The sequence below is a fragment of the uncultured Arcticibacterium sp. genome, assembly GCF_964021845.1.
In the GTDB taxonomy this organism is placed as follows: Bacteria; Bacteroidota; Bacteroidia; order Cytophagales; family Spirosomataceae; genus Arcticibacterium.
Genome location: NZ_CAXHZC010000001.1, coordinates 1153430 through 1384115 on the forward strand (window position 1 = coordinate 1153430; position 230686 = coordinate 1384115).

The window sequence follows — 230686 nt, forward strand, 5'->3', positions numbered from 1 at the left end:
AACAATACCGATGAAATTGCCATTTTAGCGGTCAATTTTAACAAAATGCTCTCCAGGCTAGATTCATCTTTTGAACTTCAAAAAAGCTTTGTTTCAAATGCCTCTCATGAGTTAAGAACGCCGCTAGCCGCGGTTAAATCCGAAATTCAAGTAGCTCTTCAAAACGAGCGAACACCAGAAGAATACAAAACTATCTTAAATAGCCTTTTAAATGATAATCAGCGACTTATCAAACTGACCAATAGTTTACTACAATTGGCAAAATCTGAGGCTCAAGAAAACACCCTAAATCTTCGCCCTATCAGAATTGATGAAATTTTATTTGATGTTCAGGACGAGATTCTTCATTTAAACCCTGCCTATAAAATTCAGATAGATTTTGAAGATATTCCCGAAGATATCAATTGGGTGACTATTACTGGTAAGGAAGCTTTACTAAAGACCTTATTTACTAACTTAATTGACAATGCTTGCAAGTACTCCCAAAATCAACAAGCCGACGTCAAAATTAAGGCCAATAATCAGAATTGTCTTATCTCCGTAAGCGACACAGGAATCGGTATTCACAATGATGAATTAGAAAAGGTTTTTGAGCCTTTTTATAGAACTAAAAGAGCTACCTCCTATAAGGGTTCAGGTATAGGGCTTTCTATCTGTAAAAGGATAGTAGACTTACATCAAGGTAAGCTTTCAATTAAAAGTGAAGTGGACGTAGGAAGCCTTTTTGTGGTGGTACTTCCACATACTTAATCATTCTTCTGCATTGGTTTTAATGAAATTTACATTACGCCTCACACCTTCTAGTTTTGTGCGTTTTATGGGAGAATGGCGAAACAATTCCCTAAAAACCTCTTCTGTAATCTCTTCCCAATCGCTATTTGTAAAGCCTGCCAGCTCTGGCTTGAGTTTGAAATCAGGTGTAGTGTTTGGTTTTGAAAACCTGTTCCAAGGGCATACATCTTGGCAAATATCACAACCGAAAATCCAATTCTCCATTTTACCTTTTGCTTCCTCAGGAATAGCCTCTTTTAACTCTATAGTATAATAGGAAATACACTTACTCCCGTCTACCACATAAGGCTCCACAATAGCATCCGTGGGGCAGGCGTCTATACATGCTGTGCAGGTACCACAATAATCTTTAACTGGGCCGTCTTCTTCTAAAACTAAATCACAAATTATCTCTCCTAAAAAGAAAAAAGAGCCCATTTCTTTATTGAGCAAATTACTATGTTTTCCTACCCAGCCTAAGCCACTTTTTTCAGCCCAAACTTTATCCATTACGGGTGCGGAATCTACAAATATTCTCCCATCTACATCGCCTATTTCTTCCCTAATAAAAGCGAAAAGAGCTTTGAGTTTATCCTTTAAAACATAGTGGTAATCTTTGCCGTAGGCGTATTTAGATATCTTAAGGTCATCTTCACCTTCTGGCAGCCTTTTTCCAGGGTAATAATTAAGCATGACAGATATAACCGATTTGGCTCCGGGAACCAGTTTGGTAGGGTCTAGTCTTTTGTCAAAATGATTGGCCATCCAAGCCATTTTCCCGTTATAGTTCTTGTCAAGCCACTTTTCTAAGCGTGGAGCCTCTTTTTCGAGGAAGCCAGCTTTAGAAATACCACAAAAGTCAAAGCCAAGCTCGCGGGCTTTGTTCTTTATCTTTTCGGCGTTACTTCTGACTTTTATTTCCATTTCGTGCAAAGTACCGGTTTTGAAGATAAAATTAGATGTGTGACAGGTCTATTCATGAAAATTTAATTAATTCTGACATAATGACAGCCTTTAAGTAGATGGTTTAATTATTGATTATTTGAAGAAGGAGAAAAAAATGATTGAAAATGTCTGAAAATAATACAAAAGAAGAGAATATAGAAGAAGTGTCAGAAGAAAACCTGACAAGTCAAGAAGTTGAAGAAACTGTTGAACTGACAGAAGAAGAGCGTCTGACTCAAGAGCTTGCCGAACAAAAAGACAAGTTTGTTAGACTTTTCTCAGACTTCGAAAACTTTAGAAGAAGAACTGCTAAAGAAAAGATAGATAATGTTTTAAACGCAACTTCTGGTCTTATCAAAGAATTGCTTCCAGTTTTAGATGATTTTGAAAGAGCTCAAAATTCTTTTGAAACAGCTACTGAAATTGAACCTGTCAAAGAAGGGGTAGAATTAGTTTTTTCTAAGCTTAAGAAAACTTTAGAAAGTAAAGGTTTGAAGCCTATGGATTCTAAGGATACTGAATTTGATGTAGAACTTCATGAGTGCATCACGCAGTTTGACGGTGGCGAAGAGAAAAAAGGAAAAGTGATTGACGTAGTAGAAAAAGGCTATTACTTAAATGACAAGGTGGTAAGATACGCTAAAGTGGTGGTTGGTAGCTAATTATTTTTAAACACTATCAATCTAAAACTTTACAAAATTAAGCAGTAGCCAAGCAGTTTAGGAATAGGGCTAAATATAAGATATGGCAAATAAAAGAGATTTTTACGAGGTACTGGGAGTATCAAAGGGAGCAACACCTGAAGAGCTAAAAAAAGCTTATAGAAAGTTAGCTATCAAGTATCACCCAGATAAAAACCCTGATGATAAAAGTGCAGAAGATAAATTCAAGGAAATAGCTGAGGCATATTCTGTTTTATCTGATGACCAGAAAAAAGCTAGGTATGACCAGTTTGGTCATGCTGGTATGGGTGGAGCTGCTGGAGGTGGCGGTCAAGGCGGTTTTACCGTTGATGACATTTTCAGCCAGTTTGGTGATATTTTTGGTGACGGTAGCCCGTTTGGTAGCTTCTTTGGTGGAAGCCAAGGGCGTGGCGGCGGTGGTCAGCGTGTCAGAAAAGGTTCTGATTTAAGAATTAAACTTACACTTACGCTTTCTGATATTGCCAAAGGCGTAGAAAAGAAAATAAAGGTAAAGCGTTATACCTCATGTAACACTTGCTCAGGAAACGGTGCTAAAAATGGTACTTCATTAACTACTTGTGGTACCTGTAATGGCCAGGGGCAAGTAAAAAGAGTACAGCAAACCATGCTAGGTCAAATGGTTTCTACCAGCACCTGCCCTACTTGTAATGGAGAAGGAAAAATGGTTTCTGAAAGATGTGAAGCTTGTTTTGGTGAAGGTCGTCAGTTAACAGAAGACCAAATAAATATCAAAATACCTGCCGGTGTATCAGAAGGTATGCAGCTTTCTATGAGTGGTAAAGGAAACGTTCCTGTAAGAGGTGGCGTTCCTGGTGATTTACTTATAGCTATTGAAGAGAAAGAGCATCCAGACCTTAAAAGAGATGGTCAGAATATTATTTTTGACCTTCCAGTCAATTTTGTTGATGCAGTTTTAGGAAAAGATTTAGAAATTCCAACCGTAGATGGTAAAGTTAAAATCAAACTTAAAACGGGAACTCAAGCAGGTGAAGTACTAAGATTAAGAGGAAAAGGACTTCCGAGTGTGAATGGTTACGGAACAGGCGACCAGCTGGTTCATGTAAATATTTATACACCTAGTTCAGTCACTTCTGAAGAGCAAACAATGCTTGAAAAGCTTAGAGATTCACCCAATTTTGCTCCAAGAAAAAATGCAAATAGCAAAACGATTTTCGATAAGATGAAAGACTTCTTTCAAGGATAATTAGCAATCTAAAATTGTAGATTTATGCTGAAACTCGCCGCTAAAAATTAGCGGCGAGTTTTTTTAGAACTTATAATTAACTCGCACGTTAATGCTTCTCCCGAGTTCATCAGCAAAATAACGTTGACGGTTTAAATAGTCTCGGTAGACTTCATTTAAGACATTTTCTATTTTTAATCCTAAGCCTAGGGTATTCTTCTTTATATGCAAAGAAGTATTAAAGCCTAGATTAATAAGCTGATAAGTGGCTGGTGGTGGCAAAAAATCTTGGTCCGCCTCTAAATTCTTCTGTTCAAAAACTACTTGATGCTCTAAACTAAGCGTAAACTCTTTTATGGAAAACTTCAAGGTATTGCTCCAATTATTTGAAGGCATGTAAACCAAAGGCTTATCATTGGTCAAATCTGTTCCTTTCAGAATAGCTGCTTTAGAAACCAACCTTACATGACTTACTGGCTCAAAAGACAATAGGAAATCGGCACCTATTAACTGAGCATTTGTTTGCTCATAGTTAAATATTGGAAACGCTCCCCTAATGGTTAATGTATTTTCAGTTTGAGCCTGTAAGTAAATAAAATCTCGAATGTTCTGATAATATGTCAAAACCTGAAAGAAGAGTTTCTTTTGAATCGCCAAATCAAGAGCTGCCGTTACTTTAAATGACTTCTCCGACTCCAAATCTATATTTCCTACTTCTATACTGCTTACTCCTTGGTGCAAACCAAAGCTGTAAAGCTCATTCACCGCAGGAGCCCTTAGTGTATAACCAGCGTTTAAATTAAACTTAAACGCTTTAGAAAAACTGTATTTAATTCCTGAGGAAATACTGTAGTTTTCAAACGTTCTGTTATAACGTACTATCTTCCTTGGTAAATCTCTGCTTATGGTGGCGGCATTTAATTGACGAATGTCTGTTCTTCCTCCAAACTCATAAAAAGCCTTATCGCTTTCCTTTTGATAAAACGCAAAAATTGAGCCTGTTAAGGCTACATAATCAGGAATCAAAGGTAAAATACCGGTCTCTGGGTTATTGGTATTGTCTTTTAAGTCGCCTTGAATCCCAGCTTTCACAAAGGCTCCATTACGCAAGCTTGTGCTGTAACTTCCTTCTAAAAAGTGACTATGCTGAAAAAGACTAAGTGCAGCTTGCTCTGACCTACCTGCTCTTCTTACATCAAACTCCTTTCTATTATCAATTTGACCTGCATATTGAAAAGTCAAAACAGAGGAGTTCTTATAATTTTTTGCCGTTTTTAGTTTTAACAAATGGTGATTTACTTTCTGAGAAGGAGCGTCTATTTCATAAGAAAAATCTTCTGAAGTAAAGAAAGGCTCCTCTCTATCAAAAGCAGACTCTAAATCAGTCAAATTACCAACATGAGCACCTCTTAATATACCTATTTCGGTATTAAATGTACTGAAGTACAAACTACTGTTCCATTTACCAATCACCTTTTCTAGCTGAATAGAACCATTGGCTTCTCTCCTACCAGAATTAGTTAAATAATAATTAGGTGTTTTTTGGTCCCCTATTCCTTTTATGCTTGCATTCAAACGCCAGCCCAAACCTTTAGAAAACTTTCTGAGCTCCGTATTAAAAGTATGGCCACGGCCATTGCTCTGAAATATATAATTCACGTTTCCGTGTAAGTGAGGCTCATGCTCAATAATATCAGGCTCTATCAAAACTACGCCACCCAGCGAACTTCCAGAATACTCTAAAGCACTAACACCTTTAATAACTGAAATGTGACCTGCCGAAAATGGGTCAATCTCAGGAGCGTGGTCGTTTCCCCACTGCTGGCCCGCCTGCTCTATCCCATTATTAAGCATGGTGATTCTGTTTCCATAAAGCCCGTCAATAATGGGTTTAGAAATACCAGAACCTGTTTTTAAAGAACTGACACCGCTGATAGTTTGCAGCAAATCACTGATGCTTTTATTGCTTTCTTTGGCTATTAAGTCTTTATCTATAGTATTGCTGTTTTGCGTACTAAAGTCAGCCCTATCGCCATGTACTAGCACCTCATCCATCAACTCTTCGTGATGATGTAAATAAATGTTTAATACTGTGTCATTTTTTATAACCAAGTATTGACTTAAAGGCTCACAACTAACGTGGCTAATTTTTAAATGCGTTTTGGTTGGGCATAGGCCCGCAAACTCAAAATAACCATCTATATCTGCAGATTTCCCCTTACTTATACTTTCTAAGTATATTGTAGCAAAGGGTAAGGCCTCACCAGTTACCTCGTCAAAGACCCTTCCCTTTAAGCTAATTTGACAATCTTGAGCCTTTAGCGTTCCACCAAAAACTAAGATTACCAATATTTTATTCCACTTCCACATTAAATGTTACTTCGATATCTGTTTCTCCACCTGCATTAGCAATTAAACCATCAGAAACACCTGACGCTTCTTTGCTAGGTTCATGCCTTAAAGTTATAACCAAAGTTCCGGTAGATACAGTTCCTGTCACTAAACGACTCTTTAAACCTACAGGAGTACCATTAATGTCGACGTCATCATACGAGATAGTAGCGTTTAAGCCGCCTGAAGCCTCAAAGAAAAACTGATGCTCATCACCCTCTTCATCTACTTCCTCGGTAATATTGTCAGCAGGGCTTATAGATTCATTTAGCAGTGTTATTGTTCCTGTGTAGGTTGTATTCGCTTGTAAAACCCCATTAGATATCACTGGTGCATTTCCACCATCACCGTCAATATCTTTAAAAGACAAGACTACCGTATCTCCACCGCCCTCTGGTACCAATTGGTAATTTAAAGTAGTTATTAATTCCTCTTCATTCGGAATGACTGGGTCATCCTTTTCACATGAAAAACTTAATAAAGCCACAAACAGAAAACCGCTAATTACTTTCAAACTCATTATTTAAATATTTTTTTATGCAACAATGTTGCAAACATAGTGCTTTTTAATAAATGCAACAACGTTGCAAGTGTTATTTTGTCAAAAAAAATACCTGCCATTTCTGACAGGTATCACTTATACTTTGACTACAAGCTTATTGTATTGATGCTATGTGCTTATCATAAACTTCTTTATAACTAGCCGCCAGTACCTGGTCATTTTGCTCAGTAATGTTTACCAGCATATTTAGGTCCCTTAAATCACTTTGAATAAAGCTCTGCACATTATCCATTCCCCATTGGGTAACTTCACCTGTTCGTTGCTTATTGATAAAATAAGTGAGTTGTTCATCCGCTCTTTTAACTATTACGTCTGATATTTCTTTTGCCTTTTCGCTCTCGCCAATCGCATAATAGAATGTTGCAAAATTAGCTGCTAACTGGTCAAAAGGAATAGATTCGTCTGGCATTACTTCTAAAGCTCGGTCTAAAACCTCTTTTGCTTTTTCATTATTCCCTTCTCTTACCAGTTGGTCTGCTAACCTTAAGAAAGCAAAACGGGCTGTAATGATTGGCACTTTCAAATAAGTTTCAGAATCATAATAAATGTCTGGATTATTAAGATTTCTCCACTCAAATTTATTCATGACATTCTCATACATCACATCGGTATTAACCACACCATCTCTAGCACCCGGTACCTGAACCGGCATCAGTCTGTATGCATAACCTTCTAACTCTAAGAATTCTTTCAAATTTAAATAAGAATTAGGCGATAACGTACCACCAAAATAGATTGGTCTTTCCCAGTTATTTTGAGCAATTATATCTAAAACCATGAGGTCATTTTTAAGCAAATCACGCTCACCAATGTTCCATTTCATTAGCCCTGTCAAACCTGCTTCATACTTTTCAGGAACAAAACCTTGAGCCCTAACGGCTTCAGCATCATACTCTAAAAACAAATTAGTAGATGGCAGTGTATTGATAAGTTCACCAGTAGAAACAGCCATTTGAATAGCTCTTTCATTGTTTCTGACCAAGTTCAAGTATTGCTTAAGGTTAATACCTGCTTTTACTTGCTCATTTGGATTCTCAACATATGGCAACTGGTCATTTATACCTTTTAAGAGTTGGTCTTTCGAGAAAGATATTGGCAAAGCCTCAGATTCATAAGTCTTGCGTTTCATTTGGTCAATGTACCAGTCTGTACCTAATAAACTTAGGTTACACACTCTTACGTCTGTTCTTATACCTTCTACTTCCTGAGCATACCAAAGTGGGAATGTATCGTTATCTCCACCGGTAAACAGGATTGCGTTTGGTGCTACAGAGTTAAGTAAGTTTTTAGCAAAATCTACCTGATGGTATCTATCAGAACGGTCATGACCTTTATAGGTTTGGCTTACCATTTGAAGTGGCACTATTAATCCAACAGCTACGGCTGCTATTGATTTTGACTTATCGTTCTTTAAAAACTTCAAGACAAAGTCTGCTATCGCCATAACGCCCAAGCCTACCCAAATTGCGAAAATATAAAAAGAACCTACATAGATATAATCTCTCTCTCGTGGTTCTATCGGAGGTGAATTTAGATAAACCACCAGTCCTAAACCTGTTAGTACAAACAAGAGAAACATGACTAAGAAGTCTTTATCTCTTCTTAAATATTGATAGAGCAAACCTAAAATTCCAAGAATGATTGGTAGAGCAAAGAAATTAGTTCGACCTCTGTTTTCTTGAATAGAGGTAGGTAAATCAGATGTTTTTTCAAAAATAGCCGTAGCACTTGAACCTTCTATATCTGAAGCTCGTCCCCAGAAATTCCAGAGGAAATAACGCCAATACATGTGCCCGAACTGATGACTCATCATAAATCGGAGGTTCTCTCCCATTTTAGGCTCCTGCGTTTCGTTAAGACCAAGTTTGCTTTTATAAAGTGCCACGTGTCTTGGGTCTTGACTCCAGATTCTAGGTAAAAGCATTTTACCACCCCAAACGTACTCTGGTGAATAATCATAAATCTCATACTTATCTTCACCCATTTTATAGTTCGGCGTTCCCTTATTAATGGCAGTAAGTTTTGAGGTATAAATTGGGCCGTATGTTAATGGCCTACTTCCGTATTGCTCTCTTTTAAGGTAATATGTAAAGCTTAAAACGTCAGAAGGGTCATTCTCGTTAATTGGAGGATTGTAATTTGACCTAATTAAGGCCAATGAATACGTAGAATAACCTACTAAAATGAAGGCAAATGAAATCAGAGCAGTATTGACCCATACTTTACTGTTTTTGCCAGACCAAATAATTCCGTAAGTCAGTGCGGCTATTAAAGCCAATACGAAGAAAATCATACCTGAACCAAATGGAAGGCCAAAGGAATTGACAAATAATTTTTCAAAGAAAAAACTAAAAGACGGAATTCCAGTAATAACTCCTACCATCAAAATCCCAAGTATCACTAAGCCTATCAGTAATGCAGAAATTATACCTGCAAGACTTACTTTACTTGTTTTTTTGTAATAAACCCAAAGGCCTAAAGCTGGAATAGTTACCAAGTTTAAAAGGTGAACTCCTATAGATAATCCAACTAAATAAGCTATAAAAATCAACCACTTATTAGCCGCGGCTTCGTCTTCTATTAATTCCCATTTCAATACTGCCCAAATAACAATGGCTGTAAAGAAGGATGACATTCCGTAAACCTCTGCCTCTACTGCTGAAAACCAGAATGAATCTGACCAAGTATAAACTAAAGCTCCTACTAAACTAGCTCCTAAAACCAATATGGTCTCTGAACCAGATAAGTCTTCTCCTTTTTTTCCAATAATTTTTCTTCCTAATAACGAAGTAGTCCAGAACATAAAAAGAATGGTAAAGGCACTGGCTAATACCGAAAGCATGTTTATGGTTAAAGCTACATTCTCCACATTGCCTCCGGCAAAAAGAGACGCTAAACGCCCTAGTAATAGGAAGAAAGGTGCACCAGCAGGGTGAGGAACCTGAAGCTTGTAAGCACAGGCTATGAACTCTCCACAGTCCCAAAAACTAGCCGTAGGTTCCACAGTGAGTGTATATGTTACAAAGGCAATTAGGAAAGCTAACCAACCGCCAATAGTATTCAATTTTTTAAAATCCATAAGTGTTTTATTAGATGCTTTTGATTTATCGGGTTATTTGCGGTCAAAATAACAAAATTCAGTCCAAACCGTTTTCATGTATGGGTTTAAATAGTGTTAAAACTTAATTAAAAGGTAATTGACCTTGCTTTTGAAGCTCTATAGCTATGGTATTAGTCTTCGTCTTTTTTTATTTTCAATTGCTTACCGAGGTTGACACTCTTTTCAATGGCTTTAGTAATAGCGATGAAGTCACTCTCATTGCCAACAAAATCCATGTCATTCACATCAATTTCAATAAGTTTCCCATGTTTATACTGACCAGAAAACTTCTTATAAAGCACATTTAAACTTTTAAGATAGTTTGGATCAATACTTTGCTCATAATCTCTGCCTCTTTTTTTGATTTGCTTCATAAGCTTAGGAATGTCAGCTTTAAGGTAAATCATTAAATCTGGTGGACTAATAGCCCTCATGATGGTATTAAAAAGCCCCTCGTAGGTTCTAAAATCAGTCTCATTTAAATGACCAGACTCATACAGGTTTTGTGCAAAAATGTAAGCGTCTTCATAAATTGTTCTATCCTGAATAATCGTTTTCTCCTCCTGAGATTTTATTTTTAGAACTTGTTCAAACCTAGAATTAAGAAAAAATACCTGCAAATGAAACGACCATTTGGGCATGTCGTCATAAAAAGGAGCCAGGTATGGATTATTATCAACAGCCTCATAATAGACCTCCCAGCCATAATGCTCCGCTAATTTCTCTGCTAATGTGGTTTTTCCGGCACCAATATTTCCGGTAATGGCAATATGCATAAGATGAAGAGTAGTATAGGTTCAATCCCAAAATTAGGACTTATACTGTCAATAATCATAGAAAAAGCCTAGAACCTTTATTAACTTTGCACTTGTATTTTGATAATGATATGAAAGAATTTAACGTAATACTTTATTACATCTATGCTCCCATTGAGAATCTGGTAGAATATAGAGATATACATCATCAGTTTTGCTTGGATAATAATTTGCTAGGGAGAATTATAGTAGCACCTGAAGGCTTAAATGGAACGGTTTCCGGTCTTAAAGAAGACTGTGAAGCCTATATGAAATGGATACAAGAAGATGGCAGGTTTGATGGTGTTGAGTTTAAAGTTGAACCTCATGAAGGTCATGCCTTTAAAAAGCTATACGTTAGGATTAAGAAAGAGATTGTACATTCTGAACTAGGTGTTGACCCTAATGTAAGAACTGGAAAGCACTTAGAACCCGATGAATTTAAGGCTATGATGCATGACGACGATGTGGTGCTAGTAGATATGCGTTCTAATTACGAGCACTCCGTAGGTAAATTTAAAGGTGCTGTGACATTTGACATGGGAAACCTTAGAGATTTGCCCGACCACGTTCAGGAAATTGACCATTTAAGAGACAAGAAAATAATTACTTACTGTACTGGAGGTATCAAGTGCGAAAAAGCAAGTGCATATCTTTTAGAGCAAGGTTTTGAAAACGTTTATCAACTACACGGTGGTATTATTAAATATGGTTTAGAAGCTGGTGGAGAAGATTTTGACGGTAAGTGCTATGTTTTTGATGGAAGACTCACCACTGATGTAAATTCTGTAAACCCAGAAGTCATTTCAAAATGCCATATCTGCGAGACTAAATCTGACAGAATGGTGAACTGTGCCAATCCTATTTGTAATCAGCATGTGCCTATTTGCGAAAAATGTGGTTGGGAAATGGAAGGAGCCTGCTCTAAAGCATGTAAAGAGCATCCAAAGAAAAGAGCCTATGATGGTACTGGTTACTATCAAAAGACCCTAGAAGGCTATAAGCCTGAAATAGCTGCCAGAACTCGTAAGAATACAAAGAAACTACACATAGTGGAAGACCTAGGTTTAAAGGAATCATAATCTTTTATTTTACGGTTTTTTAACTAAAAAGTGCTTTTTAGAGCATTAAATAAAGCATTTTTTTTGTCTTTTTAATTTCTAGTTTTCCGTTTAATAAAACTCTCTTTTATAAGGTAATAAAGTAAACTAACTTGGGATAATTTGATACATCATCTATCAAATTCCGATGTTCATTTTACGCCATACCTTAAACTAAGAGTAATGAAAAAACTAATTCCGTTCCTACTTCTAATTTCTTTTTCAAATTTCCTAAATGCACAAATCCAAAGTAAATCAAACGCTGCAGATGGTTCCATAACCATTTCTCCGAGTGGACTAATTTCAGCAAAAAGTGATGAAAGTAAATCAACTTATAACGTAGCTCTAGGGCCAAGTGCCTTGCTTAACAATGAGGCTAACGGAAGTAATAATACTGCCATTGGATACAGAAGCTTAACAGAAAACACAGAAGGAAGCTATAATACAGCCTTTGGATCAGTTTCACTTGTAAATAATACTTTAGGCTCTGCAAATAATGCATTCGGAAGCAGCTCACTTTTCAATAATACTGAAGGAAATAATAACACTGCAGCAGGTCATGTTTCCATGTATTATAACACTAGAGGAAACAGCAATACTGCATTTGGATATTCTTCTCTTAATGCAAATACTACAGGTAGTATAAATACAGCTGTTGGCTATCGTTCTCTTTGGTTTAATACAATTGGTTTTTATAATGTAGCTATAGGAGGCGAATCTCTTTCAAAAAATACCTCTGGGAATAATAATACTGCTGTGGGTTTCAAATCTCTTTACTTGAATACCGAAGGGGATTATAATACAACAATAGGAGGTGAATCATTGTCTAAAAATACTATTGGGATAAATAACACGGCTAATGGTTATAAAGCGATGTATAGCAATACCACAGGTAGTCACAATACTGCTCTTGGTTATACTGCACTATATACAAACTCCGAAGGAGAAAGAAATACGGCAATAGGCAGAAGCTCACTAACCGAAAACACTACTGGTGATAGAAATACAGGGGTAGGATACTTTGCCTTACAATCAAACACCACTGGTTATAGAAATACCGCCTTAGGTTACGACGCTGATGTATCTTCAGGTGATGTCAATAATTCTATAGTAATTGGTTATCAAGCCACAGTAGATGCCAGCAATAAAATCAGGATGGGAAATGCCTATATCACCGCTGCTGACATTGAGGTAGCTTGGAATGTTACCTCAGACCGCCGCAAGAAAGAGCACATTGAAAGAGTGCCATTGGGCTTAGACTTTGTCAATGCATTAAAGCCCGTCAGCTATCACCGAAAAAACAATGAAAAAGCTGATATAGAGTTTGGCCTAATTGCTCAAGAAGTTGAAGAGACTTTGAAAGACTTCGGCTTTTCGGAAAACGACCTAGGTTTTCTTGATAAAGGACCTGACGGATATTATTCAGTACGATATAATGACCTTATTTCTGTGCTTATTAGTGCTATTCAGGAGCAGCAAAAATTGCTAAATGTTCAAGACAATTCTTTGACTGAATTAAATGCCAAGATGGATAGAATTGAAGCGATGTTAAATGCTGACTCTGCTGCTAAAAGGTAAATAAGAGGGCTAATCATTACTTGTAAAAGTTAAGTTTATGTAAATAGTGGTATTGAAAAGCTATTCAAACTGGTTATAACCGCTTTGATACAAATCGTGATTTAAAATGGTCAGATTTTCAGTGTCATTTTAACTACTTTTGTTGCGAATTATAAAATCAACAAAATAGATGAAGCCACTGATAGTAGTAAGTAATGACGACGGTATAACCTCTCCGGGAATAGCGACTTTGATAGCCGCGGTTAAAGAAATTGGTGATGTATTTGTATTAGCTCCAGACAGCCCAAACTCGGGCATGGGACATGCCATTACGGTAGATAAAACATTACACACAAAGAAGTCTAATATTCATGAAGGCGTAGAAGCCTACGAATGTAGTGGAACCCCTGCCGACTGTGTAAAGCTAGCTAAGCACCATTATTTAAAAGGTAAAAAAATAGATTTAGTAGTAAGCGGTATTAATCATGGACATAACGCCTCCCTCTCTGTTTTATATTCCGGAACTATGGCTGCAGCAAGAGAGGCTTCCATAGAAGGAATACCTGCTATTGGCTTTTCTATTGATGATTTCAGCTATGATACAGACTTCTCGCATACCATTCCCTGGATTCAAAAGATTTGTAAAGCGGCTTTAGAAAATGGAATTCCTGAACACAATGCCTTAAATGTAAATTTCCCAAAAGGGTCAAATGAGCCTATTAAAGGAGTTAAGGTGGTCCGTCAAACTAATGGTTTATGGAAAGAAGAATTTGACGCAAGAAAAGACCCTCATGGCCGTCCATATTTTTGGATGGGTGGCGAATTTATAAATCATGAACCAGAATCTACCGATACAGATATATGGTGCTTAGAGAATAATTATGTGGCTATAGTGCCATGTCATTATGATATGACTAATTATGAAGGCATTAAAGAGCTTTCTGATTGGAAGTTTTAGAGATTATCAAAAGCTAGTACTTATGAACAAATGTCTTAAGCCAAGTTCATGAGTCTAGCTACCTTTAAAATACCCGCCACGCTTAAAGAGTCTGTAATTTCATTATTCATCACCATTTCTAAGGCCTCCGAGATATGTACTTTTTTGACCTTTAGGTCTTCTGTATCTTCTGGCTGTGCTTGACTTTGAGAAAGGCCTTTGGCTGTGAATACATAGCCCACTTCTTTACAGACAGAGTTTGATGTATGTATTTTAAGAAGAAGTTCATATTCTTCGGCTATTAGGCCTGTCTCCTCTTTTAATTCTCTTTTGGCACATGCTACCCACTCCTCGCCTATTGGGCAGCCGCCTTCAGGAATTTCCCAAGAATATTCGTCAAGTGGAACGCGGTATTGACCTACCAACCAAGTATAACCTTCACTATCAATAGGAATAATTCCTATTGCTATGTTTTTGAAATTTACTTGTCCATAAATGGCAGGGTTACCATTTGGGTTGAGCATTTCTTTATGAACCACCTGTATCCAATTATTCTCGTATTTAGTTTCTTCGGAAAGGGTTCTCCAAGGACTTTTCTTTTCTATCATGACTGCGAAATTAGTAGAAATAGGTAAGTTTGATAGTCTCAAACAGAAAGTAATCCTGGAACCCAACAGTAAAAATATAAATCAGAAAGCCATTACCCTTTCATTAGCAGTAGGTGTGATACTGATGCTAATAAAATTTTCCGCCTACTTTCTAACCAATTCCACTGCTATTCTTACAGATGCTTCGGAGTCTGTGGTTAATGTGGCTGCTGCTGCATTTGCTTTATATTCTATTTACATTTCAAACCGACCAAAAGATAGAAACCATCCATATGGTCATGGTAAAATTGAGTTTTTCTCTAGCGGCCTAGAAGGTACCATGATAATCATGGCTGGAGTCCTAATGATTATTCCAGCAGTCTATTCCTTTTTAGAAAAGAGCCCAGTAACCGAAATAAATAACGGAATTTGGCTTGTTTTAATAACCATGTTTATCAATGGTATTTTAGGCTATTATCTCATAAATGTTGGAAATAAAAATGACTCTATTGCTTTAAAAGCAGATGGTAAACATTTATTAGTTGACAGTTATAGTAGTGCTGCATTAATAGTTGGGCTTCTCTTAGTAAAATGGAGCGGTAAAAGCTATATAGATGGTGTATTAGCTTTAGTGTTGGCGGCCTTTATTATCTATAATGGTATTAAAATACTTCGAAAGTCGGTAAGTGGATTAATGGATGAGCTAGACGAAGACACCCTAAAAACACTCCTTGAGATTCTAAATAAAAATAGAAAAGAGAGTTGGATTGATGTACATAATTTGAGAATTCAGAAGTATGGAGCCGACATACATGTAGACTGCCATCTGACACTCCCCTACTACCTTAGCCTTGAAGATGCTCATACGCAAGTAGGGCTTTTTGAAAACATGGTGGAATCTAATTATCCGTCTGAAGTAGAAGTTTTCATTCATTCAGACCCTTGTATACCCGAATGCTGCCATTACTGCCAAATAAAAAACTGTGAAGTTAGAAAAGAGGATTTCACAGGAATAAAGAAGTGGACGCGAAACAGGATATTGTCAAACGCAAAGCATTTTGTGGAGTAAGTAATGTACACTAGAGACATAGCTTTAATCTACTTGCTGGTTAAGAATGGCGATAATCACTCATAGCTATTAAAACTAATTATTAATTTCACGCATTATTTTACTTTACTATTCATTTAATTATACACATGAAAAAGCAATTTTTCTTATTTTTTATAAGCTTAGTTAGCTTAAACGCTTCTGCCCAATGGGTTAAACTATTTGACGGAAAAACTTTTGATAATTGGCATATCTACAACCACCCAGGTGAACCAGTTAGCGACAAATGGACCATTAAAGATGGTGCCATGGTATTTAACCCAGAAGGTAAAAGTGACTGGAAGGTAAACGATTTGGTAACCGATAAAGACTTTGAAAATTTTGAATTACGCCTAGAGTGGAAAATTGAAAAAGGCGGAAATAGTGGAATTTTTTACGGCGTAAAAGAGGATGCCAAATTGCGTACGCCTTATATGAGTGGTCCTGAAATTCAAGTTTTAGATAACGAAAACCACCCAGATGGTAAAAATGGTGCTAATAGATTAGCTGGTTCTCTTTATGACATGATTCCATCAAAGTCTAAAGCAAAGCCTTATGAAGTCTGGAACAAGGTTAAAATAGTTAAAAACAACAACATGATGACCATCTGGCAAAATGGTGAATTAGCTGTTACATTCCCTACTTCTGGTCCAGAATGGGATAAAATGGTAGCTGGTAGTAAGTTTAAAGGATGGAATGATTTCGGAAAATATGCCACCGGAAAAATCGGTCTTCAAGACCATAGCAACGTAGTTTCTTTCAGAAAAATTAAGATTAAGGAGCTCTAGAATGGCCTTATTTAAATTTATTGAGCCATTAAACTTTTCAGTTTAATGGCTTTTTTATAACTAAATTTCTAAGCCAGTTTAATGCGAGTAAAAACCTTTCTCATGATTAAAGTAATAGCAATATCTACAGCTATACCAATCATAAAAGCATTTCCGATGCTCATAATCGGTAATAAATGAGCTTGCAAATATAAAAATGTAGTAAAGCCAAAAATACCGGTAAGCTGACCAATGAAAATACTTCTGACTTGGCTTATTCCCTGCGTATAGTTCACAAAAATGGCTAAAACAGCCGTCATAACAGGAAATGGTGTCAATATTCCACTCCATGTAGGACCTAGTAAATCGGCAAAATAGGTAATTAGAATTACAAAGAGTGTTATCATTATCATTCTGAGAGGTATCTCAAAACGAAGTATTTTTCGGCTTTTAACTCTTTCTGTTTTGACCGTAGGAAAAAACTTTAAACATGGAAGTATGAAGAGTAAAGTTATCACATACCATACATTGACACTAAAAAGTGGCGTTACTTTTTGCAGAGCTAATCCCGTCAAAAGATAAGCCATATAGCCCGCCATAATACTCACAAAAATGTTTTGCTTTTGACCTATCACTATGTACGTCATACAAAACACCAACCAAGCCATAATACCCACCATTACTCCCGGAATGGCACTTATAGCAAAATCGGCTCCTTGCTCTAAAGCAATAAAAAGGATAATAGGACCTGCCACCCATGGCAAACTAGCTATAACACCTCCAAGATTGTTTCCCCACTTCTTGCTTATGTAAGTTACCCCAGCAATTACTGGTGGCATTATTATAATTTTTATTAAAAAAGTATTCATGCAGCAAATATTAATTGAATATTCAAATTAAGCCAAACTGCTATGTGTTTTGTGCTATATAAACAAAAAAACTCCATAAACTAGATGTCTATGGAGCATAAAAAGTAAGTATACTTCTTAGTATTTTAACTCTCCTCTGCGTAAGCTTATCATTCTTATAAATTCATTTCTTGTTTCTGGATTGTCAAACTCTCCTCCGTAAAAAGAGGTCACGGTAGATGATGTCTGGTCGTTAATACCTCTAGAAGAAACACACATGTGGTCTGCATCTAAAATTACCGCTACGCTGTCTGTACCTAAAACCGTTTTAAGAGCTTCGCCAATTTGAATGGTCATTCGTTCTTGCACCTGCGGCCTTCTAGCAAAATGATTTACTACGCGGTGAAGTTTTGACAAACCTATTACATGCCCATTAGCTATGTAAGCTACATGAGCTTTCCCCACTATAGGCACAAAATGGTGCTCACAGTTAGAATGAAACATGATATCACGCTCCACCAACATTTCATTGTACTTATAATGGTTTTTAAAATGCGTAAGGGCTGGCAAGTTTTTCGGATTTAATCCAGAAAAAAGCTCTTTTACGTACATCTTAGCGACTCGCCTTGGCGTTCCACTCAAACTATCATCTGTCAAGTCAAGACCCATGATTTGCATAATTTGACTAAAATGTTCTTCGATTTTCTGCATTTTAGTATCATCATCCATTTCAAACGCATCTTTACGAAGTGGCGTATCAAAAATATTGGTAGAGATGTGGTCATCGCCAATTTCATCAATCTGGCGTTCCGTCCTGTTATCCTGGGTATTCGACATAATTTCTTTCTGTTTCATAGAGCCTTACTTTAAGGTCAAGCTCGTGGTTATTTAAGGCTCTTTCTAATTTTTCGTAAATCACAATAGCAATATTCTCCGCTGTTGGGTTTAACTCTTTAAACTCTGGTACATCTAAATTCAGATTTTTATGGTCAAAAGCATCCAAAACATGCTCCTTAATCAAATCAGAAAGTACTTTAATGTCTATAACATATCCAGTTTCGGGATTTACCTCTCCTACCACTTTGATATCTAGGTTATAATTGTGACCATGAAAGTTTGGGTTATTGCATTTACCAAAAACAGCATCATTCTTTTCATCAGACCAATCTGGTCTATGTAACCTATGAGCGGCATTAAAATGCTCTTTCCTAAAAACTGCTACTTTTCTATTCAATAGTTTGAGATTTGAGATAAAGAAATTAAAAACAAAGTCTGTGCTTCATATTTCTTATCGGATAGAGATTTAAACTCTTTTGAAAATGGATAACTGAAATATAAGCGAATACGTTCATTTACGAATTCTAGTTTCTAACAGATCCACATCCATTTTATTAAAAGCAATATTTTTAAAATTCTCTAAGTATTGAAAACTAAAAACTATTTAATGTAGCTTTTCGTTGAACTATAGATCCTCATTATAAAAGTATCTATGGCTATGAAAACCTTCCAATTCTCCACTTATCTTGTATTTCAAATTATTCTTTTCCCTATTAGCTTTTTTGGGCTCGTCCTGAGTACTATAAAATATTGGGCTTTAAGAAACGCTGTAAAACTTCCCGTTTCAGTAACCAATCCACTTTTTAACAAATGGGTGCTTCATACCTTTAAACAGAGAAAAGATGTAGGTGCTGTAGAAATGCTGAGCAATTTACCTGAAATTTCTATGGCAGGGCTTTGGTATATGTTTCTCCCTGCAATTATAGCAAATAGATTGACCGGTTATTTGCCAAGTTTTGCCCGTATTTCACAACGAGAAAAAGAATCTATTTATACCCTATTAGCATCTAGAACCGTCTTTTTTGACAAAATTTATGAAGAGAATCTTGAAGGAATTGAACAAGTCGTGCTCATTGGAGCGGGTTTTGACACACGCTTAATAAAGTATTGTAAACATAAAAAAATTGCAGCTTTCGAATTAGACAGTAAAGCGGTTTTAGAACAAAAAAAATCTGTTTCTCAAAGAGCTGAATTAGACCAATCATGGATTAATACTATCTCAACAGACTTCAAAAGTCTTGATTGGGTGAAAAAATTATTCCTAAAAGGTTTCCAAAAAGAAAAGAAAACTCTTTTCCTCTTAGAAGGTTACACCACCAGTGCAGACGAAAACGAGTTAATTCAAACTTTAAAAGAAATTTCTAAAATTTGCTCTAAAGGCAGCCAAGTCGCTTTTGACTTTTATTCTATGGAGTTTCAAGAGCAACGTCAGGAGTCTTTTAAATTAAAAGATAAGCTTTTGATAAGGCTTAATGGACAAAAACTAAAGTTTGGCATTGAGATGACTGCTGCTCCTAAAGTTTACTTGACCAACCTTATGACCTATGCTGACATGTTTCTGACGGATTTTGTAATGATGGGCGACTTCACCCCTACTAGCCGGCCTTTAGGGGCATTAGTTTTAGCTCAAAAACACTAGTAAAGAAGAATTATAAATTAATTCAGCCTACTAAAAGTAAAATAATCGATAGTTATTAAGAAATATATAAGGTCTTTTATCTATTTTTAAAATAATTTAATAACTAACCTTTTCGTATGACTGATAATAGTTCTAAAAACAATCTGGTTCCAATGCTTATAATTGGAGCTATGTTCTTCATTTTTGGATTTGTAACCTGGATAAACGGGGTTCTTATTCCGTTTATGAAAACCATCAATGAATTAACTGACACTCAGGCTTATTTAGTAGCTACTGCTTCCTATGTCGCTTTTGTGGTGATGGCATTGCCCTCTTCTTATTTATTAAAAAAAGTAGGCTATAAAAAAGGAATGTCAATAGGCTTAATGATTATGGCTGTTGGGGCATTGGTATTTATTCCTGCCGCAGAAGCCAGAACGTATTGGATGTTTTTAGCTGGTATATTTATTCAAGGTACCGGTATGACGCTTATGCAAACTGCCGCTAACCCTTACATTACCATATTAGGACCTATAGAAAGTGGAGCAAAAAGAATTGCAATGATGGGTATTGCTAATAAAGTGGCAGGCTCCATTGGCTCCATCGTTTTTGGAACTTTATTGTTATCTGGCATAGATGATGTAAAAGATAAATTAAGTCTTGTTTCGTCAGATGAAAAGTCACAATTACTTGACACCATGGCTAATAGTGTGGTAACGCCTTATATTATAATGGCCACTGTTTTGTTTTTATTCGGTTTATTGATTTTAAAAGCACCATTACCAGAATTAGAAGGTGACGTGGACGAAGAAGTGGCAGAAGGAACAACGGCGAAAACTAGCATATTCCAGTTTCCTCATTTATGGTTAGGAGTATTAGCCTTGTTTGTTTACGTAGGTGCTGAAGTAATTGCTGGTGATTCTATTATTGCCTACGGATTATCTTTAGGATTACCTGCAGAGCAAGCTAGTAATTTCACCTCCTATACCCTTATGGCTATGGTATTTACCTATGCTTTGGGTGTATTATTAATACCAAAATACCTTAGTCAAGGTTTAGCTTTAAAAATTAGTGCGGCTTTAGGAATTGTTTTTTCAATTTGTATTTTAATGACAACAGGCTTCACCTCTGTACTTTTTGTGGCAGCATTGGGTATTGCAAATGCCTTGGTTTGGCCAGCTATTTGGCCATTAACGCTTCATGGCTTAGGTAAATTCACCAAAACGGGCTCCGCTTTATTGGTAATGGCAATTTCGGGTGGTGCTATAATTCCACCTTTGTACGGTAGAATAGTGGACGCAGGTAAACACGACCTAGTGACTAATGGCATAGCAGAAGCAGAAGCACTGGCTAGCTCTTCTAATAGCAGTTATTGGATATTGTTACCGTGCTATATTATCATTCTTTATTATGCTATTTGGGGGCATAAAGTTGGGTTTAAGAAATAAAACTATAAGCTTAACAGAATTGGAAGAGGCTGTCTCAAAAGTGTGAGACAGCCTCTTTTTGTTTTATCCTTATCTCTGAAAATACTTTTAGCAATATATTTTCAAAGCTTAGTTTTTACTTATGAGATTATAGAGCATCCCGCTTTATCTTTCGATCACTATACCTTCAAAATCCTTCAAACTGGGTAATATCAGTTTCAAATTGCCATTAGCGTAAGTAAAAGCCAACTTTTCTTCACCCTGCATGATCCAGACCTTACTTGGTTTAAAGTCCACCTTTATATTCAATCCGATGTTTTGTTGCGTATGAGGTTCAAAGTAAGTATTGCCGCTAAAGCCTGTCAAATTCACCAAGTGTAGAATATGTCCATTTGATTTAAAGGGCGTATGGATAGTTACTCCTTCTTTATTCATCATAAAATCTTGAAGTATAAGTTCAACCCGCGGATGAGCAGAAGTAATAATTTCATCAAAAGCTTCAGCATGAATATTTTTCAGAACATCCAGTACTAGGTTTTTATGTTGCTCGTAACCATGCTGGTAATATATCTTACCTATGTTTATAGGCATAAGCACATTTGAATTCTCTTTAATTCCTGCTCCAAAGTAACCTGTAGGCTCATGACCACCTATCATTTCTGGTGGTCCTGGTCTTCCTTTGCTCAGTATAGGTAGTAGTTTTTCTACCTCATTATCAAATTCATAAAGTCCGAGATTGAATTTAAAATGAACCATGCTTTGGCCCTCAAAGCTTTTAAAAATATCCTTTCTCTTTGGCCTTAAGTAATTCCCCGCTCCGTCGTTTTCTGATTTGTCAATACTCGCTCCGAATAGCTCTTTTAACACCACTGGCTTATCAAAAAGGCTCGTATTGGTAGCTATAAGTTTAACACCTGCTTTAGAAATCTCTTTTAAAGCTGCTATATTTTCATCACTCAGGTAATTGATATCTGGCATTATGAGCACTTTATACTTCTCCTTTATTTTGTCTTCAAGGTTAGCCAAATGATTGTCTTGAATAACATCAAACTGCACATGGGCTTCTTTTAGCATCAGTGAAATCCCGCGATATTCCTGCATTTTATCACCTCCTGGCCAGTATCCGGGAGCTAAAACAGCCACGCTGGCTAAACTCTCATATTTACCAAAGTAGGGTTCATACTTCTTTTGATGAGCATAAATCTTTTTCATAGTGTCAAAGTTTCGCTCATCTTCATAGTCACGCATATCACCCATCATACTCACATCGGTCCCACTGCCGTTGGCTATATTCTCATAGAGCCTAATACTTATCTCTTCTGGTTCTATAGCATTATATCGACTTTGAAATGAAATCTGCTGAATGCTGGCATTACTTACAATTTTGTTCGGGAATGTTTGCTCTATATGATTGGTATTATCAGAGGCCGTGTAAGGCCAATACGGCAAACCATGTGTCTGACTTTCATGCCTAATAATGTCAACAGACTCTTCTAAATAAGTGCATATCGCTATTTTTTTACCTGAGGCACACTCCACTTTTCCATCGGCAGAACGCTTCTCAGCAGAAGACTTTACTACTTTATGCAGTCGCTTGGACCAATCTTCTATACTTGCCGTCTTAAATTCCAAATACTTATTAAAAACGGGGTCACTTCTATCTTCTTTTAGTGGTAATGTAAGTCCACCACTCCATTTCCGAAAAACTTCTTTATCATATTCATTTTGGTCAATACCTACATAAATATTTTCATAAGGGTTTCGGGTTTGATAGCCTGGCATGTTTAAAAATATTCCGTCAATGTCAAACCTCGAAATTACTTCCTCTACTATTTTAAAAGCCTTTTCTTGTACATAAGGGGCATTTATACTTACCACATATTTGTCGGTATTGATAATTCTCTCACCTTTTTCCGAAATATAAAACCAGTCTGGATGTGCCTCAAAAATAGTTTCATGTGCCCTACTGAAATCAAAACGAATTATTACCCGGATTCCGTTTTCATGGCAACGCTCCACTATCCTTCCCATTTCGCCAGGTTTCATGTAAGGATTGGTATATTCAAAATCTAAATCTGACTGATAAAAGGACATAATACCAGCCCCATTAATTATTAAAGTATTGGCAGAGAAAGCCTTTAAATCTTCCACAATCTCGTCGGCATCTATGTTTGCTGCTTCATAGGCAGGCAAGTTCATTTGAATAAGCCGAAGGTTGTTTCGTTTCCACCATTCAGAGTCATCTGAAGCTGAGATTGGCTTTTGAGCTAAAATGGAAAAAGGGATTACTAAAAGGGCAAGTAGTTTTATAAATTTCATTTTGAGAAGGTTGAATTTCTGAAATTTACGAGGGAATCTTTTACGGACAAAAGAACTTTCTATGAATATTAAATAGTCTGCAATCTCTTAAGCAAAGCCTCCTTATAAGCTTTACTAATAGGAATTAGCTTATCTGCCACTACCAAATGTGACGTAGCCACTTCTTTGATATGAGAAACATTGACAATAAAAGAGCGATGAATTCGCATGAAATGACGTTTCGGAAGCTTTTCTTCCATGTCTTTTAGTGTTAAAACCAATAGATATTCTTTGCCCGAAGTATAAATTCGGCAGTAGTTTCTGTCAGCCTCAATGTACTGTATACCGGCAATTGGCACCTTCACCATGCTCTCCTGATAGCGGACAAAAAGAGAATCGTCTAAGACTGTAGATTCTTCGTTACCAACTTCATGACTTATTTTAGACTGCTTCTCTGATTCTATTCTGACTACGGTTAGCTCCAAGGCCCTCTTTAAGTCTCGTTTTTTAAATGGTTTGGAGATAAAAGCATAAGGCTTTGTTTCTTTGGCTCTGTTAAAATGAGCATCATCGGTGTTTGCAGTAAGGTATACCACTGGTATGTCAAAATCCTTTTGCATTTCCGTGGCTACTTCTATCCCGTCTAACTTGCCTTTCAGGTTAATATCTAGTAAAAGAATATCAGGCTGTGTTTCTCTAATATGTAGCAGAGCCTCTTCCCCACGAGGAATAATACCCATTATTTCATAGCCCATAGAAGTTAATTCTAAAGATATATTTGCCGCTATCAGCATCTCGTCTTCAACTATCAAGATTTTGGTGACTCTATCCATTAAGCTGCTTGGTCTAATTTAAATTCAAAAGAGATAATGGTACCTTCCTTGTTTTCTTCCTTCATTATGCCGTTCAGTTGTTGGGTTAGTAAACTTACCAATTGCGTCCCAAAACCAGTTCCTTTAGGTTTGACACCCCCTACTTTACCTACCCCATTATCTTTTACCAAAAGACTCAAGATTTTATCATCCTTTCTTTCTAAGCTAATAGTTATTTCTCCCGAGTCTTTCTCAGGGAAAGCGTACTTCATGGCATTGGTCAGTAATTCATTCACTATTAATCCCAAAGGTACTGCAGTGTCCACATCTAACTCCATCGTTTCCATTGCACATTCTATTTTAACTTTTTCATCAGCATCAAAGGTGTCAAGAATCCCTTCACCCAAATTGAGGAAATAATCCTTCATTTCAATACTGCCAAGGTTAGTCCCCTGATAAAGCTTTTGATGAATAATGCCCATAGACTGTACCCTATTTTGACTCGCTATCATGGCATCTTTGGTAGCAGAATCTTCCAACTGGGCTGATTGTAGAGAAATAAGGCTTTTAACCAGTTCCAAGTTGTTCTTTACTCTATGATGAATCTCTTTTAAGAGCAATTCATTCTCTGCATTTTTGGCACTAATAACTTTAGTAGCCTTTTGATTTTTCCTAAAAGAATAGAACAAACCTGCTAGTAAAAGGGTCAATAAACCAGAAGCCGATAAAATGATATTCTGTGTTCTATTTTTTTGGTTTAATAAAGCTTCTGTAGCTGCCAAAGCCTCATCTTTTTTCTCCGTCTCATACTTAATTATACCCTCACTCTCTAAGTTAGCTACTTGCTCTGCATGCACTAAGTCTTTGGCTTCTTTGGCTTTTTTCACATATAAAAGAGCGTTTTTATGCTCACCTAACTCCTCATAACACTCGGCAATACTTTCATATGGCCTCGTCAAATGTGACACATCTTGTTTATCATAAGCCTTGATACCCTCCAAAAGGTTTTTCAAAGCATTCTGATAATCTCCCAGTTTTAAATATGCCATACCCACTTCAGTAAGCCAAGTGGCCGCTCTTTCACGCCCAATTTGAATTTCACAGAGGTCGAAAGCCTTTTGGTAATCTAACAGTGCTTGTTGATAATTCTCCTGATTAAAAGAAATATCTCCTTTAAATGAATATGCTCTTACTTCCACAAAGACTTCACCAGGCACCTTATTCTTAACTATAGAAAGACATTCCTCGGCCGCTGCATTCGCTTTTTCATAGTCCCCAATTCGGCTATATGCATCAATATAACTAAGGTAACAATATGATAAGGTGTTATAATCTTCCACCTCCCTAAAAATTGAAGTCACTTTATCTAAGTATTCAATGGCTTTTTGAGGTTCGTCAGTATAAAGATATGAAGAGCTCAAATTTCTGTGAGCTTTAGCCACGCCTACCTTATCACCAAGTTCCTCATAAATGGCAATGGCTCGAAAAAGCTCGTTCTGTGCTTCTACGAGCCTTCTTACAGACATATAGTCATGAGCAAGGTTTGTTCTAGTTTCTGCTATTTTAGGTTTGTTATCCGTTTTTAAATAGTAAAACAAAGCCAACTTTGTTTGTTTAATAAGTGAGTCTCCGCTATAAATTCCATGATAACTATGCCAGTTTCCATAGGCCGTATAAAAATCTCCTATTTTTTCATAGTCACCAGTTTTTTGAACTCTTCTTATACCCTCTGCTACTACTTTTTCAAAAACCTCAATGTCTTTTTCTGCATTCTCCTGCACCCATACCAAAATAGAATCTAAAGGTTGGCTTAGTATACTATCAATTTTAATTTCTTCTAAACTTTTTTGAGCCACAGAAGGGGTGATTGATAAAAGCCATAAGGTTAAACTGAATAAAGTCTTACAAATAGAGGTCAAGTTTAATAGTAAAAATGGCTTTTTGCTCATCTTAATTAAGGTCAGTTTTAAAATAGCAATCTTCTAAATCCTAGGTTTAGACTTTTAAATGCTAACAATAATAGTCATAATTATCTATTTAATCGGTGTTAAAAGACCAAATAGCCAGATTCTTACTTGCATTCCGCATTATATCCTATTTGGTGCTAAACTGGTCAAGTAAAACTACCACTTAGTCTAATATTTATCCTAGCCAATCTCAAAATCCCTACATTCACTTTTGAATTAATCAACCCTAAATAACAAAATCATGAATCGTAGAGATTTTATATACAGCTCATCTGCTGCTCTTATTGGTAGTTTAGCCTTGAGCTCAAAAGTTTATGCTGGTGTTTTGAAACCAAACTCACTTATCAACGGAGTACAGATTGGTACCATCACCTATTCATTTAGAAGCATGCCAGGAAGTGCACAGCAGGTGCTTCAGTACTGTGTAGATGCAGGTATATCTGCCATTGAACTCATGGGCGATCCTGCTGAGGATTTCGCAGGGAAGCCTAAAAACCCGATTGATAGAAGTACTTTCTATGTCAATGGCAAAAGAAGAAAACCTACCGACGACGAAAGAGCCCAAATGGAACAATACAATAAAGACGTAGCCGCTTGGCGTGAAACAGTTTCCATGAAACCTTTTAAAGCCTTTGCTAAAATGTATAAAAAAGCTGGCGTAAGCATTTATGCTTTTAAGCCAAATGCTTTGGGTACAAATAATACAGATGCGGAAATTGAATATGCTATGCGAGCTGCCAAAGCTTTAGGAGCAAAATCTGTAACAGTAGAACTACCTGGAGATTCTGCTCAATCAGCTAGACTTGGAAAATTAGGCGAAAAACACAAAATGTATGTGGGTTATCACCTTCACACCACGGCCAATGATACCATTTGGGATGAAGCTCTAGCACAGTCTCCGTATAACTCCATGAATTTAGACTGTGGACATTATATAGCCGCAGGTGGAGATAATACTAAAGAAAGCCTGCTTAAGCTCATAGAAACTCGCCATGACAGAATCACGAGTATGCACATAAAGGACCGTCAAACAAAAGCCAATGGTGCTAGCAACTTAGCATGGGGAGAAGGTGATACGCCAATTAAAGAAATACTGAATTTGATAAGCGAGAAGAAGTATGATATCCCTTGCACTATAGAGTTGGAATACAAAGTACCGGAAAACTCAAATGCGGTAAAAGAAGTAGGCAAATGCTTTCAATTTGCGAAGGAAGCACTTTCTTAACAAGTTTTTTCGATAATTACCAAACGGCTTTGCATTTACAATGTGAAGCCGTTTTTATATTTAAGCTAGTTGACTCAAACAGGAACTATTTATGTCACAACATTTTGACTAATAGCCCCTTAAGTTACCGCTAAAATTCCCTAACTTGTTTGTTCATGCTAAAGCGACTTCTTCGTTTTAGGCAAATAAAATTTAGCCATGACAAAAAAAGACAAAGAAATTTCACGTAGAAAATTTATAGACCTTGGTATTCAAGGATACACAGGTGCCACTTTAGCCCATGCATTACCTGCATCGTTGCTGGGAATGTCAGCATGCACAACTGCCGATGCAAAAACTTATCACGGTGTTTGTTACCATGACTGCCCAGATTCGTGTAGTTGGGAGGTAAAAGTAGAAAATGGGAAAGTAACGGGATTTGGAGGAGATAAAGAAAACCCATTCATTAATGGAAAACTTTGCGGAAAAATGGAGACTTTCCCACAAGATATCACCTACAATCCTGACCGAATCTTAAGCCCATTAAAAAGGGTTGGGAAAAAAGGAGAAGGTAAGTTTGAAAAAATAAGTTGGGAGCAAGCTTTAAAAGAAGTTGCTGAGAGGCTTAAAGAATCCGTTGCTATAAATGGTGGTGAGTCTGTATTGCCTTTCGGATATATGGGAACGCAAGGGATTATTCAAAAAGCGGCTATGAGTAATCGTTTTTTTGCAAAACTTGGTGCTTCTAAAATGGCGGAAACAATATGTGGTGCTACTGCCATTACGGGTAATTTTATTACAAATGGGCAGATAATGGGTATTTTGCCGGAAGATATTGTACATAGCCGTCATATCATTTTATGGGGGACCAATACAAAAAACTCTAATGTCCATTTATGGCCTTTAGTATTAGAAGCTAAAAAGCAAGGTGCCAAAATTATAGTGATTGACCCTTTCAAATCTGCTACAGCTATGGAAGCCGACCAGCACATTCAGCTAATGCCAGGTACAGATGTAGCCTTGGCTTTGGGAATGATGCATGTTATCATAAAAGAAAACTTAACAGATACAGATTATATTGAAAAATATACGGAAGGCTTTGATTTGTTAAAAGAGCATGTAAAAGACTATCATCCTGCTGCCGTAGCGGGCATATGTGGACTTGACGAGGACAACGTAATAAACTTTGCCAGAGATTATGCTAATGCCAAACCATCGCTAATTAGAATTTTAATAGGAATGGAACATAACTACAATGGCGGAGACGCCTTCAGGGCAGTAGGAATGTTACCTTCTCTTACGGGAGCTTGGCGTGAGCGAGGTGGTGGATTATTGCATATGACGTTTGAAATGTTTGGGAAGGCTTTAAATTATGAACGTTTTGGTATGTTCACGACTTTGGCAGAAAAAGAAACCAGAACCATTAATATGGTACAGCTGGGTAGAGTTTTGAACGACGATAAGCTCAATCCTGCCATAAAAACCATTTTCATATTTGGCTCAAACCCCGCAGTTACTATTCCAAATCAGAATTTAATACGAAAAGGACTTGCAAAAGAGAACCTCTTCACGGTTTGTGTTGAACACTTTATGACAGCTAGTGCTACGTATGCCGATTATATTTTTCCTGCCACCACTCAATTAGAACACTGGGATGCGGCGGATTCGTGGGGGCATTTATACGTCAACATTAACGAACCTGCTATTGAGCCACTAGGCGAATCTAAACCCAATTCTGAGTTTTTCAGGCTTTTAGCTAAAGAAATGGGCTTCACGGAACCTTGTTTTGAAGAGTCCGATATCGATTTGGTAAAGTCCCTTTTTGATACTGATCACCCCTACATGGAGGGTATAACCTTTGAACATTTAAAAGAGAATGGCTGGGCAAGACTAAAATTACCCGAGCCATTTTTGCCACATGTTAATGGCGATTTTGGTACGGCTTCAGGCAAATGTGAATTTTACACAGCTTCTCTGGAAGATTCCGGGCAAGCTTTACCCGCTTACAAAGCGGTAGAATATGACAATCCAACGTTATATCCTCTGCAGCTTTTAACAGTAAAGTCCACCAAAAACTTCCATAACTCCTCCCACGGAAATGTAAAAAACCTCAGAAAAAAAGAAGGATTCCCTACCCTAGATATTAGCCAAGAGGATGCCGACAAAAGAAATATACTAAATGACGATGAAGTAAAAGTGGTGAACGAATTTGGCACTGTGATTTTAAAGGCAAAAATCAGAAACCGTGTACCCTCAGGTGTTGTGCTTATGCCACATGGTTACTGGCCATCTTTGGTAAAAGGCAATTCCTCATCAAATGCCATGACAAACGACCGCTTATCGGATGTTGGTGATGGTGCCGCTTTACAAGACTGTCGAGTAGAAGTTAGTAAGTTTGTTAGCTAGTTTAGAAACTAGAAACACTGTCAAAAACAGCGGGTTTGCTTAATTTACAAACCCGCTGTTTTTTGTTTTTAAGAATTAAGGAATATCATTTTTTCTGAGCTGAAACCCACTGCATAATGTTAACTGGCATGCCGTTTACTTTAACAGGAGTACCATCAAAATCAAGACGACACTCGTTGGCATGTAAATATACCCATGACCAGTGCCCGTTATAATAGTAAGACTCACCACCATACTGACCAGTAATATCAATAACATGGTCATAATAGCTGAAATGAACATTTTTAGCACCGGCCGACTTTAATCTATGGTAAACTGGAACGGCGGTTTCCTCAGGTTTTGTAGTATTATCGTCTTTTGACTGCACAAACCAAATTGGCATATTTTTGATGCTGCTGATTTGCTTGTCGGTAATAAACTCAGAGGAATATGCTAATGCACTAATGAATCCTGCAGCAAAATAATCAGGGTGATTAAGAATCAATTTTAAAGACATATAGCCACCATTTGAGCAGCCTCCCACATAAATTCTTTTAGGGTCAATCTCAGGATTCTTGGCTACATAATCCTTGATTAAAGCCATCAATCCTTCATTATACATATCGTTTGTTTTGCCACGTGTATAGCCACCTTCCACACTGTTCATCCAGAATGTAGGAGCCTGCGGTACTAAAACATAAGCACCTTCAAAAATCGACTGAACCTCTTCTCCTGCATAATTAACAGCCTTGTTTCCAATAGCCGCAATGCTTGGGTCTGTTCCACCTTCACCACCACCATGCAGCCAAATGAGCAAAGGAGCCTTTCCCGTTCTATTTTCAGGTTTAAAAGCTGCATAAGACATGGTGATATCTTTATGGGTGAATTTACCTGTAAGGTCAAAATCATCTAAAATTGGAATAGTACGCTCGCCTTCTTTATTCCAAGTAGTTCCTGTGGCACTGTCAATTATAGCCAAAGTATAATCTATCCAAACATTTCCTTTACGCCCAAAATATTGAATTGGTGAACCCATTGGTTTATACGGAGCTACAGCCAAAATCAAGGTGACATGATTTCCCACTTCTTGTGGGTTTCCTTCGGCATCAGAAACATAAGCACGCATTACTTCACGGCTACCTGACTGCATAGACTCAGGTATATCGCCTTGGTCTGATTTGCGGCTAACCCGTACATCATAATTCTCCGTTTTGACTGATTTTGTAGTTTCGCCTAGCGGCAAAATAACTTTAGAGGCCGCCGGTCCCCAGTCAAAACCTTCAATAATTAAATGATATTCGCCGCCTGCGGCACTCAGATTAAGCTGAACACCAAAAGCGAACAGCATACACAGCATTACAATTTTCTTCATAGTTTTTTTGGTTTATTTTCAGTAAAAATATGACTTTAATAAGCTTGTTTGTGAAAACATCGACCTATACCCATAAATACTCGGCAATTCGGCAATCAACCATTTCTCACTATACCATTGAATTACCTATCTAGATTCAACGGTTTCACCTTATTCTATAAAAACATATTCCTCAACTCAAGTAATTTCAAGCCTTTATTATTTCAAATATTGTCTATAGTGCACACATTATTAATAATCTATTTGGTTTATAGTGTAAACTAGTTTATAATTGTAAAAATATTTTAAACTATGAAAGAAAACTTAAACCCAGACCAAAGTCTCAAAATCATTGAAGAGATGATTCAAAACTCTAAAACCAATTATAGGAAACATCACGGTATCTATTTCCTATTTTGGGGTTATTTGTCTATCGGCATCGTATCACTATTTTTAATTCTCAAAATGAGCGTTGGCTTCCCTCAGGCACATTATGTTTGGCCGCTGTTCTTTCTAGGTTTTATTTTTAATATTTATCAGGCTCGAAAACATGGAAAAGAAAGACTGGTTACCACCAAGATTGACCGTATTATCAATAAGGTTTGGCTGGGTGTTTCCATAGGCATGGCGGTATTTTATGGTGCCAGCCCTATCTTGGGATGGAAAATGCTACCGATTACCCTAGTGGTGATAGGTATAGCAACTTACGCTCATGGAGCCATTATTTCCTTCAAACCTTTTATCATCGGAGCCTTTGTGATGATGTTTTTAGCATCAGTTTCTTTCTACATGCCAAACGAAGATGTGGTGCTTGGTTTATTTGTGCTAGCAGTATTTGTAGGATATATCATTCCCGGTCATTTGCTAAGGAGGGAAGATGTTTAAAAACTTAGACCCCCTACTCCATTCTCAACTTCGCCTTGCGGTTATGTCCTTATTAATGAATGTAGAAAAGGCTGATTTTGTATGGATTAAGGAAAAAACTAAGGCTACGGCTGGCAACTTAAGCGTACAAATAGAGAAACTTTCAAAAGCCAAATACATAAAAGTTCAAAAGAAATTTAAAGGAAAATACCCGCAAACCATCTGCTCCATTACCGAGACTGGTAAGCTTGCCTTTGAGAAATACATTGAAGATTTAAAACAATACATAAACATATAAACATGAAATACTTATCAATTTTAATTTTAGGAATACTGGGTTCTATGCAAGCTGTTGGCCAGCAAAACCTAAAGCCATCTGAAGAGACTATTAATGCCATGAGTAATCTCAAAATTTACGAGGGCAGTTGGTCTGGGGAAGGTTGGATTCAAATGGGACCACAAAAATCGTTTTTTACCATAGATGAAAAAGCAGGTCACAAAGTGGGTGGCGGTGTTTTTGTTTTCGAAGGTCTTGGTCATGACAAAACCTCCAAAGAAATCATACATCAAGCATATGGCATAGTGACTTATGACGACGCCACAGACGCCTACTCCATGCGTGCCTTCAGAGCAGATGCCAAATCAATGGACGCAGACTTTAGCGTGGACCAAAACGGACTTATAAACTGGGGTTTTGAAGTACCACAGGGCAAAATATCCTACGTGATAGAAGTAAAAGAAGGTCAATGGATAGAAAAAGGAACTATTGAAATGGGCGGCGGCCGTAGCTTTCAGTTTATGGAGATGCTTTTAGAGAGGGAGTAGAATCCTATTTTTAAACTTAATCTGGTAAACGCTTTCAGTTTGCAAAACGGCTCTTTCCTAGGGAATTAAGAACAATATTGAAACGGCTTTGCTTTTTGGTGAGGCCGTTTTTTTATACATCAATTTTACTTGGTTATGAAGATATTTGGTAGTCGCGGTGATTTTTAAAATACACCTTATTCAAAATCGTAACGATGAAATACCGCAGTGTCCCTTTTAGTAGACACTGCTATCTATTGTGACCGCTCTCCGATGCTTCCAGCGTCGGTGTGGTGATTTAAAACCTCTGGTTTAACAAAATGATTTTTGAAGTAAAACAACCTATATCAGTCGGAGGCTGATAAACCAAGCGAAGGCGGGCGTCAAAGCTTAGCAGGGAACTCTTCTCCTTGACTTTCACTTTTTAGTTCGGGTATAGAGCTTTGTCCGCAATTAAAAAAACATCACTACATTTAATAATGGAGTATTCCGAAACAAACAGATTATCAAGGTTAACTGCCATTCTAATTCAATTACAGACTAAAAGAATTACTACCGCTTCCGAATTAGCAAGTAAATTTAATATCAGTAAAAGAACCATCTACAGAGACATAAAAGCATTGGAACAATCAGGTGTTCCTGTACTGACAGAAGAAGGAAAAGGTTATAGCCTAATGGATGGATACAAAATTCCACCTGTTATGTTCACCGAAAAGCAAGCAAATGCCTTAATACTTGCAGAACAGTTAGTGCTCAAAAGTAAGGACGTGTCATTTGTACAGGATTATTCAGAAGCCATTGATAAAATAAAATCAATTCTAAAATATAGTATCAAAGACAAGGCAAACTTACTTACGGATAGAACTCAATATAATCAAGTAAAAAATCAAGAGAGAAACAGTAGTAATTTATCCGATTTGCAAAATGCATTGACAAACTACTTACTTGTTAAGATGCAGTATGTTAACAAAGAGGGCATTGCAACGAATAGATTGATAGAGCCATTTGCCATATTAAATTCCGAAAATTGGTATTTAGTAGCCTACTGTCGTTTGCGTAAAGAATTTCGTTTTTTTAGGCCAGATAGAATTCAAGAAATGGAAATTCTTTCGGAAAACTTTGAACCCCACAACATGACTTTGCAAGAGTATTTTGACAAATATCAATAACTCTTTTTGACCCTTGCCACAAGGCTGTCACCGCCCAACTTTACGTTTGCATCATATTAATTTTTAAACAGAAAAAAGAATGACAAACGTAATTAATGCTAGACCTAATCTCAGCGAATTTCCAAAAGCAACTATGATTTCAGTCAATGGCATAGAACTCGAAATTTTTGAAGCAGGTCAACAAAACAAAGGAAAGCCGCTGGTACTGTGCCATGGTTTTCCTGAGCATGCCTTTTCTTGGCGTCACCAATTACCAGCTCTTGTCACAGCAGGCTATCATGTTATTGTTCCTAATCAGCGTGGATATGGTAACTCTTCTCGTCCCAGCAAAGTAGACCAATATGACATTGAACATTTAACAGATGACCTTGTAGCACTTCTGGACCACTATGGATATGAAGATGCCACTTTCATTGGCCATGATTGGGGAGCAAATGTAGTTTGGAGTCTTGCATTATTATATCCAAAACGAGTAAATAGAATAATAAACTTGGCTTTGCCTTACCAAGTTCGTGGAGAAAAACCTTGGATTGACTGGATGGAGGAGATATTTGGAGCGGACAACTATTTTGTTCACTTCAATCGGCAGCCAGGAGTTGCAGACGCTATATTACATAAAAACACCTCTCAGTTTCTTTGTAATTTATTCCGCAAGAATGTACCATTGGTTCCACCCGATCCGGGAATGTTGATGATTAATCTTGCGAGAGCACAAAAAGCACTCGGTGAACCAATAATGAACCAAAGTGAGCTGGCCGTTTATGTTTCCGCTTTCGAAATGTCCGGCTTTACAGGAGGTATAAATTGGTACAGAAACCTTGACAGAAACTGGCATTTACTGGCAGATGTAAACCCTATTATACCCCATAATACGCTTATGATATATGGTGAGCAAGATATGATTCCTAAGTTTGAAGGCTTAACAGATTTTGTCCCTAATGCAGAGGTAATGAGTCTTGATTGTGGTCATTGTATTCAACAAGAAAAACTAGAAGAAACTACCCAAGCTATTCTAAAATGGCTAAAACAACAGAAATACTAAACTTTACAGAAAGGTAGATATCTTTAAAACCATAGCGGTTCAGGTGAAAACTTGAACCGTTTTTGGGTTTTATAAAGTATATTGTTTTTCAAAAGTATATGTCTCTTATTCCAGTAATATTTGTACTATCTGTTTGAGTTATTTTGCATTCATTATTATGTAAAATAATTCATGTTATTTCCTAAGTTACACCCTTCGGCATGAATCGCATGGTGATAGAAGCAGGCTAGTTCCTAAAGTGGAAACAAGTTCTATTTCCATTGAAATGTCACGTTTCTAACTTGCAGTTTGTCTTGTAATTTAAAGAAAAAGAAAAAATGGCCTTGAAGAATTATCAAAAAGTACTTTTCCCCTATTCCTATAATATTTTAGGCTCTTCTGAAGACGCAAAAGATGTAGTGCAGGATGTTTTGACTAATTACTTTCTTATTGACAAATCACATATAAAAAACGAAATCGGTTATTTAACTAAATCAGTTATTAACCAATCGATAAACTTAAAAAAGAGAAACGCAAAACTAAAAACAAACGAGGTGTGGCTTCCTGAAGCCATGAGCACTCTTAAACCTGACCACGATCTAGATGTAAAAGATATACTATCTTATTCTTTGCTAGTACTTTTTGAGAAGCTAACATCCAAAGAACGAGCTGTTTTTATTTTAAAAGAAGCCTTTGATTATTCACACAGTGAAATTGCAGCTATCATAGAAACCACGGTAGAGAATGCCCGTAAAATACTGAGTAGAGCAAAAGGAAAACTTGCTAATCGGAAATTGACTTATGAAAACATTGCCTTAAAAGATAAGAAGCATGTAATGAATAATTATATGCAGGTTATTCAGGAAGGAGATATGGAACGCCTAGAAAAACTACTGTCTAAAGACGTCAAACTATACGCAGAGGGTACTGATAAAATTAAAGTAGTTAGTGAATACACAGTAGGAAAATCAGAGGTTGCCAATATTTTAAATTATGTTTTCAAAAAGTATCAAAATGCATTAAACATTAAAATTTCAGAAATAAATCATCAGCCAGCTTTACTATATTTTAAAGATAATTCGCTGGTAACATGCCAAGTCTTTGAAATAGATAATCAAGAAATTACAGCCGTTTATTCTATTCTAAATCCTAAAAAAATAAAGTCAATTTCTTTTAGCTAAGTGTCACGTTTTAATCACTTGGCTTGTCGTACTGTCAAAGAATAAAAACTTAACAGTATATGAAAAAAATATGCATCATTAATGGCCATCCTTCTAAAGATAGTTATAATTACGCTTTAGCCGAAAGCTATAAAAGCGGTGCTTCACAAGCTAATGCTTCAGTTAACGTCATCCATATTGGTAGTTTAGATTTCAATCCAAATCTTGGCCTAGGCTACAAAAAACGCAATAAACCCTTAGAACCAGACCTTCTGGAGGCCATTGAGAAAATAAAAAATGCCGATCACCTTGTTTGGTTTTTTCCTATGTGGTGGTACGGTTATCCAGCCATTATGAAAGGGTTTATTGATAGGGCTTTTTTACCAAATATTGCCTTTAGGTATACTGGCAAACCATTTCCAGAACAGTTATTTAAAGGGAAAACAGCTAGAATTATTGTCACGGCAGATTCGCCTGCCTGGTACACTAAATGGATAATGAGAAACCCAGCCATTAACCAACTAAAATATGGCACGCTAAGGTTCTGCGGTATTAAACCCGTAAAGGTTAGTTACATAGGACCTATGAAAAACTCAAAGAGTGAATTTAAGAACGCATGGTTAAATAAGGTAAATCAATTAGGTCTAGAAACGAAATAAAACAATTTATGGAAGCAATAAAAGAGAACTTTTTCGAAGATAATTTGGCAAATCAGGCATACATAATAAAACCAAATGAAGGTGAAAAAATAGAGTTAAACACCATTTCAATAAGCTTTAAAGTCACCAGCGAAATGTCTAATGACCAATTAGGTGTTTACCAAATAACCCTCCCTCCTATGGCCATAGGTGCCAAATTACACTACCACCGATTTATGGATGAAACTTTCATTGTGAATGACGGCGTTTTAACCGTACAAGTAGGAGATAAAGAATATCAGGCTAAGCCGGGCACTGTAGCTTATGTACCTAGGTTTACCCCGCACGGATTCAAAAATGACACTGATAAAACTGTTAAACTGACATTAATTTTTAATCCATCCCAAAAGCGAGAGGGTTTCTTTAAAGGCTTATATGAAACCTTAAATGAGATTCCTATTAAGCCTGAAAAATATCTAAAACTTTACAATAAATATGACAGTTTCCCTGTAGATACCTCAAACATGATACCCACTAGAGAATAAAGCAATAGGTAAAAAATCCTTAAAAAATGGCACCTTAAATTTTAGATCATATTATTTCTGTAACCAAGCTACAAAACCATTTGACGGTCATAAAAAACCTATTAGCTTAGTGTGCATTAAAGAATAGGATCAGCACCTTATGGTGCGGGTACTCCAACCATTACCCCTTAAAATTCAAGGAAACAGAAATCATGAAAATTAAAAAGCTTCTAATTACTCCCATTATCTTACTAATTCTTAGTAGCTGTTCCAGCAAAAAAGAAGAAGCTCAAAAGCCAAATATAATTTATGTTTTAGTAGACGATATGGGATATGGAGATGTATCTGCAAATAATGAGAATAGTAAAATTCAAACACCAAACATAGATAGATTGGCCTCTGAAGGCATTAGGTTTACAGATGCTCACACCTCGTCATCCGTCTGCACTCCCACCAGATATGGTATTCTAACAGGGCGATATAACTGGCGAAGTAAGCTAAAATCTAGTGTACTTACTGGCAACTCTAAAGCTTTAATCTCTTCCGAAAGAACTACGGTAGCTTCCTTACTTAAACAAAAAAACTATAACACCGCATTTATTGGCAAATGGCATTTAGGATGGGATTGGGCACAAAAAAATCCTGAAGTCTCTGGAGGTGAAGGTTGGAACCCGGAAGATTTTGATAACATAGACTTTTCAAAACCTATTCAGAATGGTCCTAAAGAATTAGGCTTTACTTATTCTTATGGACATAATGGCTCTTTGGATATGGCACCCTATGTATATGTGGAAAATGGGATGCCTACTAAAATACCTGACACCATATCTGTTAATAAAGGTAAGTATTCGTGGTGGCGAGAAGGGCCTACTTCCAGTGATTTTATCCATGATGATGTTACCCCTAATTTCTTCCGTAAATCATTCGGATACATAAAAGAAAAATCTAAAGAAGAAAACCCTTTCTTTTTATACCTGGCCCTCCCCTCTCCGCATACACCTATCTTACCTACTGAGGAATGGCAAGGCAAGAGTGGATTAAACCCTTATGGCGATTTTGTGATGATGGTAGATAACTACATGGGTCAACTAGAAAAAGTGATTAAAGTAGCTGGTATTGAAAACAATACGATTGTTATTTTCACAAGTGATAATGGTTGCTCACCTGCCGCTTACATGGAAGAGTTAGAAGAAAAAGGTCACTTCCCAAGTTACATTTACCGAGGACATAAGGCTGATATTTTTGAAGGTGGTCACCGTGTACCTTTTATAGTCAAATGGCCTCAAGAAATAAAGAAAGAAACAGTGTCTGAACAAACCATTTGTACCACCGATTTGATGGCAACAGTTGCTAGTATAGTGCGGTATTCACTGGCAGACAATGAAGGAGAAGATAGTTATAATATCAGGCCTTTATTTAAACAAGACGAACTTATAAGAGAAGCCACTGTACACCATTCTATTAACGGGAGTTTTGCTATCAGAAAAGGTGACTGGAAACTAATCATGTGTCCTGGGTCTGGCGGTTGGAGTTTTCCTAAACCAAATAATAAGGCTGTTATTGATTCATTGCCAATATATCAACTGTATAACCTAAAGAGCGACCCAAGCGAAGCTACCAATCTATACCCAAAAAACACGGAAAAGGTAGAAGAGCTAAAAGCACTGCTTATCAAGTACATTACCGAAGGTAGAAGTACACCCGGACTAGCTCAAAAAAACGATGCTATTGATTCTGAATGGAAGCAGATTAAATTTGTAAATAAGTAAATATGAAGGTTTAAAGCATTCTAACCACATTTTTTTGTGCGAAAATTCAATCTCCATGTGTTCTAGAAAAAAAACGTAAAAGCTTACTTAGGTTTATAAAAATCAATAAAACCATTAAGAAAAAGATGAACTCGAAAACTGCTATTAAAATAATGTTGTGGATGCTTTTAGCAATAATACTTTTTCATCTAAGTATCATCTTAAAAGTAATTCCATACGACATCACTTGGGGAGGGAGATTAAAAAATGATGCTGAGATGTATGTTTTTGAAACGGCTTCAATATTGATTAACCTGTTTTTATGTTTCATCCTTCTAATTAAAGGGCAATATATAAGAGCGTTTTTATCATTGAAATTTGTCAATATCACCTTATGGATATTCGTCATATTATTCGGATTGAATACTATTGGGAATGTTTTCGCGAAAACCAATTTTGAGAAATATTTCGCCCTATTGACATTAACTTCGGCTATTCTAATTTTGATAATTCTGCGTAAAGGGAAAGGCCAAAAAGGGAATAGCTGATTGGAAAGGTAGTGAGTTCACTGCTTGTTCTATTAACTATTCAGCTTAGCTAGGGTCATTCAAAAGCCATTGACTTGACATCCATAAAAATCAAATGCCTTTGACAAACTTTTGTTCTGATTCACAAATTTTAGGCGTTCTTTGATGCCAACAAATTAATCACCAACATATTTAATTATTTCTGACAATCTTCTGCCCCCCACTTATCCAAACTTCTTAGAATTTTCTCAAGTGATTTACCTCTAGCACTTAAGCCGTATTCCACTCTGGGAGGAACTACAGGAAAGACTTTTCTAGAAATAAGGCCATCTTTTTCTAAATCTCTTACTGTTTGGGTAAACATTTTATTAGAAATCCCCGGAATTTTCTTTTGCAACATTCCCGAACGCAAATCGCCATCTAATAAATGAAACAGAACTAAGGGTTTCCATTTTGTCCCTATTAAATTCATGGTATAATTTAACGGACAACTAATCTTTTCAATCAAACTACTAAATTTATATAATTAATAATCAGCATTTTACTCGTTTTGGTAACTATACTACTTTTAGGTAAGTTATTGCCAACAGGGTAAATATAGTCTAATTTTGAATTCTAAAATATAAATTATGACATCTAACAAAGATTATCCTAAATCATTTTCACATATCGGAATAACAGTTCCGAATATAAATGAGGCCGTAAAATTCTACTCAGAAGTAATGGGCTGGTACGTAATTATGGAGCCCTCAATAGTCAAAAAAGAAAAAGAAACTGCTATTGGTCAAATGTGCATTGACGTTTTTGGAAATGATTGGACTGAATTTGAAATAGCTCATTTAGCCACTTCAGATGGAATTGGAGTAGAACTATTTTCTTTTCCTAATGGCATCAAAAAGGCACCTGAATTTAACCCTTTTAATACGGGTCTATTTCATTTTTGTGTACAAGACCCTAATATTGAAGAGCTCATTGACAAAATTGTGAGGTATGGAGGAAAACAAAGAATGCCAATCAGGGAATACTATCCGAATGATAAGCCTTTCAAAATGTGCTATGTTGAAGACCCTTTCGGAATTGTCTTTGAAATCTATACGCATAGTTATGAATTGACCTATTCTTCCGGTGCTTATACAAAATAAAGGTTAAGTATTAGCAGCTTGATACAGCCTTATAAAAGCTAACTTTAGCCAACCCGAAACACTACCGTTTCGGGTCTTTTTTTGTAAACAAAAAAATATATCCTTACGATTTGACCTCCACATTGGAAGTTAATTTTCTTTATTTTTATAACTGATTCTGATAGTTTTGTTAAGAGATAGCTTAATGGCAGTGAGGATTTAAATATTTGATTTAAAAGGTTAATAAACAAGCTTTGGTCTTGGCTTTCAAGTAAGAAAACAATAATGAGATTAAAGAATATTGACTCAATCAAGGGCCTACTAATAGTTCTAGTAATTATTGGTCATATACTTCTCGGAGGTGAGAATGAAGAAGTTTGGAGTGTAATAATTTATAGTTTCCATATGCCCTTATTCGTTGGAATAAGCGGTTACTTATTTAAAGTTAGTAATGTTGTTGATTTCAATTTACTAGAACTTCTCAGAAAATATCTGTTAAGACTAATTCTACCGTGGTCTATAGCTGTACTGGCATATTATTCTTTTTCTATAGCTCAAAATACTGATAGAAATATAATCCACGGCTTAGTAAGCTCATTTCTCTTTCCATTCTATCATCTATGGTTTATTCCTAGTTTTTTAAGCTGGGTGATATTAACATGGTTTCTAAAAAAACTTAAAACTAGCGATAGACTTTTATTATTTATTGCATTTTTCATATCTCTTGTCTCAATTTTGTTGAAATGGTATCCAGAATCTTATCAAGATTTTGGAACGCTAAAATCAGGAATAACACTGATTCAAAATAAATATAGACCCTACTTTTATTTCTTTTTTATTCTAGGTTTGGCATATCGAAATATTCAATTAAATAAGCCAACCTTTTCAGAGTATATGCTACCATTTTTGGGCTTTATCGCAGTCGTAACTTTATATTATTTCCCAAATAATCCACTTTCAATTTTCAACTTCTTTTTAATGAATGCCGTACTATTATTAGTTCTTATGAAATTATCTAGCAATAAGATAATTCCAAGAAATAAAACGTTAGAATGGCTTGGCTTTAACTCTTTGGGGATATATTTATGGCATTTATTTCCAATTTTGATTTGTAAAAGTGTAATTGGAATAGAAAATTCATTAATGTTTTATTTGGCAGCTATTTGCTCAGAAGTAATATTTATTATTGGATATAATTATTTATTAAAATTTGATTTTCTTAGAAAGTATGCATTTGGCTTATAAAGAATTACATCATCATAATTTCCTAGTCTTATCTTAAGTCTTTAAAGGCCTCCTGCTCAATATTATTTTCATCAAAATCATAGGGTTTCCAAATTAAAAACCGAGAAAATTGCAACCATTCTATTCAGTTTTCATTTCCCGAGTCATTCTTCAAAAGTTCTTTTATATAATGTAAGTAAGCTTTAAAGGCTTACTTACATTATCTGACTCAAGCTGCACAACTAGCTTTTTATATTTGATGATTAGCTAGAAAAACAACTTGTACTTTTTAAAGGTTTTCTATAGCTTTGATAACAAGGAAATTCGCAACAGCTTTAGGGATTTCAGTGAATTAATATGCCAACAGCTACAAGAAGAGATACCTCAGGGCAAGCATAGATTTACACGAACGCTATGAAAACTTAAACTTTGTAAATCTAAATAAAAAACATTTCTTATGAATTTATCAACTATTAAAACTCCAGGGGTTTACGTTAATGAGGTAAATGCTTTCGGAAATTCTGTAGTGCCTATTGCTACTGCTGTTCCGGCATTTATAGGTTATACACCACAAGCTACATACGAAGGAAAATCTTACAGTAATGTAGCAACTAAAATTACGTCATTTGCAGATTTTAAAGCTATCTTTTGTTTGCCAAATCCACCACCACCTGCAGATCCTGCAAAACAATATAATCCTGAATATTATTTAGTAGCCGAAGCCAGTCAACCCACCAAGGACAATTATATTAAAATTGGAACTGCGTTCTATTCAATTTTACCCGACCCAAATACAGTTTACTACTTATACAACAGTATAAAATTGTTTTATGATAATGGTGGAGGAGATGCATACATCGTTTCTGTTGGCTCCTATGGTAAGCCTTCTGGCTCTCCAGCAACACTTGGAGAACAAATAGTGAATTCTAATATACAATTAAATCAATTGACAAATGGTTTAGCCTTATTGAAGCAAGAACTAGAGCCTACAATGTATATTTGTCCAGAAGCAACTTTACTGTCAGTAGATAACAATGCATCTTTAATGAAAGCAATGTTGTCACAAGCTTCTGAAATGCAAACCACCGTATGTATTTTCGATGTTATAGGAGGAAGGAATCCGGATCCTATAAACTATATGGATGCCATTGCTACTTTTAGAGACGGAACTGGTGCAAATAGTTTAGGTTATGGAACGGCATACTATCCCTTTGTAGGTACAACGGTAATGCAAAGTTCAGATATAGATTACACAAACCTATTTGGGGGAGATATTACTCAATTGCAAGCTATTTTAAGTTCATCAAATAATCCGAATGCTACGATAGATACCATAATCGCAAATATTCAAAATCCTCCAGGAGGCGAAGCATTGGCCGTAAGCCAATATAATAATTCATTGTTATCAGCAAGTACAACCTACGGCACCATTATAGCAACTGTATTAAAAGAAGCCAATACATTACCTCCAAGTGGTGGTATGGCAGGAGTAATAACAAATACGGATAATCAGGTAGGTCCATGGCAATCTCCAGCAAATACATCTATGATAGATGTAATAAGCTTACCTATTAACTTAACAGATACACAGCAAGCGGACTTAAACGTAGATGCTATTTCTGGAAAATCAATTAACGCAATTCGTAATTTTAATAGATTAGGAATTTTAATCTGGGGAGCTAGAACATTGGATGGAAATAGCCAAGATTGGAGATATCTTTCTGTAAGAAGAACCATGATTTTTTTAGAGCAATCATGCAAGTTAGCAACTAACGCTTATGTATTTGAACCAAACACTAAAAACACTTGGGAGGCAGTAAAAGCTATGATTGGTAGTTTTCTAAATAATGTATGGACGCAAGGGGGCTTGCAAGGGGCTAGTGCCTCAGATGCTTTTTCTGTAGAATGTGGACTAGGAAGTACCATGACTACAGAGGATATTCTTAATGGATTTATGAATGTAAGTGTAAAAGTTGCTGTAGTTAGACCTGCAGAGTTCATAGTTTTTACAATCCAACAAGAAATGGCTACCTCTAGTTAAGAGTTAAATACAAATACTTTAGCTAATATTAGGCTCGAGTTCAGCGATTCAGGCTTCGTTTAACTTCAGTATTTGTTGCAAAAAAAACAAAACCGGACTTCCAGAATTAATGGTACTTAGAAAAGAAATGACAGTGGCTGAGATAAGCCATTTAATCGGCTTTGCCTTTGTGACCGTTTTTGCTCTGGTCAAAGTTTTTAATGGTCTTTACCTTTTTGCTTTAGTTATAATGTTTGTCAATATATTGATGAACTTATATCCATCATTATTACAACAAGAAAACAAAAGAAATATTGACAGATTGATAAAAGTGACTGGCAGGAAAGCTAAGCACCCAGACATTCCATTGTACCTTAAACCGTAGCAAAGAAGTATTTTTTTGAAAAAGCTAATCAAACAATACCAAATGAAAGAACATTACGAACCTAAATTTGTAGAAAAACTATTTGACAAAATGTCAAGTTCGTATTCGAGAATGAATTATATAACCTCATTTGGCTTTAGTGAAAGGTGGAGAAAAGAATGTGTGAATGAAATTGATTTAAGTCATGGAAAAGTAATTGTTGACCTTCTAACTGGAATGGGAGAATGCTGGAAATTCATTGATAAAAATGCAGATAAAACGGCTAAAATAATAGGACTAGATTTTTCAACAGAAATGATAAAAAAAGCCGAGAAAAATAAATCCAAGTTTAAGAATCGAGAAATAGAACTCTTAAGAGAAAACGTTTTTGAAAACTCTATAAAGAGTAACTCAGCCGATTCCGTAATTTCTGGTTTCGGTTTAAAAACTTTTAATAATAAACAACTGGAAAGATTGGCTATAGAAATAAATCGTATTCTAAAAACGAATGGCAACTTTTCTTTAATAGATGTATCTGTTCCTAAAAATAATATGCTTAAGGGTTTTTACATGTTCTACTTGAAATACATAATTCCAATTCTCGGAAAATTGTTTTTAGGAAATTCCGAAGCATACAAGATGCTTGGCAGATATACCACAGAATTTGAAAATTCTAAAAATGTAAAGCAGATTTTTGAAAAACAGAATTTCAAAGTAGAGTATGTAGCATACTTTTACGGTTGTGCTAGTGGAATAAAAGGAACAAAAACTAATTAAATTCTTTCAATTAATTTTATAGCTAATAAGATAAACTACTACTAATGACAGAAAAAGAACTATCCGAATTAACAGACGAAGAGCTGTTAGTTAAAGCGAAAAAAATGAAATCAAACTCTATCATGAACGCCGCCCTTATCGGAGTTATGATTGGAATCACTATTTACGGTATTGCTAAAAACAATTTTGGGTTATTCGCCATCATCCCCTTATTTTTCGCATTCAGAGTATTTAATAATCCTAAAAACAAAGCAAAAGATAAAGCCTTGAAAAAAATATTGAAAGAAAGGGATTTGGAATAAACCACTCTCTTTATTTCAAATATTAAATCAAGAGCTATCACCACACTCACAGCAAGTCCAATGTTTACTTTACCCAAATCTTTGGCAATAATGATGTAGGTATTTTTGGTTTTTGACTTGTTAAGCAAATAGGCAATAACAAACTCTCTACCTGCTAAAATCCCATTAAACACCCAAGCCGATATTATCAAGTCTATTTAAGTAATGACTACTTTCAAAAATGTGTTATTAAAAAATCGTCAAATGCAATGGTAATTTGAACTCAATAAAATTCTATCGCAGATAATTATATCAAATAGAAAAAAAACAAACAAAGCAAGATTAATCTACCAAAAACAAAACCAAATACTTTCGTTTATTTTCGTTATAATTGCATTTACTTAGATTTACCAGCCTAATCGAAACTAATCGAAACCCTATGAAACTTTCAATTCCCTCTGCCCTTGCCTATTTAAGAACAGGTTTTAAGCCACTGGCTGCTCAGAAGAAATCTATAATTCATCTTGTCCAAAAATTAACTAAACATGAAGAACTGACTTACCAGACTGAGTGTCTGTTAATTAAAGTCTCAAAATCTTTCAGATATAAGCAGACAAGCATATTAGCTATGGCAATAGCCTGCATGTTAGTGTTTCAGTCTTGTAGCAGCGAAACCTCCTCAGAAATTACCTCCACAGAGAAAAAACCACGTGTTATTATCACAAGTGATGGTGAAATAGACGACGAATGCTCTATGGTCAGGTGTCTCCTTTATGCCAATGAGTGGGATATTGAGGCAATAGTTACCACCAGTTCCCAATACCACTGGCAGGGTCATGATTGGGCCGGCGACCATTGGATTGAGCCTTATTTGAAAGCTTATAAAGAGATATATCCTAACTTAATAAAACATGATGCTAGCTATCCTAGCCCTTCGTATCTATATGACCGTTACCGCATGGGAAACATAAGTGCTGAAGGAGAAATGGAAGAAGTTACAGAAGGTTCACAGCTAATTGCAGAAGTGCTGCTGGATGACACAGACGATAGTGAAATATGGATACAAGCTTGGGGTGGCATTAATACCATAGCAAGAGCATTAAAAACCATAGAAGAAGAGCATCCTGAAAAAATGGAGGATGTAGCTAAAAAAATGCGATTCTATTTCATTTTTGAGCAAGACTCCACCTACCAATCTTACATTTTGCCTAAATGGGGGAAATATCAAATTCCTACTATTATTTCAGACCAATTTGAAGCCTTGGCTTATCGCTGGAAACGAATTCAACCAAAGGAAAACCAGGAGTACTTTGAAGCCCCGTGGATCAAAGAAAACATATTAGAAAATCATGGGCCGCTATGCTCGCTTTACAAAGCTCATAATGGTGAAGACACAACTTACCTTGTAGGCGACTTCAGAGCCGAGGGCGATTCGCCTGCATTCCTTCATACCGTTCCTACTGGCCTAAGAAGCATGGAGTCTCCCGACTTTGGAGGTTGGGGTGGCAGGTTTGTTAAAATTCGCGATAATACGTGGATGGACCCTGCTCCCTATGATGGCTATGTACACCCAGAAGGACGCTATTACAAAACCACGGTTTGGGGAAGAAAAGTCTTAAACGAAGGAGACTCGTACATAACCAACCCAAATTTGCTATCTTTTTTCAAACCAATGTGGCGTTGGTCTGTAGCTCAGCAAAACGATTTTGCAGCACGTGCAGATTGGTCTGTCAAATCCTTTGAAGAAGCCAACCACGCCCCTATTGTAAAACTTGAGCATAATAATGATTTGACCGCCAAACCGGGTGCTGAAGTTAAACTAAGTGCCCTAGGAACAACCGACCCTGACGGTGACACTTTATACTATAATTGGTGGCAATATGATGAGGCTGACACCTATCAAGGCAATGTTGATATCATAAATTCCAAGCAAGCTAAAGCATCACTAACCATACCGCAAAATGCTAAAGCAGGAGAAACCATCCATGTGATATGCGAAGTAAGTGATTCAGGTAACCCTACACTAACTAAATATGCTAGAATAGTCATTACAGCAAATTGAATAACCTAAAAATCCTCTTTAAATAATAATCTCAACCTAAACTTTAAAATTAATATGTACTCAAAAACAAAACTGTCCTTAATGATAATGCTGGGCATGCTTACCTCTATGAGCTTTGCTCAAATACAGCCTATCCCAAAGGATGCAGGCAGTGGACTAGACGGACGCTACTGGAAGTATACCAATGGGCCAATGGTTAAACTTGCAGGTGACGTAATGGCCACCATAAACGAGCGACCTGCTGATGCCACCTTTAAGGCAAGCAAAATGAAATACCAGAGAAACGACATCTCATTGCTGGTTGATTGGCTTGGAGAAGATGGAGCCAGTGTTGTTTTTTCAAACAAACCTAAAAGCCCAGATGTTGATGGTAGTATTTTTAGTTTCACAGGCTTAATAGCCATTCCAGAAGCTGGCGAAGTAAACTTTAGAGCTGCTTCAGATGATGGCTGTTTGGTCTGGATTGATGGACAAAAAGTAATCAATAATGATGGTCACGGAAATGCTCCAGGTAAAAACCCTGATGGAAAAATGACTTTCAAAAAGCCAGGTCTTTACCCAATAGAAATTGTCTATTACAATGGAAGTTGGAGAGATTACTTAAACCGGTACGGCGAAGGTGTCTTTAGTTTCGAGGTAAACGGTGCTCCCGTTAAAACGGAAAGCCTTTATTCGTCAAGAATGCTGAATAAAACATTGATATTTCCCTCAGCAGCTGAAAAAATTCCAGCAGAAAAAGGTACAGGATTAGTTGGTCGTCTTTGGAAAAGGTCAGGAAAACCGCTTTCAGGTTTAGCTGGCGAAGGAATACATATTATGAAAACTACCCCTTCACATGGCCTTTTTACTGCTACTAGATTAAGTTATGCAGGAAATGAGCTTACGCCAATGGTGAAATGGCTAAAAGAAGATTCTACAAGTTTGGCCATGTACTATGAAACAGAATTTGCGAATATTGACGAATGTCTTTTTAGCTTCAATGGATACATTGCTATTCCAGAGAAGGGCGAAATAGAATTCAATATCTCTTCTGATGATGGTACCATACTAAGCATTGGTGGACAAAAAGTGATAGTTAATGACGGTTACAGAGCAGCACCGGGTCTTGCTCCCAAAGGAACAGCCGTTTTCTTAAAGGCAGGTCTTTACCCGATAGAAATCTTGTATTACAATGGTGCTTATAAAGACGAGGAAGCGGGCACCAGAGGGGAAGGTATTATGAAGTTTTTTGTCAATGGTAAAAATATAAACCCTGACCTCTTATACCCAACATCAGTTAGTAATTAATCTCTACTTGATTTAATAGCCTAATTTCAATTTTCAAAACCGCTTTTCTAAGTTCAAACTTAGGGGAGCGGTTTGTTTTTTTGAGCTACCCCAATCTTAGTCCTAGTTATGAACATAAGACTTGACGCTACATCCCCGATAAAAACCACTCATATAATATCAAGCAAATCTCAAAGCCATGGTCTTGACATTTGCTCAAAAACCTGCTAGCTTGCTAATACTGTAACCATAAAGGGAAACTACGATAACCTGAAAGCTGAAAATGAAACAAACAAAACGTATACTCCGAATTCTATTTATTCTAGCCAGTATAGGCTCCTTATATTTTGTACCATGGATTTTAGTCAAAGCTTGGATATTACCCTTACCAAACACTGTCCAAGAACAAGTAGATGCAGCAATTAATTATGGCTTTGATGGAATGATAGTATATGTAGATCAAGCAGGAAAACCACCAGCATTTTACGCAGCAGGTTATAAAAACAGGGCAAATAAGACTCCGGCAGACCCAAAGTCTTTATTCAAAATTGGGAGTATAAACAAACTGTATGTTGCGGTGGCTATCACCAAACTAGTAAATGCCAATAAGCTTTCATTAGATAAAACCTTAGCCGATTACTTTCCGGAGCTTGTAGGGAGAATAGAATATGCTGACGAAATTACTTTGAGAATGATGGTTCAGCACAGGAGCGGTATGCCCATATTCACCAACCACCCCGGTTTCTGGAACCAGCCACAAGCCGACAGCATAGATGTATTACAGTATGCTTTGGACTTACCTGCCAACTTTAAACCCGGGGAAGACTATGAATACTGTAATACCGGTTATCTATTGCTTTCCAGACTTATTGACAAAGTGGTGGGTTACAGCCATAACCAATTTATAAAAGAAGAAATATTAATACCACTTGGTCTTAAAAACACTTTTAGTGCTCTGAGTGAAATTAATATGGACAATCTTATGAGCGGCTATTATATAGGTTTTGAAGAAGATTTAAAGACCAATGACTATGGTGCTATGATAGCTACGGCAGAAGATGTAGGCAAATTCTTACGAGCATTAAATGATGGCTCTGTCTTTAAAGAAGGTGAACAAGAAATATACTCCTCTATTTATGAGTATGAACATGGCGGTCTCATTCCTGGTTATCAGTGTCTTTCAGAATATCATAAAGACATTGACACCGTAGTAGTTCAGTTTATGAATACCACAGATTTTAATGGCTACAACTGGAATTTATCTGAAATATTCATTAACCGCATTGTCAAAATCATCAAGAAAGGGTAAAGAAGTTTCTAAGGTTAAGAATGAAAAAATACATTATTTGGGTTGGTATAACAGCGTTTCTTATTGTTGGGTACTTAATTATCGATAGTTTACTTTTTACTGGAATCAAACCTATTAATGTAAACCAAGACGGCTTTCGAGCCAACTACTTTGCAAAAGAAAATATCAAAAATAGAACAACCATAGTCCTAATTGGCGGTGGAGAATGGGGCGACTACTGGGCTCAAGAATTTGCTAAGAAAGAAATGGTTGGTTTGTCAATACCTTATACGGGTAAAGACGGATTACCCAAATTGCCTGAGGAAATCAAATTAGAATACTTTGAGAATGCCATTAAGTGGCTCAAAGAACAGCCCGAAGTTGACCCTAGTAAAATTTTAGTAATGGGAGCCTCAAGAAATGCCGAACTTGCATTAATTCTTGCTTCTACTTTTACAAAATCCATTAGCGGAGCGGTAGCTTATGCTCCCAGTGCTGTTTCATGGTCAAATACCGTTTTACCTTACAATTCAGACGAACTGAAAGCTAGTTGGAAATATAAAGGACTTGATATTCCATATCTGCCAATGACTAAAATCAAGGGAAACAAGTCCAAGAAAATTGAAATGTTAGACTATTGGAAGGCTGGTCTCTCAAAAACAGACTTGGTAGCACAAGCGGGTATCAAAGTTGAAAACATTAATGGGCCTATTTTGCTATTTTCTGGCAAAAATGATAACGTATGGCCTTCATCCCTCATGGCAGATATGATAGCACAGCGTTTGGCAGCTAACAGCTTTAAACACTCCTTTCAGAATATTAAATATGATAATGCAGGGCATAACATTTCTACCAACCCTGCGTATAACTCAATTTATAGAATGGGGGCAATTCACATTGACGGAAAAAGTTATGAATATGAATTTGGCGGAACAGAAGAAGGTGATTTTCAAGCTAAACAAGATGCCAAAATCAAATTGATGAAGTTCCTTGCTAAAATCTAAACACTTTACCAGGGCTTATAAGATTAATTGTAATTTGCTTATCAAAATGGCAAGTAATAATCTATTAGCTATCTTAAAGAAATCAGCATGAAAAAAGCCTTAAAAGTTGGTTTAGTGACTATAGGTCTACTATTTATTTCTTATCTATTCCTTAGGCAAGATTTTAAGAAAGCCCCGCCGACCCTTTATTCAAATGGCCATATAATCACCTTAAACCCAAATGAACCACTTGCAGAGGCCATGTTTATTGAAGACGGGAAAGTGATTGCTATTGGCACTAATAAGGCCCTTGAACATTATTCCTCAAAAAGTGAATCTCAGGTAGATTTGAAAGGTGCCACGGTAATGCCTGGCTTTATTGACCCTCATACCCACTTTTCCATCAGTATGTTCATGTCGGAAATGCATGATTTATCTGGATTTAAATTTAAGTCAAATGATGAAGTCTGGGCGGCGTTTGAAAACATAGTGGAAAAGAGTGAAAAGGGAGAATGGATTATCTGCAAAGGAATTGACCCAATTTTAATACCTGATTTAATACCGCCATCCATTGCTTACTTGGACAAAATTGCTCCAGAAAACCCTGTTCTTTTCTTTAGTCAAAGTTTACACAGTTATTGGGCAAACAGTAAAGCTTTCGAAATTGTAAAAATAGATAAAACAACACCACAGCCATCTAAACATAGCTATTATGGCAAAGACCAAAATGGGAACCTTAATGGCTCCATAGTAGAACAGGAAGCCGTAAAACCTTTTTTCGACATCTTAAAAAGTGAAGTTTTAACATCTAAAAAGCTGAGTACAGCCGCGTCCAAAGTGATGACAGATTATGCTAAAAATGGCAATACTACCATTGTGTCTGCAGGAATTACCATTCAAGACAAAAAACCACTCATACTCTTCAAAAATCTATCGATTAATAAGCCTAGTCTTATTGGAAGCCTTTTGGAAAAAGTTGGTGTTTTTCCTAAAAGACAGCAAAGACCAAGACATTTTATGTACATGAGGCATGATATGGAACATTTAATGCCAGAACCCCACCAAGAGAGAAACGATTTTTATGACATTTTAGGCATTAAACATTGGTATGACGGCTCTCCATACATTGGTACTATGTACCTAAATGCCCCCTACTTAAACACCGAACTTACTAATGCCAAACTGCATATCCCTATTGATAGTAAAGGTACAGCCTTAATCAAAAAGGATAGTTTAAAGGCCTTTATAAAGGAAAATCACTTAAAAGGGTGGCAAATAGCAATACACACACAAGGGGATGCTGCTATAAATGAAGTAATTGATGCGTTTGAAGAATTAGAAGAAGAACTTGATTTTTCAAAGTCCAGACATAGATTAGAACATTGTGTATTATTTCCCTCAGAGAATTTAGCTCGATTAAAAAGACTAAACCTTACACCTAGTTTTCATATCAATCACTTATACTACTACGGTGACGCATTAAAGGCTGACATTTTAGGTGAGGAAAGAACAGAAACTATCTTGCCTCTAAACACTTTTACGGCTAACGAAATAAAATACTCATTACATGCCGACCAGCCCATGTTTGAAAGTAATCCTTTTAGCTTAATCCAAACTGCTGTGGAGCGTAAAACTACTTCAGGTGATACTATAGCAGCAAATCAAACCATAAGCATACTAGAAGCTATAAAAGCTTTAACTATAAATGCGGCATGGCAAATTAACATGGAGGATAAACTAGGCTCCTTGGAAAAAGGAAAATATGCCGATTTCATAATTCTAGATAAGAATCCATTAAAGTCAAAGCCTAGTGAATTGCGTGATATAAAATGTCTAAAAACGTATATCAATGGGAATTTGGTCATGATGGATACCGAGTAAAACTAGTATCTCGTTAAAAGTAAGCACTAAAACACTCATAGGTTTTATATTCGCTTAGCATTGATTATATTAAATTCGTGACCAGTCAAATTTCAGTTCAAGCATTCCTAACAAAAAGCTCAAACACACATTGAATAACATCCCTAATTTATCATTTAACAGTAGTGAAAGTGCCACTGATTTTGAGTTCATACCTTTAGCAGAATTGTTCCCAAGAATAGAGGAAAGTGGTAGTCACGACCCCTTGCAACCGCACAGAATCTCCTTTTTCGCATTGTTAATTGTGACAGAGGGCACAGGGGTGCATCAAATTGATTTAAAGAATTATGACATACGTAAAGGTTCAGTGCTTAAAATAGCTAAAGGCCAAGTGCACGCTTTTCAAAAAAATGCCCAATACCAGGGTTTCTTAATAGTTTTCACCGAAGATTTCGTTCTTAATTATTTCTCTAAAACCTCTATAAGTTTAATTTCTCACTTTTATAACTATCATATTTCTACCCCTATTGCCAATGATAGCACACTTAACGAAGCTTTCTTAAAAGAACTCATGCAAGAGCTGGCAGCGGAAAATTCGTATGCTCAGAAAAACATAATAGCTTCATTATTGGACTTATACTTATTAAGATTAGAACGTAAGTCTCAAAACATTGAACTACAAAACAATAATTCAAAACAGTATAGTACTTTTTTAAAATTCAAAAACTTAGTCGAATCTAATTATACTACTACCAGAAATGTAAAAGATTATGCTGACATGTTGCTAATTTCTACAAAGCATTTAAACCAAGTAGTGAAGAATTTCACCATTAATACAGCTAAGACATTTATAGACGATTATGTTGTCTTAGAAATTAAGCGTGCCATTGTAAGTACTAATAAGAGCCTGAAAGAGGTATCTTTTACTACTGGATTTGACGAAGTAACCAACTTTACAAAATTTTTCAAAAAGAAAATGGGCGTTTCACCAAAAGACTTTAGAGCTAAGAAAACTTAAGACTTCCCATATTTACCATTTTTACATTCATTTTGATAAGCTAACCTGTTTTGTGTTTTTTGACCTTTGCATCGAAATAAAAAACACGAAACAAATGAAATATTTAAAATTAAGTTTACTTGCCATACTTACACTGGCTCTCGCAATTACATCATGCTCTAATGATGATGATACCATTTCACCATTAACCGTTGATTTTGGAGAGGCACCTTCTAGCTCATTGATTACAACGGGAGTTGTAAATGTTATCACAGAAAACACCGTAAGGTATCACACGTTTGATTTTGCCGCAGCACCATATACTGTTACCATAGTAGAAACCGAAGACAATGCCATAGTGGTAGACCTAGGACCTGCACCAGCTTTTGCAGCTGATCTAAAAACTTACTTTGATGCTATTAACAAGCAGGGAGCGGTAATTATCACTCATAACCATGGTGACCATTATGGTGGTGCTGGTAGTTTCACCAACCTAGATTTTTACGCTGAAAGTACCGTTGCAGAACAGTTAAATAATACCACAGACTTTACTAGCATGTATTCTAAAACTGTTATTGGAGTTACAGGCCAGAAAGAAATAGGAGGTCTCACGTTTACTTTTGATAAAGTATCAAATGCCGAAACGGGCGAAAATGGTTACTTCTACAATGATGATCTCAAGGTTCTTTTTTCTGGAGATTTGATATACAATTTGACACATCAATACCTAAGAGAATACACGCCAAAGGACTCTGAAGATGAGCTAACAAATTGGATTACAGGATTAAATGTTCTAAAAACTGATTTCTCAGACTACAATCACCTATTTGTTGGTCATAATGGTTCTCGTTCAGATGTTGGAACAGTAATCGATGAAAATATCGCTTATCTAGAAACCGCACAAGCCATTATTAAGGGAACCCAAACTGTCTCTGGAGGAAAAAAAGCATCAACCCAACAACAGGTAGTGGATGAACTTCTAATGTTATATCCAAACTATAAGGAAGGTGGTCTTTTATTATCGCTTCCTAATGCATTTTTCCCTGGTGATACAGGAGCAGATTGGTTTTAAAACTAAATAATTTTAAAAGAAGGAATATCGACTTTATCGGTATTCCTTCCTTAAATAAAATTTCACAGCTAAAGCAATGATAACAAACACAATAAACGAACTTTTTAACGAGGCAAAACATGATGGTTCTAAAATCATAAAAGGCATTGCAAAAAGTATATTAAGACCCATAAAACCATCGGATTTTAAAGATGCTTATCTCTCCATCTCTAGGGAACAAGGAGAAGATTTAGTGCAGCTTATAAGAAAAAAGAATCTCAAAAATATTGTAGAGTTCGGTACCTCTTTTGGTATTTCAACATTGTTTTTAGCTCAAGGAGTGCGTGAAACTAAAGGAAAAATTGTTACCACCGAATTAATTGAATCCAAAGCTACAAAAGCAATTGAACACTTTAAAAAAGCCGGAGTAAACGACCTAATAGAAGTCAGAGTTGGTGATGCAACAGACACATTGAAGGAATTTAGTGAACCCATAGACCTGTTGTTACTAGATGGATGGAAAGACCTTTATCTACCTATATTCCGAATGCTTGAAGGTAATTTCCATGCCAAAACACTTATTTATGTAGACAATGCAGATATGAGAGAATCTAAAGACTTTTTAGCAACTATAGCCCAAAATGAGAAGTATCAATTAGAATCCCAATATCAGGGAAAAGTGGTATTGATTAGTGTGCTCTAACAATTCACCAAACCTATAAATTTCAAACTAAGAAGATGATACAAAAAACAAATCTAAACTACTTAGCCTATTTCGTAGGTTTTGCTTGCATAATAGGATTGACAAGTTGCTCGAAGAAAATTGTTTACAAGGCTCCTGTGGCACTTTCAAATGATTATATTTCTAGCCTTCCGTATGAAAAAAAACTGGCTTATTGGTTTGTAACTGCACCTAAAACTGAAAGCGATACAGCTGATACACTCATAAGCGACACTTTTTATAGCAGAGACCAAAATTGGGGTGGAGGAAAAGAAACTTATCTAAAAAGAAGGAATTCGGATTTAAGCTTTTCTCAGATAGAACCCATCAGAATTTTACAAGACGACTCTTTGGTGGCTATCCATAGTCGTATGATTGGAGATACTTTACGTTTCAGATGGGATATTATGCTCATTGAGCAAAAAAAAATTCAAAAGCATTGGAGTAATGTCAATGACTCATTGGGTGTAAACCCCGATAACCATTCAGAAATAGACGGGCCTACCATTCCAAGTCAATTGGAAAAAACAGCCAACAATCGAAGCCTCATTGCACGATTTATAGACCAATGCATGATTAGAGAAGATGGTGGTGCTTCCAAGTTTTTCAACTTCGGACTTTACACCCAACACAATAGAGATGTGGGCGATGGAGTAAGCGGGCTGCTATGGGGAATGTTAAGAATGAAACGAAAAGGCGAAGTCATAAAGTTTAAAAACAATTATCATATAGTGGCGGAGGGTAACTTAGTGCTCAGTGCTACAGAAGGTTATGTAGCAAATGAAAAAATGGCCTTTTATGACCTTTTCCGAATTGAAAAAAACAAGATTGTAGAACATTGGGATATTATTGCTCCCATTAAAACATTTATAAATACACCCAATCGGTAAAATCACCTATATAAATCAAAGATTTTTTTTGGTCAGTTACGCATTAACCATTTTAAGCATCACATTTACCTTTCAGGGATTGAATATTGTGAACAAATTTGTAAATAAAAGAAATTATGAGCTTAGTATCCAATTGCCCTACATGTGGCAGCAAGTCAAAAGTAAAAGATAATAATGGAGAGCTTTCATATGAAGCTATTCAAGACGATGAAGCTTTAAAAAAAGTAGGTCAACTCAAAAAAGCAATGGAAAAATTCAAGGCTAAGGCCGAAGCCCTAGAAAAGGAATTAGAAACATTAAAAGGAAGTAAATAATATGAGTTTTATCAAAAAAAATTATGGTTGGATGCTCGTTTCTCTTTTGGCAATATTGCCCTTATTGGCTTTAGCAAATATGATAAACCTTAACTTCGAAAATGGACTATCCATTAGCTTAGTAGAAAGTGATGTTAATTCAGGCAAGACTACCATTGAAATGTTATATCACATTTCCGGAGAGTTTGCCATTCGATGGATGACTGCGGTACTAACCTGTACCCCATTTTTTATTCTCTTTGGAGTTACCAATCTTTTTGTAAGGCAAGCCATGGGAATTGCAACGGCCGTATGGAGCATATTGCATTTTATCATTTTTATTTGGGCAGAAGGTTTTCTGGAAACATTTACTCAATTTAACTACATAGCTGGCTTTGTCGCTGTTTTAATATTGATTCCACTTCTTTTTACGTCGAACAGGAAATCGATGAAGTGGCTTAAATCAAAATGGAAAAAACTGCAAAGTCTGGCTTATGGAGCCATTTTCTTAAGCATAGTACATGTAGCTATTTTAGAAAAAACATGGATAATATATGCTGTCATAGTAGGCGTAGGTTTTGTGCTCAGAATACCTTCTGTGAGAAAAAAAATATCAACCTACAGAACAAGAACTAAAAAATCATTTTAAATCATGAAAATAGCAGTAACATCAGCAAGCGGACAATTAGGTGCCGCCATAGTAAAAGCATTAATAAAGGAAATTGGAAAAGAAAATGTTATAGCCATAGCCCGTACCACCTCAAAAGCCGAACACCTTGACGTGGAAGTTAGAAAAGGTGATTATACCAAGCCGGAGGATTTTGAAATTGCTTTGAAGGGTGTTGACAAAGTCTTATTGGTTTCAGGCATGGATGAGCCAAAGAAAAGAATTCAACAACATAGAAATGTTATAGATGCTGCCATGAACAATGGCGTAAAAAAGATAGTGTACACCAGTATTGTAGGTGATGAAGAAAACACAGCTTTCAGTCCCGTTGTACAATCTAATCGCCAGACAGAAAAAGATGTCATAAACTCAGGTCTTGACTATGTGATTGGCCGAAACGGCATATACATTGAACCAGATTTAGAATACATAGACACCTACGTGAAAGAAGGAGAAATCAGGAACTGTGCCGCTGACGGAAAATGTGGCTACACCAGTAGAGAAGAGTTAGGTTATGCTTACGCCAAAATGTTGACAGAAGATACCCACAACGGAAACACTTACAACCTAGTGGGCGAAGCATTCACACAAACGCAGTTGTCAGATTATATAAACCAGGTTTATAAAACAAGCCTTAAGTACACTTCTGTCTCCGTTGAGGAATATAAAAAAGAACGTCAAGCAGCACTGGGAGACTTCATTGGAACCATCATAGCTGGTATATATGAAGGCATCAAAAATGGTGTAAACGATGTACCTTCCGACTTTGAAAAAGCAACAGGAAGACCACATAATTCGCCACTATCTATGATAAAGAACTATTTACAAGGACACCCAAAAAACTAGTTTAATATACACGTGAGCATTTTAGAGAAAATCTTAAAATCAGTAGTTTTAAACGAGGCTTCCATAACAGAGAAAGTTGCACTTTCAGCGTCTGTTTTTAAAATTCGACTTCAAGGTGATGGCATAAGAAAAACCAATTTCATACCGGGTTCTTTCTTAAGAATGGGGATTGGCATAGGCAAAGAAGATGTGGCCATGAAAGACAAAATAAGAAGTTACAGCATATGGAACATTAATAGGTCAGAAGGCTTTTTAGATGTAGCCATAGCCACCCACAGTAATGGAATTGGCTCAGAATGGGTTAAGGCATGTAAAGTAGGCGACACTGTTTATTTTAAGAACAAAAAAGGAAACTTCTTGGCAGACGATACTGCAGATAGCTATATCATGGTGGGCGACCTTTCGGCCCTTTCGCATCTATACATGATTAACCGTAATATAGGAAAGGACAAACAAGTAGCAAGTATCATTTACAGTCAACAAAAGAGTGAATTATTCCCTGATATTGACGGGGGTTCCCCTTTTGACTTTTATGAATTAGAACAAAACCCAAGTGATGAAATCATTGCCAAGTTAAAAGAAATTGTACCTACGTTAAAAGGAAAAAAGATGGCTTATATTGCTGGTGACAGCAGACTATGTGTGGCTTTAAACCAATTTTTCAGGAATGAATTAAATTGGGAAACTAAACTGATTAAAACCAAACCATTTTGGAATCCAGAAAAGAAAGGACTGGAATGATACTGACTTTAATTCTACAATTTTTAATGAAAAATAATTCATAAGGCTTTTCTTACTTATTATTCTAGTTTTGCAAAAAAAATAGAGTCATTCTGAATGCAAATTTTAAAAACGCATTATCATCCTGAAGTCAAAACTTTAGAAAATAAATCCATTTTCACCCGACTAGCCACTAGAAGTATTGTTACATCTGGGAGTTCTATTTTACTTCTTTATACAGAAAGGTACGATGACTACAGCTTACCGGGTGGCGGCCTAGATTTTGGTGAAGATAAAATAGCAGGGATGATGCGTGAGCTTAATGAAGAAACAGGAGCCACAGACATTAAAAACATAAAGCCATTTGGAGCTTATGAAGAATACAGACCATGGTATAAACCTGACTATGAAATCCAACACATGATTTCATATTGCTACACCTGCCAGGTGAACAAAAAGCTTGGTATATCTAAAATGGAGTCTTACGAAACTAAAAACGGCATGAAAGCTATTTGGACCAATATTCATGAAGCTATAAAGCATAATAAGAATACAATGGCTACAAGTGAAAAAAAAGGGATGTCCATTGAGCGTGAAACATTTCTATTGCAGCTTATTGCTGATAATAAACTATAAGCAGTTCAAGCCCTAAGCTAACGCACTGATTCCTTTATAATTAACCCCTACACCGTTTACCATTTTCTGCGATTTCAAGGTGATACATGGCTAGTATACAGCCTGAGTATGGAACGTTCCAAACTAAAACAGGAATGCATATCTAGCTCTCAATTCTTTCTCTACTATCAAAAAAACCTTAGATTGCTACATTGACATGCTTAAAACTGACTAAAAATAATAGTTGACCACTATTCATTGAATGAACATTTTCCCAATCAATAAGCGGAAATTTATATTAAATCAAGCTCAAGAAGAAACGCTTTACCTGTTAAATAAGGAAACAGAGAAGTCTGAAAATTTGACATCTAACTATACCGAGAAGTCGTTTCTTGGAATCATAGAAGGAAATCAATTCAAATTAATTTCTTCTGATATGGTTAAGGGTTCATTTTGTGTAATGACCGGAGAGGTAAATTTGAAAAGTGGGTACGTAAAAGTTGAAATAAATGGTGTTTTTAGAATTCTATTAGCCATTGTTTTTTGTTTTCCCTTAATAGGAATCCTCATATTGTTAACACAATCTGTTCCGCTTCAGGTGGTTTTAATAGCATTGATAACGCTATTCGTGAGATATGTCTTGATAGGCCTTACTTTTAAGTTTTTATCTGAAGAAAGTTTGGAAAGACTAAAGGAAGTGTTGGATATAGAATGGACAAAGTGAAAGCTTTTAAATAAGCAACCTTTACAAGAAAACTAGCTATAACCAAAAAAACTACCCGTCATTAACATTCGCTAGCCCAAGAAGTTGATACCTAAACTTCATTATTTCTTTAGACATTAAAAATCTATTAGCTTAGTTGCGGTAAGGTACTAATCATAAATGAAGCCTACTTTTAAGCCTGCATAAAAACCGCCTATAATATGAAAATATTTCTCCTAACTTTTATTTCTGCCATATCTTTAATGGCATACCCACAGAATCAAAGAACAACAGTGCTTCCACAGTTTAAGGACTTATTTACCGCGAACATACCCGCAGGAGTGACGTGCTATAGAATTCCATCACTTATTACCGCAAAAAATGGTGACTTAATAGCCGCCATTGATGAAAGAGTGCCTTCATGTGGCGACTTAAAATATAGCAATGACATTAATATAGTTATGCGAAGGAGTACTGATAATGGTGATACTTGGTCTGAAATTAAAACTATAGTTGATTATCCCCTAGGGCAGTCGGCATCAGACCCATCTATGATTCTAGATAAAACCACAGGAGCTATTTTTCTGTTTTTTAACTTCATGGATTTAGCTGATGAAAAAGACATTTATTATTTGAAAGTGACAAAGAGTACTGATAATGGAAAAACATGGAGTTTGCCCATTGACATTACCTCACAAGTATCAAAGCCTGAATGGCGGAATGATTTCAAATTCATAACATCAGGGCGAGGTATACAAACCCAAAGCGGCAAGTTATTACACACCATAGTCAATTTAGAAAAAGGACTTCATGTTTTTGGAAGCGATGACCACGGCATAAACTGGTATTTGATTGAAACACCCATTCTGTCAAGTGATGAATCAAAGATAGTGGAACTAGCAGACGGTAGCTTGATGATAAATAGCCGAGTAAATAAAGCGGGGATGCGGTACATTCATACATCAAAAGATGAAGGAGCCACATGGTACACCAAGCCAGACTCCTCACTTATTGACCCCGGTTGCAATGCCAGCCTTATTAGATATCTTTCAAAAGATGGACAAAATATATTGCTTTTTTCAAATGCCAATTCCAGTAAAGAACGCCAAAATTTAAGCATAAAATTAAGTTATGACGAAGGTAAAAGTTGGACTAAAGGTAAAACCATTTATTCAGGAAGCTCGGCCTATTCATCCATGACCGTCCTTGCTAATGGTGACATAGGTTTATTTTTTGAAAAAGATGATTATCAAAAAAATGCGTTTGTCCGTCTCAAATTAGACTGGTTAACGGATAAATCAAATATTCCTTCGTTTGATTAATTTTAGAAAAAGGACTCCCAAATTGGGCAATAAAAGAAATGGAATACCAATACTATAATCAGTTTATCAATAAAGAAACCAAAGGCAGATATGATGTCACTCCTATCTTTGAAAACCCAGAAGTGTTCGCTCATTTATTGAAAGATCTTATAAAACCATTTAATACTACTTCATTTGACAAAATAGCTGGTATTGACGCTTTAGGATTTGTAATTGGTGGAGCCTTGGCACAGAACAAAAAAGTAGGTTTTATTTGCATAAGGAAAGGCGGAAAACTACCTGGAATGGCTAGCCAAGTGCTAAAATCCTCTTCTTTTTCTGATTATACAAGCACCCAGAAGTCTCTAGAAATAAATAGAGCTTCTATTAAGAAAGGTGATAAAATACTTCTAATTGACGAATGGATTGAAACTGGTACCCAAATGAAAGCCGCAGTGAGCCTAATTGAAACATTGGGTGGAGAAGTTATTGGCATATCTTCTCTTTGTTCTCATAGAAATGAAAAGACTGAAGTTCTATTTGAAAAATATAACCTTAAGGCCCTAGAAGTAATTGACGAAAGGTAGTGGATACCCTTTACTTTCGTCCGTCTTTTTACTCTGCCCTCTATAGCTCCTATAAAAAATGCTAGATGTCACATTGTAATAAATATTTTAACAAAAATTGTTTTGCTTATCAATACATTTAGTAAAACTCTATTTTAAACTAGTCTATAAGCAAACATCCCTAAAGATTATCAAGGAAAAAACCTCATTGAAATTCCAAGCATTTTATAAAAATAGAAGAAAGGCTAATTTGTATTAATAACATGTAGCTAAAATGGTTGAAAGGATGTACACTCCTTAATTTCGCATCAATATTTATTTTCAAATTTATTGATTAGTATTTCCTAATATACTGAGCAGTATACAGTTTACCGTTCTTGCTAAAAAAAGTCTTCTTTATTCAAAAAAAACGTTTTAAAACCTATTACTTTGTGGTTTCCGCAAAGTAATTAAAATGAATCTGATTGGTCCTGATACAAATCTAGCCAAAGTAGTTAGAGACAACCTTCTGAAATCTGCAGCAAGGTCTACGATAACTTATTTACCTAAAGGCGAGATAAATAAAGCGGTTTCAATGTCAGGAGGTGAGCTACATAAAATTGTTTGCGATAAAGCATATACAATTCTGCAAACGACATCCTTTTTACAAGAGAAAGAGCGGCCAATTATTCTTGCAATGACTCCAGGTTTAGAATTCATCATTACCCTTTTCGCGTGTATTTATGCAGGAGTAACAACAGTCGTTGTACCAGTATCAAAAAGCAGAATTGCCCTCAAAAGATTAAAAGGAATTATTCATGATTGCGGTGCCACCAACATATTAACTGATCATATTGGAGACAGTGTCTTTAATACCCTTACTAACTCAGATAACCACACCCTAAGTATTCATAATCTCTTCTTGAAAAATAAGATTGAATATCCAGCCATTAAAGAAGATAAACTTCATGGCTTTTCGAAAGACCACTCAGAAAATACCTTTATTCAATATACATCAGGATCTTCTAAGAGCCCTAAAGGAGTTGTTTTAAATGATTACAACATCCTTCATAATTGTTTCTTAGTGGCTGATTTATGGGGACTAAATGAAAACACTATACAAGCAAGCTGGTTGCCACATTATCATGATATGGGATTGATGTCAATTCTTTATCCTATTCTAAATGGTGGTCGTTTGATATTCATGTCTCCAATTTCTTTCCTTAAAAAACCCATTGGGTGGCTTCAAATGATTTCTGCCTTTAAAGCTACATCAAGTGGGGCTCCCCCTTTTGCATTCAATCTGTGTTTAGCTGAAAAAAATGAAGAGGAATTGAAAAAATTGGATCTTTCCACTTGGAAGACTAGTTTTTGCGGTGCGGAAACGGTTTTCAGAAAAGTCCTTGACGATTTTAAAGTAAAATTCAAAGTATTTGGTTTGGTCCCTCATGCTGTATTTTCCTGTTATGGTATGGCCGAAATCGCCTTGTTTGTTGGAGGGCAGCCAGAGAATAATTCTAATGAAATAGAGAGTGAGCCTAAAGGGCTGGTAGCTCCATGCTTTCTTTCTAAAAGATCTTCTAATTCAATTCGTATCGTAGACCCCTCAACCCTAAAGTTGCTTGAAGACGGAAAAAAGGGAGAGATATGGCTGCAATCTGACTCATTGAGTAAGGGATACATACTAAATAAAGGCTCTTTACCATTAGATGTTAATTCCACTGAATTTTCTTATTTGCATAGTGATTTAACAGGAAAGTGGTTCCGAACTGGTGATTTAGGAATAAAAATTAATCACCATCTTTATGTACACGGCCGTTTGAAAGATACCATAATAGTAAATGGTATTAATATTTCTGCATCAGACATCGAATGGTATGCAGGGGAGGTTCATCCAGAATTAAATGGTTTAGCTGCTGCTGCATTTAGAAGTACAATTAATAAAGAAGGTAGAGCCCGCTTACTTATAGAGATAAAAAAGTCTAAAGTGAAAGATGTGGACTTTCATGAGATAGAAAATGTAATTCGAGCTAGAATACGATATCATTTTTCTGTAGACTTAGATGAGATTTTAATCTTAAAACGAGGTTGTTTGGAACGTACAACTAGTGGTAAAGTAAGACGAATGGAAATAGCAAAAAACTTCGAGAAGTTGCATTACAAATCTTCTATTTTAAATAATTAAAACAGGAAAACCTACAATGAAGAGAGTCCATATTATTGAAGAGATAGATTTAGCCAAAGAGGTATTCACAAGTACTGATGTGATTTCTGAGGGTGCATCTATGGAGTCCTATATTAACGAGGTTCAATTGAAATGCAACATTGACTTGAGTAATCTATCATGTGTAGTTCGTAATTTCCCTTTCTTTATGGAAGGAAATAGGCACACCATTATTCGACAAAAAGTCCTGAAACACATAGGAACGAATGCGAAACTAGCTTCTTGGGAGCCCATTATTGATAAGTCACTAAATGAAGCATTAGACAACATAAAGTCTAAAAAACAGATTGATTTATTAGCCGATTTTGTTAATCCTTTTTTGCAAAAAACTACGTGTACCCTTTTAGGTATACTTACAAAAGATCCAATTAAATTTGAAAAGTGTACAAATTTGGCGGAAGAGTTGCTTAACCCATTATTACCTATTAGAACGCTAAAAAAAATGGATAGTGCTTTTACCGAATTCTTGGAAGAGGTACTTTCAAAAGAGCCTGCAAAAGAAATAGATGGTAATATTCCTTTATTAACCGCCTTACTAAAAGAACCTATTGAAGGATTTTCAAGAAAAGACATTACAGCACTGGTTCTGGTAATCTACGCAGGGACTATAGCTCTTAGACATACATTAGCTAATATTATTTTTCGCATTTTAACCAGTACCAAGACTATAAAACAAGCCGCTGCTCGTAGCGAGTGGGTACACGCTAATCTAGATTACCTCATCCGTGAATCAGTCGCGGTCAAAAAGGTATCAAGATTATCCAAAGAGCCTTTCACTCTAGGTAGTTTGAATATCAAAAAGAATGACAAACTTATCATAGACTTACAAGCAGTACATCATGGAACTAGTGGTCAATGCCCACTCCATAAAAACATCAATTTGAAAAATGAAAACCTTAAAGACAATTCACATTTGGCTTTTGGAAGAGGTAGCCATTTTTGCTTAGGAGTCAATTATTCAAAAATCATTTTTGAGAAAATCATTCCAGTACTTTTTAAAGAATATCCAAATTTAGCACTTCAAAGTGATCTTCCGGACCTATTTGAGCACTCTCAAATGTTATCCGTAAAGACATTGCATTGTCATTTAGGAGACTATTAAATTAATATGAAAATAGACTACAATTATATCATCGACTTTCTTTCTAAGAAAATCTCTTCTCATTCAAATACCCCTTTAGCTTCACTAAGTTCAGATGTTTCAATGGAAAACATCGGTTTAAGCTCATTAGATGTCGTGATTATTTCAGGAGAAATAGAAGATGAATTTGACGTTGAAATAGAACCTTCGGTAATTTTCGAAAGTAAAACTATCAATGATGTTGCCCATAAATTACTTAAGTTAATTAATGAATGAAAGATTGTTATTTAGGACTTTCTACATCTGGCCATGATCCAGCTCTTGCTTTAGTTGATCAATCTGGGAATGTAATTTTTGCAGAGGCTACGGAACGCCATGTTCAACTAAAAAGAGCTTGGGGTATTTCTCCAGATCACCCAGATCACTTAAGGAGCCTATCGAATTTAATAGATAGAAAAACTAATATTCAAATTTCTAGGACTTGGATGGCTGCGAAAAGTTTACCGGGAAAAGATGCTCATGAAAATTCACTTTTCCCGCCAACAGACTTCAATTGGTTATATAAGCATCAGAATAGAGCTTTTGATGATGCCGGAATTCATGTAGCTCAATTTCAGGGAAAGGATATCAATAAAATAAATGACTTTGACCATCATTTATGCCATGCCGTGAATGCTTCTTACAATGCCCCTTTTGATTCAGGGCTTTGCATTGTAATTGATGGGGAAGGAGAAGTAGGAAGTTTGAGCATTTTTTTACTAAAAAATAGAGAGCTTAAAAGAATCGGAAGAGCATGGGGCCCGGGAAGTTTTGGAAGTTATTACAGCTGGTTAACTCAACTTTGTGGTTTTGACTGGCGTTTAGGAGAGGAGTGGAAAGTCATGGGGTTAGCGGCTTTTGGACGTCCAAATGAAGAGATGGTGACATTGTTAAAAAAAACAATTCAAATAAAATCTGGAAAACCTTATCCTTCTTCGCAGCTTACGCTACATGAACTAACGCTGGCTGCTAAAAAGTTTATGAGACTACCAGGGGAAGATATAATGAAAGCCGCTGACCTTGCAGCAAGCGGCCAAGCGGTTTATGCTTTTTGGATAGATGAAATTCTCAAATACTGTCAAAAGTATGAACAGGAAAACTTAATTCTCAGCGGTGGTTGTGCACTAAACTCTTCATATAATGGAACTATCAAACATCGTTTCCAATACAAAAATATTTTTGTACCATCAGCTCCAGCAGATGATGGTAATGCTTTAGGCAGTGCTTTGCTATCATGGATGAAGGATAGCCAGACTCAAAAAATACCAAGCTCAAACGGCACTCCCTATCTAGGAACAAATATTAATAATAATAAACTTGAGAAAAAAATATCCCATATCGCTAAATACGGCGGCTTCTCTAGAATAACAGATATAGGTAATAAATCTGCAAGTATGGTGGCTAAAATGCTATCAGAAGGTAAGATAATCGGTGTTATTCGGGGAAGGGCAGAATTTGGTCCTAGAGCATTAGGAAATCGTTCTATTCTTGCTGATCCAAGAAGCCCTCAAATAAAAGAAATAATAAACGAAAGGGTTAAAGGTCGAGAAGCCTATAGACCTTTTGCTCCAATAGTGCCTGACAATCGTGTAAGTGATTATTTCCTCAATGACCAACCTTCTCCATATATGTCCTTTACAATACCTTGGAAAGGAAAAATGCTTAATCAAATCCCTGGAGTAGTTCATAAAGATGGAACTGGTCGCCTTCAAACTGTAAACTCTAGTTCTAACCCTTGGTTAAACGACCTTTTACTAGAATTTGAAAAAATCACTAACACACCAATCCTTCTAAATACTAGCTTTAATGTAATGGGAAAGCCCATAGTACATTCTATTGAAGATGCAATGGCAGTATTAGTAACCACTGGCCTAGATGCAGTTTTAATAGAAAATGTTTTAATAGAGAAGTAGCCCCATTCATGTCATTTACCTCAATTAAATTCATATTCATTTTCCTCCCAATTGTCTTATCATGCTACATATACATCAATAAAAAGCATCCAAATTTTGAGGTCTATTTTCTTCTCTTGGTATCTCTTTTTTATTGTGCCTATATCGATATAATTGCAGCTAGTATCTTATGTTTCTCTATTTTCGTCAATTACTCGATTGCCTTAATTATAAGACGTTTAGAAAAAAAAAGTCATAGGAAAGGATTAGTTACTTCAGGGATTTGTGCAAATGTCTTTTTACTTTTTGCCTTTAAGTTTTCAATTGAAAATTCCCTTGGCGTATTGCATAATACCGTCGAATATCAAAGTGTTTTTTTAGAAATAGGCATACCCTTAGGACTTTCATTTTACACATTTTATCAAATATCATTTCTGGTGGATACATATAAATCAGAAACTAAGCTTCTGGATTTTTTTAAGTATTCTTTATCGGTATCATTGTTTAGCCAACTTACCGCAGGCCCAATACTAAATTATCGTGATGGGTTTTCTCAATTTGATCAAATTGGCAAAAAGCCTTTTGATTATGAAAACTTGTCTAGGGGTATCAGTTTATTTACTGTAGGATTATTGAAAAAAGTTCTTTTGGCCGATTCTCTTGCTACCATTACCAGTCAGCTTCATCATGCCATAAGCATGGGAAAAGAACTAAACACTCTAGAGTCAATAGGAGCAACTTGGGGTTTTCTTCTTCAATTATACTTTGATTTCTCTGCTTATTCAGACATGGCTTTAGGTCTCGGACTGTGCTTTGGCTTTACTTTCCCTATTAATTTCAACTCTCCTCTAAAAGCCACCTCGTTCAGTGATTTCATTTCCAAATGGCACATGTCCCTTATTAATTTTACGCGGAATTATATTTTCTTACCAATCTCAAAATATGTAAAGAAAAAAGCTAAGGGTAAAGCTGTCAGAAGGCAATTTATAGGTTGGGCTGTAGGTCTTCAAGCTTCTTTTTTAGTAATAAATATCTGGCACTCACCAACCCTTATGCTAATTTTACAAGGCCTCGTTCTTGGTTTATTTCTCATAATAGTGAATGTCATTGGTAAATCAATTAGCAGAATTTCCATAACGCCAAAAAAAACTTCAATCAGAATTAAAAGACTAAAGGCAGTCTTGGGACATTTCTTAGTTCTTTCTGCTGCCTCAATTTTTGCCACATTTCTCAGAATTAGTAATTTCAATGAATTAAGTACATTGTTTCACGGCTTTTTTAGATTACCCAAATTGGAAACTGATAATACCCTTTTAATTGAAACAACAAGCCATTTCGCTTATCTGATTTCTGACAGATTGGTGCCGTCCATCCAAGAGCCAATTACATTATTGGGATACCAAACGCTTACTATTCCTACTATTCCTTTTCTTTTACTCCTAACTCTAATCGGAATATTTGGTCCAAATACGATGCAAGCCTTTGGTATGGTAGTTCACTTAGAAAAGAAATGGTACCAAAATTTCCTCTGGAGGCCTAGTTTAAAATGGGGGATATTTATAGGCTTAGCTTTGGCATCTTATCTTATGATAGCAGAAAATACTTCATCACTTAAGTTTTTATATGAATAATTATAAGACTAATAGAAAACCAAATAAAAAGTTCTTTTTAGGAATATTTTTGAGTTTTGTTTTACCAGTAATCTTCGTCGGGCTTTTTAATTATATAATTAATCCTTATCAGCTAACGAATAGAAAATTATTTGGAGATATCTACAAAAAACATTTTCTAGAAGAATCTATTATAAAAAAGACATTCAAAGACAATTCGAAAGGAGACAAAGCCAAAATTAGTATAATTGGCACCTCGCACGTATTACACGGCATTTCAATTTGTAATAAACCAGACTATGAAAAATTTGCTTTATCTAGATTAATGATGGAAGAAGCAATAACTTTTATCCAATTAATCATTCAAAATTCAAATGTATCTAAGACTATCTTAGTTGAGTTGTCAAATGACAAAAACTATTATCTTTTGGAGAATATATACCACAGCAGACTGCACAAATTTGACTTTCATGAACGCTTTTTGCATGCAAGAACCCTGCGAGCATCTTTAATTCACTTTAAAATAATATTGAAACCGTCAGATTATTTATCTGATGAGTGTAATTCCACTCTTGAAGATACTCCACTTCCAAATCTTCATGACTTAGAAAAACTAAATAATAAGTTTACTATTCAACTAAATTCAAGTCTTAAGTTTTTAAAAACTCTAACGAGTTCATTAACAAATGACAAAGAATATTTGAATCATAAAATTGTTTTTTTCTCACCCCCACTTCCTTACAGTATAGTGGATACTTTTAATTTGGCTCCCCTTATAAAGGCTAGAAACAACGAGCTTCAAAATATCATTTCAGAAATAAATCAAAAAAGCCCGAACATTAAATACTCTTTTGAGGACCTGTTGAATTCGGAACTAGGAAGCGAATATATTCCTTGGACCCCAAGTTTTAATAAAGGATGGTATGATACTGACCATTTTAAACCAGTTATTGGTGAACATGTTTTAAGACGATTGCTACCAGAAGAAAAATAATTGTTTTTCTAACATAGCCCCAAATTGAATGTCAAACAGATTATAAATTTTGTAACCTTTCTTCCTAATTAAACCCACCTTCCCCTAACTTTCGCCCGTCTTTTTTAAAAGAATACCACACCATTTATCAACGATTCTATTTTGAAGTTTCTTTCCTTCAAAAAATGAGTGCATATTTACGGCAAAGAAGGCTTACCTCTTTTTGGTAGGTAAAGTTAGCTTCAAGATTTAAGGATTTAAGACAAAGTATGAAATCATCTGATATTAGTAAGTATACACCATTTAAACCAATAGCTTTAAAAGACCGTGAATGGCCAAATCGAACACTTACAAAAGCCCCAATATGGTGTAGCGTAGATTTACGAGACGGAAACCAGGCACTTCCTGTGCCAATGAATATTAACCAAAAGGTTACCTTATTTAAGCAATTAGTTGCCATTGGCTTTAAAGATATTGAAGTTGGCTTTCCGTCAGCTTCCGATACCGAATTTAATTTTTTAAGAACCTTAGTAGACGAAGAACTTATTCCTGATGATGTCAGAATTCAAGTATTGGTTCAGGCTCGTGAACCATTGATTCGTAGAACCTTCGAATCTTTAGAAGGTGTAAAAAATGCCATAGTTCATTTATATAATTCTACATCAAAACTTCAGCGTAAAGTTACTTTTGGCAACGCCACTAAAGAAGAAATAAAGGCTATTGCGGTAGATGGGACTCTTTTGATAAAATCACTTTTAAATGAAGTCCCAAACACCAATATCACTTTAGAATATTCGCCAGAAAGCTTTTCGGATACAGAAGAAGATTATGCAATAGAAGTTTGCGAAGCTGTGATTGACAGCTGGGACCCAACACCTGAGCATAAAATCATTCTTAACCTTCCGTCTACGGTAGAATGGAACATGCCAAATACATACGCAGACCAAATAGAATGGTTCTGTCGTAAAATTAAAAAAAGAGACTCCGTAATAGTAAGTTTACATACACACAATGACCGAGGAACTGGTATAGCATCTACAGAGTTAGGCCTATTGGCAGGTGCCGACCGTGTAGAAGGTACTTTGTTTGGAAACGGAGAGCGTACAGGAAACTTAGATTTAGTAACCGTTGCACTTAATATGAACAGCCATGGTATTCAAACCGGGCTAGACTTTTCAAATATTGATGCGGTGCGAAAAGTTTATGAAAAAAATACAGGCATGAGTGTTCATAAACGTCACCCTTATGCAGGAGAGCTAGTGTTTACGGCATTTAGTGGTAGTCATCAAGATGCCATCAAGAAAGGTATGGATTTAAGAGATGAAGATGAGGTTAACTGGGAAGTTCCATATCTAACCATCGACCCTATAGACATTGGCCGCAGCTATGAAGCCATTATTAGAATTAACAGCCAAAGCGGTAAAGGCGGTGTAGCATATATTTTGAAGAGAGAATTCGATTACGATTTGCCAAAGAAAATGCATCCAGAAGTTGGTTTGTATATCAATGGATTAGCTGATCAATATGGTAGAGAGTTAAATTTCAAAGAAATTCAAACAGAGTTTCAAAAGGAATTTGTCAATAGAAAAGACATCATTGAATTAAAGAAATATGAAATTCAGGAATTAACAGAAACTGAGGTTCAGTCAATAGTAACACTTACCCACCTCGGAAAAGAAATGAAGTTAGAAGGGAGAGGGAATGGCCCAATTAACTCGGTAGTTTACGCTATGCAGCAGCAAGGTTGGAAAGACTTTAATGTAGAGCAATATCGATCACACTCCATTGGCCATAGCTCTGCATCTGTCTCTGTATCATACTTACAACTTTCTATGAAAGCCGACCCGTCCGTAAGATTTTGGGGTTGCGGTGAGCATACTAGTATTCGTAGGTCTGGTGTAAATGCATTGATTTCTGCATATAACAGAGCTCAGATTCTGCTAAATAAATAGAAAAATGCACTCCTAATGCTGCTTAGGAGTGCAATTTAAAAACTTTAGCTAAGCCCTCTTTTTTTTCGATCAGTAGATTCAACTTGCCAATTTTAATGCAATTTAACTGAAGTACTGGCTCATACTCCTTTTGTTTTTAAAGGAATATGGTAAATTTCACACTCCATAAAAGCTAAGCGATTCTTAAAACATCACGCATACAAAGTCTTTGTTATTTCTGACTTCTAAAATCTTCTTTGGACTATAATCCAGTTTTAAGAACTTTGCCGCTTCGTTTTCAACCTCTTCCTTTGAGGACATTTCTTTGGTCTCAATTTAGTTTAAGTTAACTAAAGACTTATTTTCCCTAAAAGTATGAGCAATTTGGGTTTGAGAAAACCTCGATAATTAAAGTGTTCTAATTGATAGTCTCCCTGACCTCTTCCCAGTAAATCAGACTGTTCTGAATTAGAGAAATTCGAGCAAATTATTTGAATTTAAAAAACTGTAATATCTGTAAAACAAAATTTTCAACGAGAATATAACATTCTGTATGAATTAGAAACTTAGACTTCCCTAAGAAATTCCTTCAGATTGTAAATTAAACTTAAATACCTTTATATTTCATTACTTTTGAAAGCTCTCTTTAATTTTTTTATGTTTTCTAAAAAACAAATGATTAGTAGGCTCTCGCAAAGTCAGAAAAGGAAATTGGCAAATATTCTTGCGTGTTTCTTTTCCAATAGTTTGAGAAACTTAGCCAATATTTACAATCCGAGTAAAGGAAAATGCTACGATTTCTTCACCCTCTACACCAAACATTTAAAAAAGTTTAAATACAAACGCTTTAATCTATTGGAAATAGGCATTGGAGGATATGAAAGCCCGACTAGTGGCGGAGGTTCATTAAGGGTTTGGAAAAAATATTTTCGCTTCGGCAGAATTTTCGGAATCGATATAAATGATAAAAGTCCACACGAAGAAAGAAGAATCACAACTTTCAAAGGAAGTCAATCAAATACGACTTTTCTTAGTGATGTGATGAATAAAATTGGAGCCGTAGATGTAATCATTGACGATGGTAGTCACAGGAGTGATGATGTGATTACTAGTTTTGAGTTTCTATTCCCTTTTCTGAGTTCGGGCGGTGTTTATGTTATAGAAGACACACAAACTTCTTATTGGAATGTGTGCGGCGGTAGTATGCACAAGGATGCCAAGACCACCATGAACTTTTTTAAAAACTTAGCGGATGGTTTAAATCACGAAGAATTCCCTTCTCCTGGTTATATAGCGAGCTATTTTGACTTGAATATTATTGCTATCCATTTTTATCATAACATAATTTTCATAGAAAAAGGGGAAAATAATAAGGGGTCCAATGTGCTTAAAAATAACACGCTACCCTCAGCATGAAAAAAGACGATATTCGATTCCATGTAGTTTTTATTACACTTGCATATAAAGATGTAAGTGTTAGTGATTTTTTCAATTATGCCGTATGTCAGGTCAACCAAGCAATGGGGCTGGCAGAACAGAATGTGAGAGTAACGGTGATTAGCAGATTCTCCACCGACAAGAAAATAAGTAGAAATGGGGTTGAATACTACTTTGTCAATGACGGTAAGTCAAGCTGCCTGAAAAAGTGGCAATTGTCTAAAAAAACAACAAATCTGGTGTTCTCCATGAACCCAGATATTATTCATTTACATGGATTCTTCTTTCCTCGTTTTTTTAATTACCTACTCAGAAAGAACAAAGGAAAAAGCAAGGTGGTACTTGAGTATCATTCAGACTCCATTCCTAGAAAACTAAAATGGATTGCTGCTCGCAATTTCAGAAAAGTGGATAAAATCATTTTTGCCAATTATCAAGCGGCTAGATTGTGGGCTAAATCCTTTTCACTTTCTGAAAACAAATGGGCTTTTTCTATTGAATGTGCTCCTGATTCAAAGTTCATGAAACGTGAAAGTGCACGGCAAATTTCAGGGTTTTCTGGTTTTCCGATCTTTTTATGGAATAGCAGATTAATCACAAGAAGAGACCCATTAACCGTCATTTCCGGCTTTGAAGCATTTTTAAAACTAGGAACGTATCCTTATAGTCATTTCTACATGATGATACCAGATTGTGACGAGGCGTTATTTATGGAGTTAACTCAAAAAATAGCAGCAAGTGAACTTTTAAAAAATGCTGTAAGCATCATAAAAGAGCGGAAGCCGCTTAATAAAATTGCGGCCTACTTTAATAGTGCAGACTATGTGATTAGTGGGAGTTTGGAAGATGGCTATGGGTACGGCGTGGCCGATGCTATGTCTTGCGGAGTTATTCCAATTGTAACTGATATTTCTACATTCAAGCAAATAACGGGTAATGGGTTAGTAGGGGGCCTTTGGGAGGCTGGGAATGCAAAGTTATTAGCTGAATCCATCACACTTACAGTAAGTAGAACATTTCCAACTATCAAAGATGAGGCATTACGAGTTAGTAATTATTTTGACAAACATTTAAGCCAAAAAGCTCATTGAAATCTATAGAGGTTTAATTCCTACTAGTTTTTCTGGCCAAAAAGAAGAAGCAAAACCATAAAATGAATTGGCAAAGAAATGAATAAAAAAAGTTTGCTTAAAATTTTAACACCCCTTCTTACTACGTTATCCTTAGTAGGGATATTGGAGCTGGGCTTATCCTTTTCCTATGGGGAGAATGAAAGTTATATCATTAATAGCCCCGGTTTAGAATACCAATACAATTTTAACTCCAAATATGTAAAAAACATGTCTAGCTTGATTAACGTTAAGATTAATAGTTTAGGAGCTAGATCAGCCGAAATTACCGACAATTACCAAGAAAAAATAGTAGCCATAGGTGGTAGTACTACCGAATGCAACACAACGAATCAGCCACTAACTTGGACCGAAATAGTTCAACAAACTTTAACCAAAAACATTAAGAAAGATTTTTGGGTTGGTAATTTTGGAAAATCAGGAACTACCAGTGAGCATCATATTCTTCAAACTCAGGAGCTATTTAAAATGAAAGAACTAGCTGATGTAAAAACCGTGATTTACCTCATTGGATTTAATGATGCTTTAAAGGCTCTACACTACCCAAAAAGGTACTTAAACACCTCGGTTCTAGAACTAAAAAAAAAGGCCTTCAGCGTTTATCCCGACAGGGAATTACCTTATTGGAAACGTAACTCCATTTTTAAGTTCATTAAAGAAAAAAGGTTTCAATGGCAACTTAAACTAGTGGACAAAGATATTTTTGATAAGAGGTATCGAAATAATAAAGACAAAAGAAAGCAAATCAAATGGCAGGACGAACTCCCAAACCTTTCAAAACAAATAAGTGCCTATAAAGAGAATATTAGAACAATAATCTCTATAAATGTAACAAACAACAAAACGCCTATCTTTATTACCCAGCCCGTGCTTTGGGACACTAATTTAGATACAAGGCTTAAGGATCTACTTGTTTTTGACCTTATTGAAACAACTAATTACTCCCCTGACACATTAGCTTTATTAATGAAACTATTTAACACTGCCTTAATTGAAGTATGCGAAGAAAAAAGTATCAAGTATATAGATTTAGCAAACCAATCAAACCAGAATTGGTTCTATGATGATTGCCATTTTAATTTGATTGGAAATGAAAAAGTGGGTGAATTCATCTCTCAAGAATTAGAAACCCTACTAAATAAATAATTACTAATGCAAAACGAACATCGCTGAACAATGAAAAAAGATAGAATTATTTAATATGCTAAAAAACTTAAAGGCTTGAATAAAAAACGAATCGCGATCATATCTTCTGGTAGCGTGGGCACTGGATTTAATTCCGAAGGTATCCCTCATCATGCCGTTTTAATTGACAAACTGGCTGCTAATTATGATATTACCATTTTTTCATTTGCCAGAGTAAACGAAAACTTTACACCAAAAAAATACAAGGTTATTGATGTCTCTTTTTTAGCAAATCAGCGATTACTTTTTCGATTTCTTTATTTATTCTTTCAATTATCCTGTAACCATTTAAAGAACCCTTACCAAATCTTTTTAGGATTTTGGGGCTTCCCAAGTGGTTTTCTGGCAGTACTAGTTGGTAAAATATATAGAAGACCAAGTATAGCTGCCTTCATTGGAGGGGAAGTTGTTCATTTACCTAAAATAAATTATGGCGAATTCCACAAAAAGTGGTTCAGAAAATTGTTAAGGTTTACAGCCAGCAATACTGACACGCTCCTAGTTTTATCCAAATATCAAAAAAAGAAAATTAAAGAGAGTGGTTTATTTTTTAAGCAAATTCAGTTAATCCCCTTTGGTGTAGACTCTCGTAAATTCAAATTTACCAATGAGCCTTTAAAAAGGCCCTTACAGCTATTACATGTCGCTGATATAAACTTGGTAAAAGATCAAGAAACCTTGTTAAGGACCTTCAAAAAAATCAGAGAGAATGTGGATGCCCATTTGACAATAATAGGAAGAGATACCCTTGAAGGAAAAATGCAAGCTTTAGCCCAAAAATTAGGCCTGGATGAAAATATCTCCTTCCTAGGCAGGATTTCTTATGAAAAACTTCCAGCCTACTTTGCTAAATCACACATTTTCCTACTTACCTCATTATCTGAAAGCCAAGCAGTGGTAGTCAACGAAGCCATGGCGTCAGGATTGGTGGTAGCGGGGACGCGAGTAGGTTTGATTGCAGATCTGGAAAACCTTTGTACTCTTGCAGTAGATATTAAAGATTCAGACTCATTAGCACAGAAAGTAATTGCACTAATTAATAATCCACAACAACTCGAGGACTATAAGGCAAAAGGTCTGGACTGGACTATAAAGCATGATATAAACTGGACTGTAAGAAGTTATCAAGAAATCTTTGAAAGCCTCTCTAAGTAATGTCAAATACGCTTTAACTCCTAATTATTCTAAACCGCGACTATTCTAATGAGCTATTCAGACCCCGATTGCATGGAACTTAAATGAATAAATTTTAAAACTTTAACACAAAGAAAATTACCAAACCCTTTCAACTATTAACCAATCTATCGGCTACTTCTTCAATTCTTCTACCAATAGCATTAAAAGAAAGCTTATTCTTAAATTGAAGCAAAACCAGTTCACGCATTTTCTCAATGTCAATTCTTTCACTTTCTTTTAACTTATTAAATAAATCCACTTCATTTCCCGGTTCAAATAACAAGGCACAAGCCCTATCATCTGTCATACTTCTAAAGGGGGCAATATTGGTGCCTATTGGAATACAACCACAACTCATTGCCTCGCAAAAGGCAATTCCCATACCCTCATAGTGTGATGCAGAAATAAAAAAGACGCTGGAATTAAACAAAACCTCTAGTCGGTCATGAGGGATCTTTCCTAATAATTTAACCGCCGCAGACATTTCATTTTCCTTAATATACAACTTGACCTCATCCTCAATAATGGCACTCGCATAAATCATATTTAATTTGGCCTTAGGGTTATGATAAAGATATAACCTAAAACCTTTTAACATAGTAATAGGGTCTTTGTTTGCATCCAGCCTACCTATCCATAAAAAGGAATGAGCAGGGCGATTCATATTTCTATTTATAAAACGACTAGAGAACTCCATAACTTCATGAATAAGATTACTATCTCTAATAATCTTATCTTCCACAAAAATTTGTGCTAAACCCTTTGAGGTAAATAGGTAAGCATCTGCTCTTGAATAGGCAATTTTTTGAAACCATCTTTTTATCCTATTTTGATATGGCTTTTCAGCATGGTGTTGAACAATAACTTTGGTAGACCCACTAATAAAACAATACAAAAACAATAATTGAAGCGGAAAAATGAAGCCATGCACAAACACAATTGAAGGCTTATGTTTTCTTAAAAAGAAAAAAAGCGAAAGTGGGAAAAACCTTAAAAAACCTGCTTTTACGTTAAAGTAAATTTCATTTTCACTACAATCAGGAATTGTAACGGCCTTTTCTTTTAGTTTCAAGTACTGTACTTTGTATCTTTTCTCTAAACCTGAAAAAATTGGCACAATCAATGAATGAATCAATCTCAGGTAAGAAACTTCCTTTTGAAGCATAGACCGGAATGTAATAATTACCAAAAGAGGTTTATGGGGTTTTAATACTTCTTTCATAAAAAATATACCGTTATTTTCAGTAATTCAACTATTCTAGAATCAAAAATCAAACTGTTCCATAGTTCTCACATTTATCTCCTTGCGTTCTTTATCAAAGAACCATCCCCACTTATTAAAATACTTTATAGCTGAGTGAACAAAAAGGACAAATAACTTCAAGCTTTTTCCTGCCCCATTCTCATAGGCATGATATACTGAAACAGCTGGATAATAAACTGTCTTATACTTTTGATAAATCCTTCGAGATAAATCTGAATCCTCGAAATACATAAAAAAACGCTCATCATACATCCCTAATTCCTTAATCACTTCCAAATTTAGCAAACTAAAACAGCCGGAAACTCTCGGAGCAATATATATTTGATCTGGTGGGGCATTTCTTATTTCATATAAATTTATAAACTTATTAAAGGCCTTTTTGGGAATCCTTATTTTTCGCCAAATCATATAAAAAGGAGAAGGAGGAAGTTTAGGCAAAAATTGAACAGTTCCATCATTATTTAAAACTCTAGGCATCATTAAACCAATTTCTTCATCATTTTGCATTAAATTAACCATTGGTCGCAAAACTTCCTTTGAAAAGAAAATATCCGGGTTCACCACAAAATGAAACTTTGACCCGCCTTCTAATGCAGCTCTTATAGCAATGTTATGAGCCTTACCAAAACCTAAATTACGTTTATTATGGCAGTATACTACCCGCTTGTCTTTCGATATATTTCTAAACACATCCGAATCGGAATTATCAACTAAATATAATGTTTGGAGTTCTTTGGCAGCCAATACACTTCGAATGGCCTTTAATAAGGCATCTCTGTCATTATTATAGATTACTATGGAGGCTGTTATAATTGGTTTCAATTTAAAACTACGTGTGACTAAAGTGATGTTATTACTTTTAAAAAACTATAGATTGAATGAACCTATCAATCTCATTCTAATAAAACATTGAACAATTCTTCCCAGTTTTCTGCATTTGGTGAAGGAATATCAACTGTTCTGTTTTTTTGATAATCAATTTTCTCTTTTAATATTACCTTTTTCATAAACGCAGCCCATACTTCTGGGTCATTTGCATCTAAGAAACGGGCTTTACTATACGCTCCTACTGTTTCTTGGGCATAAGGCAAGTCAGCTATCAACATTGGCTTTTGAAAGTCTTTAAATTCGGAAATAGGTAAACCCCATGTTTCCAGTCTTGACGGGAAAACAAGTGCAGAGCAATGAGCATAATGCTCGAAAACCCTTTTCTTGTCCAGAACTCCAACAAACTTAATTTGAGAAACACCACCAAACTTTTTATAAAGACTTTTACTAAAGCTATTATCACCTTCCTTAAAAGTTAAGATAATTTGGAAATTGGTAATTCCTTGCTTCAATAATACCTTAGCAGCTTGGCCCAATACCGTAAAATTTTTATGTGTCCTTGGCAAGCTTGGATAAAAAAAAGTTGGTATATGATTGACCTCCTCTAAACTAACTTCTATCCCACTCGCTTTCTGTATTGGCTGTGCCACCACTATCTTATTCTTAGAAATATTAAACCAAGAGCTCACTTTCTTTTTTAACCAATAAGCTTGAACTACAATAAAATCATTTGACCTATGATTAAATTGTAAAACATAGCGATACAAAAAGGAATGAAAAAACAGCTTTGTATTTGAAAATAATTCACCAATATCCGCTCTATAAAATGGACTTGGGCTTTGCCAATAAACAGCTTTTTTTTCTGCTTTTAACTTAGGACTAATGTCATGAAGCGAAAACCATAAATACACATTTTTAAAGGAGTTATCACTTTTAGTAAGTCTATTGAAATAAACAAATTCATAATATAGTCTAAACAAATAACTTTTCCTTGAATTAGGTAATTCTCTAAACAGTATATTTACTGGGTATTTTTCATTCTCAAAAAGCGATATTTTGTGTACTAAAACAATGATTTCATAGCTTGAATACTTAACATTTGACAGCTCGCTTAAGCAATCTCTCAAAATGGTAAGCGGACCTCCCTCAAAATAGTTAATTGCAGAAATGACGATTGTTTTTCTATTCATATTACAATCGGTTCCGTTCTTTTATCATTTCTCTATAAACTTTAATTCCCTCCATTTTTCCGCAAACATAGAGCCTATTTCTTTCTAAAAATCGCCCAGACAAAAGGGTTTTGCTTTTTTCGAAGTACTTTCTTGAGAAAGTAAAATTTAGTTCTTCGATAGGTCGGTGAAAATGGTTTTAAATCCTGAAAACCATGATGAAAGTAAAAATTAGCCATCTCGGTGCAGTCTTGAGATTTATAATATTCTAAACTCCTCTCTTTGGCTTCAGATATTTGTTCTTCCTTATAAAATGGGCTATCTAAAACATGAATTTCACCATGAGATTTCATGATTTCAAAAAAAACTGTGAATAGCTCAGAAACAGATGGAAAATATTGAATAGCAGCATTGATTACGACCATATCAAAAGATTCCTTCTCAAATATATTTTCAAAAATATTTCCATATGCAAACTCGACTCTCTCATTACCAAAAAGCCTCTGAGCTTGTTCTAACTCCAACAAGTTTAGGTCCAAGCCTAGAACTTCTACCCCTTTAATCTCAGCCATTTTTGAAGAAAACCATCCATTACCACAACCTAACTCTAAGATTTTCAGTGGCCTTCTTTTCTTTTTTAAATAACCACAAAATCTTTTTTGTGTGTCTTTCCTTAATTGCCACTCCGAGAAAAGAGGATTATTTTTGGGCAAGTCGGGTAGTTTTTTAACCAAGTCATCACTTAAAACTCTGCCTTCTTTTGTTCTTAGTTTTAAATAAAAAGACTCATGTGGCGAATAGGCCGAAAGCTGATACACTCCATTAGATTGTTCTGTTGGTTTACTTTTCTTTATTATGCTCATGAAAGCTCTTTTTGAGGTTTCAACCAACGAATTATTTTTTTCTCAAACTGAAAAGCGTAAAATGAATTTTCAACTCGCCATCTGGCCATTTTTTGAGGAATTGCCTTTAGAAAAGTAGGTTCGGAATAGCCTAATTGTTGATAAAACTTAAAACCCTCTATTTCCTTAATTTTCTGATTGCTAATCCAGTCACTTTCTACAGAGCCTACATAATCAAAGTTTGCCCAGCCACTCAAACCTACAGGAAACTCAAAACCTCGACTGGTTAGTAAATCAGCTATTTCATTCCCTGGATATGGTTTAAAATAAAAAACAGCTACCTGAAATTTACTGCTCATCTTCCTTAATTCTTTAGCAATTCTGATAGTCTCATTAATACTGGCGTCAGTCTCATCGGGGAAACCTACAATAGCACTAAAATTTATGGCAATATCATATTTCAAACATTTTTCAGCACAGGCGAAAACTTGTTCAATTTTTATATCCTTTTTCATCCAGTCTAACATTTCTTGAGAACCAGCCTCTACTCCAATCATCACTTTTTCTAAACCAGATTTCTTGCATAATTCCCATACGTCATCTTCAAGCCTAAAACCTTGATCAGCCCTCATAGTTGCAAACCAAGAAATCGGCAATTTCCTATCAATAAACTCTTGGGCAATACCGGCAACTCTTTTTTTATTCGTAAAATAGGTTTCATCCTGAAAGTGGATATGCTCAAACTGATACTTATTCCATAGGGCTTCAATTTCATCTCCTACTCTTTCAGGACTATAGCCGTACCAACCTCTGTTATAAACAAATGGGTCTGCACAAAAAGTACAACGAAACCTACAACCCTGAGATGAAATGTAATCTAATTGTTTTCGTCCGCTAAGTTTTACATAATCTTTTACAGGAATTAGATCATAATTAAAAGCTGGAAACTTGTTAATATCCATCATTGTGCGTTCTGGATTAGCAACTATTTTCCCATTTTCTTTAAATGAAACTCCCTTCAATCCAGCCAAGGACTCCTTGGCTAAAAGCCTCTCTACTAACTCGGCAAAAGCCATCTCCCCCTGCCCGCGAACCACCACATCTATACAAGATTCGCTCAATGTTTCTTCAGGAAACAAGGATGCATGCCACCCGCCCCAAATTACAGGAAGGTCTGCAAATTTTTCTTTTATTAATTTCGAAACTAATAAAGCATCTTTAATTATACTCCCTGTTAATACTGTTGTCCCGAAACAAACGGCATTATGCCTTAAAGCCTCCGAGAGCCTCTTCACAGGTTCATCTTCAAGCCTTCCATCTATAATAATAACTTCATAAAGGGTAGGGTCTAAATACGAAGCTATAGCCACCAAAGCCAGAGGCATTGTATAAAATTCTGCTTTCGGATTATATAAAACTATTCTATGTTTCATTACATTATAAAATTTCAAATCAACTCTGCCCCCTCTATTTCAGGTTGACGATACTTAAGCCAAAACTTTTGTAATGCCTTAAGCTCATAAGGGGCTTTGTAAAAATTAGTCTTATACCTTATGTTAGCTAATTTGGCAATAAGATTCCTTTGAAAATCACTTAGTTTAATATCTTGGGTGGTTGGATATCGGGCATTTAAAACAACTTCAAAGTTTTGAATCTTATCAATCATAGCTGCCGTAAGCCAAGGTGTTAGCGGATTTTTTCGTAGGTCAAAATTTTGCCAACTATCGTCTAGCCAATCATCTAAGGTTTCAGGAAAACGAAAACCTGAGTCCTTTACCTTTTCATACATTTCTGAGCCCTCTTGCGGCACGGGACTATACACGTAAATGATTATTTCGGTATCAGGGTTTACCTCTTTTATCTTTTTTATATAAAGTATCTCACTATCTATCTGTTCCATTACTTTTTCAGAGCTATCTCCTGGAAAACCTAATACAAAAGAATACTCCGGAATGATATCGAAATCTTTCATCCGCTTAGCAAAAGTCAGCATCTGGTCCCCTGTTTGTGTTCCACCTTTATCTATTTCATTCAATAATTCATCATTACCGCTTTCTGCCCCCAGAAATATCATTTTACAGCCCGAATCACGTAATAAAGACATAGTTTCGTCAGAAAACTTATCCATTGTGTCAATCCTCCCTTCTCCCCACCAATTTATTTTTTGCCCTTTCATCAATTTAGAAAACTCCAACACTCTCTTTTCAGAAACAAAAAAGTTATTGTCAGTAAATTCTACCGAATCAATCTGATATTTTTCTTTTTGATACATAATATCGGCAAACATTACTTCAGCAGATTTACCCTTCCACCGTGCTTGAAAAATAGGGACAATACCACAAAACGAACAGGTAAATGGGCAGCCCAAACTGCTATGGTATTGAGTCGTTCGCTTACCTAAATGCGTTTTACCTATATAACCGTCCATCGAATAAAACTTCTCAAGAAAAGTATAAGGTAACCTTGGAATGGCCTCTATATCAATCATAGTAACCTTTGGAGTTTTAATGATTTTTCCATCTTCCATGTAAACTAGGTTTTTAATCTTCTTCAAAGATCCTCCGGCCTCCAAAGCATCCAGTAAAGCAGGAAAAGCAATATCACCAACTCCATTGACTAGATAATCCACCGCTTCAGATTCAATACAAACTTGATGCTGATTAGAAGCAAAATATCCACCCCAAATGGTAATAATTTCAGGAAATTGTTCTCTTATTTTTTTCGTAAATGTTATAGCTTGTTTCAATTGTGGACCAGGCATTACAGTACATGCGAAATATTTAAATTTGCCTGTTTTGATATAACTCTCAATGATAGAAAAAGGGTCATCCTCACGATTTCCGTCCACAAGAACAAAATCATATTGCCCCCAAATAGAAACGCCCACTTGTAAAATGGTAATGGGTAATCTAGGCTTACTATTAGTAGCCCTTGGATTAAAAATAATTACTTTGTTCATAATTTATGACCAGAATGGTTTTTCAAAAGCACTACAACAGCGATTACAAGCAGGAAAAAGTCCACCTGCTTTAACTAAGTCAGTTCTAAAATTCCCGAAAGCTGGGCTATTCCAAATTTCGTTCAATGAGTTCTTATAAACATTACCAACATCCAAATTATAACAACGTCCATGATTTGGGATAACCGAACCATCTGACTTTATCATCATCAACTTGAAACTATCCAAACATAATTTACCCATTGGTTTAGAAGGGTTCAGATAAAAAGTATTCAATTCGTCCAGAGTCTCCATTTCTGGAGAAAAGCCAATGGAGAATGGATATTTTTTCACTTTAATACTCCTTATTTCTTCCAGTAACAATTTAGTATTGAACGATTCAATATTCGTTTCAGAAATATTTGATTGTGTAGCAGGATATTGTTCCCCTAACATAGCTTGATGAGCTGCTACCATAGGTTCGGTAGTAAAATTGCTATGCATAAAGCCAAAGTTCTTTAAAGGAATATCCTTAAAGATTTCCAACATTTCCTTTAAATACCCGATATTCCACTCTGTTATGACGCAGTAAACGCTAATACTCGGACAGTTCTCTTGTGCTAATAGCAGCTCAATCCCTTCCATGGCTCTTTGAAATGAACGTTTATTTTGACGTATTTCATTATGTATTTCAGGTGGACCGTCTAATGATACACACAATTCTTTTAATCCATTACTTGCCAACATCTTTGCTTTCGCCTTCAAGTTAAATGCATTAGTCGTAAGGCTTGTTTCTATCCCTTTTTCTTTAGCATAAGCCAAGGATTCTTCTAAATGAGGATAAATAAGTGGTTCGGTAAAGGCATATCCGAGTTTGGCTTCTGGAAAAAATTCAGCAGTTTCGTCTATAATCTTTTTCAGTAATTTGATAGGCATATTTACAGGATCCGTACCCATCAAATTAGTATAAAAATTACTGTTATTATACCTTACACCTACGTCGCACATTTTGCAGTGCAGATTACATAAATTATTAACCCCTAACACAATGAAACTAGGCGACTGCCCGATATGTTTGGGATATAATTTTGCGTTCAAATGCCTTAAATGTTCCTTAGTAATCATTAATTATAATTCTAAACTTTCACCTTTAATTCAAAAATAAAATTCAATTCCCCCTTTGTCCTTTTACGCTCTACATTCTTCCATATAAAGCCATGTTTTAAAGCAATTTCTTTAATAATTTCTATCTGACAATCCTCCGACAGAACCATTATAACTTTACCTTGCTCCTCTAAAAAATCAGGCAGTTGTTCAAATAAACTCTCAAAATACTCGAAACTCTCACCACAGAAAAATGCTCTTTCGGTATCATTTTTCGGCCTTTTGGGATAGTAAGGAGGGTTGATAATAATCAATTCGAATAATGAGGGGGGAAAACTAGAGAACAAATCAGATTGAACTACTTCAATATTCACATTATTGGCTTGAGCATTTTTCCTAACCGTTTCACAGGCCACCTCATTTATATCAGACGCCGTAACTTGTGCCCCTTTCTTGGCCATAAATATTGACAATAAGCCTGAGCCTGCTCCTAATTCCAATACCTTACTAGATAAATGACCTTCTCCAGTTTCTTTAAATAACTTTTCTTTGTTGAGAAAATCAAGTAAAAAAAGAGTACTAAAATACAGCTTAGGGTGAAATACACTCGGCGGTACTACTATCTTAAAGCCCTCAATAATAACTTCGCGTTCTTTGGACAAATAGCCTTTAAGCGGAAAAATAACAATTCCATATATTACCTTTTTAATAATATTCCTTAACACTCCCATTATTCAATTATCCCATTTTCTAGTAAAAACGGATATAAAGCCTCATATACTTTATGATGACCATAGTTATTCCAATGAGGGTCTACTTTAGACGAAAAACTAGTATTATTTTTATTAAACTCTGATTGAAAGTAATCTGTCAAATCTAAAAAGGGTATTCCTAATGCCTCAACCTTATCTTTCATCATTCTATTCAACCAAGAATTAGTTTTATTTTCATAATTCTTCAGTTCAATTTCTGTTCTTAAACCATCCATAACAAAAACTAATTTTGAATCTGGGTTTTCATTTTTCATACGAGTCAATAGCAAATCTGTGACTTCCTCTACTTTTTCTCTGATAGCTGTTTGTTTGGGCATATCCACCATTAGGTCAAAAGTTTCCACCGGTAAGTTTTGATGTACCAATGTTGAATTTATTTTTAGGTTTCGCATTAAATAACATATCAAATTACTTTTTCTGGCTAATTGTGCTATTCCTAAATAAGAATGAAATGGAAGAAAAACCTCCTTCTTTGAAGAAGAATCTATAGCCATATAGTTACGACCAGGTAAAGTATAGCAGCTCAAGCTTTCTATAAAATCATTATGAACTATATTAAAAATGATAATGTCGGGTTTATATTTTGCCGTAACATACCTACTCATGTGAAGGTATTGGCTTAAGGGAGCACCTGACATTCCAAACTGATAAACTCGGTATTTAGCTTTTAACTTTTCCTGTAAAAGAACCGGATAACTTTTATCAATATCAACCCCAATTGGCTGAATATAAGAATCGCCTATTACAGCTATTAAAGGTCGATTATCATCAGCGTCATAATCTCGCAAATTATTCCACCCAGCATTGTTTATATGCCAATAAAAGGGTTGCTCCGCCCATGGACCAAGGGTCATAGTTCCTTCAGTATTTGGCTTAAATTTCACAATTTTATCGGCCTCGTCATAAAAAGATTCTGGAGAATTAGAAGCCGGAATAATAAAAGTAAAAAACAATTCAAGAGCTAGAAACACCATAACTAGGCCTAAACATACTGCCAAAAAGTTTTTGTATAATTCTTTGCGTTTCATCAAATCAACCTTTTTCCATCATCATTCCCATACGGGCCTTTAATGATTTTGCTTTTAATTTTAAACTATTTATAGTGTTTCCTTTACGCTGGTAATAAGCCATCTCATTTACTACCCAATGTACTGCATGGTTGTAATATTTATTAGAATAAGCCCTTTTGAAATCTATATCTCTATCTGTACTTGTAGACCAGTCCAGCTCATTTACTGTACTGTGAGTTTCCACTTCTTCATAAAGTTCTGTTCCCTTTATAGGGTAAGTTAATGTAATAGTAAACTGATCTGGATTAGCTGCCTTTAAATGACTAAGGGTATTTTTAATGTCTTCTTCGGTTTCGTTGGGATAACCCAGCATAATAAAAGTACCTGCCTGTATTCCTGCTTTTTTAGTAAGTTGAATCATTTCCTGTACTTTTTCTACTTTAACTCGCCTGTCCATTAGGTCGATGATTTTTTGCGAGCCGCTTTCTGCACCAATCCAAATCCTAAAACATCCAGATTTTTGGAGCAAACGTATTACATTTTCATTCATACGATCAGCCCTACTAATGCACTCATATCTTATTTTAACCCGCTGCTTTTCTAACTCTTCACAAAACCCTTCCAACCATTTATGGCTAATAGTAAAAACATCATCCACAAACCAAAAATTATCGGCCTGGTATTGCCTTTGAACTTCTTTTATTTCAGCTACCACCTTTTCAGGTGACCGTCTCCTGTAACTTAAACCATATACGCCACGGCTACACCAATGACAAGTATAAGGGCAACCCCTCATGGTACTCAGAGTCATAGAACTTTCTCCATGATGTATTTTCCAGGCATTTAAGTACAAATTCAAATCAATAGCCGCCCTATTAGGTAAAGGCAAATCATCCAGATCTTTTCTTAAAGGCCTATCAGGGTTGATAATAATCTCACCTTTTTTATTTTTATATGCGAGACCCTTGATTTCGGAAAACGTTTTTGAAACTTCATTCGAATTGATATTTAAAACCTTTTGACAGATCTCATAAAAAGTTTCTTCTCCCTCTCCTATCACCAAAAAATCTACACCAAAATCTAATAAATTTTCTGCATTATATCTCACATCAGGGCCACCTAAAACTATCTTAGTATGACTCAATTCTTTATGATTCTTTACGAAAGTAACCATCTCCAAAACATTCAATTTCGTCATCAAATTAATATAGATGGCCAAAACTGTCGGTTTTAGTTTTAGTAAGTATTCATAAAAAAGCGGCTTAGTTGAAAAGGTGGTATCAAAAACTTCATGCCTCACCTCTTTTTGCTTCAAATAACCCGACAAATAAAGTATACCCAATGGCGGGTAGGGTTTCATAATCTGCTGTTCTTTCTCATCATCAGCAAGGAAATATGCATGAGTTAACATAAGACCGGGCGTGCTAAGCTCAGACGAAGAAGTTTGTTTGAGCTTCATATACTTTTTGATTTAATCTCTATTAAAAAATGGTCAGACATTTTGGATAAAAAAGGGATTTTAATTGCTAAGCTTTCTAAACTCTCTAAAAAACGTAAAAACGTAGTTTTTTTCTCAAAAGCACCGTTTACGTACGAAGGCGGAACAAAAAAACCAATTGGCTGTTTATGACTCACTTTTAAGGTACATGGCAGTACCTTTGCTATATCTTTTGGAGCGTAATACCATGTTTTTACGCTTGAACCATTTCCTAAGTTTGCCTCCAGAGGCCTTTTAGAGAACCTTCGGAACACTTTAGAGAATTGCAATGTGCTTAAAAAGAAAACACTTTCCCAAATACACAGTTTAGGCATTATTACCCCTATAAATTTGCCATCGGGCTTTAATAATTTCGGCAGTTTAGTATCAAAAAAAATTGTTAAATTTTCCGGACTTAGGCAATTGAAACCTCCGAAATTAGAAAAAATTAAATCAAACTTTTGTTCATCAAAAAACTCATTAATATCCTTTATATCAAAGACTTGAAAACTCAACACTTCTAGCAGGTCATTTTTAATAGCTTTAAGTTCTACCTGATTAACCATGGCTTCGGATATATCAGTGGCCATTACCTTATGTCCTTTTCTTGCTAACCAAACAGCATCTTCCCCAGTACCACAATTTAACTCTAAAACAGATATCTCTTTATCAACTAACACCTTATCCAAATAGGCCCACACTAGCTTACGCTGAGCCTTCCCTACCAATGTATTTGTAAAGGTCTGGTCATAGTCCTGAGCTATATAGTCGAAAGCTACTTTCAAGTTTTTGATAATTGTTTTAGTTTTTTACTACTTACTTTCTCTTTTACCCATATTACCGGAAACTTTAGCATCGATTTAATAGACAGATTATTCTTTAATTTCTCTTTCCTATATACGTTATGTGTATGCGTGTGTAATTGCCTATAAAATAATGACGAGAAAGTGGACTCATACATCATATCCAAATCATTGGAATCTTGCCAATTTTCCTTAACCACTAATTGCTCTTTTACCTTTTCGTGAAAAACCGTTCCTGGTAAAGGGTATGACACCGAAATACCGATATCGTCCGGCATTAACTTTTTAACCATTTCCAAAGTTTTTTCTATATCATCCCAAGTTTCTCCTAGGTATCCATATTGTAAAAAAAAGGCTACCTTAACACCCTTCTGTTTAAGTAATTTCGTCGATTTTTCAATTTCTTCTATCCTAGTACCCTTATCCATGGCGTCTAATATACCTTGAGAACCACTTTCGGCTCCAATCCAAACTTCTGCCAAACCTGCTTCTACCAAATCATCAATATTGCTTTCTTTTAACAATAAATCAGCTCTAGATTGGATCTTTAGTTGTGGTTTTAATTTCTCCTTAGCAAGTAATTCTTTAAACTCTTTGGGCCAGTTAGGTTTTAAACCAAAGATATCATCGCATACCCAAAAATGTTTTACTCCTTCATTTAGCATTAACAGCTTTAGCTCATCCACCACTAGTCTGGGAGAACGTACATTATAACGATTGCCATAGATAGGTTTAGCACACCAATTGCATTTAAATGGGCAGCCCCTAGTAGTGGCTATGTTAAGAGAAAAATAGCCGTGGGCTTTTTCCCAAAGTGCTCTATACTCATCTAGATTCACCAAATCCCAGGCAGGCATGGGCAACGTATCAAGGTCTATAAATTGACTTCTTGGAGAAGTCTTAATGAGATTTCCTTCTTCCAAAAAAGCAATGCCTTTGATGGTTTCATTTTTCTCAAAATCACTTTGAAATATTTCAATTAATGAATGTTCAGACTCCCCCAAAAGTACTGCATCAGCACCTACTCTAAGATATTTTTCTGCATGGTCTGTGGCATCGGCAGAGTTTACCAACACCGTACAGCCTGCCTTTTTCCCTAAGCTTATTAAATCAAAACAGGCCTCTCGCATTACATTGAGGCACATTTTGCTCAAGTAATTAAAGTTATCATCAAAGATTACCAAATAATCAGGGTGAAAACGCGATAGGTGCTTAAGAATTTCATTTGGTGAATGCCTTAGGTTACAATCAAAAAGTTCAACCTCATACCCTTTTTCACGAAGCAGTGCAGCCGCCAGCATAGTTCCATACGGAGGGTAGGGCTTTTGAGTATTCCATTGTTTATCGTCAAAACGATAGAAATAGGCATTAGATAAGAGAATTTTTTTCGATTTCATCTTTAAATAAGGTAGTTAATCATTTAAATTAATTCCATATCGTCTTTTCCAAATCTGATATTTTCCCTTGGTAATGGTTTAATATTCTTTGGTAATTTCCGCCAAAGTGAGCTTTAGCTACGTGTCTATTTATTACTAAATTCTCTCCATTTATTCCAAACATTTCGGCCTTATGAATCTTTCTCCATCGCTTTTCCGTTTTCTTCATTAAAAAATTATCTAACCAATCACCAAAACTGTTATTAAGACATTTTTCCAGAACTTTTTTAATCCAACTTTTAGAGACTTTCAAATTAGAAATATCATGCGTGGGGTAATTCGGATAATATTCCTGAATCCATCTATTTTTAGCCTTAAAGTCTTGATAGTATTCTCCTCCATAAGTTGGTATGACCGTAGCTATTTCAGTTGCTGTAAAAATACTTTTGTCCCTCAGTTCTAGTGCATTAGTATCAATCATATAATTGAAGCACAAGAATTTTGTATTGTTTAAATAGATTATTTTTTGTGTTAAAAAGAAAAATAAACGTGCAATCCAGAGTCTATTAGGGGCAGTGATAATAAAATAATCAATATCACTTCGGTCATCCATATAATTTTTAGATAATGAGCCCGAGATCATAACAGAACGGACGTAAGGAAACTTACATATAAAAGATGTTATCCTTTGAGCCTTTCTGAAGTAAAATTCACATAACTTGTTTCCTTTTAACCTACGTTCCACCAAAGAAATACTATCATTCAGAGAATAGTACCTCCTTCTTAAAAAAAATACTTTATTGCTCTGAACCAAATCATTTAAAACCTCTTTTACCAATTTAATGGAAACAATGTCACTTCTTTCGAAAACTTCTTCTGCAGTAAGTGGGTACTTAAATAAATCAAAATAACATAAGGTTCGCAGCACCTTATCCACATCCGTTTTACTTGTTTTCGTATAATTTAGACTTTCTTTTTTGTAAGAATTAGACATTTACAGGACGTTTGACCTTCAACAAATATATGACTTGTAAGTTTTAAAAAAATGTAAAAAATCAGGATGGCCATGAAAAAAAACAAACCAGTTACCTTAGTTAATTAATAGCTAGTAGTTTATTAAAAGCTAAATTTTAATAATTATTACTTAGACCAGTTTTAAACTAAAGTAAGTTTACAGTTTTGTCTCATAATATACTCCCTGTCCAATTAAAGGAGCTTTAACCCACCATTTGAAATACAAAAAAATCAATCTCACCGAAAAGCAAAAACTTCAAGTAGTATCTAAATATTTCAAAGGCGTCTAAAAACATCTAAAAAATAGAATAGGCCAAAATTTGATAACTCTATTTTACATACAGATAATACATAAATTGCTCTCTATAAAAAGTTACTTCCCGAAAAAGTACTATAGTATAGTTAAGATAAAATAAAATCGCTCAAAAAAACCTCATTTTGGAAAACTGGAAATTCGTTCGCTATTATTTATTTGGAATTTATTAGTCATTGAGCTAACAAAAAAATGCAAAAAAGGTAACTTTATCTGCTTATATTGGAAAAACTAAAAAAATGATGCTAATACTAATGGCGTTCATTTTGGACTACAAACCAGCCTTTGTGAAAAAAAACAAAGTTTAATTGAGCTTTTATTTCAAATAACACTATACCTATGTGAAAGCCTTAATTAGCTTTGCAATAATACATTGACAATAACCTTAAAAACTATCCTCCATGAAAAACTACTTACCCATATTAGGCCTTACTCTTTTTATCAGCTGTCAAAATGATGCTTCCTCAGAAGTTGAAGTTAACCAAACTACTATTGGCAATCATATAGAGCGACTAGCTTCCGATGAGTTTTTAGGAAGAAAACCCTTTACCGAAGGAGAGGTAAAAACGGTCAATTATTTGAAAGAAGAATTTGAAAAGCTAGGCGTTTTACCTGGAAATGGCGATAGTTTTTTCCAAGAGGTGCCGATGGTGGAAATTGATGGAATGCCCTCTAAAAACATGGTAATTTCTGGCAAAAATGGAAATTTTAATTTAGGCTATTTAAAAGATTTTGTGGCTACTACTAGCAAGGCGGTAGCTAACGTCAGTCTTGAAAACTCAGAACTTTTTTTTGCTGGTTACGGCATTGTGGCTCCTGAATATGGCTGGAATGATTATGAAGGGGTAGATTGGAAAGGAAAAACAGCCGTAGTTTTAATTAATGACCCTGGTTTTAAGTCAGGTGACTCCACTTTGTTTAAAGGAAACGAAATGACTTATTATGGTAGATGGACATATAAATATGAAGAAGCTGCCAGACAAGGTGCTGCTGGGCTTATCATCATTCACGATACCGAGCCCGCCTCTTATGGTTGGAACGTAGTAGAATCTGGATGGAGTGGTGCTAAATTAATTATTGAGAGTGACCTCCCCCTTTTAGATGTTGAATCTTGGATAAGTGCCGAAAGCACAACCAAACTTTTTGAAGCATCCGCCATGAAGGGGCAAGATTATAAAACACTAGCCCGAAATAAGGACTTCAGCCCAGTCCCTCTTGACCTAAAAGTTTCTGTGAGAATAGAGAATAAAATCAAAAAGGATGTTTCTAAAAATGTAGTTGCCCTAATTCCTGGTACAGACAGAAAAGACGAGTATATCATTTACTCTGCACACTGGGACCATTTTGGTGTAGGTAAGGCCATTGATGGTGATTCTATTTATAATGGAGCCATTGACAACGCCTCGGGGGTTGCAGGTTTATTAGCCATAGCAGAAGCTTTTAAGAAAATTAAGGCGACCAAACGCTCCATCGTTTTATTAGCAGTAACTGGAGAAGAACAAGGATTATTAGGTTCAGCGTATTACGCTGAAAATCCAATTTTCAGTCCTAAAAAAACAATAGCCAATATAAACGTGGATGCTTTAGCCAGCCCTGGAAAAATGAAAGATCTCACAATTACAGGTTATGGTCAATCTGAAATGGACGAATATGCCGAGAAGGCTGCACTAAAACAAAACAGATACATTATTCCAGACCCAGATGCAGAAAAGGGTTATTTCTTTAGGTCAGACCATTTCAATTTCGCTAAAATTGGTATACCTGCCTTGTACGCCAGTGGTTCGCATGAAGGTTTTGATGCAAGTATTGAAGACATTAAAAAGTTTAACGATGATTACATTAAGAATAAGTATCATCAACCCTCTGATGAATACAATGCAGAAACAACAGAATTAAGCGGGGTACAGCAGGATTTGCAACTATTTTTTAACGTTGGACTGAAACTAGGAAATGAAGACTATTTCCCAAAGTGGTATGATGGGAGCGAGTTTAAAGCAGCGAGGGAGTAGCTATAGTTAACTAAACTAAGAATATTTCAACATTCAGAGCTTAATAAAAGACACATTACACTTAACTATTATAAGAGTAATGTGTCTTTTCAATTTACAACGATTATAGCATTAGAGATTTCTTTCATTATTTTTAGTAAAATTTTGAAAGCTTGGCTTAAAAAAGCCTAAACATAATTTATTGGCTAAACCTAAAATCTACTTTAATTTGCCGATTATTTCACCCGATTAATGAATACGACAAAGCTCAATATTTTACTAGCAGATGACGACGAAGACGATTGTGAGTTTTTCAGCGATGCTCTAAATGAAATATCACCACTGTCTTCTCTCACTATTTTAAATGATGGCGTTCAGCTAATGAATTTCTTAGCTGTGGAATCAGAAAGTTATCCCGACGTTATTTTTCTCGACCTGAATATGCCTAAAAAATCAGGAATGGAATGTATTACTGAAATCAAGGCAATAGACAAACTGAAAAACATTCCAATAGTTGTCTCTTCAACTTCTTTAGACAGCGATGTGGTAAACACGCTCTATGAACTAGGAACTCATTTTTATATCAAAAAACCTGGAGCTTTTAATGTCTTAAAAAAGGTAATTAATGAAGCTCTTGTTTTAATTAGTGTTAGCAACTTACAGCAGCCATCTAGCGATAAATTTGTAATCCAACCTTAGATATATGAACACCAAATATAGCTTTTTACAAGGTGGTGGAAAAATGGGCGAGCTCATTAGAGCCAAAGATTGGAGTAAAACTCCATTGGGAGAGCCAAAAACATGGCCTCTAAGCTTACGCTCTCTTATACCTGTAGTGCTAGAGAACCCATTTGGAATGTATATAGCCTGGGGTAAAGAGTATACGCAAATTTATAACGAAGCTTGTGGACCTATCCTAGGCACCACAAAACATCCTAAAGCCTTAGGTTTAAGCACTAGAGAGACTTTTTCAGAGGTATGGCATATTATTGATGGCATGTTTGAAAAGGTAATGAAAGGGGAAGCCATTGCTCATAGAGATTTTAAACTTCAACTAGACCGTAATGGTTATTTGGAAACATGCTATTTCGATTTGGCGTATAGCCCTATAAAACAAGAAAGTGGTGAGGTTGGCGGTGTATTGGTAACCGTTATCGAAACTACTAACAAGAGAAAAGCTGAAGAAGAACACAACGAAAGTAAAAATGAGTTAGAATTTGTCATAGAGTCTGCTCAGTTAGGAATATTTGATTACAATCCGCTTACTAACAAATTTACTGCAAATAGTAGGCTCAAAAGCTGGTTTGGTTTACCATCTGAAGAGCAAATTGAACTACCAGATGCCATTAACTCTATTTCAGATAGAGAAAGAGAGAAAATCACCTCGGCAATCCAAAAAGCTTTAGAATATTCTTCTGGTGGTTTTTACAATGAAAAATTCAGTGTTATCAATCCTTTTTCTAAAAAAGAAACCATTGTTCATGCCAAGGGTAAAGCTTGGTTTAATGAAGATAAAGTTGCCTATCGCTTAAATGGAACATTAGAAGATGTCACGGAGCAAATACTTGCCAGAAGAAAGAAAATGGAAACGGAGCAACACCTCCGAACCATGGTACTGGAGTCGCCGGTGGGTATCTGTGTAATTGATGCAGAAACGCTAGTAAGTGAAATAGCAAATGAAAGTTTTATTGATATAGCTGGCAAACCTCATGATGCTATTGTAGGAAAGTTTTACTGGGATACTTTTGCGGAAGTAAGAGCAGAATACGAAACAGCTCTTGATACTGTCATAGAAACAGGGAAGCCATTTAATGCCAATGAAGAAGAGGTAATACTCATACGCCATGGTAGAGAAGAATCAATATATTTAACCTTTGTTTATTCTCCTTTAAAAGATGAAAATGGGAAGGTTATAAAAGTTGCCGTTTGGGTGCTTGAAAACACTATGCAAGTAGAAGATCGCAAAAAAATAATGGTGAGCGAGAATAATCTTAGGCTCATGATACTTCAGGCACCTATGGCTATTTCTATTTTTCGTGGAGATGAATATAAGGTGGAAATTGCAAATAAATATGCCTTAGAACTTTGGGGAAGAACGGAGGAACAAGTTCTAAACATATCAATTTTTGATTCAATGCCCGAGCTTAAAACGCAGGGAATAAAAGAAATGCTAGATGGAGTTTCTAAAACTGGAAAACGCTTTGCTACATCCGAACAACCTATTAAATTAAAGCGAAAAGGTCAATTAGAAACTATTTATATCAATTTCTCTTATGAAGCCATTTATGATGGCGATGGAGAAATAAACGGTATCATGGCCATAGGCTTTGATGTAACTCAGCAGGTAGTAGCTAGAAAGAATGTGGAAGAAAGCGAGCACAGCATTAGAACATTGGTAGAGAATGCTCCTTTCCCTATTGGCGTATATGAAGGCGAAGAAATGCGAATTTCACTTGCCAACCAATCCATTATGGACGCATGGGGCAAAGGTAATGATGTGATTGGTAAGTTATACTCCGAAGTATTACCAGAGCTAGAGAATCAAAAAATCTATGAACAAATTAGAGGTGTATTAAAAACTGGGGTAACCTTTCAGGCAGTCAACGAAAGGGTTGACTTAATTAAAGATGGCACATTAAAACCATACTATTTCAATTACAATTTCACCCCACTATTTAATACGGCAGGCGAAGTATATGCGGTAATGAATACTGCCGCTGACGTTACAGAGCTAAACGAAGCTCAACAAAAAATAGAAGAAAGCGAAAAAAGATTCCGAGATTCTGTTCGTCAAGCACCACTTGGAATTGTCATTTTACGTGGCCCAGATAATATTACTGAAATGGCCAATGAAAGCTATTTGCAAATAGTGGATAAAACGAAAGAAGAGTTTGTAGGTAAACCGCTCTTTGAAACGCTACCCGAAGTTAAAGAGACCATAGCACCAATCATTGCTAATATTTATAAAACAGGTAATGCCTTTTACGGCAACGAATTTCCTATCAAACTAAAACGTCATGGAGGAACCGTAACCGCTTATTTCAATTTTGTTTATCAGCCTCTAAAAGAGAACAATGTTATTACGGGTTTGATGGTAGTGGCTACTGAAGTAACTGCCACAGTAACCGCAAAAAACCTCATTGCTGAAAATGAAGAAAAGCTTAAAATCATCATTGACGCTAGTGAACTTGGCGTTTGGGATTATAACATCAAAACAGAAGAAAGTACTTTATCGGAGCGATGCCATGAAATACTAGGTTTCCCTGGCGAGCATGACTTACCGCACACAAAACTAGTAGCTAATCTTCATCCAGATGACTTAGATATTAGAGAAAAGGCATTCCAAAAGGCATTCACCAGCGGTTTCCTTCATTATGAAATAAGAGTAATCTGGAAAGATAAATCGGTCCATTGGATGGAAACCAAAGGGAAAGTGTTTTATGACGCTAAAAACGAGCCCGAAAGAATACTTGGAACAATTAGGGATGTAACCGAAGAAAGGAATTTCCAGCAAGAACTCTTAGAAAGAGAAGAGAAATTCCGTTTACTGGCAGACTCCATGCCTCAGCACATCTGGACTTCAGACCGAGAAGGTAATCTGAATTATTTCAATCAGTCTGTTTTTGACTTCTCAGGTTTAACATTAGAGCAAATAGATAAAGATGGCTGGATACAAATAGTACATCCAGATGATCGAGACGAAAACATTAAACAATGGACCAACGCTATCAAAACAGGAAATGATTTTCTGTGTGAACACAGGTTCCGTAAACATAATGGAGAATACCGCTGGCAGTTAAGCAGGGCTACGCCTCAAAAAGACAACAACGGCATCATTAAAATGTGGGTAGGAAGTAGCACGGATATTCAAGAACAAAAAGTGTTTACTACAGAACTGGAACGTCAAGTAAAAGAGCGAACCAATGAGTTAAATCAAAAAAACATCGACTTAGAAAGTATTAATAAAGAACTACAATCTTTTGTTTACATATCTAGTCATGATTTGCAAGAGCCCTTAAGAAAAATCCAAACCTTTTCTTCTCGAATTTTAGATTCAGAATATGAGACCTTGTCAGATAATGCCAAAAAGTATTTTGCAAGAATGCAGCAGTCTGCAAATAGAATGCAAAACTTAATTCAAGACTTATTTGCCTATTCAAGGACTAGTGTTCAAGAAAGAAAATTTGAAGTAGTTAACCTGCTAGAAATCATCGAAGATATCCAAGAAACCTTAAAAGAAGAATTAGAACAGCATAATGTCAGTTTTGAACTTGTCAACCTTTGTAAAGTAAAAGTTATCACATTCCAGTTTAAACAACTTATAATTAATCTGATAAGCAATTCTATTAAGTTTGCCCGTGTTGAAGAGCCGATGCACATAAAAATTAGCTGTGCAGTAGCCTTGGGTGCCAAGTTTGAAATTGAACAGCTTCTTGATGAAACGGAATACTGTCACATAAGCATTGCAGATAATGGAATCGGTTTTGAACAGCAATACAATGAACGAATATTTGAGGTTTTTCAAAGGCTACATGGAAAAGATAAATACGATGGTACGGGTATTGGACTGGCTATTGTCAAAAAAATTGTAGACAACCATCACGGTACAATCACCGCAAAGGGTGAGCTAAACAAAGGAGCCACATTTAATATTTACATCCCTGTTTAACGTACAAGAGGCAACAAGCTTCACGTATAGACTAAAGAGTAACACCTTTGCGAAGGTAGCATTAGCTGTTTTTCGAAAACTATTTTAAAGTATCATAAGCCTAGCATACCTCACAAACTCGACCATTAAATAATCTCAACACCAAATCGCTATGACATTAAATTCGAAGCCACTCGCCATTGTTATGATGGGAGCTAGTGGAGCAGTGGGTACAGAAGCATTAAAAACATTGCTTCCGCTAAACACCATTACGCAGCTGACATTACTTGGAAGGAAACCAATTGAAAACATTGAGCCTGACTTTGTCAGACAGCACAAAATCGATATTAGTGACTCCAGTTCTTACGAACACTATTTAGCTGGGCATACCGCAGCTATTTGTACTTTAGGTGTGGGCGAGCCATCAAAAATAAGTAAGGAAGACTTTGTCAAAATTGATAAAACAGCCGTATTAGATTTTGCTATGGCGTGTAAAAAAGCAGGCGTAAAGCATTTTGAATTATTGGCTTCAGTAGGTATAAGTGCTACCTCTTCTTCCTTCTATTTACGAACCAAAGGCGAGTTGGTAGAAGAACTAAAAGCACTAAACTTTGAGCGATTAAGCATTTTCCAACCTTCCATGATTTTAACACCAACTAACCGATACGGCATAGCTCAAGCAATTACCTTGAAAGTTTGGCCAGTGTTGCAGCCCTTATTTATGGGGAGCTTACGCAAATACCGTGGTATTAAAGTTAGTGAACTAGGACAAGCAATGGCCAAAAACGTCTTTAACTCAGAAGAGGGCTTTGAAACACTACAGTGGGACCAATTTCATTCCATCAATAAATAGCCTAATAATTTCACTTTTTTTAGCTTTAGAAATGAATTATTTGCTTTGATAATGGTGTTTTTAAAATAATAATAAATTTTCTTTTCACCGCGAGCCGTACACATTATGAGCAAAGGAACCAATCCCCTACTGTGCGATATAGAAACAGGAACTTGTGAAACAGCAGATGAAGGATTAGACACTGTGAGACAAAGCAAAATGAATGCTGCGGACAAGACTATCAAGGTTGTTTATTACACAGACCCTATTTGCTCTTCCTGCTGGGGAATAGAGCCCCAGCTGCGTAAACTGAAGCTAGAATATGGGAGCCAGATTGACATAGACTATAGAATGGGCGGGCTCCTGCCCAACTGGAGTTATAACAGCGGTGGTATATCAAAACCAGCAGATGTGGCTCACCACTGGGACGAAGTAAGCATCCATTACGACATGCCCATTGATGGAGATGTTTGGCTAGAAGACCATTTAGAGTCCTCTTATCCTCCATCCATTGCTTTTAAAGCTGCCCAAATTCAGGATAGAGAAAAAGCCATTCTATTTCTTAGAGAAATTAGAGAAATGGTATTTCTACAAAAGAAAAATATAACCAAATGGGAATATTTAGAGCTTGCTGCCAAAAAGGTAGGCTTAAACGTAACTCAGCTTAAAACTGATTTTGAAGGTAGAGCAAAAACTCTCTTTGAAGAAGATTTAAAACTGGGAAAAGACTTAGGCGTAAGAGGTTTTCCAAGCATCTTTTTTATAGACACTGCAGGTAACAGAGATTTGGTTTACGGCACCAAACCTTATGTATTATACGAAGCTGCCATTCTTAAAATAAACGATACTATTACCAAAACGGAATACCGCAAAGATTCGGAAACACTTTTCTCAAAATATAGCTCACTTACAGCAAAAGAATTTTCCGAACTGTCAGGCACACCAAGAGCTGATAGTGAAACACAGCTAAATGAACTTGCAGCAAAAGGAGCTTTAGACAAACTCACTACTAAAAATGGCTCTATTTGGACTATAAAGTCTATATAATTAGTTGATAAGGTTTCTATCCTTTTCGATCATTGGTAAAAAGTCAATGTCTAAATAGCCGCCGCTTGCATTATCATCCGCCACTATTTGCGGTTTCCCTTTAATAACTTCAATGGAGTTTCTATGAATATGTCCTGTGAAAATGCCGAGTAAATTTGGAGCCTCAAAAACTTCCTTATGAAAGTTAAGTGTAGTTTCCGTATGTCCGCTTTCTGGCCACTTAGGACGTTTTTCTATGTTAAAACCAATCCGTAGCTGCTCCCCAATTCGGGTTACCGCAACCAAAATAAACCCCTTTTCCAGGAGTATACATAGGAATATGTACTAAGAGAACCAATGGAATACCAGTGGCAACCTGTTTTCTAAAAAACTGTAATTGTTCTTTACTTATTTGATAAGTAGAATTGTCAATCGTTAAAAAACGTACACCTTTTATGTCATGAGAAGCCATTAAAGGATTCTTCCCTTGGTATAAGGGTAATAACCTTTTTCCAATCCAAGTATCGCGTATGGTCTCTAAAGAACCCTCCATTCCTTCATAATGCCAATCATGATTACCGGCCGTATAGATATAAGGTATACCCGTGGCTTTCAGTTTTGATTGAACCCATTCTATGGCAGCCTCTGAAGGGAAACTAAAAATATCACCTATCAATGCGATGACATCGGCTTTTTCCTTTTTAGCAAAAGCTAAAGCTTGCTCAAACGCCTCTTCCGGATTTGTCTTTTCGCCTGTCTGAAAATGCCTAGTTTCATTATAGGCTTTCGCCATTCTGCTGCTATACTTTTGATAAGGAATACCTCGCTCATCATCTTTAAACAAATGTGTATCCGCTATATGAACCACTTTTATTGACTCATTAATCACCTCCGAATAAAAGGAAACTTTGTTTTGATCTATAGTAGCACAAACTTTAAAAGGTTTCTTATAGGTAGTATTTGCCCAAGAATTAGAAGTAATTCCTAGCCCAAACAAGCCAGTAGCGGTTTTACTAAAAAAAGATCTACGTTTCATATAAAGTGGTTGGTTGCCTAAATATATTGAAATTCCAGTGAAGAAAATAGGCTACCGAATATTCAGAATGCTATGCCGCTTACCAAAAAATCAGAAGTATTTCCCTAATCATGCTTTCAATTTAAAGAGCGTATTAGCCATACTAATTTGAGCATAAGCAATGGGCAACAAATCAACCAGTCGCTTAAACTTATCCCCTAAGTTTCGCCACTAAGAAATGGCTTTTAAGAACGACTAAATATCCACTTTGAAAAATTCGCTTCAACCCACTTTATTGAAAGAAAAAAATCTATTATAATTATCTACGAAAAAATCTAAATCAGCGTTAAATACGCCATATTCCTGTATTTTTTCTTTTGAGAGAAAGTACAAATCAAGATATTTGATTAAGCTGATAAGACCTTGGCAAGCATCAAATTTAAACGTCATTAAAAGGCTAAATTTTGAATGACAATTTTGCTATTTTATCGTTTAAAAGGACGTATTATATCATAAAATTCTAAATCTAAAATAACTGATGCACATTCCATTATTACAAGATATACTAGTTCTTTTAGGCTTTTCGGTGGTTATCGTTTTTGTGCTGCAAAGACTCAAACTTCCTTCTATTATAGGCTTTTTGCTCACAGGTGTGGTTATTGGTCCTTATGGTTTAAGCCTTATTAATGCTGTAGAGCAGGTAGAAATCTTATCTGAGGTTGGCGTAATTCTATTGCTCTTTGTGATTGGTATGGAATTATCCATAAAGCAGTTAGTCTCTATAAAAAGAACAGTATTTATAGGCGGTTTTCTTCAAGTAGGTCTAACCGTTTTGGTAGCTGGTTTGGTTTATTACTTTCTTGGAAACTCTTGGAATGAAGCCGTTTTTGTAGGTTTTCTATTTTCCTTATCTAGTACTGCGATAGTTCTAAAAACCCTGCAAGACAGGCAAGAAATATCTGCTCCACATGCTAGAAATGCACTAGCCATTCTAATTTTCCAGGATATCATTGTGGTTCCTATGATGCTTATCACCCCTATGATAGCAGGCGAATCTACCAATATTGGCATGAGTATTCTCTCGCTCCTGATAAAATCGGGTGTGGTACTGGCCATTACTTATGTTAGTGCACGTTACGTGGTGCCTAAGCTGATGCATGCCGTGGCTAAAACCAATAGTAAAGAACTTTTCCTTTTGGTTACCATCACTCTTTGTTTTGCGGTAGCTTTTCTAACCTCTGAAATTGGACTTTCGCTAGCATTAGGAGCTTTTATTGCAGGTTTGATTGTTTCGGAATCTGAGTATAGTCATCAGGCCACCAGTATTATTTTGCCTTTTAGAGAGCTCTTTACCAGCTTCTTTTTTGTGTCTGTAGGTATGCTGCTTGACTTGAGCTTTTTCCTGAGCAATATTCCTGTCATTTTGCTTTTGGTTCTAGTCGTATTTGTTGTCAAATCGTCCATTGCTGCCACGGCAGTAGCCATTCTTAAATATCCTGCCAGAACCGCACTTTTAACAGGTTTGTCACTTTTCCAAGTAGGTGAGTTTGCTTTTATACTCTCCAAGGTCGGGATTCAGTATAATTTATTAAGTGTCCAAACCAATCAATATTTCCTTTCGGTTTCCATAGTGTCAATGATATTGACCCCGTTTGTAATCATTTTTTCAGAGAAAATTGCAGGTAGATTTATGGGCATTTCAAAGAAGTTAGGATTAGAAAAAACAGTAGCTTCTGATAATAATATAGAAGAAATAGCCAAAGCAAAACTAGAAAACCATCTGGTAATTATCGGATATGGAATAAATGGGAGCAATTTGGCGAAAGCCGCAGCATCTAGCAACATCCCTTTTATAGTGATAGAGATGAATGCCGAAACTGTAAGACGAGAAAAACGAAAAGGTTTACCGATAATTTTTGGTGATGCCACACAAGACCACATTTTGGAAGCGGTACACCTCTCTACCGCCAGAGCAGTAGTTATAGCCATTTCTGATAATTTTGGAACCCAAACTATCATTAAAAACATTCGGTCACAGTCTGACTCCTTATTCTTGGTGGTAAGAACGAGGTATGTCAAAGAAACCTCTGAATTATTGGCTTTAGGTGCCGACGACGTCATTCCTGAAGAGTTTGAAACATCCATTCAAATATTCGCTCACATTCTTCAAAACTTCCTTGTACCCGAAAGCGATATTGAGCAATTGGTAGAAAAAGTGAGGGCTGATAATTATCAACTATTTAAAGGAGAATTAAAACGGCCAAAAACGTACCGACCAAATAATTTGGCAGACTTTAACATTACCTGCTTACGAATGTCGGCGGATAGTAATAAGTTTTTAGGAGAACCTTTAGACGAATTACACCTCAGATTTGAGTACGGCATAAATATCTTGGGCATAAAGAGAAAGAATGAAATGCTAGAAAGTATTCAGCCAACGGAGGTTTTAAAACAAGGCGACATTTTATACATACAGGGCAGTCAAAGCCAAATAGAACAGTTCCGAAAAATGATTAATTAAGAATTAGCGAAATAAAATCATATAGAATCCTACCAATAATTTTCCATCAAACCTGAAACCGAAACGCTGTATGTGCGTAAGTCATTTTGAAGTTTTAAACTTTTGAAAAATGACAGAAATTGACAAAGATAGAGTAATAGAAATGGCATGGGAAGACCGTACGCCTTTTGAAGCCATTAAAGTACAGTTTGGACTTGCTGAGGCCGATGTAATCAAATTGATGCGAAAAGAGTTAAAAGAAACTTCGTTCAAACTCTGGAGAAAACGTGTCAATAGTGGTGTAAGTAAGAAACATCTACATAAAAGAAGCGATGAAATAAGCCGCTTCAAATCTGCCAGGCAGCGAACCATTTCAAATAATAAAATATCGAAGAGATAAGTGCTGCTCCAGCCTTCACTTTAAATGTCGCATTTTAAATGATATGCATTTCAGTAATGAAAAAGCAAGACCTACCCACCAAAATATGCCCTACTTGTAAACGGCCTTTCACATGGCGTAAAAAATGGGAAAGAGACTGGGAGCACGTAAAATACTGCAGCGAAAGGTGCAAACGTAACAAAGCCAATGAAAGCAATTAACCTTATATTTCCGCACCAGCTCTTTCAGGAAAGCCCTCTTTTAGAGAACAATAATGAGATTTATCTCATTGAAGAATTTCTCTTTTTCAAACAATACCAATTTCATAAACAAAAAATTGCATTTCATAGAGCCTCTATGAAGGCCTACCAAGACTATTTAATAAGCTTAAACAAAACAGTTCATTATTTAGAAGCAGAAAACAAACTTTCAGACATCAGGCAGTTTTATGACGAAATAAAAGACAAGAATATTGACACAATATACTTTGTAGACCCTACAGACGATTGGTTAGAAAAACGGATAAAAACGCTAGGCAACTACTGCAAAATAATAAAATATGAAAATCCACAATTTCTAAACACAACAAAAAGCTTAGCTAACTTTTTTAGGTCAGACAAGAAGTCATTTTTTCAAACTACTTTTTATAAACAGCAACGCAAAAAGCTAAATATTCTTCTGGATAAAGAACAGAATCCATTAGGTGGAAAATGGACTTATGATACCGAAAACCGCAAAAAATATCCCAAAGGTAAAATACCTCCAGCTATTCATTTTCCCGAAAAATCAGACTATTGGGAAGAAGCTGTTAAGTATACCAAGTCTAACTTTTCAGGCTACCCCGGAGGTATTTCAAAGAATAGGCTTTATCCTATCACCCACAAAGAAACCCAAGATTGGTTTGAACAATTTCTAAACCACCGTTTTTATGATTTTGGAATTTATGAAGATGCCATTTTAAAAGAGGCTTCCTTTTTAAATCATAGCCTACTCTCTCCTTTGATGAATGTGGGCCTAATTTTACCTGGAGAAATAGTAGACAGAAGCCTTTCCTTTGCAAAAAAAGAAGACATTCCAATTAATTCTACAGAAGGATTTATTCGTCAAATTATTGGCTGGCGAGAGTTTATTAGAGGAATGTATATTTCCAAAGGAAGTTACTCAAGAACTCGTAACTTCTGGAAATTTGACCGAAAAATACCAGCCTGCTTTTACAATGGCACCACGGGTATTCCGCCTATAGATAATACTATAAAAAAAATACTGGCTACTGGTTACTGTCATCACATAGAGCGTCTAATGGTATTGGGGAATTTTATGTTACGGTGTGAGTTTGACCCAGACGAAGTTTATAGATGGTTTATGGAGCTTTTTATTGATGCCTATGACTGGGTGATGGTACCCAATGTTTATGGAATGTGCTTGTTTGCAGATGGAGGCACCTTTGCTACAAAACCATATATAGGTGGTTCAAACTATCTGAAAAAAATGAGCAACTATCCCAAAGGCGAATGGGAAGCCATTTGGGATGGACTATTCTGGAGTTTTGTAATAAGGAATGAGTCATTTTTCAGTTCAAACCCAAGAACCTCCATGCTTGTTCATTCGCTAAATAGAATGTCAGAAGCAAAAAGAAAATCTCACTTGGAAAATGCTAAGGCCTTTGTAGAGACCAAGCTAACACCTCACAAAAAAAAAGAGTAGCTTTTGTTTTGCCATATCTTACTAAAAAAAACATTTTCGCTGCCGTTCTAAGACTGCAGCTTAGCAGAAATGTTTTAAAGCCTCTGGCTTGACACCACAAGTCTTTCCCCAAGAGCTACAAAAAAACGTTTGACATCCATTAAAAACCAATTAATTTAGTATGGATTTAAGAATGATAACTCCACCTTTTGATTGGGTATAATATGATATCCTTCATTCCAAAAAGTATAATGAAAGAGAAAAGAAACTGGATTTTATATTATGTAGGATTTTATTTACTTCTAGTGACTGTTTTGATATATACGGAAAGAGGAATAAATGTCTACATAGTAATTTTCCCTTTAATATTCTTAGCTATAGATTTTTACTTTCGAGAGATTAGAGAATCAAAAGTTACTTTAAAAAGAAAAGAGAAAGTCCATAATCTTTTAATTGGGAAATATGGAAATGGGAAGAAAACCTCTGAAGGAGACTTGGAATGCTTGATTAAAAACAAAAATATAATCTTCAAATATCATACGAGTCTATCCCATCAGAGTTATGTATTAAACAATTTCCTAACCTTGTATCTGGATATATCAAACATAGAAAGTGATATAAAAAAACTATGCAAAGTTCATTTCTTTTGCGATGAAATTGATTCTAGAGACTGTATTTGCTCGTCTGTCAATTCTTCTCTTTTTAGCAACTCCCTCAAAACATTGGTGGAGAATTCAGAAAACGCTTTGGAGTCAATAATTGAAAAAAGCGATACATATATATGGCAAAAAAGAGAAGAGAAACGAGAGCACAATGAGAGCTATAATTAATATGATATTTGGTGTTTGTCATGTATTAAGCTTGTAGCCAAGATTATACATAGCTTGACATCAAAAAGACATTTCCAAGTACTATTTTACCTCTATTAAAAACCAATTAGTTTAGTGTCGATTTAAGAATTGTATCTGCTCCTTTTGTTCGGATATTCATTCCTTCTGCTTCAAGAAAAATCAATTATGAAATGAATTTTAAACTTGCACAATTAGTACTATTAGGGTTGATAATACTTTCCTGTAATTCTGACTTGAAATTTGATACAGGAAAATGGAAAAACTCCGGTGGCGAAAACATTACCCTCGACACAAGGTTAAACATGACCAAGGATTTAATTGAAAGTCAAATTTTAATAAATAAAAGTGAAAAAGAAATAAGTAAGTTACTTGGTTCTCCTGTTAGAATACACGGTAATGCACTCGAAAACACAAAGTTATTTCCTGTACAAGAAGTATATGGTTGGGGCATTGACCCAGAAAAAATAATTTATATAAAAATCGAATTTAATAAGAAAGGAAAAGTAAACACCGCAGAATTATTTATAACTAAATAATTAAAACGCACCATAAGCCTAATCTTGCAGCTGAGCTTAACCTTTTTAAAGCCTCTGGCTTGATATCAAAAAACTTTTCCAAGTGCTATTTGACATCCATTAAAAACCAACTAATTTCGGGTGCATTAAAAATAAAGTAAATGAGCTTTCTAAAAGCTGAATGGAGAAAACTTGCGATGGCAAATTATGCTATTGATAAAGCCTACCTAACTGAATATGTTCCTTTTGGAACGGAATTAGATTTATGGGACGGAAAATGCTATGCCAGCTTAGTAGGGTTTGTGTTTAAAAACACCAGATTATTAGGGGTTAAAGTCCCATATCACATTGATTTTGAAGAAGTAAATTTGCGTTTTTATGTGAAGAGGTTTGAAAATGGGAAATGGAAAAGAGGAGTTGTTTTTATAAAGGAAATAGTACCAAAAAGGGCTTTGACTTTTATAGCAAATACTTTTTATAACGAAAACTATGAGACTTTACCAATGAGTCATAAATGGAGCGAAAATGAAGATACCAGAATTGTAGAATATAATTGGACCAAATTTGGAAAGGAAAACAGCTTTCAAGTAACCACAAATAGAGAATCTTTGGAGATTGTTTCTGGTAGCGAAACTGAATTTATTACAGAACATTATTGGGGCTACGCAAAAGTAAATAAGGAGAAATCAAACGAATATGAGGTAACGCACCCAAAGTGGAAAGCTTATAAAGTTAAAGACTATAAAATTGATATAGACTTTGGAACAGTGTATGGTAGAGAATTTGATTTTCTTAACGCTAAAAAGCCAAATTCTGTAATGCTTGCAGAAGGTTCAGAAATAACAGTGGAAAATAAAAAGACCATAAAAATGATACTTTGAAAAACCAGCAGACCTTATTTGAAGATTATACTCACCTATAAGGCCTTCCATTATACACTAATTATCAATCACTAAGCGAATCCAATCCCCTCTCCCCTTCCAAGCCTCCCGAAAAAGCATGCTTAAAAAAATAATTACCTAACAATTGTTCGGTAATCAATTTTTGCTTTACATTTGCATCATGAGACCTCAAAAAATATTAGACCAAGACTTATTAATTGCGTTAAGCAAAGTGTTCAGGTCTAAAGGCTATGAAGGAGCCAGTTTAAAAGAGTTGGCAGAAGCTACGGGCTTACAAAAAGCCAGTCTCTATCATAGATTTCCGAAAGGAAAACAAGAAATGGCGGAGTCTGTTCTAAAACATATGGCTAAATGGGTGGAGGATAATATTTTGGCTGCCTTAAATAATGAAAGCGATAGCCTAGAGCTCCGACTAAAAAATGGATTAGCTCATGTAAGAACACTTTATGATGGCGGAAAAGAGACTTGTATTTTCAGAGCATTTTCTATGGAAACTGGCCTAGACTTATTTGAAGAAAGCATTAATGAAGGTTTGAAAGAATGGAAAAATACTTTCACACAATTGGGAATCTCGGCAAACTTGACACCAGAAAAAGCCAATAAAAACGCCATTCAAACTTTGATAGAAATTCAAGGAAGTCTCATTTTAACCAAAGCTCTGAATGATACCAATGTATTTGATAACACTTTATTAAACATAGAAAAGAGGTATTTGAACACCTAATATTTTTTTAACAAGACACTTTACCGAATGTTCGGTTTATAACTAGAAATTTCACGAAAGCACATAAATCAAAATGAGAAAAACAACACCTATCTACCTAGTAATAGTTCTTTTACTAGCAGGATGCCAAAACAAAAACGAATCTATAACACAAACCAATGTTATCATGAAAAACACAAAATACAAGAACTTAGAAGTAGACGGTATCAACATAGCCTACCGTGAAGCCGGAAATCCAGAAAATCCCACCATTGTTTTACTGCATGGTTTTCCGTCTTCATCGCATCAGTACAGAAAGGTTTTAAACCAGCTCTCTGATGAGTATCATTTGATTGCTCCAGACTATCCTGGTTTTGGAAATAGCGACTATCCCCTACCTGAAAACTATGCTTATACTTTTGATAATTTGGCTAAAACCATAGACGCTTTTCTAACCAAAAAAGGACTTAATTCTTACGCCATTATGATACAAGATTATGGCTCGCCAGTAGGTTTCAGAATAGCCACAGCCCATCCAGAAAGAATCACCGCCATTATAAATCAAAACGGAAATGCCTATGAAGAAGGTTTGGGCGAAGGCTGGAAGGACATTAGAGCCCTATGGGAAAATAAAAACGAAGAAACTGAAAAGGCACTCATGCCCACATTTACTTTAGAGGCTCTTAAATGGCAATACACGCATGGCACCAGAAATGCTGAAAACGTAAACCCAGACACATGGAACCTTGATTATGTTAATCTATCAAAGCCAAATGCTCATCAAATTAGCCTGGACTTATTTTATGACTATCAAAACAACGTCAAACTATACCCTACATGGCAAAAATACCTCAGAGAAAATCAGCCACCGCTGCTCATAGTGTGGGGAAAAAATGATGCTTTCTTTCCTGAAAGCGGAGCCGCTGCCTTTAAAAAAGATGTTAAAAACATTGACTACAACATCTTTGATACTGGGCATTTTGCACTGGAAGAAGATGGTGATGAAATCATTAAAAAAATGAGAGTTTTCATGAAGAACGTGCTTAAAAAGACATCATAACAATTTGCCAATCCCGCCTCACACGACAATTAGAAACTTCTTAGCCAAAATAAAGGTCTGGCTAAGAAGTTTTCTTTTTAGCGTACCTCAAAAAACTATTCTCCTATTTTATCTTAACTTCCTTTAAATCTCGCCACTCCTCTAAACTTACAGCTGAGTAGAGCTATTATAAAAGCCTCTGGCTCGACATCCTTTAAAACCAGTTAGCATATTATAAGATTTTACATATCATTGACACGAATTTACAATTGATTTACTACCTGTGAGACCTCTTCATGCTACTTTTGAGAAAAACATAGTACCGAATGAAGAATACCAAAAACATCTTTCCATTGCTTCTTATCATGGCTTTCGGAATCTCTTGCAATGGGCAGGAAAAGCCAAGTTCCACCAGTAACTTATTCGCTGACCTTACGAATTATACCCAACCACAAATAGCCGAATACATAAGAAACATCTTTCAAGACAAAGAAGGAAACCTATGGATGGGCACAAACGGACAAGGTGTAGCCCATTTTAATGGAAAAAGTATTTCTTACTTCTCTAATGAGCAAGGTTTTGGTGGTCAACAAATTACAGGTATTACGGAAGACCTAGACAAAAACCTATGGTTTGCAACTAATCAAGGGGTGGTGAAACAAGAGTCCTCAAAAAAGTTTATCAATTATGATTCCCAATACTATTTTAAACGCCAACATCTATGGAGCATATTTGCCGACAGCAAAGGTCACATTTGGGCAGGTGCAGGAAATGGTGTTTTTCGTTTTGATGGCACCAAATGGGCGTCTTTTGAACTACCTCACTCCAAAGAAAAGCCTTCCCTTAACTTATTGACAGGTGTTACCGTATGGTCTATTTCTGAAGATAAAAAAGGAAATATCTGGTTTGGCACTAGCGGAAATGGAGCCATCAAATATGACGGAAAATCATTTACACAGTACACTAAAAAAGATGGACTGACAGATAACTATGTTGACAATATTCTGGAAGACAGAAACGGCAACATTTGGTTTGGTACTAGGTTTGGAGGCCTAAGCCGATTGAACGGAAAAACCTTTACCAACTACACCGAAAACGACACCATTGGTAATAATGAAGTGTGCGTAATGTATGAAGATAAGGCAGGCAATATTTGGTTTAGCTCCGAAGGCTATGGCGTGTATTGTTTTAATGGAACCTCTTTTACCAATTATGGCAAAAACGAAGGATTGCGTGTGCTAGCCGTACAAACTATCTTTGAAGACAAAGAAGGCAGATTTTGGGTTGGCGGCGGTGGCGGACTTTACCGTTTTGATGGAAAATCCTTTTATAACGTCACCCAAAATGGACCGTGGGAATAATTCACACATAAATGAAACTGAAATCACTTAGTTTAGCTTATATAAGCACTAAGTAAGAGTTTCTAAACGTGTCAAATGTGTGCCCATGCAAAGCTTGCTAAACTATATTAAATCACGCCTTACCTTAACTGAGGATGATATTGCTCTGCTAGAAAAGTGTGCTATACCCGTGAACGTACCTGCACAGACCAAGCTTTTAGAAGCAGGGAAAACAGAACGTCATTTGTACTTTTTGAGTGAGGGAATTGTTAAAGGATATCAAAACATAGATGGTAAACTGGTGATTCAGCACTTAGTTCCTGAGAATGATTTTTTCACCTCTCTGGATAGCTTTATGAGCGAAACGCCCTCTTTAGATTACTACGAAACAGTCACAGATTGTAAACTTATAAAAATAGCAAAACCAGACTTTGACCTTTTACAAGAAAACTCCACCAATTGGAGTGATTTAGTGAAAGCCGTGACCAACGAACACCTAGCTTGTAAACTAGAACGGGTTAAAGATTTTCAAGTTTTGACAGCCAAAGAACGCTACTTGAAATTTGTAGACCAACACCCATATTTAGCCTTAAACGTTTCTGTAGATAATATTGCCTCTTTTTTAGGCATGGAACCTCAGTCTTTAAGTCGCATTAGAAAACAGGTCGCTTTCTAACAAATGTTATTTCATGCCTTGCTGTAAGTCCAGAAATTTGCTCATACAAAAAACTATAAATCATGAGCAAAGAAATTTCACTGGTCACTGGAGCTAACGGCCATTTAGGCAATAACCTGGTGCGTTTATTACTCTCTGAAAAGCACGAAGTAAGAGCATCTGTAAGAAATATTAACAAGCAAGAGGCTTTTGAAGGCTTAAACTGCGAGGTAGTGCAGGCTGATATTACCGACAGAGAATCACTAAAAAAGGCCTTTATAGGAGTTACCAACCTATATGCCGTAGGTGCCAACTTCAGTATGTGGGCTAAAAACCCCAAGGTTGACATTTATGATAATAATGTACAAGGCACCCAAAATGTATTTGACATAGCTCAGGAATGCGGCATTAAAAACATTGTTTATGTGAGTTCGGTGGCTTCTTTAGATTTCACCAAATTACCAGGAAATGTAGATAATGGCTATAACAAAGACAGACGAAACTGGTATTACAATTCCAAGAACGATTCCGATAAGCTAGCCTTAGAGCTCGGCAAAAAATATGGCATCAGAACGGTGGTGATTTTACCTTCCGCCATGATTGGCAGTAAAGCCTTTAAACTAAGCTATACCAACAACCTTGTTCTTCAAATTTTAAATGGAGAAATACCTGTTGATACCAATGTGACATTAAACTGGATAGATGTAAAAGATGTGGCTTTAGGAGCATATAGTGCCATGTTAAAAGGAAGGAATGGTGAGCGTTATATCTTATCAAACGAACAACACACCACCTTACAAGAAAGCGTAAAAATAGCCGCTGAACTATATCCGGCATTGCAACTAAAGACACCTAAAAAGGTACCCAAATTCCTACTCTACGCGGTGGCAGGTTTAATGGAATTTGGAAGTAAATTAACAGGAAAAGAGCCTTTACTGCAACGCCATTACTTAGATATGTTTTATGGATTAAAACAAGATTATGACATTTCTAAGTCTAAAAAAGAGCTTGGCTTTAAGCCTAAACCATCAAAAGTAGCCTTAGAAGAAGCACTAAGTTATTTGAAAAACGATTGGAACTAAAACAAGTTTAATAAGTGCAAAACCTAAAGTTTTGTGCTTATTTCCCTCAAGAACAGTCCTTACAAATTCCTGTAAGCACACAGTTCACGGTTTCTACTTGGTAAGCACTTTCTATAGAAAAATGTACCGGAATGGGCATGCACTCTATGGTTTCACACTTGGTACATCTAAAGTGAAAATGGTGCAAAGGGGCCTCGTTTTCATCACATTTTACGCATAAAGCGAAATACTGTTTGCCATCGTCTGCCACTATTCGGTGCAAAACACCATCTTCACAGAAACGATTTAAAACCCTGTAAATAGTAGCCCTGTTTATATCTACAGCTATCGCCTTCTCTATAGCGTCTTGGCTCATAGCCTTAGCCGACGAACTTAAAACCGAAAGCACAGCATCTTTTGTTGGCGTATTTCTCCTCTTCATTGGCACAAAGTTAAAAAATAATTATTGCGACAACATTGCAACAACGAAAAAAGATACTACTTTTGCACCATACCCTATTGCGACAATATTGCAATTGCGTATAGTCCAGAATTTCCTTTCTAGATAAATTTAACCAGAATGAATAAAACACAAAATTTTGAAGTCATTATTATCGGCGGCAGTTATGCCGGCCTTTCTGCCGCTATGGCATTAGGGCGTTCATTACGCAAAACTTTAATAATTGATAGCGGTTCTCCATGCAATAAACAAACACCACATGCTCATAATTTCATTACACAAGATGGCGTAAAACCCAGCGAGATAGCTTCTAAAGCGAAAGCTCAGGTTTTAAAATACCCTACGGTCAGCTTCATAGAAGACCTTGCCATTAAGGGAAGTAAAACTGAAAATGGTTTTCAAATCCTCACAAAATCTGGCAAACCATACACTGCTAAAAAACTAGTTTTCGCCACTGGCGTTAAAGATATTTTGCCAGTAGTAAAAGGATTCTCCGAATGCTGGGGCATTTCTGTGGTGCATTGTCCTTACTGCCACGGCTATGAAATAAGAAATCAAAAAACAGGTATAATGGCAAACGGAGATACAGCCATGCACCTAGCTTCACTAGTCAATAACCTTACAGACAAGCTAACTATTTTGACTTCAGGAAAAGCGGACTTTGATGCAGAGCAATTATCAAAACTCAAAAAACACAAGATAGAAGTCATTGAAAAAGAGATTGTAGAAATTGAGCATGAAAACGGCCACCTAAAATATATAATCTTTTCAGACGGAAGCAAAGAAGGTTTTACTGCTGCCTACGGACATATACCATTTAAACAGCATACTGATATTCCAGGAACATTGGGCTGCCAAATCAATGAACAAGGCTATATAGAAGTAGATATGATGCAAAAAACAAGCTTAGATGGCGTATTTTCTTGTGGGGATAATACCTCTAGAATGCGTTCTTTAAGTAATGCCATAGCATCTGGAAATATAGCTGGTGCCATGGCAAATATGGAACTAAGTCAAGAGGAATTTTAAGAGGTTTAATAGAAAATGATGGTAGAAGTTTTCATCACAAACATAACGAAAGAATCGCATTTAAAAAGCATAGAGAAACTACTCAAGGAGGAATTTACCAAGCTGCTTATTAATTTTGATTTGGACGAAACAGGCCAACCTTACCCTTGCGGTCATACCGTTTTACGAGTTGAGGGTCAAAGCATTGATGCCAAAAAGATAATATCGGTGCTTCAAAAAGAAGCTGTTCTTTGCGAAATCATGAAAGACGAAGTTTGTAATAAGCATGAATCATTATGACAGAATTTTGGGAAACTAATTTTATTAAAAAACAAGAAATGTGGGGTTTTGAACCTGCTAAACCAACTCTTTTGGTCAAAGACTTTTTTGTCAAAAATGGATTAAAAAACATTCTAATTCCTGGAATAGGTTATGGTAGAAATGCCAAAGCTTTTAAAGAAAACGGAATGGAGGTAACAGGTATAGAAATATCAAAAACCGCCATAGCCCTAGCCAGAAAACATTATGGGCAAGATATGACCATATATCACGGGGCTGTAAATGATATGCCTTTTGACCATAAAAAGTATGACGGCATATTTTGTTCTGCCCTCATTCATCTGTTAAACAGTGAAGAAAGAGCAAATTTGATACAAAACTGCTATAATCAACTCAACACAAACGGCTTCATGGTTTTTACAGCCATCACTAAGAATGCTCCCAATTATGGTAAAGGAAAGCTAATCAGTAAAGACCGCTATGAATTTCATGAGGGTGCCCAAATCTTCTATTACGACCAAGAGACGGTTCAAAAAGAATTTGGTGAATTTGGGCTTTTTGAAAGTACAGAAGTAGAAGACAGCCAGCCCATGTTTTTAATAAAATGTAGGAAAGAAGAAGTATGATATTTTCTAGTAATTAAGTCATTAAAATCAATTATGAAAGAAACACTTAGAAAGCATCTTGAGAAATTAATTTCTCTAACGGATGATGAATTCAATGCTATTTTTTCTCACTTCGCAATTGAGCATTACAAAAAGAATGACTTCATTTTTCAAAATGGAAAACCTGTCAAAAACTGCTATTTCGTTCTTTCTGGTTTACTAAAGCTAGTTTATCATGACGACCTAGGCAAAGAGCATATAGTTTCCTTTTCCATGGAAGATTGGTGGGAAAGCGATTTCTACGCCTATTTCACGCAGACTAAGAGCACCATGGCTTTAATAAGTTTGGAAGAAACCTCTGTTTATAGTTTACCCATTGAAAACTATAAAAGCCTCTGTGCCACCATACCAAAAATGGAAAATTTCTTTCTTCAAAAATCTAATTTAGGCTTTATTGGCTCTCAGCAGCGTATTTTATCCTTACTCACTTCTAACGCTAAAGAGCGTTATCATATACTTTTAAAACAGCACCCCTCTCTACTCCAAAGAGTTTCGAAAACTCAAATAGCCACGTACCTAGGCGTTTCTAGAGAAACGCTAAGCAGACTTCATAGCTATAAATAGCAAATTGTTTATCGATTTAAATGGCGTACTAGCGAAACTGAAATAGTGAGGAATATCACAGGTTAGTAAAGAAAGGGGCTTCTAATTTTGTGTTTTGAATAGAAAAAGAAAAGTCTCAGGAACTTCATAATTACCTTTTTAATAGAAATCTGTAGACTTTTCAATTAAAACAAAACATGAATGGAGACAAAAGTAATTAACCCTTGGAAATGGCAAGATGACCGTAACTATGTTCAGGCGGTAGAAGTCAAAAACACCACTGGTACGCTGTATATTTCAGGTCAAACTGCCATTGACGATAATGGTGTTGCAAGCACGGCTGATATGAAATCTCAATTAATTCAAACTATCCAAAACCTGGAAAAAGTGATTGCTGATGCGGGTTACAATTGTAAAAACATTGTAAGATTAAACATTTATACCACTTCTACAGAAGAACTTTTTACTTCTTTTGACATTTTTCAAAACTGGGTGGTCAAACATAACATTAAGCAAACAAGTACTCTGCTAGAAGTCAAAGGCCTTTTTGAGACCTTAAAAATAGAACTTGAGGCTACGGTGGTGAAGTGAGTTGCTAAGATGTAAAAAAAGCATATTGGTGTAAGTCAAATTTACACCAATATGTTTAAAAGAATTATAACAGTGTGGTAGGACAAACATATTCTGTCACCGCCAATTTGCTTTCCTTAATACCCGCAAAACCTTCAACCACGTCCACAAAATTATCCCATCCTCTTTGTTGTAAAATAGAAGAGGCAATCATGCTTCGGTACCCACCTGCACAGTGTATTATAAACTTTTCTTCTTTAGGAAATTCCGCCAGATGATTGCTTATCTCATTCAAAGGAACGCTTATTGCCCCTACTAGATGCTCTGAGTCAAATTCACTTTTCTTTCTAACATCAAAAACCTTAGTGTTGTCAAGGTTAAGAATTTCTAATTCTTTAACCCTTATTCTATTTATTGAACTTGTTTCAAAACCGGCTTTCTCCCAAGCATTAATTCCACCATCCAGATATCCTATGGTATGGTCATAGCCAATTCTAGATAAACGCACCATACTTTCTTCTTCTTTTCCTTCTTCAGTTACTAGCAAAATTTCTTGCTTAATATCCGCAATCATTTCGCCAACCCACATAGCAAAATTACCATTCAGGCCTATGTTTATACTATTTGGAATATGCTTTTTGGCAAAATCTTTCGCATCTCTAGTATCTAACACTAGTGCCATATTTTCGGTGGCCACGGCTTCAAAGGCCCCAGGATTAAGCGGAGTTTTAGCCTTTTCAAGTACCTTATCTAAGCTTTCATAGCCTTTAATATTCATCAATACATTTTCTGGAAAATACGGTGGGGGTGTAGTTAAACCTGTCAATACCGATTTCACAAATGCATCTTCGGTCATTTCCTGCAAGGCGTAGTTTGTTTTCTTCTGATTGCCTAAGGTGTCGGTGGTTTCCTTGCTCATCTTTTTCCCACAAGCAGACCCTGCTCCATGATTAGGATAGACTATTAAATCATCTGATAAAGGCATAATCTTCTCTCTTAAAGAATGATATAAATGCCTAGCTAATTTATCTTCTGTTAAGTCTTCCACTACATGCTGAGCCAAATCTGGGCGTCCCACATCGCCAATAAACAATGTGTCTCCGGTAATTATACCGTGTTCTTTTCCGTTTTCATCAATCAACAGAAAAGTACTGCTTTCCATGGTATGACCTGGTGTATGAATTACTTTGATTTTGTAGTCTCCCACCTCGAAAACTTGACCATCTTCTGCTTTTATAACTTCGTAAGAAGGTTTGGCCGTAGGCCCATAAACAATTTTTGCATTCGTTTTCTTAGCCAAGTCTAGGTGCCCAGAAACAAAATCTGCATGAAAGTGTGTTAGAAAAACGTACTTAATTTTTGCATTACCTTTTGATGCTCGGTCTATATAAGGTTGTACTTCTCTTAATGGGTCAAAAATGGCTGCTTCTCCATTGCTCTCTATGTAATACGCCGCATGAGCAATACATCCTGTATAAATTTGTTCTATTTTAAAATTTGAGTTTTCCATGATATTTATTTTGTAGGTTGTCATTGATTTCTATACCCCAAACTTCCAATAAAAAACTCAAGCGTTCAGTTACTTTTGTCACACTTCCGAATTCACATAAAGCTTTTAAACACCTATGCATATAAGCTTAGGTGCAGCTAGACACTGCTACTATCAAAACCCTCCATTTTTTCAACATTTGTTATTAAAGGTGTTAAAGCTTTCAGCAAACTCAAAGGCTATATTTTTCAATTAAACTGATGTTTTCTTCTCTCTTAACAAACCTATATATTGCGTGCCAAAACACTATTGAATTGATTTATCTAATAGCCCTATGACCATGAAAAAAAACAGAATGCCTTTCCTTCAATTATTCTTATTGTTTATAGCTGTTCTTATTACCTCTTGTGAAACAAAACCAAGTAAGCCTAATATTCTTTTTGCTATTTTAGATGATGCCACCTATTCACATTTTGGAGCTTATGGCTGCGACTGGGTCAATACACCAAATTTTGACAGAATAGCTGCTCAGGGAATATTGTTTAATAAGGCATACACCCCGAATGCCAAATGTGCTCCTTCACGAAGTGCCATATTAACTGGCAGAAATTCATGGCAATTAGAAGAGGCCGCAAACCATTGGAGCTATTTCCCTCAAAAATTCAAAACAGTGGGCGAAGCATTATCTGAAAATGGCTACCACGTGGGTTACACAGGAAAAGGATGGGCTCCCGGCGTAGCAGGCGAAATAGATGGTATAAAACGTCAGCTTATTGGTAAAGCATACAATAATAAACAACTAACAAGCCCTACATCTGGTATTTCAAGCATTGACTATGCTGAAAACTTCATTGATTTTCTGGACACAAAAAATACTCCTGAACCATTCATGTTTTGGTTTGGCTCTTATGAACCACACAGGGCGTATGAATTTGGTTCTGGTATAGAGAAAGGCAATAAAAACTTGAAAGATATTTCTAAAATCTACTCTTTTTGGCCAGAGAATGACACCATCATTACCGATTTGCTTGATTATGCATACGAAATAGAGTACTTCGACCATCAGTTAGGTTTAATGCTGGAAGAGCTAGAAAACAGAAGTATTATAGACAACACCATCATAATAGTTACCTCAGATAATGGCATGCCCTTTCCACGTATAAAGGGTCAAGAGTATGAGTTATCTAATCATATGCCGCTGGCTATTATGTGGCCTAATGGCATTAAAAACCCTGGACGAAAAATTGATGATTTTGTAAGTTTTATTGATTTCACTCCCACCCTTCTTGACTTGGCCGGTATAGAAAACAGTGGCATGCAGCCGGTAGAAGGCAAAAGTTTGAGCAATTTGTTTTACGCTGAAAATTCAGGAATTATTGACTCATCTCGTGATCATGTTTTGATTGGCAAAGAAAGACATGATATAGGCAGACCTGAAGACCAAGGGTATCCTATCAGGGGTATTGTAAAAGGCGATTATCTATTTATTCAGAATTTTGAAACAAGCAGATGGCCCGCAGGAAATCCAGAAACTGGTTATTTAAACTGCGACGGAAGCCAAACAAAAACAGCCTGCTTAGACGCTAAAGCAAATAAAGACACTTTTAAATACTGGGCTTGGTCTTTTGCTAAGAGACCAGAAATTGAATTATACAATATCAACGATGACCCAGAATGCATGATTAACCTTGCCGAAAACCCAAGTTCCTCTAGCATTATAAACGAACTCAAAAAACAATTATATGCAGAGCTTAAGGCACAATCTGACCCGAGAATGGAAGGGAAAGGATATCTTTTTGACCAATATCAATATGCGGACAAATCGGGTGTAAATTTTTACGAACGCTATATGCGGGGAGAAAAGCTAAAAACAGGATGGGTTAATGCGTCTGATTTTGAAGAGTTATAAGCATGCAGGTTCAGGTTCCTTATAAGGCTGATTCAATAGCTTTTATACTATGTTTAATGCCTTCGTTTTTGGGGTCATATGTTTATTATGAGTGATGGAATTGACTGGTTTAATATATAACTTTAGGCCATGTTAATTTGCCTTAATTATAATTTGGCAAACCTTAATTTAGATAGTATAAGTACATGTAAATTTCAGAGGAAAACTAAACCTTAAATTCTTTTCGGCTTTAAGAAGAACAAAAAAACTTATTTTAGTTTATTTCGGTTAAAGACGGACAACTTTACAGCGTAAAGTTTATTTAAGATATTGTTTAAGTATTCTAGTTTCTGTTAATGTGTGCAGAAAGTCATTTATCACTTCACAAATGAAAAAAATATTAGTTCTGTTTTCACATCCTAAGTTTGAAAAATCGCGTGCGAATAATATCCTCGTAAACAATATTAAGGATAAAGAAGGGGTAACATTTCATGATTTATATGAGGCCTATCCTGATTTTCATATTGACGTGGATGCAGAAAAAGAACTATTAACTAAGCACGACATCATTATTTGGCACCACCCATTCTATTGGTACAGTTGCCCTCCATTAATGAAACAGTGGATAGATATGGTGCTGGAGTTTGACTGGGCGTATGGGCCAAACGGCGTGGCTCTTAAAGGCAAAACCTGTTTAAATGTAATTACCACAGGAGGTTCCAGAGAGCTTTATTGTTCGCAGGGAAGTAATAGTTTCTCTGTCAATGAGTTTTTAAGACCATTTGAACAAACGGCTAATCTCTGTGGTATGACATATTTTCCACCTTTTGCAGTCATGGGAACTCATCTTTTAAATGATGAGGCCTTAAAAGAACATGCTGTGCAATATTCTAATTTGATAGACTTACTTCAAAAAGAAATAACCTTAAGTACCTTTAATGGCTGTGCCTTTTTAAACGATATTCCACAATTAAAAACGCTCTAATTATATGACAGGAAGTATACTTTTTCAGGCCATAGTATTTTTAGCAGGAGCCATTATTTGTGTTTCTATCGCTAAGCGTTTGGGGCTAAGTTCGGTTATTGGCTATTTATTAGCAGGAGTTTTAATAGGGCCCTATATCCTTGGTTTTATTGGGGAAGAAGGTGATGACATTCTTCATTTTGCAGAATTTGGAGTAGTCATGATGCTGTTTCTAATTGGTCTAGAGATTGAGCCTAAAAACTTCTGGAAGATGCGAAAAACTATCCTTGGTATGGGTGGTTTACAGGTGGTGGGTACTATGCTACTGTCCTATATGTTTTTTACCCTTTTAGATTTTGACTGGAAAGTGTCACTTGTTATCTCTATGGCTGTAGCTTTATCATCTACCGCCATTGCCATGCAAACCATAAAAGAAAAGGGTCTTATGGATACCACTTCTGGAAGTTCTTCCTTTTCTATTTTACTGTTCCAAGATATTATTGTCATTTTTATGCTCGGAGCATTGCCTTTGCTTTCCAATGCCACAGCACCATCTTCTGCTGATAACCATGAGGAACACCTAAATTTATTAGACAGTCTGCCTATTGGTTTTCAAACATTAGCCATTATTTTATCAGTTGTTGTCATTGTTTTTACGGGTAAATACTTGATAGTTCCTATGCTACGCAAAGTGGCAAAAACTGGTGTAAGAGAGCTACTAATAGCTGCAGCCTTTTTAATTGTATTTGCTATTTCATTTTTAATGGAATATGTTGGTTTAAGCCCAGCTCTAGGAGCATTCTTAGGGGGTGTGGTACTATCAAATAGTGAGTTTAAACATGAATTAGAAAGCACCTTAGAACCTTTCAAAAACTTATTGCTTGGTCTGTTTTTCATGGCGGTGGGTGCCTCCATAAACTTTATTGTTATTGCCAAAAACCCATTTACCATTGGTGGTATTTTAGTTGCCATCATTGCCTTAAAGGCTATAGTCCTATTTATTACGGGAGCTATCTTTAAACTAAAACTAGACCAAAAATTACTACTAACATTTGGCTTAGCACAAATTGGTGAATTTGCCTTTGTACTCCTTTCCTTTGCTTTTAGTCTAAACATTTTAGAACAAGACCAAATGGATTTGATGCTAGTAATAACGGCACTTACCATGTCGCTCACGCCTATTATTGGCCTAATTAACGAGCGGTTCATTCTTCCAAAAGTTGGTACAAAGGAGTCCATAAAAAGGCCAATGGACCATGTCGCCAAATCACAAAAGATAATACTGGTAGGCTTTGGTCATTTTGGCAGCACTGTTGGACGGTTTTTAAGGTCATATGGTGTAGAGGCTACTATATTAGACCAAGATTCAAACCGCGTTGATTTCCTTCGTAAAATGGGTTTTGAGGTTTATTATGGAGACGCCACACGCTTAGACCTGCTAGAGTCCGCAGGAATTGCTGAAGCTAAAATGTTGATTTGTACGGTAGAGAACCCATCTATTACCAAGCAAGTGACGAAACTAGTTAAAGAGCATTACCCAAACGTAGAACTTATGGTTCGTGCTAAAAATAGGTACGAAGCATATGATTTATTGAACTTGGGAATTGATAATATTTATCGCGAAACGCTAGACACTTCCTTATCGCTAGCCAAAGATGTTCTAAGTAAAATGGGTTTCAGGAAATATACACTGAACAAACAGGTCCAAAACTTCATTAAATATGATGAAGATAGCTTAAGACGATTAGCCAAAGAGTCTAAACTAGATGAGAACTATATTTTTAAAGCTAGAAAAGAGATAGAAGAACAAGAAAAGCTACTGAGTCAAGATTTCAAAAGAGGTATTGTAGAATATGATAATCACTGGGATAGCGAGCACATCAGAAAGGCCTTAGAAAAGCAGAACAATAGCTAGCAAAGCTTACCCTCCAAACATTTTCATGGAAAAAGAGTAGCTATTTCCTTACGTATAATTCGTTTTGTTATGAGCTCGCAAATATCCTTAGGGTATTAAGTCTTTTTCATTCCCATTTCGGCGAAAATGAATTGCTAAACCGAAATGACACATTTCAAAAATCATGCGTTAAATCATAGCACTGCAGATTTTTCTCGATTACTTTGCAAAATGAATACTTTTGAACACTTCAAGATAAAAAAACAGCTGGGTAACGCTATCTCAGATTTAGGGTTTACACAGCCCACGCCCATTCAAGAAGAATCCTTTTCTCCCATTATGGCGGGTTCCGATTTTGTGGGAATAGCACAAACAGGAACAGGAAAAACGATAGCTTATTTACTTCCTATCTTGCAAGACTTGGCGTATTCTGAACAAGCCAATCCCAGAGTTGTAATTTTGGCTCCTACCAGAGAACTAGTTATTCAGATAGTAGAGCAAATAGAAAAACTGACGCCATATATTAGTGTAAGAACCTTGGGCGTTTTTGGTGGTACCAATAATATAAAAGGTCAAAAACTAGCCGTAGCCGAAGGTATTGACATTATAGTGGGTACACCAAGACGACTGTATGACTTGGTAATCAGTAATGTATTAAGACTAAAGTCTGTCAAAAAATTGGTGATTGACGAAGTGGATATCATGCTTGACTTTGGCTACAAAACACAGCTGAAAAACATTTTTGAACATTTACCCACTAAAAGGCAGAACATCCTCTTTTCTGCCACCATGACTACTTATGTAGACGAGCTCATTGACACTTTTTTGGTTAACCCGGTTAAGAAAACTATCTCGCTTAGTGGTACGCCATTGGAAAATATTAGTCAGTTAAAATATGCCGTTCCTAACTTTTACACCAAGGTTAATTTATTAAATCATTTATTAGCTGAAAAGGAAGAATACAATAAGGTCTTAGTTTTTGTAGGAACTAAAATTAATGCTGACAGGCTTTTTGAAACCTTAAAATTTAGTTCTGAAATGTCTGTGATTCACTCTAGCAAAGAGCAAAATCACCGTACTAATTCCATTGAAAAATTTGAAACCGGAACCAGCAGAATTCTGATCGCCACGGATGTAATTGCCCGTGGAATTGACATTGACAAAATCAGTCATGTTATCAGCTTTGATGCCCCTTTTTATGCTGAAAACTATATGCACCGTATTGGCCGAACAGGTCGAGCAGAACAATTGGGGAAAGCTATTCTTCTTTACACCGAGAAAGAAGAGCCTTTAAAAGACGAAATTGAGACTTTGATGAAGTATACCATTCCGGCAATGGAATGGCCTGAAGAGGTTTCTGTAAACCCTCAGCTTACCCCTGAAGAAAAAGACAAGCCAGTCATTCATGAAGAAATTCAACATAAAAAGTCGGAAATAGATAGAGGAGCTTCTTTTCAAGAAAAGTCAGCTAAAAACAGTAAAGAGAAAAAGGAAAGAAAAAGCTACGAGCGAATTATAAAGGAGCGTTACAAAAAGCCAATCAGACGTGGTGACAAAATCCAGAACATGAAAAAGAAAAAGAAGAAATAGCGATTTTTTTCAGACCGTTTTATCTCTCCTATTTCTAAAGTCTCAGACTTTTTTAAGAATCGCTGTTTGGTAGCATAGAAACTGTGTGTTAATATGAGCAACCAATGAACTATCAAACATTTGAACCACATCCTGATTTAGCTTCGCTTGTGAGTTGTTATTGGACTTTAGAAGTTCATGCCCAAAATAAGCCAGAGCGACAGCGAATTATACCTGACGGTTGTATTGAAATGGCATTTATCCTCGGAGATGACGTAAAGCGATATACTTCCCAAAATGAATTTATCTTACAACCTCGGGCAATGGTTTTGGGTCAAACAATTGAACCTTTCTACATTGAGCCTATTGGCCACGTCAACACCTTTGCTATTCGTTTTTACCCATACGGTTTTGCAAACTTTGTAGCTATTCATATTAAAGACTTAGTGAATAAGGAAACTCCTTTGGAGGTCATATTTGATAAAAATGAAGCCAAAGAACTGGAACAAAACATAGTTCAGGCAATAGATAGTAAACAGCGAATAGAAATCATAGAAAAGTTTCTTATCGCTAAATTGAACAACAAAACCACCATTGACAACATTGTAAAACAGACCATTGATGCTCTTTTATCTACAAACGGAACAGCATCTATAAGCACAATTCTAAAAGAAAACTTGTCAAAAAGAAGGCAGCTCGAAAGAAATTTCATCAAACAAATAGGTGTTAGCCCAAAACAGTTAGGGAAAGTAATCAGGCTACAAACAGCCTTGAAAATACTACTCAATAAAAAGGACGAAAACCTAACCAACATTGCTTACCAAAGTGAATACTTTGACCAAGCTCATTTCATAAAAGACTTCAAAGAGTTTACCGGAATTAACCCAAAAGAGTTTTTGGGCAATGAAAATATGACACTTTCTAGCCTTTTCTACAAATAGCCCGGATGTCGCATTTTTACAATTTCAGCAAAGACAAGTAGCCTAAGTTTGTTTTATCAACTAAACAGAACAGCATGAAAAAAACTATTCTTTGCACTGCAATAGTGCTCACATTTCATATCACAGCCTGCAACAAATCTAAAACTGAGACTAATGCAGTTCAGTCTAATGTAAACCAAAACACAAACGAAATGAAAAGCCATGTTTCACTTTTTGAAATTCCCGCCACAGATATTTCACGAGCTGTAGATTTCTATCAAGCCATTCTAGACATTCACATTGAGAAAATGGAAATGCCAGGAATGGAATTGGGAATTTTCCCATATGAAGAACAAATGGTTACTGGAGTTATTATGAAAAGCGAAGACCACAAACCATCAGCCGATGGCGTAACCATTTACTTAAACGGTGGAGATAATCTTCAATACATTCTAGATAAGGTCGAAAAAAATGGAGGCAAAGTTCTTCTACCTAAAACGCCTCATGCCGATAATGTCGGATATTTTGCTCTGTTTTTAGACACCGAAGGCAACAAACTTGGGCTAAATTCTCCTAACTAGACTTTACGAAGCTTATTTTTACATCCAATTGGAAGGGTATGATAAGTAATAGAAAACCGCAATGGAATCAGAAAGTAAAGAAAAACTAACTTGGAATGATTTTCTGAAAGTAGAAATGAGAATAGGAACCGTGATTTCTGCTGAAGAATTTAAAGAGGTAAGAAATCCTGCGTATAAATTAATCATTGATTTTGGAGCCCATGGCCAAAGAAAGACTTCTGCTCAAATCACTAAACTGTATAATCCTCAAGAATTGGTAGGCAAACAAGTAGTAGCCGTGCTTAACTTTCCGCCAAAGCAAATTGCAAATATGATGAGTGAGTGCCTAGTTTTAGGTGGCGTGGGAGACCATAAGGAAGTCACTCTAATAGAACCTGGAAAAAAGGTAGAAAACGGAACACGAATTTCTTAAAATCTTGTCAGGAAAAACGAATGCCTTATATATCTTAATTGTCAACTTTCACTCTTTTAGTAGAGTAACAATTTTGCCGTTTGGGTTTGAATATTGCTACTTTCGTCAAATGATTTTAAACGGCTAGTAAGCATCATGACATATTCATCTTCAAACGAGCATCAAATTCAACAGGTAAGGAATTATCAAGACCTCGTTTCCACACCTTTTCATGGAGAGGTGAATGCCATTTGTTGGAAACGTGAGCTAAAAGGTGATTTCGAGGAGATTGTTAATTCGATAGAATTAAAAGATAACATAAGGGAAATTGATGCTGCTGAACTCCTTGATTTAAAACTAAGTGAGCAAGGACAGCTGGCTCGTGAAACCCTTTTAAATGACCTAAAAGTTTTGAAGGAAAATGGTGCTTCGCCAAGTCTGAATTTAATCAAGTATTATGAGCGAGATGATGCCTTTCCACTTTTCCCGACCGATGTTTACTCTTACCATGTAGACCGCTCTCCAGTACCCACCAACACCTATTTATGTACGTACTATGGCGAGCCAAGCGACATTTTGCCAAATGCTCAAGGTATTCAAAAAGTACTTATTCCTGAAATACGTGATGAACTCAAAAAACTACACGGCGAATCAGACGATAGCTTTGAAGCCTTTTTAAGCGAATATTTTTTCGACCTACATTATCAAGCCAAACCAGATGCACAACCTATCAACTTAGGCCTAGGTAACCTGTGGCGATTAGCAGTTGACCATCCAGAAAGCCCAGTTCCACCATGCCTTCACCGTGCCCCCGTAGAAAAAGATGGCAAGACGCGTCTTTTGATGATTTGTTGAGGAGTAATTGAATAAAATATACCATCACCAGAGTCCTGCCAAAACAGACTCTAGTTCTTCAAATCCTAGAAAAACACTCACATTCAATCCTTAAGAAGAAAGATTTTCACTTAGCTTTCTTCCCACAAATCTTATAACAGAGCCTTTCCCTATATGATATTTGCCCTCGTTTAACTCTATTTCTTGTTCTTCTAGTAATAGCACTTCATAGTTTTTGAAATCGTTCCTAACTTCTTCCTCAGAAAATAGCGTGTCTATGTTATTTGGCCCACCTACTTTTGGGTTTTGCTTTCTAAGCTCCAAATGCTTTTTACTAAAAGCTTCAAAAATGACATAGCCTCCTACCTTTAAGTATTGGTCTAGCTTCTTATGTAAGGCAGATTTGTTCTCCGCTCCAAAGTGAGCATAAATAAGCCCTATGGCATCAAAAGAGACTTTATCAAAATTTAGTGCGGCTAAATCACCGACTAAATAGTTTAGTTCAACACCTTGTTCTTTGGCCAGTTTTAAAGCCTTCGTTTTTCCTTCTGCACTTAAATCTAGGGAAGTTACCTTCCAACCTTGCATTGCAGCAAAAACACCGTTTCGGCCTTCACCGTCTGCAGGCATTAGAATAGTACCTGCCTCTAATTTTGGTAACCATTCTTTAAAAAACACATTTGGCTCTTTGCCATAAGCAAAATCCCCTTCGCTATATCTAGCATCCCATTTCTCTTTCATAAAGCTTTAAATATCTATAAGCTTATAACAGACTACCCATAAAAAAAGTGCTTGACTTTTGGCTATCAAATACAAGCTCAAGTATGATAATGGTCAGACTTTATTAAAAAGTTAACGTATTTTGCACGTAGTCTTTAATTCTCTCTTGAAACTCCAAAATGCAAACTCAAAACTCCATCATTTCAGAAATATTTAAGACCATATCTTTTTCGGCAGATGAAATCAAGCTGGTGGAGAGCAAATTTGAGAAAATTACCCTCGAAAAGGGTGCAACGCTTTTAAATGCGGGTAAAACGGTAAATCATCAATACTTCATATCTAGTGGCTGTTTAAGAACTTATTTCATAGATAATTCCGGCAAAGAGCACACCATACAGTTTGCTATTCAGGACTGGTGGATAAGCGACTATACGGCGTTCTTTACCAGCTCCACCGCCATCATGACCATAGACTGTATTCAAGATGCCGTGGTATATAAGGTTTCGAAAGAAGCCATGGACGGTTTGTACCTCAAAATTCCATCTTTAGAGACTTTCTTTAGAAAGAAAATGGAAGGAGCCTTCGCTAGTTTTCAAAAAAGGATTTTGGGGAGTTTGTCACAATCGGCCAAAGAGCGATACACTTCTTTTATTAGCACCTACCCCAACATTGAGCAGAGCGTTAAAAACTATCATATTGCCTCCTACTTGGGCATCACCACAGAAAGTTTGAGCAGAATCAGAAAAGAAATAGCTCAAAAGTAATTTCTTATCATACATCAATTTTCCCCTATTTTAAGCATCATACTTTTGTGTCAGCAATTTGAAACGGATTGCTTTTAAACATAAAATTATGAAGAACTTATTCGTATTAGTCGCCGTAATTATGGGACTAGTGTCTTGTAACAGCAAGACTGAAGAAAACCAAACGTCAACAACAAACACAGAGAAAATGAAAAAGGTATTATTTGTATTAACCAGTCACAAAGATTTAGGAAACACAGGAGAAAAAACGGGTTTTTGGATTGAGGAATTTGCTGCCCCTTACTATCTATTAAAAGATAAAGGCGTAGAAATCACTTTGGCTTCACCTAAAGGCGGTCAACCACCGATAGACCCAAAAAGTAATGAGCCCGATTTTCAAACACCTGCCACAGTAAGGTTTAATGACGATAAAGCAACGCAAGAAGTGTTGTCAAAAACCATAAAATTAGAAGATATCAATCAAGCAGATTATGACGCTGTTTTTTATCCAGGAGGTCATGGTCCATTATGGGATTTGGCGGAAGATAAAAACTCTATTGCTTTGATTGAGGCTTTTTATAACAACAATAAGCCGGTAGCGGCAGTTTGTCATGCACCAGCTATTCTCAAACACCCAAAAAACACAGATGGAACACCATTAGTGAATGGTAAAAAAGTAACTGGCTTTACTAATGGCGAAGAGGAAGCTGTGCAGTTAACCTCTGTAGTGCCATTTTTGGTAGAAGACATGTTAAAAATGAATGGTGGTATTTACTCTAAAGGAGCAGATTGGGGACCTTATGCAGTGGAAGACGGCTTATTAATTACTGGTCAAAATCCAGCATCTTCTGAATTAGTAGCAGAGCTTTTATTAGAAAAATTGAAGTAAAATTAACACATAGTTTCTCCGTATAATAGCGAATGAGTTTAAGCTCATTCGCTATTTTTTTATGTGTCAAAATGGTAGCTTTGATTTTCCTATAAATTGATCTAAATGAATTGGCTAATTTTAATTATTGCGGGCTTGTTTGAAGTGGCATTTGCCTTTTGTTCAGGCAAAGCCAAAGAGAGTGCAGGCAATGAGATGTACTTATGGTACGCCGGTTTTCTTGTAGCACTGGCCATTAGTATGGGGCTTTTAATAAAAGCTATGCAATCTTTACCAATAGGCACTGCTTATGCGGTCTGGACGGGCATAGGAGCAGTAGGGACGGTTTTAGTAGGCATTTTTGTATTCAAAGAGCCCACTACATTTTTGAGAGTCTTTTTCTTACTCACACTGGTTTTATCCATTGTAGGTTTAAAGGCGGTTTCGCACTAAAATTTAGTGCTCATAACATTTTTAGTAAAAGACCTATTCTTTAAAGTTTACGTTTTTTTATTGATAAGTTTATTGAAAAAATAACAAGAAAAGCATGAAATACGCCTACACTATTCTTTATGTAAAAAGCGTCTCAGACACCATTAATTTTTATGAAAAGGCTTTTGGCTTTAGCCAAAAATTCATCAGCCCCGAAAGCGATTATGGAGAATTGATTTCAGGTGAAACCACCATAGCTTTTGCATCCATAGAACTTGGGAATTCTAATTTCAAAGATGGTTTTGAAGTGATAGCAAACTCTAAAAAGGCAATGGGGGTAGAAATGGCCTTTACTACCGAAAACATTGAATTAGACTTTCAAAAAGCTTTAGATGCTGGAGCCACGGAAATTAGTCCATTGACAGAAAAACCTTGGGGACAAAAAGTAGGCTACGTAAGAGATAATAATGGTTTTTTGATTGAAATATGCACGCCTATAAAAACCAATTAAATTCTTTAAAATCTGCGACTAAAATCGCTGGTAAAACGTTGAATTCTTATCCTCTAAGTACATAGCTTTAAATAGTATTCTATATTTTTAGAGCAGTTCTTCAGACAAAATCAGAATACCAAAAAACCAGAGAGCATCAACATAATTTTTAAAGCACCTTTATGAAAAGCAGCTACACACTTGTTTTAGCCTTCCTAATTTCATCATGCTCCACTGCACAAATACAATCAATAGATGAGAGCAAATTCGTATCTATTGGCGGAATAGAGCAATGGATAAGCATTAAGGGAGACGACACATCAAAACCAATATTGCTCTTCATTCATGGTGGGCCAGGCAGCACCATGAGCCAGTTTGAAAATGCCATGTATACCGGATGGGAAAAGGATTTTGTACTGGTAAATTGGGACCAAAGAGGTGCTGGAAAAACCTATGGCCGAAATGCTCCTTCCGAAGTTAACGAGGACTATTGGATGGAGAATTCGCTGACAGTAAAAGAGATGACCGCCGACGGAATTGAAGTCACAGAATACATATTAAAGCAGTTAAAAAAAGATAAAGTAATTTTAGTGGGTACCTCATGGGGTTCTATTCTTGGTACCGAAATGGCTTTAAGCAAACCTCAACTTTTCCATGCTTATTTAGGGCATTCACAGTTTGTAAGCTTTAGAGACAATTTCGATTATTCTTACGCTAAAACGTACGAATTAGCTAAAAAAGAGAACAATATAGAGGCTATTGAAAAGCTAGAATCCTTAGGAAAACCTCCATATAATAATGCTAGAAGTTACGGTCAATTATTGCGTGTGGTAAAAAGTTACGAACAAAACAATTCAACAGAAGCACCCGATACATGGTTTAAATTAGCTCTAGCATATGACAATGAGGAAGATAGTAAAGCGAGGTATGACGGCGACGATTATTCATTTATTCATTTTGTAGGACATGAAAAACTTCAAATAAAATCAATGGCTGCCGATATTGATTTTAACCAAAACGGATTGACCTTCGAAATGCCTGTTTACTACATTCAAGGTGAACAAGATATATTAACAGCTGCAGCCATTAATAAACCTTATTTTGACAAAATAGAAGCTCCCAAAAAAGCTTATTTCTTGCTACCAGACGCTGGCCATGGTCATAATAAATCTGTGGTTGATAAACAGTTTGAGATTGTTAATCAATTAGAAATTGTACAATAGAAACCACTCCGATTGTTATCCATTTTTACATTTAGAATAAAATGCAAAACTTATTGTTTGACTTTATCGAGAAATACATTCCTCTTACTGAAGAAGAAAAAGAGACCATATCCTCTTTGGATGTTTTTAGAACGGTAAAAAAAGGAACTGTTTTACTAAAAGAAGGAGAGCGTTCACAAGTAGGATATTTCGTTTTGAAAGGATGCATACGAACATACTATATAAAAGATGGGGAAGAAAAAACAACCGCTTTCTATACCGAAATGGAAGGTATAACACCTAACTGTGTCTTAACTAAAGAAGCCTCCGAGTTTTATATCGCCACCACAGAAGATTCTATTATTACCGTTTCAAATCCTGATATGGAAGGTGATATGTTTGGCAAAATCCCAAAATTTGAAACCATGTGTAGGTTAGTTTCAGAGGAGCTTTTAGCCAAACAGCAAATTAATTTTGACCATTTTAAAACTTCTTCTCCAGAAGAACGCTATATAATTCTGCAAGAAAAAAGACCGGACCTTTTACAGCGTGTGCCTCAACATCAGTTGGCTAGTTACTTGGGCGTAAAACCACAATCGCTTAGTAGATTAAGAGCTAGAATTCTTAAAAAAAGTAAAGGCTAGCTTCTATTTCTTAACTTAAGTGAACGTTTTGAGGCCTCTGCCTCCTCTAATTTTGTCATATCAAAAAACTAAAAACTAACGATATGCAAAATAGAATTTTAAGCATCGCCATTGCCATAATTTTTACTGTAAATGCTCAAAGCTTTGCCCAAAAAGCTAAACTAGATAGCACATATAAAAAGTGTTTTGTAGGGAGTTCTTTTTTTATGCTGGGCAACTTTAGTAAAACCAATAAACCAGATTTTGTCCAGCTAAATTTTGGCTATAGAATAACACCAAAAGACGTGGTTTCAATAGAAGCCAAAACCTGGAAATATGCCTGGTCGCTTGGTATTCCTCCTTTTTCTGAGTCCTATGACGCTCCCGAAGAAGAGTTCCCTGGATATGTTAGAGAAATAGGTATTGCATTAGCATACCAGCGATTTTGGTACAAAGGATTATACACCGCTATTCATGTAATGAATGCAAAACAAACATTTGTAGATAAAAACGGCGACAAAATAAAGAATGGATATCAAATGTTTAATACTTACCGTTTAGGTTACCACTTTGAATTGTTCAAAAACAGATTTTTCATAGAACCTTCACTCGCAATAACACATAGGCCTATCCAGTCAAAAATGCCCGAATCCTTTGCCGCACTTAATGACAAATGGCCAAACTATCTCATAGGCGAGCCAGGGCTTCATTTTGGATTTAATTTCTAATCTTAACCAAAAAAAAGAATTCAATGTGGAAACCCGACGTAAAACGAAGCATTGAATTCTTATCTTTTCAGCAAAGGGCTTTAGATAGGATTCTATATTTTTGAGCAGTAGCCACGAAGTCACTACCTAGTAAAACATATGAAAGCCTACCTAAAATCATTCAATATACTGACAGATGATGAAATTGATTTATTTACCAATAAGGTAAAACCTAAACACTTGAAAAAAGGCGAATTCTTTATTAAGGAAGATACCACCTGCCAAGAAGTAGCTTTTGTAAATTCAGGATTATTTAGGTCTTACTATTACTCTTCTTCTGGAGAAGAGCTTACCTACTGTTTTACTTTTTCTAACTCTTTTGTTTCCGCCTACTCGTCTTTTTTATCTCAATCCAAAACATTGGAAAACATCCAAGCTCTAAGTGATGTAGAATTGTTTTCAATTTCAAGAGAGGAAATTTTAAAACTGGAAGCTTCCAGTACCAATTGGCTTCGCCTTTTTAAGTTCATTGCAGAGCAAGAATATATAAAAATGGAAAAACGAGTCTTTATTTTACAAAAGGAAACAGCCGAAAAGCGGTATGAAGACTTACTCAAAAATCAACCTCAGTTTTTACAATTGATACCTCTCTCCTACTTAGCCTCTTATTTAGGAATTACGCAAAGGCATTTAAGCAGAATCAGGAAGTCTATTTCGAATTAGACAAATGTCCTTTCTCAGCCTTTTTCTTAGACTTTCCTTTGTAAAAAATAAAGAATAAGAAATGAAAAAGGTTTTAATCATAAACGGACATCCAGATAAACAAAGCTTTAATATGGCCCTAGCAGAAGCTTACCTTGAGGGAGCTAATAAATCAAAAGCATTAGTCTCTCAAATCAATATTGCTGATTTAAACTTCAATCCAAACCTTCAGTTTGGATATAGAAAAAGAACAACATTAGAGCCTGACCTTACCGCCGCTATTGAAAAAATAAAAGAGGCCGAGCATCTGGTTTGGGTATTTCCTATGTGGTGGTATGGATATCCGGCAATAATGAAGGGTTTTATTGAGCGTACTTTTCTGCCCGGCATTGCCTATGAACCTATTGAAGGAAAACCATTTCCAAAGAAATTATTTAAAGGAAAGTCTGCCAGAATTATTATCACGGCAGACACGCCAAGATGGTATGATTACCTTTTCATGAAACAACCCGCCATCAATCAATTTAAGAAAGGAACACTCCAGTTTTGTGGCATAAATCCTGTAAAAGTAAGCTACATTGCCCCTTTAAAAGATTCCAGCCTTGACTTTAGAGGAAAATGGCTAAAGAAAGTTTCATTACTTGGTGAAAAGCTACTTTAGTTTTAACAAAAGCATAAAGCCATTTAGCCTAAACCACCCCTTGGGCTAACATGGCATCTGCCACTTTTACAAATCCAGCAATATTAGCCCCTTTCACATAATTGACATAGCCCTTATCATCCGTACCATATTTAACACAAGACTCATGTATTTCGTCCATGATTGACTTTAGTTTCTCATCCACTTTTTCTCTAGACCAGTTGTAACGCAATGCATTCTGAGACATTTCTAAACCTGAAACAGCTACACCACCGGCATTGGAAGCCTTGCCTACGGCCAAAAGTATTTTTTCTTTCAAGAACACATTTATCGCCTCTGGGGTACACGGCATATTGGCACCTTCACTTACACAAATACAACCATTTTTTACCAAGTTTTGGGCATCAGATTTGTCCAACTCATTTTGTGTAGCACATGGCAGGGCTATATCAGCTTTTACATTCCATGGCCTTTCGCCCTCATAGAAAGTAGCTTTAGGGTACTCTTTCACATACTCATTTATACGCCCACGCTTTTCATTTTTTAAATCCATGATAAAGGCGAGTTTCTCCTCATCTATACCCTCTTCATCTAAAATAAACCCAGAAGAATCTGACATTGTAATAACTTTTCCACCTAGCTGTGTTGCTTTTTCAGCAGCATATTGAGCCACATTCCCTGAACCTGAAATCAAAACCTTTTTCCCTTCAAAACTCTCTTCACTGGTTTCTAACATGTTTTCAGCAAAATAAACATTCCCATAACCTGTAGCTTCTGGACGAATTAAAGAGCCACCGTATGCTATTCCCTTTCCAGTTAAAACACCAGTAAACTCATTTCTTAGTTTTTTATACATACCGTACATATAGCCAATTTCTCTGCCACCAACACCAATATCGCCAGCAGGAATGTCGGTATTTTCACCTAAGTGGCGGAATAGCTCTGCCATAAAAGCTTGGCAAAATCTCATTATTTCAATATCAGATTTGCCTTTAGGGTCAAAATCAGCACCACCTTTACCACCACCAATTGGGAGGGTAGTGAGTGAGTTTTTAAAAACTTGCTCAAAACCCAAAAACTTTAAAATGCTCAAATTAACAGACGGATGAAATCTCAAACCTCCTTTATACGGACCTATAGCCGAGTTCATCTCTACTCTGTAGCCTCTATTAACCTGCACGTCTCCTTTATCATCAATCCAGGGTACCCTAAACATGATGGTACGTTCTGGCTCAATCATGCGTTCTAATAACTTCTTGCCTTGGTACTTAGGATTTTCTTCAATAAATGGAATTATAACTTCTGCTACTTCATTCACGGCCTGTAAAAACTCTGATTCATTAGGATTACGCGATTCAGCATATTTTATAAAAGCCTTAATTTTTGATTCCATTATTTTATTAAAGGTTTGGGGTAAAAGAAGACAGCAAAACAATTAATTAGTTGCACTGTCTATGACAAAATTATTTATTGTCAATGAAGTAATTCATAAACAATACAAGTGTATTTGTAAGTACGGATTTTAGGAAAAAAGGCCTGAAAAAAGTGTAATAATTAGAAGATACTTAAAGAAATATCTCGCTAAAGTACCATTGATACCAAGTCATTTAAACCTTCCCGATTTAAAACCTCGTATAAATTCAAATCCTTAAATTTCTTAACATATGTAAATGCCTGACCTTTTTACCTACAATAATTTTGTGCCATTAAATTAATCAAGCTGTCACTAAGACAATTATTAACAATGAAAAACACTTTTATCAACCCAGAAGGGCTATTTAATCCAGAATACTATGGATTTTCACATATTGCTAAAATTCCAGCAGGAAAGGAGCTTTACTATTTTTCGGGTCAATGGGCTTCTGACAAAAACGGAAAACTAGTATCAGAAGATTTTAAAGAACAAGTAGAAAGAACCGTGACGAATATCAAGGTAGCTTTAAAAGCTGCTGGCTTATCTCTAAATGATGTAGTAAAACAAACCGTTTACATAGCAGACTTTAACAGCGAGAAAAAAGGAATTCTGATAGATGTAGCTTCCAAAGAATGGAATGCAGAAAAACTCCCTGCAAGCTCCATTGTTCCACTTCCTGTATTGGCTACCGCCGAAAATTGTCTTATAGAAATTGAAATTATAGCTGCCAAATGAAAAACACCATTCTAACATTCGCAGTAATTGTTATGACAAATCTCTCGCTCTGTGCTCAGGTTCTTTTTGTACTCAGTGCCGCAGACACCTTAGAGCTGAATAAGGGCGAAAAGCTAAGGCAAACGGGCGTTTTTCTTAATGAATTTTATTTAGCATATAACTCTGTATTGAAAGCTGGATATACTGTAGCTATTGCCACACCAAATGGCACTGTTGCCACTATTGACCAAGAAAGCATGGATGATAGCTATTGGCAAAATAATTTGACGCTAAAAAAGGAGGCATTGGCATTTATAAAGCATAACCAAGTATTCAATCATCCATTGAGCTTAGAAGAAGCTCTGAAAAATAAGAATAATTACATTGGCTTAGTAATACCTGGTGGTCAGGGGCTCATGGTTGACTTACATAATAATCTGCATATCCCTCTTTTATTAAGCCATTTTGCTGAAACAAAGAAACCAACAGGTCTTATTTGTCATGCTCCTAGCCTGATTTTGACAATTCCTAAAGAGTCAAATCCATATGTTGGTTTTAATGTCAATTCTGTTTCGCCACTTGAAGAGTTTGTTATTGAAAAATTCATAATGAAAGGCAAACCTCAAAATAGAAAAATAGCCAAGAGGTTAAAGAAAATGGGTCTGAACTACAAACAGAAATTGCCAAAGGCAAACTATGCCGTAAAAGACAGGAATTTGGTTACCAGTCAAAATCCATTTTCAAGTGAGCGTTTCAATATGCTTTACATGGAAGCTTTAGAAGAATATCAAACAAAGAATTAATAGGCCTATAAAAAACTAAAGGGACTTCGCCATCAAGCAAAGTCCCTTTTATACAAATTCTTTTAAACCTAACTACTCACCAAACACCTGGAAAATAACAAGAGCATAGATTATAAAGCGTAAATACCTAAAAAGTGCCCATAGCAAATACTGCTTAAAGCTATATTTAATCAGACCGCATGCTAAACTGACAATGGAGTGCGGAATAGGCGAAATAGCACCTAAAACCACGAATACATTTCCCCACTTGCGTAAATTGACAATGTGCTTTGCAATTTTTACCTCAATGTGATTCTTAACGCTTTCTATCATAAAAAGCCTGCTACCCACCAAGTAAGAAATAATACCACCAATATAAGATAGCGAAGCCAGCACGAATAAAAACAACCAAGGGGTACTCGATTTAGACGCCCATGCAATAAATATTTCGGGCGGAACTATTCCTAAAATAGTCTCGGATGTCAGAAAAAAGGAAAAAATAACCTCTGGGGAATAACTCTCTACCAAACTATTTAGAATGGCATTAATATCTAAAAAGAAATACTCCAAAACCACCAATAACAAGACAAAAATAGCCACCACGGTACCCGCTTTAAAAGCCGTATCTTTTAAAAAATCATAGAACTTGGTAATCTTATAATAACGATTTATTAAAGCTAACCGCTTTAGAGTATTACTGTATAAGGTATTTTCTGTCATTTAGCTCACTATTTATCATTGTGCATATAGATAAACTCCGTAAGGGGCAAATAAATTCTACTATAGAAGAATTTATATCGCAATTCTTACTCCATTTTTTGATAAAACTTCCATTTAGTCAAATAGAAAGACTTCTAATACTTACTATTTACTCACAAAATTAAGCCATTCTGACTTTCTAGCCTTCTGACAATTAGTTAAAACCTATCGAATCTTTAGATAGTCTATTTTTTCTTTAAAGGTTGCATTTTTCTAGCATGTTTACCGAAGCTAGCGTCTATGTATTTTTTCTTTTAGTTACTTTTTCTTTCGATTTATTACTGACTTCAATTCTTTCAATAAAACACCTTTTAACCTCCACACCTCTTTAAAACGTGGTGTCAATTCAAAAAACTAATGATTAGAATTTCACTTTTACTCTTTTTATTAATTGCGATTTCTAAACCTTCAATAGGCCAATCTAAAAATGTAGCTTCTGAACTTTCTGATGCCATTATAAATCGCTACCAGCCTACTATAAATGCCATGACAGCAAAAGGCTGGGACCATTCAAACTCAGTCATTCTTCATGCCATGGAGAAAATATACTTACAGAATAAGAATCCTAAATACCTGAAGTACATAAAAGATTTTGTAGATAGTTATGTAGATGATAAAGGCTTAATTACCGATTTAAAAACAGAATTGGACGGGATACATCCTGGCATTTTATGTTTATTTCTTTATGAAGAAACAGGAGAATTGAAATACAAAGCTGCTGCAACGCAGCTAAAAGAATACCTATTTGACACCTCCTTATTTAACAAAACACCCGAAGGTGGCTATTGGCACAAAAACAACGATCATTATAATGATGTCATGACCATAGATGGTGTATATATGGCCAATCCATTTTTGCTAAAATATGGTATCCTATTTAATGATAAAACTTGTATTGAATTTGCAGTGGACCAAACCTTGCTTATCGCATCATAAGCATTTAACACAAAAACTAACTTAGCCTATCACGGCTGGGACTATAACAAAACCAAGAGTTGGTCAAACCCAATAACAGGAACATCACCTGAAATATGGAGCCGAAGCATTGGCTGGTTTTCTATGGCTCTTATAGATATGATAGCATACCTGCCTAAGTCTCATAAAAACTATGACAAAATGCTCTATCTCTATCAGCATTTGGCTGAAGGCATTAAAAAAACACAAAATATGAAAGATGGGATGTGGTATCAATTGGTAGAATATCCTGATTTAGCTAATAATTACCCTGAAACAAGTGGAACGGGAATGATGCTCTACGCATTAAAAAAAGGCAGAAACCTTGGGTTATTGAGTGAAAATTTTAATACCAACATTGACAAAGGGTGGGCAGCTTTAAAAACTTTTGTTAAACCATTTACCGACGGACTGCCAATGGTAACTTCTTTCTGCCCCGGAATGGGAATTCAAGATAACATCACCAATTATTTGTCAGTACGTCCTGTTAGTTGCCCTTCTTCCGATGAAAAACAACAGCCGCATGGCTATTTTTCAGTTTTAATGGCTGCATCAGTTCTGGAGTTTTAAACAGCTAAGAAACTAAACCTATCAAATCAAGGTTTCAAAGGCACGCTATCAAACTGAGATTAAACAAGTGCTAAAAGCCAAGATAATTTTACCCGTAATAGTTTTATCTCAGTTCTGTGGTACATCGCTGTGGTTTGCAGGCAATAGTATCATGAATGATTTGGTCATAAACTACGGATTTAACTCTTCTGCTTTGGGGCCGCTAACATCATCTGTACAGCTTGGTTTTATAGCAGGAACGCTCCTATTTGCCCTTTTAGCTATTTCCGACCGAATTTCACCGTCAAAAGTATTTTTAGTTTGTGCCGTACTTGGTTCAATCTTTAACTTGGGAATACTATGGGAGGGTAATAATCTTTTCAGCATTCTGACCCTACGTTTTTTCACTGGCTTTTTCTTAGCTGGGATATATCCGGTAGGGATGAAAATAGCTGCTGACCATTTTCAAAATGGTTTAGGTAAATCACTCGGATTGCTAGTAGGTGCTTTAGTTTTTGGTACGGCATTCCCGCACCTGTTAAAAGGCATTTTCGATTGGGAATCTGTTATTTTGGCTACCTCTGGTCTTGCGTTTTTCGGTGGTCTTTTGCTCTTCTTCTTAGTACCTGATGGCCCTTTCAGAAAACCGGGACAAAAGATTGCTTTTTCCTCGTTTAAAAGTCTTTTCGGGAACGGAGAATTTAGAGCGGCCGCTTTCGGCTATTTTGGTCACATGTGGGAGTTATACGCCTACTGGGCATTCATTCCTATAATTTTGACATTTTATCAATCCTTAAACCCGTCTTCTAATTTTAATATTCCTATAATTTCTTTCACCATCATTGCGGTTGGGGGCATAGGCTGTATTGCTGGCGGATTTCTTTCACAGCATTTTGGTGCTAAAAAAATTGCAACATTAAGCCTATTAATATCCTGCATCTGTTGCCTAGTAAGCCCATTTATTCTTGGTCTTAATTCTGAGATAATTTTAATAAGTTTTTTACTCTTTTGGGGGCTTACAGTAACCGCCGATTCTCCTCTTTTTTCTACGCTAGTTGCCCAAAATGCCATTCCTGAATTAAAAGGCACAGCACTTACTTTGGTAAACTGCCTTGGCTTTTCCATCAGTATTTTCAGTATTCAACTATTAAATTCACTAAAAAGCTACACAGACTCATACAGTATTTACGCAGTTTTGGCTTTCGGCCCAATTTTAGGATTATTAGCTCTGAGAAAACAAGTCAATTGATGGTCTATTCGTTTTCGCAAAACGCTAATTCATACTAACGTAGGTTATAAACCTTAATTTCTTCGACAGAAAAATGTAAAGGGTTCGAATTCTCAGCAATAAGTTATATTATTGAATATAATACCTATTGAAAAAACGAACCAAACCCTATGACATCTTGGAAATCAATCGCATTATTTTTGAGTTCGCTCATTTTATTAGGCTGTCAAAAGCCAGAACTTAAAAAGCCCAATATTCTAATCATTGCGGTAGATGATTTACGTCCAGAGTTAAAGAGTTTTGGAAAAGATTATATCTCTTCGCCAAACATAGACCAGCTGGCAGCAAGTGGAGTTTCTTTTCAAAAACACTATGTGAATGCCCCTAGCTGCGGTCCTTCTCGATATACACTCCTAACAGGAACATATGGTCCTTCTGATAACTACGCTTTATTTAAAAGAGCAGAGAAACTAAAAAATGGTGGAGATATAAAACCAAGCATGCCCGAATGGTTTAGAGGAAATGGCTATACCACAGTTTCAGTAGGCAAAGTATCGCACCACCCTGGTGGAAGAGGTGGAGAAGATTGGGACGACAATGACATCATTGAAATGCCAGGAGCATGGGACAGACATTTACTTCCGGCAGGCGAATGGCAACACCCAAGAGGTGTGATGCACGGTTTGGCGAACGGAGAAATCAGAGTGGTTTCTGCAGAAATGGATGTTTATCAAACTAAAGATGGTGATGATAATATTTACCCAGACGGATTAATTACAGATGAAGCCTTAAAACAACTTAACGAGCTAAGCAGCGATCAGACCAAACCTTTCTTCTTGGCGGTTGGTCTGATAAAGCCACACCTACCTTTTGGAGCTCCGTCAAAGTATTTTGAGCAATACAAAAACATAGAACTCCCTCCTATTCCACATCCTGAAAAACCAGAAGGTCGAAGTACTTGGCACCGTTCTGGTGAATTTAATCAATACAATAATTGGGGTAAAAATGGAAATACTCACCCGCAATTTGCAGATGAAGTAAGAAGGCATTACGCTGCATGCGTAAGTTATGCTGATGCACAAGTTGGAAAAATCTTGGCTGAATTAAAACGTACTGGAGCAGACAAAAACACGATTGTCATTCTTTGGGGCGACCATGGTTATCACCTAGGCGAACATGCCATTTGGGGCAAACATAGCTTGTTTGAAGAGTCACTGCACTCACCCATGATTATTCACTACCCGGGCATGAAAACCAAGAACCAAAAGACCAATGCTATAGTAGAAACGCTTGACATTTTCCCTACGCTGTGTGATTTAGCAGGAGTACAGATACCAAGTTTCACACAAGGTCAATCGCTAAAACCAATCATAGAAAAACCTAAATCTGAAGGTCATGCGGCATACGGCTATACCAAATCAAACAGGCTAAAAACCATCAAAACGAAAAACCACAGACTAATTCAGCATGAAGATGGGTTCATAGAATTATATGATGAAGCTAGCGAAACCGTAAATGTGGCGGATAAGTACCCTGAGGTGGTGGCTGAACTTAAAGGGAAGCTTTTAGAGCGATTGGGGAAGTAAAAATTTGCTTTACAGAAACTTAAAGCCTTTAAAAAAAAATCAAATAGATGTAAATGTTAAGAAATTACCAATTTCAGCCAGAGAATAAAAGTCACTTCACCAAATCTCGATTTATCCACCTTTGGAGGAAGCTTTGTAGAGCTAGTTTTTCTTAAATCGTTTTTTTTTTTAATATTCCAAACCTGGCTTCATACAAGTTTAAGCCACATATTTGAGCAATGAAATATAAAGTACTAGTACCCTTGTTAATGTTTTTCGCACTCAAATCATTTTCACAAGACTCAAAATTTAATCTAGAATTTAATTACCCAATCCCGGTAGGGGACAATTTTATAGTAAAAAACTATTTTGGAACACTAGATTTAGGAGCTAAATATAGGTTTACTGAATCAAAACCATTTAATATGGGAGCTTCTTTGAATTCCGGAATTCTTTTATTTAGTAAGAGCAAAGTAATAACTTATCTTATTCAACCCAAATTATTTGGAGAGCTTAATATTGAATCTTTAAAAAGATTACATCCTACAATCGGGCTTGGATATACTTTTATGTTGTCTAGTAGTTCGTTTGACGAAAATATTGACAATCAGGCTGGCTTGAATCTAAATGCATCAATCGCTTATGAAATCAGCAGCAAATTATCAGTCATAACTCAATATGATTATATAAAACTTAACGTAAAAAATAATATACCCAACACAAATTTTAACACAAAAATTAGAATTATAAAAATTGGATTAGGCTACCACTTTTAGAAGCAATAGCCAAGCTGGCTCTCTATCCATTGCATTTTTCTCTTCTAAGCTAGAAGTTCGATCGTTAAACTTTTAAATGTCAAAAAACCACCCATTTCAGTCAGAGGCTGAATAACCCTTCAACAAATCTGGATTTATCCGCCTTTGGAGGAAGCTTTGCAGAGCAAGTAAGTTCAGAAGTTAAGAAAAGCCCCATCGGGGCAATATATTAATAGCTCAGGGTAAAACCCTGAGCTATTAGTAAAACCGGAACCTTTGTTTTGGCGGAATTTTGGCCTTCTAAAAAGCCAAAATTGTGACAAAACATTACCCGTAATTTAATGAGCCTCCAACCAATTCTCCCCTATTCCTAAACCCGTATCAAGCTTAACTTTTAGCGGAATGGCATTTACCATGAGTTCATGAACTTTGGTTTGAAGAAGTTCTATTTCGTCTACATGTGCATCAAAAATAAGTTCATCATGCACTTGAAGCAGCATTCTAGATTTTAGGTTTTCTTTTTTCATCCAGTCATGAACATTAATCATGGCTAGCTTTATCATATCAGCTGCCGAACCTTGAATAGGAGCATTTATAGCATTTCGTTCTGCGTAACCCCTGTTAGTCTGGTTCCTAGAATTAATATCTCTTAGGTACCTTCTTCTACCTAAAATAGTTTCTGCATATTCGTTTTCTCTGGCTTTATTCACACATTCATCCATGTAAGCTTTCACTCTAGGAAACTGCTCAAAGTAGTTGTCAATTATCTCCTTGGCCTCACCTCTTGAAATACCTAATCGCTGAGCTAAACCGAAAGCCGAAATACCATAAATAATACCAAAATTTACCATTTTGGCTTTTCTACGCATGTCAGAAGTAACATCTTCCAGTTCCACATCAAAAACCTTGGCCGCTGTGGTTGAGTGAATATCTACATCGTTATTAAAGGCATTTACCATAGACTCATCCTCAGAAAAAGCCGCCATAATCCTCAACTCTATTTGACTATAATCGGCAGATAAAATCTTAAAATTTTCGTCTCTCGGAATAAAGGCTTTCCTAATTTCACGCCCACGTTCCGTTCTAATCGGAATATTCTGAAGGTTAGGATTTGTGGAGCTTAATCTTCCCGTAGCAGCTACCGCCTGATTATAAGAGGTATGAATTCTGCCTGTTCGTTTATTGATAAGTAAAGGTAGAGCATCTACATAGGTACTTTTCAGTTTACTTAACTCTCTAAAATCCAAAATCCTCCTTGCTATGGCATGTTCATGCTCGTATTTAGTCAATATTTCTTCGCCAGTCGCATATTGACCGCTAGGAGTTTTTTTAGGTTTTAAGTCTATTTTTAGGTGGTCAAAAAGTACTTCACCTAATTGCTTTGGCGAGCCTACGTTAAACTCTGTTCCTGCCATCTCAAAAATATCTTTTTGAGCGGAAGCAATATCTTTTCCCAATACTTCGGAGAGTTCATAAAGTGCATGCACATTAACATTAATTCCCTCCATTTCCATTTCAGAAAGTACATTGACCAACGGTATTTCTACTTTTTGAAGTAAATCATCTTGCTCCCTAGCTTTTAGGTCTTTGTCTAAAATTTGTTTTAGCTGCCAAGTAACATCCGCATCTTCTGCCGCATATTTACCTGCCTGCTCCACAGGTACATCACGCATATTGCCTTGTTTTTTACCTTTTTTACCTATCAGCTCCTCTATATGAACTGGCTCATAATTTAGGTATAGGTTTGAAAGAAAGTCCATTCCGTGACGCATATCTGGCTCTAAAAGGTAGTGAGCCAGCATGGTATCATACTTTGGCCCATACACTTCCACACCGTAATTTTTCAGAACCGAAACATCATATTTCAGGTTTTGAGCAATCTTACCTACCGTCTCACTTTCAAAAACTGGTCTAAATTCTTCCAATATTTTAAACGTTTCGTCCTTATCTGCTGGTGTTGGTACATAATAACCTTCACCAGACTTATAAGAAAAAGATAGTCCTACGAGCTCCGCATCAAAGGCATCCACATCAGTGGTTTCTGTATCAAAACATATCTCGTCTTGAGCCAAAAGATACTTTATAAGCTCCGCCCTTTTCTCAGGCGTATCCATGAGATAGTAATTATGCTTTTTAGAGTTAATGGTATCTTTTTCCGTTTGAACTTTAACAGGCTCTGGTTCCGCAGAATAAGTATCAAACAAGCCCATTTGCGACTCATCTTTTGCCTTTTTCGGAGCTTTTTTAGCAGCTGGCTTGCTTGGTGTGGCTACCGTATCACCGGCCTCAGGCATCATTCTTCTTTTAAGGGTTCTAAACTCCATTTCGTCTAAAAATGCAGCTAAATCCTCCTTATTATACTCTTCCAGAATTAGGTCCTCTGCTGAATAGCTTATTGGCACATTAATATCAATTGTGGCCAACTCTTTTGACAAAATTGCATCTGCTTTCCCAGCTCGTACCTTCTCTCCTATCTTTCCTTTTATTTCATCGGCATTTTCTAAAAGTCCTTCTATAGAGCCATATGTTTTAAGGTATTTGACAGCAGTCTTCTGCCCTACACCCATAATTCCAGGAATGTTGTCAACTTTATCTCCCATTAAACCAAGCATATCAATCACTTGGTCTATTCGCTCAATATCCCATTTTGCTAAAATTTCTGGAATACCTTGAACTTCTATGGCATTTCCCATAAAAGCGGGTTTGTAAAGATAAATGTGCTCTTCTACGAGCTGCCCGTAATCCTTGTCTGGGGTGTACATAAACACCTCAAAATCGTTTTTTGCTTCTTTCTTAGCCACCGTACCAATGATATCATCAGCCTCAAAACCTGGCAATTCTAAGAGGGCAATGTTCATGCATTTGGCCAAACGCTTAATTAAAGGGATGGCAATACCAATATCCTCCGGCATCTCTTCTCTATTGGCCTTATATTCTGGATACTGCACATGCCTGAAGGTTGGCTCCTTAGTATCAAAAACAATAGCAAGATGCGTTGGTTTCTCTTTTCTTAAGACCTCTAAAAGCGTATTAGTAAATCCAAAAACGGCCGAAGTGTTCATTCCGCTAGTGGTAATTCTTGGGTTCTTACTGAATGCAAAATGTGCTCTATAAATTAAGGCCATTGCATCTAGAAGAAATAGTTTTTTTGAGGGCATGGGGTTTGTTTTTGATTCACAAAATGTCTGTAATATTCGCTATTTTTACGCTCTATTAAAACCATTCGTCAAGATAAATGCTTAAAAAATCCGCCTTTCTGCTCTTACTATCTGGCATTAGCCATTTTAGCTTCGGTCAGCAAATAACCTCACAAAACTATCAGGCCAGAGATGAATCAAACTTGGTAGAATTTGAATTTGTCTTGCCAGAAAAACAATACGATTTCAAAACCTCTGATTTATTAGTAAAATGGCATGTGCTACTTTTTGATTTATTAGAGCAAACTAATGGTTATACGCCAAATGTGGCAGCTCGTTCTTTGGCATATATTAATCTGGCATCATATGAGGCTATGCTTCCTGGGCATTCCGAATATAGAAGTATGAGTGGCCAAATTCAAGAATATGAAAGGCATGAAGACTATGATATTGGTTCTGAACAGTTTTCTAGTGCCGTAGCCATAAATAATGCCGTATATTATATGGTTGATGAGCTTTTCACACCCGCTCCTTATGTTTGGATGGAAAAAGTATGGGCTTTTAAAGACTCCGTCAATATGGTTTTGGCAAAAGATTTGGATGAGGAAACTTTTCAAAAATCGAGAAATTATGGATTGGCCGTAGGTAAAATGATTTATGCTTATTCTAAGTCAGATGGAGGTCATCAGGCTTATTTAAGGAGCTATGATATGAACTACCTGCTTCCAGAATGTGAGTCTTGTTTTGAAATACACCGTTCGGCAGATTTAGAAAATACGGGACCACTTCATCCAGGTTGGCAGTATAACAGGACTTTTATGATTGAAAATGATACTGATTTTGGCATAAAACCTAAAGTCACCTTCTCAAAGTATCCAAAATCACCTTTTTATAAAATGGCTTACGATGTTTATGAAGAATCTAAAACTGTTAACCCAGGCAATAAGAAATATGTGATTGCTAACTTTTGGGATGATGCTGCAGGTTTTACTTACACCGCTCCTGGGCACTCCGCGGCTATACTCACCATGGTTTTAAGAAAAGAACCTGTAAGTATTGAAAAAGCGTCAGAACTATATTGCCGATTAGGCTTGGCCTTAAATGACGCCATTATTTGTTCTTGGAAAGGGAAAATGAAGCATAATTTGATACGCCCAGTTGCCTATATTAATAGATATATTGACAGTGCATGGGAGCCTAAATTATTAACACCTCCTTTTCCTGAGTTTCCTTCTGGGCATTCCGTACAATCTGCCGCCATGGCAGAGGTGCTTACACAAACCATAGGTTCGGACATAGCTTTTACAGATTATTCCAAGTTTTGGGTAGGAGAGCCTAGAAAGTTTAAATCTTTCTGGGATGCCGCAGACGAAACCAGTGTTTCAAGGTTCTATGGAGGTATTCATTATATGGATGCTCTAGACCAAGGACAAGACATGGGAAAACTAGTGGGCCAAAACATTTTAAAATTGAAGTTTTTAAAGGACTAGTAAAATTTGTTTACGCTTATTCTTAAAATGCCCTTTTTGAAATTATATTTGAAAAAGGCCTCAGCACTCATTTTTTTACGCTAATTAGATTTATGCCATATTCTGCCGAAGATATACAAAATGCAAAGACAAGAGACGAACTTATAGAAATAGCTCAGCAAAAGGGCATTGATATAAGTAAAACCATGAAAAACTTGCGATACGAGCAAGAGCTAGGTCAACTGCAAACGGAACTTGTTAATCTTCAGCACTGGGTTATTGAGAAAAAACTACGGGTGGCTATACTTTTTGAAGGTAGAGATGCCGCAGGAAAAGGTGGCTCTATCAAAAGATTTAAGGAGCATTTGAATCCACGTTCTATGCGTGTTGTGGCCTTAACAAAACCAACTGACGATGAGCGTGGCCAATGGTACTTTAGAAGATACATTAAGGAATTACCCAACCCTGGAGAGATTGTTTTTTTTGACAGGAGCTGGTATAACCGTGCAGTGGTAGAACCCGTTATGGGTTTCTGCGATAATCAGCAGTATGAGAAATTTATGGTGCAGGTCCCGGAGTTTGAACACATGCTGTATGAAGATGGGGTAATCCTTATAAAGTTCTGGTTTTCAATATCTAAAGATGAACAAAGTAAACGTTTTAACGATCGCCTCTCTAACCCACTTAAGAAGTGGAAATTTAGCCCAGTAGATCAAAAGGGACAAGAGCTATGGGACAAATACACCTATTATAAGGAACAAATGTTTAGCAAAACCCACACTACTTTTAGCCCGTGGATTATTGTTAAAACAAATAATAAGAAACGTGCTAGACTAGAAAGTATCAGACATGTCTTGTCAAAGTTTGAATACCCTGACAAAGAAAACGCAATGGTTCGATTACCCCCCGACCCTAACGTTATTGTGAGATATTTTAGAAACGCAAACCAAATTGACATTTAAGGCTATGGAGAATAAAATCAGATTAACAGAGGAGGACGTAGAGCTTTTAAATTCAAAAATTGGTTTAAGAATGCTTTTTGCAAACGAAAGAACCAATCTTAGTAAAGCACTGCGTTATACAAAATATGAAAAGGAGTTAAGGGAGTTTCAAGCAGAGTTGGTAAAGCTTCAAACTTGGGTAATAGAAAAGAAAAAGAAAGTAGTTATTCTCTTTGAAGGTAGGGATGCTGCAGGAAAAGGCGGAGCCATCAGGAGAATTACTGCTCATATTAACCCAAGACATTTTAGAATAGTGGCCTTAAATAAGCCTACTGAAGATGAAAAAGGTCAATGGTATTTTCAGCGGTATGTTAATCAATTACCCAAGCCGGGGGAAATAGTGTTCTTTGACCGCAGTTGGTATAATAGAGCCGTAGTAGAGCCCGTAAATGGTTTTTGTACACAGGAAGAATATAAAATTTTTATGTCTCAGGTGAATGAGTTTGAAAAAATGATTATTCATTCGGACACTTACTTCATTAAGTTTTACTTTTCCATCACCAAGGCTGAGCAAATCAAAAGGTTTGATGAAATAAGAAAAAATGAGCTCAAAAAATGGAAAATGACACCATTAGACGAAAAAGCTCAAGTATTATGGGATGAATACACCGAATATAAAGAGGTAATGTTTAATAAAACAAACAGCGAACACGCTCCATGGACTATTCTGCATGCCAATAAGAAAACATTGACAAGATTAGCGGCTATCAAACATATCTTAGATGTGATTCCTTTTGAGGAGTAGGCTTAGTTTTTTTACTGGATGCTGATGGATTAAAAAAACATTTAATCCTTGAAAAATTCCCCAATGGTAGCATTGAAAACTACGGAATATCCATAAACTTATGCGTTTGCAAGCTGATTTTCCATTTTGGATTTGCTTTGACGTAGTCTATAATTAAAGGCAGCATTTGCTCTTGTTTATCCCACTCTGGTTGAAGCAGTAATTGACAATCATCGTTTACCAATTCGGCATATTTTTCAGCGAACGCAAAATCAGATTTGTTAAAAATAATGGCCTTTAACTCGTTTGCTACAGGGAAAATGCTATTGTGAGGCTCTTTAAATTTCTTTGGTGAGAAACACACCCAGTCCCAAGCACCACTCATTTCATAAGCTCCTGAAGTCTCAATATTCGTTTCAAAACCTTCTGAACGAAGAGCCTCTGTCAATGGAAGCATATCATACATCAGTGGCTCGCCCCCAGTAATTACCACCAATCTTCCAGGGTGTTCTTTAGCTTCAGCCATTAAAGTATCAATAGAAGTTAGAGGATGTTTTTCAGCATCCCAACTTTCTTTTACATCACACCAGACGCAGCCTACATCACAGCCACCCAGACGAATAAAATATGCAGCTTTTCCATTATGCACACCTTCACCTTGAATGGTGTAAAATGACTCCATGATGGGTAAATCAATAGCAGTTTGGGTAGAATCCATATTGGTTTCGATGATGAAATTTCCACAAAATTAAGCTTTCTCAAATAGAATCTCGTCTATGATTAAAAGTCAATTCATAAAATAGTAAATTTGTAAATCTGCAATCATAATAAAAGAATGAGCAATCAAAAATCCGATTACTGTAATTCATTAACATCTTACTCGCGTAGAGCGACCAATCAGGTTAAAATTGGCGAACTTATGCTGGGTTCTGATTTTCCTATCAGAGTACAGTCTATGACCACCATAGACACCATGGATACAGAAGGTTCTATAGAACAGAGTATCAGAATGATAGAAACGGGCTGTGAGATAGTTAGAATTACTGCACCGTCTGTAAAAGAAGCTCAAAATTTAGAAAATATTAAGAAAGGCTTAAGAGCTAGAGGTTTTGACCAACCGCTGGTAGCTGATATTCATTTTACGCCAAATGCTGCGGAGTTAGCAGCGAGAATTGTAGAAAAAGTAAGAGTAAACCCGGGAAACTACGCAGACAAAAAACGTTTTCAACATATAGAATACACGGATGCCACTTATCAAGATGAGTTGGCAAGAATTCGTGAGCGATTCACTCCTTTGGTGAAAATCTGTAAAGAAAATGGTACTGCCATGCGAATAGGAACCAATCATGGTTCACTTTCTGACAGAATATTGAGCCGTTATGGCGACACACCTTTGGGCATGGTGGAATCTGCCTTAGAGTTTTTGAGAATCTGTGAAGATGAGGGTTTTTACGACATCGTGATTTCTATGAAATCTTCCAACCCACAAGTGATGGTGCAGGCCTATCGAATGCTAGCAACTAGACTAGAGGAAGAAGGTTTAAAACCATATCCGCTTCACTTAGGTGTAACAGAAGCTGGCGAAGGAGAAGATGGAAGGATAAAATCTGCAATGGGAATAGGAACACTTTTGGAAGATGGATTGGGTGACACGGTCAGGGTTTCACTTACGGAGGACCCAGAGTTTGAATCGCCGGTGGCTCAATCGCTGATTGACAGATATTCAAATAGAGCAGCCAAGGCTACTTCTATTTTACCGATAGAGAATTATCCAATTGACCCTTTTTCTTACAGTAAAAGAAAGAGCATTGAAGTTGAAAACTTTGGAGGCAGTAATGTACCTAGAGTCATAGCAGATTTCTCAAAAACGGGTGTCAGTACAGTTGAAGATTTAAAAACTATTGGTCATTATTATTTACCTGCCATTGACAAGTGGGGTATGAATGACCTTGGTGCCGATTACATATTTACAGGTGATAAGCCTGTTGATTTCATGTTGCCTAATGGCCTTAAGGAGGTTTTGAATTACAACCATTGGCTTACAGCCGATGACCAAAACAATAAGATTCCTTGCTTAAGCATTGAGGAGTATATCAAAGCTGAAAAGCTTCACCCAAAGCTGAATTTGGTGCGAATAAACGCGGCTTTTATTAATGTAGAGTTACTGGAAGCTTTAAAGGGTAAAGAGAATATAGTGCTTCAACTTTCTTCTTTTAATGCCCATGCTATGGCTGATATGCGAAGGTTCTTTGTGGCTTTAATTGAACATAATGTAGAACTTCCCGTCATTTTAGAAGCAAAATATGGTGAAATAAGTGAAAGCAACTTTCAGCTTTATGCCGCTACTGATTGTGGTGGATTATTGCTTGATGGTTTAGGAGATGGCATCACTTTAGACTTTGAAGGTGGAAAACCCGCCGTCATAAACTCTACCGCTTTTGGTGTGCTGCAAGCCGCCAGAACTAGAATTACAAAGACAGAATATATCAGTTGCCCTTCTTGTGGTAGAACTTTGTTTGACTTACAAGAAACCACAGCCATGATTAGGAAAAGAACTGACCACCTGAAAGGTGTGAAGATTGGAATAATGGGCTGTATAGTAAACGGACCAGGCGAAATGGCCGATGCCGATTATGGTTATGTGGGCATAGGAAAAGATAAAATATCTTTATACAGAGGTCAAAATGTGGTAAAGCGTTCGGTGCATTCTGATAATGCTGTGGACGAACTTATAGAATTAATTAAAGAAGACGGTATCTGGACAGAACCCTCTCAAGTAGAAGAAACTTTAACAGCGTAGATATGAGCAAGCTTAAAGAATATTTAAAACTAACTCCCGTTTTTAGCTACTTCTTAAGGGTATTTAAAAAAGATAAAGAAGGTAAATTTCCTACTAGCACTAATCTAAAACTGATGCATGGTATCAATAAGATTTCCATTGTAATGTTTAGTATTTGTGTCTTGGTATTGATTTATCGTTATTTCATTAGAGGCTATTAATCATGGATTTAGAATCTTTCAGAACGTATTGTTTGGCAAAAAAGGGCGTTACGGAAGAGCTACCTTTTGGCCCAGACGCCCTTGTATTTAAAGTCATGGGAAAGATGTTTGCTCTTACGCCACTTGATGAAGCTGATATGCGAGTAAGTCTTAAAAATACTCCTGAGAAAAACCAAGAATTAAGAGCCGACCATTCCGGGATTCAAGGGGCATTTCATATGAACAAGAAACACTGGAGCATGTTTTTAATGAATGAAGGCATTCCTTCTAAGCTGTTGATTGAGTGTACTGATGATTCTTATAATTTAGTGGTGGCTGGTTTGACGAAGAAGCTTAAAGCGGAGTTGGAAGGCCTTTGATGTTGGATGTTGGATGTTGGATGTTGGATGTAAGTTGAACAAAATCGATGAAAGGAAAAATTATTCAATTTATAAGAAGTAAAGACTTTAAATTCATAGAAGAAATAGGTCAAGGCGGAACTGGGAGAACCGTACTTCTTGAAGATGAAATAATTAATGAGCGATTTGTTTGCAAAAAGTATTCGCCATATTATGAGGAGCATCAAAAGATATTCTTCAACAATTTCAAAGATGAAATCAAATTACTTCATCTTTTAAATCATAAAAATATTGTTAGAGTTTTCAATTACTATTTATATCCAGAAGAATATACAGGATATATATTGATGGAATATATAAAAGGCAAAAACATAACTGACTTTTTAAAGGAAAACCCGGACAAATTAAATGACATCTTTAGACAAACAATAAACGGTTTTGTTCATTTAGAAAATTCAAATATTCTACACAGAGACATACGACCTGATAACATTCTCGTTTCTAACGAAGGCATAGTGAAAATAATAGATTTTGGCTTTAGCAAAAAAATAGATTTTGAGTCGGACTTTGATAAGAGCATATCCTTAAATTGGAGATACACACCACCAAATGATTTTGAAGAAAAAAAATATGATTTTAAAACGGAATTATATTTTATTGGAAAAATGTTCGAAGAAATAATCGTTGAAAATGACTTTCAAAACTTTCGGTATAAAGACCTTTTGAAAAATATGGTTGTAATGGATTATGACAATCGAGTTTCTTCATTTTTTGACCTAAACAGAAAAATGATTTCCGAATTGACAAGCGAAATTTCATTTTCAAAGGAAGAGAAAGCAAGATATCAGAATTTTGCTGATGGTTTAGAGAGTATATTCAGTAATATTGATGTTGATGCAGAATATATTACAGACATTTCGAATATTATAAGAGAAATACAAGAAGTTCATAGAAATTCAATTTTGGAAGACAACATTCAAAATCAAAACCGACTTGCGAGATGTTTTATCAAAGGTAATTTTCGGTATTGGAAAAATAGAGAAATAAAAGTTGATGCAGTTTACGATTTTTCTAAATTCTTAAGTTCTTCATCGAAAGAAAGACAAAAAGTGATTTTAAATAATTTATGGCAAAGGCTTGACAAAATAGATAGACACGACCCAAGTGAAGAAGTTGATTTACCATTTTAATAAAAAACTGCACCAAACAATGGCCATAAGTAAATGCTTTTTCCCGCCTACTTTGGAAATTCCTGCGGAATTCCCAACTTGGTGTGTTCTTGTAAAGTTGAGAGCTAAATCACGCAACTACTCATAGCCGAGATGTTGGATGTTTAGAATTTGGTATTCATAAACCTAAGTTCCTCAGTTCGCTCTTAATTTAAAATACTAGTATTACTCATTCGAAATTCAATATTCAGAACAGTCCCGCAGGGACGAAACGTCGGTAAAAACCATACGCTCCCACCCCAAGTTTTGGCGGACATTTTGCCCTAAAAGCAAAAAGTGTGACAAAGCCTTCACCCCAAAAACTAAAAGATGTCTCTCCTTTTTGTGTACGGTACTTTGATGAAAAAATGCAAGCCTAATGAATGGTCTGCTTATCTTCAGGAAAATGCCACTTATGTGGGCGAAGCAAGTGTAAAAGGAAAACTCTACCGAATAGATTTTTACCCAGGACTAGTAAAAGGTGAAGGCACTGTTTATGGAGAAGTCTATAAACTGCATGAGCCAGCACTAATATTACCTACCCTTGATGAATATGAAGATTATCGCCCAGATGCCTTGACAGACTCCTTATACCTAAGAGAAAACACAGAAGTTACCTTGCTACATAATGGAGAAAAGAAGAAATGCTTGATTTACTATTTCAACAGACCAACTGACACCTATCCTGAAATTACTTCGGGTAGATTTACCCCCTAATAATCTTACGATAAACCTCCGTTTTGTCAGGGTCTAAGCCTGAAAGAAGTAAAAAAGCCTTTTGTTTTTCTTTGCTGTCACCTTCTGAAAAGATATTAACCAATTCTTGAGCTTTAGCGTCAAAGAAAGCATTTATTAGCACGGAATTAGGACGAAGTGTTACTATGTTCTGAATAATCTCCAAAATTTTCAAAATCTCTTCTCTACCCTTTTCAGGTTCTCTACCGAAGTCGTCAAGCACCAATCTGTGGTATTTATAAAAACTCTCACGAAATTGGCTCATCTGCTGATTTTGAAGATTTTCTACCAAGAAATACCTATTCCTTTTAGAATTCTGCGATTGCGACCAGCCACCACCTCCTGCACTGGAAATATTGACCAAGTTAAACAGACGCTCCACATAAGAAGAACCGCCTAATTCGCTGAAAGAATCATAGTCGACCGCCAAAGCCATCAAACTATAATAAGCCGCCATAGCCGTAATGTTACTGGTAAAAGTTTGCTCATTAAAAACCATTTGACGCTCTACTGGTTGATAAGAAAAACTAAATTCTTGGTCTATGTATTGAAACGTAACCGACTTATAATCTGTGCCATAAATAGGTCTAGTAACTTGAAATTGGGCATTGCCGCTAAAGACATTTTGAGAAGTAGATTGTGTAAGCGTAACTATTAAGCTACAGTCTATCTTTTCGTTTTGGTTGAAATTATCCGTAGACCAGCGTGTGTTATTCATAAACTGCTCTATCTGGCTCTGCATTTCCTGAAAAAGGCTAGGCTCGTATTGTATAGTAGATTTCATCTGCTGATAATTAATTTCCACACGAGCATCCAACTCCTGACTTAAAGCCGAAAAACTAATTAATGACAGCAAAAGTATTTTTTTCAACATCTTATATCGGTCTGTTTTTGAGTACTTCTTTTACCTCGTTTAATATATCCAAAGCCACATCATCTTTAGACTTTAGTTCAAACTCCTTCAAGATACCGCCTTTATGCACCACCTTGATTTTATTGGTATCATAACGGAAACCTGCCCCCTTATCTTGTAAAGAATTGAGTACTATAAAATCAAAATTCTTTTTATCTAGCTTTTTAGTGGCGTTTTCTAAAGCATCGTTGGTTTCTAAAGCAAAACCAACGGCTATTTGATGATTCTTCTTAAGCTTCCCTAAAGTGCCAGCTATATCTGGCGTTCTTTCAAGCGGAATACTTAGGTCGTCTTCTTTCTTTTTTATCTTAATGTCTGAGATATTCTTCGCAGCATAATCCGCGACAGCAGCTACATAAATAATTATATCTGCCCCTCCGAAAAGGCTTTTAGTGGCCTCAAACATCTCTTTTGCAGATTTAACGGGTGTTACATCCACGTTTATGGGAGCCTTTATATTCACAGGGCCAGAAACCAAATTCACTCTTGCTCCTGCATTTCTGAAAGCTTTGGCAATGGCATATCCCATTTTCCCAGAAGAATGATTACTGATAAACCTTACAGGGTCAATAGCCTCTTGGGTTGGTCCAGCAGTTATCAAAACTCGTTTGTCTTTCAGAGCTTCGTCTATACCAAAGAGTGTTTCTACAAACTCTACAATATTTTCAGGTTCGGCTAGTCTACCCTGCCCTACTAATCCACTTGCTAGTTCACCAGATTCAGCTTCTATAATTAAGTTTCCATTTGATTTTAAAACCTCTAGGTTTTTTAGGGTACTCCCATGCTTATACATATCCAAATCCATAGCTGGAGCAAAAACCACAGGACATTTGGCAGACAAGTAAGTGGCAACTAATAAATTATCACAAATTCCATGAGCACATTTGGCAATAGTATTTGCAGAAGAAGGAGCTACCAGCATCAAATCGGCCCAAATACCCAAGTCCACATGATTATTCCACTCACCTTGGTTTCCCTTTGTAAAATCACTTAAAACTGGATTCTTGGACAATGTAGAAAGTGTCAGGGGCGATATAAAATCTTTGGCAGCAGCTGTCATTACCACTTTTACCTCGGCTTCTTCTTTGACTAACAACCTAACCAAAAAGGCAGCTTTATAAGCAGATATACTGCCTGAAACACCTAAAACTATTTTCTTTCCTTTTAGCAATTTCTTATTGGAATGATTTAAACAAAAATAGCCTTTTCACCACATATTGACCTACCTTGTTTAAAATACTCTCAATACTTTTCCTGAAAATTGCCATAGCATAGATATATTCCATAGTTTTAACTATTGAAAAAGCTTTCTCTTAAACTTATAAATTTCGGTTTCAGAAGAAGCTTTTAAAGACCACTTAAACTAATTTAAGCATGAAAACCTTGTTAAAAGGATTTGGAGTAATCTTAATTTTACTCGTTTTGTGTGTTCTCTATATTATTAAATCTAGTGGAGCTTTCCGCAGCATAAAACCACACTTTGATGGAGAAACAGAAGTATTAGAAAGTCCGGCGGGTGTAGAAGACATAACTATAGACCAAAATAGTGGACAGATTTACATGGCGGCTTCTGACCGCAGAGACTTTAACAGTCCCGGTGAAATATATACATTCCATGTTTCAGAGGCTTCGCCAAAGTTTAAATCACTTGGCGTGGCTAAGGCAAATCCAGAATTTAGAGCACATGGCATTTCCTTGTTAAAAAAGTATGGCAATACTTACGTTTTTGCAGTTTCTCACGAGCCAAAAGGTGATTTCATTTATCGTTTTGAAATAGAGAATGACAGCATAGTGGGTCAAAAGAAATTTGGAAACCCTGAATTCCATGTAAGCATTAACGACGTGGTAGCTACGGATACAGCAACTTTCTATTTCACCAACGACCACGGCCTAAAGCATGGTTTGGAAAGAGAAATCAAAGATTTCATGCTTGATAAAAATGGCTATGCCGTACTTTATCACAATGGAAACTATGCCAAAGTGAGTCAAGATATAGCTTACCCGAATGGAATCAATGTTTCCCCTGACGGTAAATACCTTTATGTGGCCAGCACTACAGAGGGCGTTTTATATGTATATGAAAATGACATTTCTGGCGAACCTCTTAAAATGGTAGACAGCCACTATGCTGCCTCAGGTTTAGATAATATAGAATTAGATGCCGATGGCAATTTGCTGATTGGTTCGCACCCAAAACTCTTGAAATTTTTATCGCATGCTAAACATGCGTCAAACAGAAGCCCTTCTCAAGTTTTGAAAATAGTTTATCTTCCAGAAACCGATTACAAGTTTCTTCAAGAAGAACTTTACCTTGACAATGGCGACCCGCTTTCAGGAAGTAGCGTAGCTGCTTTTTACTTATCAGAAGGTGGAAAGAATGACTTATTTGTGGGTTCGGTATATGAGCCTAAGATTTTAAGATTACATAGGAATTTGTGATTAACGGATTTAATAAATCAGCTTATTTGAATAAGTTTGACTTATTCTTAAATACAGAAAAAATGACTAAAATAGAACCATATTTAAACATAGATGACGCTATAGAGTCACTGGATAATGGCGGAAGATTTTACAATATTTTAACCAGTGCTGATGACGGCGTAATATCACAATCTGAACTTGGAAAAGTGGCTGGGCTCCTTAACGATAAACAGCAAATGATTCTGTTTTTTGAGATATCAATCTCAAACTTAAATGCAGATAAGAGAAATGAGGTAATTTCAAAATTAGAGGATAAATTAAAAGAAACCTATCTCAAATTTAAACCTTTAGAGTTATTACCTTCTGAGGCCTTTTCAAAAGGGACAATTGCCTCAAACGCAATCATAACAGGTATTCCGACATTGATAGAATCTAAAGATGAATTTACTGGCTTTATCTTGATTCCTATTTACAGTGGAGAAATAACTACTTTTTCTATGATTCCCTTAATAGATTTGTACGATGTATATGAGCTCAAGGACGAAAAATCCGATGAAAAATTCCTGATTGCTCATGTAAAAAGCGAAAATAAACTGCCTGAGAAAAAAATCAAAGTTGCTGGGATTTTGAAGGAGTTAAAATTAGACAAAGAAGAGGATGTGGCATCGGAAAAATATCTGGAGGCGGTTTACCACTTAGAAGTTAATTGATTCTATTATCCTTAAAAAAGAAGGTTCTAAAGCATCAATTATACTCTTAAAAACTAGATATTTTTAAGTAAATCTTGACTTTGTTTTCTTATAAGAATCGCTAGCAATGGGTTTAACGAATATCTAGCTTTGAAAAAGCTTGCAGCATCTCTTCCAAATTATCTGTCAGAACAAAATCTACTCCGGCAGCAAAAAGCGTATTTAATTGCCCCACTTTTTCGGCATGAAAATAATTAATCATCACGTCATTTTTCTTTAACTTTTTAATATCACGTAGCATGTGTTCATCGTCTCTACTGCTTTTAATTTGGAGAAATAGGTAGCCCTCTTTTATAGTGTCATCTATATATGCTGTTCTAGAATTCAATCTATTCATATTACAGATTTTGAGACTTGCATCCACACTTTTAACACCTCGTGCAGCCTCTTTTTCACAGGCTATAACAGCTTGATGCGTTCTATTAGTAGCAATAATAGCTTTAGCTGTTTCTATACCCACCTTTTTCTTACCTTTAAGATGGACGTTTAGCCAAATATTATCAGGCATTATCTCAAGAACCTCTCGGAGAGTTGGTACTTTTTCGCTAGCAAATTCCTCAGATTTCCAGCTACCCGCATCTAGTTTTCTTATCTCGTCAAAAGTCAATCGAGAGACTTTTCCTGTGCCATTTGTGGTTCTGTCTACCGTACCATCATGCATTATAACAAGTCTATTGTCTTTGCTTAGCTGCACGTCAAACTCTATCATGTGTGCACCTAACCTAATAGCCTCCTTAAACGCAGCCAAGGTATTTTCTGGATGGGTTTTATTGGCACCACGATGGGCACAAATTCCTTTTGAAGCTAAGGGTTCTGATTGTGCTACACACAGCACATTAAAAAGAAGAATCGGTAGCAGAAAAAAACACTTTTTAAGCAAAGTAAATTTACCAGAACTCACAGAAATTAATTTAGGGTGATAATAAGCATAAATTTAAAACTAAATTTCTATAATTAATGGGCTAACTCACAGCATGCCCTCTACCCTAGGCAATAGTATTTCATCTTCAATAAGGGCGTGACGTCTTAAATCAAATTCAAACAAGTCTATTTGGTTCATAAACACGCTGTAAGCAAAAGGCACTTTTGTATCTTTAACAGCCTCTTTTATAATCAGATTCACCTTTTTTAATTCATCTTCGATAGGGTCATGGTTTCCCATAAACTCTACAAACGCTGTCCATTTTTCAGTTTTTGACATTTGTTCTTTCGAGGTACTCAGCAGATTTTTTACCATGGGAAAGAATACGTTTTCTTCCATTTTGATATGGTTTATCAGGCTCTTTTGATATTTCCCAAAAAACAAGGCCAGCGTTTTCAATAGGTTTGAAACATCTTCATGACCAAATACATGCAAGATGGATTGCTGTAATTCCGGCAATTTCTTGGTCATATAGTAGTGGTGATTAAAAACAAGATAGTCGATGATGTCTTCCGTTTTAAACTGTTTGAATTTCTCAACTGCGGCAGAAAAATCATTCATATCGAGCTGTGAGGCAACTTCTGTAAGCTCTCTACTCGGTTTACTAAGCTCCAAATTTGAATTATAGAAATTACTAAAGTTTTCGTTTATAGCGTCGTAAGTGCTTATGTCTAATCTTTCTGTCATCTTGTTATCGTTGTTTGATTACAAAGATTACTTCAAAACATGGCTTTAAATATGAGCAAACTCATTCTTTTGATTTTTCTATCTTAACCGCTTCAACTTTCTCGTAACTTTACACGCAATCAGCTACTATTTTGACACTAAATATTGGCGGAAAGCCACGAAAAATTCGTAAATTCTCTACTGAATTGATATTTTTGAATCCTTCAATAAAACAATAACAATGGACTTAGAGGCAAGAAAAATAACATTTGTTCAAGAGTTTTTAAGACTGCAGAATGTAGAAATTGTTAGTGGGCTTGAAAATTTCTTACGCAAAAGAAAAGCTGAACTGACTGAAAATAACTTGAAGCCAATGCCAATGGAGCAGTATGATGCCGAAATTGACCAAGCAATGGAGGATTCTAAAAATGTACGAATGCTAAAAGCCACAGACTTAAAAGCTAAAATCCAAAAATGGAGTTAGAAGTTTATTGGTTAGAACTTGCTGAAACTAATCTTGAAGATATTTACGGTTATTACTTAATAAAAGCGAACAAAAGAGTTGCTCAAAATTTAGTCAATTGAATCGTAGATTCAACTATCGGAATTGAGAAACATCCAGAAATTGAACAAGTTGAAATTAGCCTAAAACACAGAAAATAAGAATTTAGATATCTAGTTTTCAAAAATTATAAAATAGTATATTGGGTTAATTATGATTTCAAGCGAATTGAAATCGCAAATGTCTTTGACACAAGACAAGAACCTGAAAAAATAAATGAGATAAAGTAACCGCTACGCAAAGCCTCCTGACTGTGAGGAAATATCCATCCGTCTTTAGACCGCTATAATGCTAATTTGCTCTGTAAATTAAGTTTAGAAAGAAGCTGACATCAAATCACACAGTTAAACCCAAAAGTCTTAATTTTCCTTTAAATTAGTGTATCATTTACAGTGATTTCATCTATCATTTAATAACCATACAATATGCTCAATGTCTTTACTCAAAAACTAAAGCAGTTTATTTATTTGTCATTAATACCTTTACTATTAATAGCTTGTGCAACTTCCATGACTCCTAGAGAGGTTTATTCAACCCTTCCAGAGTTAACAAAAACGAAGTTCATACCTTCTACCGTTAAACCAAATGGTAGTGAAAGCTTGAACTGCGAAATTCTCAATAGCAAGAGGATATATAATGCCCCCGTCGGCCTATCGGTCAAGAATGACTTACAAAATGGTGCTAAAGGAATAGATGAATGGGTGCTTTTAGATGGTGGGAATTCATATCGATTGGTAAACTATCAATGGATTACCGTAGATGCTCTAGGCACGACTCAATTAAAAATTGAATTTGATACAATGAAGTGTGAAGGAATTAATTGACCTTTACAACATTACTCCTAAAGTCTTCTGACTATCCAGAAAACATCCATCGGCTTTAGACCCCTACAATGCAAATTTGCTCTGTAAATTAAGTTTTGAAAGAAGGTTACATCAAATCACACAATTAAACCCAAAAGCCTTAATTTTCCTTTAAATTAGTGTATCATTTACGGCGGATATGGTTAACGTGAACTATATCCATTCGTTGTAGCCAATTAAACCAAACCAAGAATGACAAAGAATTTATTGATAATTCTACTACTTACATTGTTGACTTCTTGCGAATCCAAATCACAAAATAATATGATACCAAAAGAAGAAATCGTTGGATTTTTTGACCGAATGAAATCAAATGGTGTTGACACAAATACCAAAATGCTTTACGGTTACTTTTTCACAAATGACGAACCAAAGAAATTGGAAAAAGTAACAGAGGAATTAAAAAAACAAGGATTTGAATACGTTGATATTTATCCAGATGAAACTAAACAATATTGGTTGCATATGGAAAGAATTGAAATTCATAATTCCGAAAGTCTTTTTAACCTAAATAAAGAACTTTATGCGATTGCGGACAAGTTTTCCATTAAAACTTATGACGGATTTGATGTTGGGAACGCAGATAAAACAAAAGGAATTGAAAGAGATACTTATGTTGTCCCAGAAGAATTCAAGTCTAACGATTTTGAAAAAGATGGAAGCCCATTTCTTGTAATTGTAAATTCAGCATTTGACAATTTTCCACATAAGTCAGAGTTTTCAAATTTTATAGAAATTACATCCAATTATAGTATAGAAGACACTTCAAAAATGCCGAATGAAATTGAATATGCTGAACTGGACGAATTAGATGTTTTCGTAGAAAATAATTTAAACCAAAACGGAATTAAATCATACTATATTGGTAGAACTACATTTGGTGGAGAAAGAAAAATATACTTCGTAACAAATGACAAAGATGGAGCAAACGGACTTATGTATTTCCTAAAAGAAAACGGAAATAAAAGAGCGTTTGAATTCAAAATAGTTGAAGACCCGAAATGGAATTTATACGAGGAAATTAATATTAAACTGAACAAAAAATAACTGGCTACAACAATTAGGCCCGAATGCAGCAATTAAGGTCCTTCGGCTAAACTCAGGGCAGGTCTGGTTCATTTGAAAGTACATTTACCCCATACAAAAACCAAAACAGTCCCCAAAGTCAAAGACTAAGGAGACTGTGCTAAACTAAACAGAAATGTAAGATTTTAAGAGGCTTAGTTCCAACCTCCACCTAAGGCCTGGTACACATTTACCATGGCGTTCATTTGTTGTTTTTTGGTTTCTATCAACTCAAATTTTGATTCTAAAGCATCACGCTGTGTAAGCAGTACTTCCATGTAATCTGCCCTAGCTGAGCTAAAAAGACGATTAGCAATAGTGATGGACTGCGTTAAAGCCGCCACCTCTTGCTCTTTTAAATCATAAGTAGTTTTCAGGTTATCAATTTTTGAAAGCTGGTTTGCTACCTCTATATAAGACTTTAGCAGTGTTCTTTCATAATTATACACTGCCTGAATTTGTGAAGCATTGGCATTAAAATAAGTGGCTCTTATGGCATTTTTATTGACCAGCGGCCCCACCATATCCCCTACTAAAGATGTTAATAATGACTCTGGTATTTTGGCCAAATAAATAGGATTAAAAGCCTGCAAACCCAAACTAGCCGAAATACCCAAAGAAGGGTAAAAATTGGCTTTAGCCACAGTTACATCTAATTTGGCAGCCACTAAGTCTAATTCTGCTTGCTTAATATCAGGGCGATTTTCCAATAAATCAGAAGGAATACCACCATGAACACCGTCTGTAGCCAAGGCACTAAAACCAGCAGAGTTTCTTTCTATTGGCTGCGGAAATCTCCCTACCAAAAAGTTAAGTCTATTCTCGGTTTCTACTATTTCCTGCATTATACTATACTGCAGCCCTCTGGTACTTAAAACTTCCGCTTCAAACTTACGTACAGCCAACTCCGTTACACGTGTTGCTTCTTTTTGAAGTTTCACTATTCTAAGAGCGTTGGTCTGTATTTCAATATTTTGACGAACTATATCCAGTTCATTATCCAAAGCCAAAAGCTCAAAATAAGAATTTGAAATTTCAGCTATAAGATTGGTCACCATAAAGTTTTTACCTTCTACACTTGAAAGGTAACGTGTCATAGCAGCCTTTTTAGCGTTGCGTAATTTGTGCCAAATATCCACTTCCCAAGTGGCATAAGCCCCTACCGTAAAATCTGGCAATGGGTCTGGCGTTTCTCTACCAGGTTTGATATCGGTAGTGGCTTCACTAGAACCTCTACTCGTGTACCTACCCACTTTGTCAAAACCCGCTCCACCGCCAATATTCACTGAGGGCATATACTCTCCTTTTCTTGCCATTACTTCGTTTCTAGAAATCTCAATTTCCTGAAGCGTAATGTTCAGTTCTTGATTATTTATTAATGCCGTGTCTATCAGTCCTTGCAGGTACGGGTCTATAAAATAATCTTGCCATTTAATCTTGCCAGAGTTGGCAGTATCCTGCGAGTTATTAAAACTCGCAGGAACGTTTTTATTGACATTTCGTTCTACCAAAAGTGGGGTTTTGCAGGCAGTAAAAAGCATTGATATGCTTAGGACGCCTATATATATTATTCTTTTACTCATTTTCTTTTTTGTTCTTTAAACCTAAAAGCTTTTTCAGTTTGGCGTTAGCCTTACGGATGTTGGCCAGTATTTTACTCTCCTCTTCCATAGACCTAATGAAGTTCTCAGAAAGTGACTCATTAACCTCATTCTTAATCAGCTGCTTGCCGTCTGCCAGGCTTCCAAAAATGTAATACAGTCCCGGAATAATAGCCACGCCTATGAGCGTACCAAAGAGCATCCCACCCATAGCAGAGCCACCAATGGTTTTATTACCAATAGCCCCAGCTCCATGAGCCATTACCAGCGGCACCAAACCTGCCACAAAAGCAAATGAAGTCATCAAAATAGGCCTAAACCTAACTTTGGCTCCTTCTATGGCAGCATCTAAAACACTCATGCCTTGCTGTCGTTTTTGTACTGCAAACTCCACTATCAGCACGGCATTTTTTCCTAAAAGACCTACCAACATAATGAGCCCTACTTGTGCATAAATGTCATTTGCCAAGCCCATAACTTTTAACAATAAGAATGAACCGAAAATACCAACGGGCAGCGAGAGAATAACCGCAAGAGGTAGCAAAAAGCTCTCATACTGAGCAGCTAAAACGAAATACACAAAAATCAAGACCACCAAGAAAACATAGATAGACTCGTTTCCTCTGCTGGCTTCATCATATGAGAGCCCTTCCCAAGCTATGTCATATCCTTTTGGCAGCGTTTCTTTGGCCACCGTTTTAATAGCCGCAATAGCATCTCCTGTGGTATAGCCTTTGGCAGGTTGCCCTTGAATAGAAGCGGAATTATACATATTGTACCGCGTAATTTCGTTTGGTCCTTGCTTCTTCACTATTTTCATAAAAGAAGAGTAAGGCACCATTTCTCCATGGTCGTTTTTCACAAAGAGGTTCAAAATGTCTGACGGAAGTCTTCTAAACTCAGGAGACGACTGCACGTAGACTTTGAAAAACCTACCAAAACGAATAAAACCCTGCTCGTAGGTACTACCTATCAGAATATTAAGATTCTCCATGGCTTTGCCAATTGACACGCCTTTCTGCATAGCAGCCTGATTATCAATCTCCAGTTCATACTGAGGATAATTGGCAGCAAAGAAAGTAAACAAGCCGCTTAGTTCTTTACGCTTCTCTAGCTCCGCCATAAAGCTTTTATTAATCTGGTCAAACTCGTGATAATCTGTAGAGGTGGTTTTGTCTAATAATCTCATAGAGAAACCTCCTGACGAACCAAAACCTGGTACAGCAGGCGGCTCAAAATACTCTACCACTGCTCCCAAATCCTTAGTTTCTTCCTCTAACTCTTCAATAATCTCATGCACGGTATGCTCACGCTCAGACCATGACTTTAGGTTTATCAAACAAGTACCAGCATTGGAACCCCTGCCCTCTGTCATGATTTCATAGCCTGCCAGTGAAGACACCGACTCAACACCATCTATCTCTTCACAAATCTTTTGAAGTTCCTGTGACACTTGGTTGGTTCTTTCTAGCGTAGCACCCGGAGGCGTCTGAATAATGGCGTAAATAGTTCCTTGGTCTTCTCCGGGAATAAAACCTGCAGGAAGTACTTTATTGACATAAACTATTCCTAAACCAAAGACAAAAAGAATGGCAAAAGTCAGTAACCTTTTGTTCACAATCACTTTTAGCAAACTAACATACCTACCAGTTAACTTATCAAAAGCCTTATTAAACTTGTCTAAAAGCCAGTCTATCGGCGATTTCCTTTTAGGCCTTCCATGATTATTTTTCAAAATCATTCCGCATAAAACGGGTGTTAAAGTCAAGGCTACTACGGCAGATAAAATAATGGCACTCGCCATGGTAATAGAAAATTGGCGGTAAAAAGTACCCACCGGACCCGACATAAATGCAATAGGCAAAAACACAGAAACCATAACCAGCGTAATGGCGATAATGGCACCACTAATTTCTCCCATTACTTTTTTGACCGCGTCATACGGAGAGAGGTGTTCTTCTTCCATTTTGGCATGGACCGCCTCCACCACTACTATGGCGTCATCTACCACAATACCAATGGCCAACACCAAAGCAAAGAGTGTAATAAGGTTTATGGAGAGCCCAAACATTTGCATCACAAAGAATGCCCCAATGAGCGAAACCGGTACCGCGATAATTGGAATCAGGGTAGAACGCCAATCGCCAAGGAAAACAAATACTACCAAGGCTACCAAAATAAAGGCATCCCGTAATGTATGCGTAACTTGCTCTACAGAAGCATCTAAGAACTTAGATACATCATAAGATATTTTATAATCTACACCAGGAGGGAAAGTCTCTTTCATCTCCTCTAGCTTGGTTTTCACATCAGCTATTACTTCTGTGGCATTACTTCCAAAGTTTTGTTTAAGTACAATAGCCGCAGATGGATGCCCGTCAAGATTAGAGTAAATATCAAAGAACTCACTACCCAACTCTACTTTGCCAATATCTTTCAATTTGATACTTTCTCCTTCTGAATTGGCCCGAACTATTACTTCCCCATACTCTTCAGGCTTATTTAGTCTGCCTTTAAAAGTCAAAACATACTCTAAAGACTGAGCGGCTATTCCTGAACTTTGCCCTATTCTACCAGGACGTCCAATAATACTTTGCTCTGCAAGAGCTTCCATCACTTCTTCTGCCGAAATACTATAAGCACGCATACGGTCAGGATTTAACCAAACACGCATAGCAAACTGCCTACTACCCAAAATCTGAGTTCTAGCCACACCATGAATCCTGTTAATTTCAGGTATCATGTTTACGTTGGCATAGTTATACAGAAACTTCTCGTCTAGGTCTTCATCAGTACTATAAAGGTTAACATACATCAGCATACTAGGCTGAATAGGTGTAATCACCACACCTTCTCTTTGAACCAAATCTGGCAGTAAGGGCATCACTTGGTCTACCCTCGTTTTCACTCTAATTACTGCTAAGTTGGGGTCAGTGCCTGGTTCAAAAATTATACGTAGTGTAGCCTCTCCCGCACTAGTGGCATCTGTAGCCATGTATCGTACATCTTGTACTCCATTAATGGCATTTTCTAAAGTTATCAGGGTAGACTTTACCAAGATATCTGCACTGGCTCCTGGGTAGGCAATAAAAATATTGACCGTGGTAGGAGCAATTTCTGGAAACTGAGATTTCGGTAATTGCTTAATAGCGAGTCCCCCCGTAAAAAGAATGATAAACGAAATCACAATGGCCAATACTGGCCTATGTATTATATTACTAAACATTTTACTATCTATGGTTTAATTATTCGGCGTAGAGGTCTAAACTTCCTATGGCCTTTGCAGGCTCTACAAACGTAAAATCAATCTCTTGACCTTCTTTAACCTTCCTTAAACCCTCCAGAAGCAACTTATCACCAAGCTCTAAACCGCTAGACACCGCGTATAAATGTGGCATTTCTGCTGCTATCGTAATTTTTCTGGAGTGAATGGTATTGTTCTTATCTAACACGTAAACGTAGTTTTTATCTAGCACCTCAAAGGTGGCTTTCTGAGGAATAAGCATGGCCTTAGGAAGCGGAACGCTTACCAGTATATTACCGGTTTCGCCATGTCTTAATAATCCTTTGGGATTTGGAAAAGTAGCTCTGAAAGCAATATTCCCTGTTTCATTATTGAAATCAGCCTCTATGGTTTCTACTATTCCTGGGTAATCAAATAGCTTATTATTAGCCATCAGTAGTTTGACCTTTAGCATATTTTTAGATGCACTGGTTTTATAATCAAGATACTCAGCCTCAGGCACATTAAAATAAACCCACATCTTACTGTTGTCAGACATTGTAGTTAGTAAATCTCCTTCGTCAACTAAGCTTCCTAGCCTTACTTCAAAATGGTCCATAATACCGCTAAAAGGGGCTTTTATTTGCGTAAAGCCCAGGTGTACCTCTGCCAAGGCCTGTTCTGCTTTGGCTTTATTATATTTAGCTTTGGCCAGGGCCAATTCATTTTTAGATACAATATTACTGTCGGCCAGCGACTTCGTGTTTTGATATTCTATTTCTGCAAAGTTTGTTTCTGCTTCAGCTTTTTGTAGCTCAGCTTTATAAAGCGAAGGTGTAATCTGAAACATCAATTGCCCTTTCTTCACAAACTGTCCTTCATCTACATAGATATTTTGTAAATATCCTTTTTCTAAAGCCCTTAACTCTATGTGCTGAATGGAGTGTATTTGACTGACGTATTCTCTAGTAGTGGTGGTGTCTTTTAGCATAGGGCTCGTCACCAAAAATTTGGATTCAGCCTCATGCGTTTCATGTTTTTCTGATTTGCAGCTAGTAAGGTACAGCATAGCACCCAAGCTTAGCAGCATGAAAATTCTTTTCATTTTTGTTTAATTTTTTAGGACATTTCAATCCTGTGAAATGGTAGATAAGTGGCTGAATCAGTAAGGCAGAATCCTTTATGGAAACAGCAAATAATTAAAAGGAGAGAGGTCGGTCAATTATTAAAACCGACTGGGAGGTTTTCTATATCCTAAAAGTAGCGAGAGGAATATACCTTTTGTTTGAAGAGAGCCTTTCGCTAACTGGCGTTCCGTCATATACAGCGTCAGTAGAAAACTTAAAAGATGCGGTATAAAAAAAAGCCGTAATAAAATTACCGCTCTCTGCATGATTTCCGAGGTCGTTTAATTCCTCTTCTTTTTCTTCTTCTTCACCATCAATCAGGCAGTCTTCACTGCTTAAATCTTTCTTTTTAAAAGATCCAACTTTAACAGGAAAATCATTGTTAAAAGAGAGGAATTTTACTGAAAGAGTTTCTTCCGAAGTATGGAAATTAGACGGCACTTCGCTAAATGAATTGAATCCACTTAGCAAAAACACAAGTACTGGAAGTATGAACTTATACAGTTTCGCCATTGAGAAACAAAGCTATCGCTATGAAATCTTTATTTCAAAGTCTCTATTCTTAAATTTTCTTATTAAATAAAAATATACTTTACATAATCCAATTAAGAATCAATTTAGTTACATACCAAAATAGAAAAGGGTCTCTTTTTCGTACCAAAAAGAACTTAACACCTTAATAAAATCAACAACTATTTCATTCGATTTCTTAATTAACTTTAACTTGCGACTCTCTTAAACCCGTTTGAAAAAACTGCCCATGAAAAAAATACTAGCCTTTTTTTGCACCCTTTTTAGCATCTCGGCTTTTGCTCAAGATAATACTACCACTATGTGGTGGAACCCTATCAACAGCGAGGTAAATACAATAGAAGGCCAAGCCTGGCCAAACGAAAAAGGAAGTCCTTACAGTCGCCTACCTGAAAGAGCAGAAAAAGACGTAAGTAAAACCATCTGGAATTTATCAAAACAGTCGGCTGGTTTAATGATACGGTTTAGGTCAAACGCATCTGAAATTAAAATACGCTACGGCACCACCAAAAGCCATAAAGGAGAAAAGGTTTTTGAACTAAACCACATGCCCGCCACAGGTGTAAGTGGTGTAGATTTATATGCCATAGATGCTGATGGCAATGAACTTTGGTGTGCCGGAAAAAGGAGCTTTGCCGATACTTGTCAATTTGACTTTACAAGACTAAACCCAAACGATGCCTATCATAAAATGGGTAGAGAATACCGCCTTTATTTACCCCTCTATAATGAAGTTTCTTGGTTAGAAATCGGAGTTGAAGAGAATGCCATATTCACGCCACTAGAAGCAAGAAAAGAAAAACCAATAGTCATATATGGTACTTCCATAGCCCAGGGAGCCTGTGCTTCTCGTCCCGGAATGGCTTGGACTACTATTTTAGGCAGAAAAATGGACCGACCACTTATAAATCTAGGCTTTAGTGGTAATGGTAGGTTAGATGCTCCTATCATTGACTTAATGACTGAGATTGACGCCAAAGTTTGGGTATTGGATTGCTTGCCTAACCTTATTCCCGAAGCTTGGGAAAGAAGCGATATCTTCAAAGCGGAAGATTTGAAAAACAGAATTATAGCTTCTGTAAAAGCACTGCGTAGTAAAAATGAGACTACACCAATTTTAGTGGTGGAACATGCGGGCTATACACAATCACTTATAAGTGAAAATAGAAAGGAACAGTATGAAACAGCCAATAAGGTTCAGAAAGACGCCTTTATTCAGTTGAAATCTGAAGGAATCCAAAACCTTTATTACCTGACTAAAGAAGAAATAAACCTGGGTATAGATGACATGGTAGATGGCACACACCCTACCGACCTAGGCATGCAGCATTATGCAGATGCTTATGAAAACAAACTTAGGACTATCTTAAAAGAGCCCAAAGGTCATTTAAGCACCACTGTTCCTGTAACCCAATACCGTGAGCCAGGCAATTACGATTGGGAATCTCGTCATAATGAGCTTTTAAAAATGAGTCAAAATGAAGCTCCGAAATCTATCATTCTTGCTAATTCTATCGTTCATTTTTGGGGAGGGCAGCCTACTGCCAAAATGGCTCGAGAGAAAGACTCATGGGAAAACATATTCACACCAGCCGGTTTAAGAAACTATGCCTACGGATGGGACAGAATTGAAAATGTAATTTGGCGAGTTTATCATGGCGAACTCGATGGTTTTGATGCAGAAAACATTTTGGTGATGATTGGCACAAACAACCTCCACATAAACTCTAATGAAGAAATAATAGAAGGTCTTCGCCAATTAATGAACGCTATAAAAGATAGGCAGCCATCTGCCAAGATAAGATTGATGGGCTTACTGCCTAGAAGAGATTATGAGGAGAGAATTGTAAACCTTAATGTTTCTATTGCAGCACTAGCAGGAAACTTAAATGTCTCTTTTGCTGACTTAGGAGCAGACTTTCTGGAAAACGATGGCCAGATAAAAGAGCATCTATTCTCTGATGGGCTTCACCCAAATGAGGAAGGATACTTAGTACTTAGAGAAGGCATTAAGCCCTTATTAAATTTAGAATAGGGCATAAAAAAAGGCTCGCTTTTAAAGCGAGCCTTCTATATTATCTAGCCTTGCTAATTACATAGCAGCTTCTAACTTCTGCGTTAAAACGTGCTTAGGCACAGCTCCTACTATTTTGTCTACCATTTCTCCCTTCTTGAAAATCATCAAAGTAGGGATTGAACGAATACCGAATTCCATTGGCGTAGCACTGTTAGCATCTACATCCATTTTACCAACTACGGCTTTATCTTCGTACTCACCAGCAATCTCTTCTACTACTGGTCCTATCATTTTACAAGGTCCGCACCATTCTGCCCAAAAATCAACCAATACTGGTTTTTCTGAAGCTATTAGTTCCTTGAAGTTTGCGTCGTTTATTTCTATTGCTTTACCTGCCATTTCTTGTTATTAATTTGAGTTCGGATATGTAACATCTTTGCAGTTTGATTTAGTTCCAAAGAAAATACCACCGTTAAATATAATTTTAACTAAATTACCCTTTCATACTTTACTATTCAATAATGTACGCCGTAAAAGTCTCCTTACTTTTATTACTATTCACACTTCAATTACCAGTATTTGGTCAAGATTCTACAAATGTTTTCTCCTGCGGTTTTGATGAAAGTGAGCTAGATCTTTCTTTCCTTAAAAACTTTGACACTCGAAATTTCAAAGTAAAAGTAGACGGATTTTACAGTTGTCGAATAGCCGTTGACGTTGATTACGACACCTATCAATATTTTGGTTTTAACGAAGAACTTATTCGATTTGAATTGAACAAAATGTTCCAAAAGGTCTCCCTCCTCTATGAAAAAGAGATTAACACCAAACTCTCCGTGAGTGAGGTACACATTTGGAAGACAGAAAATGACGACCCCTATAAAAATGAATTTGATATTTTTAGAATGCTTTCCATTCTTAGGAAAAACGCTCTTGAAACTAAGATTTTTGAAAAAGAGTCTGATTTATATATGTACCTCCCTACAAAAAATGTTTTGGGAGCAGGTGGCTTAGCCACCGGAAGTGGAAACGTGTCTCCCTGGGGAAAATATAAAACCATGGCACACGAAATAGGTCATAATTTTGGCTCGCCGCATACCCAAAGTTGCAGCTGGGAAGGAGGCCCCTTAGATTTTTGTTATCCTGCTGAAGGTACTTGTTATGAGAACGCCCTAGAAGACAAAGAAGGAACCATAATGAGTTATTGTTCTTCTACTAAATCTACCTTTCACCCACAAGCTAGAGACTTAATAAGAGCCTTTGCAGCTCAAAATTTCAGATTTATTGAATCTGTTCCTCCTAGCCCAGTTCTAAATAGCGAGATTGTTAATAGTTTTAATATTCCTTATACGTCTTTTAATCCTGTTGCAGAGGCTTATAGCTACTATTATGAAATAGCCTCAGATTCTTCTTTTAAAAATATCATATCCTCGGACAGCATTAGTTTTCCGTCTATTTACTTTGATGAATATGCCAATTATGACCAATACTACTTTAGAGTGAAGGCTGTAAATGATAAGGGAACTTCACCATGGTCAAACGCTTCTAAAGTGGTTAAAGAATTACAGAATCTTGCAGTTCCTATACCAGAAGACACATTTAATAAGAAATATATAGACCTTTCTGCAAGCTCTCAAGATCGCTTAAACTTCTCTCCTGTACAAAATGCTGTAGGATATGAAATTGAAATTATTCAATATACTGGAGGCATAATGCCAGTTAGAAATTACTTCAGCAATACTTTTAAAACCTCTGTTAATTTCTCCACAATTAGCCAAGTGGCCACATACATTGATTCTGACTTCATGTGGCGAGTACGTGCTTACAAAGGAAATGAGTCAGGAGCTTGGTCTGAATTTCAGTATATTTTTAACAAAACAGAATCTCTCTACTCAAACTTTAATATAAGAAGGCCACTACCTACTAGTTTTACCATTATCCGAAATAACTTTTATCAAACTAGCACCAATTACCTTTTACAGAAGATTGACAATAATGAAACAATTGATGTCCCAGTAGCCAATATTTTTAAAGAAAAGAACAGGTTCATATTTAAAAACCTGGAGCCTAATTCCACTTATAAATTAACAAATCAAGTTTCAACCCGTAACCACCTAATCTGGGGAGAGAAAGCAGAGGGTTTACAATATACCACAGAAAGAACTTTGACCACTTCTAATGAGAACTTGCCTACCAACTGGCAATTATTCTCTACACAAGATAGTACCACTGAACTATTAGCGTATTCAAAAAAACTCAGTAACAAATACATGTTTCTGCCAACAAACAATGGCTTATTAAAATATAATTTGAATACGGAAGAGCAGCAGATTTACGGCATTGAAAACACTGAAGGACTCATTGGCAGTCAAATCCAAATGATGGAAATAGACAATGACAATAAGCTCTGGATATTTCAACAAGTGTCTAAAAGATTAGACTTTTCAGGAGTTTTCCCAGAACCAGTATATAGTCTTATGAAATTCAATCCTGATAATATGAGCTTACTGGAAAGATTTGATTTTGAATACACAGATGCTGGAGAATTAATAAGTTTTGACCCAAATAGAATGTTGTTTGCAACTGATTCCAGGCTATTAAAACTAAATAACGATAGACTAGAATTCTTTTTTGACCTAGCAGAACTAAAGAATACTTACAGTCAATCATATACTTGGGGTTTTAAAGGAGATAGATATTGGTTAAGAACTGTACCAAAAAATCCCGATTATTCGGAGCTTGTATCCATAAACCTTGACGACCTAAGTACAAAAGTTTATAACCATGAAACGCACTCAAACTGTCCCCAAAATTTTTCTCAGATATTTTTTGATGAACTAGGGAATCCCCTCATTCTTAATTCAGAAAACAATGATGTTCTCAAATTACAAGGGAATGAATTTGTTACAGAAGCGAATTTAACCTATCAAAATGGCTATTTCTCAAATCTGACTTATGAGAATGGCATTTTTACCGCACGAGTTTATTCCGATGAGCCCGGTATCTATAAGTTTTATAATTCGGAATGGAATAAAATTAGTGAATACCCTGACTACATCTTTGGTTTTTATGACAACTTCACAGACCAAACGGGAAACGTATGGTTAAATACCTATAATACACTTGTAAAGTTAAGTGTCTGTTCTGAAGTTTCTTCTCCTAAAATAACTGCCGATAGTCAAATAGACTTTGGAGGTTCGGCAAGCATTGAAGTTTCTGAATGCTCTAGCGTAAACTGGTCTTTCAATAACTTAAGTGGTGATGTTATAGTTGATGAACCCACTTCCAAAACCTTTAAACCAAATAATAATTTCACCTATCAAGTAAGCTGCAATGACGGAGGCTGTACTTCTAATGCTATAGAAGGGGAAGTGGTAGTTGTGCCCAAGCTTTTAATGAACTCTGTTACTTCATCCACTGTCTGTCCTAACGCCGAAATTCGCTACGCTCCGAGCATTCAGGGTGAATATCCCTCTGACAATACGTTCAGCCTAATCTTAACTAATGAAGTGCAAAGTTTTGAAATCAATGCTAATACAATTGAAGGTTCCTATTTACTAGACAATCAAGTTCCTGGAGGTACATACTGGACAAAAATTAAAGCCTCCAGCCCCGCTAGTTTTTCACGCGATTCTATTCAAATCCAAATTGAAGAGGCCGTGGAGGTAACTGTTTCTGGTGTGGAAGACATCTGTAATGGTAAATTTGGCAGTTTAACTGCCACAGGAGTTGGAAATGGTTCTTTTCAATACTTTTGGACAGATGGGCAAAGCCAAGTTCTATCTACTTCAGCAATTTTTTCTATACAAGAAACTGGCAACTATCAGCTCATAGTCCTAAATGAAAATCAATGCAGGTTTATTGGTGACATGATAAATTCAAACGACATAAACCTGATGGAAACTATTTCGGTAGAAGGTTCAAAAGAATTATTACCAAACCAAACGACCGATTTGATAGTAAGTAGCAACCCGGATTGGGTTTACGAGTGGTTTTTAAACGGTAAAACTGTCAACTTGCCTGATGCTAATCAAGTCACCGTGAGTAGTCCTGGAATATATACCGTTATCATAAAAGAGGCTAGTTGTACTTTCGAAACTGACGGTATAGAAATAAAACAAATACTCGCCAATAGTGCGGAAACTATAGAATGGGAATTAAAAATTGCTCCGAACCCAACAGAAAAGTACATAGATATTACAGTAGGTATAAACACATCAAAAGCCATTCAATTTAAACTTATATCCACTTCGGGAGCCATTTTAAAAAGTTGGGAAAGTTCTTCTGCATTTCAAAGAATAGATGTTTCAAACTTAAACAGTGGAATCTATTACCTCCACACCCAAACTAATGGTAAGACGTCAACTAAGAAGTTTATTCGAAATTAATTTATGACATATCTCTTTAGATACTTATAAAACAATTACTGACCTGACCCAGTCAAAAAAGTACCACCAATGTTACCATACCGTTGATTTAATATTAATTAATTGTTAAGTTTATATGTCTACTCTAGCTTTGAATTAGAAACAAAATATAAACATCTATAAGTAATGTCTAAGAAAAAATTGGCAAAGGATGCCTTAAAATCATTCCTAAAAACGGTAAAAAAAATAAAATCCTTTGACTTGAAGAAAACCTTTTCAGAGGATGGGAAAACGTACTCTCTGTTATCTATCATTGTGAAGCACAAAAAAGGTGACGTACCCGAGCCTAAATTAGCCACTAAATCGAAAAAGGACGATAAAAAGTCTGATAAATCAAAAGCTAAAAAAACTAAGTCTAAAAGTAAAAAAAAAGTAAAAACTAAGGAGGTCAAAGCTATAAAACCCGCTCCTAAGCCTGCAACGGTGAAAACCGCGAAGCCTAAAACCAGCCCAGTGACTAGCACAAAAACAGAAGTGCCTAAGTCAGAATTAGTAAATACAGCAGCAAAAAAACCTAGCAAGCCAGAGGCACCTAAACCTGCTCCGATTGTAGCTAAAGCCCCTGTAAAGAAAGTCACAGCTACCAGAACGAGAAAACCAACTGTTGGAGATAACCTTAAACTGATTGAAGGAATTGGGCCAAAAATAGAGTCATTTTTGAAAGAAGATGGAATTGATACGTTTGAAAAATTAGCTAAAGCTATTCCTGAAGAAATTCAAAAAATGCTAGTTTCGAAAGGCGGAACAAGGTATAATGCCAACAATCCGACCACATGGCCTGAGCAAGCTTCTGTAGCTGCCAAAGGAGATATGGAGGCATTGAATGCATTAAAACTAGAACTGAAAGGCGGAAGAAGAGCCTAATTGACACTTTGAAACCATAAAAGGTCTCATCATTTTAAAATGTTGAGACCTTTTTTATGCGATATCCAAACAAAGCTTATCTAATAGCTATGCCCTCTATCCCAAATTCTTCTATCATCTCTAAAGCTTCCTCTTTTATGCTGTCTTTTGGGAACAAAAAGGTCTTATCCATAAGTTTATTTCCTTCAAAAAAAGTAACCTTATATTCATTATTCAGCCTAAAAAGATCTGGTTGAATCATTTCTATTTTAGCGTAAGAGTTGGCAGGTATCTTTTCAATTTTCTTTCTAATTAATGTAGTTTGGTCTTTTTCATCAAAACCATGAGAAACTATCAAGACCATTTCCAGTTCTACTGGCTTATTATTAAATATATAAGTATTCCAGTCGTCACATGAGAAAATCTCATTAAACTCTTTTATAACAGCAATAAAAACATCTTTAACTTCTGGTATATGTATGTCTTTTTTCATAGTGTTTTTGTCTATTAACCACAATGGTTTTTCTTAATAAACAGTCTCTTTAGCTGGCCATTTATTAGTTCTTGAATCGTTTTTTTAATCAGAGGTTTAAGCAAAGGTTACATTCCCCTCGCCTAGCAGTTCGTTTAATTCTTGGTAAACATCTTTGTTAATGTCAATTTTAGAGTTTCGACTAAACAAATTGAGATTTAACTCTTCTGCATTATCAAATATGCTAAACTTAAGCTCAAAACTACCTGGATGAGAAATACTCACTTCCCTCAGGTTTTTAATAAAGTTTTCGTTGATTTTACTCAACTCTATTTTAAGATTAACCTCTTTAAAATATTGCTGTTTCACTTCTGAGAGAAGCTTCATTTCTTTAGGCTTAAATTCAAATTCATCATCCCTGTTCCATCTTGATTGTATCCTTCCTCGGATAAATAAAAACTGGCCTTCCATCAAATAATTATTAAAAGTGACATGGTCCTTCCCAAAAAGCATCATTTCTAAAGAACCTGAATAGTCTTCAAGTTTAAAAATAGCAAATGGATTACCATTCTTAGACTGCCTATGCTGCACCATGGTGATAACACCACCCACACTAAAGTCTCTATCTTTATTCTCTGGAAGCATCAACGTATCCAAAGGCTTACAAAGACTCATTTCTATAGAAAATTGGTCTAGCGGATGCCCTGAAATATAGAAACCAACCACATCTTTTTCATACTTTAATCTTTCAATATTCCCCCAAGGTTCTATTTTTTCAGGAACTGGATTTGCCACTGCTCCTCCACCTACTGCCTCACCAAACAAGGAAGCCTGAGCCGAATTCTTATCTTCTTGAATCTTATTTGCATAGCGAATAAGCATTTCAATAAAGTTTCCACCTTGCGGATATTGAGCAAAATATTGACTCCTATAAACTTCCTCAAAACAGTCAAAACCTCCAGCATAAACTAGGGCCTCTATTGTTTTTTTATTAACCGTTCGTAGGTTAATTCTAGTCATAAAATCGTAAATATCCTTATAAGGTCCATCCTTCCGTTTCTCTATAATATCATCTACCGCTGCATCACCACTACCTTTAATACCAGCAAGTCCAAATCGAATCTCTCCGTTTTCGTTCACACCAAAACGCTTGGCAGACTCATTCACATCAGGGCCTAAAACCGGTAAACCTAAAGCTCTGCACTCCTCCATAAAGAAGGTAATTTTGTCAATATTCCCAAGTTGAGAAGTAAGTACACCCGCCATATATTCAGACGGATAATGTGTTTTTAAATAGGCTGTTTGATAAGCTACAAAGGCGTAACAAGTAGAGTGAGACTTATTAAAAGCATACTGAGCAAAGGCCTCCCAATCTTTCCAGACTTTCTCTAAAATATCAACAGGATGACCATTTTCAGCACCTCCGTCTAAGAACTTACTTTTCAGCTTATTTAAGACTTCAATCTGCTTTTTACCCATGGCTTTTCTTAGCACATCGGCATCACCTTTGGTAAAGTTTGCTAGTTTTTGAGACAAAAGCATCACTTGCTCTTGATAAACCGTAATACCATATGTTTCTGCCAGATACTCCTCCATGGCAGGTAAATCGTAGGTAATTTCTTCCCTTCCGTGTTTTCTATCAATAAACTTGGGGATATAAGCTATAGGCCCTGGTCTATACAGGGCGTTCATGGCTATCAAGTCACCAAACTGATCAGGCTTAAGCTCCTTCATGTACTTTTTCATCCCGTCAGACTCAAACTGAAAGATAGCGTTGGTCTCACCTCTTTGAAAAAGAGCATAAGTGTCTGGGTCATCTAAAGGAATATAATCTATTCCTCCTTCTAAAAGAGCTAGGGTCCTTTTTTGCTTTTCAGTAGCGTTTTCCCTATCAATATTCTGCCCATGATTTTCCTTAATCATTCTAAGGGCTTCTTTGATAATCGTAAGATTTCGCAGACCCAAGAAGTCCATCTTAATTACCCCAGCATCCTCTATTATTTTGCCTTCATATTGCGTTACCAAAAGATCAGAATCTTTGGAGGTACTCACAGGTACAATATCAGACAAATCATGCGGAGCAATGATAATACCTGCCGCGTGAATACCAGTATTCCTAACTGTCCCTTCTAACTTTTCAGCTTGTTTTAAAACCTTGGCTTCCAATCCAGTACCATGATAAAAATCCCGTATCTTTTGTACATTTGCTACCTCTTCTGGACTTAAACCTAAAGAAGACAAGCTTTTATGTGGCCCCGTTTCGTCATAATGAATTAGCTTCTCAAAATTCATCCCATAAGATGGTTTGTCAGGAACCATCTTCGCTATATAGTTAGCATCTGCCAATGGTAATTCCATCACCCTAGAAACATCTTTAATGGCAGATTTTGTAGCCATGGTACCGTAGGTAATAATCTGAGCTACTTGGTTTTTACCATATTTATCTACTACATAGTCAATCACCTTTTGACGACCTTCATCATCAAAGTCGGTATCAATATCGGGCATCGACTTTCTATCTGGATTCAAGAAACGCTCAAAAAGCAGATTATATTTAATAGGGTCGATATTCGTAATTTCTATACAATATGCCACCACAGAACCGGCCGCCGACCCCCTACCAGGGCCAATCATCACATCCAGCTTTCTTCCTGCGTCAATAAAGTCCATCACAATCAGGAAATACCCAGCAAAACCCATAGTTCTGATAGTAAAAAGCTCAAAATCAATACGCTCCTTTACTTCTTCTGTTATTTCGCCATAGCGTTTTTTAGCACCCTCATAAGTCAAATGCTGCAAATACTCCCACTGGTTTAGCTTATCATCTGTATGCTTTTTAAACTCTTCAGGTATAGGGAAGTTAGGAAGCATAATATCTTGCTTCAGTTCCAGTGTTTCCACCTTCCCTACTATCTCATTCGTATTATCTATTGCCGCCGGAATATCACTAAAAAGCTGCGTCATTTCGGCCGTAGTCTTGAAGTAAAACTGGTCATTATAAAAAGCAAACCTTCCGTTTTTACTTCCGCCTTCATCATCGTAGTCCTTCATTTTGGGCGTAGCCATCTTTTCGTTAGTGTTTACACACAACAAAATATCATGAGCCACCCAATCTTCCTGGTCTACATAATGAGAGTCATTTGACGCTATCACATTTACATTATATTCCTTTGCCCATTTAAGCAAAACTTGATTGACCTTGTTTTGGTCAGGAATATCATGACGCTGAATTTCTATATAATAATCTTCTCCAAATCTATCAAGCCACCACTTGAACTCCTCTAAGCCAGCCTTCTCGCCATGCCTTAAAATCTCTTGCGGAACCCTAGCTCCCAAACAGCAAGTAGTTGCTATTAGGCCTTCTTTATATTTCTCTATTAATGCTTTAGTTACCCTAGGATACTTACTATAAAGACCATCCATATACCCTAAAGAGCAGAGTTTTATAAGGTTTTGATAACCTTGCGGCGATTTCGCTAATAAAAGTTGATGGTATCTTTTATCTTTCTTGTCTTTTGTAAACTGTTTAATAGTATGATCTTCTACCACATATAATTCGCAACCGACAATAGGCTTAATTCCAAACTTGCTGGCATTGGCCACAAAGTCAAAAACACCAAACATATTTCCATGGTCTGTAATAGCCACTGCTGGCATATTATCATCCTTTGCTTTTTGAAAGATTTTTTTTACACTTGAAGCACCATCTAAAAGGGAAAATTGAGTATGATTATGGAGGTGGGAAAACTGCATTATTGAGGGTAAAGATTCACTAAAATTGTATCACAAAATTAGCCGATTTCTAGGTGCATTATAAATGGAATAGAAAAAAAACTTTCGGTTTGATATTGTCTTACCTTTTCGTATCTTTGCAGCCCAATTTACTTTTTTGTACTAAAACTGTTTAAATCGATGCCAAAACAAAAAACAAATTCTGGTTCGAAGAAGCGTTTCAAAATCACTGGAACAGGTAAGATAAAGCGTAAGCATGCATTTCATAGTCACATTTTGACTAAGAAGTCTAAAAAACGTAAGTCTATCCTAGCTGGTACTACGCTTGTTCATCCATCAGATGAAAATCGCATTAAAAGCTTATTAGCTCTTTAATCAACATTAATTAATTATTGGTTCAATTGTTTCACCCGACAAAAGGCTAAAAAGAATGCGTCTTGAGCGTGTCGCCTCCAGTCAAAAAACTTAAAGATTATGCCACGTAGTGTCAATCATGTAGCGTCGAGAGCAAGACGAAAAAAAGTGCTTAAACTTGCCAAAGGATATTTTGGTAGAAGAAAGAATGTTTGGACAGTAGCGAAAAACGCTGTTGAGAAAGCATTATGTTACGCCTATATTGGTCGTAAGCAAAAGAAAAGAAACTTCCGCAAGTTGTGGATTGTTCGTATTAACGCAGGTGCTAGACAGCACGGACTTTCTTATTCAGTTTTCATGAATAAATTGTCAACTGCTGGAATCGATTTAAATCGTAAAGTGTTAGCTGATTTAGCAATGAATCACCCTGATGCTTTCAAAGCGATAGTAGAAAAAGTTAAATAAGACGGTAATTCCTTATCGTTTGGAATCAAAGACCTCCTTTCAGGAGGTCTTTTTTTGTGGGATGTCGACCGAATAATAAAGTATGACAGTAGTGAGCTTAAACAAAACCTATAATCCCTATCTTTACGTACATAATTCATGAAACTAAGTACAAAAACAAATTTGTAATATTTTGAGAAGCACAGTACTTAAGGTAATACTTGTCTTTCTTGTTACACAACTTTCAGCTTTTAGTCAAATAAGCTTAGACCTACCAATTAATAAATCGGTATTTCAAAGAAACAATAGTAATCAAGCAAAGCTTTATATAGCAGGGACCTATCAAAACCCTGTGGTTACTTCTATACAAGCTAGGTTGGTTACCCCTGGCACATCTACGCCTATTTCTGGTTTTGATTGGCAAATAATTAAATCAAACCCCAGCAAGGGACAATTTCAAGGTCAACTAAACAACGTTCCTGCTGGATGGTATACCTTACAAGTTAGGTTGGTAAATACAAGTACCGTTTTAAGTAGTTCCAACGTTGACCGTGTTGGTGTAGGTGATGTCTATTTAATTTCAGGACAATCTAATGCAGCTGGTCAATTAACTTCTGAAGTTCTACCCCTTACCGATTTCTCGGAAAAAAGCCTTGCTCACAACCAGTATCAGGGCTGTGGAGCTACTTTTCCAAACTTTGCAGACTTAAGTCCAATTACTCAAACTCATAAAATCTCCGGAACAGGGGAAAGCTCGTGGGCTTATAGTAGACTTGGAAGATTAATTGCAGAAAACCTCAACATACCCGTAGCTTTCTTTAATGGAGCTGCTAGCGGTACTAGTATAGAAAACTGGGTTGCAAGTTCCAATGGAAACGCAACAACGCACCCTTTTTTGCCGGGTCAACAGTATTGCAACGGACAACCTAATGCTATTGGCTCTCCTTATAATATTTTCGACAAACCGCTTAAATACTATCCAGCTATTTACGGTGTACGTGCACTAATTTGGCAGCAAGGCGAGTCTGACAATTTTTTAAATACATCTAACGCCAACTATTCTTCAAGGCTAACCACATTTATTAATAAAACCAGGACAGAAATAGGTTCTACTTTACCATGGATGGTATGTCGTTCAAGCTTTATTGACAATACCGTTGATGTTAATATTATTAATGCTCAAAACAGTGTCATCAACACCGTCAGCCAAGTTTTTGCTGGACCTACCACCGACAGCTATGTAGCAGCAGGTGACAGAATTGACAATGTCCATTTTGATACACAAGGGGTTTCTAAATTTGCAGACGGCCTTTACAATTCTATCACAGTTGGAAACTTCCTCACTTCCTCCACACCTATACCATCAAAAGTAGTACCTGAACTCTCTATTAGTATTTTAAATGGCTCGGTTACGCTATCTGCTCCAGGAGGTTACAGTAGTTACAAATGGGTTCCGGGAAATAACATTAACGCTAATGCTTTAGGTACAAGTGCTAGTTTTTCTAGCTCCAGCGGTACCTACAGGTGTTACTTAACTGATGCCAATGGAAATATCACTATGAGTCAAGCTGTAAATGTTAATAACATTCTAAGTCAGCAGAGCCTTTCGAGTACCTTTGTAGATAGCCTGTACTTATCAAGCTACACACCTTTTAGTATTCAAAACGGGCTAGGGCCAGTTGCTTTTGACCAAAGTGCTGGGGCAACATTGAACGAAGGAGATGGCAGTACCATGGAAATTAATGGTATTTCGTTCAGCAAGGGAATTGGTACCCATTCTGGTTCTGAATTGGTCTATAAAATGAAAACGGGCTTTCACTCTAGATTCAAAGCCTCTATAGGTATAGATGACGATTCTTTTAGTAATGCAAATGTCATTTTTAAAGTTTATGGTGAGAACACGTTGCTCTATACTAGCCCATCCCTAACTCATCTTTCAAATGCTTTACAAATCGATGTAAACATTGCAGGCTATTCAAGTATAAAATTAGTGGTAGAAAATAACGGAGGAAATATTTCAGCCAATCAAGCTGATTGGGCTAACGCACGTATTATATTCGATAAACCAAAAAACTTTACTGTTTCAAAGTTCTTTCCTTTATGTGTTGAACTCAATTGGTCAGCAGATACAGATATGAACGGTATAGCCAATTATCAGATTTTCAAAGATGACAATTTGCTAACCACCGTACCGGCCGGCACTTTGAATTACACTTTTACAGGTTTGAATGAATCAACTTCCTATAAGCTCAGCGTTAAAGCCATTGATATTTATGGCTACCAAAGCCCTAAAGTTGACACCTCAATAGTCACTCCACAAATTTTCATTAACTACCCCTCTAGTCAAGTCTGTATTGGAAGTCTTATTCTTCCTGATTATTCGCCTAAAGGAGGTACATTCTCCATTAACAATAAGCCAGACTCCGTCACATTCAGCCTTGACCAAAATACAGGTGAAATTTTGTTTGGGTCTGATGGTTTTGTACAAATAAAATATATTTGGGGTGCCGGAACATCTTGCGAGGGTTTCCGTACTTTTTATCTTGGTGGACTTCTAAAGCCAAACGCTCCAACTATTGCTAATATCGCCGATAGCCTTATAAACAAAGGAAGCTCCCTTACATTTAACGCATCCGCATGTTCAGGTAGTTATACCTTAGAATGGCAAAACCAAAGTACAAATAGCTCTATTACGGTTTCTCCGAATGATACTACAAGCTATTATGCTTTCTGTAAAAATTCCACTTGCTATAGTGACACATCTAATATTGTAAAAGTTAAGGTTATTCCTGACTGCCCTAACAGCTTTAGTCTAGTTTCAACAAAAGATAATTTGAACTATGGCTCGAAATCCTTCTATTTTAATGCCGCTCAAACTATAAGTGCAACTAATAAACTTATAAATCCTACTGGAGCTTCATTCAAAGCTGGTAAAAACATTAAACTAAACCCTGGCTTTGAAATAAAGGCCGGCTCTGTCTTTTCGGCTACTATTGGCGGCTGTCCTTAATTATTTTCTGACAAAAAACATTCAAAACTGACAAACTGTCACAATTGTCTAGGCTTTTTGGCCTTGGCATATTGATTGTTCATTACAATATCAAATACAATTAAGAACTAATAAACGATAAATATAACATGGGAAAAATTATTGGAATTGACTTAGGAACAACTAACTCCTGTGTGGCAGTAATGGAGGGAAGCGAGCCTGTAGTAATTGCCAACAGTGAAGGAGCTAGAACAACCCCTTCAATAGTGGCTTTTCTAGAAAACGGTGAGAAGAAAGTAGGTGCTCCTGCCAAACGCCAAGCCATCACAAATCCAAAAAACACAATTGCTTCGGTAAAGCGTTTTATGGGTAAAAAGTATACTGACGTAGGTTCAGAACTTAAGACTATAGCTTACGATGTAGAAAAAGGTAATAACGACACACCAAGAGTAAGAATTGGTGATAGACAATATACTCCGCAAGAAATCTCTGCTTTCATTCTTCAAAAAATGAAGCAAACGGCAGAGGATTATTTAGGAACAGAAGTAACTGAAGCTGTAATTACAGTACCTGCATACTTTAACGATTCTGAAAGACAGGCAACAAAGGAAGCAGGAACTATTGCGGGTCTTGAGGTTAAAAGAATTATTAATGAGCCTACTGCAGCAGCATTAGCATATGGTCTTGATAAGCAAGATAAAGATGCTACCGTAGCGGTATTTGACCTTGGTGGTGGAACATTTGACGTTTCTATCCTTGAATTAGGTGATGGTGTTTTTGAAGTTAAAGCTACAGACGGTGACACGCACTTAGGTGGTGATGACTTTGACCAAGTAATTATAGAGTGGCTAGCTGACGAGTTTAAAAAAGACGAAGGTGTGGACTTGCGTCATGATGCTATGGCATTACAACGTTTGAAAGAAGCAGCAGAGAAAGCTAAAATGGAACTTTCAAGCTCTTCTCAAGCAGAAATCAACTTACCTTACATCTTCCCTGTAGATGGTGTACCTAAGCACTTAGTACGTTCTTTATCGAGAGCTAAATTTGAGCAATTGGCAGACACATTATTCACAAGAATGATGGAGCCATGCAAGAGAGCTATGAAAAACGCAGGTATTTCAAACAGCCAGATTGACGAAATCATTCTAGTAGGAGGTTCTACCAGAATTCCTAAAGTTCAGGAAGAAGTTGAGAAATTCTGGGGTAAGAAACCTTCGAAAGGTGTTAATCCTGATGAGGCTGTAGCTGTAGGTGCCGCTATTCAAGGTGGTGTTTTAACTGGAGAAGTGAAAGATATTCTTTTATTAGACGTTATTCCTCTTTCTTTAGGTATTGAAACTATGGGAAGTGTGTTTACTAAGATGATTGAGTCTAACACCACTATTCCTACCAAGAAAGTAGAAGTATTCTCTACTGCTGCTGATAATCAACCATCTGTAGAACTTCATGTTCTTCAAGGTGAGCGACCATTAGCTAATCAAAATAAATCTTTAGGTAGATTCCACTTAGATGGTATTCCGCCAGCAGGAAGAGGTATTCCTCAAATTGAAGTAACGTTTGATGTAGATGCTAATGGTATCTTAAATGTTACAGCTAAAGACAAAGGAACAGGAAAAGAACAGAATATTCGTATTGAAGCTTCTTCTGGATTATCTGACGAAGAAATTCAAAAGATGCGTGACGAAGCCAAAGCAAACGAAGAGTCTGACAAAGCTGAGAAAGAGAAGATTGAAAAAGTAAACGCAGCTGACGCAATGGTATTCTCTACGGAGAAACAATTGAAGGAGTATGGCGATAAACTTTCTGAGCCAAACAAAACGGCTATTGAAGGTGCTTTAACTGAGCTTAAAGCTGCTCACGCTTCTGCTGACTTAACTGCTATTGATGGAGCAATGGAGAAAATCAATGCCGCATGGCAAGCAGCTTCTCAAGAGATTTACGCAGCTCAACAAGCTGAAGGTGGTGCTGCTGACCCTATGGGTGGTGCTCCAGGTGCTGACGCAGGTGCAGCTCCTTCTGAAGATGAAGGCGTAACTGATGTTAACTTTGAAGAAGTAACAGACGAAACAAAGGCTTAATATCAAAAGCCAATATATTATAGTAAAAGCGAGTTCCAGAAAATCTGGAACTCGCTTTTTTTTTGCCAAAACTAACACTCATAATACATTCATAGAATAATGACCTGAAAAGGTCTTAATTTGCTACTCATATTTACCAAACAGCCCTATATGAAAACTTTCGAAAAATTATTACTAAGCTTTGCTCTACCTTTTTTGCTTCTTTCTTGCTCCCAAAAATCAGAAAATGAAAATACTGTAGCAGATACAGCAAAGCCAAAATACTCTTTAGCCCAGTGGTCTTTTAATAGAGAATTAAAGGCTGGTGAAATGAATACCGTTGATTTTATTAATGCCGCAGCTGAAATGGACTTTGAGGGTGTAGAATACGTCTCTCAGTTTTTTCAGGACAAAGTCTCAGATTTTGAATATTTGGACACCTTAAAAAATGCCGCGGAAAAAGCTGGTATTTTAAATTTGATGATTCAGGTAGACGAAATTGGGCATTTATGTGCATCTAATGACGAAGAAAGAAACGCCGCTGTGGAATTGGGCAAAAAGTGGGTGGATGCTAGTAAATACCTTGGCTGCACCAGTATGCGAGTAAATGCTCATGGTGATGGTACTCCAGAGGAGATGAAAATACAAGCAATAGATGGCATAGGTAGTTTAGCAGATTATGCCAATGAAAAAGGCATAAAACTAATAGTAGAAAATCATGGTAGCATGTCGAGCAATGGAGCATGGCTCGCCGACTTGATAGCTCAACTTTCAGATAAAAATGTAGGTACTTTAGATGATTTCCACAACTGGTGTTATGAAACTATTAGTGGCTCTATTTGGGGACCATGTGCCAAAGAATATGATTACTACAAAGGCTTTGAAGAGTTAATAGGCACCGCAGAAGGTGTTAGTGTCAAAGCATTTAGGTTTGACTCATTAGGAAACGAGCCAGACCTAGATTTCCCGAGATTCTTTAAAATCATGAAAGAAGCTGGTTATGATGGTTACCTCGGAATTGAATACGAAGGTAATGACCTTTCTTCCAAAGCCGGTATCCTTAAAACTAAAGCCTTGGCTGAGAAAACTTTAAATGGTCTAAACTAAGTCCAGAAAAGTAAGAACAGTTGGTTTTTCCATTAAATGTGCATTTGAGGCCATAGCCTTTATATATGGTTGCTCTCCGTGATATTCAAAAGCAGCCTGGTCTTTAAATTGTTCATAGAATCTGAAAATGTGAGGATTCTCAATTTCTTGATGGAGTACATATTGAATATTACCAGGTTCTTGTGTAGTATGCTTAACTAAGTTTTGAAGTGCTGCTTTAACTTCTTCTACTGCATCCTTCTTGGCCGTTATTGTTGCAATTAATGTTATCATTTCTTTGGCTATAAGCTTATAAAGCTCTTTGGTTTGGTTTATCCGTTAGTTTAAATTTATACATTTCCTTAAGGAAAAAGCACATCAATATTCATAAAGCTTTGCTCAATTCTTAGCGAAATGCTTTTCAGGCGAAAGATACTATTTTGTTTGTTACCAATAAAACAGCCTCTTCAATTTATTAGGCCACATTGAGCATAAGATTTCGATAATTAAAGATGACTTAAAACCCTATCTTGGTAAATAAAGTATCAATTCATACTGACTAAAAAACCATTCATCCAAAAGTTCTTTTGGTGGCTTGGTTATTGAACTAAAAATCACGTAAGACCATTAGGTACACTAACCATTATAAGAAAGATGAACATTCAAGACGTCCATTTAAAAGAGAAAGAAAGACAAGCTGAACTAGCCTCCTACTCTATTCTAGATTCATTGCCTGAAGAGGACTTTGACAACCTTACGGCTATTGCATCTGAAATTTGTGACACTCCAATTTCTCTTATCAGTTTAATTGATAACAATAGGCAATGGTTTAAATCTAAACAAGGAGTTTTAGCTGAAGAAACTCCTCGCGAATTTGCATTTTGCTCTCATGCTATTGAGGATGAGGAAAACATTTTTGTTATAGAAGATGCTAGAGAAGATAAACGATTCAAATTCAACCCTTTGGTAACAGGAGAGCCAAATGTGGTTTTTTATGCCGGAGTACCACTGGTTACAGAAAATGGATATGCTCTGGGGACCCTCTGCGTAATTGATAGTAAGCCCAAAGTATTAACAGAAAAACAGTTAAACTCGCTAAGGGCATTATCTAATCAGGTAATGAAACTTATGGAACTTAGAAAGAAAAAAATTCAGCTAGAGGATACCCTACAAAACCTAAAAGAACGAAACGAAGAATTAGAAAGATATGAATTTATTTCTGTTCATGATTTAAAAACTCCATTGGTCAGTATTTCTTCTATGACCCAGCTAATAGCCCATCAATATGGTTCTTTAATGGGTGAAAATGGCTTGGAAATGTTAGATAGTATCCAAAATTCAAGTCAAAAACTTAAAAACCTAATAAGTGGTCTGCTAGAATTTAACCAAAAAGAAAACCAACTTAATGAATCCAAAACATGGATTAATCTAAGTATTTTGATATCAGAGATAGACCAAATTTTCAGTTTGGACGATCAGCTAAGCATAAAACTAAACTCAGACATTCAAGAAATATACGCCAACAAAGCCGCTTCTCATCAACTTATAATAAATCTAATAGCCAACACGCTTAAGGCTAGAGAACAGATGGTTTATGATATAGAAATTACCATAGCTGAAGATGAAACACATTATAGGTTTAGCTCAAAAGATGTGAGTACAAAAGAAGACTTAAAAAGTCATCAACGACAGTTTCAGCTAATTGAAAAGCTATCTGGAAAAGATAAGTTTGGGAAAATTGGCAATGGTATCGGTTTAGCTACAGTGCATAAAATTGTAGAAAAGAACGGTGGAAAGGTAGAAATGCAAACTTCAGCCAATGGGAAAAACCAGTTTGTCTTTACACTAGAAAAATCAGAAGTAACAGAAATAGTCAAATAGAAACTTAGGTAAAAATATATCCTATAAACGCATTCAATTTAACATTCTAAGAGTTTATACCTTTCATAACAACGACTAGAATAATATTTTCAATATTAAGAAAATTGCAAAATATTATATCTATAACAGATAAAAACTCAATATTTTTACCACTAAAACTAGCAATACTTGCACTAAATCAACTTTCTAATAACGCTACCTTGAAAATTAGTAAGTCATGACTTTAATTGGGTCAAAATAACTCTTAACCCAAGCCTTAATCATGATTAAAAAGTATTCTAATGCTCTATTTTTAGCAATTCTCTGTTTCTGCTATTCAGTAAGTGCTCAGAAAACAGAAGCCGATTTCCCTGTTTTGGAAACCATTAATCCTTTAAACATTAAAGGACATATGACCTTTCTTTCTGAAGATGCCCTACTAGGAAGACCACCAGGAAGCCCTGGCTTTGAAATAGCCTCAAATTATGTAAAATCTCAATTTATCTCTTTAGGACTCAAACCTGCCAACGAGGGCTCTTATTACCAGAAAGTACCATTAATACATGGAACCATAGACAACGATAACAGTTCCGTAAGCCTTAACATTGATGGGAAAAATACCGCAATTACGCTTTCCGAAGACATTATACTTTCACCCAATTATGACAAATCAATTTCTGAAGTTTCGGCTCCTTTAGTTTTTGTAGGCTACGGAATTACCGCTCCAGAATTTAATTATGATGACTATAAAGGCATTGATGTCAAAGGAAAAATAGTGGTTTATATTGCTTCAGCACCAAACACCTTTCCAAATAGCGAAAGAGCTTATTATTCGTTTGCTACAAAGTATCAAACGGCCATTAATAACGGAGCAGTGGGTATAATTAGCTTTATGCACCCATCAAACACACGAAGAACTTGGGCTTCATCAGTTAGTAGGTCTAAAAATGGGAGTTACAAATGGCAAAACCCTGAAGGGTTAATAGCAGGTTCCTATCCCGAAATAAAGGCAACTGCACTTTTTAACAATACCCAGCTGGATAAGATTTTTGCTAAAACAAAAGACAAATTTGACGAAGCCATGAAACTTTTTGAAGAAGGTAAGTCTATTTCATTTCCTATGAATATAGCTGCCACTATCAAAGTAGCTACAAAATCTAAACTAGTACCAAGTCACAATCTTCTAGGTGAGATAACAGGTACAGACCCTGAACTAAAAGATGAATACATGGTTTATGCCGCACATGTTGACCATCTAGGTGTAGGAAGAGCAATAAATGGAGACTCCATCTATAATGGAGCTCATGACAATGCCTCAGGCGTGGCAATTCTATTAGAAATAGCAAAAACATTTCAAGCTTTAAAAGAAAAGCCAAAACGTTCTATACTATTTGCCGTGGTAACAGCGGAAGAATCTGGATTACTTGGTTCTGATTACTTGGCCAATAACCCGCCGAAAGGAAAAGAAAAAATGGTAGCTACCATAGCTATGGATATGCCATTCTTTTTTCATCCTATTTTAGATATTGTGCCCTACGGTGCGGTACACTCAAGCCTTGGAAACCAAACCAAGGAGGTGGCAGGTATCTTAGGTTTGAAAATTAGCCCAGACCCTTTTCCTGAACAGGTAATTTTCATCAGAAGTGACCATTTTAGTTTTATTAAGAAAGGTATACCTGCATTATTTATAAAAAGCGGTTTTATGACGGTACCAGAAGACACCGTAGACCGCTCTGTATCAGATGTAATGTGGCGACGAACGCATTATCACACTCCGCAAGATGACATGAATCAGGATTTTGATTTTAATGCAGCAGCTACCCACGTTAAGATAGATTTCTTGATTGGCTACTTGGTAGCCAATGAGATTAGTATTCCCAAATGGAATGTTGGCGATTTCTTTGGAAACAAACTTGGCAAAAAGTAGATAAAGTCAATTACGGAAAAACAGCGGTTAAGTTCGCTGTTTTTCCGTAAGCCAACTAAAGTGTAATGGTGACCCCCATTATTTTCAAAAACTCTCTTACAAAACTTGGGTGTGCTGGCCATGCTGGTGATGTAACCAAATTTCCATCTACAAAAGCCCCATCTACGGCTATTGATTGAAAGTCTCCACCTGCTAAAGTTACTTCTGGTTCTACAGCAGGATAGGCAGTTAGCTTTCTTCCTTTAACAACATTTGCCGCAGTTAAAATTTGAATACCATGACATATAGCCGCAACTGGTTTATTTTCATTGAAGAAATACTTTACTATTTCTAAAACTCTACTATTAAGCCTTAAATATTCTGGAGCTCTACCTCCCGCTATCACCAAACCTTCATACGTAGTTTCATCTACTTCATCAAAACTATAGTTTAATACAAAATTATGACCTGGTTTTTCTGAATAAGTCTGGTCTCCTTCAAAATCATGTATTGCTGTTTTAACTATATCTCCTTTCTTTTTTTCTGGGCAAACTGTATGCACTTCGTATCCTACCATTTCCAGCATTTGAAATGGCACCATTGTTTCATAATCTTCAGTAAAATCTCCTGTTAAAAAAAGTACTTTTTTCATGTTTTAAATGATTTAAAATTGAATAATAAACCTCCACTATAAAAACAAAAATAGTAAGCATCCATGTAGAAAATACATAAATGAATCCCATCTATTGGAAGCTTAGCTCTATCTAGAACTATCTCAATTTACCTAAGATTATGTACTTTAAAATGGTATATAATATTAAGAAAAAGTAAAGTTTTGATGGCCTACCAGAGCCATGATAGCTAGAATTTGCTTTTCAAGCTTTTTTCAAAAAAGTATATCAAACTCCTGTGCATTGACCATAAAATAAAACCTTCTGCATTTATGGGATTATAGTTTTTGCCCATAGTTTTCTGCATCCTAATTTCACCAATATCGATTTTTAAGAGGTCTCCTATTTTGACCTAAATTTTTAAACTTGATTCCAAATATGAAATACTTCGCTAAAGCATTTGTTATTTTTCTTTTCATATTTATTGCCAGCTGCGGCAATAAAGAAGATTTAGAACCAAGCCTATCTGATGACCTAGGTTATGATGTAGAGTATACCGAAGAAACTATTCTTATAGAAGATGCCAGTGCCATTTTAGCCCTAGACAGCGTTTCACAAACTTATACCTTTGACGCCACCAAGTTTCAAAAAGAACCTGCAAATGGTGAAATTATTTTAGTAGCAGGAGAGGCTATGCGTAAAGTAAATAGTGTTCAAAAAAGTGGTGATAAATACATTATTCAAACACAAGATGCAGCCCTAACTGATGTTATAAAGAATGGAACCATTGCATGGGAAATTACGCCTGAGTGGGAAAATGTAAGTTCGGTAAGAATGGGAGGCAAAAAAGTAGGTAGCCCTGAAGGGATTTCTGCCAATGGTATAGAGTTTTCTATAAGTAATGGCGGTATAGATCATAAGGTAAGAATAGAGCCTACTTTGACAGAGGGAAAAATAAGCTCATGTAATTTTAAAATGCAGATGGTGAAAAAAGTAGGCGGAAGTGCAACCGTGGCTTTTACTGCCGAAGGCACCGCAAAATTGCCAAAACAAAAGACAAAAATCACCATTAAAGACGGGAAACTAGAAACCTTCATTGCCAATAACGAAGGTATATCTTCCGAAATAACACTTAGTCTTTCTGCCGCAGGCGGAAAGTCAGGGGAGCATAGCCTCAAGATGCCTGGCGTAGCCTTGAGTATTCCAATCCGTTTTATTCCTACACCTAGTGGCCCTATCCCCATGCCCATTCCTATGTCTATAGATATCGGAATTCAATTTGTGTCACAGTTGCATATTCCAGATATCCAGTCTTCTGCCACAGCAGAGAGCAAGTTATCCTTATCTGCTGATGCGGGTTTTGAATATAAGGGTACCACTGTGGAAACTTCTGCCAAAATAGAGAAAGATGAAATTACAGATGGCACCTTTGATTCTGCTGCTAATTTGGGGCAACCTATTGATGTACAATTTGGTATTGCTTTTCCTAGAGTAGGACTCAATATTGCTGGTCAAGAGGTAGCTTATGTGCACACAGGATTTACTACTGGGTCTAGTTTATACTGGGGCCCACTATGTAAAAGTGGCTATGTAAAATTATTAGTAGAAGGTGGTTATGGCTTAAAAGTTCTAGGTCAAACTATTGCCGAAGACAAAAAAGTATTTGCTGAAAGCCAAAAGGTAGCAAAAAGTGAAAACTGTCAATAAAATATACTCAAGCATAAAAAAAAACTGCCAGTTTATGCTGGCAGTTTTTTTAGTAAATTCTAGCAAACTTCTTTATAGGTCTTTAACTTCATAACCGTCTTTATTCACAGTTACTTCTTTCAATGTACCTTGAAATCCAACTCTAAAAGAGTAAGAATCCCAACTACCAGGCAACACTGGATTAAAAGAAAGCTTACCATTTTTCACTCTCATTCCACCGAAACCCTTAACCACTGCCATCCAAGTACCTGCCATAGAAGTAATGTGAAGGCCATCTTCAGTGTCGTTATTATAATCGTCAAGGTCTAACCTTGCTGTACGTACATACATTTCGTCCGCTTTGTCAATTCTTCCTAACTTACAAGCCAAAATGGTATGCACACATGGTGAAAGCGAACTCTCATGAACGGTCATTGGCTCATAAAAATCAAAATTCCTTTCTAATTCTTCTTTCGAGAAATCATCTTCATGGAAATACATTCCCTGAAGCACATCAGCCTGTTTTATAAAACAAGACCTCAAAATTCTATCCCAGCTCCATTTTTGGTTAATTGGTCTGTGCTCTTCAATATCCGAAGCCGCTATTAGTTCTTTATCTAAAAAACCATCTTGCTGTAAAAACACTTGCCTTCCCGTATCATAAGGAAAGTACATATTCTCTATGATGTCCTTCCATTTTTCCGTTTCAGCAGCTTCGTCAAAGTTAAGTTCAGCCTTTACGCCACCATTTTCTTTAACATAATTAAGAGCTTCTAAAGTGTATTTCAATGTCCACTTTGCCATATAATTGGTATACCAGTTATTATTGACATTGTTTTCATACTCATTTGGCCCCGTAACGCCTAGCATCACATATTTCTTTTTGTCTTCAGACCAATTCACTCTTTGAGCCCAAAAACGGGAAATACCTATTAATACGTCTAAACCATAATCTTTCAAATATGACTTATCGCCTGTATAATTGATATAATCATGAATAGCGTAAGCTATTGCCCCATTTCTATGAATTTCCTCAAAGGTTATCTCCCACTCATTATGGCACTCTTCGCCATTCATGGTCACCATTGGGTACAGTGCTGCTCCTTTAGAAAAACCAAGAAGCTCCGCATTTTCAATAGCTTTCTGAAGATGGTTATGCCTGTAAACTAATAGATTTTTTGACACCTCTTCAGGAGCAGTAGCTAGGTAAAAAGGAATACAATAGGCCTCTGTATCCCAGTAGGTTACCCCCCCGTACTTTTCGCCCGTAAAACCTTTGGGTCCTATATTTAATCGAGCATCTTTCCCTGTATAAGTTTGTTCTAAATGGAATATATTAAACCTAATACCCTGCTGAGCAGCTATATCACCGTTAATTTGAATATCATTATGGTTCCATTTTTCTTCCCATGCTTTTTTGTGGTCGCCTAAAAGTACCTCAAAGCCCAAATGAGCTATGTCATTCAAGTATTTTTTAGCAACCTCTATTTGAGTCTCTGGAGCATGATTTTCAGAAGAAAGGTTGCAAACGTACTTCTGTACAGTAGTTTTAATATTTGTAGTTAAAGGCACTTCAAAAGTTCTTCCTACATATTTCTCTCCACGAACCGGCAATGACTTCACTTCCTGCACCTTTTCTGCTTGAAAAAGCTTAACTCTCATACCAGAGGTTATGGTAAACCTAGGTACGTTTTCCCATGGAGATTCTTTCGTTTTTAGAGTCAAATAGGCTTCTGTTCCTACCAACTCCTTATTTACCTCCTCCCAAAACTTTTCACCATGATTGGAGTCTCTATTACTCACATCTCCATCCAAGAACGCTGTTATTTTTGCTTTTCCAGCAAAATTTAAAGGAGTAATAGAATAGCTCAAAACAGCCGCTTCATCATGAGACATACTACAAAATCTCACAGATTCTATTCTTAGCTCATGACCATTCTCCATTTTGACAGTACATACTCTTTTCAGGGTACCATCTTTCATGTTTAGCGTTCGCCAAAAGCTAAGGATTTCGCATGTAGCCAAATCTAACTCCACACCATCTATCTGAATAGAAAGTCCGTTCCAGTTTATGGCATTAATCACTTTAGCAAAGTAATTAGGGTAACCGTTTTTCCACCAACCTACTTTGGTTTTATCTGGATACCAAACACCAGCTATATAATTCCCTTGTAAAGATTTACCTGAGTAAGTCTCTTCAAAACTACCCCTTTGACCCATACGGCCATTGCCAAGACTCATTAACGATTCCGTGACCTCATTATATTCCGGGTGAAAGCCCTCCTCTATAATGCACCATGGGTCGTGTTTTATATAATTTTTCATTTTTATCTCTCTTTTAATAAACTCCAAATGAGGTTTGACTTAACTACCATCACCTTGGAAAGGTCTAAGACCCTACATGCCTAAGAAAGCAACCTTAAATAACTAGTAATAAAGTTATTATTGCCTAGGCATTATTATTTTAAACTATGACTGTAATTCCTTCAAAAGGTCACTCAAATTTTCTCCATCAAAAGAACTCAAATTCATGTCTGCATTTGGCAAATTTTCTTTAGAACCAATGCCTATGGCTTTCATTCCAGCTGCATGAGCCGCTTCTATGCCGGCATAAGCGTCTTCTATAACCAAACATTCCTCATTTTTCAAACCAAGAGCTTCCGCTCCTTTTAAAAATACTTCAGGGTCAGGCTTTGACTTAGTAACCGAATTACCATCTACTATGGCATCAAACTTATCCATCAAACCTATTTTTACTAAAATTTTAGGAGCGTTTTTACTTGCCGAACCTAAAGCCATTTTTAATCCCGAATCCTTTATTTGTTTAATAATGGATTCAATACCTGGCAGAATTTCATCCGTGGTCATTTGCTCCACCATCTCTACGTACCAATCATTCTTTTTCGTTGCTAATTTCAGAATTTCTTCCTTCGGTAAAGTAACACCGCCTTTCGCTAAGATTCTATCTATAGAATCCATTCTACTAATACCTTTCAGCGTCTCATTAAACTCCTCATCTATATCAAAACCTAATTCGTTTGCCATCCTTCTCCACGCAGAATAGTGATATACTGCAGTGTCAACAATTACACCATCCAAATCAAATAATATTCCTTTTATCATAGTCTAAATTCACTTTTAAAATTTCTTAGGCTTCGCAAAACTAAATCCCAATTTACAATGCTTAAAACAGATTTGATGTCAAAAGGTGCCACTTGCAGTATTATGTTTTGACTTGACAATTCATTTTCCTATTATTTATTGCAATTTTCATACTTTAAATGCTTTTACAAATCATTCTTTCTCATACTTTGGTCAAACTGCTTTATTCTCTATACAAAAAACAAATTCTTGGCTAATTAAACATCCTTAGCCAACTTGAAATCTTAACTTTGACAAAATTAAAATCCGAAACACGACCTAGAATACTTAAATTTCAAATAAAAAGAACTTAGCAGGACTATATGACTCAAAACGTGTCGGGCAAAAAATCAGATAAACTTACTTTCTACCAAATATTCACTAGGCTATTTGGAAATAGCAATACCACAAATAAATACTATGGTAGTATTCAGGAAAATGGCGTTGGTAAATTAGCCGATATCAACAAAAACGCTCTGAAGAGTCTTAAAAAATTAGGCATTAGCCATGTATGGTATACCGGTGTAATAGAGCATGCCACCATGACAGATTATAGTTCCTACGGAATCAAAAAAGATAACCCACTCGTGGTTAAAGGGAAAGCGGGTTCTCCATATGCCATAAAAGACTATTACGATATAGACCCTGACCTAGTCACTGATGTAAAAAACAGAATGGCCGAGTTTGAAAATTTGGTCAAAAGAACGCACGAGGAAGACCTGAAAGTTATTATAGACTTTATTCCAAACCATGTGGCTAGAGAATACAAGTCTGATGTAACAAGAGACGGGGTACTCAATTTTGGGGAAGACGATGACCCTTCAAAAGGGTTTTTACCACAAAACAATTTCTATTATCTGCCAGGTAGGGAGTTTAAAGTACCATCGGAAGTAAAATCTCCTATAAAAATTGATGAACCTTATATAGAGAAGCCAGCTTTAGCCACGGGAAACGACGTGTTCTCTGAAGCACCTAGCATTAATGATTGGTTTGAAACTATAAAATTAAATTATGGCGTAGACTATCAAAATGGTCACACTAGCCATTTTGACCCAATTCCTGATACTTGGCTTAAAATGAGAGATATTCTCCTTTATTGGTCAAAAAAAGGAGTAGACGGTTTTAGGTGCGACATGGCACATATGGTTCCTGTTCCTTTTTGGACTTGGGTTATCAAAGAGGTAAAAAAGGATTTTCCTGACATGCTTTTCATTGCCGAAATTTATGATGTAGGCTTATATCATGATTTTATTTTTAAAGGCGGTTTTGATTATTTATATGACAAAGTAGGTCTTTATGATGCCTTAAGGCGATTGATGGAAGGGCATGGAAATGCTAATGACATTACAAAAGTGTGGCAAAATGAATCTGGAGAATATGCCAATCACATGTTACGCTTTCTTGAAAACCATGACGAACAGCGAATCACCTCGCAGCAATTTGCCAAAGATGCCAAAATTGGTTTACCAGCGATGGCACTTTCAGCTTATCTGCATGATGGACCATTGATGCTTTATTTTGGACAAGAGATTGGTCTGAAACCTAACGGTGCAGAAGGTTTTCAAAGTGACGACGGAAGAACCTCCATTTTTGACTACTGGGGCTTGGACGAAATGGCTAGATGGAATAATGAAGGCAAATGGAACCTAAGCAAACTTACTAAAGAAGAAAAGGAACTCAGGAAAGCTTATACCGTAATAAATGAAACGGCCACTTCAAACGAGGCCATTAATGCAGGGAAGTTCTTTGACCTACAATATGTCAATATTGGTAATCCTGCCTATAACGACACCAAGGTTTATTCCTTTTTACGTTATACTGCTTCGCAAAAATTACTATTCGTTTTCAACTTTGATTTGAATAATTCTTACAACTTTAAGCTTAAATTGCCAAAACTGGCCTTAGGCATGATGGGAGTTCAGGAAAAAGAAATCTCGCTAAAAGGTCTCAAGCAAATCAATAAACCTATTAAAAGTCAAAAGATAAGCGGATTAGCTGACACTGAAATCAACATTAACATCTCAGAAAATAGCTGGCAAGTCTTTGAAATTAAATAAACTATGAAATCAAAAAAGCCAAACCTAAGTACAAGCCAAATATGGAATATGAGTCTTGGCTTTTTAGGCATTCAGATGGGTTTTGCCCTTCAAAACGGCAACGCCAGCCGAATTCTTTTAAATTTTGGTGCAGATGTAGAAGAGCTTTCTTGGTTTTGGATTGTAGCTCCACTCACAGGAATGATAGTGCAGCCTATAGTTGGTTATTTCTCAGATAAAACTTGGACCAAACTTGGTAGAAGAAGACCTTTCTTTCTAGTAGGTGCCATCATTGCTTCCGTAGGGCTTTTGCTTATGCCAAATGCCCATTTATTTATTAAGTATTTGCCGGCACTGTGGGTTGGAGCAGGTTTTCTTATGATAATGGATGCCTCCTTTAATATCTCTATGGAGCCTTTTAGAGCTCTGGTGGCAGACAAACTGAATTCTGAACAAAGAACCCAAGGTTACGCTATTCAGACGGTGGTGATAGGCATAGGTGCTGTGATTGGCTCTTGGCTACCCTATGTACTCACTAATTGGCTTGATATTACCGGAAGTACAGTTGGCGGCGTAGCTCTCAATGTGGTTTGGTCGTTTGTGATAGGAGCCATCATCTTACTTAGTACCATTATCTGGACAGTTTCTAAAACGCCAGAATACTCTCCAGAAGAAATAGCCCAGTTTGAAACCCCTGAAGAAAAGTCTGAAGCACTTATAGATAGCTCTTTCAAAAGTGTTTTTGTTGATTTTAAAAACATGCCTCAAACCATGAAACAGCTTGGTTTGGTGCAGTTCTTCTCTTGGTTTGGACTCTTCTCCATGTGGGTTTTTGCTACGCCAGCCATCGCTCAGCACACTTACGGCTTAGCGGCTACAGACAGTAGCTCTCCCCTATTTAATGAAGCTGCCGACTGGGTTAGTGTTCTTTTTGGTTTTTATAATTTAGTGTCTGCCGTTTACGCTTTTGCTTTACCAAAAATTGCGAAGACCTTTGGAAGAAAGAAAACACATTCCTATTCCCTAATATGTGGAGCCGTAGGTTTAATTTCTATTTACTTTATTTCAAACCCTAACCTGCTTATCTTATCTATGATAGGCATAGGTATAGCTTGGGCTAGTATTTTGGCCATGCCTTACGCTATTTTAGGCGGGGCTATTCCTGCTAAGAAAATGGGGATATACATGGGGATTTTCAACTTCTTTATCACCATTCCACAAATCATAAACGCCATAGTGGGCGGGCCTATCATGAAAAACTTCTTTGGTAATCAGGCTATTTTTAGTTTGGTATTAGCAGGCGTGTGTTTCGTTTTAGCTGCTGCCGCTACTAGCTTAGTTACTGATTCGGATGAAGTAGTTTCTTAAATAGCCTTTGCCAAAACAAGACTTGTGTCGCCAAAAGCCTTAAGTCTGCTTTAACTTATACTTCTACCATTGTCGTAGAATTTTTAAACTCTTTTTACTCTTTAATCGTACCTCATCGGTCAATAGGTTCTTTGTAAAGACTAGAATTGGGCAAAATTGAGTATCAAAATCCCCGTTTTTAGTCAAAATAAGAGCGTCTTTTCGGAAGAATATTTCTCATTAAGCTGAAAAAACCAAATAGTCAAAGAAATTTACTGGCAGCAACCATACGTTTCTTAACATTTACTTAATATAAAAATAATATAATCGGTATGAATAATTTTCCCTCAAATTTCGCTATCCTTTTACTAGGACTGATTGTACTTTTCCAAGAATGTTACATTTTCCGCAAACGTTTTAAAATACTAATAACCAATAATTTAACAAGTAAACAACAAGGCCACCGCTATTAATATATTGCAGTTAGAACAATAAGACCGTATCTTTGTATCGTTTTAAAGGCATTAGAATAATCCAAACACAACTAAAAACATTTGCAGTCAAAGGCTGCCGAACCGCGAGTAAAGTATTGCGGTGGTAAGGTTATACCAACCAATAAATTGTATGAATCAAAGACGTATAAACGTTTTTCTTTTAACAGTTAGTTCTTTAATTTTTTGTTTTAACGTTAACGCGGCCTCTTTTGAAAAGTATGCACCAAAATTGATGCACTTCGAAGGAGTTGGATACGGAATCCATAAGCCTATTTGGGGAGAAAAAGATTTTACGAAATCTGAAGCCCTTAAAATTCATCGTCAACATTACTGGAACCGCTTCCATGGTGACCTCTTTGAGAGTCAGGAAGTAGCAGAAGTATTTATAGATCATATCATAAATGCTGGCTCCGGTAAAAATAAAGCCAACATCAAAGCTTTTGAAGCTATCATAGGTGCTGAGCAAGACGGAATTTTGACAGTTGATGATGTTAAAAGAGCAAATAGCTTCTACTTTGCCGAGCAAATTGTAAATCCATATGCGAAATACAGAGTGCTTTATTATAAAACTAGAAGCCATGTAGGCGAAAATCCAGGATGGATAATCCGAGCGAAATCATTTATGATGCGTAACGCTTTTGGAATCGTTGCTCTGACGGATATCAGTCTGCCAGATTCAATTGAAAGAAGATTTAGACATGTTAGGCTTTAAATAGCCCAAGACTTTAGCGAGTCACCCGAAAAGCCCGTCTCTCATAGGAGTGATGGGCTTTTTTATGTCCACACTTTGCTGCTCTAATAACGTTAAAACCAATAGCCTACCAAACCTCTCATCAAGCATACGCTCCCCTTAAAAGAAATTAGTTTTGATACAGCTTTTTTAGTCCTAATATGCAAAACAAATTAGATGAAAAAGAATAAAAAACAGTATGTCGATTTTAGTAGTAGGGGCCAGCGGAGCCACAGGTAAATTATTAGTAGAGAAACTTTTAAGCGATGGTCACCAGCTTAAAATAGTGGTAAGAACAGCAGAAAAATTACCCGATTCTTGGAAAAGCAACGCACAATTGACCATCATAACAGCCAGCCTTTTAGACCTTAACAATAGGGAAATGGTAGCACTCACAGCAAACTGCTACGCTGTAGCTTCCTGTCTCGGGCATAATATGAGTATACATGGCATTTACGGTCAACCAAGAAAACTAGTTACAGAAGCAACTAAAAGGCTATGTGCCGCCATTAAGGTTAATAAGCCTGAGGAGCCCATTAAGTTTGTGCTGATGAATACCACGGGAAATAGAAACCGTGACCTTGATGAACCTATTTCCTTTGCTCAAAAGTGCATTGTTGGGCTTATCCGTTTCCTAGTGCCACCGCATGCCGATAATGAGAGTGCTGCAGAATATTTAAGAACAGTAATTGACCAAAACAGCCGTTTTGTAGAATGGGCAGTAGTTAGGCCAGACAGTTTGATAGATAATAGTGAGGTAAGCCCTTATGAAGTACACCCCTCTCCTACCCGCAGTGCCATATTTGACGCAGGAAAAACCAGCCGAATAAATGTGGGTCACTTTATGGCTAGTTTGATTACAGATAATGCTTTATGGAATCAATGGAAGGGACAAATGCCCGTAATCTATAATAAGGAGTCTTAAGACACACCCTATTTACCGTTAAATAAAATTTTCTAGAAGTATGATTTTAAAGAACTAGCTTTATAGACAGTAAAACTGTCCTTAGGATGGATATGCCTAATAGTCATAAATGTCTTTTCCGTCATGAATCACACAAAATCAGTTCCCACGTTTATAAGTGTTTTGTGTTTCATTTTCTTTACGAGCTGCCAGAATAAGCCAGAGACAAACTTGGTTGACCTTGAGCTTTTAAGAGGTGAAATAAAACTCTGTGGTAATGGCCAGTTTGGAGCAGTAAGTTTTTCAGAATCGTGCAGCTATGAAACACGCGAGACTTTTAATTTGGCCGTATCGCTCTTGCATTCCTTTGAATATATGGAGGCTGAAAAAGCCTTTGTTCAGGTAATTGATAAAGACCCAAACTGTGCTATGGCATATTGGGGCGTGGCTATGAGTATTTATCATGGTTTATGGGCTCCGCCCACAAAGGAAGTCTTAGAAAAAGGCAGCAAAATTTTAGCTGTGGCTGCTGAACTGCCCAAACTGAAGAAATCAAGCAAATATTTAGATGCTATTGGTGCTTTTTATAAAGATTGGCAAACGGTAGACAATCAATTAAGAAAAGAGTCCTATGCCGAAAAAATGAAGGCAATGTATGCCGAATATCCAAACGACACAGAAGTGGCAGTATTCTATGCACTGGCTTTGAGTGCATCCGCAGTGCCTTCCGACAAAACATACGCTAAGCAAAAACAAGCAGGCAAAATATTAGAAAAACTCTTTATAAAAGAGCCAAACCACCCGGGTGTAGCTCACTATATTATCCATTCCTACGACTATCCGGAATTGGCAAAACTTGGCTTAGAGACCGCAAGACGCTATGCTGATATAGCTCCAAACTCTGCACATGCTCAGCACATGCCCTCTCACATATTTACCAGATTAGGCCTCTGGGATGAATCTATACTTACCAACATAAACTCAGCTTCGTCGGCGGTGTGTTATGCAGAAAGCATATCGCCAGGCTCACACACGTACGAGGAAGTGCATGCCATGGGTTATTTAGTGTATGCTTATCTTCAAAAAGGAAATAACACACAGGCAAATAATCAACTAACCTATCTCAAGTCTTTTGAAAAAATAGTAGAACCAAATTTAGCAATAGCCTACACCGCAGCTGCCATTCCTGCCCGTATAGCCGCAGAAAACAGAAACTGGAAGCAAGCTGCTAATTTAGAGCTGCCGCAAATACCCAACTTAGATTGGGCAAAGTTTCCTTGGCAAAGCTCTTTATTACATTTTGCCAAAGGCTTAGGAAAACTTCATACAGGTGATTTAGCAGGAGCAAAAAACCAACTTGATTTATTAAGTATGAATCAAAAAGAACTGCTAGAACTAGATGACAACTATAAAGCGAATCAGGTGGCTATACAAATCAAAACCATAGAAGCTTGGCTGGCATTTAAAAAAGGAAGTCAAAATGAAGCACTTTCACTTATGAAAGATGCGGCCAACATGGAAAATCTTACCACAAAGCACCCTGTTACGCCAGGAGAGATTTTACCAGCTGATGAACTCTTAGCAGACATGCTTTTAGCTGCCAATAAACCAAAAGAGGCTTTGACCACCTATGAGTTAAATTTAGAACGACGCCCAAATAGGTTTAATGGACTTTATGGTGCGGCCGCTGCCGCCAAGAAATCAGGAAACTCAGTGAAGAGTAAAAGATACTTTGAGGCTTTAGTAGATTTAACCAAAAACATAGAAAGCAACAGACCAGAAATAAAGGAAGCCAAGGCTTATATAGGTCAAACTATTATTTGACAAGAAGCTTGCCTTCAGCATTGACATTTATGCATATTAGCTACAATAAGCATAGATTTGGATACAAATGTTTTATCGATGCTACAGACATTTGTAGAAACAAAATTTAAACGAAATGTCAAATAACAAAATAGCCTTACTTACCGGTGGTAGCCGTGGCTTAGGCAGAAATATGGCCCTGAATCTTTCTAAAGAAGGAATAGATGTCATATTTACGTATCATAGCAATGAGGCTGCTGCAAACGAGGTTCTAAACGAAATAGAACAAAACGGACAAAAAGCAAAAGCTTTTCAATTAGACACCAGTGATGTCAACCAATTTGATAAATTCTTCTCACAACTCTCTACATACCTGACAAGTAACTATGGCAGCCCCACTTTCGATTTTCTGATTAATAATGCAGGAACAGGCATTTACAAACCCTTCATGGAAACTACCGAAGAGCAGTTTGACAGTATGCTCAACATTCACTTTAAAGGCGTTTATTTTTTGACACAAAAAGCCGTTCCTTTATTAAAGGATGGTGGCCGTATTGTCAATATTTCTTCAGGATTAACCAGGTTTTCTTTACCTAACTCGTCTGCTTATGCTTCGGCTAAAGGGGCCGTTGAAGTTTTTTCACGATATTTAGCCAAAGAACTTGGTCACAGAAAAATAGCCGTTAATGTGGTCGCTCCTGGTGCGGTTGGTACTGATTTTGGTGGTGGAGAAAATAAAAACAATGAACAGAAAATAAAAGCCGTAGCTAATTTTACTGCATTAGGCAGAATGGGCGAACCTGAGGACATAGGCGGCATAGTAGCATTTTTATGTACAGAAGATGCTAAATGGCTTAACGGACAGCGAATAGAAGCTTCGGGTGGAATAATGTTATAAAGATGCAGAACAAGCTCAGAAAAATTGAAACCATTAGCGACTTCCATAAGATACGGGGGCTTGACAGTCCTTTGCATCCATTGGTGAGTTTGATAGATTATGGTCTTGTAAAATTACCGCCTGAGTATGTGGGAGAAACATGGCATTTTAACTTTTACTCTATAGGACTAAAAAGAAATGTGGGTGTACTTCGTTACGGGCAGCAAGAATATGATTTCACTGAAGGTATTCTCTCTTTTATAGCCCCTGGGCAGCTCCTGAGTATTGAACCTAATACCAATGCCAACCTGAAACCCTCAGGTTGGCTACTGCTTATTCATCCTGATTTTATCTGGAATTCCAGTTTGGCAAAGAGTATTAAGAGCTACGATTTCTTTAATTATGCCATAAATGAAGCCCTTTTTATGTCAAAGAAGGAGGAGAAGCTCATTGAAAGTATTTTACAAAACATAGGTCAGGAAATAGAAGGAAACATAGATAACTTTAGTCAAAGCATCATCACAGCCCAAATAGAGCTATTGCTCAGTTATTCGGAGCGGTTTTATCAAAGGCAGTTTATCACCCGAAAGAAGAATAACCATGAAGTTTTGGAACGATTAGAAACGCTTTTAAATGATTTTTTCAATGACGAAAATCTGATTAACACAGGACTGCCAACTGTACAATATGTGGCTGAAAAGCTAAATTTATCGCCCAATTATTTGAGCAATTTGCTAAAGTCTTTGACAGGACAAAACACTCAACAGCACATTCACGAAAAGCTGATTGAAAAAGCAAAAGAACAATTAGCCACTACTAATTTATCTGTTAGCGAAATAGCCTATCAGCTTGGTTTTGAGCATTCCCAATCATTTAGCAAGCTCTTTAAGTCAAAAACTAACTACGCTCCACTCAAATTTCGTCAAACCTTTAATTGACCAAAGGTTATCTTTTAATAAGTCCTCAAAAGGGTCACATTTTCGCTTGTTAAAAAAAATATCGGCCAAGCCGCAAGTTTTTTTGGGCGTTCGTATCTAAACATGAAATATGAATCAAGTTTAAATAATATGAACCTCAATAAAATCTTACTTTCTACCATAGCTCCATTAACTATATTGGTAGTGAGCTCTACCGTTTTTCTGGCCTGCTCAGACAGCGATATTTTAGTAGACCCTGGCACAGTAATAGTAGACCCTAACCAAGAAGTAGAGGAAGAAACCTACGCTGATACTGATTTTGAAGCCACCGACTGGACTGATGCTACTCATAGTAAAGATGGTGATGCAAACTACAACCTAGTTTTTAATGATAATGAGGTACAGCGTATCGACATTGTTCTTACTCAAAACAGATGGAATCTTATGCTGGCTGATATGACCAGTAAATACGGAACTTTTGGAGGAACAAGCGGTGGCGGACCGGGTGGTGGAGGCCCTGCCCTATCAGATGTAGAGAACCCAACTTTTGTACCCAGTGAAGTGTTTTATAACGGAAAAGAATGGTACCGCGTGGGTGTTAGATTTAAAGGAAACTCTAGTTTACAGTCTACCTGGAAAAGCGGTAACCTGAAATTATCTTTCAAACTTGATTTTGATGAGTTTGAAGACGAGTATCCGCAAATTGACAATCAACGTTTTAATGGTTTCAAGAAACTGAGCCTTAAAAATAACTATAACGACAAATCTTTTATGCGTGAAAAAGTAGCTGGCGACGTCTTTATAAACGCTGGCCTGGCAGGAGCTCATACTGCTTTTTATGCCGTATATGTAGACCACGGCGATGGTCCAACCTACTTTGGACTTTACACTATGGTGGAAGAAATTAGCGATACCGTGATAGACGACCAGTTTTCTAGCGATAAAGGAAACTTATACGAACCAGACGGAGACGGAGCGAGTTTTGCCAGCGGCACTTTTGATACCGACGAAATAGCCAAAGAAAACAATGAGGACGAAGCAGATTTCTCTGACGTGAGAGCTCTTTATGACATCCTACATGATGCTTCTAGAACTTCTAACGTGGATTCATGGAAAACTCAGCTAGAAAGTGTTTTTGACACCGATGTATTCTTGAAATATTTGGCGGTAAACACCACCATCCAAAACTGGGATACATATGGCAGAATGACGCATAACTATTACCTATATAATAACCCTGACAATGGTTTACTGACATGGATTCCGTGGGATAATAACGAAGCATTACAAACAGGGAATCAAGGTGGCTCTTTAAATCTTAACTTCTCCGATTTATCTACTAACCAATGGCCTATTATTGGCTATTTATATCAGCAAGACGAATACAAAGCTAAGTATGATGCGTATCTACAAGAGGTGATAACAGGAGCTTTTGAGCCAGCTGCCATGCAGGCCTTGTACAGTCAATACCAAACGTTGCTAGAGCCATATGCCAGCACGGAGGTTCAGGGTTATACGTTTTTGAGAAATTCGTCTGAATTTAGTTCAGCGGTGAGCACTTTAAAATCACATGCTCAAAGCAGAGCAAGTGCCGTGGAAGCCTACCTTAAATAAGTTTTAATACCTCTACCTAAATATAAATGCAAGTCCTGCCCATTTTGGGTGGGATTTTTTTAGGTTTATCAGCTAATTTATTTAAATATTAGACTCTTATAAGAGAAAAATTCAAACGAAATCTTGTTCCATTTTGAGTATTTGCACCAATACGATTTAATCTTCATAGTCGAGATCAAGCTTTTATTTCCTGTAGAAAACAGTTAACTTAGTTTAACAGTTAACAGAATACCATGAAAACTACATTTATAAAAACTATCGTTTTACTATGCCTAAATTCTACTTTAATAATTGCCCAAGAAAAAAAAGGCGTTTCGATGGCTCCAGCTCCTGAACTTGAAGTAAACGGAATTATTTTCTCAAGTAGCGGCGGTGTTAAATTTCCTGATGGTACTATTCAAACCACTGCTTATCTCAATACTGGAAGCCCTGCAATGGACATGGACTTATCAGGCTTAGTTATTGAATTTGACCCTGCCACTGGCATTGAAGGACCTGCAGAAGGTGATGGAATTTCGAAGGGTTTAAACGTAGAATCTATTTCTGAAGGCTTATCAAACCCTAGCACAACACATACTGGTGGTGGTGGTGGAGCTGGAGCACCAAACTTTCAAGACTTTACTATCAGTAGGCAATCCGATGTTAATTCGGCTATTTTCAGATCCTATGTAGGCACTGGAACTCATATCCCATACATTGAGGTTTTCTATTTAAAATATACAGGTTCTAAATATGTAATAGAACATAAAGTAAAATATGAAAATTGTATCATTACTTCTTTCTCGATGAGCCACTCAGAAGGAGGAACTCCTGCAGAAAGTATTGGTATTAATTTTCAGAAAGCATGTTATTGCTCTTACACGCGAGATGCTGCTGGTGCTGCAACTCGTACCACAAATTTCAGCTGGGATGTAGCCCTAAATGCAACTTACCTTTGTAATTGTGCTAATTTTTAAGCTTGGTTCAATTTACCCTAAAGCTGAGCATTCCCTTTTCTATTAAAAATGCATGCCGACATACCCCTGCGGAGTATAATGTAAATAGAGACGGGTGCAACCCGTCTTGTTCAAATAAAGCATTTGGCGGAGCTTTTGGCCTTAAAAAGCCAAAATTGTGACAAATAGTATAATGGATGAAAACAGTCTATGAGTCAGTTATGCTCCTTGATAAACCCCTTATAATGTAAAAATGAGTTATATCGACTAATCCTGCTCAATTTGGGTGGGATTTTTTTGTGTGACATGACCTAAGAATCAATCAATGAGGTTTTTCCTGATTTTTGCTTTTTAAGCTGGTAGTCCTATTTTTTTATAACTTAGAGCTTAAAAGTAACCTTAAGACCTATGCTATATCTAGAGTTAGGAGCAAGAAAAATGGTAAAATAGAAATAGTTGGTTTAAATGTTGGATTTACTACAATTCAAGATAAGGAATTTATCTGCATAACAGATATTGCAAAATATAAAAATCCAGAAGCTCCAGCTGACATCATTAAAAACTGGCTTCGAAATAAGAATACCATTGAATTATTAGGACTTTGGGAAAAAATAAATAATTCAGATTTCAAACTAGTCGAATTCGACCAGTTTAAAAATGAAGCAGGTTATAATCACTTTGTGCTTTCTCCTAAAAAATGGATTACGACGACCAACGCTATCGGTATAACCTCAAAAGCAGGAAGATATGGCGGAACCTTTGCACATTTAGACATTGCATTAGAGTTCGCGTCTTGGGTTTCTGTAGAATTTAAATTTTATTTAATAAAGGAGTTTCAAAGGCTAAAAGAAAAAGAAACTAAAACTCTAGACTGGGATGTAAAACGAAGCTTAACTAAGTTAAATTACCGCATCCATACTGATGCTATTAAACAAAATTTAATACCCAAGAGTCTTAATAGTAGTCAAACCGCAATGGTATATGCTACAGAGGCCGATGTACTCAATATGGCACTCTATGGCAAAACAGCCAAACAGTGGAGAGAAGAAAATCCTTCCGAAACTGGAAATATGAGAGATTACAGTAATGTCACTCAACTCGTATGTCTAGCAAATCTAGAAAACCTCAATGCGGTATTTATAAATGACAATTTGCCACAAAGCCAAAGGCTTGTAAAACTAAACCAAATAGCCATTTCTCAAATGAAAATACTCACAGCAGAAAATACCATTAAAACAAGTAAAGAGTTGCCAGAAAAAAGCTAACTGTAGATCATTAAACACTTGATTCTCAACGTCAGAAAACCTTTTTCCTACACCACCTTTGACTGGATTTCCCATGCTTTAGCCGAAGGCTACCTAATATCCCCTTGCGGAGTCTTTGATAGGAAAAATGCATGCCGACATACCCCTGCGGAGTATAATGTTAATAGAGACGGTGCAACCCATCTTGTTCAAATAAAGCATTTGGCGGAGCTTTTGGCCTTAAAAAGCCAAAATTGTGACAAATAGTTTAACGAATGAAAACAGTCTTTGGGTCAGTGATATTCCTTGATAAATCCTTTAATAGGAAAATAGATGAAACTGCTCTCCGAGTAATATTGAATAGAATGCCTGATGGGTTCCTATTTGCACATAAAATTTTATCGATAATTCTTGGAGACCAATTTTTACCTGTTGTAGGAACGGGAGAGCAAGGAAGGTTTGTATACTAAATATCAAACTTTATTAGAGCCGTATGCCACCACAGAGGTTCAGGGTTATACGTTTTTGAGAAATTCGTCTGAATTTAGTTCAGCGGTGAGCACTTTAAAATCACATGCTCAAAGCAGAGCAAGTGCCGTGGAAGCCTACCTTAAATAAGTTTTAATACCTCTATCTAAATATAAATGCAAGTCCTGCCTCCTTTGGGGGGTGGGGCTTTTTGTTGCTTTGACATTAATAGACTAGTTTTAAGGTCAAAGCTCAATACTTAGCAGGATATGATAAAGATAGAACCATTTAAAAACATTGACAAAGCCCTACATGCACTTGATAATGGAGGACGCTTTTACAACCTCTTAACGCAAGCAAATGATGGATTGATTGTAGAAGCTGAATTAAGTAAAGTTGCGGGTCTGTTCAATAATAAGCAACAAATGATGCTCTTCCTTGATATTGCAATATCTAAGCTCAATGAAGAAAAAAGAGAAGAAGTTATTTCTAAACTAGAAATAGAACTTAGAGAGGCCTACCTCAAGTACAAACCCCTTCATATAATACCATCTCAAGCTTATACCAGAGGAAAATTAGGCGAAAACACAATAATTACCGGAACACCAACCCTAATAGAGTCAAAAGATGAGCTAGTTGGCTTTATTATGATTCCAATACTCACGGGCGAAGTAACCACATTCTCTATGATTCCTTTGATGGACTTATATGACGTATATGAGTTAAGGGATATACCTTCAGATACAAATTTTATTATAGCTCATATTAAAGACAGGAAAAAACTTCCGAACAAAAAAATAAGAGTAGCCGGTGTTTTGAAAGAATTAAAATCAGACATAGATGAAGAACTAGCTTCTAAAAGATTTTTAGAGGCGGTTTATTACTTGGATATAGAATAAAGAAAAAGACTTTTCCCAATATTAGATTTAAACCTATAATCAATTATCCATTACATCTTTTTCAAAAATAGAACATCATCACCCGTAAAAGGAGCTTGAAGTGCCGTAGAAGTCCCGCTTTCTCCTCTTGCTAAGTCAAAACTTGGCTGCTGATAAATAGGATAAAGAATAAGTTCTTAAGCATAAAAGTGATTTTAGGGTACTACAACAAATCTATAAAGATTAGTCTTACTTATGTGGTCTCTGATAAAATTATAAATGTATGATGTCTTCTGCATGTTGTTTGGTGTTTGCGATAGTGCCTTTTTGAGGGAGAGTAGTTTGGTGAGGCTATTTATCAAATATTAATTATGTCCATTTAGGCTGGGATTTTCCAGTTTCCCATGACCGAATAATCAATAAACTTGGATTTACTTTAACCTTCTTCAGATAAAACAAAATACACTCCTTGTATACTCCAGCGGGGTACAAGGTCAATAGAGAAGGATAAAACCATACCCTTACGGAGTCTCCGATAGGGACTCCGTACTTCTAAAAGCGTCTGCCCAACTCCACATTAATTAAACGCAAACGATTCACGAATAAAAATCAAATCACACTTTCCAAAGGGTTAATAGGTTACTTAAAGCGAGCCAGAGTCCTTTAGGCCTGCCTCTCGGCAGAAAGAGAGACTCTGATTAAGAGAAATATCATCACAGGCAGAATAACCTTTAAATTAAAGAGTCTTAAAATGAATGGTAAATTACTAGTGCGTTTTATTAGATGTACTAATTTGGTAGTATTTTCTCATCAATTTGTTTACACCAGTCTTTAAAGGAGAGTTTTAACCTCTGAAAGTCGTCGATTGAAGGCAATACACCATTATGAGCAACTATATTTCTAGTTTTCTCTAATTCTTCTAGACGGAGCTCAACAAATCTCAAATCACGAACAATTGGCTCAAAAGTTGATTCATTTTTCCGAAAAAGAGCCACTAAATCTGACCAATCTAAGTAATATAATGGCGATACCCCATTACCTCTTGGACTTAACCATTTATTTTTTCCTTCTTTAGCCTTTCTGTCTTCATATTTCTTTTTCATCCCCGAATTTGAAACAGTATCCCACCAATTGCTTCCAAATGAGTTTAAAAACGTTCTCTCGATTAATCGCCGCACAGAATTTTCATAACAGTGTATGACAACATATAATTCTGCCATTTTATTAGCTGCCGTCACATCCGACGCATCTAAAAAAGGGGCTAACGATAAGTCAACTGTAGTCTCAACGCTTAACTCATTTGCTTCAAACAATTTAGATAACCGCTCATCATGTTCTAATTTGGTTTTACGAACTAATTTAAATGTGCCTTTGACTTTACCCTTAGTAATTTTTTTTGATTTAGCTAGACCCCGTTTTAAATATGTGACATTGTATTTTGGAAGGTTAACAGCCTCAAAGTATTCGTTGATTTTTTTCACATCGCACTCCTGCTCATTATTTAAAACGCAATGAAACCATATCAAAGCGATAGCCACATCAAGTTTTGAGATCTTCTCAAGATCTATAAGCTTACACAACGCTTCTAACTTATCCATCAAATAATTACGATTTGGGTAATTTAAACTTTACGAAATCGTCACCAACATGATTCAAACTGTACTTCTTAGAAGCTTTATTTTTCGTAAGTCTTCCACTTCCTTTCAGGTTTATAAAAACCTGCCCTAAATTTCTAGGTGTTTTCTCATCTACAATCTGAACTGCTGTATAAATTTCATTTATTCCAAACTCATTAATATTCATTTCCTTTGAAAGCCAATACCCTAAGACAAGAACTAAATCCTCTTGTGATTTTGGTAATTTTTCGATAACGAACTCTCTTAACTTTTGACGTTGAGATTCCCCTATCCCTAGCTCCAAAACTTCAAGTTTTGTTCTTAGCGAAATTCTTTTCCCACTATCGTTCTTTTTACTATCAGCACCCTCCTTTACTTTTGAGGATGATTTTGCTTTCACAGGGCTACTTTTCGATCTTTTCACAATTTCTTCAGCTGCTTGTAACCCTTCTTCCAAAAGCGAAAACTCGCCCTTATTATTCAAAGGGTTTATTGCTCCCTTTTGAACAGCTCTTTTAATATACGACGATAAATTCTTAACTCTATTGGATGTTTTTCGATTAGACTTATCATAGCAACTCATTATGTCACCTCTTGTAAATATTTTCTTTCCAAAATTGGATGCATAAAACGAATAGACTAGAATCCATTCTGTTTCATTTGCTGGTAAATTCCTCATAGTCACAAGATTAATGCTAGGGTAATTAACATCAACATTTTCAGCTGTGCTATCAATGCTTTCAACTTCATTATCAGCAACCAATTCAGAAACCTCAGTTTCCCAATCATCCACTTTTGAGGGTTCAGATTCTGGAAGTTCAATTCGTTTTTTTGACAAGCTATTATTGATTTTAGAACCTAATTGGTTCGCAACTAGAACATCACGCAAAGTATCAGCTAAATCCTTCGTCGCATTATCGCTAAACTCTGCTTCCATCTTTCGCCCATCTTTATCTTCACTGAATACAAATCTGTTTTTATGATTGTTCTTTTGATTTTCAAATTTCTTATTCGATTTCCCACAACTTTGACAAAATTTATCTTTAATATTTAATATTGCACCACATTCGCAGGCTATCCGATTTCCGCATTCCCCGCAGAATTTTGAAGTCATTGAAATTCCTGAGTTTTGGCAGTTCGGACAAGTGATTGTTTTCATTGAAGGTAGTTTTAGTTTTATCCAAAAATAGAAAAATAAAATGATACCTCAGAAAAACGAATTAGAGCTAACAATTTCCAGCTCCGCTCTGCGATTCTTAATCCATCGGTCAGCTCTCCGATGCTTCCTCCAAAGGCGGATAAATGCAGCGTCGGTGTGCCGTTAAAAAGCCTCTGGCTTTTACCTCAATATTTCACTACAACTCGTAGTCTAAAATCTGCGGTAAAAGCTCTTTCCTTTAAAGTAATTATATGCCAAAACATATAAACTAGGTGTTTATACATAACTATATCTATTTGCATATAATTTACTTTATTTACATCATTTTATATCAAAAAGCATATAATGAAAGTATTAGCAACGTTTGTAAAAGAGCGAAGAAAAGCGGTAAATCTTACGCAAGAAGAATTTGCGGAACGTGCGGGTATTGCCCTTACTGTCTTACGTAAAATAGAACAAGGAAAAACCAACCTAAACATGGACAAGGTGAATGTGGTACTGAGCATGTTTGGGCATGAATTAGCTCCTGTAAAAATACAAAGGGAGAAAGACCTTTAGCATTATTCCCTTGCAGAGCGTATAAAAAAGCCCTCAAACCTCCACCATGACAGCCGTCATATTTAGCCACCGGTTTCCTTTGTTTCTTTACAAGAAAGGAAAAAAATCATATGTTACTAACATCATTCCAAGAAGGCTTGCTTTTCGGAGATAAAATTAAAACCAAGGTAATTTTAGAAACAGCTTTCTCAAAAGAAATACGCATACTTTTGAAAGCTGGACAGGTGATGAAACAACATCAAACTAAGTTTCCTATTGTGGTTCATTTGCTCCAAGGTGAAATCGCTTTTGGCGTAGAAAACACAGTCCACAGAATAAAAGAAGGCGATATTCTAACCTTAGAAGCCAATGTTCCTCACGATTTAAGTGCTATTCAGGATAGTGTGGTACGTCTTACTTTGTCTAAATCTGACGATGTTGCTAGGGTAGAAAAGGTAATTGAGGCATCTGAATAATTAAAGAAATAGAATCTAGAGTCGATATTGCTTTATTGGTAAATACATTTTCAATAAGAATAATACCAAAAAGCTACCATCTTTTTATTCCGCTGGCCTTCCAGCCAGGATTTCATTTTTTTTAATGTAAAAAAACGAAACAAAAAAAGCACCACCCTGTAAACTCGCACACTCAAAATTCTTAATATCATCCAAATATACTTTTAGCACTTCAGTTAGAATTTCGACCGTACTCATACAGTAAAGGGCGATATAAGGAATTTATTCCGTTTAATCTTTTTCTTGGACGCCAACAATTAATAATCGCTAATTCCGAAGTTTTTATAGACGAGAAAAAAGTTAGGATGTGAATTGTCCTAAGGTATCGGACAGTTGAAAAAGAAATATAAAACCTTCTGGACTTTAGAGCCAATAGCAACGAAACCGTGACAAATCATCACGGTTTGAAAAGAAAATCCAGCCCACTTTTTATTCTCAACAAATCCTCCCCTTTGCACTCCTAGTACCATTTTCACTTCTTTTGGAAATACACATTTATTCAGCAGCATGAAAAAACATTTATAGTCGCTATGCTCTTATGTTTGGCGGCAAGTGCCTTTGGGTTGCAGTAACAAAAACACGTTTACTTTCTATCAAATGACTCTATGAAAAGCCGTGGTGGTTCTGACCAAACTACCTTTTACGAGAAAGACATTCCGGTCATGTTTTTTCATACGGGCGACCACCCAAACTATCATAAACCCACCGACGACCCAGACAAAGTTGACTATGAATCATTAGCTGGTATTGTGGAATTAGAAAAGTCCATTATTGAAGCTAGCTTTGATTTTGAGACATTGAATTTCAGAAATACGGACCCTGTGAAGGAGGAAGAATAGTTTGTTTAGAAAATCACCATATTTTTGTAGGGTAAAACCAACGTAAAAATGGGACTTGGCAGTCAAGTATTGTTCTTTTTTAGTGCTCTAGGGGCATTTAATGGCTTACTGCTGGGCATTTACTTTCTATTTTTCAGTTCTAAGAAATATTTATCCAATTATTTACTTGGAGCCCTGCTCATAGTTTTAAGCATCCGAATAGGTAAATCAGTAGCGTTCTTTTTTAATTATGATTTACCTAAAATTTATCTTCAACTAGGGCTCACGGCTTGCTTTTTTATTGGCCCATTTCTTTTCTTTTATATAAAGTCCGAAATAGGAAAGATTAAAAAGATGCCCAAGTTCTGGAATGTCCAGCTAGCTTCTTGGTTTATCCTTATTCTTGCCATAGGCCTAATTTACCCTTATCATAATTTCCCCTATTATTGGGGCAACTATATAATTCCAGCCATATATGTGCAGTGGGGCATTTATGTAGGTTTTGGCGGACTAAGCTTAATTAACATTCTTAAGAAAAAGGGAAAATGGGAACCTTACGAAAAGTCAATTTTGAGTATTTGGTTAGCTGTAACAGTCCTTTATGCAGCTTATGTATGGGCTATAGTAGGACGCACTAGAGGAAGCTATATTTTAGGAGCTATTTGCTTTTCTATTTTACTTTATGGCATTCTTTTCGTTTTACTTTACCGTAAAAAAACCAGTGATTTATCCTCTTTTGCTCCAAAAAAGTATTCAGACAAAAAACTTAATCCAGAAGATGCTTCGCTACTCATAAGTAAGCTCAAAATGCTCATGGAAGAAAGGCATTTATTTAAGAACCCAAACCTGAAAGTAAATGACTTGGCTAAAGAGTTGAATATTTCTTCTCACCAACTTTCTCAATTTTTAAATGACAATCTTGGAAAAAACTTCACACTATTTGTGAATGAATATAGAATCAATGAGGCTTGCAAGGCTCTATCAAAAAAGAGTAAGCTAACCATTGAAGCTATTGGAGAAGATGTTGGCTTTAATTCTAAGTCTACCTTTTTTTCTACCTTCAAGAAGCTTAAAAACCTTACTCCGAGTGCCTATCAGCAAGCTAAAAGTACAGATTTATAATTCCGTACTTCGAATTTAAAAACTCATACCCCACCTCTTTACGTAGAAGACACCTTTGTAAAACCAAATGGAACAGTACCATTTTGGCACATCAAAATAATCTTTTACAATGAAAAACATACTTCTCAGTTTAACACTCCTCTTCTCCTTTTTCTCCTCTTTTTCTCAATCAGACTTTACAGAAAGGCAATTGATTGAAAACACCATTGATCTTTACTTTGAAGGCTGGGCAACTGGTGATACCACAAAACTCAGTAAGGTCATGCACGAGTCTTGTCAATTAAAAAACTATAGAGAAGGTCAATTCTTTGAATACTCCAAAAACAAGTATTTATCATTCTTTAAACCCCATGAAAGAACCCCAAATTTGGAGACGAGAATTATAAACATTGACATCACAAATAATATGGGAAGTGCCAAAGTTGAAATCAGTACTTCAAGCCGGCTTTTTACAGATTATTTCAACCTGATGAAAACCAGCCAAGGTTGGAAAATAGCTGATAAAGTTTCTACCAGCAAAACACATAAAACTTTTGACTTGGGTGCTATAAAACCTGAAAAAGAAATACTCTACGAAGGTTTGAAAAGGCCGTGGAGCATGGCATTCTTAACAGAAAAGGAAGTCCTTATTTCAGAGAAAGAGGGCGATTTAGTTAAACTAAACCTAGAAACTAAGACAAAAACCGTAATTCAGGGATTCCCAAAAGACATGGCAGACAGCATTGGCTTTTTTCATGCTGGGGATAATACAGGAAAGTTTGAAGTTTTAATAGACCCTAGTTTTGAATCAAACAAATACATCTACTTATCTTATGCCGCACAAAGTAGCCTTGGTACCACCACAAAGGTGATTAGAGCCAAACTAGAGAACAACACTCTAAGTCAAATCAAGGTCCTTTTTGTGGCCGATCCGTTTTCAAGAGACAGGTATCACTATGGTGGCGGAATGGCTTTTGATGCTGAAGGCAAGCTATATTTTACCGTAGGCGAAAGATTATTCAATGAAAAAGATGAACCTAGCCTGCCCCTTGCCCAAAATATAGAAGATAAAAGAGGCAAAATCTATAGAATAAATACAGATGGAAGTATTCCAGAAGACAACCCCGATTTCGGTAAAAATGCCACCCCAGGTTTATACGCCATCGGAATTCGTGCGGCACAAGGTTTGGCTTTAAACCCAAACACAAAATCTATCTGGTTTAGTGAGCACGGAACCCATCAGGGTGATGAGATAAATATTTTGAAACCAGGGGCAAATTACGGCTGGCCTATTAAAACTACGGGGAAATATAGATATACAGAATATGCTCCAAAAGCCATCGAGGGTAGCGTTTATACTGACCCTAAGTGGTTCTGGACACACACAGTAGCCCCTACGGGCTTACTCTTCTATAAGGGTGATGAATTTAAAGCTTGGAATGGAAATTTGCTAGTTGGAGGCCTCTCGAGGGGAAGTCTCTGGCGAATAGTTATGGAAGGGGAAATAATAAAAAGCACAGAAGAGTTGTTTGTCAATGACCGCATGAGAATTCGTAAAATACTCCAAAGCCCTATGGGAAAACTATATATACTAACCGACGAACAAAACGGCAAACTGATTAGAATAAAGAATAAGGCTTTTTGAGGTCATAACCGTGCCATATTATTTCCCCTTTGCAGAGTCTCCGCAGGGACTCTGCACTTCTGAAGTAAACGCTCTTCCTTCCTATTAGTTTCAGCATCAAATAGCTTATTAAATACTTCTAAATTTAAAGTAAAATCATCACAGGCAGAGTCCTTAGCGAAGACTCTGTCTAAGGAAAAGTACACCCACCTCATAATGTAAACTTTGGCTAAAGAATTAATCCAAAACAACGCATTGATAGCTGTTAGAAGTTAGAATAGTTACTATGGCTTCTGTTGAAATATTGTTTCCCTCTACTCTCAAAATTTTATCACAATCCTCCAAATCAAAATTAATTTTATACCTAGGAAAATACTCATTAAGTATCAGAAGTAAAGTCTTTACGTCTCCTTTTCGCTGCACATTTGTTTTAAAAACCTCCACCATCTCAGTACCAAAACCTATTCCTTTTTCCCTTTAAATGTTGCATAAATAGCCATGGCATGACCATGCCCTACTCCAAATTCCTCTTTGAGCCAATTCGTTATTTCAGTGGCTTTAACTGCCAATTCTCCATTTTTAAGAAATCCTTTTTGCTCAGCCAGCTTTTTAAAATCAGCAGGACTTTTTCCTGTTTTGGCTTTTATGTTGTCAATGTATGCTTGAAATGACATGATATTTAAATTTAGATTGAAATTAGTGTGAGGGTTGATAACTGCCCTTTTCTTGTTTTTTTAAAAGGTTTAATTAGTTGAATTGATTTTATGATACGACAGGTAAGAAGCAGTCAAAATACCCAAAAAGATTAAAGGAAAGAAGGATTGAAAATCCATACCATCTACGGCAAAATGGCTGATACTGGCAAAGATAAAGTCGAAGGCAAAACCAGCATATGCCCATTCTTTTATGCGTTTTGGCACTTGCGGAATAATTAATGATAAAGCTCCCAATACTTTGAAAACCACTAAGGCGGTGCCAAAATATTCGGGATAGCCTAAATGACTTATTCCTTCTTTGGCCATTTCTGTTTGCGAAGTAAGTGCTGGCAGAATTCCTTCCATAAGAAAGATTAGACCTGTAGTTACCCAAAAGATAATTTTCTGTTTTTTCATTTTAGTATTTTTTAATAGTTATGCTTTAAAACATAATCCTTTACTTATTAAAGCTGTTTCCAATTTCGGCAGCGAAGATTTACCCATTCCATGTAAAGCTAAAATCTCCATTTTTGTAAATTCTGACAAATGCTCTAATGTAGTTATTCCTTCGTTTTCCAAAGCTCTTCTTGCAGGTGCGGCAAGCAAACTCAGAAAACCTTTAGCAGGTTTTCTCTGTTGTTCACATATTGGGCATACGGGGCAGTCACTACTTTTGTAATAGTCATGACCGTTTTCACATACTCTTAAGCTTGCCATTATTGTTGCGGAAATTTTGACACATCCATATAGAAAACCTCCCAAGTATGTCCATCAAAATCCTCTATGGTTCGCTGCTTCATAAATCCGTAATCTCTCATTTCGGTTGGCTCTATTCCTCCTGCTTTCAAACCATCATTCATCATTTTGTTCACTTCATCTACACTACCTAACGATAGTGAAAATAGGCCGGCTACATTGGTTTTAGTGTCAGCGATGGGTTTGTTTGTGAATGAAGAAAACTTTTCATGTGTCAAAAGCATTACAAAAATGCTTTCACTCCAAACCATACATTTTGCTGTTTCATCAGAAAATTGTGGATTATTAGAGAAGCCTAGTGCAGTGTAAAACTCCATTGACTTTGAAAGGTCGCTGACTGCTAAGTTGATAAAAATTTGCTTTTGCATTATAGTGTTTGTTTTGAATAATTAAGTAACCAGTTATTCCCAAATTTATCTGTTAGATCGCCAAATACTGCTCCCCAAAAAGTGTCTTCCAAAGGATGGTTCGCATGGCCACCTGCCGAAAGTTTTTCGTAACAAGATTTGATTTCCTCATCACTGCTGCAATTTAGACTTAAAGAAACGGCATTTCCCTTTATAAGGCCCTCTGGTCTCACGCAGTCTGTCGCCATGATAACTACTTGGCCCTTTGTTAGAGTGGCATGTAAAATACTCTCTTTCATTTTAGCTGGCATTTTCTCCGACATAGGAGATTCGCCAATAGTCTGAAACGTGAGTTCACCGCCTAGACATTCCTTATAAAAAGTCATTGCTTCTCGGCAGCTGCCGTTAAATGTTAAGTAAGCATTGATTTGTTTCATTCCGAGTACTTGTAATTAATTCAACCTTTCATAAATGCAAATGGTAACCTTATCTCCGGCTTTCTTTCCTTTTTTTAGCAATTCAGATTTAACGGGTAGCTTGTGAGTGCCATCCCCCAATGCCATAAAAGAAGTTTGAAATGGTTGTCCATCTACTGTTCCTTTTACTTTGACTAATCCCTTTGTTCCAAAAAATGCTACCGAATCTTCCCAAATGCCGTACGTCCAACCGCCCTTTGCAGTGCTTTTTTGAAGTTCTACTATAAATCTGATTGGAAGTTGCTTGTTCATGAGTTCCTTCTTTAAGCGTTCATTAATTTCGAAATATCAAACTTTTTCATCTGCATGAATGCCTGCATTACTTTTTCCGATTTAGCTGGGTCGCTCATTAAAGTTCCCAAAATTGTTGGGACAATTTGCCATGAAACTCCAAATTTATCATCTAACCAACCGCATTGATTGTATACGCCGCCTTCTCCTAACTTCTCCCAATAAAAATCAATTTCCTCTTGCGTCTCACAATCCACTACAAATGATGTTGCTGGTGAAAATTTATATTGAGGTCCGCCATTCAATCCCATAAATTTCACTCCGTTGAGTTCAAAATTTACTACCATTGGTGTGCAAACTTTTATAGAAGAATTTTTAAAAATAGAGCAGTAAAACTCTGCCGCCGTTTTCGCTTGTCCATCAAACCACAAGCATGTATAAATTTGATTTTTCATTATCTTACTGTTTAAATTTCAATGGGTCTCTGTATACGCTTTAAAATTGTTTAAAATAGCTTGCCAGCCCTGCCTTTGCATCTCAACTGGGTTTTCATTTTCGGCGTCAAAAGCAACAGTTATTTCCGTTTGTTTGCCTAAACCTTTGATTTCAACAGCAACCGTCCTATCCGAGAAAGAGTAAGAAAAACTTTCTCCCATTTTTATTTCATCATAGATGGCCTTAAAATCAAATCCCGAGCTTCCATCTTTAGCCTCCATTCTGGCGAGATACGTTCCCCCTACTTTCATGTCATTAGTTGCCGAGGGACAATGCCAATTTGCATCTGCAAAATTCCATTGGGTTATATGTGCAGGAATGGTGTAATAATCCCACACTTTTTTTGCCGTGGCATTTATAGTTGCTGTTACCGTTATTTTGTTTTTCATCTTATATTTTGTTTTCAACGATACAAATATGAGGTACTAAAATGAGATTTAAGAATAGTGATAACGACAACTTAGGGGGTTGATTACGACAAGCTTATTTTATATGTTTGTTCTATGAAAAACGTATCCATTCTTGTACCCGAATCATCTGTAATGCAAGCCATTGCAGACCCTCAGTATTTATTTACTGCAGTGAATCAGTTTTTGGCCGTATCTGGCAAAAAACCTCTATTCAATGTGCAATTGGTTGGGGTGGAAAAGGAAGTAAAACTAAATGACGGAATATTTTCTGTTCATGCTGATAAACAGCTGAAAGACGTTAGCAAAACAGATTTGATTTTTATTCCTGCTTTGTTTGGGGATATGTCAACAGCTATTGCAAAAAACCAAAATCTAGTACCGTGGATTGTAAATCAATATGGGAAAGGTGCGGAAGTGGCTTCGCTTTGTGTTGGTGCATTTCTGTTGGCGTCAACGGGTTTGTTAAATGGCAAAAAATGCTCCACACATTGGGGTTTTCAAGAGGAGTTTAGAGAAATGTTTCCTGAAGTTGAAGTGGTGGAAGGCGGCATAGTGACAGAAGAGAATGGCATTTACTCTAGCGGTGGTGCTAACTCTTATTGGAATTTGCTTTTGTATTTGGTTGAGAAATATACTGATCGTGAAACGGCAATTCTAGCTTCAAAATATTTTGCTATTGATATTGACAGAGACAGCCAAGCAGCATTTGCCATGTTCAGAGGACAGAAAGAACATAAGGATTTGGAAATAAAAGAAGCTCAAGAATACATTGAATTAAACTTTCAAGATAAAATTACGATTGATGAATTGGCAAACAAATTTGGGATTGGTAGAAGGAGTTTTGAAAGAAGATTTAAGAAAGTAACTAACAATACTATCATAGAATATATTCAACGCATCAAAGTAGAAGCCGCAAAAAGAAGCTTTGAAACGAGTCGTAAAAATATTTCGGAAGTAATGTATGATGTAGGCTATACAGACACAAAAGCATTTCGTGAGGTGTTTAAAAAAATCACGGGCTTAACACCAATCCAATACCGAAACAAATACAATAAACAATTGGTGCTATCATAGCTTGAACAAAACAAGGGTAGATTCCAATAGACTTTGAAAACTACCCTTTGTAACCTATCTCCTAACCTTCGCTGGTCTAAAGTTTCTGATGGTATAGGTGAAGTTTAGCATGTAAAAACGGTTTAAAACCAAGGATTTGTTATCTGCCACATAAGCAGCGGTAATTTCTCTGGAGATGCTGTTGTTTTGCCCAAGCACATCAAAGGCCGACAAGCTAAGTTCGGCTTGGTCTTTTTTCATAAACTTATAAGCCGCTTTGGCAGACAGTAAAGTGAAGTTTTGCTCAAAACCTTCTATGCCTGCTAAATAGGTATTGGTGCCTTTTACGTTAAATAAGAAACCGCTTTTGCTTAATAAATTAAGAGCTAAACCAATGTTTTGGGTGTAATAGTTGCTATTGAGGTCTTGCTGTAGCGTATTCCCAATAATGTTGTAACCGCCATTATAAGACAGCGTAAAATCTACCTGTTCTGATATATTGCTACCCAACACCGCACCTAAAGTCATGCCTGTATTCCTGGCCACGTTTTCTAAATCATTCACCAAACCCGGCGTAATAGAATGGCTTACGCCAAAGTTAAGATTGAGGTTTGATTTCAAACTTGCAAGCGGAAAACCATAGGTCATAAAAGAGCGGTAAGACTGGCTATTTCCATAGTTCTGTGGCAAACTTAGTGAGGCACCTCTAAGCAGCGGAATACCATTATAAACAGTGTCTCTAGTGGCAATGGTACTAATATTAGAAATATTATCCAGCGTATAGCTACCTACCAAATAAGCGTAAAAAGTGCTTCCTTTCTCCAAATTGGCACTGTTATATCGGAAAGTTAAGCTGTGACTACTCTCTTGGTCTAAGTTAGGGTTACCAGCCGACAGCTGCAATGGATTACTGTTGTCAACCACGTTTTGTAGCTGCGTAATGCTGGGTGCATTGGTAGAGGTTCTGTAATAAAGCCTAAGATTCTTTTCTTTGCTTATAGAATACCTCAGCATAGCAAAGGGTAATATATTTTTGAAACTTCTGCTGGTATTTAAGGTTTGAGGAAACAGCTGCTCGCCATCAAGTTCGGCTATTTGATAATTTAAATTGGCAAAAAACATAAACTCTCGTCCTTTATTGTACCTATAACCTGCACTCATGGTTTGCGTATTGTACTGGTTTAAAAAGCTATTGCTCAAGTTTTCATTCAAACTATTAAATCCCCCAGTCTCTGGATTAAAGTCAAAAGTAGATTGGTCTGACTCGTTATCTGCCCAGTCTGTTTTATAAGAAAAACGTAAACTACTTCTTTCGCTAAGTGGCTGAGAGTAGTCAGCTCTGATATCATAAGAATTATTTAAGACCTCTTTAGAAGCCACCTGGTTTAAATCCAGAGCATTGGTATTTAACTGGTCTTCTGACAGTAATTCAGATTGATAGTCTTGGCTGGACCTATTATTCCCTACACCAATAGAAAATGTTTGTCCTCGCTTTTCAAATCTATGACGATAAAGCAAATTGAATTTTACGTTATAACCATCATTATTGCTGTTTGTAGATGTTATCGTATGATTTAATATTTCGTTTACTAGGTCGGTTTTACCGTCCACGTAGTCTGTTATATCTGCATTTTGAAAGCTCAATGAAGGCGTAAAAATTAAAGAGTTCTTTTTGTTGATGTCGTACTGCATTCTCACATTAACCCTGTGATTTAGGTTTTGTTTATTTCCAGCATGATATTCACGGTAATCTTGTGTCACGTTTTCTCCCAAAAATGTGGTTTGCTGTAAAGTGTCAATGGAATTATTATCAGTCTGATTAAAGAAATAACTCATATTTAACTTCACTTTTTCACCCCAATTGTCTGTCAGGTTAAAGCCTAAAGCATTTGTGTTAGTAATACCACTCTGGCCATTCACCAGAAAGTCGTTTGAATTAGCTCCAACGGAGCCACCTCCACGTCCTCCTCTACCCCTTCTACCAGACCCACTACTCCCCAAAACACCCAGTAGGTCATCAGAAGAAAAGTTAGTTTGATTTATGTTATTAGAAAGCCCGATAATGGAAATCCTCAAATCTTCATTGAAATAATTGACATTTCCACCCAAATTATATCTATCGTCGGTACCGTAACCAGCGTACACTTTTCCAAACTGTCCGTTACTTTTTCCACTTTTTGTAACAATGTTTATCGATTTCTCAGTATTGCCATCATCAACACCTGAAAATTGAGATTGGTCGCTCAGTCGGTCAAAAACTTCTATTTTGTCAATAATTTCTGCTGGTAAATTTTTCAAAGCGGCACTAGCATCATTCCCGAAAAACTCTCTACCATCCACCGTAACACGTTTTACATCTTCCCCTTGAGCTTGTAGTTTACCATCTTGGTATTGTATGCCAGGCATTTTTTTCACTAAATCGTCTGCCGTGGCATCCGGGTTTACTTTGTAAGCATCGGCATTAAACTGTAAGGTATCGCCTTTCATTTCTACCCTAACTTGTTTGGCTTTCACCTGTACTTCTCCAAGTAGTTTTGAGTCCTCTTCCATGACTATATTGCCAAAAACTTTATCAGCATTCATCAGGGGTACTCTTTCTATTTTTGAAACAAAACCAACCGAGGAAATAGTCAATCGATAAAAACCCTTAGGTACATCAATAATTTCAAATTCGCCTTTTTCATTGCTAAATGCAGCCATTTGGAAGCTGGAGTCTCTGGGTGAAGTTAAAATCACAGTGGCTGCCACCACCCCTTCATTGTTAGCGTCTGTTACGCTGCCAGAAACCATAAAAGTATCCTGAGCAAAAGCGTAGGATGTAAGAACCGTGAGTAATAAAGTAGTAATTAGTCTATTCATTTTTTTATAATAAGCCTCTTTGACTTGGAATGTGCAGAAAGGTTTAAGTGGAGATTCGGGCTTTTATCTCCATAGTTCAGCCCTTGGTCGACACTGATTTAATGTGGTCCTTTTTAAGGTTCTTTTGTGACCCTTTTTGGGGACTATATTGAAGTTTAAATAGAGTAAGCTTTTGTTGAAACTAGACTCGGTTCAACTAAAATAAACTTTCTCCGTAATCATGACCATATTATATTAAATTGTCAAACCCTATTAAAATTATAACATGAAACTACATTTACTATTTCTTCTCTTTTCTTTTGGACTTGCAAATGCACAGGTTAAACCACCAAACATCGTTTTTTGCTTAGCCGACGACTGGGGTTACCCACATGCAGGAGCCTATGGCGACCAAGGTGTTAAAACTCCAAATTTTGATAGACTTGCCAATGAAGGTGTCTTATTTAACCATGCTTTTGTTTCAAGCCCTTCCTGCACACCTAGCAGAAATGCCTTTATCACAGGTAAATATCATTGGGAATTAGGTTCAGGGGCAAATTTATGGAGCACTCTTCCTGAAAAACATCAGAGCTTTATTCACCTTTTGGCAAACCAAGGCTATGTTACAGGAAGAAACAAAGCAAAAACATGGGGTCCTGGAAATTTGGACAATTGGATAGCCAGCCATGGTTCACACCCCTCTAATAAAGGGTACAATACTTTTGAAGAATTCTTGGCCGAAAAAAACAATGATTCTCCTTTCTTTTTCTGGCTGGGTACCCAAGACCCACACAGAGATTATGTAAAAGGCTCAGGTGAAAAAAGTGGTATAGATATTTCAAAAGTTCATCTTTACAGACACTATCCAGAATCTGATATCATACGTAAGGATGTAGCAGATTACTATTACGAAGTACAGCGATGGGATAGCTTGGTTGGTTCTGTAATTAAGCAATTAGAAGAAAATAATTTACTAGAAAACACCATCATTATTATGACTGGCGACCATGGTATGCCTTTTCCGCGTGGCAAAGGAAACCTCTACGATTCGGGTGTAAGAGTGCCATTTGCAGTCCGATGGGGAGACCAGATTAAAGCTGGCAGAACTGTAGACGACTATGTGTCGTTTGCTGACATTGCTCCTACGCTTTTAGAAGCCGCTGGGCTTGAAATACCAGAAGATATGACCGGCAAGAGCTTTGTCAATATTCTCAAATCCGAAAACGCTGGAATAACAGAACGTTCCGACATCGTTTTTGGTAGAGAAAGACATGTGCCTGCTCAAGAGAAACCAAATATGGGAGGCTATCCTTCGCGAGGATATAGGAATAACGATTTTCTTTATATCCGTAATTATAAGCCCGATTTATGGCCTGCGGGTACCGGAAAATCTGGAGCAACCAATTTGCCAAATCAATGGTATGCAGACTGTGACGGCGGGCCTACCAAAGATTACATAGTGGCAAATAAAGATTTAGACCAAGAGCACCAGCTTTCATATGAGCTGTGTTTTGGAAAAAGACCTGCAGAAGAGTTGTATGACTTAAAAAATGACCCCGACCAGGTTAACAACATTGCTTATGACAAGGCTTATAAAAAAACACTGGAAAGTTTACGTTCTAAACTTCAAACCAAACTAACGGCCTTAAACGACCCAAGGGCTACAAACCCTAATTATGAAGGATTTGACCAATACCCTTATTTGGGTGGTGGTGGCGGTAAAAAAAAATAAGTAGTACTTTATCAAAACATGAAAAATCCTAGCCTCTTAGACTAGGATTTTTTTGTATCGCTTTTCTTATCTAAACCAACTTCAAGGACTCTGAATTTCACTGTCTTTGTAAAACTGATTTATTGAAGGAATAATGCTAACTGATTTCTGCCTACGCTCCATTTTTATTTCTTTTGCAAAAACACATTTATTCTACAATATGAAAACCAAACTTATCGCCTTTTGTCTGATATGCTTATCAGCAAATGTTTTTGGACAACAGTATAAAGAGCATGTTCATTTTCTGGCAAAAGACAGTATGAAAGGTCGTGGTACAGGAAGTAGAGAGGCGAATAAAGCAGCCAAATATATCAAAAAGGCTTTCAAAGAATATGGCTTAGCCCCAAAAGGTACGCGAGGATATTATCAAGATTTTGAGGCTAAAGTAAGACGTGTAGTAGTACCAGACAGTATTCGTAGAACTAAAAACGTGATTGGATTCTTAGATAATGGTGCAGCAAAAACAGTGGTGATTGGTGCTCACTATGATCATATAGGCGAGGGCAAACAGGGAAGTTTAAAGGATAGTACTGCCTATGGAAAAATCCACAATGGTGCCGACGATAACGCTTCTGGCGTGGCGGGTTTATTAGAACTAGCAAGATATTTCAGTCAGAACAATGATATAGAACCCGTCAATTTCCTCTTCATATCCTTCGGTGCAGAAGAGCTGGGCTTAGTGGGTTCTCGCTACTTTGTCAAAAATCCAACCGTAGATTTGAAGAGTATTCATTTCATGCTAAATATGGACATGATAGGCCGTTTTAATGCAGAGAGAGGCGTTTCCATAATTGGTTACGGAAGTAGCCCAGAATTTGAAACTATGATGGAGCAAATTGACAGAGAAAAGCACATTAAGTTTTACACCGGCTATGAAGGACGTGGCGGCTCTGACCAAACCTCATTTTACGAAAAAGACATCCCCGTTATGTTTTTCCATACAGGCGGCCACCCAGATTATCATAAACCCACCGACGACATAGAAAAAGTTGATTACGAATCCTTGGCAGGTATTGTAGAATTAGAGAAGGCTATTATAGAAGCTAGCCTTAGTTTTGAGACGCTGCATTTTAGAAATACAGACCCTAAGGAGGAGAAGTAATAGGTTTGATTTCGTTTTTTAAGAGTTTAGCACTTTGAAACTATTAGTTAAATACTAAACAAGAAACTTTAACGAATTTTTGTCGTTTATATAAGTATAATTGTCGTTATTTAAGTATTGAAACTTAAGTCAAATGGAAAAAACATTATTAAAACGTGATAGCAATGAATTAAAAACATTCATCAAACACTTTGAAAGAGGAAAGGGTATAAAAGCCACAGAGGTTACTTATTCTAGGTTTCTAAGCGATAAACTATTGGTAGCTAAGGCTGTTAAAAGAGGTGTACCAACCGTACTTTTTTCCGAAATAAAATCTAATTCACCATTTAACGACATTCAATGGTCGGCATTTTTGGACATCAATATTCGTACACTTCAAAGATACCGCAAAGAAGAAGGGCATGTATTTAAGCAAATTCAAAGTGAAAAAATATTCGAACTAGCTGAAGTAGTTGATTTAGGTAACAAGGTTTTTGATTCGCCAGAAGATTTCACCATCTGGCTTAACACACCTTCATTAGCTTTAGGAAAAAATAAACCAATAGATTTATTGGACACTTCATACGGTAAGGATATCGTAATGGCTGAACTAAACCGAATTGAATATGGCGTTTTTGTCTGATGATAGTCTACAGATTAAGTCGTAAAAAATATAAAGATGAATTATCCGGCTATGGAGCCTCTTTAAGCGGCCAAAGGTGGAATTCAAAAGGCTCAGAAGTTATTTATACTGCACAATCACGAGCATTAGCAAATAGTGAAGTCGCGGTTCATATTGCTTTGGGCATTTTACCGAGAGATTATTTCATGGTAGAAATAGAAATCCCAGATGAATTAAAAATTCTAGAAATTGCTTTTAAAGATTTACCTGAAGGATGGAATGCCTTACCTTCTAAGCCGGATAGTCAAAAATTTGGTGATGATTTTGTTAAATCAAATACACACGTAATTCTCAAAGTTCCAAGTGTTGTGGTTAAGGGAGAATATAATTATATCCTAAACTCACGTCACCAAGATTTTTCAAAAATTAGAATCATTAAAACAGAACCCTACCCTTTCGACCCTCGATATTTTAATACCTAAAGAAGATATCAAGTTTCTTAATTTCCCTTCTTTGCTTTGTTTCGAAACTAACATAGCTTTGTAAAAGAGTAAACCCCAAAAAGCATTAATACACATGAGAATATTTTTTACAGGCGGCTCAGGAAAGGCAGGAAAACACGTGATACCTTATTTGCTAGAGCAAGGGCACAGCGTTTTGAATGTAGATTTGAAGCCCTTGGACTACCCAGGCGTAGATAACCTTATTGCCGATATTACCGACTCTGGACAAATGTTTAATGCTATGAGTTCTTATGCCAACTTGGGTGAATTAGAAGCTGGTACTGGCGTACCAAAGTTTGACGCTGTGGTGCATTTTGCTGCGGTACCTCGAATTCTCATAAATCCTGATAATGAAACTTTTAGGGTCAATACTATAGGGACATATAATGTCATTGAAGCAGCTGTGAAATTAGGTATTAAAAAAATTATCATTGCTTCGTCTGAAACCACATATGGTATCTGTTTTTCAGATGGAGAAACCGACCCAAAAGTTTTACCACTACGAGAAGATTACGATGTAGACCCAATGGATAGCTACGGTTTATCCAAAGTGCTGAATGAAAAAACGGCTCGAAGCTTCCAGCGTAGGTCAGGTTTTGATATTTATGCTCTTCGTATTGGAAATGTTATTGAACCTCATGAATACGCTGAATTGTTTCCTAACTATTTCAAAAACCCTGAAGTCAGACGAAGAAATGCCTTCTGCTATATTGATGCCCGTGATTTAGGTCAAATAGTGGATTTATGTTTGAAAAAAGACAAGCTTGGCTATCAGGTTTTCAATGCCGGAAACGACCATAACGGTGCCATTATACCAACTAAAGAATTAGCCGAAAAATTCTTTCCAAACGTGCCTATTAATGAAGACTTAGAAGAGCACGAAGCCCTATTCTCAAATCGTAAAATTCGTGAGGTATTAGGCTTTAAAGAGCAGCATAATTGGCGAAAATATGTAAAAGGGGAGTGATTTTTTATTTAAATGCTGAAGACTGAATACATTT

General features: G+C 36.4%; 209 protein-coding genes and 1 pseudogene (1 of these 210 only partly in view). 148 read left to right on the forward strand and 62 right to left on the reverse strand.

What is annotated here, in order from left to right; translation table 11 throughout:
• On the forward strand, positions 1-750 hold the 3' portion of the coding sequence (locus tag AADJ06_RS04875; protein ID WP_341225280.1) for a HAMP domain-containing sensor histidine kinase. It extends 621 nt beyond the left edge of the window; the window shows 750 of its 1371 coding nt (coding positions 622-1371); its start codon lies off the left edge, out of view; the stop codon is at positions 748-750.
• Here the strand turns inward: AADJ06_RS04875 and queG are convergent, their stop codons facing one another.
• Positions 751-1695, reverse strand: a complete 945-nt coding sequence (queG, locus tag AADJ06_RS04880) for a tRNA epoxyqueuosine(34) reductase QueG (RefSeq protein ID WP_341225281.1) — start codon at positions 1693-1695, stop codon at positions 751-753.
• Between the two features lie 146 nt (positions 1696-1841).
• Here queG and AADJ06_RS04885 point away from each other — a divergent pair, with 146 nt between their 5' ends.
• Both AADJ06_RS04885 and dnaJ read left to right on the forward strand, forming a co-directional pair.
• Complete coding sequence (locus AADJ06_RS04885; RefSeq protein WP_341225282.1) at positions 1842-2378, forward strand: nucleotide exchange factor GrpE; 537 nt, start codon at positions 1842-1844, stop codon at positions 2376-2378.
• An 82-nt stretch (positions 2379-2460) separates the two neighbouring features.
• On the forward strand, positions 2461-3624 hold the full coding sequence (gene dnaJ / locus AADJ06_RS04890) for a molecular chaperone DnaJ (protein ID WP_341225283.1): 1164 nt from the start codon (positions 2461-2463) through the stop codon (positions 3622-3624).
• Between the two features lie 63 nt (positions 3625-3687).
• Here dnaJ and AADJ06_RS04895 read toward each other — a convergent pair whose 3' ends face one another.
• The 4 genes from AADJ06_RS04895 to AADJ06_RS04910 form a co-directional block, all read right to left on the reverse strand.
• Positions 3688-5973 carry a TonB-dependent receptor gene (locus AADJ06_RS04895; RefSeq protein ID WP_341225284.1) on the reverse strand — a complete coding sequence of 762 codons (2286 nt, stop codon included), beginning with the start codon at positions 5971-5973 and terminating at the stop codon, positions 3688-3690.
• On the reverse strand, positions 5957-6514 hold the full coding sequence (locus AADJ06_RS04900) for a hypothetical protein (protein ID WP_341225285.1): 558 nt from the start codon (positions 6512-6514) through the stop codon (positions 5957-5959). Before AADJ06_RS04900 ends, AADJ06_RS04895 begins: the two co-directional genes overlap by 17 nt.
• A 136-nt stretch (positions 6515-6650) precedes the next feature.
• Positions 6651-9635 carry a DUF2723 domain-containing protein gene (locus AADJ06_RS04905; RefSeq protein ID WP_341225286.1) on the reverse strand — a complete coding sequence of 995 codons (2985 nt, stop codon included), beginning with the start codon at positions 9633-9635 and terminating at the stop codon, positions 6651-6653.
• Between the two features lie 152 nt (positions 9636-9787).
• Complete coding sequence (locus tag AADJ06_RS04910; protein ID WP_341225287.1) at positions 9788-10432, reverse strand: deoxynucleoside kinase; 645 nt, start codon at positions 10430-10432, stop codon at positions 9788-9790.
• Between the two features lie 110 nt (positions 10433-10542).
• Here AADJ06_RS04910 and AADJ06_RS04915 point away from each other — a divergent pair, with 110 nt between their 5' ends.
• The 3 genes from AADJ06_RS04915 to surE all read left to right on the forward strand — a co-directional run bounded on the left by AADJ06_RS04915 (position 10543) and on the right by surE (position 14065).
• On the forward strand, positions 10543-11532 hold the full coding sequence (locus tag AADJ06_RS04915) for a rhodanese-related sulfurtransferase (protein WP_341225288.1): 990 nt from the start codon (positions 10543-10545) through the stop codon (positions 11530-11532).
• A 201-nt stretch (positions 11533-11733) separates the two neighbouring features.
• Positions 11734-13128, forward strand: a complete 1395-nt coding sequence (locus AADJ06_RS04920; RefSeq protein ID WP_341225289.1) for a tail fiber domain-containing protein — start codon at positions 11734-11736, stop codon at positions 13126-13128.
• Between the two features lie 169 nt (positions 13129-13297).
• Positions 13298-14065 carry a 5'/3'-nucleotidase SurE gene (gene surE, locus AADJ06_RS04925; RefSeq protein WP_341225290.1) on the forward strand — a complete coding sequence of 256 codons (768 nt, stop codon included), beginning with the start codon at positions 13298-13300 and terminating at the stop codon, positions 14063-14065.
• A 35-nt stretch (positions 14066-14100) separates the two neighbouring features.
• Here surE and AADJ06_RS04930 read toward each other — a convergent pair whose 3' ends face one another.
• Positions 14101-14652, reverse strand: a complete 552-nt coding sequence (locus AADJ06_RS04930) for an NUDIX hydrolase (RefSeq protein WP_341225291.1) — start codon at positions 14650-14652, stop codon at positions 14101-14103.
• On the opposite strand from AADJ06_RS04930, the gene AADJ06_RS04935 reads away from it, so the two are divergent.
• Positions 14651-15700 (forward strand): cation diffusion facilitator family transporter, encoded by a 1050-nt coding sequence (locus AADJ06_RS04935; protein ID WP_341225292.1) that lies wholly within the window; start codon positions 14651-14653, stop codon positions 15698-15700. The genes AADJ06_RS04930 and AADJ06_RS04935 overlap by 2 nt on opposite strands.
• Before the next feature lie 128 nt (positions 15701-15828).
• On the forward strand, positions 15829-16506 hold the full coding sequence (locus AADJ06_RS04940; RefSeq protein ID WP_341225293.1) for a DUF1080 domain-containing protein: 678 nt from the start codon (positions 15829-15831) through the stop codon (positions 16504-16506).
• A 68-nt stretch (positions 16507-16574) separates the two neighbouring features.
• Here AADJ06_RS04940 and AADJ06_RS04945 read toward each other — a convergent pair whose 3' ends face one another.
• The 3 genes from AADJ06_RS04945 to AADJ06_RS04955 all read right to left on the reverse strand — a co-directional run bounded on the left by AADJ06_RS04945 (position 16575) and on the right by AADJ06_RS04955 (position 18567).
• Complete coding sequence (locus AADJ06_RS04945; protein WP_341225294.1) at positions 16575-17324, reverse strand: hypothetical protein; 750 nt, start codon at positions 17322-17324, stop codon at positions 16575-16577.
• A gap of 147 nt (positions 17325-17471) precedes the next feature.
• Positions 17472-18188: a GTP cyclohydrolase I FolE gene (gene folE / locus AADJ06_RS04950; RefSeq protein ID WP_341225295.1), complete on the reverse strand. Its 717-nt coding sequence runs from the start codon at positions 18186-18188 to the stop codon at positions 17472-17474.
• The gene (locus tag AADJ06_RS04955) at positions 18151-18567 is read right to left on the reverse strand and encodes a 6-carboxytetrahydropterin synthase (protein ID WP_341225296.1); all 417 of its coding nucleotides are present in this window, start codon (positions 18565-18567) and stop codon (positions 18151-18153) included. Before AADJ06_RS04955 ends, folE begins: the two co-directional genes overlap by 38 nt.
• A gap of 261 nt (positions 18568-18828) precedes the next feature.
• Between AADJ06_RS04955 and AADJ06_RS04960 the strand changes: the two genes are divergently transcribed.
• Positions 18829-19809 carry an SAM-dependent methyltransferase gene (locus AADJ06_RS04960; RefSeq protein WP_341225297.1) on the forward strand — a complete coding sequence of 327 codons (981 nt, stop codon included), beginning with the start codon at positions 18829-18831 and terminating at the stop codon, positions 19807-19809.
• 116 nt (positions 19810-19925) lie between these two features.
• Positions 19926-21236: a sugar MFS transporter gene (locus AADJ06_RS04965; RefSeq protein WP_341225298.1), complete on the forward strand. Its 1311-nt coding sequence runs from the start codon at positions 19926-19928 to the stop codon at positions 21234-21236.
• A 144-nt stretch (positions 21237-21380) separates the two neighbouring features.
• Here AADJ06_RS04965 and AADJ06_RS04970 read toward each other — a convergent pair whose 3' ends face one another.
• From AADJ06_RS04970 to AADJ06_RS04980, 3 genes are all read right to left on the reverse strand, one after another.
• Complete coding sequence (locus AADJ06_RS04970; RefSeq protein ID WP_341225299.1) at positions 21381-23534, reverse strand: alpha-amylase family protein; 2154 nt, start codon at positions 23532-23534, stop codon at positions 21381-21383.
• Positions 23535-23602: 68 nt separating this feature from the next.
• A complete protein-coding gene (locus AADJ06_RS04975) occupies positions 23603-24346 on the reverse strand; it encodes a LytTR family transcriptional regulator DNA-binding domain-containing protein (protein WP_341225300.1) in 744 nt (247 codons plus the stop codon).
• Positions 24346-26274: a histidine kinase dimerization/phosphoacceptor domain -containing protein gene (locus tag AADJ06_RS04980; protein WP_341225301.1), complete on the reverse strand. Its 1929-nt coding sequence runs from the start codon at positions 26272-26274 to the stop codon at positions 24346-24348. Before AADJ06_RS04980 ends, AADJ06_RS04975 begins: the two co-directional genes overlap by 1 nt.
• Before the next feature lie 259 nt (positions 26275-26533).
• On the opposite strand from AADJ06_RS04980, the gene AADJ06_RS04985 reads away from it, so the two are divergent.
• A complete protein-coding gene (locus AADJ06_RS04985) occupies positions 26534-27517 on the forward strand; it encodes a sugar phosphate isomerase/epimerase (RefSeq protein WP_341225302.1) in 984 nt (327 codons plus the stop codon).
• Between the two features lie 198 nt (positions 27518-27715).
• Positions 27716-29902, forward strand: a complete 2187-nt coding sequence (locus AADJ06_RS04990; RefSeq protein WP_341225303.1) for a molybdopterin-dependent oxidoreductase — start codon at positions 27716-27718, stop codon at positions 29900-29902.
• Between the two features lie 85 nt (positions 29903-29987).
• Here AADJ06_RS04990 and AADJ06_RS04995 read toward each other — a convergent pair whose 3' ends face one another.
• Positions 29988-31253, reverse strand: a complete 1266-nt coding sequence (locus AADJ06_RS04995; RefSeq protein ID WP_341225304.1) for a prolyl oligopeptidase family serine peptidase — start codon at positions 31251-31253, stop codon at positions 29988-29990.
• A gap of 291 nt (positions 31254-31544) precedes the next feature.
• Here AADJ06_RS04995 and AADJ06_RS05000 point away from each other — a divergent pair, with 291 nt between their 5' ends.
• The 10 genes from AADJ06_RS05000 (at position 31545) to AADJ06_RS05045 (ending at position 39708) form a co-directional block, all read left to right on the forward strand.
• Positions 31545-32117 carry a hypothetical protein gene (locus AADJ06_RS05000; RefSeq protein WP_341225305.1) on the forward strand — a complete coding sequence of 191 codons (573 nt, stop codon included), beginning with the start codon at positions 31545-31547 and terminating at the stop codon, positions 32115-32117.
• Positions 32110-32394, forward strand: a complete 285-nt coding sequence (locus AADJ06_RS05005; protein ID WP_341225306.1) for a transcriptional regulator — start codon at positions 32110-32112, stop codon at positions 32392-32394. Before AADJ06_RS05000 ends, AADJ06_RS05005 begins: the two co-directional genes overlap by 8 nt.
• A 2-nt stretch (positions 32395-32396) precedes the next feature.
• Positions 32397-32921, forward strand: coding sequence for a hypothetical protein (locus tag AADJ06_RS05010; RefSeq protein ID WP_341225307.1), 525 nt, complete (start codon positions 32397-32399; stop codon positions 32919-32921).
• A 458-nt stretch (positions 32922-33379) separates the two neighbouring features.
• Entirely contained in the window at positions 33380-34069 is a 690-nt protein-coding gene (locus tag AADJ06_RS05015; protein WP_341225308.1) for a YafY family protein, read from the forward strand.
• A 79-nt stretch (positions 34070-34148) separates the two neighbouring features.
• Positions 34149-35111 (forward strand): alpha/beta hydrolase, encoded by a 963-nt coding sequence (locus tag AADJ06_RS05020; RefSeq protein WP_341225309.1) that lies wholly within the window; start codon positions 34149-34151, stop codon positions 35109-35111.
• Between the two features lie 317 nt (positions 35112-35428).
• A complete protein-coding gene (locus tag AADJ06_RS05025) occupies positions 35429-36271 on the forward strand; it encodes a sigma-70 family RNA polymerase sigma factor (protein WP_341225310.1) in 843 nt (280 codons plus the stop codon).
• Between the two features lie 59 nt (positions 36272-36330).
• Positions 36331-36909, forward strand: coding sequence for an NAD(P)H-dependent oxidoreductase (locus AADJ06_RS05030; protein ID WP_341225311.1), 579 nt, complete (start codon positions 36331-36333; stop codon positions 36907-36909).
• A gap of 8 nt (positions 36910-36917) precedes the next feature.
• The gene (locus AADJ06_RS05035; RefSeq protein ID WP_341225312.1) at positions 36918-37433 is read left to right on the forward strand and encodes a cupin domain-containing protein; all 516 of its coding nucleotides are present in this window, start codon (positions 36918-36920) and stop codon (positions 37431-37433) included.
• A 191-nt stretch (positions 37434-37624) separates the two neighbouring features.
• Positions 37625-39181, forward strand: coding sequence for an arylsulfatase (locus AADJ06_RS05040; RefSeq protein ID WP_341225313.1), 1557 nt, complete (start codon positions 37625-37627; stop codon positions 39179-39181).
• Positions 39182-39306: 125 nt separating this feature from the next.
• Positions 39307-39708, forward strand: coding sequence for a hypothetical protein (locus tag AADJ06_RS05045; RefSeq protein WP_341225314.1), 402 nt, complete (start codon positions 39307-39309; stop codon positions 39706-39708).
• 175 nt (positions 39709-39883) lie between these two features.
• On the opposite strand, the gene AADJ06_RS05050 is transcribed toward AADJ06_RS05045, so the two are convergent.
• Positions 39884-40159: a helix-turn-helix domain-containing protein gene (locus AADJ06_RS05050; RefSeq protein WP_341225315.1), complete on the reverse strand. Its 276-nt coding sequence runs from the start codon at positions 40157-40159 to the stop codon at positions 39884-39886.
• A gap of 157 nt (positions 40160-40316) precedes the next feature.
• Here AADJ06_RS05050 and AADJ06_RS05055 point away from each other — a divergent pair, with 157 nt between their 5' ends.
• The 34 genes from AADJ06_RS05055 to AADJ06_RS05220 all read left to right on the forward strand — a co-directional run bounded on the left by AADJ06_RS05055 (position 40317) and on the right by AADJ06_RS05220 (position 76939).
• Positions 40317-40829 (forward strand): VOC family protein, encoded by a 513-nt coding sequence (locus AADJ06_RS05055; protein ID WP_341225316.1) that lies wholly within the window; start codon positions 40317-40319, stop codon positions 40827-40829.
• A gap of 264 nt (positions 40830-41093) precedes the next feature.
• Positions 41094-42053: an acyltransferase family protein gene (locus AADJ06_RS05060; protein WP_341225317.1), complete on the forward strand. Its 960-nt coding sequence runs from the start codon at positions 41094-41096 to the stop codon at positions 42051-42053.
• A gap of 436 nt (positions 42054-42489) precedes the next feature.
• Positions 42490-44073, forward strand: coding sequence for a phage tail sheath C-terminal domain-containing protein (locus AADJ06_RS05065; RefSeq protein WP_341225318.1), 1584 nt, complete (start codon positions 42490-42492; stop codon positions 44071-44073).
• A 70-nt stretch (positions 44074-44143) separates the two neighbouring features.
• Positions 44144-44437, forward strand: coding sequence for a hypothetical protein (locus AADJ06_RS05070; protein ID WP_341225652.1), 294 nt, complete (start codon positions 44144-44146; stop codon positions 44435-44437).
• A gap of 42 nt (positions 44438-44479) precedes the next feature.
• Positions 44480-45193 (forward strand): class I SAM-dependent methyltransferase, encoded by a 714-nt coding sequence (locus tag AADJ06_RS05075; RefSeq protein ID WP_341225319.1) that lies wholly within the window; start codon positions 44480-44482, stop codon positions 45191-45193.
• 44 nt (positions 45194-45237) lie between these two features.
• Complete coding sequence (locus AADJ06_RS05080) at positions 45238-45495, forward strand: FUSC family protein (protein ID WP_341225320.1); 258 nt, start codon at positions 45238-45240, stop codon at positions 45493-45495.
• Positions 45496-45913: 418 nt separating this feature from the next.
• A complete protein-coding gene (locus AADJ06_RS05085; protein ID WP_341225321.1) occupies positions 45914-47536 on the forward strand; it encodes a nucleoside hydrolase-like domain-containing protein in 1623 nt (540 codons plus the stop codon).
• Positions 47537-47590: 54 nt separating this feature from the next.
• Positions 47591-48823 carry a PA14 domain-containing protein gene (locus AADJ06_RS05090; RefSeq protein ID WP_341225322.1) on the forward strand — a complete coding sequence of 411 codons (1233 nt, stop codon included), beginning with the start codon at positions 47591-47593 and terminating at the stop codon, positions 48821-48823.
• A 262-nt stretch (positions 48824-49085) separates the two neighbouring features.
• Complete coding sequence (locus AADJ06_RS05095; protein WP_341225323.1) at positions 49086-50111, forward strand: serine hydrolase domain-containing protein; 1026 nt, start codon at positions 49086-49088, stop codon at positions 50109-50111.
• Between the two features lie 20 nt (positions 50112-50131).
• Complete coding sequence (locus AADJ06_RS05100; protein ID WP_341225324.1) at positions 50132-51094, forward strand: acyl-CoA thioester hydrolase/BAAT C-terminal domain-containing protein; 963 nt, start codon at positions 50132-50134, stop codon at positions 51092-51094.
• A gap of 87 nt (positions 51095-51181) precedes the next feature.
• A complete protein-coding gene (locus tag AADJ06_RS05105; RefSeq protein ID WP_341225325.1) occupies positions 51182-52954 on the forward strand; it encodes an amidohydrolase in 1773 nt (590 codons plus the stop codon).
• Between the two features lie 130 nt (positions 52955-53084).
• Positions 53085-53951: a helix-turn-helix transcriptional regulator gene (locus tag AADJ06_RS05110; protein WP_341225326.1), complete on the forward strand. Its 867-nt coding sequence runs from the start codon at positions 53085-53087 to the stop codon at positions 53949-53951.
• Between the two features lie 94 nt (positions 53952-54045).
• Positions 54046-55002, forward strand: coding sequence for an MBL fold metallo-hydrolase (locus AADJ06_RS05115; protein ID WP_341225327.1), 957 nt, complete (start codon positions 54046-54048; stop codon positions 55000-55002).
• A 76-nt stretch (positions 55003-55078) separates the two neighbouring features.
• Complete coding sequence (locus AADJ06_RS05120) at positions 55079-55684, forward strand: class I SAM-dependent methyltransferase (protein ID WP_341225328.1); 606 nt, start codon at positions 55079-55081, stop codon at positions 55682-55684.
• A 35-nt stretch (positions 55685-55719) separates the two neighbouring features.
• Positions 55720-56592 (forward strand): hypothetical protein, encoded by an 873-nt coding sequence (locus AADJ06_RS05125; protein WP_341225329.1) that lies wholly within the window; start codon positions 55720-55722, stop codon positions 56590-56592.
• A 116-nt stretch (positions 56593-56708) separates the two neighbouring features.
• The gene (locus AADJ06_RS05130; RefSeq protein WP_341225330.1) at positions 56709-56906 is read left to right on the forward strand and encodes a hypothetical protein; all 198 of its coding nucleotides are present in this window, start codon (positions 56709-56711) and stop codon (positions 56904-56906) included.
• Between the two features lies 1 nt (position 56907).
• On the forward strand, positions 56908-57534 hold the full coding sequence (locus tag AADJ06_RS05135) for a ferric reductase (protein WP_341225331.1): 627 nt from the start codon (positions 56908-56910) through the stop codon (positions 57532-57534).
• A 3-nt stretch (positions 57535-57537) separates the two neighbouring features.
• Positions 57538-58398, forward strand: a complete 861-nt coding sequence (locus tag AADJ06_RS05140) for an SDR family oxidoreductase (RefSeq protein ID WP_341225332.1) — start codon at positions 57538-57540, stop codon at positions 58396-58398.
• A 12-nt stretch (positions 58399-58410) separates the two neighbouring features.
• Positions 58411-59139 carry an FAD-binding oxidoreductase gene (locus AADJ06_RS05145; RefSeq protein ID WP_341225333.1) on the forward strand — a complete coding sequence of 243 codons (729 nt, stop codon included), beginning with the start codon at positions 58411-58413 and terminating at the stop codon, positions 59137-59139.
• Positions 59140-59235: 96 nt separating this feature from the next.
• Positions 59236-59754, forward strand: coding sequence for an NUDIX hydrolase (locus AADJ06_RS05150; protein WP_341225334.1), 519 nt, complete (start codon positions 59236-59238; stop codon positions 59752-59754).
• 241 nt (positions 59755-59995) lie between these two features.
• Positions 59996-60457: a hypothetical protein gene (locus tag AADJ06_RS05155; RefSeq protein WP_341225335.1), complete on the forward strand. Its 462-nt coding sequence runs from the start codon at positions 59996-59998 to the stop codon at positions 60455-60457.
• A gap of 200 nt (positions 60458-60657) precedes the next feature.
• The gene (locus AADJ06_RS05160) at positions 60658-61758 is read left to right on the forward strand and encodes a sialidase family protein (RefSeq protein ID WP_341225336.1); all 1101 of its coding nucleotides are present in this window, start codon (positions 60658-60660) and stop codon (positions 61756-61758) included.
• 38 nt (positions 61759-61796) lie between these two features.
• Entirely contained in the window at positions 61797-62324 is a 528-nt protein-coding gene (locus AADJ06_RS05165; protein ID WP_341225337.1) for a phosphoribosyltransferase family protein, read from the forward strand.
• A gap of 433 nt (positions 62325-62757) precedes the next feature.
• Positions 62758-64467, forward strand: coding sequence for an AMP-binding protein (locus AADJ06_RS05170; protein ID WP_341225338.1), 1710 nt, complete (start codon positions 62758-62760; stop codon positions 64465-64467).
• 16 nt (positions 64468-64483) lie between these two features.
• Positions 64484-65608 (forward strand): cytochrome P450, encoded by a 1125-nt coding sequence (locus AADJ06_RS05175; RefSeq protein WP_341225339.1) that lies wholly within the window; start codon positions 64484-64486, stop codon positions 65606-65608.
• A gap of 6 nt (positions 65609-65614) precedes the next feature.
• Positions 65615-65863, forward strand: a complete 249-nt coding sequence (locus AADJ06_RS05180; RefSeq protein WP_341225340.1) for an acyl carrier protein — start codon at positions 65615-65617, stop codon at positions 65861-65863.
• Positions 65860-67539, forward strand: a complete 1680-nt coding sequence (locus tag AADJ06_RS05185) for a carbamoyltransferase C-terminal domain-containing protein (protein ID WP_341225341.1) — start codon at positions 65860-65862, stop codon at positions 67537-67539. Before AADJ06_RS05180 ends, AADJ06_RS05185 begins: the two co-directional genes overlap by 4 nt.
• 416 nt (positions 67540-67955) lie before the next feature.
• Positions 67956-69149 carry an MBOAT family O-acyltransferase gene (locus AADJ06_RS05190; RefSeq protein ID WP_341225342.1) on the forward strand — a complete coding sequence of 398 codons (1194 nt, stop codon included), beginning with the start codon at positions 67956-67958 and terminating at the stop codon, positions 69147-69149.
• Positions 69142-70122, forward strand: a complete 981-nt coding sequence (locus AADJ06_RS05195) for a hypothetical protein (RefSeq protein ID WP_341225343.1) — start codon at positions 69142-69144, stop codon at positions 70120-70122. Before AADJ06_RS05190 ends, AADJ06_RS05195 begins: the two co-directional genes overlap by 8 nt.
• Positions 70123-70370: 248 nt before the next feature.
• Complete coding sequence (leuA, locus tag AADJ06_RS05200; RefSeq protein WP_341225344.1) at positions 70371-72053, forward strand: 2-isopropylmalate synthase; 1683 nt, start codon at positions 70371-70373, stop codon at positions 72051-72053.
• 654 nt (positions 72054-72707) lie between these two features.
• Positions 72708-73448 carry a class I SAM-dependent methyltransferase gene (locus AADJ06_RS05205; RefSeq protein WP_341225345.1) on the forward strand — a complete coding sequence of 247 codons (741 nt, stop codon included), beginning with the start codon at positions 72708-72710 and terminating at the stop codon, positions 73446-73448.
• The gene (locus tag AADJ06_RS05210) at positions 73445-74560 is read left to right on the forward strand and encodes a glycosyltransferase family 4 protein (protein ID WP_341225346.1); all 1116 of its coding nucleotides are present in this window, start codon (positions 73445-73447) and stop codon (positions 74558-74560) included. Before AADJ06_RS05205 ends, AADJ06_RS05210 begins: the two co-directional genes overlap by 4 nt.
• 78 nt (positions 74561-74638) lie before the next feature.
• A complete protein-coding gene (locus tag AADJ06_RS05215; RefSeq protein WP_341225347.1) occupies positions 74639-75745 on the forward strand; it encodes an SGNH/GDSL hydrolase family protein in 1107 nt (368 codons plus the stop codon).
• 75 nt (positions 75746-75820) lie between these two features.
• Complete coding sequence (locus tag AADJ06_RS05220; protein ID WP_341225348.1) at positions 75821-76939, forward strand: glycosyltransferase family 4 protein; 1119 nt, start codon at positions 75821-75823, stop codon at positions 76937-76939.
• 130 nt (positions 76940-77069) lie between these two features.
• Here AADJ06_RS05220 and AADJ06_RS05225 read toward each other — a convergent pair whose 3' ends face one another.
• The 13 genes from AADJ06_RS05225 to AADJ06_RS05285 all read right to left on the reverse strand — a co-directional run bounded on the left by AADJ06_RS05225 (position 77070) and on the right by AADJ06_RS05285 (position 91538).
• On the reverse strand, positions 77070-78182 hold the full coding sequence (locus AADJ06_RS05225) for a glycosyltransferase family 4 protein (RefSeq protein ID WP_341225349.1): 1113 nt from the start codon (positions 78180-78182) through the stop codon (positions 77070-77072).
• Between the two features lie 42 nt (positions 78183-78224).
• On the reverse strand, positions 78225-79046 hold the full coding sequence (locus AADJ06_RS05230; RefSeq protein WP_341225350.1) for a glycosyltransferase family 2 protein: 822 nt from the start codon (positions 79044-79046) through the stop codon (positions 78225-78227).
• A 71-nt stretch (positions 79047-79117) separates the two neighbouring features.
• Positions 79118-80242, reverse strand: coding sequence for a glycosyltransferase (locus AADJ06_RS05235; RefSeq protein WP_341225351.1), 1125 nt, complete (start codon positions 80240-80242; stop codon positions 79118-79120).
• Positions 80243-80316: 74 nt separating this feature from the next.
• Positions 80317-81084 carry a methyltransferase domain-containing protein gene (locus tag AADJ06_RS05240; RefSeq protein WP_341225352.1) on the reverse strand — a complete coding sequence of 256 codons (768 nt, stop codon included), beginning with the start codon at positions 81082-81084 and terminating at the stop codon, positions 80317-80319.
• Positions 81081-82496, reverse strand: coding sequence for a radical SAM protein (locus AADJ06_RS05245; RefSeq protein WP_341225353.1), 1416 nt, complete (start codon positions 82494-82496; stop codon positions 81081-81083). The genes AADJ06_RS05240 and AADJ06_RS05245 overlap by 4 nt, the downstream gene beginning before the upstream one ends.
• Before the next feature lie 14 nt (positions 82497-82510).
• Entirely contained in the window at positions 82511-84022 is a 1512-nt protein-coding gene (locus tag AADJ06_RS05250; RefSeq protein WP_341225354.1) for a radical SAM protein, read from the reverse strand.
• Positions 84023-84025: 3 nt separating this feature from the next.
• On the reverse strand, positions 84026-85126 hold the full coding sequence (locus AADJ06_RS05255; RefSeq protein ID WP_341225355.1) for a radical SAM protein: 1101 nt from the start codon (positions 85124-85126) through the stop codon (positions 84026-84028).
• Between the two features lie 11 nt (positions 85127-85137).
• A complete protein-coding gene (locus tag AADJ06_RS05260) occupies positions 85138-85836 on the reverse strand; it encodes a methyltransferase (protein ID WP_341225356.1) in 699 nt (232 codons plus the stop codon).
• Positions 85836-86906: an SGNH/GDSL hydrolase family protein gene (locus AADJ06_RS05265; RefSeq protein ID WP_341225357.1), complete on the reverse strand. Its 1071-nt coding sequence runs from the start codon at positions 86904-86906 to the stop codon at positions 85836-85838. The genes AADJ06_RS05260 and AADJ06_RS05265 overlap by 1 nt, the downstream gene beginning before the upstream one ends.
• Before the next feature lie 4 nt (positions 86907-86910).
• Positions 86911-88347, reverse strand: a complete 1437-nt coding sequence (locus AADJ06_RS05270) for a radical SAM protein (RefSeq protein WP_341225358.1) — start codon at positions 88345-88347, stop codon at positions 86911-86913.
• Positions 88344-89150, reverse strand: coding sequence for a class I SAM-dependent methyltransferase (locus AADJ06_RS05275; protein ID WP_341225359.1), 807 nt, complete (start codon positions 89148-89150; stop codon positions 88344-88346). The genes AADJ06_RS05270 and AADJ06_RS05275 overlap by 4 nt, the downstream gene beginning before the upstream one ends.
• Positions 89147-90565 (reverse strand): radical SAM protein, encoded by a 1419-nt coding sequence (locus tag AADJ06_RS05280; RefSeq protein ID WP_341225360.1) that lies wholly within the window; start codon positions 90563-90565, stop codon positions 89147-89149. The genes AADJ06_RS05275 and AADJ06_RS05280 overlap by 4 nt, the downstream gene beginning before the upstream one ends.
• A gap of 28 nt (positions 90566-90593) precedes the next feature.
• Entirely contained in the window at positions 90594-91538 is a 945-nt protein-coding gene (locus AADJ06_RS05285) for a hypothetical protein (protein ID WP_341225361.1), read from the reverse strand.
• 734 nt (positions 91539-92272) lie between these two features.
• On the opposite strand from AADJ06_RS05285, the gene AADJ06_RS05290 reads away from it, so the two are divergent.
• The 5 genes from AADJ06_RS05290 to AADJ06_RS05310 all read left to right on the forward strand — a co-directional run bounded on the left by AADJ06_RS05290 (position 92273) and on the right by AADJ06_RS05310 (position 100386).
• Positions 92273-93880, forward strand: a complete 1608-nt coding sequence (locus AADJ06_RS05290) for a M28 family peptidase (RefSeq protein WP_341225362.1) — start codon at positions 92273-92275, stop codon at positions 93878-93880.
• Between the two features lie 231 nt (positions 93881-94111).
• Positions 94112-94558: a response regulator gene (locus AADJ06_RS05295; protein ID WP_341225363.1), complete on the forward strand. Its 447-nt coding sequence runs from the start codon at positions 94112-94114 to the stop codon at positions 94556-94558.
• Positions 94559-94562: 4 nt separating this feature from the next.
• The gene (locus tag AADJ06_RS05300) at positions 94563-98528 is read left to right on the forward strand and encodes a PAS domain S-box protein (RefSeq protein WP_341225364.1); all 3966 of its coding nucleotides are present in this window, start codon (positions 94563-94565) and stop codon (positions 98526-98528) included.
• A gap of 151 nt (positions 98529-98679) precedes the next feature.
• Complete coding sequence (locus tag AADJ06_RS05305) at positions 98680-99360, forward strand: NAD(P)H-binding protein (protein WP_341225365.1); 681 nt, start codon at positions 98680-98682, stop codon at positions 99358-99360.
• A gap of 105 nt (positions 99361-99465) precedes the next feature.
• Positions 99466-100386, forward strand: a complete 921-nt coding sequence (locus AADJ06_RS05310; RefSeq protein WP_341225366.1) for a ClpXP adapter SpxH family protein — start codon at positions 99466-99468, stop codon at positions 100384-100386.
• Here the strand turns inward: AADJ06_RS05310 and AADJ06_RS05315 are convergent, their stop codons facing one another.
• Positions 100387-100671 (reverse strand): hypothetical protein, encoded by a 285-nt coding sequence (locus AADJ06_RS05315; protein WP_341225367.1) that lies wholly within the window; start codon positions 100669-100671, stop codon positions 100387-100389.
• Entirely contained in the window at positions 100625-101401 is a 777-nt protein-coding gene (locus AADJ06_RS05320; protein ID WP_341225368.1) for a metallophosphoesterase, read from the reverse strand. Before AADJ06_RS05320 ends, AADJ06_RS05315 begins: the two co-directional genes overlap by 47 nt.
• A 517-nt stretch (positions 101402-101918) precedes the next feature.
• Here AADJ06_RS05320 and AADJ06_RS05325 point away from each other — a divergent pair.
• The 12 genes from AADJ06_RS05325 to AADJ06_RS05380 all read left to right on the forward strand — a co-directional run bounded on the left by AADJ06_RS05325 (position 101919) and on the right by AADJ06_RS05380 (position 113029).
• A complete protein-coding gene (locus AADJ06_RS05325) occupies positions 101919-103901 on the forward strand; it encodes a cation:proton antiporter (protein ID WP_341225369.1) in 1983 nt (660 codons plus the stop codon).
• Positions 103902-104010: 109 nt separating this feature from the next.
• Entirely contained in the window at positions 104011-104280 is a 270-nt protein-coding gene (locus AADJ06_RS05330; protein WP_341225370.1) for a TIGR03643 family protein, read from the forward strand.
• Positions 104281-104336: 56 nt separating this feature from the next.
• A complete protein-coding gene (locus AADJ06_RS05335) occupies positions 104337-104480 on the forward strand; it encodes a DUF2256 domain-containing protein (protein WP_341225371.1) in 144 nt (47 codons plus the stop codon).
• A complete protein-coding gene (locus tag AADJ06_RS05340; RefSeq protein ID WP_341225372.1) occupies positions 104467-105963 on the forward strand; it encodes a cryptochrome/photolyase family protein in 1497 nt (498 codons plus the stop codon). The genes AADJ06_RS05335 and AADJ06_RS05340 overlap by 14 nt, the downstream gene beginning before the upstream one ends.
• Before the next feature lie 230 nt (positions 105964-106193).
• Positions 106194-106772 carry a hypothetical protein gene (locus AADJ06_RS05345; RefSeq protein ID WP_341225373.1) on the forward strand — a complete coding sequence of 193 codons (579 nt, stop codon included), beginning with the start codon at positions 106194-106196 and terminating at the stop codon, positions 106770-106772.
• Positions 106773-106963: 191 nt separating this feature from the next.
• Positions 106964-107329, forward strand: a complete 366-nt coding sequence (locus AADJ06_RS05350) for a hypothetical protein (protein ID WP_341225374.1) — start codon at positions 106964-106966, stop codon at positions 107327-107329.
• A gap of 140 nt (positions 107330-107469) precedes the next feature.
• A complete protein-coding gene (locus AADJ06_RS05355) occupies positions 107470-108189 on the forward strand; it encodes a DUF2071 domain-containing protein (protein ID WP_341225375.1) in 720 nt (239 codons plus the stop codon).
• 181 nt (positions 108190-108370) lie between these two features.
• On the forward strand, positions 108371-108934 hold the full coding sequence (locus tag AADJ06_RS05360) for a TetR/AcrR family transcriptional regulator (protein WP_341225376.1): 564 nt from the start codon (positions 108371-108373) through the stop codon (positions 108932-108934).
• 73 nt (positions 108935-109007) lie between these two features.
• Positions 109008-109973, forward strand: a complete 966-nt coding sequence (locus AADJ06_RS05365) for an alpha/beta hydrolase (RefSeq protein WP_341225377.1) — start codon at positions 109008-109010, stop codon at positions 109971-109973.
• Positions 109974-110278: 305 nt separating this feature from the next.
• Positions 110279-111313, forward strand: coding sequence for a two-component regulator propeller domain-containing protein (locus AADJ06_RS05370; protein WP_341225378.1), 1035 nt, complete (start codon positions 110279-110281; stop codon positions 111311-111313).
• Between the two features lie 85 nt (positions 111314-111398).
• Entirely contained in the window at positions 111399-111968 is a 570-nt protein-coding gene (locus AADJ06_RS05375; protein ID WP_341225379.1) for a Crp/Fnr family transcriptional regulator, read from the forward strand.
• Between the two features lie 62 nt (positions 111969-112030).
• Positions 112031-113029, forward strand: a complete 999-nt coding sequence (locus AADJ06_RS05380; RefSeq protein ID WP_341225380.1) for an NAD-dependent epimerase/dehydratase family protein — start codon at positions 112031-112033, stop codon at positions 113027-113029.
• Between the two features lie 46 nt (positions 113030-113075).
• Here the strand turns inward: AADJ06_RS05380 and AADJ06_RS05385 are convergent, their stop codons facing one another.
• Positions 113076-113450, reverse strand: a complete 375-nt coding sequence (locus tag AADJ06_RS05385) for a transcriptional repressor (RefSeq protein ID WP_341225381.1) — start codon at positions 113448-113450, stop codon at positions 113076-113078.
• Between the two features lie 138 nt (positions 113451-113588).
• On the opposite strand from AADJ06_RS05385, the gene AADJ06_RS05390 reads away from it, so the two are divergent.
• The 5 genes from AADJ06_RS05390 (at position 113589) to AADJ06_RS05410 (ending at position 116554) form a co-directional block, all read left to right on the forward strand.
• Positions 113589-114497, forward strand: coding sequence for an NAD(P)/FAD-dependent oxidoreductase (locus tag AADJ06_RS05390; RefSeq protein WP_341225382.1), 909 nt, complete (start codon positions 113589-113591; stop codon positions 114495-114497).
• Between the two features lie 15 nt (positions 114498-114512).
• The gene (locus AADJ06_RS05395) at positions 114513-114776 is read left to right on the forward strand and encodes a hypothetical protein (protein WP_341225383.1); all 264 of its coding nucleotides are present in this window, start codon (positions 114513-114515) and stop codon (positions 114774-114776) included.
• Positions 114773-115381: a class I SAM-dependent methyltransferase gene (locus AADJ06_RS05400; protein WP_341225384.1), complete on the forward strand. Its 609-nt coding sequence runs from the start codon at positions 114773-114775 to the stop codon at positions 115379-115381. Before AADJ06_RS05395 ends, AADJ06_RS05400 begins: the two co-directional genes overlap by 4 nt.
• Before the next feature lie 33 nt (positions 115382-115414).
• The gene (locus AADJ06_RS05405) at positions 115415-115984 is read left to right on the forward strand and encodes a Crp/Fnr family transcriptional regulator (RefSeq protein WP_341225385.1); all 570 of its coding nucleotides are present in this window, start codon (positions 115415-115417) and stop codon (positions 115982-115984) included.
• 180 nt (positions 115985-116164) lie between these two features.
• A complete protein-coding gene (locus tag AADJ06_RS05410) occupies positions 116165-116554 on the forward strand; it encodes a RidA family protein (protein WP_341225386.1) in 390 nt (129 codons plus the stop codon).
• A 64-nt stretch (positions 116555-116618) separates the two neighbouring features.
• On the opposite strand, the gene AADJ06_RS05415 is transcribed toward AADJ06_RS05410, so the two are convergent.
• Positions 116619-118043 carry an MBL fold metallo-hydrolase gene (locus tag AADJ06_RS05415; RefSeq protein ID WP_341225387.1) on the reverse strand — a complete coding sequence of 475 codons (1425 nt, stop codon included), beginning with the start codon at positions 118041-118043 and terminating at the stop codon, positions 116619-116621.
• A gap of 319 nt (positions 118044-118362) precedes the next feature.
• Here AADJ06_RS05415 and AADJ06_RS05420 point away from each other — a divergent pair, with 319 nt between their 5' ends.
• The 8 genes from AADJ06_RS05420 (at position 118363) to AADJ06_RS05455 (ending at position 127084) form a co-directional block, all read left to right on the forward strand.
• Positions 118363-119931, forward strand: a complete 1569-nt coding sequence (locus AADJ06_RS05420) for a sulfatase (RefSeq protein WP_341225388.1) — start codon at positions 118363-118365, stop codon at positions 119929-119931.
• Between the two features lie 367 nt (positions 119932-120298).
• Positions 120299-120895, forward strand: coding sequence for an NAD(P)H-dependent oxidoreductase (locus AADJ06_RS05425; RefSeq protein ID WP_341225389.1), 597 nt, complete (start codon positions 120299-120301; stop codon positions 120893-120895).
• Positions 120896-120899: 4 nt separating this feature from the next.
• Positions 120900-122789: a monovalent cation:proton antiporter-2 (CPA2) family protein gene (locus tag AADJ06_RS05430; RefSeq protein ID WP_341225390.1), complete on the forward strand. Its 1890-nt coding sequence runs from the start codon at positions 120900-120902 to the stop codon at positions 122787-122789.
• A 144-nt stretch (positions 122790-122933) separates the two neighbouring features.
• Positions 122934-124358 carry a DEAD/DEAH box helicase gene (locus AADJ06_RS05435; protein ID WP_341225391.1) on the forward strand — a complete coding sequence of 475 codons (1425 nt, stop codon included), beginning with the start codon at positions 122934-122936 and terminating at the stop codon, positions 124356-124358.
• 104 nt (positions 124359-124462) lie between these two features.
• Positions 124463-125278: a helix-turn-helix domain-containing protein gene (locus AADJ06_RS05440; protein WP_341225392.1), complete on the forward strand. Its 816-nt coding sequence runs from the start codon at positions 124463-124465 to the stop codon at positions 125276-125278.
• 74 nt (positions 125279-125352) lie between these two features.
• Entirely contained in the window at positions 125353-125838 is a 486-nt protein-coding gene (locus AADJ06_RS05445) for a VOC family protein (protein WP_341225393.1), read from the forward strand.
• 61 nt (positions 125839-125899) lie between these two features.
• Entirely contained in the window at positions 125900-126250 is a 351-nt protein-coding gene (locus tag AADJ06_RS05450; RefSeq protein WP_341225394.1) for a tRNA-binding protein, read from the forward strand.
• A gap of 135 nt (positions 126251-126385) precedes the next feature.
• Positions 126386-127084, forward strand: a complete 699-nt coding sequence (locus AADJ06_RS05455; RefSeq protein ID WP_341225395.1) for a hypothetical protein — start codon at positions 126386-126388, stop codon at positions 127082-127084.
• 90 nt (positions 127085-127174) lie between these two features.
• Here AADJ06_RS05455 and AADJ06_RS05460 read toward each other — a convergent pair whose 3' ends face one another.
• Positions 127175-127804 carry a class I SAM-dependent methyltransferase gene (locus AADJ06_RS05460; protein WP_341225396.1) on the reverse strand — a complete coding sequence of 210 codons (630 nt, stop codon included), beginning with the start codon at positions 127802-127804 and terminating at the stop codon, positions 127175-127177.
• Positions 127805-127962: 158 nt separating this feature from the next.
• Here AADJ06_RS05460 and AADJ06_RS05465 point away from each other — a divergent pair, with 158 nt between their 5' ends.
• The 9 genes from AADJ06_RS05465 to AADJ06_RS05505 all read left to right on the forward strand — a co-directional run bounded on the left by AADJ06_RS05465 (position 127963) and on the right by AADJ06_RS05505 (position 134211).
• Positions 127963-128547, forward strand: coding sequence for a Crp/Fnr family transcriptional regulator (locus AADJ06_RS05465; RefSeq protein ID WP_341225397.1), 585 nt, complete (start codon positions 127963-127965; stop codon positions 128545-128547).
• Between the two features lie 187 nt (positions 128548-128734).
• Positions 128735-129415, forward strand: a complete 681-nt coding sequence (locus AADJ06_RS05470) for a type 1 glutamine amidotransferase domain-containing protein (RefSeq protein WP_341225398.1) — start codon at positions 128735-128737, stop codon at positions 129413-129415.
• A gap of 105 nt (positions 129416-129520) precedes the next feature.
• Entirely contained in the window at positions 129521-129847 is a 327-nt protein-coding gene (locus tag AADJ06_RS05475; protein WP_341225399.1) for a multidrug efflux SMR transporter, read from the forward strand.
• Positions 129848-129941: 94 nt separating this feature from the next.
• Positions 129942-130337: a VOC family protein gene (locus tag AADJ06_RS05480; protein WP_341225400.1), complete on the forward strand. Its 396-nt coding sequence runs from the start codon at positions 129942-129944 to the stop codon at positions 130335-130337.
• A 161-nt stretch (positions 130338-130498) separates the two neighbouring features.
• A complete protein-coding gene (locus AADJ06_RS05485; RefSeq protein WP_341225401.1) occupies positions 130499-131539 on the forward strand; it encodes an alpha/beta hydrolase in 1041 nt (346 codons plus the stop codon).
• A 41-nt stretch (positions 131540-131580) separates the two neighbouring features.
• Entirely contained in the window at positions 131581-132162 is a 582-nt protein-coding gene (locus tag AADJ06_RS05490; RefSeq protein WP_341225402.1) for a cyclic nucleotide-binding domain-containing protein, read from the forward strand.
• 83 nt (positions 132163-132245) lie between these two features.
• Positions 132246-132869 carry a hypothetical protein gene (locus tag AADJ06_RS05495; protein ID WP_341225403.1) on the forward strand — a complete coding sequence of 208 codons (624 nt, stop codon included), beginning with the start codon at positions 132246-132248 and terminating at the stop codon, positions 132867-132869.
• Between the two features lie 138 nt (positions 132870-133007).
• Entirely contained in the window at positions 133008-133571 is a 564-nt protein-coding gene (locus tag AADJ06_RS05500; RefSeq protein ID WP_341225404.1) for a Crp/Fnr family transcriptional regulator, read from the forward strand.
• Between the two features lie 61 nt (positions 133572-133632).
• Complete coding sequence (locus AADJ06_RS05505; RefSeq protein ID WP_341225405.1) at positions 133633-134211, forward strand: NAD(P)H-dependent oxidoreductase; 579 nt, start codon at positions 133633-133635, stop codon at positions 134209-134211.
• A 28-nt stretch (positions 134212-134239) separates the two neighbouring features.
• Here the strand turns inward: AADJ06_RS05505 and gdhA are convergent, their stop codons facing one another.
• On the reverse strand, positions 134240-135583 hold the full coding sequence (gene gdhA / locus AADJ06_RS05510; protein ID WP_341225406.1) for an NADP-specific glutamate dehydrogenase: 1344 nt from the start codon (positions 135581-135583) through the stop codon (positions 134240-134242).
• Between the two features lie 351 nt (positions 135584-135934).
• On the opposite strand from gdhA, the gene AADJ06_RS05515 reads away from it, so the two are divergent.
• Positions 135935-136339, forward strand: coding sequence for a RidA family protein (locus AADJ06_RS05515; protein WP_341225407.1), 405 nt, complete (start codon positions 135935-135937; stop codon positions 136337-136339).
• Positions 136336-137121, forward strand: a complete 786-nt coding sequence (locus AADJ06_RS05520) for a hypothetical protein (RefSeq protein WP_341225408.1) — start codon at positions 136336-136338, stop codon at positions 137119-137121. Before AADJ06_RS05515 ends, AADJ06_RS05520 begins: the two co-directional genes overlap by 4 nt.
• A gap of 72 nt (positions 137122-137193) precedes the next feature.
• Here the strand turns inward: AADJ06_RS05520 and AADJ06_RS05525 are convergent, their stop codons facing one another.
• On the reverse strand, positions 137194-137820 hold the full coding sequence (locus tag AADJ06_RS05525) for a VTT domain-containing protein (protein ID WP_341225409.1): 627 nt from the start codon (positions 137818-137820) through the stop codon (positions 137194-137196).
• 396 nt (positions 137821-138216) lie between these two features.
• Between AADJ06_RS05525 and AADJ06_RS05530 the strand changes: the two are divergent.
• The 4 genes and pseudogenes from AADJ06_RS05530 to AADJ06_RS05545 all read left to right on the forward strand — a co-directional run bounded on the left by AADJ06_RS05530 (position 138217) and on the right by AADJ06_RS05545 (position 142931).
• Positions 138217-139383: pseudogene (locus AADJ06_RS05530) on the forward strand (glycoside hydrolase family 88 protein).
• Between the two features lie 67 nt (positions 139384-139450).
• Positions 139451-140611, forward strand: a complete 1161-nt coding sequence (locus AADJ06_RS05535) for an MFS transporter (protein WP_341225410.1) — start codon at positions 139451-139453, stop codon at positions 140609-140611.
• 149 nt (positions 140612-140760) lie between these two features.
• Entirely contained in the window at positions 140761-142176 is a 1416-nt protein-coding gene (locus AADJ06_RS05540; protein ID WP_341225411.1) for a sulfatase, read from the forward strand.
• 218 nt (positions 142177-142394) lie between these two features.
• Positions 142395-142931: an outer membrane beta-barrel protein gene (locus AADJ06_RS05545; RefSeq protein WP_341225412.1), complete on the forward strand. Its 537-nt coding sequence runs from the start codon at positions 142395-142397 to the stop codon at positions 142929-142931.
• A 317-nt stretch (positions 142932-143248) separates the two neighbouring features.
• On the opposite strand, the gene polA is transcribed toward AADJ06_RS05545, so the two are convergent.
• Positions 143249-146068, reverse strand: coding sequence for a DNA polymerase I (polA, locus tag AADJ06_RS05550; RefSeq protein WP_341225413.1), 2820 nt, complete (start codon positions 146066-146068; stop codon positions 143249-143251).
• Positions 146069-146145: 77 nt separating this feature from the next.
• Here polA and AADJ06_RS05555 point away from each other — a divergent pair, with 77 nt between their 5' ends.
• The 3 genes from AADJ06_RS05555 (at position 146146) to ppk2 (AADJ06_RS05565) (ending at position 149262) form a co-directional block, all read left to right on the forward strand.
• On the forward strand, positions 146146-147537 hold the full coding sequence (locus AADJ06_RS05555; RefSeq protein WP_341225414.1) for a vanadium-dependent haloperoxidase: 1392 nt from the start codon (positions 146146-146148) through the stop codon (positions 147535-147537).
• A gap of 92 nt (positions 147538-147629) precedes the next feature.
• Entirely contained in the window at positions 147630-148478 is an 849-nt protein-coding gene (gene ppk2, locus AADJ06_RS05560) for a polyphosphate kinase 2 (RefSeq protein ID WP_341225415.1), read from the forward strand.
• A 4-nt stretch (positions 148479-148482) separates the two neighbouring features.
• Positions 148483-149262, forward strand: a complete 780-nt coding sequence (ppk2, locus tag AADJ06_RS05565) for a polyphosphate kinase 2 (RefSeq protein WP_341225416.1) — start codon at positions 148483-148485, stop codon at positions 149260-149262.
• A 79-nt stretch (positions 149263-149341) separates the two neighbouring features.
• Here ppk2 (AADJ06_RS05565) and AADJ06_RS05570 read toward each other — a convergent pair whose 3' ends face one another.
• Positions 149342-149959: a 7-carboxy-7-deazaguanine synthase QueE gene (locus tag AADJ06_RS05570; protein ID WP_341225417.1), complete on the reverse strand. Its 618-nt coding sequence runs from the start codon at positions 149957-149959 to the stop codon at positions 149342-149344.
• A gap of 117 nt (positions 149960-150076) precedes the next feature.
• On the opposite strand from AADJ06_RS05570, the gene ispG reads away from it, so the two are divergent.
• The 5 genes from ispG (at position 150077) to AADJ06_RS05595 (ending at position 154504) form a co-directional block, all read left to right on the forward strand.
• Positions 150077-152041, forward strand: coding sequence for a (E)-4-hydroxy-3-methylbut-2-enyl-diphosphate synthase (gene ispG / locus AADJ06_RS05575; protein WP_341225418.1), 1965 nt, complete (start codon positions 150077-150079; stop codon positions 152039-152041).
• A gap of 2 nt (positions 152042-152043) precedes the next feature.
• Positions 152044-152241 (forward strand): DUF6728 family protein, encoded by a 198-nt coding sequence (locus AADJ06_RS05580; protein ID WP_341225419.1) that lies wholly within the window; start codon positions 152044-152046, stop codon positions 152239-152241.
• A gap of 2 nt (positions 152242-152243) precedes the next feature.
• Complete coding sequence (locus tag AADJ06_RS05585; protein ID WP_341225420.1) at positions 152244-152600, forward strand: MmcQ/YjbR family DNA-binding protein; 357 nt, start codon at positions 152244-152246, stop codon at positions 152598-152600.
• 47 nt (positions 152601-152647) lie between these two features.
• Positions 152648-153769 (forward strand): protein kinase family protein, encoded by a 1122-nt coding sequence (locus tag AADJ06_RS05590; RefSeq protein WP_341225421.1) that lies wholly within the window; start codon positions 152648-152650, stop codon positions 153767-153769.
• 348 nt (positions 153770-154117) lie between these two features.
• The gene (locus tag AADJ06_RS05595) at positions 154118-154504 is read left to right on the forward strand and encodes a gamma-glutamylcyclotransferase family protein (RefSeq protein WP_341225422.1); all 387 of its coding nucleotides are present in this window, start codon (positions 154118-154120) and stop codon (positions 154502-154504) included.
• Here the strand turns inward: AADJ06_RS05595 and AADJ06_RS05600 are convergent.
• Positions 154494-155396, reverse strand: a complete 903-nt coding sequence (locus AADJ06_RS05600) for a DUF4835 family protein (RefSeq protein ID WP_341225423.1) — start codon at positions 155394-155396, stop codon at positions 154494-154496. The genes AADJ06_RS05595 and AADJ06_RS05600 overlap by 11 nt on opposite strands.
• A gap of 1 nt (position 155397) precedes the next feature.
• Positions 155398-156606, reverse strand: a complete 1209-nt coding sequence (gene coaBC, locus AADJ06_RS05605) for a bifunctional phosphopantothenoylcysteine decarboxylase/phosphopantothenate--cysteine ligase CoaBC (RefSeq protein ID WP_341225424.1) — start codon at positions 156604-156606, stop codon at positions 155398-155400.
• Between the two features lie 203 nt (positions 156607-156809).
• Between coaBC and AADJ06_RS05610 the strand changes: the two genes are divergently transcribed.
• On the forward strand, positions 156810-157874 hold the full coding sequence (locus tag AADJ06_RS05610) for an SMP-30/gluconolactonase/LRE family protein (protein ID WP_341225425.1): 1065 nt from the start codon (positions 156810-156812) through the stop codon (positions 157872-157874).
• A 62-nt stretch (positions 157875-157936) separates the two neighbouring features.
• Entirely contained in the window at positions 157937-158566 is a 630-nt protein-coding gene (locus AADJ06_RS05615; protein WP_341225426.1) for a hypothetical protein, read from the forward strand.
• Between the two features lie 112 nt (positions 158567-158678).
• Here the strand turns inward: AADJ06_RS05615 and AADJ06_RS05620 are convergent, their stop codons facing one another.
• The gene (locus tag AADJ06_RS05620; RefSeq protein ID WP_341225427.1) at positions 158679-159506 is read right to left on the reverse strand and encodes a glycerophosphodiester phosphodiesterase family protein; all 828 of its coding nucleotides are present in this window, start codon (positions 159504-159506) and stop codon (positions 158679-158681) included.
• A 66-nt stretch (positions 159507-159572) separates the two neighbouring features.
• Positions 159573-160214 carry a hemerythrin domain-containing protein gene (locus tag AADJ06_RS05625; protein ID WP_341225428.1) on the reverse strand — a complete coding sequence of 214 codons (642 nt, stop codon included), beginning with the start codon at positions 160212-160214 and terminating at the stop codon, positions 159573-159575.
• Positions 160215-160434: 220 nt separating this feature from the next.
• Here AADJ06_RS05625 and AADJ06_RS05630 point away from each other — a divergent pair, with 220 nt between their 5' ends.
• From AADJ06_RS05630 to AADJ06_RS05640, 3 genes are all read left to right on the forward strand, one after another.
• Positions 160435-160677 (forward strand): hypothetical protein, encoded by a 243-nt coding sequence (locus AADJ06_RS05630; RefSeq protein WP_341225429.1) that lies wholly within the window; start codon positions 160435-160437, stop codon positions 160675-160677.
• A 503-nt stretch (positions 160678-161180) separates the two neighbouring features.
• A complete protein-coding gene (locus tag AADJ06_RS05635) occupies positions 161181-161579 on the forward strand; it encodes a hypothetical protein (protein WP_341225430.1) in 399 nt (132 codons plus the stop codon).
• Positions 161580-161882: 303 nt separating this feature from the next.
• Entirely contained in the window at positions 161883-162665 is a 783-nt protein-coding gene (locus tag AADJ06_RS05640; protein ID WP_341225431.1) for a DUF695 domain-containing protein, read from the forward strand.
• 173 nt (positions 162666-162838) lie between these two features.
• On the opposite strand, the gene AADJ06_RS05645 is transcribed toward AADJ06_RS05640, so the two are convergent.
• The 4 genes from AADJ06_RS05645 to AADJ06_RS05660 form a co-directional block, all read right to left on the reverse strand.
• Positions 162839-164266 (reverse strand): TolC family protein, encoded by a 1428-nt coding sequence (locus tag AADJ06_RS05645; protein ID WP_341225432.1) that lies wholly within the window; start codon positions 164264-164266, stop codon positions 162839-162841.
• Complete coding sequence (locus AADJ06_RS05650; protein WP_341225433.1) at positions 164259-167510, reverse strand: efflux RND transporter permease subunit; 3252 nt, start codon at positions 167508-167510, stop codon at positions 164259-164261. Before AADJ06_RS05650 ends, AADJ06_RS05645 begins: the two co-directional genes overlap by 8 nt.
• Positions 167511-167529: 19 nt before the next feature.
• Positions 167530-168612, reverse strand: coding sequence for an efflux RND transporter periplasmic adaptor subunit (locus tag AADJ06_RS05655; RefSeq protein ID WP_341225434.1), 1083 nt, complete (start codon positions 168610-168612; stop codon positions 167530-167532).
• Positions 168613-168754: 142 nt separating this feature from the next.
• Entirely contained in the window at positions 168755-169147 is a 393-nt protein-coding gene (locus tag AADJ06_RS05660) for a hypothetical protein (protein ID WP_341225435.1), read from the reverse strand.
• A gap of 247 nt (positions 169148-169394) precedes the next feature.
• Here AADJ06_RS05660 and AADJ06_RS05665 point away from each other — a divergent pair, with 247 nt between their 5' ends.
• Complete coding sequence (locus tag AADJ06_RS05665; RefSeq protein WP_341225436.1) at positions 169395-171200, forward strand: SGNH/GDSL hydrolase family protein; 1806 nt, start codon at positions 169395-169397, stop codon at positions 171198-171200.
• A gap of 57 nt (positions 171201-171257) precedes the next feature.
• Here the strand turns inward: AADJ06_RS05665 and trxA are convergent, their stop codons facing one another.
• Positions 171258-171581, reverse strand: a complete 324-nt coding sequence (gene trxA / locus AADJ06_RS05670) for a thioredoxin (RefSeq protein WP_341225437.1) — start codon at positions 171579-171581, stop codon at positions 171258-171260.
• 122 nt (positions 171582-171703) lie between these two features.
• Here trxA and AADJ06_RS05675 point away from each other — a divergent pair, with 122 nt between their 5' ends.
• Entirely contained in the window at positions 171704-175570 is a 3867-nt protein-coding gene (locus AADJ06_RS05675) for a M12 family metallo-peptidase (RefSeq protein WP_341225438.1), read from the forward strand.
• A 165-nt stretch (positions 175571-175735) separates the two neighbouring features.
• Positions 175736-176473, forward strand: a complete 738-nt coding sequence (locus AADJ06_RS05680; RefSeq protein WP_341225439.1) for a hypothetical protein — start codon at positions 175736-175738, stop codon at positions 176471-176473.
• A 76-nt stretch (positions 176474-176549) separates the two neighbouring features.
• Here AADJ06_RS05680 and AADJ06_RS05685 read toward each other — a convergent pair whose 3' ends face one another.
• Both AADJ06_RS05685 and dnaE read right to left on the reverse strand, forming a co-directional pair.
• Positions 176550-176945, reverse strand: a complete 396-nt coding sequence (locus AADJ06_RS05685; protein WP_341225440.1) for a hypothetical protein — start codon at positions 176943-176945, stop codon at positions 176550-176552.
• A gap of 96 nt (positions 176946-177041) precedes the next feature.
• Entirely contained in the window at positions 177042-180677 is a 3636-nt protein-coding gene (gene dnaE / locus AADJ06_RS05690; RefSeq protein ID WP_341225441.1) for a DNA polymerase III subunit alpha, read from the reverse strand.
• 159 nt (positions 180678-180836) lie between these two features.
• On the opposite strand from dnaE, the gene rpmI reads away from it, so the two are divergent.
• From rpmI to AADJ06_RS05715, 5 genes are all read left to right on the forward strand, one after another.
• Complete coding sequence (rpmI, locus tag AADJ06_RS05695; protein ID WP_341225442.1) at positions 180837-181031, forward strand: 50S ribosomal protein L35; 195 nt, start codon at positions 180837-180839, stop codon at positions 181029-181031.
• A gap of 99 nt (positions 181032-181130) precedes the next feature.
• Positions 181131-181475, forward strand: a complete 345-nt coding sequence (gene rplT, locus AADJ06_RS05700) for a 50S ribosomal protein L20 (RefSeq protein WP_341225443.1) — start codon at positions 181131-181133, stop codon at positions 181473-181475.
• Between the two features lie 172 nt (positions 181476-181647).
• Positions 181648-184464, forward strand: a complete 2817-nt coding sequence (locus AADJ06_RS05705) for an NPCBM/NEW2 domain-containing protein (RefSeq protein WP_341225444.1) — start codon at positions 181648-181650, stop codon at positions 184462-184464.
• Between the two features lie 128 nt (positions 184465-184592).
• Entirely contained in the window at positions 184593-186521 is a 1929-nt protein-coding gene (gene dnaK, locus AADJ06_RS05710; protein WP_341225445.1) for a molecular chaperone DnaK, read from the forward strand.
• A 150-nt stretch (positions 186522-186671) separates the two neighbouring features.
• Positions 186672-187607: a sugar phosphate isomerase/epimerase family protein gene (locus AADJ06_RS05715; RefSeq protein WP_341225446.1), complete on the forward strand. Its 936-nt coding sequence runs from the start codon at positions 186672-186674 to the stop codon at positions 187605-187607.
• On the opposite strand, the gene AADJ06_RS05720 is transcribed toward AADJ06_RS05715, so the two are convergent.
• Positions 187599-187880, reverse strand: coding sequence for a putative quinol monooxygenase (locus AADJ06_RS05720; RefSeq protein ID WP_341225447.1), 282 nt, complete (start codon positions 187878-187880; stop codon positions 187599-187601). The two genes, AADJ06_RS05715 and AADJ06_RS05720, sit on opposite strands and share 9 nt — an antisense overlap.
• Before the next feature lie 360 nt (positions 187881-188240).
• On the opposite strand from AADJ06_RS05720, the gene AADJ06_RS05725 reads away from it, so the two are divergent.
• Positions 188241-189467, forward strand: a complete 1227-nt coding sequence (locus AADJ06_RS05725) for a GAF domain-containing protein (RefSeq protein ID WP_341225448.1) — start codon at positions 188241-188243, stop codon at positions 189465-189467.
• Between the two features lie 262 nt (positions 189468-189729).
• Positions 189730-191373 (forward strand): M28 family metallopeptidase, encoded by a 1644-nt coding sequence (locus tag AADJ06_RS05730; protein ID WP_341225449.1) that lies wholly within the window; start codon positions 189730-189732, stop codon positions 191371-191373.
• Positions 191374-191428: 55 nt separating this feature from the next.
• Here AADJ06_RS05730 and AADJ06_RS05735 read toward each other — a convergent pair whose 3' ends face one another.
• Positions 191429-192004, reverse strand: a complete 576-nt coding sequence (locus AADJ06_RS05735; RefSeq protein ID WP_341225450.1) for a DJ-1/PfpI family protein — start codon at positions 192002-192004, stop codon at positions 191429-191431.
• Positions 192005-192401: 397 nt separating this feature from the next.
• Between AADJ06_RS05735 and AADJ06_RS05740 the strand changes: the two genes are divergently transcribed.
• The gene (locus AADJ06_RS05740) at positions 192402-193670 is read left to right on the forward strand and encodes a hypothetical protein (RefSeq protein WP_341225451.1); all 1269 of its coding nucleotides are present in this window, start codon (positions 192402-192404) and stop codon (positions 193668-193670) included.
• Positions 193671-193742: 72 nt separating this feature from the next.
• Here AADJ06_RS05740 and AADJ06_RS05745 read toward each other — a convergent pair whose 3' ends face one another.
• Together AADJ06_RS05745 and pgmB are read right to left on the reverse strand one after the other, a co-directional pair.
• The gene (locus tag AADJ06_RS05745; RefSeq protein WP_341225452.1) at positions 193743-195974 is read right to left on the reverse strand and encodes a family 65 glycosyl hydrolase domain-containing protein; all 2232 of its coding nucleotides are present in this window, start codon (positions 195972-195974) and stop codon (positions 193743-193745) included.
• A gap of 144 nt (positions 195975-196118) precedes the next feature.
• The gene (pgmB, locus tag AADJ06_RS05750) at positions 196119-196772 is read right to left on the reverse strand and encodes a beta-phosphoglucomutase (protein ID WP_341225453.1); all 654 of its coding nucleotides are present in this window, start codon (positions 196770-196772) and stop codon (positions 196119-196121) included.
• A 341-nt stretch (positions 196773-197113) separates the two neighbouring features.
• On the opposite strand from pgmB, the gene AADJ06_RS05755 reads away from it, so the two are divergent.
• The 12 genes from AADJ06_RS05755 (at position 197114) to AADJ06_RS05810 (ending at position 211058) form a co-directional block, all read left to right on the forward strand.
• Entirely contained in the window at positions 197114-198847 is a 1734-nt protein-coding gene (locus AADJ06_RS05755) for an alpha-amylase family glycosyl hydrolase (protein ID WP_341225454.1), read from the forward strand.
• Positions 198848-198850: 3 nt separating this feature from the next.
• Entirely contained in the window at positions 198851-200194 is a 1344-nt protein-coding gene (locus tag AADJ06_RS05760; protein ID WP_341225455.1) for an MFS transporter, read from the forward strand.
• A 603-nt stretch (positions 200195-200797) separates the two neighbouring features.
• Entirely contained in the window at positions 200798-201379 is a 582-nt protein-coding gene (locus AADJ06_RS05765) for a glycosyl hydrolase 108 family protein (RefSeq protein ID WP_341225456.1), read from the forward strand.
• A gap of 217 nt (positions 201380-201596) precedes the next feature.
• Entirely contained in the window at positions 201597-202322 is a 726-nt protein-coding gene (locus AADJ06_RS05770) for an NAD(P)-binding oxidoreductase (protein ID WP_341225457.1), read from the forward strand.
• Positions 202323-202445: 123 nt separating this feature from the next.
• Positions 202446-204125 (forward strand): hypothetical protein, encoded by a 1680-nt coding sequence (locus tag AADJ06_RS05775; protein ID WP_341225458.1) that lies wholly within the window; start codon positions 202446-202448, stop codon positions 204123-204125.
• A 115-nt stretch (positions 204126-204240) separates the two neighbouring features.
• Positions 204241-205002, forward strand: a complete 762-nt coding sequence (locus AADJ06_RS05780) for an SDR family oxidoreductase (RefSeq protein WP_341225459.1) — start codon at positions 204241-204243, stop codon at positions 205000-205002.
• A 2-nt stretch (positions 205003-205004) separates the two neighbouring features.
• Positions 205005-205919 (forward strand): helix-turn-helix transcriptional regulator, encoded by a 915-nt coding sequence (locus AADJ06_RS05785; protein ID WP_341225460.1) that lies wholly within the window; start codon positions 205005-205007, stop codon positions 205917-205919.
• Between the two features lie 129 nt (positions 205920-206048).
• Positions 206049-207512: a CotH kinase family protein gene (locus AADJ06_RS05790; protein ID WP_341225461.1), complete on the forward strand. Its 1464-nt coding sequence runs from the start codon at positions 206049-206051 to the stop codon at positions 207510-207512.
• Positions 207513-207745: 233 nt separating this feature from the next.
• Positions 207746-208468, forward strand: coding sequence for a type VI secretion system tube protein Hcp (locus tag AADJ06_RS05795; RefSeq protein ID WP_341225462.1), 723 nt, complete (start codon positions 207746-207748; stop codon positions 208466-208468).
• 425 nt (positions 208469-208893) lie between these two features.
• Entirely contained in the window at positions 208894-209712 is an 819-nt protein-coding gene (locus AADJ06_RS05800) for a KilA-N domain-containing protein (RefSeq protein WP_341225653.1), read from the forward strand.
• 438 nt (positions 209713-210150) lie between these two features.
• The gene (locus tag AADJ06_RS05805) at positions 210151-210309 is read left to right on the forward strand and encodes a hypothetical protein (protein WP_341225463.1); all 159 of its coding nucleotides are present in this window, start codon (positions 210151-210153) and stop codon (positions 210307-210309) included.
• Between the two features lie 119 nt (positions 210310-210428).
• Positions 210429-211058, forward strand: coding sequence for a hypothetical protein (locus AADJ06_RS05810; RefSeq protein WP_341225464.1), 630 nt, complete (start codon positions 210429-210431; stop codon positions 211056-211058).
• A 767-nt stretch (positions 211059-211825) separates the two neighbouring features.
• Here AADJ06_RS05810 and AADJ06_RS05815 read toward each other — a convergent pair.
• Positions 211826-212635: a Swt1 family HEPN domain-containing protein gene (locus AADJ06_RS05815; RefSeq protein WP_341225465.1), complete on the reverse strand. Its 810-nt coding sequence runs from the start codon at positions 212633-212635 to the stop codon at positions 211826-211828.
• Between the two features lie 7 nt (positions 212636-212642).
• Complete coding sequence (locus tag AADJ06_RS05820; RefSeq protein WP_341225466.1) at positions 212643-213812, reverse strand: zinc ribbon domain-containing protein; 1170 nt, start codon at positions 213810-213812, stop codon at positions 212643-212645.
• A gap of 345 nt (positions 213813-214157) precedes the next feature.
• Here AADJ06_RS05820 and AADJ06_RS05825 point away from each other — a divergent pair, with 345 nt between their 5' ends.
• The 5 genes from AADJ06_RS05825 to AADJ06_RS05845 all read left to right on the forward strand — a co-directional run bounded on the left by AADJ06_RS05825 (position 214158) and on the right by AADJ06_RS05845 (position 218428).
• Positions 214158-214370, forward strand: a complete 213-nt coding sequence (locus tag AADJ06_RS05825) for a helix-turn-helix domain-containing protein (protein WP_341225467.1) — start codon at positions 214158-214160, stop codon at positions 214368-214370.
• Between the two features lie 110 nt (positions 214371-214480).
• Positions 214481-214825 carry a cupin domain-containing protein gene (locus AADJ06_RS05830; RefSeq protein WP_341225468.1) on the forward strand — a complete coding sequence of 115 codons (345 nt, stop codon included), beginning with the start codon at positions 214481-214483 and terminating at the stop codon, positions 214823-214825.
• A gap of 644 nt (positions 214826-215469) precedes the next feature.
• Positions 215470-215703 carry a M28 family peptidase gene (locus AADJ06_RS05835; protein WP_341225469.1) on the forward strand — a complete coding sequence of 78 codons (234 nt, stop codon included), beginning with the start codon at positions 215470-215472 and terminating at the stop codon, positions 215701-215703.
• 48 nt (positions 215704-215751) lie between these two features.
• Positions 215752-216804 carry a helix-turn-helix domain-containing protein gene (locus AADJ06_RS05840; RefSeq protein WP_341225470.1) on the forward strand — a complete coding sequence of 351 codons (1053 nt, stop codon included), beginning with the start codon at positions 215752-215754 and terminating at the stop codon, positions 216802-216804.
• 109 nt (positions 216805-216913) lie between these two features.
• Positions 216914-218428: a PQQ-dependent sugar dehydrogenase gene (locus tag AADJ06_RS05845; RefSeq protein ID WP_341225471.1), complete on the forward strand. Its 1515-nt coding sequence runs from the start codon at positions 216914-216916 to the stop codon at positions 218426-218428.
• A gap of 440 nt (positions 218429-218868) precedes the next feature.
• Here the strand turns inward: AADJ06_RS05845 and AADJ06_RS05850 are convergent, their stop codons facing one another.
• The 8 genes from AADJ06_RS05850 to AADJ06_RS05885 form a co-directional block, all read right to left on the reverse strand.
• On the reverse strand, positions 218869-219081 hold the full coding sequence (locus AADJ06_RS05850; protein WP_341225472.1) for a DUF4287 domain-containing protein: 213 nt from the start codon (positions 219079-219081) through the stop codon (positions 218869-218871).
• Between the two features lie 69 nt (positions 219082-219150).
• The gene (locus AADJ06_RS05855; protein ID WP_341225473.1) at positions 219151-219519 is read right to left on the reverse strand and encodes a DoxX family protein; all 369 of its coding nucleotides are present in this window, start codon (positions 219517-219519) and stop codon (positions 219151-219153) included.
• Positions 219520-219537: 18 nt separating this feature from the next.
• The gene (locus AADJ06_RS05860; RefSeq protein WP_341225474.1) at positions 219538-219819 is read right to left on the reverse strand and encodes an RNA polymerase alpha subunit C-terminal domain-containing protein; all 282 of its coding nucleotides are present in this window, start codon (positions 219817-219819) and stop codon (positions 219538-219540) included.
• A complete protein-coding gene (locus AADJ06_RS05865; RefSeq protein ID WP_341225475.1) occupies positions 219819-220226 on the reverse strand; it encodes a VOC family protein in 408 nt (135 codons plus the stop codon). Before AADJ06_RS05865 ends, AADJ06_RS05860 begins: the two co-directional genes overlap by 1 nt.
• On the reverse strand, positions 220226-220642 hold the full coding sequence (locus AADJ06_RS05870; RefSeq protein WP_341225476.1) for a VOC family protein: 417 nt from the start codon (positions 220640-220642) through the stop codon (positions 220226-220228). Before AADJ06_RS05870 ends, AADJ06_RS05865 begins: the two co-directional genes overlap by 1 nt.
• Positions 220643-220657: 15 nt before the next feature.
• Positions 220658-220933 (reverse strand): DUF1905 domain-containing protein, encoded by a 276-nt coding sequence (locus AADJ06_RS05875; RefSeq protein WP_341225477.1) that lies wholly within the window; start codon positions 220931-220933, stop codon positions 220658-220660.
• 11 nt (positions 220934-220944) lie between these two features.
• Positions 220945-221367, reverse strand: coding sequence for a VOC family protein (locus AADJ06_RS05880; protein WP_341225478.1), 423 nt, complete (start codon positions 221365-221367; stop codon positions 220945-220947).
• Positions 221368-221385: 18 nt separating this feature from the next.
• The gene (locus tag AADJ06_RS05885) at positions 221386-221796 is read right to left on the reverse strand and encodes an SRPBCC domain-containing protein (protein WP_341225479.1); all 411 of its coding nucleotides are present in this window, start codon (positions 221794-221796) and stop codon (positions 221386-221388) included.
• Between the two features lie 114 nt (positions 221797-221910).
• Between AADJ06_RS05885 and AADJ06_RS05890 the strand changes: the two genes are divergently transcribed.
• Entirely contained in the window at positions 221911-222891 is a 981-nt protein-coding gene (locus AADJ06_RS05890) for a helix-turn-helix domain-containing protein (protein ID WP_341225480.1), read from the forward strand.
• 54 nt (positions 222892-222945) lie between these two features.
• On the opposite strand, the gene AADJ06_RS05895 is transcribed toward AADJ06_RS05890, so the two are convergent.
• On the reverse strand, positions 222946-225729 hold the full coding sequence (locus AADJ06_RS05895) for an outer membrane beta-barrel protein (RefSeq protein ID WP_341225481.1): 2784 nt from the start codon (positions 225727-225729) through the stop codon (positions 222946-222948).
• A gap of 265 nt (positions 225730-225994) precedes the next feature.
• On the opposite strand from AADJ06_RS05895, the gene AADJ06_RS05900 reads away from it, so the two are divergent.
• The 5 genes from AADJ06_RS05900 (at position 225995) to AADJ06_RS05920 (ending at position 230652) form a co-directional block, all read left to right on the forward strand.
• On the forward strand, positions 225995-227440 hold the full coding sequence (locus tag AADJ06_RS05900) for a sulfatase (protein WP_341225482.1): 1446 nt from the start codon (positions 225995-225997) through the stop codon (positions 227438-227440).
• A gap of 199 nt (positions 227441-227639) precedes the next feature.
• On the forward strand, positions 227640-228581 hold the full coding sequence (locus AADJ06_RS05905; protein WP_341225483.1) for a M20/M25/M40 family metallo-hydrolase: 942 nt from the start codon (positions 227640-227642) through the stop codon (positions 228579-228581).
• Between the two features lie 133 nt (positions 228582-228714).
• Positions 228715-229203: an antitoxin Xre/MbcA/ParS toxin-binding domain-containing protein gene (locus AADJ06_RS05910; RefSeq protein WP_341225484.1), complete on the forward strand. Its 489-nt coding sequence runs from the start codon at positions 228715-228717 to the stop codon at positions 229201-229203.
• Positions 229203-229664 carry an RES family NAD+ phosphorylase gene (locus AADJ06_RS05915; protein WP_341225485.1) on the forward strand — a complete coding sequence of 154 codons (462 nt, stop codon included), beginning with the start codon at positions 229203-229205 and terminating at the stop codon, positions 229662-229664. Before AADJ06_RS05910 ends, AADJ06_RS05915 begins: the two co-directional genes overlap by 1 nt.
• 94 nt (positions 229665-229758) lie before the next feature.
• Positions 229759-230652 (forward strand): NAD(P)-dependent oxidoreductase, encoded by an 894-nt coding sequence (locus tag AADJ06_RS05920; RefSeq protein ID WP_341225486.1) that lies wholly within the window; start codon positions 229759-229761, stop codon positions 230650-230652.
• The last annotated feature ends 34 nt before the right edge of the window (positions 230653-230686 follow it).

Bases quoted from the DNA above. Each gene is read 5' to 3' on its own strand.
- AADJ06_RS05035 (WP_341225312.1), top strand. From the start codon at position 36,918: ATGGAAGCAATAAAAGAGAACTTTTTCGAAGATAATTTGGCAAATCAG.
- AADJ06_RS05650 (WP_341225433.1), bottom strand. From the start codon at position 167,510: ATGTTTAGTAATATAATACATAGGCCAGTATTGGCCATTGTGATTTCG.
- AADJ06_RS05160 (WP_341225336.1), top strand. From the start codon at position 60,658: ATGAAAATATTTCTCCTAACTTTTATTTCTGCCATATCTTTAATGGCA.
- AADJ06_RS05075 (WP_341225319.1), top strand. From the start codon at position 44,480: ATGAAAGAACATTACGAACCTAAATTTGTAGAAAAACTATTTGACAAA.
- AADJ06_RS05140 (WP_341225332.1), top strand. From the start codon at position 57,538: ATGAAAATAGCAGTAACATCAGCAAGCGGACAATTAGGTGCCGCCATA.
- AADJ06_RS05370 (WP_341225378.1), top strand. From the start codon at position 110,279: ATGAAGAATACCAAAAACATCTTTCCATTGCTTCTTATCATGGCTTTC.
- AADJ06_RS05060 (WP_341225317.1), top strand. From the start codon at position 41,094: ATGAGATTAAAGAATATTGACTCAATCAAGGGCCTACTAATAGTTCTA.
- AADJ06_RS05320 (WP_341225368.1), bottom strand. From the start codon at position 101,401: ATGAAACGTAGATCTTTTTTTAGTAAAACCGCTACTGGCTTGTTTGGG.
- AADJ06_RS05490 (WP_341225402.1), top strand. From the start codon at position 131,581: ATGCAAAACTTATTGTTTGACTTTATCGAGAAATACATTCCTCTTACT.
- AADJ06_RS05815 (WP_341225465.1), bottom strand. From the start codon at position 212,635: ATGGATAAGTTAGAAGCGTTGTGTAAGCTTATAGATCTTGAGAAGATC.
- AADJ06_RS05040 (WP_341225313.1), top strand. From the start codon at position 37,625: ATGAAAATTAAAAAGCTTCTAATTACTCCCATTATCTTACTAATTCTT.
- AADJ06_RS04960 (WP_341225297.1), top strand. From the start codon at position 18,829: ATGAAAACCTTCCAATTCTCCACTTATCTTGTATTTCAAATTATTCTT.
- pgmB (WP_341225453.1), bottom strand. From the start codon at position 196,772: ATGATAAAAGGAATATTATTTGATTTGGATGGTGTAATTGTTGACACT.
- AADJ06_RS05795 (WP_341225462.1), top strand. From the start codon at position 207,746: ATGAAAACTACATTTATAAAAACTATCGTTTTACTATGCCTAAATTCT.
- AADJ06_RS05300 (WP_341225364.1), top strand. From the start codon at position 94,563: ATGAACACCAAATATAGCTTTTTACAAGGTGGTGGAAAAATGGGCGAG.
- AADJ06_RS04895 (WP_341225284.1), bottom strand. From the start codon at position 5,973: ATGTGGAAGTGGAATAAAATATTGGTAATCTTAGTTTTTGGTGGAACG.
- AADJ06_RS05775 (WP_341225458.1), top strand. From the start codon at position 202,446: ATGAATCACACAAAATCAGTTCCCACGTTTATAAGTGTTTTGTGTTTC.
- AADJ06_RS05545 (WP_341225412.1), top strand. From the start codon at position 142,395: ATGAAATATAAAGTACTAGTACCCTTGTTAATGTTTTTCGCACTCAAA.
- AADJ06_RS05330 (WP_341225370.1), top strand. From the start codon at position 104,011: ATGACAGAAATTGACAAAGATAGAGTAATAGAAATGGCATGGGAAGAC.
- AADJ06_RS04920 (WP_341225289.1), top strand. From the start codon at position 11,734: ATGAAAAAACTAATTCCGTTCCTACTTCTAATTTCTTTTTCAAATTTC.
- AADJ06_RS05595 (WP_341225422.1), top strand. From the start codon at position 154,118: ATGTCTCTCCTTTTTGTGTACGGTACTTTGATGAAAAAATGCAAGCCT.
- AADJ06_RS05270 (WP_341225358.1), bottom strand. From the start codon at position 88,347: ATGAAGCTCAAACAAACTTCTTCGTCTGAGCTTAGCACGCCCGGTCTT.
- AADJ06_RS05740 (WP_341225451.1), top strand. From the start codon at position 192,402: ATGAAATACTTCGCTAAAGCATTTGTTATTTTTCTTTTCATATTTATT.
- AADJ06_RS04990 (WP_341225303.1), top strand. From the start codon at position 27,716: ATGACAAAAAAAGACAAAGAAATTTCACGTAGAAAATTTATAGACCTT.
- AADJ06_RS05505 (WP_341225405.1), top strand. From the start codon at position 133,633: ATGAAAAAGGTTTTAATCATAAACGGACATCCAGATAAACAAAGCTTT.
- AADJ06_RS05105 (WP_341225325.1), top strand. From the start codon at position 51,182: ATGAAAAAAGCCTTAAAAGTTGGTTTAGTGACTATAGGTCTACTATTT.
- AADJ06_RS05450 (WP_341225394.1), top strand. From the start codon at position 125,900: ATGGAATCAGAAAGTAAAGAAAAACTAACTTGGAATGATTTTCTGAAA.
- AADJ06_RS05395 (WP_341225383.1), top strand. From the start codon at position 114,513: ATGATGGTAGAAGTTTTCATCACAAACATAACGAAAGAATCGCATTTA.
- AADJ06_RS05525 (WP_341225409.1), bottom strand. From the start codon at position 137,820: ATGACAGAAAATACCTTATACAGTAATACTCTAAAGCGGTTAGCTTTA.
- AADJ06_RS04935 (WP_341225292.1), top strand. From the start codon at position 14,651: ATGACTGCGAAATTAGTAGAAATAGGTAAGTTTGATAGTCTCAAACAG.
- AADJ06_RS05120 (WP_341225328.1), top strand. From the start codon at position 55,079: ATGATAACAAACACAATAAACGAACTTTTTAACGAGGCAAAACATGAT.
- AADJ06_RS05920 (WP_341225486.1), top strand. From the start codon at position 229,759: ATGAGAATATTTTTTACAGGCGGCTCAGGAAAGGCAGGAAAACACGTG.
- AADJ06_RS05115 (WP_341225327.1), top strand. From the start codon at position 54,046: ATGAAATATTTAAAATTAAGTTTACTTGCCATACTTACACTGGCTCTC.
- AADJ06_RS05000 (WP_341225305.1), top strand. From the start codon at position 31,545: ATGAAAGAAAACTTAAACCCAGACCAAAGTCTCAAAATCATTGAAGAG.
- AADJ06_RS05520 (WP_341225408.1), top strand. From the start codon at position 136,336: ATGAAAAACACCATTCTAACATTCGCAGTAATTGTTATGACAAATCTC.
- AADJ06_RS05130 (WP_341225330.1), top strand. From the start codon at position 56,709: ATGAGCTTAGTATCCAATTGCCCTACATGTGGCAGCAAGTCAAAAGTA.
- rpmI (WP_341225442.1), top strand. From the start codon at position 180,837: ATGCCAAAACAAAAAACAAATTCTGGTTCGAAGAAGCGTTTCAAAATC.
- AADJ06_RS05905 (WP_341225483.1), top strand. From the start codon at position 227,640: ATGAAAACCAAACTTATCGCCTTTTGTCTGATATGCTTATCAGCAAAT.
- AADJ06_RS05280 (WP_341225360.1), bottom strand. From the start codon at position 90,565: ATGAAATCGAAAAAAATTCTCTTATCTAATGCCTATTTCTATCGTTTT.
- AADJ06_RS05900 (WP_341225482.1), top strand. From the start codon at position 225,995: ATGAAACTACATTTACTATTTCTTCTCTTTTCTTTTGGACTTGCAAAT.
- AADJ06_RS05090 (WP_341225322.1), top strand. From the start codon at position 47,591: ATGTACTCAAAAACAAAACTGTCCTTAATGATAATGCTGGGCATGCTT.
- AADJ06_RS05215 (WP_341225347.1), top strand. From the start codon at position 74,639: ATGAATAAAAAAAGTTTGCTTAAAATTTTAACACCCCTTCTTACTACG.
- folE (WP_341225295.1), bottom strand. From the start codon at position 18,188: ATGAAACAGAAAGAAATTATGTCGAATACCCAGGATAACAGGACGGAA.
- polA (WP_341225413.1), bottom strand. From the start codon at position 146,068: ATGCCCTCAAAAAAACTATTTCTTCTAGATGCAATGGCCTTAATTTAT.
- AADJ06_RS05150 (WP_341225334.1), top strand. From the start codon at position 59,236: ATGCAAATTTTAAAAACGCATTATCATCCTGAAGTCAAAACTTTAGAA.
- AADJ06_RS05170 (WP_341225338.1), top strand. From the start codon at position 62,758: ATGAATCTGATTGGTCCTGATACAAATCTAGCCAAAGTAGTTAGAGAC.
- AADJ06_RS04900 (WP_341225285.1), bottom strand. From the start codon at position 6,514: ATGAGTTTGAAAGTAATTAGCGGTTTTCTGTTTGTGGCTTTATTAAGT.
- AADJ06_RS05285 (WP_341225361.1), bottom strand. From the start codon at position 91,538: ATGTCTAATTCTTACAAAAAAGAAAGTCTAAATTATACGAAAACAAGT.
- AADJ06_RS05915 (WP_341225485.1), top strand. From the start codon at position 229,203: ATGATAGTCTACAGATTAAGTCGTAAAAAATATAAAGATGAATTATCC.
- AADJ06_RS05240 (WP_341225352.1), bottom strand. From the start codon at position 81,084: ATGAGCATAATAAAGAAAAGTAAACCAACAGAACAATCTAATGGAGTG.
- AADJ06_RS05885 (WP_341225479.1), bottom strand. From the start codon at position 221,796: ATGAAAAACAAAATAACGGTAACAGCAACTATAAATGCCACGGCAAAA.
- AADJ06_RS05610 (WP_341225425.1), top strand. From the start codon at position 156,810: ATGAAAACCTTGTTAAAAGGATTTGGAGTAATCTTAATTTTACTCGTT.
- AADJ06_RS04945 (WP_341225294.1), bottom strand. From the start codon at position 17,324: ATGCCACCAGTAATTGCTGGGGTAACTTACATAAGCAAGAAGTGGGGA.
- AADJ06_RS05350 (WP_341225374.1), top strand. From the start codon at position 106,964: ATGAATTTTAAACTTGCACAATTAGTACTATTAGGGTTGATAATACTT.
- AADJ06_RS05025 (WP_341225310.1), top strand. From the start codon at position 35,429: ATGGCCTTGAAGAATTATCAAAAAGTACTTTTCCCCTATTCCTATAAT.
- AADJ06_RS05845 (WP_341225471.1), top strand. From the start codon at position 216,914: ATGAAAAACATACTTCTCAGTTTAACACTCCTCTTCTCCTTTTTCTCC.
- AADJ06_RS05820 (WP_341225466.1), bottom strand. From the start codon at position 213,812: ATGAAAACAATCACTTGTCCGAACTGCCAAAACTCAGGAATTTCAATG.
- dnaE (WP_341225441.1), bottom strand. From the start codon at position 180,677: ATGCAGTTTTCCCACCTCCATAATCATACTCAATTTTCCCTTTTAGAT.
- AADJ06_RS05715 (WP_341225446.1), top strand. From the start codon at position 186,672: ATGAAAACTTTCGAAAAATTATTACTAAGCTTTGCTCTACCTTTTTTG.
- trxA (WP_341225437.1), bottom strand. From the start codon at position 171,581: ATGGCAGGTAAAGCAATAGAAATAAACGACGCAAACTTCAAGGAACTA.
- AADJ06_RS04940 (WP_341225293.1), top strand. From the start codon at position 15,829: ATGAAAAAGCAATTTTTCTTATTTTTTATAAGCTTAGTTAGCTTAAAC.
- AADJ06_RS05765 (WP_341225456.1), top strand. From the start codon at position 200,798: ATGAATCAAAGACGTATAAACGTTTTTCTTTTAACAGTTAGTTCTTTA.
- AADJ06_RS05460 (WP_341225396.1), bottom strand. From the start codon at position 127,804: ATGAAAGAGAAATGGGATGCTAGATATAGCGAAGGGGATTTTGCTTAT.
- AADJ06_RS05135 (WP_341225331.1), top strand. From the start codon at position 56,908: ATGAGTTTTATCAAAAAAAATTATGGTTGGATGCTCGTTTCTCTTTTG.
- dnaJ (WP_341225283.1), top strand. From the start codon at position 2,461: ATGGCAAATAAAAGAGATTTTTACGAGGTACTGGGAGTATCAAAGGGA.
- AADJ06_RS05345 (WP_341225373.1), top strand. From the start codon at position 106,194: ATGAAAGAGAAAAGAAACTGGATTTTATATTATGTAGGATTTTATTTA.
- AADJ06_RS05005 (WP_341225306.1), top strand. From the start codon at position 32,110: ATGTTTAAAAACTTAGACCCCCTACTCCATTCTCAACTTCGCCTTGCG.
- AADJ06_RS04885 (WP_341225282.1), top strand. From the start codon at position 1,842: ATGTCTGAAAATAATACAAAAGAAGAGAATATAGAAGAAGTGTCAGAA.
- AADJ06_RS05355 (WP_341225375.1), top strand. From the start codon at position 107,470: ATGAGCTTTCTAAAAGCTGAATGGAGAAAACTTGCGATGGCAAATTAT.
- AADJ06_RS05890 (WP_341225480.1), top strand. From the start codon at position 221,911: ATGAAAAACGTATCCATTCTTGTACCCGAATCATCTGTAATGCAAGCC.
- AADJ06_RS05425 (WP_341225389.1), top strand. From the start codon at position 120,299: ATGAAAAAAATATTAGTTCTGTTTTCACATCCTAAGTTTGAAAAATCG.
- AADJ06_RS05865 (WP_341225475.1), bottom strand. From the start codon at position 220,226: ATGCAAAAGCAAATTTTTATCAACTTAGCAGTCAGCGACCTTTCAAAG.
- AADJ06_RS05340 (WP_341225372.1), top strand. From the start codon at position 104,467: ATGAAAGCAATTAACCTTATATTTCCGCACCAGCTCTTTCAGGAAAGC.
- AADJ06_RS05030 (WP_341225311.1), top strand. From the start codon at position 36,331: ATGAAAAAAATATGCATCATTAATGGCCATCCTTCTAAAGATAGTTAT.
- AADJ06_RS05475 (WP_341225399.1), top strand. From the start codon at position 129,521: ATGAATTGGCTAATTTTAATTATTGCGGGCTTGTTTGAAGTGGCATTT.
- AADJ06_RS04910 (WP_341225287.1), bottom strand. From the start codon at position 10,432: ATGCATATTGCCATTACCGGAAATATTGGTGCCGGAAAAACCACATTA.
- AADJ06_RS05790 (WP_341225461.1), top strand. From the start codon at position 206,049: ATGAACCTCAATAAAATCTTACTTTCTACCATAGCTCCATTAACTATA.
- AADJ06_RS05895 (WP_341225481.1), bottom strand. From the start codon at position 225,729: ATGAATAGACTAATTACTACTTTATTACTCACGGTTCTTACATCCTAC.
- AADJ06_RS05260 (WP_341225356.1), bottom strand. From the start codon at position 85,836: ATGGGAGTGTTAAGGAATATTATTAAAAAGGTAATATATGGAATTGTT.
- AADJ06_RS05305 (WP_341225365.1), top strand. From the start codon at position 98,680: ATGACATTAAATTCGAAGCCACTCGCCATTGTTATGATGGGAGCTAGT.
- AADJ06_RS05850 (WP_341225472.1), bottom strand. From the start codon at position 219,081: ATGTCATTTCAAGCATACATTGACAACATAAAAGCCAAAACAGGAAAA.
- AADJ06_RS05725 (WP_341225448.1), top strand. From the start codon at position 188,241: ATGAACATTCAAGACGTCCATTTAAAAGAGAAAGAAAGACAAGCTGAA.
- rplT (WP_341225443.1), top strand. From the start codon at position 181,131: ATGCCACGTAGTGTCAATCATGTAGCGTCGAGAGCAAGACGAAAAAAA.
- AADJ06_RS05630 (WP_341225429.1), top strand. From the start codon at position 160,435: ATGGACTTAGAGGCAAGAAAAATAACATTTGTTCAAGAGTTTTTAAGA.
- AADJ06_RS05050 (WP_341225315.1), bottom strand. From the start codon at position 40,159: ATGAATTTAATAGGGACAAAATGGAAACCCTTAGTTCTGTTTCATTTA.
- AADJ06_RS05435 (WP_341225391.1), top strand. From the start codon at position 122,934: ATGACACATTTCAAAAATCATGCGTTAAATCATAGCACTGCAGATTTT.
- AADJ06_RS05745 (WP_341225452.1), bottom strand. From the start codon at position 195,974: ATGAAAAATTATATAAAACACGACCCATGGTGCATTATAGAGGAGGGC.
- AADJ06_RS05420 (WP_341225388.1), top strand. From the start codon at position 118,363: ATGAAAAAAAACAGAATGCCTTTCCTTCAATTATTCTTATTGTTTATA.
- AADJ06_RS05760 (WP_341225455.1), top strand. From the start codon at position 198,851: ATGAAATCAAAAAAGCCAAACCTAAGTACAAGCCAAATATGGAATATG.
- AADJ06_RS05385 (WP_341225381.1), bottom strand. From the start codon at position 113,450: ATGAAGAGGAGAAATACGCCAACAAAAGATGCTGTGCTTTCGGTTTTA.
- AADJ06_RS05855 (WP_341225473.1), bottom strand. From the start codon at position 219,519: ATGAAAAAACAGAAAATTATCTTTTGGGTAACTACAGGTCTAATCTTT.
- AADJ06_RS05455 (WP_341225395.1), top strand. From the start codon at position 126,386: ATGACATATTCATCTTCAAACGAGCATCAAATTCAACAGGTAAGGAAT.
- AADJ06_RS05440 (WP_341225392.1), top strand. From the start codon at position 124,463: ATGAACTATCAAACATTTGAACCACATCCTGATTTAGCTTCGCTTGTG.
- AADJ06_RS04985 (WP_341225302.1), top strand. From the start codon at position 26,534: ATGAATCGTAGAGATTTTATATACAGCTCATCTGCTGCTCTTATTGGT.
- AADJ06_RS05810 (WP_341225464.1), top strand. From the start codon at position 210,429: ATGATAAAGATAGAACCATTTAAAAACATTGACAAAGCCCTACATGCA.
- AADJ06_RS05235 (WP_341225351.1), bottom strand. From the start codon at position 80,242: ATGAATAGAAAAACAATCGTCATTTCTGCAATTAACTATTTTGAGGGA.
- gdhA (WP_341225406.1), bottom strand. From the start codon at position 135,583: ATGGAATCAAAAATTAAGGCTTTTATAAAATATGCTGAATCGCGTAAT.
- AADJ06_RS04975 (WP_341225300.1), bottom strand. From the start codon at position 24,346: ATGGATAGAGTCACCAAAATCTTGATAGTTGAAGACGAGATGCTGATA.
- AADJ06_RS05335 (WP_341225371.1), top strand. From the start codon at position 104,337: ATGAAAAAGCAAGACCTACCCACCAAAATATGCCCTACTTGTAAACGG.
- AADJ06_RS05015 (WP_341225308.1), top strand. From the start codon at position 33,380: ATGGAGTATTCCGAAACAAACAGATTATCAAGGTTAACTGCCATTCTA.
- AADJ06_RS05210 (WP_341225346.1), top strand. From the start codon at position 73,445: ATGAAAAAAGACGATATTCGATTCCATGTAGTTTTTATTACACTTGCA.
- AADJ06_RS05360 (WP_341225376.1), top strand. From the start codon at position 108,371: ATGAGACCTCAAAAAATATTAGACCAAGACTTATTAATTGCGTTAAGC.
- AADJ06_RS05310 (WP_341225366.1), top strand. From the start codon at position 99,466: ATGAGCAAAGGAACCAATCCCCTACTGTGCGATATAGAAACAGGAACT.
- AADJ06_RS05720 (WP_341225447.1), bottom strand. From the start codon at position 187,880: ATGATAACATTAATTGCAACAATAACGGCCAAGAAGGATGCAGTAGAA.
- AADJ06_RS05400 (WP_341225384.1), top strand. From the start codon at position 114,773: ATGACAGAATTTTGGGAAACTAATTTTATTAAAAAACAAGAAATGTGG.
- AADJ06_RS05255 (WP_341225355.1), bottom strand. From the start codon at position 85,126: ATGATTACTAAGGAACATTTAAGGCATTTGAACGCAAAATTATATCCC.
- AADJ06_RS05175 (WP_341225339.1), top strand. From the start codon at position 64,484: ATGAAGAGAGTCCATATTATTGAAGAGATAGATTTAGCCAAAGAGGTA.
- dnaK (WP_341225445.1), top strand. From the start codon at position 184,593: ATGGGAAAAATTATTGGAATTGACTTAGGAACAACTAACTCCTGTGTG.
- AADJ06_RS05410 (WP_341225386.1), top strand. From the start codon at position 116,165: ATGGAGACAAAAGTAATTAACCCTTGGAAATGGCAAGATGACCGTAAC.
- AADJ06_RS05465 (WP_341225397.1), top strand. From the start codon at position 127,963: ATGCAAACTCAAAACTCCATCATTTCAGAAATATTTAAGACCATATCT.
- AADJ06_RS05785 (WP_341225460.1), top strand. From the start codon at position 205,005: ATGCAGAACAAGCTCAGAAAAATTGAAACCATTAGCGACTTCCATAAG.
- AADJ06_RS05680 (WP_341225439.1), top strand. From the start codon at position 175,736: ATGTCTAAGAAAAAATTGGCAAAGGATGCCTTAAAATCATTCCTAAAA.
- AADJ06_RS05880 (WP_341225478.1), bottom strand. From the start codon at position 221,367: ATGAAAAATCAAATTTATACATGCTTGTGGTTTGATGGACAAGCGAAA.
- leuA (WP_341225344.1), top strand. From the start codon at position 70,371: ATGAAATCATCTGATATTAGTAAGTATACACCATTTAAACCAATAGCT.
- AADJ06_RS05910 (WP_341225484.1), top strand. From the start codon at position 228,715: ATGGAAAAAACATTATTAAAACGTGATAGCAATGAATTAAAAACATTC.
- AADJ06_RS05660 (WP_341225435.1), bottom strand. From the start codon at position 169,147: ATGGCGAAACTGTATAAGTTCATACTTCCAGTACTTGTGTTTTTGCTA.
- AADJ06_RS05730 (WP_341225449.1), top strand. From the start codon at position 189,730: ATGATTAAAAAGTATTCTAATGCTCTATTTTTAGCAATTCTCTGTTTC.
- AADJ06_RS05875 (WP_341225477.1), bottom strand. From the start codon at position 220,933: ATGAACAAGCAACTTCCAATCAGATTTATAGTAGAACTTCAAAAAAGC.
- AADJ06_RS05295 (WP_341225363.1), top strand. From the start codon at position 94,112: ATGAATACGACAAAGCTCAATATTTTACTAGCAGATGACGACGAAGAC.
- AADJ06_RS05155 (WP_341225335.1), top strand. From the start codon at position 59,996: ATGAACATTTTCCCAATCAATAAGCGGAAATTTATATTAAATCAAGCT.
- AADJ06_RS04995 (WP_341225304.1), bottom strand. From the start codon at position 31,253: ATGAAGAAAATTGTAATGCTGTGTATGCTGTTCGCTTTTGGTGTTCAG.
- AADJ06_RS05825 (WP_341225467.1), top strand. From the start codon at position 214,158: ATGAAAGTATTAGCAACGTTTGTAAAAGAGCGAAGAAAAGCGGTAAAT.
- AADJ06_RS05830 (WP_341225468.1), top strand. From the start codon at position 214,481: ATGTTACTAACATCATTCCAAGAAGGCTTGCTTTTCGGAGATAAAATT.
- AADJ06_RS04905 (WP_341225286.1), bottom strand. From the start codon at position 9,635: ATGGATTTTAAAAAATTGAATACTATTGGCGGTTGGTTAGCTTTCCTA.
- AADJ06_RS04930 (WP_341225291.1), bottom strand. From the start codon at position 14,652: ATGATAGAAAAGAAAAGTCCTTGGAGAACCCTTTCCGAAGAAACTAAA.
- AADJ06_RS05405 (WP_341225385.1), top strand. From the start codon at position 115,415: ATGAAAGAAACACTTAGAAAGCATCTTGAGAAATTAATTTCTCTAACG.
- AADJ06_RS05580 (WP_341225419.1), top strand. From the start codon at position 152,044: ATGAGCAAGCTTAAAGAATATTTAAAACTAACTCCCGTTTTTAGCTAC.
- AADJ06_RS05840 (WP_341225470.1), top strand. From the start codon at position 215,752: ATGGGACTTGGCAGTCAAGTATTGTTCTTTTTTAGTGCTCTAGGGGCA.
- AADJ06_RS05645 (WP_341225432.1), bottom strand. From the start codon at position 164,266: ATGAGTAAAAGAATAATATATATAGGCGTCCTAAGCATATCAATGCTT.
- AADJ06_RS05225 (WP_341225349.1), bottom strand. From the start codon at position 78,182: ATGAAAGAAGTATTAAAACCCCATAAACCTCTTTTGGTAATTATTACA.
- AADJ06_RS05635 (WP_341225430.1), top strand. From the start codon at position 161,181: ATGCTCAATGTCTTTACTCAAAAACTAAAGCAGTTTATTTATTTGTCA.
- AADJ06_RS04915 (WP_341225288.1), top strand. From the start codon at position 10,543: ATGAAAGAATTTAACGTAATACTTTATTACATCTATGCTCCCATTGAG.
- AADJ06_RS04980 (WP_341225301.1), bottom strand. From the start codon at position 26,274: ATGAGCAAAAAGCCATTTTTACTATTAAACTTGACCTCTATTTGTAAG.
- AADJ06_RS05125 (WP_341225329.1), top strand. From the start codon at position 55,720: ATGATACAAAAAACAAATCTAAACTACTTAGCCTATTTCGTAGGTTTT.
- AADJ06_RS05180 (WP_341225340.1), top strand. From the start codon at position 65,615: ATGAAAATAGACTACAATTATATCATCGACTTTCTTTCTAAGAAAATC.
- queG (WP_341225281.1), bottom strand. From the start codon at position 1,695: ATGGAAATAAAAGTCAGAAGTAACGCCGAAAAGATAAAGAACAAAGCC.
- AADJ06_RS05515 (WP_341225407.1), top strand. From the start codon at position 135,935: ATGAAAAACACTTTTATCAACCCAGAAGGGCTATTTAATCCAGAATAC.
- AADJ06_RS05430 (WP_341225390.1), top strand. From the start codon at position 120,900: ATGACAGGAAGTATACTTTTTCAGGCCATAGTATTTTTAGCAGGAGCC.
- AADJ06_RS05445 (WP_341225393.1), top strand. From the start codon at position 125,353: ATGAAAAAAACTATTCTTTGCACTGCAATAGTGCTCACATTTCATATC.
- AADJ06_RS05020 (WP_341225309.1), top strand. From the start codon at position 34,149: ATGACAAACGTAATTAATGCTAGACCTAATCTCAGCGAATTTCCAAAA.
- AADJ06_RS05780 (WP_341225459.1), top strand. From the start codon at position 204,241: ATGTCAAATAACAAAATAGCCTTACTTACCGGTGGTAGCCGTGGCTTA.
- ppk2 (WP_341225415.1), top strand. From the start codon at position 147,630: ATGCCATATTCTGCCGAAGATATACAAAATGCAAAGACAAGAGACGAA.
- AADJ06_RS05495 (WP_341225403.1), top strand. From the start codon at position 132,246: ATGCAAAATAGAATTTTAAGCATCGCCATTGCCATAATTTTTACTGTA.
- AADJ06_RS05485 (WP_341225401.1), top strand. From the start codon at position 130,499: ATGAAAAGCAGCTACACACTTGTTTTAGCCTTCCTAATTTCATCATGC.
- AADJ06_RS05600 (WP_341225423.1), bottom strand. From the start codon at position 155,396: ATGTTGAAAAAAATACTTTTGCTGTCATTAATTAGTTTTTCGGCTTTA.
- AADJ06_RS05755 (WP_341225454.1), top strand. From the start codon at position 197,114: ATGACTCAAAACGTGTCGGGCAAAAAATCAGATAAACTTACTTTCTAC.
- surE (WP_341225290.1), top strand. From the start codon at position 13,298: ATGAAGCCACTGATAGTAGTAAGTAATGACGACGGTATAACCTCTCCG.
- AADJ06_RS05540 (WP_341225411.1), top strand. From the start codon at position 140,761: ATGACATCTTGGAAATCAATCGCATTATTTTTGAGTTCGCTCATTTTA.
- AADJ06_RS05770 (WP_341225457.1), top strand. From the start codon at position 201,597: ATGTCGATTTTAGTAGTAGGGGCCAGCGGAGCCACAGGTAAATTATTA.
- AADJ06_RS05085 (WP_341225321.1), top strand. From the start codon at position 45,914: ATGAAACTTTCAATTCCCTCTGCCCTTGCCTATTTAAGAACAGGTTTT.
- AADJ06_RS05655 (WP_341225434.1), bottom strand. From the start codon at position 168,612: ATGAAAAGAATTTTCATGCTGCTAAGCTTGGGTGCTATGCTGTACCTT.
- AADJ06_RS05205 (WP_341225345.1), top strand. From the start codon at position 72,708: ATGATTAGTAGGCTCTCGCAAAGTCAGAAAAGGAAATTGGCAAATATT.
- AADJ06_RS05675 (WP_341225438.1), top strand. From the start codon at position 171,704: ATGTACGCCGTAAAAGTCTCCTTACTTTTATTACTATTCACACTTCAA.
- AADJ06_RS05685 (WP_341225440.1), bottom strand. From the start codon at position 176,945: ATGAAAAAAGACATACATATACCAGAAGTTAAAGATGTTTTTATTGCT.
- AADJ06_RS05860 (WP_341225474.1), bottom strand. From the start codon at position 219,819: ATGGCAAGCTTAAGAGTATGTGAAAACGGTCATGACTATTACAAAAGT.
- AADJ06_RS05045 (WP_341225314.1), top strand. From the start codon at position 39,307: ATGAACTCGAAAACTGCTATTAAAATAATGTTGTGGATGCTTTTAGCA.
- AADJ06_RS05585 (WP_341225420.1), top strand. From the start codon at position 152,244: ATGGATTTAGAATCTTTCAGAACGTATTGTTTGGCAAAAAAGGGCGTT.
- ppk2 (WP_341225416.1), top strand. From the start codon at position 148,483: ATGGAGAATAAAATCAGATTAACAGAGGAGGACGTAGAGCTTTTAAAT.
- AADJ06_RS05390 (WP_341225382.1), top strand. From the start codon at position 113,589: ATGAATAAAACACAAAATTTTGAAGTCATTATTATCGGCGGCAGTTAT.
- AADJ06_RS05325 (WP_341225369.1), top strand. From the start codon at position 101,919: ATGCACATTCCATTATTACAAGATATACTAGTTCTTTTAGGCTTTTCG.
- AADJ06_RS05055 (WP_341225316.1), top strand. From the start codon at position 40,317: ATGACATCTAACAAAGATTATCCTAAATCATTTTCACATATCGGAATA.
- AADJ06_RS05590 (WP_341225421.1), top strand. From the start codon at position 152,648: ATGAAAGGAAAAATTATTCAATTTATAAGAAGTAAAGACTTTAAATTC.
- AADJ06_RS05195 (WP_341225343.1), top strand. From the start codon at position 69,142: ATGAATAATTATAAGACTAATAGAAAACCAAATAAAAAGTTCTTTTTA.
- AADJ06_RS05415 (WP_341225387.1), bottom strand. From the start codon at position 118,043: ATGGAAAACTCAAATTTTAAAATAGAACAAATTTATACAGGATGTATT.
- AADJ06_RS05570 (WP_341225417.1), bottom strand. From the start codon at position 149,959: ATGGATTCTACCCAAACTGCTATTGATTTACCCATCATGGAGTCATTT.
- AADJ06_RS04970 (WP_341225299.1), bottom strand. From the start codon at position 23,534: ATGAAATTTATAAAACTACTTGCCCTTTTAGTAATCCCTTTTTCCATT.
- AADJ06_RS05165 (WP_341225337.1), top strand. From the start codon at position 61,797: ATGGAATACCAATACTATAATCAGTTTATCAATAAAGAAACCAAAGGC.
- AADJ06_RS05470 (WP_341225398.1), top strand. From the start codon at position 128,735: ATGAAAAAGGTATTATTTGTATTAACCAGTCACAAAGATTTAGGAAAC.
- AADJ06_RS05500 (WP_341225404.1), top strand. From the start codon at position 133,008: ATGAAAGCCTACCTAAAATCATTCAATATACTGACAGATGATGAAATT.
- AADJ06_RS05625 (WP_341225428.1), bottom strand. From the start codon at position 160,214: ATGACAGAAAGATTAGACATAAGCACTTACGACGCTATAAACGAAAAC.
- AADJ06_RS05640 (WP_341225431.1), top strand. From the start codon at position 161,883: ATGATACCAAAAGAAGAAATCGTTGGATTTTTTGACCGAATGAAATCA.
- AADJ06_RS05835 (WP_341225469.1), top strand. From the start codon at position 215,470: ATGAAAAGCCGTGGTGGTTCTGACCAAACTACCTTTTACGAGAAAGAC.
- AADJ06_RS04965 (WP_341225298.1), top strand. From the start codon at position 19,926: ATGACTGATAATAGTTCTAAAAACAATCTGGTTCCAATGCTTATAATT.
- AADJ06_RS05095 (WP_341225323.1), top strand. From the start codon at position 49,086: ATGAAACAAACAAAACGTATACTCCGAATTCTATTTATTCTAGCCAGT.
- AADJ06_RS05265 (WP_341225357.1), bottom strand. From the start codon at position 86,906: ATGAAACGCAAAGAATTATACAAAAACTTTTTGGCAGTATGTTTAGGC.
- AADJ06_RS05735 (WP_341225450.1), bottom strand. From the start codon at position 192,004: ATGAAAAAAGTACTTTTTTTAACAGGAGATTTTACTGAAGATTATGAA.
- ispG (WP_341225418.1), top strand. From the start codon at position 150,077: ATGAGCAATCAAAAATCCGATTACTGTAATTCATTAACATCTTACTCG.
- AADJ06_RS05480 (WP_341225400.1), top strand. From the start codon at position 129,942: ATGAAATACGCCTACACTATTCTTTATGTAAAAAGCGTCTCAGACACC.
- AADJ06_RS05665 (WP_341225436.1), top strand. From the start codon at position 169,395: ATGAAAAAAATACTAGCCTTTTTTTGCACCCTTTTTAGCATCTCGGCT.
- AADJ06_RS05615 (WP_341225426.1), top strand. From the start codon at position 157,937: ATGACTAAAATAGAACCATATTTAAACATAGATGACGCTATAGAGTCA.
- AADJ06_RS05380 (WP_341225380.1), top strand. From the start codon at position 112,031: ATGAGCAAAGAAATTTCACTGGTCACTGGAGCTAACGGCCATTTAGGC.
- AADJ06_RS05065 (WP_341225318.1), top strand. From the start codon at position 42,490: ATGAATTTATCAACTATTAAAACTCCAGGGGTTTACGTTAATGAGGTA.
- AADJ06_RS05100 (WP_341225324.1), top strand. From the start codon at position 50,132: ATGAAAAAATACATTATTTGGGTTGGTATAACAGCGTTTCTTATTGTT.
- AADJ06_RS05870 (WP_341225476.1), bottom strand. From the start codon at position 220,642: ATGAAACAAATCAATGCTTACTTAACATTTAACGGCAGCTGCCGAGAA.
- AADJ06_RS05250 (WP_341225354.1), bottom strand. From the start codon at position 84,022: ATGAACAAAGTAATTATTTTTAATCCAAGGGCTACTAATAGTAAGCCT.
- AADJ06_RS05080 (WP_341225320.1), top strand. From the start codon at position 45,238: ATGACAGAAAAAGAACTATCCGAATTAACAGACGAAGAGCTGTTAGTT.
- AADJ06_RS05010 (WP_341225307.1), top strand. From the start codon at position 32,397: ATGAAATACTTATCAATTTTAATTTTAGGAATACTGGGTTCTATGCAA.
- AADJ06_RS05245 (WP_341225353.1), bottom strand. From the start codon at position 82,496: ATGAAACATAGAATAGTTTTATATAATCCGAAAGCAGAATTTTATACA.
- AADJ06_RS05555 (WP_341225414.1), top strand. From the start codon at position 146,146: ATGCTTAAAAAATCCGCCTTTCTGCTCTTACTATCTGGCATTAGCCAT.
- AADJ06_RS05290 (WP_341225362.1), top strand. From the start codon at position 92,273: ATGAAAAACTACTTACCCATATTAGGCCTTACTCTTTTTATCAGCTGT.
- AADJ06_RS05375 (WP_341225379.1), top strand. From the start codon at position 111,399: ATGCAAAGCTTGCTAAACTATATTAAATCACGCCTTACCTTAACTGAG.
- AADJ06_RS05185 (WP_341225341.1), top strand. From the start codon at position 65,860: ATGAAAGATTGTTATTTAGGACTTTCTACATCTGGCCATGATCCAGCT.
- AADJ06_RS05365 (WP_341225377.1), top strand. From the start codon at position 109,008: ATGAGAAAAACAACACCTATCTACCTAGTAATAGTTCTTTTACTAGCA.